The sequence below is a fragment of the Aeromonas sp. BIGb0445 genome, from assembly GCF_024809075.1.
Lineage (GTDB): Bacteria > Pseudomonadota > Gammaproteobacteria > Enterobacterales > Aeromonadaceae > Aeromonas > Aeromonas rivuli.
Genome location: NZ_JANUES010000003.1, coordinates 400,605 through 628,075, shown reverse-complemented (window position 1 = coordinate 628,075; position 227,471 = coordinate 400,605). Strand labels below are relative to the sequence as shown.

Annotated in this window: 213 protein-coding genes, 7 tRNA genes, 2 pseudogenes and 1 other annotated feature (2 of these 223 cut by a window edge); of the genes and pseudogenes, 110 read left to right on the top strand and 112 right to left on the bottom strand. The window is 59.9% G+C overall.

Annotated elements, in window-relative coordinates; all coding sequences use genetic code 11:
* Positions 1–233: the 5' portion of a YheU family protein gene (locus tag M2367_RS09630; protein ID WP_259236541.1), read on the bottom strand. It extends 4 nt beyond the left edge of the window; the window shows 233 of its 237 coding nt (coding positions 1–233); the start codon lies at positions 231–233; its stop codon lies beyond the left edge, outside the window.
* 82 nt (positions 234–315) lie between these two features.
* Between M2367_RS09630 and M2367_RS09625 the strand changes: the two genes are divergently transcribed.
* On the top strand, positions 316–1,461 hold the full coding sequence (locus tag M2367_RS09625; RefSeq protein ID WP_259236540.1) for a diguanylate cyclase: 1,146 nt from the start codon (positions 316–318) through the stop codon (positions 1,459–1,461).
* On the opposite strand, the gene M2367_RS09620 is transcribed toward M2367_RS09625, so the two are convergent.
* From M2367_RS09620 to M2367_RS09605, 4 genes are all read right to left on the bottom strand, one after another.
* Entirely contained in the window at positions 1,443–2,426 is a 984-nt protein-coding gene (locus M2367_RS09620; protein WP_259236539.1) for a hydrolase, read from the bottom strand. The genes M2367_RS09625 and M2367_RS09620 overlap by 19 nt on opposite strands.
* Positions 2,420–2,872 (bottom strand): hypothetical protein, encoded by a 453-nt coding sequence (locus tag M2367_RS09615; protein ID WP_259236538.1) that lies wholly within the window; start codon positions 2,870–2,872, stop codon positions 2,420–2,422. Before M2367_RS09615 ends, M2367_RS09620 begins: the two co-directional genes overlap by 7 nt.
* Complete coding sequence (locus M2367_RS09610) at positions 2,853–3,752, bottom strand: chemotaxis protein (RefSeq protein ID WP_224432268.1); 900 nt, start codon at positions 3,750–3,752, stop codon at positions 2,853–2,855. Before M2367_RS09610 ends, M2367_RS09615 begins: the two co-directional genes overlap by 20 nt.
* Before the next feature lie 163 nt (positions 3,753–3,915).
* Positions 3,916–4,581, bottom strand: a complete 666-nt coding sequence (locus tag M2367_RS09605) for a hypothetical protein (protein WP_224432269.1) — start codon at positions 4,579–4,581, stop codon at positions 3,916–3,918.
* Between the two features lie 39 nt (positions 4,582–4,620).
* Here M2367_RS09605 and M2367_RS09600 point away from each other — a divergent pair, with 39 nt between their 5' ends.
* Positions 4,621–4,827 carry a YheV family putative zinc ribbon protein gene (locus tag M2367_RS09600; RefSeq protein ID WP_042040211.1) on the top strand — a complete coding sequence of 69 codons (207 nt, stop codon included), beginning with the start codon at positions 4,621–4,623 and terminating at the stop codon, positions 4,825–4,827.
* A gap of 102 nt (positions 4,828–4,929) precedes the next feature.
* Complete coding sequence (locus tag M2367_RS09595) at positions 4,930–5,559, top strand: peptidylprolyl isomerase (RefSeq protein WP_042040212.1); 630 nt, start codon at positions 4,930–4,932, stop codon at positions 5,557–5,559.
* A gap of 74 nt (positions 5,560–5,633) precedes the next feature.
* Here M2367_RS09595 and M2367_RS09590 read toward each other — a convergent pair whose 3' ends face one another.
* Both M2367_RS09590 and M2367_RS09585 read right to left on the bottom strand, forming a co-directional pair.
* Entirely contained in the window at positions 5,634–5,849 is a 216-nt protein-coding gene (locus tag M2367_RS09590) for a SlyX family protein (RefSeq protein ID WP_224432270.1), read from the bottom strand.
* Between the two features lie 13 nt (positions 5,850–5,862).
* Positions 5,863–6,831 carry a WD40 repeat domain-containing protein gene (locus M2367_RS09585; RefSeq protein ID WP_224432271.1) on the bottom strand — a complete coding sequence of 323 codons (969 nt, stop codon included), beginning with the start codon at positions 6,829–6,831 and terminating at the stop codon, positions 5,863–5,865.
* Between the two features lie 119 nt (positions 6,832–6,950).
* On the opposite strand from M2367_RS09585, the gene fkpA reads away from it, so the two are divergent.
* Both fkpA and M2367_RS09575 read left to right on the top strand, forming a co-directional pair.
* Positions 6,951–7,775: an FKBP-type peptidyl-prolyl cis-trans isomerase gene (fkpA, locus tag M2367_RS09580; protein WP_224432272.1), complete on the top strand. Its 825-nt coding sequence runs from the start codon at positions 6,951–6,953 to the stop codon at positions 7,773–7,775.
* 151 nt (positions 7,776–7,926) lie between these two features.
* Complete coding sequence (locus tag M2367_RS09575; protein ID WP_259236537.1) at positions 7,927–9,327, top strand: sigma-54 dependent transcriptional regulator; 1,401 nt, start codon at positions 7,927–7,929, stop codon at positions 9,325–9,327.
* Between the two features lie 29 nt (positions 9,328–9,356).
* Here M2367_RS09575 and M2367_RS09570 read toward each other — a convergent pair whose 3' ends face one another.
* The 3 genes from M2367_RS09570 to M2367_RS09560 form a co-directional block, all read right to left on the bottom strand.
* On the bottom strand, positions 9,357–10,220 hold the full coding sequence (locus M2367_RS09570) for a tetratricopeptide repeat protein (RefSeq protein ID WP_259236536.1): 864 nt from the start codon (positions 10,218–10,220) through the stop codon (positions 9,357–9,359).
* Between the two features lie 147 nt (positions 10,221–10,367).
* Entirely contained in the window at positions 10,368–10,703 is a 336-nt protein-coding gene (locus M2367_RS09565; RefSeq protein ID WP_042040220.1) for a hypothetical protein, read from the bottom strand.
* Positions 10,704–10,862: 159 nt separating this feature from the next.
* Complete coding sequence (locus tag M2367_RS09560) at positions 10,863–11,204, bottom strand: DUF2956 domain-containing protein (protein WP_042040221.1); 342 nt, start codon at positions 11,202–11,204, stop codon at positions 10,863–10,865.
* A gap of 267 nt (positions 11,205–11,471) precedes the next feature.
* Here M2367_RS09560 and ushA point away from each other — a divergent pair, with 267 nt between their 5' ends.
* Positions 11,472–13,139 carry a bifunctional UDP-sugar hydrolase/5'-nucleotidase UshA gene (ushA, locus tag M2367_RS09555; protein ID WP_259236535.1) on the top strand — a complete coding sequence of 556 codons (1,668 nt, stop codon included), beginning with the start codon at positions 11,472–11,474 and terminating at the stop codon, positions 13,137–13,139.
* 76 nt (positions 13,140–13,215) lie between these two features.
* Here the strand turns inward: ushA and gltS are convergent, their stop codons facing one another.
* A complete protein-coding gene (gene gltS / locus M2367_RS09550; RefSeq protein WP_259236534.1) occupies positions 13,216–14,418 on the bottom strand; it encodes a sodium/glutamate symporter in 1,203 nt (400 codons plus the stop codon).
* 412 nt (positions 14,419–14,830) lie between these two features.
* Here gltS and ansA point away from each other — a divergent pair, with 412 nt between their 5' ends.
* Positions 14,831–15,838, top strand: a complete 1,008-nt coding sequence (gene ansA / locus M2367_RS09545) for an asparaginase (RefSeq protein WP_042040225.1) — start codon at positions 14,831–14,833, stop codon at positions 15,836–15,838.
* 255 nt (positions 15,839–16,093) lie between these two features.
* Here ansA and M2367_RS09540 read toward each other — a convergent pair whose 3' ends face one another.
* Both M2367_RS09540 and M2367_RS09535 read right to left on the bottom strand, forming a co-directional pair.
* Entirely contained in the window at positions 16,094–16,372 is a 279-nt protein-coding gene (locus tag M2367_RS09540; protein WP_224432277.1) for a YeaC family protein, read from the bottom strand.
* A 39-nt stretch (positions 16,373–16,411) separates the two neighbouring features.
* Positions 16,412–17,845: a glyceraldehyde-3-phosphate dehydrogenase gene (locus tag M2367_RS09535; protein WP_259236533.1), complete on the bottom strand. Its 1,434-nt coding sequence runs from the start codon at positions 17,843–17,845 to the stop codon at positions 16,412–16,414.
* 215 nt (positions 17,846–18,060) lie between these two features.
* Between M2367_RS09535 and M2367_RS09530 the strand changes: the two genes are divergently transcribed.
* Positions 18,061–18,861, top strand: coding sequence for a DUF2989 domain-containing protein (locus M2367_RS09530; protein ID WP_042040229.1), 801 nt, complete (start codon positions 18,061–18,063; stop codon positions 18,859–18,861).
* A gap of 35 nt (positions 18,862–18,896) precedes the next feature.
* Complete coding sequence (locus M2367_RS09525) at positions 18,897–19,436, top strand: NUDIX domain-containing protein (RefSeq protein WP_084218109.1); 540 nt, start codon at positions 18,897–18,899, stop codon at positions 19,434–19,436.
* Between the two features lie 99 nt (positions 19,437–19,535).
* Here M2367_RS09525 and sppA read toward each other — a convergent pair whose 3' ends face one another.
* Positions 19,536–21,374 carry a signal peptide peptidase SppA gene (gene sppA / locus M2367_RS09520; RefSeq protein WP_042040232.1) on the bottom strand — a complete coding sequence of 613 codons (1,839 nt, stop codon included), beginning with the start codon at positions 21,372–21,374 and terminating at the stop codon, positions 19,536–19,538.
* Between the two features lie 305 nt (positions 21,375–21,679).
* Here sppA and M2367_RS09515 point away from each other — a divergent pair, with 305 nt between their 5' ends.
* The 3 genes from M2367_RS09515 (at position 21,680) to M2367_RS09505 (ending at position 27,236) form a co-directional block, all read left to right on the top strand.
* Complete coding sequence (locus tag M2367_RS09515; protein WP_259236589.1) at positions 21,680–23,707, top strand: NADPH-dependent 2,4-dienoyl-CoA reductase; 2,028 nt, start codon at positions 21,680–21,682, stop codon at positions 23,705–23,707.
* A gap of 305 nt (positions 23,708–24,012) precedes the next feature.
* Positions 24,013–26,631, top strand: a complete 2,619-nt coding sequence (locus tag M2367_RS09510) for an autotransporter outer membrane beta-barrel domain-containing protein (RefSeq protein ID WP_259236532.1) — start codon at positions 24,013–24,015, stop codon at positions 26,629–26,631.
* A gap of 56 nt (positions 26,632–26,687) precedes the next feature.
* Positions 26,688–27,236 carry an NAD(P)H nitroreductase gene (locus M2367_RS09505; protein WP_042041284.1) on the top strand — a complete coding sequence of 183 codons (549 nt, stop codon included), beginning with the start codon at positions 26,688–26,690 and terminating at the stop codon, positions 27,234–27,236.
* 408 nt (positions 27,237–27,644) lie between these two features.
* Here M2367_RS09505 and M2367_RS09500 read toward each other — a convergent pair whose 3' ends face one another.
* The 3 genes from M2367_RS09500 to M2367_RS09490 form a co-directional block, all read right to left on the bottom strand.
* A complete protein-coding gene (locus M2367_RS09500; protein WP_042041285.1) occupies positions 27,645–28,199 on the bottom strand; it encodes a sugar O-acetyltransferase in 555 nt (184 codons plus the stop codon).
* 228 nt (positions 28,200–28,427) lie between these two features.
* Complete coding sequence (gene prmA, locus M2367_RS09495; protein WP_259236531.1) at positions 28,428–29,306, bottom strand: 50S ribosomal protein L11 methyltransferase; 879 nt, start codon at positions 29,304–29,306, stop codon at positions 28,428–28,430.
* Positions 29,307–29,906: 600 nt separating this feature from the next.
* On the bottom strand, positions 29,907–30,920 hold the full coding sequence (locus M2367_RS09490; protein WP_259236530.1) for a zinc-binding alcohol dehydrogenase family protein: 1,014 nt from the start codon (positions 30,918–30,920) through the stop codon (positions 29,907–29,909).
* A gap of 96 nt (positions 30,921–31,016) precedes the next feature.
* Between M2367_RS09490 and M2367_RS09485 the strand changes: the two genes are divergently transcribed.
* Positions 31,017–31,892, top strand: a complete 876-nt coding sequence (locus M2367_RS09485; protein WP_259236529.1) for a LysR family transcriptional regulator — start codon at positions 31,017–31,019, stop codon at positions 31,890–31,892.
* Positions 31,893–31,930: 38 nt separating this feature from the next.
* Here the strand turns inward: M2367_RS09485 and M2367_RS09480 are convergent, their stop codons facing one another.
* The 13 genes from M2367_RS09480 to torC all read right to left on the bottom strand — a co-directional run bounded on the left by M2367_RS09480 (position 31,931) and on the right by torC (position 45,206).
* Positions 31,931–33,346 carry a PTS transporter subunit EIIC gene (locus M2367_RS09480; RefSeq protein WP_259236588.1) on the bottom strand — a complete coding sequence of 472 codons (1,416 nt, stop codon included), beginning with the start codon at positions 33,344–33,346 and terminating at the stop codon, positions 31,931–31,933.
* Between the two features lie 86 nt (positions 33,347–33,432).
* Positions 33,433–34,896 carry a sodium/pantothenate symporter gene (gene panF, locus M2367_RS09475; protein ID WP_259236528.1) on the bottom strand — a complete coding sequence of 488 codons (1,464 nt, stop codon included), beginning with the start codon at positions 34,894–34,896 and terminating at the stop codon, positions 33,433–33,435.
* Positions 34,886–35,023, bottom strand: a complete 138-nt coding sequence (locus tag M2367_RS09470) for a hypothetical protein (protein ID WP_224432287.1) — start codon at positions 35,021–35,023, stop codon at positions 34,886–34,888. The genes panF and M2367_RS09470 overlap by 11 nt, the downstream gene beginning before the upstream one ends.
* On the bottom strand, positions 35,013–35,150 hold the full coding sequence (locus tag M2367_RS09465) for a hypothetical protein (RefSeq protein WP_198135249.1): 138 nt from the start codon (positions 35,148–35,150) through the stop codon (positions 35,013–35,015). Before M2367_RS09465 ends, M2367_RS09470 begins: the two co-directional genes overlap by 11 nt.
* Positions 35,140–35,403: a YhdT family protein gene (locus M2367_RS09460; protein WP_259236527.1), complete on the bottom strand. Its 264-nt coding sequence runs from the start codon at positions 35,401–35,403 to the stop codon at positions 35,140–35,142. Before M2367_RS09460 ends, M2367_RS09465 begins: the two co-directional genes overlap by 11 nt.
* A gap of 161 nt (positions 35,404–35,564) precedes the next feature.
* Complete coding sequence (accC, locus tag M2367_RS09455; RefSeq protein ID WP_005900342.1) at positions 35,565–36,905, bottom strand: acetyl-CoA carboxylase biotin carboxylase subunit; 1,341 nt, start codon at positions 36,903–36,905, stop codon at positions 35,565–35,567.
* Between the two features lie 14 nt (positions 36,906–36,919).
* A complete protein-coding gene (gene accB, locus M2367_RS09450) occupies positions 36,920–37,372 on the bottom strand; it encodes an acetyl-CoA carboxylase biotin carboxyl carrier protein (protein ID WP_224432290.1) in 453 nt (150 codons plus the stop codon).
* A gap of 26 nt (positions 37,373–37,398) precedes the next feature.
* Positions 37,399–37,857: a type II 3-dehydroquinate dehydratase gene (gene aroQ, locus M2367_RS09445; protein WP_005900347.1), complete on the bottom strand. Its 459-nt coding sequence runs from the start codon at positions 37,855–37,857 to the stop codon at positions 37,399–37,401.
* A 287-nt stretch (positions 37,858–38,144) separates the two neighbouring features.
* The gene (gene acs, locus M2367_RS09440; protein ID WP_259236526.1) at positions 38,145–40,091 is read right to left on the bottom strand and encodes an acetate--CoA ligase; all 1,947 of its coding nucleotides are present in this window, start codon (positions 40,089–40,091) and stop codon (positions 38,145–38,147) included.
* Positions 40,092–40,378: 287 nt separating this feature from the next.
* On the bottom strand, positions 40,379–40,747 hold the full coding sequence (locus tag M2367_RS09435; RefSeq protein WP_224432292.1) for a hypothetical protein: 369 nt from the start codon (positions 40,745–40,747) through the stop codon (positions 40,379–40,381).
* A gap of 3 nt (positions 40,748–40,750) precedes the next feature.
* On the bottom strand, positions 40,751–41,413 hold the full coding sequence (gene torD / locus M2367_RS09430) for a molecular chaperone TorD (protein WP_042041297.1): 663 nt from the start codon (positions 41,411–41,413) through the stop codon (positions 40,751–40,753).
* A gap of 93 nt (positions 41,414–41,506) precedes the next feature.
* Positions 41,507–44,017, bottom strand: coding sequence for a trimethylamine-N-oxide reductase TorA (gene torA / locus M2367_RS09425; RefSeq protein ID WP_259236525.1), 2,511 nt, complete (start codon positions 44,015–44,017; stop codon positions 41,507–41,509).
* A gap of 25 nt (positions 44,018–44,042) precedes the next feature.
* Positions 44,043–45,206 carry a pentaheme c-type cytochrome TorC gene (gene torC, locus M2367_RS09420; protein WP_259236524.1) on the bottom strand — a complete coding sequence of 388 codons (1,164 nt, stop codon included), beginning with the start codon at positions 45,204–45,206 and terminating at the stop codon, positions 44,043–44,045.
* 145 nt (positions 45,207–45,351) lie between these two features.
* Here torC and torR point away from each other — a divergent pair, with 145 nt between their 5' ends.
* Entirely contained in the window at positions 45,352–46,062 is a 711-nt protein-coding gene (torR, locus tag M2367_RS09415; RefSeq protein WP_259236587.1) for a two-component system response regulator TorR, read from the top strand.
* A 198-nt stretch (positions 46,063–46,260) separates the two neighbouring features.
* Here the strand turns inward: torR and M2367_RS09410 are convergent, their stop codons facing one another.
* The 3 genes from M2367_RS09410 to torT form a co-directional block, all read right to left on the bottom strand.
* Entirely contained in the window at positions 46,261–46,542 is a 282-nt protein-coding gene (locus tag M2367_RS09410) for a phage terminase large subunit family protein (RefSeq protein ID WP_224432295.1), read from the bottom strand.
* Complete coding sequence (locus tag M2367_RS09405; RefSeq protein WP_259236523.1) at positions 46,539–47,072, bottom strand: GNAT family N-acetyltransferase; 534 nt, start codon at positions 47,070–47,072, stop codon at positions 46,539–46,541. The genes M2367_RS09410 and M2367_RS09405 overlap by 4 nt, the downstream gene beginning before the upstream one ends.
* Before the next feature lie 261 nt (positions 47,073–47,333).
* A complete protein-coding gene (gene torT, locus M2367_RS09400; RefSeq protein ID WP_259236522.1) occupies positions 47,334–48,422 on the bottom strand; it encodes a TMAO reductase system periplasmic protein TorT in 1,089 nt (362 codons plus the stop codon).
* Positions 48,423–48,493: 71 nt separating this feature from the next.
* Here torT and torS point away from each other — a divergent pair, with 71 nt between their 5' ends.
* The 16 genes from torS to M2367_RS09320 all read left to right on the top strand — a co-directional run bounded on the left by torS (position 48,494) and on the right by M2367_RS09320 (position 65,861).
* Positions 48,494–51,412, top strand: coding sequence for a TMAO reductase system sensor histidine kinase/response regulator TorS (gene torS, locus M2367_RS09395; RefSeq protein WP_259236521.1), 2,919 nt, complete (start codon positions 48,494–48,496; stop codon positions 51,410–51,412).
* Positions 51,413–51,428: 16 nt separating this feature from the next.
* On the top strand, positions 51,429–51,677 hold the full coding sequence (locus tag M2367_RS09390; RefSeq protein WP_224432299.1) for a hypothetical protein: 249 nt from the start codon (positions 51,429–51,431) through the stop codon (positions 51,675–51,677).
* Between the two features lie 174 nt (positions 51,678–51,851).
* Positions 51,852–53,105, top strand: coding sequence for a serine hydroxymethyltransferase (gene glyA, locus M2367_RS09385; protein ID WP_224432300.1), 1,254 nt, complete (start codon positions 51,852–51,854; stop codon positions 53,103–53,105).
* A 109-nt stretch (positions 53,106–53,214) separates the two neighbouring features.
* Complete coding sequence (locus M2367_RS09380; RefSeq protein WP_259236520.1) at positions 53,215–53,643, top strand: hypothetical protein; 429 nt, start codon at positions 53,215–53,217, stop codon at positions 53,641–53,643.
* A gap of 146 nt (positions 53,644–53,789) precedes the next feature.
* The gene (nrdR, locus tag M2367_RS09375; RefSeq protein WP_042041300.1) at positions 53,790–54,239 is read left to right on the top strand and encodes a transcriptional regulator NrdR; all 450 of its coding nucleotides are present in this window, start codon (positions 53,790–53,792) and stop codon (positions 54,237–54,239) included.
* A gap of 214 nt (positions 54,240–54,453) precedes the next feature.
* The gene (ribD, locus tag M2367_RS09370) at positions 54,454–55,563 is read left to right on the top strand and encodes a bifunctional diaminohydroxyphosphoribosylaminopyrimidine deaminase/5-amino-6-(5-phosphoribosylamino)uracil reductase RibD (protein WP_042041301.1); all 1,110 of its coding nucleotides are present in this window, start codon (positions 54,454–54,456) and stop codon (positions 55,561–55,563) included.
* A gap of 19 nt (positions 55,564–55,582) precedes the next feature.
* Entirely contained in the window at positions 55,583–56,245 is a 663-nt protein-coding gene (locus M2367_RS09365; RefSeq protein ID WP_259236519.1) for a riboflavin synthase, read from the top strand.
* Positions 56,246–56,320: 75 nt separating this feature from the next.
* Positions 56,321–57,430, top strand: coding sequence for a bifunctional 3,4-dihydroxy-2-butanone-4-phosphate synthase/GTP cyclohydrolase II (gene ribBA, locus M2367_RS09360; RefSeq protein ID WP_259236518.1), 1,110 nt, complete (start codon positions 56,321–56,323; stop codon positions 57,428–57,430).
* A 132-nt stretch (positions 57,431–57,562) separates the two neighbouring features.
* Complete coding sequence (ribE, locus tag M2367_RS09355; RefSeq protein ID WP_042041304.1) at positions 57,563–58,027, top strand: 6,7-dimethyl-8-ribityllumazine synthase; 465 nt, start codon at positions 57,563–57,565, stop codon at positions 58,025–58,027.
* 11 nt (positions 58,028–58,038) lie between these two features.
* Positions 58,039–58,452, top strand: coding sequence for a transcription antitermination factor NusB (gene nusB, locus M2367_RS09350; RefSeq protein WP_042018200.1), 414 nt, complete (start codon positions 58,039–58,041; stop codon positions 58,450–58,452).
* Between the two features lie 55 nt (positions 58,453–58,507).
* Positions 58,508–59,467 (top strand): thiamine-phosphate kinase, encoded by a 960-nt coding sequence (gene thiL, locus M2367_RS09345; RefSeq protein WP_224432303.1) that lies wholly within the window; start codon positions 58,508–58,510, stop codon positions 59,465–59,467.
* Between the two features lie 57 nt (positions 59,468–59,524).
* Positions 59,525–60,007: a phosphatidylglycerophosphatase A gene (locus M2367_RS09340; RefSeq protein WP_042041306.1), complete on the top strand. Its 483-nt coding sequence runs from the start codon at positions 59,525–59,527 to the stop codon at positions 60,005–60,007.
* 487 nt (positions 60,008–60,494) lie between these two features.
* Positions 60,495–62,216 carry an ABC transporter ATP-binding protein gene (locus M2367_RS09335; protein WP_042041307.1) on the top strand — a complete coding sequence of 574 codons (1,722 nt, stop codon included), beginning with the start codon at positions 60,495–60,497 and terminating at the stop codon, positions 62,214–62,216.
* Positions 62,217–62,285: 69 nt separating this feature from the next.
* Positions 62,286–63,842, top strand: a complete 1,557-nt coding sequence (locus M2367_RS09330) for an ABC transporter substrate-binding protein (protein WP_224432305.1) — start codon at positions 62,286–62,288, stop codon at positions 63,840–63,842.
* Positions 63,843–63,942: 100 nt separating this feature from the next.
* Entirely contained in the window at positions 63,943–64,917 is a 975-nt protein-coding gene (locus M2367_RS09325) for an ABC transporter permease (protein WP_224432306.1), read from the top strand.
* A 2-nt stretch (positions 64,918–64,919) separates the two neighbouring features.
* Complete coding sequence (locus M2367_RS09320) at positions 64,920–65,861, top strand: ABC transporter permease (RefSeq protein WP_042041310.1); 942 nt, start codon at positions 64,920–64,922, stop codon at positions 65,859–65,861.
* 68 nt (positions 65,862–65,929) lie between these two features.
* Here the strand turns inward: M2367_RS09320 and dxs are convergent, their stop codons facing one another.
* From dxs to xseB, 3 genes are read right to left on the bottom strand one after another with little or no spacing between them, the layout of a single operon-like run.
* Positions 65,930–67,795 (bottom strand): 1-deoxy-D-xylulose-5-phosphate synthase, encoded by a 1,866-nt coding sequence (gene dxs / locus M2367_RS09315; protein WP_042041311.1) that lies wholly within the window; start codon positions 67,793–67,795, stop codon positions 65,930–65,932.
* 21 nt (positions 67,796–67,816) lie between these two features.
* The gene (ispA, locus tag M2367_RS09310) at positions 67,817–68,707 is read right to left on the bottom strand and encodes a (2E,6E)-farnesyl diphosphate synthase (protein ID WP_259236517.1); all 891 of its coding nucleotides are present in this window, start codon (positions 68,705–68,707) and stop codon (positions 67,817–67,819) included.
* 3 nt (positions 68,708–68,710) lie between these two features.
* Positions 68,711–68,959 (bottom strand): exodeoxyribonuclease VII small subunit, encoded by a 249-nt coding sequence (gene xseB / locus M2367_RS09305; RefSeq protein WP_042041532.1) that lies wholly within the window; start codon positions 68,957–68,959, stop codon positions 68,711–68,713.
* 216 nt (positions 68,960–69,175) lie between these two features.
* On the opposite strand from xseB, the gene pomA reads away from it, so the two are divergent.
* From pomA to greA, 3 genes are all read left to right on the top strand, one after another.
* Positions 69,176–69,934, top strand: coding sequence for a flagellar motor protein PomA (pomA, locus tag M2367_RS09300; RefSeq protein WP_042041313.1), 759 nt, complete (start codon positions 69,176–69,178; stop codon positions 69,932–69,934).
* 8 nt (positions 69,935–69,942) lie between these two features.
* Entirely contained in the window at positions 69,943–70,851 is a 909-nt protein-coding gene (locus M2367_RS09295; RefSeq protein WP_259236516.1) for a flagellar motor protein MotB, read from the top strand.
* Between the two features lie 141 nt (positions 70,852–70,992).
* Positions 70,993–71,469: a transcription elongation factor GreA gene (gene greA, locus M2367_RS09290; protein WP_005903968.1), complete on the top strand. Its 477-nt coding sequence runs from the start codon at positions 70,993–70,995 to the stop codon at positions 71,467–71,469.
* A 60-nt stretch (positions 71,470–71,529) separates the two neighbouring features.
* Here greA and M2367_RS09285 read toward each other — a convergent pair whose 3' ends face one another.
* Both M2367_RS09285 and yhbY read right to left on the bottom strand, forming a co-directional pair.
* Positions 71,530–72,129, bottom strand: a complete 600-nt coding sequence (locus tag M2367_RS09285; RefSeq protein ID WP_259236515.1) for a PilZ domain-containing protein — start codon at positions 72,127–72,129, stop codon at positions 71,530–71,532.
* 100 nt (positions 72,130–72,229) lie between these two features.
* Positions 72,230–72,526: a ribosome assembly RNA-binding protein YhbY gene (gene yhbY / locus M2367_RS09280; protein WP_005903964.1), complete on the bottom strand. Its 297-nt coding sequence runs from the start codon at positions 72,524–72,526 to the stop codon at positions 72,230–72,232.
* Positions 72,527–72,624: 98 nt separating this feature from the next.
* Between yhbY and rlmE the strand changes: the two genes are divergently transcribed.
* The 16 genes from rlmE (at position 72,625) to M2367_RS09200 (ending at position 89,378) form a co-directional block, all read left to right on the top strand.
* The gene (gene rlmE, locus M2367_RS09275; protein WP_042041317.1) at positions 72,625–73,254 is read left to right on the top strand and encodes a 23S rRNA (uridine(2552)-2'-O)-methyltransferase RlmE; all 630 of its coding nucleotides are present in this window, start codon (positions 72,625–72,627) and stop codon (positions 73,252–73,254) included.
* 45 nt (positions 73,255–73,299) lie between these two features.
* Positions 73,300–75,252, top strand: a complete 1,953-nt coding sequence (ftsH, locus tag M2367_RS09270) for an ATP-dependent zinc metalloprotease FtsH (protein WP_042041318.1) — start codon at positions 73,300–73,302, stop codon at positions 75,250–75,252.
* 64 nt (positions 75,253–75,316) lie between these two features.
* Positions 75,317–76,162: a dihydropteroate synthase gene (folP, locus tag M2367_RS09265; protein WP_259236514.1), complete on the top strand. Its 846-nt coding sequence runs from the start codon at positions 75,317–75,319 to the stop codon at positions 76,160–76,162.
* A 17-nt stretch (positions 76,163–76,179) separates the two neighbouring features.
* Positions 76,180–77,514, top strand: coding sequence for a phosphoglucosamine mutase (glmM, locus tag M2367_RS09260; protein WP_224432312.1), 1,335 nt, complete (start codon positions 76,180–76,182; stop codon positions 77,512–77,514).
* Between the two features lie 132 nt (positions 77,515–77,646).
* Positions 77,647–78,411 (top strand): triose-phosphate isomerase, encoded by a 765-nt coding sequence (tpiA, locus tag M2367_RS09255; RefSeq protein WP_224432313.1) that lies wholly within the window; start codon positions 77,647–77,649, stop codon positions 78,409–78,411.
* Positions 78,412–78,738 carry a preprotein translocase subunit SecG gene (gene secG / locus M2367_RS09250; RefSeq protein ID WP_005903953.1) on the top strand — a complete coding sequence of 109 codons (327 nt, stop codon included), beginning with the start codon at positions 78,412–78,414 and terminating at the stop codon, positions 78,736–78,738.
* Positions 78,739–78,747: 9 nt separating this feature from the next.
* Positions 78,748–78,832: transfer RNA gene (locus M2367_RS09245), tRNA-Leu, on the top strand.
* 92 nt (positions 78,833–78,924) lie between these two features.
* Positions 78,925–79,001: transfer RNA gene (locus M2367_RS09240), tRNA-Met, on the top strand.
* A gap of 168 nt (positions 79,002–79,169) precedes the next feature.
* Complete coding sequence (gene rimP / locus M2367_RS09235) at positions 79,170–79,628, top strand: ribosome maturation factor RimP (RefSeq protein ID WP_042041323.1); 459 nt, start codon at positions 79,170–79,172, stop codon at positions 79,626–79,628.
* A 14-nt stretch (positions 79,629–79,642) separates the two neighbouring features.
* Entirely contained in the window at positions 79,643–81,145 is a 1,503-nt protein-coding gene (gene nusA / locus M2367_RS09230) for a transcription termination factor NusA (protein ID WP_224432314.1), read from the top strand.
* Between the two features lie 20 nt (positions 81,146–81,165).
* Entirely contained in the window at positions 81,166–83,862 is a 2,697-nt protein-coding gene (infB, locus tag M2367_RS09225; protein ID WP_042041326.1) for a translation initiation factor IF-2, read from the top strand.
* A gap of 56 nt (positions 83,863–83,918) precedes the next feature.
* Positions 83,919–84,353 carry a 30S ribosome-binding factor RbfA gene (gene rbfA, locus M2367_RS09220; RefSeq protein WP_042041328.1) on the top strand — a complete coding sequence of 145 codons (435 nt, stop codon included), beginning with the start codon at positions 83,919–83,921 and terminating at the stop codon, positions 84,351–84,353.
* Position 84,354: 1 nt separating this feature from the next.
* A complete protein-coding gene (gene truB, locus M2367_RS09215) occupies positions 84,355–85,305 on the top strand; it encodes a tRNA pseudouridine(55) synthase TruB (protein WP_224432316.1) in 951 nt (316 codons plus the stop codon).
* 128 nt (positions 85,306–85,433) lie between these two features.
* Positions 85,434–85,703 (top strand): 30S ribosomal protein S15, encoded by a 270-nt coding sequence (gene rpsO / locus M2367_RS09210; protein WP_005905044.1) that lies wholly within the window; start codon positions 85,434–85,436, stop codon positions 85,701–85,703.
* Between the two features lie 166 nt (positions 85,704–85,869).
* Entirely contained in the window at positions 85,870–88,017 is a 2,148-nt protein-coding gene (pnp, locus tag M2367_RS09205; RefSeq protein WP_042041331.1) for a polyribonucleotide nucleotidyltransferase, read from the top strand.
* Positions 88,018–88,157: 140 nt separating this feature from the next.
* Positions 88,158–89,378, top strand: a complete 1,221-nt coding sequence (locus M2367_RS09200; protein ID WP_042041332.1) for an MFS transporter — start codon at positions 88,158–88,160, stop codon at positions 89,376–89,378.
* Positions 89,379–89,447: 69 nt separating this feature from the next.
* On the opposite strand, the gene M2367_RS09195 is transcribed toward M2367_RS09200, so the two are convergent.
* Together M2367_RS09195 and M2367_RS09190 are read right to left on the bottom strand one after the other, a co-directional pair.
* Complete coding sequence (locus M2367_RS09195; RefSeq protein ID WP_042041334.1) at positions 89,448–91,094, bottom strand: methyl-accepting chemotaxis protein; 1,647 nt, start codon at positions 91,092–91,094, stop codon at positions 89,448–89,450.
* 386 nt (positions 91,095–91,480) lie between these two features.
* Complete coding sequence (locus tag M2367_RS09190) at positions 91,481–91,831, bottom strand: DsrE/DsrF/TusD sulfur relay family protein (protein ID WP_042041335.1); 351 nt, start codon at positions 91,829–91,831, stop codon at positions 91,481–91,483.
* 211 nt (positions 91,832–92,042) lie between these two features.
* On the opposite strand from M2367_RS09190, the gene M2367_RS09185 reads away from it, so the two are divergent.
* Positions 92,043–92,450, top strand: a complete 408-nt coding sequence (locus tag M2367_RS09185) for a DUF1090 domain-containing protein (RefSeq protein WP_259236513.1) — start codon at positions 92,043–92,045, stop codon at positions 92,448–92,450.
* Positions 92,451–92,642: 192 nt separating this feature from the next.
* Here the strand turns inward: M2367_RS09185 and M2367_RS09180 are convergent, their stop codons facing one another.
* The 6 genes from M2367_RS09180 to M2367_RS09155 form a co-directional block, all read right to left on the bottom strand.
* Positions 92,643–92,891, bottom strand: coding sequence for a YfhL family 4Fe-4S dicluster ferredoxin (locus M2367_RS09180; protein ID WP_042041337.1), 249 nt, complete (start codon positions 92,889–92,891; stop codon positions 92,643–92,645).
* A gap of 1 nt (position 92,892) precedes the next feature.
* Positions 92,893–94,254, bottom strand: coding sequence for a tRNA 5-hydroxyuridine modification protein YegQ (yegQ, locus tag M2367_RS09175; protein WP_259236511.1), 1,362 nt, complete (start codon positions 94,252–94,254; stop codon positions 92,893–92,895).
* Positions 94,255–94,462: 208 nt separating this feature from the next.
* Positions 94,463–94,738, bottom strand: a complete 276-nt coding sequence (locus M2367_RS09170; RefSeq protein WP_259236510.1) for a hypothetical protein — start codon at positions 94,736–94,738, stop codon at positions 94,463–94,465.
* A 121-nt stretch (positions 94,739–94,859) separates the two neighbouring features.
* Positions 94,860–94,944, bottom strand: a tRNA-Tyr gene (locus M2367_RS09165).
* A gap of 34 nt (positions 94,945–94,978) precedes the next feature.
* A tRNA-Tyr gene (locus M2367_RS09160) sits at positions 94,979–95,063 on the bottom strand.
* A gap of 41 nt (positions 95,064–95,104) precedes the next feature.
* Positions 95,105–95,189 (bottom strand) — tRNA-Tyr (locus M2367_RS09155).
* A 336-nt stretch (positions 95,190–95,525) separates the two neighbouring features.
* Between M2367_RS09155 and M2367_RS09150 the strand changes: the two genes are divergently transcribed.
* Positions 95,526–96,764, top strand: coding sequence for a cysteine desulfurase-like protein (locus M2367_RS09150; protein ID WP_259236509.1), 1,239 nt, complete (start codon positions 95,526–95,528; stop codon positions 96,762–96,764).
* 61 nt (positions 96,765–96,825) lie between these two features.
* Here M2367_RS09150 and M2367_RS09145 read toward each other — a convergent pair whose 3' ends face one another.
* The 11 genes from M2367_RS09145 to M2367_RS09095 form a co-directional block, all read right to left on the bottom strand.
* Positions 96,826–97,878: a chemotaxis response regulator protein-glutamate methylesterase gene (locus M2367_RS09145; RefSeq protein ID WP_042041340.1), complete on the bottom strand. Its 1,053-nt coding sequence runs from the start codon at positions 97,876–97,878 to the stop codon at positions 96,826–96,828.
* Positions 97,879–97,948: 70 nt separating this feature from the next.
* The gene (locus tag M2367_RS09140) at positions 97,949–98,494 is read right to left on the bottom strand and encodes a chemotaxis protein CheD (RefSeq protein WP_259236508.1); all 546 of its coding nucleotides are present in this window, start codon (positions 98,492–98,494) and stop codon (positions 97,949–97,951) included.
* Between the two features lie 5 nt (positions 98,495–98,499).
* Positions 98,500–99,309 carry a protein-glutamate O-methyltransferase CheR gene (locus tag M2367_RS09135; protein ID WP_042041344.1) on the bottom strand — a complete coding sequence of 270 codons (810 nt, stop codon included), beginning with the start codon at positions 99,307–99,309 and terminating at the stop codon, positions 98,500–98,502.
* Between the two features lie 86 nt (positions 99,310–99,395).
* Positions 99,396–101,984 carry a methyl-accepting chemotaxis protein gene (locus tag M2367_RS09130; RefSeq protein ID WP_310504061.1) on the bottom strand — a complete coding sequence of 863 codons (2,589 nt, stop codon included), beginning with the start codon at positions 101,982–101,984 and terminating at the stop codon, positions 99,396–99,398.
* A gap of 49 nt (positions 101,985–102,033) precedes the next feature.
* Positions 102,034–102,600, bottom strand: coding sequence for a chemotaxis protein CheW (locus tag M2367_RS09125; protein ID WP_042041345.1), 567 nt, complete (start codon positions 102,598–102,600; stop codon positions 102,034–102,036).
* Positions 102,601–102,611: 11 nt separating this feature from the next.
* Positions 102,612–104,528: a methyl-accepting chemotaxis protein gene (locus M2367_RS09120; protein WP_259236507.1), complete on the bottom strand. Its 1,917-nt coding sequence runs from the start codon at positions 104,526–104,528 to the stop codon at positions 102,612–102,614.
* 13 nt (positions 104,529–104,541) lie between these two features.
* A complete protein-coding gene (locus M2367_RS09115; RefSeq protein WP_259236506.1) occupies positions 104,542–106,734 on the bottom strand; it encodes a chemotaxis protein CheA in 2,193 nt (730 codons plus the stop codon).
* Positions 106,735–106,753: 19 nt separating this feature from the next.
* A complete protein-coding gene (locus tag M2367_RS09110) occupies positions 106,754–107,059 on the bottom strand; it encodes a lipid asymmetry maintenance protein MlaB (protein WP_259236505.1) in 306 nt (101 codons plus the stop codon).
* A 33-nt stretch (positions 107,060–107,092) separates the two neighbouring features.
* Complete coding sequence (locus M2367_RS09105; RefSeq protein ID WP_042041350.1) at positions 107,093–107,461, bottom strand: response regulator; 369 nt, start codon at positions 107,459–107,461, stop codon at positions 107,093–107,095.
* Positions 107,462–107,470: 9 nt separating this feature from the next.
* Positions 107,471–108,649: a methyl-accepting chemotaxis protein gene (locus M2367_RS09100; RefSeq protein WP_259236504.1), complete on the bottom strand. Its 1,179-nt coding sequence runs from the start codon at positions 108,647–108,649 to the stop codon at positions 107,471–107,473.
* Positions 108,650–108,919: 270 nt separating this feature from the next.
* Positions 108,920–110,017, bottom strand: a complete 1,098-nt coding sequence (locus tag M2367_RS09095) for a ketoacyl-ACP synthase III (RefSeq protein WP_259236503.1) — start codon at positions 110,015–110,017, stop codon at positions 108,920–108,922.
* Between the two features lie 263 nt (positions 110,018–110,280).
* On the opposite strand from M2367_RS09095, the gene M2367_RS09090 reads away from it, so the two are divergent.
* Positions 110,281–111,201 carry a LysR family transcriptional regulator gene (locus M2367_RS09090; RefSeq protein ID WP_259236586.1) on the top strand — a complete coding sequence of 307 codons (921 nt, stop codon included), beginning with the start codon at positions 110,281–110,283 and terminating at the stop codon, positions 111,199–111,201.
* A 175-nt stretch (positions 111,202–111,376) separates the two neighbouring features.
* Positions 111,377–111,985: a LysE family translocator gene (locus M2367_RS09085; RefSeq protein ID WP_224432329.1), complete on the top strand. Its 609-nt coding sequence runs from the start codon at positions 111,377–111,379 to the stop codon at positions 111,983–111,985.
* A gap of 14 nt (positions 111,986–111,999) precedes the next feature.
* On the opposite strand, the gene M2367_RS09080 is transcribed toward M2367_RS09085, so the two are convergent.
* From M2367_RS09080 to M2367_RS09055, 6 genes are all read right to left on the bottom strand, one after another.
* Entirely contained in the window at positions 112,000–112,281 is a 282-nt protein-coding gene (locus M2367_RS09080) for a DUF2938 domain-containing protein (RefSeq protein WP_259236502.1), read from the bottom strand.
* A gap of 101 nt (positions 112,282–112,382) precedes the next feature.
* Positions 112,383–112,859 (bottom strand): methylated-DNA--[protein]-cysteine S-methyltransferase, encoded by a 477-nt coding sequence (locus tag M2367_RS09075; RefSeq protein ID WP_259236501.1) that lies wholly within the window; start codon positions 112,857–112,859, stop codon positions 112,383–112,385.
* Positions 112,856–114,481: an AlkA N-terminal domain-containing protein gene (locus M2367_RS09070; protein ID WP_259236500.1), complete on the bottom strand. Its 1,626-nt coding sequence runs from the start codon at positions 114,479–114,481 to the stop codon at positions 112,856–112,858. The genes M2367_RS09075 and M2367_RS09070 overlap by 4 nt, the downstream gene beginning before the upstream one ends.
* Before the next feature lie 213 nt (positions 114,482–114,694).
* On the bottom strand, positions 114,695–116,176 hold the full coding sequence (locus M2367_RS09065; RefSeq protein WP_259236499.1) for a carboxypeptidase M32: 1,482 nt from the start codon (positions 116,174–116,176) through the stop codon (positions 114,695–114,697).
* A 400-nt stretch (positions 116,177–116,576) separates the two neighbouring features.
* Positions 116,577–116,753, bottom strand: a complete 177-nt coding sequence (locus M2367_RS09060) for a DUF3149 domain-containing protein (protein WP_084218167.1) — start codon at positions 116,751–116,753, stop codon at positions 116,577–116,579.
* Positions 116,754–116,891: 138 nt separating this feature from the next.
* Positions 116,892–117,773: a TraB/GumN family protein gene (locus M2367_RS09055; RefSeq protein WP_259236498.1), complete on the bottom strand. Its 882-nt coding sequence runs from the start codon at positions 117,771–117,773 to the stop codon at positions 116,892–116,894.
* A 93-nt stretch (positions 117,774–117,866) separates the two neighbouring features.
* Between M2367_RS09055 and M2367_RS09050 the strand changes: the two genes are divergently transcribed.
* Complete coding sequence (locus tag M2367_RS09050; RefSeq protein WP_042041360.1) at positions 117,867–118,199, top strand: DUF1904 family protein; 333 nt, start codon at positions 117,867–117,869, stop codon at positions 118,197–118,199.
* An 81-nt stretch (positions 118,200–118,280) separates the two neighbouring features.
* Here the strand turns inward: M2367_RS09050 and M2367_RS09045 are convergent, their stop codons facing one another.
* From M2367_RS09045 to ltnD, 10 genes are all read right to left on the bottom strand, one after another.
* Positions 118,281–119,108, bottom strand: a complete 828-nt coding sequence (locus M2367_RS09045) for an SDR family oxidoreductase (protein WP_224432336.1) — start codon at positions 119,106–119,108, stop codon at positions 118,281–118,283.
* A gap of 96 nt (positions 119,109–119,204) precedes the next feature.
* Positions 119,205–120,608 (bottom strand): OprD family outer membrane porin, encoded by a 1,404-nt coding sequence (locus M2367_RS09040; RefSeq protein WP_042041362.1) that lies wholly within the window; start codon positions 120,606–120,608, stop codon positions 119,205–119,207.
* 499 nt (positions 120,609–121,107) lie between these two features.
* Positions 121,108–123,036: a methyl-accepting chemotaxis protein gene (locus M2367_RS09035; RefSeq protein ID WP_259236497.1), complete on the bottom strand. Its 1,929-nt coding sequence runs from the start codon at positions 123,034–123,036 to the stop codon at positions 121,108–121,110.
* A gap of 71 nt (positions 123,037–123,107) precedes the next feature.
* Positions 123,108–124,001 carry a DMT family transporter gene (locus M2367_RS09030; protein ID WP_259236496.1) on the bottom strand — a complete coding sequence of 298 codons (894 nt, stop codon included), beginning with the start codon at positions 123,999–124,001 and terminating at the stop codon, positions 123,108–123,110.
* 148 nt (positions 124,002–124,149) lie between these two features.
* Positions 124,150–125,652, bottom strand: a complete 1,503-nt coding sequence (locus M2367_RS09025) for a GntP family permease (protein WP_042041365.1) — start codon at positions 125,650–125,652, stop codon at positions 124,150–124,152.
* Entirely contained in the window at positions 125,649–126,599 is a 951-nt protein-coding gene (gene denD, locus M2367_RS09020; RefSeq protein ID WP_259236495.1) for a D-erythronate dehydrogenase, read from the bottom strand. The genes M2367_RS09025 and denD overlap by 4 nt, the downstream gene beginning before the upstream one ends.
* Before the next feature lie 45 nt (positions 126,600–126,644).
* The gene (gene otnI / locus M2367_RS09015) at positions 126,645–127,427 is read right to left on the bottom strand and encodes a 2-oxo-tetronate isomerase (protein ID WP_259236494.1); all 783 of its coding nucleotides are present in this window, start codon (positions 127,425–127,427) and stop codon (positions 126,645–126,647) included.
* Positions 127,424–128,056 carry an aldolase gene (locus tag M2367_RS09010; RefSeq protein WP_042041370.1) on the bottom strand — a complete coding sequence of 211 codons (633 nt, stop codon included), beginning with the start codon at positions 128,054–128,056 and terminating at the stop codon, positions 127,424–127,426. The genes otnI and M2367_RS09010 overlap by 4 nt, the downstream gene beginning before the upstream one ends.
* The gene (gene otnK / locus M2367_RS09005) at positions 128,049–129,299 is read right to left on the bottom strand and encodes a 3-oxo-tetronate kinase (protein ID WP_259236493.1); all 1,251 of its coding nucleotides are present in this window, start codon (positions 129,297–129,299) and stop codon (positions 128,049–128,051) included. The genes M2367_RS09010 and otnK overlap by 8 nt, the downstream gene beginning before the upstream one ends.
* Positions 129,296–130,198 carry an L-threonate dehydrogenase gene (gene ltnD, locus M2367_RS09000; protein WP_042041374.1) on the bottom strand — a complete coding sequence of 301 codons (903 nt, stop codon included), beginning with the start codon at positions 130,196–130,198 and terminating at the stop codon, positions 129,296–129,298. The genes otnK and ltnD overlap by 4 nt, the downstream gene beginning before the upstream one ends.
* A 251-nt stretch (positions 130,199–130,449) precedes the next feature.
* Between ltnD and M2367_RS08995 the strand changes: the two genes are divergently transcribed.
* A complete protein-coding gene (locus M2367_RS08995; protein WP_042041376.1) occupies positions 130,450–131,244 on the top strand; it encodes a DeoR/GlpR family DNA-binding transcription regulator in 795 nt (264 codons plus the stop codon).
* A 145-nt stretch (positions 131,245–131,389) separates the two neighbouring features.
* Here M2367_RS08995 and ppk2 read toward each other — a convergent pair whose 3' ends face one another.
* From ppk2 to M2367_RS08970, 5 genes are all read right to left on the bottom strand, one after another.
* The gene (ppk2, locus tag M2367_RS08990; RefSeq protein WP_042041379.1) at positions 131,390–132,214 is read right to left on the bottom strand and encodes a polyphosphate kinase 2; all 825 of its coding nucleotides are present in this window, start codon (positions 132,212–132,214) and stop codon (positions 131,390–131,392) included.
* Between the two features lie 327 nt (positions 132,215–132,541).
* Positions 132,542–132,664: an entericidin A/B family lipoprotein gene (locus M2367_RS08985; RefSeq protein WP_259236492.1), complete on the bottom strand. Its 123-nt coding sequence runs from the start codon at positions 132,662–132,664 to the stop codon at positions 132,542–132,544.
* Positions 132,665–132,721: 57 nt separating this feature from the next.
* Positions 132,722–133,798 carry a PQQ-dependent sugar dehydrogenase gene (locus tag M2367_RS08980; RefSeq protein ID WP_259236491.1) on the bottom strand — a complete coding sequence of 359 codons (1,077 nt, stop codon included), beginning with the start codon at positions 133,796–133,798 and terminating at the stop codon, positions 132,722–132,724.
* A gap of 147 nt (positions 133,799–133,945) precedes the next feature.
* Entirely contained in the window at positions 133,946–135,052 is a 1,107-nt protein-coding gene (locus tag M2367_RS08975) for a 3-deoxy-7-phosphoheptulonate synthase (RefSeq protein ID WP_259236490.1), read from the bottom strand.
* A 222-nt stretch (positions 135,053–135,274) separates the two neighbouring features.
* The gene (locus tag M2367_RS08970) at positions 135,275–136,081 is read right to left on the bottom strand and encodes a siderophore-interacting protein (RefSeq protein WP_259236489.1); all 807 of its coding nucleotides are present in this window, start codon (positions 136,079–136,081) and stop codon (positions 135,275–135,277) included.
* Between the two features lie 374 nt (positions 136,082–136,455).
* Between M2367_RS08970 and M2367_RS08965 the strand changes: the two genes are divergently transcribed.
* The 7 genes from M2367_RS08965 to M2367_RS08935 are packed head-to-tail and all read left to right on the top strand — an operon-like array spanning position 136,456 to position 151,921.
* A complete protein-coding gene (locus tag M2367_RS08965) occupies positions 136,456–137,616 on the top strand; it encodes an isochorismate synthase MenF (RefSeq protein ID WP_259236488.1) in 1,161 nt (386 codons plus the stop codon).
* Positions 137,613–139,286 carry a (2,3-dihydroxybenzoyl)adenylate synthase gene (locus tag M2367_RS08960; protein ID WP_259236487.1) on the top strand — a complete coding sequence of 558 codons (1,674 nt, stop codon included), beginning with the start codon at positions 137,613–137,615 and terminating at the stop codon, positions 139,284–139,286. The genes M2367_RS08965 and M2367_RS08960 overlap by 4 nt, the downstream gene beginning before the upstream one ends.
* A gap of 22 nt (positions 139,287–139,308) precedes the next feature.
* A complete protein-coding gene (locus M2367_RS08955) occupies positions 139,309–140,226 on the top strand; it encodes an isochorismatase family protein (RefSeq protein WP_259236486.1) in 918 nt (305 codons plus the stop codon).
* Positions 140,223–143,312, top strand: a complete 3,090-nt coding sequence (gene amoF / locus M2367_RS08950) for an amonabactin biosynthesis non-ribosomal peptide synthetase AmoF (RefSeq protein WP_259236485.1) — start codon at positions 140,223–140,225, stop codon at positions 143,310–143,312. Before M2367_RS08955 ends, amoF begins: the two co-directional genes overlap by 4 nt.
* Positions 143,313–143,329: 17 nt before the next feature.
* Positions 143,330–144,079 (top strand): 2,3-dihydro-2,3-dihydroxybenzoate dehydrogenase, encoded by a 750-nt coding sequence (dhbA, locus tag M2367_RS08945; protein WP_259236585.1) that lies wholly within the window; start codon positions 143,330–143,332, stop codon positions 144,077–144,079.
* Positions 144,080–144,092: 13 nt separating this feature from the next.
* Positions 144,093–150,398, top strand: coding sequence for a non-ribosomal peptide synthetase (locus tag M2367_RS08940; RefSeq protein WP_259236484.1), 6,306 nt, complete (start codon positions 144,093–144,095; stop codon positions 150,396–150,398).
* A gap of 11 nt (positions 150,399–150,409) precedes the next feature.
* Positions 150,410–151,921, top strand: a complete 1,512-nt coding sequence (locus M2367_RS08935) for an amino acid adenylation domain-containing protein (RefSeq protein WP_404972869.1) — start codon at positions 150,410–150,412, stop codon at positions 151,919–151,921.
* Positions 151,922–152,004: 83 nt separating this feature from the next.
* On the opposite strand, the gene M2367_RS08930 is transcribed toward M2367_RS08935, so the two are convergent.
* Entirely contained in the window at positions 152,005–152,949 is a 945-nt protein-coding gene (locus M2367_RS08930; RefSeq protein WP_224432353.1) for an iron-siderophore ABC transporter substrate-binding protein, read from the bottom strand.
* Positions 152,950–153,154: 205 nt separating this feature from the next.
* Between M2367_RS08930 and M2367_RS08925 the strand changes: the two genes are divergently transcribed.
* On the top strand, positions 153,155–153,892 hold the full coding sequence (locus M2367_RS08925) for a 4'-phosphopantetheinyl transferase (protein WP_404972866.1): 738 nt from the start codon (positions 153,155–153,157) through the stop codon (positions 153,890–153,892).
* A 66-nt stretch (positions 153,893–153,958) separates the two neighbouring features.
* Here the strand turns inward: M2367_RS08925 and M2367_RS08920 are convergent, their stop codons facing one another.
* From M2367_RS08920 to M2367_RS08900, 5 genes are all read right to left on the bottom strand, one after another.
* Positions 153,959–154,780 carry an amonabactin ABC transporter ATP-binding protein gene (locus tag M2367_RS08920; RefSeq protein WP_224432355.1) on the bottom strand — a complete coding sequence of 274 codons (822 nt, stop codon included), beginning with the start codon at positions 154,778–154,780 and terminating at the stop codon, positions 153,959–153,961.
* Positions 154,781–154,823: 43 nt separating this feature from the next.
* On the bottom strand, positions 154,824–155,891 hold the full coding sequence (locus tag M2367_RS08915; protein ID WP_259236482.1) for an amonabactin ABC transporter permease subunit 1: 1,068 nt from the start codon (positions 155,889–155,891) through the stop codon (positions 154,824–154,826).
* Between the two features lie 8 nt (positions 155,892–155,899).
* A complete protein-coding gene (locus tag M2367_RS08910) occupies positions 155,900–156,916 on the bottom strand; it encodes an amonabactin ABC transporter permease subunit 2 (protein ID WP_259236481.1) in 1,017 nt (338 codons plus the stop codon).
* A gap of 74 nt (positions 156,917–156,990) precedes the next feature.
* The gene (locus tag M2367_RS08905; RefSeq protein ID WP_259236480.1) at positions 156,991–158,970 is read right to left on the bottom strand and encodes a siderophore amonabactin TonB-dependent receptor; all 1,980 of its coding nucleotides are present in this window, start codon (positions 158,968–158,970) and stop codon (positions 156,991–156,993) included.
* A 56-nt stretch (positions 158,971–159,026) separates the two neighbouring features.
* Positions 159,027–160,196, bottom strand: coding sequence for an MFS transporter (locus M2367_RS08900; RefSeq protein WP_259236479.1), 1,170 nt, complete (start codon positions 160,194–160,196; stop codon positions 159,027–159,029).
* Positions 160,197–160,868: 672 nt separating this feature from the next.
* Between M2367_RS08900 and M2367_RS08895 the strand changes: the two genes are divergently transcribed.
* From M2367_RS08895 to M2367_RS08855, 9 genes are all read left to right on the top strand, one after another.
* Positions 160,869–162,407, top strand: a complete 1,539-nt coding sequence (locus M2367_RS08895; RefSeq protein WP_259236478.1) for an arylsulfatase — start codon at positions 160,869–160,871, stop codon at positions 162,405–162,407.
* Positions 162,408–162,532: 125 nt separating this feature from the next.
* On the top strand, positions 162,533–163,753 hold the full coding sequence (locus M2367_RS08890) for an anaerobic sulfatase maturase (RefSeq protein WP_259236477.1): 1,221 nt from the start codon (positions 162,533–162,535) through the stop codon (positions 163,751–163,753).
* Positions 163,750–164,754: a MoxR family ATPase gene (locus tag M2367_RS08885; RefSeq protein WP_259236476.1), complete on the top strand. Its 1,005-nt coding sequence runs from the start codon at positions 163,750–163,752 to the stop codon at positions 164,752–164,754. The genes M2367_RS08890 and M2367_RS08885 overlap by 4 nt, the downstream gene beginning before the upstream one ends.
* On the top strand, positions 164,754–165,659 hold the full coding sequence (locus tag M2367_RS08880; RefSeq protein WP_259236475.1) for a DUF58 domain-containing protein: 906 nt from the start codon (positions 164,754–164,756) through the stop codon (positions 165,657–165,659). Before M2367_RS08885 ends, M2367_RS08880 begins: the two co-directional genes overlap by 1 nt.
* Entirely contained in the window at positions 165,660–166,100 is a 441-nt protein-coding gene (locus M2367_RS08875; protein WP_224432364.1) for a DUF4381 domain-containing protein, read from the top strand. It abuts the gene before it with no gap.
* On the top strand, positions 166,093–167,070 hold the full coding sequence (locus M2367_RS08870) for a VWA domain-containing protein (RefSeq protein ID WP_259236474.1): 978 nt from the start codon (positions 166,093–166,095) through the stop codon (positions 167,068–167,070). The genes M2367_RS08875 and M2367_RS08870 overlap by 8 nt, the downstream gene beginning before the upstream one ends.
* Complete coding sequence (locus M2367_RS08865; protein WP_259236473.1) at positions 167,067–168,593, top strand: VWA domain-containing protein; 1,527 nt, start codon at positions 167,067–167,069, stop codon at positions 168,591–168,593. Before M2367_RS08870 ends, M2367_RS08865 begins: the two co-directional genes overlap by 4 nt.
* The gene (locus M2367_RS08860) at positions 168,590–169,603 is read left to right on the top strand and encodes an oxygen tolerance domain protein (RefSeq protein ID WP_259236472.1); all 1,014 of its coding nucleotides are present in this window, start codon (positions 168,590–168,592) and stop codon (positions 169,601–169,603) included. Before M2367_RS08865 ends, M2367_RS08860 begins: the two co-directional genes overlap by 4 nt.
* A gap of 2 nt (positions 169,604–169,605) precedes the next feature.
* Complete coding sequence (locus tag M2367_RS08855; protein ID WP_259236471.1) at positions 169,606–170,613, top strand: HAD family phosphatase; 1,008 nt, start codon at positions 169,606–169,608, stop codon at positions 170,611–170,613.
* Positions 170,614–170,814: 201 nt separating this feature from the next.
* Here the strand turns inward: M2367_RS08855 and M2367_RS08850 are convergent.
* Positions 170,815–170,891, bottom strand: a tRNA-Arg gene (locus M2367_RS08850).
* 49 nt (positions 170,892–170,940) lie between these two features.
* Complete coding sequence (locus tag M2367_RS08845; protein WP_259236583.1) at positions 170,941–172,095, bottom strand: flagellar assembly protein FlgT; 1,155 nt, start codon at positions 172,093–172,095, stop codon at positions 170,941–170,943.
* A gap of 158 nt (positions 172,096–172,253) precedes the next feature.
* Here M2367_RS08845 and M2367_RS08840 point away from each other — a divergent pair, with 158 nt between their 5' ends.
* Together M2367_RS08840 and M2367_RS08835 are read left to right on the top strand one after the other, a co-directional pair.
* Entirely contained in the window at positions 172,254–172,874 is a 621-nt protein-coding gene (locus tag M2367_RS08840) for a FlgO family outer membrane protein (RefSeq protein ID WP_042041420.1), read from the top strand.
* Positions 172,875–172,919: 45 nt separating this feature from the next.
* Positions 172,920–173,348: an LPP20 family lipoprotein gene (locus M2367_RS08835; RefSeq protein WP_042041422.1), complete on the top strand. Its 429-nt coding sequence runs from the start codon at positions 172,920–172,922 to the stop codon at positions 173,346–173,348.
* A gap of 179 nt (positions 173,349–173,527) precedes the next feature.
* Here M2367_RS08835 and M2367_RS08830 read toward each other — a convergent pair whose 3' ends face one another.
* Positions 173,528–174,697 (bottom strand): chorismate mutase, encoded by a 1,170-nt coding sequence (locus tag M2367_RS08830; protein WP_259236582.1) that lies wholly within the window; start codon positions 174,695–174,697, stop codon positions 173,528–173,530.
* A 37-nt stretch (positions 174,698–174,734) separates the two neighbouring features.
* Positions 174,735–174,856, bottom strand: a sequence feature (Phe leader region).
* 244 nt (positions 174,857–175,100) lie between these two features.
* Here M2367_RS08830 and M2367_RS08825 point away from each other — a divergent pair.
* From M2367_RS08825 to galE, 19 genes are all read left to right on the top strand, one after another.
* Positions 175,101–175,937 carry a hypothetical protein gene (locus M2367_RS08825; protein ID WP_259236470.1) on the top strand — a complete coding sequence of 279 codons (837 nt, stop codon included), beginning with the start codon at positions 175,101–175,103 and terminating at the stop codon, positions 175,935–175,937.
* A 97-nt stretch (positions 175,938–176,034) separates the two neighbouring features.
* Complete coding sequence (locus tag M2367_RS08820; protein WP_259236469.1) at positions 176,035–176,595, top strand: DUF3157 family protein; 561 nt, start codon at positions 176,035–176,037, stop codon at positions 176,593–176,595.
* 172 nt (positions 176,596–176,767) lie between these two features.
* Complete coding sequence (locus M2367_RS08815; RefSeq protein ID WP_259236468.1) at positions 176,768–177,391, top strand: outer membrane beta-barrel protein; 624 nt, start codon at positions 176,768–176,770, stop codon at positions 177,389–177,391.
* 183 nt (positions 177,392–177,574) lie between these two features.
* Positions 177,575–178,519 carry a DUF523 and DUF1722 domain-containing protein gene (locus M2367_RS08810; RefSeq protein WP_259236467.1) on the top strand — a complete coding sequence of 315 codons (945 nt, stop codon included), beginning with the start codon at positions 177,575–177,577 and terminating at the stop codon, positions 178,517–178,519.
* 31 nt (positions 178,520–178,550) lie between these two features.
* On the top strand, positions 178,551–179,504 hold the full coding sequence (locus tag M2367_RS08805; RefSeq protein ID WP_259236466.1) for a MerR family transcriptional regulator: 954 nt from the start codon (positions 178,551–178,553) through the stop codon (positions 179,502–179,504).
* Positions 179,505–179,557: 53 nt separating this feature from the next.
* Positions 179,558–180,967, top strand: coding sequence for a deoxyribodipyrimidine photo-lyase (gene phrB, locus M2367_RS08800; RefSeq protein WP_259236465.1), 1,410 nt, complete (start codon positions 179,558–179,560; stop codon positions 180,965–180,967).
* Between the two features lie 52 nt (positions 180,968–181,019).
* Entirely contained in the window at positions 181,020–181,448 is a 429-nt protein-coding gene (locus M2367_RS08795) for a nuclear transport factor 2 family protein (protein ID WP_259236464.1), read from the top strand.
* A gap of 79 nt (positions 181,449–181,527) precedes the next feature.
* Positions 181,528–182,244 carry an SDR family NAD(P)-dependent oxidoreductase gene (locus M2367_RS08790; protein ID WP_259236463.1) on the top strand — a complete coding sequence of 239 codons (717 nt, stop codon included), beginning with the start codon at positions 181,528–181,530 and terminating at the stop codon, positions 182,242–182,244.
* A complete protein-coding gene (locus M2367_RS08785) occupies positions 182,241–183,497 on the top strand; it encodes an NAD(P)/FAD-dependent oxidoreductase (RefSeq protein WP_259236581.1) in 1,257 nt (418 codons plus the stop codon). Before M2367_RS08790 ends, M2367_RS08785 begins: the two co-directional genes overlap by 4 nt.
* Positions 183,494–184,243, top strand: coding sequence for a DUF1365 domain-containing protein (locus M2367_RS08780; RefSeq protein WP_259236462.1), 750 nt, complete (start codon positions 183,494–183,496; stop codon positions 184,241–184,243). The genes M2367_RS08785 and M2367_RS08780 overlap by 4 nt, the downstream gene beginning before the upstream one ends.
* Positions 184,243–185,496: a cyclopropane-fatty-acyl-phospholipid synthase family protein gene (locus tag M2367_RS08775; RefSeq protein ID WP_259236461.1), complete on the top strand. Its 1,254-nt coding sequence runs from the start codon at positions 184,243–184,245 to the stop codon at positions 185,494–185,496. The genes M2367_RS08780 and M2367_RS08775 overlap by 1 nt, the downstream gene beginning before the upstream one ends.
* Before the next feature lie 5 nt (positions 185,497–185,501).
* Complete coding sequence (locus M2367_RS08770) at positions 185,502–186,023, top strand: DUF2878 family protein (protein ID WP_404972864.1); 522 nt, start codon at positions 185,502–185,504, stop codon at positions 186,021–186,023.
* Between the two features lie 6 nt (positions 186,024–186,029).
* Complete coding sequence (locus tag M2367_RS08765) at positions 186,030–186,248, top strand: TIGR02450 family Trp-rich protein (protein WP_042041445.1); 219 nt, start codon at positions 186,030–186,032, stop codon at positions 186,246–186,248.
* Positions 186,205–186,723 (top strand): chalcone isomerase family protein, encoded by a 519-nt coding sequence (locus M2367_RS08760; RefSeq protein WP_042041447.1) that lies wholly within the window; start codon positions 186,205–186,207, stop codon positions 186,721–186,723. Before M2367_RS08765 ends, M2367_RS08760 begins: the two co-directional genes overlap by 44 nt.
* 163 nt (positions 186,724–186,886) lie before the next feature.
* Complete coding sequence (locus M2367_RS08755; protein ID WP_259236460.1) at positions 186,887–187,459, top strand: DUF3833 domain-containing protein; 573 nt, start codon at positions 186,887–186,889, stop codon at positions 187,457–187,459.
* Positions 187,460–187,573: 114 nt separating this feature from the next.
* Positions 187,574–188,041, top strand: a complete 468-nt coding sequence (locus M2367_RS08750; RefSeq protein ID WP_259236459.1) for a Dps family protein — start codon at positions 187,574–187,576, stop codon at positions 188,039–188,041.
* Positions 188,042–188,298: 257 nt separating this feature from the next.
* Positions 188,299–189,948 (top strand): hydroxylamine reductase, encoded by a 1,650-nt coding sequence (hcp, locus tag M2367_RS08745; RefSeq protein ID WP_259236579.1) that lies wholly within the window; start codon positions 188,299–188,301, stop codon positions 189,946–189,948.
* 252 nt (positions 189,949–190,200) lie between these two features.
* Entirely contained in the window at positions 190,201–191,220 is a 1,020-nt protein-coding gene (locus M2367_RS08740; RefSeq protein ID WP_259236458.1) for a hybrid-cluster NAD(P)-dependent oxidoreductase, read from the top strand.
* 83 nt (positions 191,221–191,303) lie between these two features.
* Positions 191,304–192,317: a UDP-glucose 4-epimerase GalE gene (gene galE, locus M2367_RS08735; RefSeq protein ID WP_259236457.1), complete on the top strand. Its 1,014-nt coding sequence runs from the start codon at positions 191,304–191,306 to the stop codon at positions 192,315–192,317.
* A gap of 88 nt (positions 192,318–192,405) precedes the next feature.
* On the opposite strand, the gene M2367_RS08730 is transcribed toward galE, so the two are convergent.
* Positions 192,406–193,158, bottom strand: a complete 753-nt coding sequence (locus M2367_RS08730; RefSeq protein ID WP_042041457.1) for a DsbA family protein — start codon at positions 193,156–193,158, stop codon at positions 192,406–192,408.
* Between the two features lie 196 nt (positions 193,159–193,354).
* Here M2367_RS08730 and M2367_RS08725 point away from each other — a divergent pair.
* Positions 193,355–193,442 (top strand) — tRNA-Ser (locus M2367_RS08725).
* A gap of 199 nt (positions 193,443–193,641) precedes the next feature.
* On the opposite strand, the pseudogene M2367_RS20490 reads toward M2367_RS08725, so the two are convergent.
* The 7 genes and pseudogenes from M2367_RS20490 to M2367_RS08695 all read right to left on the bottom strand — a co-directional run.
* Positions 193,642–193,686 (bottom strand): annotated as a pseudogene (locus tag M2367_RS20490) (SEC-C metal-binding domain-containing protein); the annotation flags it as partial.
* Positions 193,687–193,857 carry a hypothetical protein gene (locus M2367_RS08720; RefSeq protein WP_259236456.1) on the bottom strand — a complete coding sequence of 57 codons (171 nt, stop codon included), beginning with the start codon at positions 193,855–193,857 and terminating at the stop codon, positions 193,687–193,689. It lies immediately after the preceding pseudogene.
* Between the two features lie 68 nt (positions 193,858–193,925).
* Entirely contained in the window at positions 193,926–195,542 is a 1,617-nt protein-coding gene (locus tag M2367_RS08715) for a DUF2130 domain-containing protein (protein WP_259236455.1), read from the bottom strand.
* A 2-nt stretch (positions 195,543–195,544) separates the two neighbouring features.
* A complete protein-coding gene (locus M2367_RS08710) occupies positions 195,545–197,425 on the bottom strand; it encodes an ATP-dependent endonuclease (RefSeq protein WP_259236454.1) in 1,881 nt (626 codons plus the stop codon).
* A gap of 437 nt (positions 197,426–197,862) precedes the next feature.
* Complete coding sequence (locus M2367_RS08705; protein WP_259236453.1) at positions 197,863–198,267, bottom strand: type IV toxin-antitoxin system YeeU family antitoxin; 405 nt, start codon at positions 198,265–198,267, stop codon at positions 197,863–197,865.
* A gap of 2 nt (positions 198,268–198,269) precedes the next feature.
* Entirely contained in the window at positions 198,270–198,428 is a 159-nt protein-coding gene (locus M2367_RS08700) for a hypothetical protein (RefSeq protein ID WP_259236452.1), read from the bottom strand.
* Positions 198,429–198,802: 374 nt separating this feature from the next.
* Complete coding sequence (locus tag M2367_RS08695; protein ID WP_259236451.1) at positions 198,803–199,720, bottom strand: WYL domain-containing protein; 918 nt, start codon at positions 199,718–199,720, stop codon at positions 198,803–198,805.
* Between the two features lie 173 nt (positions 199,721–199,893).
* Here M2367_RS08695 and M2367_RS08690 point away from each other — a divergent pair, with 173 nt between their 5' ends.
* Genes M2367_RS08690 through M2367_RS08675 form a run of 4 tightly spaced genes read left to right on the top strand, consistent with a single transcriptional unit; the run spans position 199,894 to position 205,377 of the window.
* Positions 199,894–201,153 carry a hypothetical protein gene (locus M2367_RS08690; RefSeq protein WP_259236450.1) on the top strand — a complete coding sequence of 420 codons (1,260 nt, stop codon included), beginning with the start codon at positions 199,894–199,896 and terminating at the stop codon, positions 201,151–201,153.
* Positions 201,150–201,743 (top strand): condensin complex protein MksE, encoded by a 594-nt coding sequence (locus M2367_RS08685; protein ID WP_259236449.1) that lies wholly within the window; start codon positions 201,150–201,152, stop codon positions 201,741–201,743. Before M2367_RS08690 ends, M2367_RS08685 begins: the two co-directional genes overlap by 4 nt.
* Positions 201,740–204,505, top strand: coding sequence for a hypothetical protein (locus M2367_RS08680; RefSeq protein ID WP_259236448.1), 2,766 nt, complete (start codon positions 201,740–201,742; stop codon positions 204,503–204,505). Before M2367_RS08685 ends, M2367_RS08680 begins: the two co-directional genes overlap by 4 nt.
* Positions 204,502–205,377, top strand: coding sequence for a hypothetical protein (locus tag M2367_RS08675; RefSeq protein WP_259236447.1), 876 nt, complete (start codon positions 204,502–204,504; stop codon positions 205,375–205,377). Before M2367_RS08680 ends, M2367_RS08675 begins: the two co-directional genes overlap by 4 nt.
* Before the next feature lie 27 nt (positions 205,378–205,404).
* On the opposite strand, the gene M2367_RS08670 is transcribed toward M2367_RS08675, so the two are convergent.
* The 11 genes from M2367_RS08670 to M2367_RS08620 all read right to left on the bottom strand — a co-directional run bounded on the left by M2367_RS08670 (position 205,405) and on the right by M2367_RS08620 (position 211,253).
* On the bottom strand, positions 205,405–205,743 hold the full coding sequence (locus M2367_RS08670; RefSeq protein ID WP_259236446.1) for a hypothetical protein: 339 nt from the start codon (positions 205,741–205,743) through the stop codon (positions 205,405–205,407).
* A gap of 1 nt (position 205,744) precedes the next feature.
* The gene (locus M2367_RS08665) at positions 205,745–206,287 is read right to left on the bottom strand and encodes a hypothetical protein (RefSeq protein ID WP_259236445.1); all 543 of its coding nucleotides are present in this window, start codon (positions 206,285–206,287) and stop codon (positions 205,745–205,747) included.
* Positions 206,288–206,368: 81 nt separating this feature from the next.
* The gene (locus M2367_RS08660; RefSeq protein WP_259236444.1) at positions 206,369–207,007 is read right to left on the bottom strand and encodes a hypothetical protein; all 639 of its coding nucleotides are present in this window, start codon (positions 207,005–207,007) and stop codon (positions 206,369–206,371) included.
* Between the two features lie 45 nt (positions 207,008–207,052).
* Positions 207,053–207,559 carry a hypothetical protein gene (locus M2367_RS08655; RefSeq protein ID WP_259236443.1) on the bottom strand — a complete coding sequence of 169 codons (507 nt, stop codon included), beginning with the start codon at positions 207,557–207,559 and terminating at the stop codon, positions 207,053–207,055.
* 219 nt (positions 207,560–207,778) lie between these two features.
* Positions 207,779–208,282 carry a DNA repair protein RadC gene (gene radC, locus M2367_RS08650; RefSeq protein WP_259236442.1) on the bottom strand — a complete coding sequence of 168 codons (504 nt, stop codon included), beginning with the start codon at positions 208,280–208,282 and terminating at the stop codon, positions 207,779–207,781.
* A gap of 86 nt (positions 208,283–208,368) precedes the next feature.
* Positions 208,369–208,671 (bottom strand): hypothetical protein, encoded by a 303-nt coding sequence (locus M2367_RS08645; RefSeq protein ID WP_259236441.1) that lies wholly within the window; start codon positions 208,669–208,671, stop codon positions 208,369–208,371.
* The gene (locus M2367_RS08640; RefSeq protein WP_259236440.1) at positions 208,646–209,074 is read right to left on the bottom strand and encodes a hypothetical protein; all 429 of its coding nucleotides are present in this window, start codon (positions 209,072–209,074) and stop codon (positions 208,646–208,648) included. Before M2367_RS08640 ends, M2367_RS08645 begins: the two co-directional genes overlap by 26 nt.
* 10 nt (positions 209,075–209,084) lie before the next feature.
* Positions 209,085–209,510 carry a DUF2787 domain-containing protein gene (locus M2367_RS08635; RefSeq protein ID WP_259236578.1) on the bottom strand — a complete coding sequence of 142 codons (426 nt, stop codon included), beginning with the start codon at positions 209,508–209,510 and terminating at the stop codon, positions 209,085–209,087.
* A gap of 35 nt (positions 209,511–209,545) precedes the next feature.
* The gene (locus M2367_RS08630; RefSeq protein WP_259236439.1) at positions 209,546–210,097 is read right to left on the bottom strand and encodes a lecithin retinol acyltransferase family protein; all 552 of its coding nucleotides are present in this window, start codon (positions 210,095–210,097) and stop codon (positions 209,546–209,548) included.
* A gap of 92 nt (positions 210,098–210,189) precedes the next feature.
* Complete coding sequence (locus M2367_RS08625; RefSeq protein WP_224432400.1) at positions 210,190–210,861, bottom strand: hypothetical protein; 672 nt, start codon at positions 210,859–210,861, stop codon at positions 210,190–210,192.
* 20 nt (positions 210,862–210,881) lie between these two features.
* The gene (locus tag M2367_RS08620) at positions 210,882–211,253 is read right to left on the bottom strand and encodes a hypothetical protein (RefSeq protein WP_077097907.1); all 372 of its coding nucleotides are present in this window, start codon (positions 211,251–211,253) and stop codon (positions 210,882–210,884) included.
* Between the two features lie 267 nt (positions 211,254–211,520).
* Here M2367_RS08620 and M2367_RS08615 point away from each other — a divergent pair, with 267 nt between their 5' ends.
* The 9 genes from M2367_RS08615 (at position 211,521) to M2367_RS08580 (ending at position 221,190) form a co-directional block, all read left to right on the top strand.
* Entirely contained in the window at positions 211,521–211,865 is a 345-nt protein-coding gene (locus M2367_RS08615; protein WP_259236438.1) for a helix-turn-helix domain-containing protein, read from the top strand.
* A gap of 262 nt (positions 211,866–212,127) precedes the next feature.
* Positions 212,128–212,898: an RNA polymerase sigma factor gene (locus M2367_RS08610; protein WP_259236437.1), complete on the top strand. Its 771-nt coding sequence runs from the start codon at positions 212,128–212,130 to the stop codon at positions 212,896–212,898.
* Complete coding sequence (locus tag M2367_RS08605) at positions 212,898–213,482, top strand: hypothetical protein (RefSeq protein WP_259236436.1); 585 nt, start codon at positions 212,898–212,900, stop codon at positions 213,480–213,482. Before M2367_RS08610 ends, M2367_RS08605 begins: the two co-directional genes overlap by 1 nt.
* Positions 213,470–216,853 carry a UvrD-helicase domain-containing protein gene (locus M2367_RS08600; protein ID WP_259236435.1) on the top strand — a complete coding sequence of 1,128 codons (3,384 nt, stop codon included), beginning with the start codon at positions 213,470–213,472 and terminating at the stop codon, positions 216,851–216,853. Before M2367_RS08605 ends, M2367_RS08600 begins: the two co-directional genes overlap by 13 nt.
* Before the next feature lie 84 nt (positions 216,854–216,937).
* Entirely contained in the window at positions 216,938–217,687 is a 750-nt protein-coding gene (locus tag M2367_RS08595; RefSeq protein ID WP_259236434.1) for a multiubiquitin domain-containing protein, read from the top strand.
* On the top strand, positions 217,662–218,843 hold the full coding sequence (locus tag M2367_RS08590; RefSeq protein ID WP_034165690.1) for a ThiF family adenylyltransferase: 1,182 nt from the start codon (positions 217,662–217,664) through the stop codon (positions 218,841–218,843). The genes M2367_RS08595 and M2367_RS08590 overlap by 26 nt, the downstream gene beginning before the upstream one ends.
* Entirely contained in the window at positions 218,756–219,295 is a 540-nt protein-coding gene (locus tag M2367_RS20485; protein WP_404972863.1) for a DUF6527 family protein, read from the top strand. The genes M2367_RS08590 and M2367_RS20485 overlap by 88 nt, the downstream gene beginning before the upstream one ends.
* Before the next feature lie 609 nt (positions 219,296–219,904).
* Positions 219,905–220,609 (top strand): hypothetical protein, encoded by a 705-nt coding sequence (locus M2367_RS08585; protein ID WP_259236433.1) that lies wholly within the window; start codon positions 219,905–219,907, stop codon positions 220,607–220,609.
* Entirely contained in the window at positions 220,600–221,190 is a 591-nt protein-coding gene (locus M2367_RS08580; RefSeq protein WP_259236432.1) for a hypothetical protein, read from the top strand. The genes M2367_RS08585 and M2367_RS08580 overlap by 10 nt, the downstream gene beginning before the upstream one ends.
* 32 nt (positions 221,191–221,222) lie before the next feature.
* Here the strand turns inward: M2367_RS08580 and M2367_RS08575 are convergent, their stop codons facing one another.
* The 5 genes from M2367_RS08575 to M2367_RS08555 all read right to left on the bottom strand — a co-directional run bounded on the left by M2367_RS08575 (position 221,223) and on the right by M2367_RS08555 (position 225,278).
* Complete coding sequence (locus M2367_RS08575; RefSeq protein WP_259236431.1) at positions 221,223–222,671, bottom strand: hypothetical protein; 1,449 nt, start codon at positions 222,669–222,671, stop codon at positions 221,223–221,225.
* Entirely contained in the window at positions 222,671–222,991 is a 321-nt protein-coding gene (locus M2367_RS08570) for a hypothetical protein (RefSeq protein ID WP_259236430.1), read from the bottom strand. The genes M2367_RS08575 and M2367_RS08570 overlap by 1 nt, the downstream gene beginning before the upstream one ends.
* Positions 222,982–223,575: a hypothetical protein gene (locus M2367_RS08565; RefSeq protein WP_259236429.1), complete on the bottom strand. Its 594-nt coding sequence runs from the start codon at positions 223,573–223,575 to the stop codon at positions 222,982–222,984. The genes M2367_RS08570 and M2367_RS08565 overlap by 10 nt, the downstream gene beginning before the upstream one ends.
* A 97-nt stretch (positions 223,576–223,672) precedes the next feature.
* Positions 223,673–224,197 carry an inovirus Gp2 family protein gene (locus tag M2367_RS08560; RefSeq protein ID WP_259236428.1) on the bottom strand — a complete coding sequence of 175 codons (525 nt, stop codon included), beginning with the start codon at positions 224,195–224,197 and terminating at the stop codon, positions 223,673–223,675.
* 877 nt (positions 224,198–225,074) lie between these two features.
* On the bottom strand, positions 225,075–225,278 hold the full coding sequence (locus M2367_RS08555; RefSeq protein ID WP_259236427.1) for an AlpA family transcriptional regulator: 204 nt from the start codon (positions 225,276–225,278) through the stop codon (positions 225,075–225,077).
* A gap of 394 nt (positions 225,279–225,672) precedes the next feature.
* Between M2367_RS08555 and M2367_RS08550 the strand changes: the two genes are divergently transcribed.
* Positions 225,673–225,999 (top strand): hypothetical protein, encoded by a 327-nt coding sequence (locus tag M2367_RS08550; RefSeq protein WP_259236426.1) that lies wholly within the window; start codon positions 225,673–225,675, stop codon positions 225,997–225,999.
* A 75-nt stretch (positions 226,000–226,074) separates the two neighbouring features.
* The gene (locus tag M2367_RS08545; RefSeq protein ID WP_259236425.1) at positions 226,075–226,668 is read left to right on the top strand and encodes a hypothetical protein; all 594 of its coding nucleotides are present in this window, start codon (positions 226,075–226,077) and stop codon (positions 226,666–226,668) included.
* 340 nt (positions 226,669–227,008) lie between these two features.
* On the opposite strand, the pseudogene M2367_RS08540 reads toward M2367_RS08545, so the two are convergent.
* Positions 227,009–227,314: pseudogene (locus M2367_RS08540) on the bottom strand (integrase core domain-containing protein); the annotation flags it as partial.
* Positions 227,315–227,415: 101 nt separating this feature from the next.
* Between M2367_RS08540 and tnpC the strand changes: the two are divergent.
* Positions 227,416–227,471, top strand: partial view of an IS66 family transposase gene (gene tnpC / locus M2367_RS08535; RefSeq protein ID WP_259236424.1) — the 5' end (the start) only. It continues 1,366 nt past the right edge of the window; 56 of the gene's 1,422 nt are visible here — the first part of the coding sequence; it begins with the start codon at positions 227,416–227,418; the stop codon falls past the right edge of the window.

Here is a 227,471-nt window from a genome sequence, read left to right as displayed (position 1 = left end):
GGCATCTCAGCCTTGGATGCGTCGAATCGATCGGTCGGTACTATGTTCACGCTCTCGTGCAGTTCACTGTACACTATCACCGCGCTGCCCTGGCGTAACTGCGCCAGCACGGTGGCGACCTTGTCGGCCAAGCTGGACTCTTGCTCACCATAATCGGTACCCTCCATCAATACGAACTGTTCGATTAATCGTTGCAGGGTGTCGAACTCCAAGGATTGCCAAGGAATGATCATAGAGTGTGCCCTTAAATGCGGATGCACCATTGTCGATCAGGGCGCCTTCGCTGCAAACTGTTTTTCTTTCTCCGGGAGAGCAATGACCTCATTATCAAATCGGCGTCAATCGCCGAAGTTGCAACGTTTGCTCGCGCAAGCTACTCGCCAGGCGCTGCTCAAAGGGGCCCACTGGGCCTGGGGTATACAGCTGATGCTCGCCGCCTTCATGTGGTTTCATGTCAAGGCGATGCACGATGCCCCTTTGGTGGTGCAGGGAGCTCTGCCTTGGCAGCTCATCCATGTCGAACTGCTCGCGCTGGTACTGATCCTGCAACCGCTGCTCTGGTATTGGCTGGACCGATGGCCGCTGACATGCTGGCGCAAGGCGGTCTTCATTCTGGCGCTGCTATGGGGATGCCTCTGGGCCAGTGCCATCTATGCCTTGCTCAAGACAGAGCTGCCCGGCAGGGGAACCATGGAGCCTGCCGTAGCGACCACCCTGCTGCTGGTTGGACTCATTTCGTTTTATCCCATGAGCCAGGTCCTGTACGGCTTCTGCCTGCCTATTCTGACGAGCCTGACTAGCCATGTAGTGATCAACGCGGTGGCGTTTCCCTGGCTCTTCGGGGCCGGCATGCTGATCCTGCTTATTTTGTTGGAGTCGGGGCGTCGCATGCTGCTTAGCTGGTTCGTGCTGGCGGTTAATCGTGAATATGAACAGCTGTTGATGGTCAAGCAGCTCGATGCGCTGGCGCACCAGGACCCGCTGACCGGGCTTGCCAATCGTCGCCACTTCGATCAGGAGGGAGAGCAGACCCTGACCAATGGCGACGCGGATCGCCAGTTATCGCTGATCCTGCTCGATGTGGACTTCTTCAAACGTTACAACGATGGCTACGGTCATCAAGCGGGGGATGCGAGCCTGATCCTGGTTGCCGAATGTCTGACGCAGAGTGTGCGTGAGCCCAGGGATCTGGTAGCGCGCTATGGCGGTGAGGAGTTCGTTGTCTTGCTGCCGGAGACGGGATTGGCAGGCGCAGAGCAGGTCGCCAAGCGCATTCGCAGCACCTTGGCCGAGCGTGCCTTGCGACATGAGGGGTCAGAGGTTGCGGATCATCTCACCCTGAGCCAGGGGATCGCTCAATGGCGACAGGGCGAGACGCTGTCTATGTTGCTCGAACGGGCCGATGACGCGCTCTATCGGGTCAAGCAGCAGGGGCGTGACGGTTACTCGGTCGCGCCGTAACCTTGTTCCCCAAGCCACTGGCTGATGCGCTCCTCCAGCCAGAAACGGGGTCGCCAGGGGGAGCCATAGACGAATCCGACATGGCCGCCCTGCTGGCTCAATTCATATTGCACCGAGGGAGAGAGATGCTCGGCTTGCGGGATCACCTCATGGGTCATGAAGGGATCGTCGGCGGCATGGAGGATCAGGGTCGGCACCGCAATCTGGCCCAGTAGCGGCAGACCCGAGCAGCACTGGTAGTAGTGATCCGCACTCTCGAAGCCATGGAGTGGTGCCGTGACCTGCTGGTCGAACTGGTAGAGGGTGCGGATACCCTTGATATCTCCGGCCCGAAAGTGCGCCGCGGCCTGGGGGTGAACCGCCAGCTTGCTCAACAAATGTGCGCGCATGGTACCGAGCAGGTAGCGCTGATACACCTTGGAGAACCCTTGATTGACCCTGTGTGCGCAGGCATCGAGTCGCATCGGCGCCGAGACCACCGCCGCCGCCTTGAGGGCGGGCGGACAGGCACGGGCCAGCAGATTGACCAGCATATTGCCGCCCAGGGAGTAGCCTACCGCTAGCAGGGGCTTGCCAGGAAAGCGGCGGGCCAGTTCGGCGAGCAGTGCCAGTGCATCCTCGATGGCCCCGGAGTGATAGGCACTCAGCAGGCGATTGGGCTCGCCGCTGCAGCCGCGAAAGTGCATCAGCACCGCCTCTTCCCCCCGTTGCTGCAAGTGTTGCAGCATGCCGCGGGCATAGTGGGACTCCACACTGCCCTCCAGACCATGAAACAGCACCAGCAGTGGCCGGTTATCTGTGCTGATCGGGCCGCTCCAGGCCAGATCGACAAAATCCCCGTCCGGCAGTTCGAAACGTTCGGCCACGTAGCGGACTGGCCTGCGGCGCAACCACTTGGGCAATATGGTCTGCAGGTGGGGATTGCGGGCCCACCAGGGGGCGCGAAAATGACTCTCGGTCAGCATATGGGCTCCCGATCCAGATCAGCTGACCAGGCTGTCATGGTGCTCGGCGCCACGTAACCATGATCCTCTGGATCCGCTCCGGTGGGGGTTGGGCTCTCGGTGAGTATCATCAGATGGCGTTTAGCTGACCAGGCTGTCATGGTGCTGGGCACCGCGTAACCATGCTCCTCTGGATCCGCTCCGGTGGGGGCTGGGCTCTCGGTGAGTATCATCAGATGGCGTTTAGCTGACCAGGCTGTCATGGTGCTCGGCGCCACGTAACCATGATCCTCTGGATCCGCTCCGGTGATGGTTGGGCTCTCGGTGAGTATCATCAGATGTCGTTTAGCTGACCAGGCTGTCATGGTGCTCGGCGCCACGTAACCATGATCCTCTGGATCCGCTCCGGTGAGGGTTGGGCTCTTGGTGAGTATCATCAGATGGCGTTTAGCTGACCAGGCTGTCATGGTGCTCGGCTCCACGTAACATAGCCTGGATCAGCTCATTGGCCTCGAACTTGGTGAGTGCCTCGTGGGCACCGACCTGATGAGCGCGTTCGACGCTGATCTCACTCGACAGAGATGTGTGCAATATGATGTAGGCGCCGGCCAGACGCGCATCGCTCTGGGCCTCGAACGCAAGCTCGTAGCCATCCAGTCCCGGCATCTCTATGTCACTCACCAGTATGTCGATGGGCACCCCCTTGCTGGCCCTGTCCTGCATCAGTGCCAGGGCATCTTTGCCGTTGGTGCATACCTCGTAGGGGATGTTGATGTAGTCGAGGGCGGCGGTCAGCTGCTTGCGCGCCACGGAGGAGTCATCGACCAGCAGGATCCGCATCGGTTTGATGCGCTCCCGCTGCACATCGGTCAGCACCGGATAGAGATGGCTGGGATCGTCCGGGTAGACCCGCGACAGGATCAGTTCCACGTCCAGCAGCTGGACCAGCTGATCATTGACCCGGGTCACCCCGGTGACGAAAACATTGCTGCCAAGGGCCGGGGGCGGCGACGCTATGTCGCGCCAGTTGCACTCGGTGATCTTGTCGATGCCGCGCACCAGAAAACCGACCAGGGTGCGGCGGCAGTCGGTGATGATGATGAAGCAGCTTGCCATCTCCTCGTCGCTGATCCGCCGATAACCCACCGCCATGGCCATGTCGATGACGGGGATAGTGGTGCCACGCATGTTGGCGGCGCCAAGCACGGTCGGATGGGAGTGAGGCAGGGCAGTCAATCGGGTATAGGGCACTATCTCCTTCACCTTGAGGGTACCGATGGCAAATGACTGGCGAGCGGCGAGGTGAAACAGCAACATTCCCTGAGATTGGTTGGCCTTGCTTTTCATGGCAAAAATCCTGTGTTCGAGAGAAGAGGGGCTAAGCGAGCGGGCTCTGATTCACTAGCATGCCTAGGTTCTGTTCTGTTAGCGACCGCCAAGGGGAAATCTGTAATCCTCCCTGGCGGTGAGTGTCTGCATTGGACCTGGCATCCGAGATGCTGGCGCCGGATTAGCGGCCTGGCGCCTCGGCCAGGGGGCAGCCAAGCCACTCTTGGCAGGCTTGCTCCAGCTCTCCCTCTTTATAGTGGAGCTTGGCCTCGAGGGCCGTTTGTTTGCTCCCCCCCTTGAGCAGGCGCAGCGCTTGCACCAGACGCCATTGACTGGCGAGTGCGGCGCCATCGAGCCACTGCCCCCCGATGCTGTTCCAGCTGGCCTGCGCCTCTTCTTTGCCACTGGCCAGATCTTGCCAGGCCTGTTGCAAGGCGCCATGAACCTGAGGGATAAGTGGACTGTGCTGCAGCTCATCGTGGATCACCTGCAGTCGTTGACCATAAGGACCTTGCCAATCACGGGGGCGATCCCAGTGGTGCAGAGAGGCCAGCAAGGCGCCGAGCAGGGGGGAAGGGGTCAGCCAACCGGACTGGCCCGGTTGGGACAGGCGCATGGAGCAGCTCAACAGGGCGTACTCGCAGCCAGCCAGAGGGGTAAACGCGGCCAGGGCATCGGCGGGCAGCCAGAAGCTGCTGCCAGCGGGGATCAGCAGCTCATGTTGGCCGAGACGCAGCAACGCCACGCCCTTGATCAGGTGCAGCAATTGACCCTGGGGTGCGCGCTTGCGGGCACCGACCTGCAGATAGCGGGGAGAAAAATGCTGGCATTCGATGGCGTGATGCATGGGTAAATCCTGATATGATGCTGCCTGGAGGTAACAAAAATGGAAACCAGACGTAAAAAACGCTTCATTGCCGGGGCCAAATGCCCGGCGTGCGGCAAAATTGACACCATGATGCTGTATATGGAGCATGGAGTCGAGAAGGTGACCTGTGTCGAGTGCGGTGATACCCAGGTGCAGACCCAGGCAGCCGTGACCGAGGCGGGCCGTCAAGCTGAGCAGGTCATAGGGGTATTCCGGCCGGAATAAGGGCGGAGTCTCCTGACCCCTCAGTGGCGCTCACCATATGCTTGCCCTGCTTTTTAGGGTATTCTGAGCCGGTTTTTTCTCTCTATTCGCAGGATCACTGACATGAAAGTAGCTCCCCTGAGCGTAGTCACGCTGGAATACACGGTCACCGACGAGCACGGTGAAGTCATCGACACCACAGTCGGCAAAGAGCCGCTGATCTATCTGCACGGCACTCGTTACCTGGTCTCCGGCCTGGAAGCCGAGCTGGAAGGTCGCAGTGTGGGCGATGCCTTCGAAGTGACCCTGGCCCCGGCCCAGGCTTACGGTGAATTTGACGAGACCCTGGTACAAGAAGTGCCGGGCGAACTGTTCGATGGCATGGAAGTGTCCGAAGGGGATACTTTTGTGGCAGAGACTGACGATGGTCACCGTCCCGTGACCGTGGTCGAGGTATCCGAGAGCTTCGTCAAGGTTGATGGCAACCATCCCCTGGCCGGTGTGACCCTGGCCTTCAAGGTGGAAGTGAAAGACGTGCGTGCCGCCACCGCCGAAGAGCTGGCCCACGGCCATGTGCACGGTGCCGGTGGTTGCGGTCATGACCACGGTCATGATCACGGCCACGACCATGATCACGACCACGGCGGCGGTTGCTGCGGCGGCGGTCATCATGCTCACAGCCATGATGCAGCCGAAGAGAAGAGCGGTTGCTGCGGTGGCGGCAGCTGCGGCAGCCAGGATCATCAACACTGATCCCCTGCCTTCTTTCGTAAAAAACCCGCGCCTGGCGCGGGTTTTTTTATGGGCGATCCATTGTCTGCGGCGACTCAGTAATGGGGAGGGGGGATCTCTTCGGCCATGCTGGCGATCTGGCTCGGCTCCACCCCTTGCAGCTTGTCGATCAACAACTGGATCTGATGCTTGAGCCTGTCGAGTTCGCGGCCCTGGGTCGTCACTTCGTCATTGAGCTGCTCTATGGTGTACTCGGCATAGGCGAGACGGGTTTCCAGGAGTTCGATGCGTTCGCGTTCTTGCTGGCTCATGGGCCTTGGGTCCTCACTTGATGGTCCAGATTTCTGCCAGGCCGCTGGAGCTGGCACTGACGAGGTGGTCATTGTCGCGCAAAGCGGCGGCGTACACCACTGCGCTCGGTGGTTTGACCCCGGGACGAGGGGCCACCGCCCAGTTTGCCAGCGCCTTGCCATCCTTTACCTGCCACAGGGTCAGCTTGCGCGACGGGGCCCCGGTGACCAGCCATTGCCCCTGATTGACGAAGCGGGCGCTGGTGTAAACCTCGAAACGGGCCTGTTTGTCGAGCCGGCTCAACTCCTTGCCGCTGACCAGATCCCAGATGCGACCGCTGCGACTGTCGGCGGTGAAGGCATAGCGACCGGACTCGTCGAGCCGTACCATCACCACTCGTCCCTCATGGTTGAAGCGATGCAGCACTTGGCCGCTTTGGGTATCCCACAGGTAGGCACTGTAGTCATTGCCACCGGTCAGGGCGTAGCGGCCATTGGGGGAGAGGTCCACGCTGTTGACCTGCTCGGTATGACCAAGAAACTGCAAACGACGGCCGGTGCGGGTATCAATCCATTCCGCTTTGCCATCTTCGCGCCCGACCAGCACATCATGACCATCGCTCGAGATGGCGATGTCGCGCAGCCTGGATTCGGGCAGGGAGTAGTAGCCTTCTGCCTGACCATTATCCAGTCGCCAGATGGCAAAGGTGTCCAGGCTCGCTATCACGGCATGGCTGTCGCCCGGCCCGAAACGCGTGATAAACACCTGCTCCTTGGGGCTGTCAGACAGGTGCCAGCGCCATAACTGCTTGTCGTGCTCCAGATCCCAGGCGAGGGTGCCCTGTTCGATGCTGGTGACCAGGGCCAGCTTGCCATCTGCACTCAAATCCGCGCTCACGGCGCCGACACTGGAGAGGGGGATCTGGCGGTCGGAGGGAGGCTCCGAATGACAGCCGGTCAGTATCAGACAAATACCGATAAGATAAATGGCACTTTTTATCATTTTTCCTGTCTCATGCTTTCGTTACCTGCGATCACGGCGTTAGTATAAGGCGCTTATCACGATAAACCTCTCATTTCACGAAGGAACCGAGAGCGGTATTTAGAGTTTTGGAGAAACTGATGAACAATTTTCTGAAGGTGTCCCTGTTGGCCGCGGCCGTTGCCGTAGGTCTGACTGCTTGCCAAAAAGATGAAGCCCCTGCCGCCAAGAATGCAGAGGTGAAGGCAGAAGCCAGCAAGCCGGCAGAGGCCCCTAAGGCTGATGCCAAGAGCTTCGAAGAACAGTCTGGTTATGCTATTGGCCTCTCCATGGGTCGTTATATCGCCAATACCCTCGAGCGCCAGCAAGAACTCGGTATCAAGCTGGATAACGCCGTCATTCTCAAAGGGGTAACCGACGGCCTGGAGAAGAAGGCAGACATGAAGGATGAAGAGATCCAGAAAGTGCTGCAGGCCTATGACGCCAAGATCAACGAACTGACCAAGTCCAAGGCTGACAAGGATGCACAGGACAACCTGAAGAAGGGTGAAGAGTTCCTGGCCGGCAACCTGAAGAAAGAGGGCATCAAGAGCACCGAATCCGGCCTGCAGTATCAGGTCGAGAAGATGGGTGACGGCGCCAAACCCAAAGCCACCGACGTGGTCAAGGTTCACTATACCGGTACCCTGATTGACGGCACCAAGTTCGACAGCTCCGTCGATCGCGGTGAGCCGGCGACCTTCCCGCTCAACCAGGTTATCCCGGGTTGGACCGAAGGCGTACAGCTGATGCCAGTTGGCTCCAAGTTCAAATTCTTCCTGCCCTCCAAGCTGGGCTATGGTGAGCACGGCGCAGGCTCCATCCCGGCGAACGCCGTACTGGAGTTTGACGTTGAGCTGCTCGCCATCGAGAAGCCGGCTGCCGAAGGCGATGCCGCCAAAGCGGACGCCGCTGCCAAGCAGTAAGGCGACCCTGTGATGAAAAACGGCTCCCTCGGGAGCCGTTTTTATTGGTGCCAGCCCCGTTTAGGGGGAAGATAGCAACCATCGCAGGCTTGAGTCCGTGGCGATAGCCCATCAAAATAGACAAGCAAATCAATTGCAAGGATGAGTCGCCGTGGCGGAAAACAAACCCCGAGTGCTGTTGGTGGAAGATACCCGCAGTCTGGCTGTGGTCTACGAGCAGTACTTGCGTCAGGAGGGCTATGAGGTCACCTTGGCCGACTGTGGCCAGCGGGCCATCGAGCTGTTGCTGACTCGGCCGCCGACGGTGGTGCTGCTCGATCTTGAACTGCCGGACATGTCGGGGATGGACATATTGCAGCAGATCACCGAGCAGCAGTTACCGAGTGCCGTGGTGGTGATCACCGCTCACGGATCGGTGGATGTGGCGGTGGAGGCGATGCGTCTGGGGGCCTTTGACTTCCTGACCAAGCCGTTTGATGGCAAGCGGTTGTGCGCCACTGTGCGCAATGCGGTCAATCATCAGCAGCTCAGCTCTCTGGTGGCCCAATACCGGGAGAACTTCGAGCGCAGCTCCTTCGCCGGCTTCATCGGCTCGTCCATGCCGATGCAGGCTGTTTATCGCATCATAGAGAGCGCGGCGCCGAGCAAGGCGACGGTCTTTATCATGGGGGAGAGCGGCACCGGCAAGGAGGTGTGCGCCGAGGCCATTCATCAATGCAGCCCCCGTCGGGATCAGCCCTTCATCGCACTCAACTGCGCCGCCATTCCCCATGATCTGATGGAGAGCGAGATCTTCGGCCACGTGAAGGGATCCTTTACCGGCGCTCAGGGGGATCGCAAGGGGGCGGCCAGCCTGGCCGATGGCGGCACCCTGTTTCTGGATGAGATCTGCGAGATGGATCTCGACTTGCAAAGCAAACTGCTGCGTTTCATTCAGACCGGCACCTTGCAGCGGGTCGGCAGCGGCAAGCTGGAGACGGTGGACGTGCGCTTCGTCTGCGCCACCAACCGGGATCCGCTGACCGAGGTGAAGGCGGGACGTTTTCGGGAGGATCTCTACTACCGCCTGCACGTGATCCCGCTCACCCTGCCCCCCTTGCGCGAGCGCGGCGAAGACATCTTGCTGCTGGCCCGTAATCTGCTGCAGAGCTATGCCAGGGAGGAGAATAAACGTTTCAAGGACTTCGATGCCGGCGCCGTACGGGTGCTGCTCGATTACCCCTGGCCCGGCAACGTGCGCGAGTTGCAAAACGTGGTGCGCAACATAGTGGTGCTCAACGATTGCGACATCGTGAGCCCGGCCATACTGCCGCCACCGTTGCATGGGGGCATGGGGGTCGCGCCACCCCCCTTGAGTCAGGGGCAGACTCAGGTCGGCAGTCGCGATCAGGCAGGGCCGATCCGGCCGCTCTGGCAGGTGGAGAAGGAGACCATCGAGAGGGCCATCGCCAGCTGTGATGGCAACATCCCCAAGGCGGCGGCCCTGCTCGAGATCAGCCCCTCCACCATCTACCGCAAGAAACAGAGCTGGGAAGAGGCTGATCTGGCCTGAGTGGTGGGCGGCGCTTGGGTCGCCCCGGTCTAGAGCTTGGCCAGCTGCTTGAGCCTGGCCAGTCGCTCTGCCGCGTTGCCCTTGAGCCAGGGATCCTGTGACAGCAGAAACCAGGCGCGGGCGAAGTATTCGGCCGCGGCCGGGTCAGACAGCGCCAGTGCATTTTCCCCCAGCTCCTCGAACAGATAGCCATCCTCTGGCTCGCCGGCCTCCACCATCTGTGCCTGCAACTGCGTCAGTTCGGTCAGTGCCTGCTCGTGCAAGCCTTGCGCCCGGGTTAGCCGCGCCAGGCTCCAGCGGGCGATAAAGGCCTTGGCCGGGTTGTGGTGCTGCGCGTGCCAGGCCAGGCATTTTTGCTGATACTGGCGGGCCTCTCCCAGACGACCCAGTTCGAACAGCGTCCAGCCCTGATTGTTGTAGAGGCTGGGGAGCCAGCCGCGGGCCTTCTCGTCACTGCTGCGCTCCGCCAGTGCCATCGCCAGCTGGTGCCAGCGCCTCTGCTCCTCCAGCGGTGCGGCGATGGCGACCATGTGGGCGGCATCGATGGCGAGGTAATCCTCTTTCAGGGCGAGAGCCAACTGCCAGGCCTGTTCGAACAGGGGACGGGCGGCCTCCTTGTCGGCTGCGCTGTTGAAACAGCGTCCCCGCTCGAGCAGCCACCTGAGCCTGGCCCGTTCCGTGTGGGCGGTGAGGCGGGGCGTCATGGCATCGAGCAGCTGATGAGCCTCATCGAACTGGTGGCGCAGGGAGTGGGTACGTGCCAGCTGGGTAATGAGCTCGAGTTCGAGGGGGAGATCGCCGCTGGCGACCGCCTCGGCGAGTTGAGTTTGAAAGCGCATGGCGCTGGTGGCGGGATCCTGATAATCCCAGAGGGTCATGAAGTCGATCTGCATCTGGCCTCCGTGCCATGCGTCCTGATGATACCATGCCTCTTGACCACTCTTCATACAAGAGGGCCCCGTCACAGCCTGATCACGTGCAGACAGACTGGCGGGGCCCCAGCAACAGGGCCTGTCGCCCCGTCATTTTTACCGGCTAGATCAGTAGACCATGGCCAGGCTCATCATCATCAACCCCAGGGCCGCGAAGGCACCCTCCTTGATGGCCAGACGTGGCACCAGCGCCTTGGGCAGAGCAGGGAACAGGCACAGGGCAAAGCCCAGCCCTGGCATCAGCCAGTGAAAACCCGGGCTGCGCAGGCTGGGGTCGGCGGCGCCGTTGATGACGATAAGCAGGATAAACAGGGTGAAGGCGGGCAGGATGAACCAGCGGGCGCTGCCCGATGCCACGGCGCGCAGGGGCGAGATGCGATAGAGCACCAGGGTGACGATAAAGAGCACCAGGGGCGCGAGCAGGTAGAGAGGAGCCGGATTCATGATGCTGTCCTGTGAGTAACGAATGGGGTGACGCAGAATGTGACAAGGGCTGGGTGGCGGATTTAACCAGTGTGCCGGGCCCTTGACCAGCCGAATGGACCCGTCCTGTGAGGAAGATCCCAGGCAAAGGTTTGCGAATGGCGTGCCGCTCAGGTGCGATCAGTGGCGGTTCAACCAGTACCAGGCGGCAAAGCCTGCCCAGCTCAGCGCCAGCAGCAGCCAGGGCAGGGGGTGTTGACGGCTCACCTCGACCAGCTCGATGGCGGACTCCTCCTCTGGCGTGTGGGACGCTGGCGCCTTGCTGCGGCTCTGCTGTTTCTTCTGACGGCTGGCCTCACGGGCGCGGGTCTTCATCTGCTTCTTGTACTCTTCGATGCCCTTTTGAATACCCTGGGCGATCAGCTGAGTCTGCTCCTTGGTCTGGCCAGGTTTTTGATTGGCGCGAGCCACACTCAAGGCCGCCTGCTGGGTCTCAGGGGAAATTTTGTCGTACTTGGCCATCTGGCTGCTCCATGTGGGCGAGGGCGCATTATGGCATAGCCATGGCGCTGACGGCAGCGGTGTTGGGTCTCTCCAGAGCTGGGCGATGGCCTTCATCTGCAGAAAAACGTTTGCCAATCTTGTTGAGCTAATTGGAAATAAGCCGAGATCACACTTATGTCATTTTTCCCGGGCAGGATGCCGATTGGATATCAATCGTTGATATATTGCCCCTGACCAAAGTCGGAATGGTCAGACTAAATACTAACAAAATCAAGGTGTGAAGGAATGAAACATAATTTGATCAAGGGGACCCTGGCACTGGCCGTGCTGGCGGCTCTGGCTGGCTGCAACAGTTCGAAAAATGAGAGCAAGGCCTGCGTTGAGGATGTGTGCAAGCTGACCGTGCTGCACACCAACGATACCCATGGCCGCTTCTGGCACAATGAAGATGGCGAATATGGCATGGCGGCCCAGAAGACCCTGGTCGATCGGCTGAGAGCCGAGGCCAAGGCCGCCAACAGCGAGGTGCTGGTGCTCTCGGGTGGTGACGTCAACACCGGGGTACCCGAGTCAGACCTGCAAAATGCCGAACCCGATTTCATCGCCATGAACCACATCGGCTATGACGCCATGGCGGTTGGCAACCACGAGTTCGACAATCCGCTGGATATCCTCGAGCTGCAGCGCCAATGGGCCAAGTTCCCCATGGTGTCGGCCAACATCTATGACAAGAAGAGCGGCAAGCGCTACTTCGACCCCTACAAGATCTTCAAGCTGAACAACGGCCTGCGGATCGCCGTCATCGGCCTGACCACGGAAGATACCGCCCAGCTGGTCGACCCCAATCATGTACTCAACCTGGAGTTCCGCGACCCCAAGGTGGAAGTTGAGCAGGTGATCGATGGCATCAAGAAAGACAATGCGGCCGATGTCATCTTCGCCATCACCCACATGGGTCACTATGCCGATGGCGAACACGGCAGCAATGCGCCCGGTGATGTCGAGATGGCCCGTCAGCTGCCCGCTGGCAAGCTCGATGCCATCATTGGCGGTCACTCCCAGAATCCGGTCTGCATGGAGCCGGGGGTTGCGAACCAGTACGCCGACTTCAAACCTGGCGATGATTGCCAGCCGGATCAGCAAAATGGCACCTGGATCATGCAGGCCCACGAATGGGGCAAGTATGTGGGGCGCGCCCAGTTCGATTACCAGGATGGCAACTTCACCCTCACCAGCTATGAGCTGATCCCGGTCAACCTCAAGGATGAGAACGGCGCCTTCATCCAGGAGGAGATAGTGCGGGATCCGGCCCTAGAAGGGGTGCTGCAGGTCTATCAGGACAAAGGATCCGAGGAGCTGGGAGTGGTCATTGCCGCGACCGATGGCCTGCTCGATGGCGAGCGCGCCAATGTGCGCAACAGGCAGACCAACCTGGGCCGACTCATCACCACGGCGACGGCAGAGACCCTGCGCACCGATTTTGGCATCGTCAACTCGGGCGGGGTGCGTGCCTCCATTCAGGCGGGGGATATCTCCTATCGCGACGTATTGACCGTGCATCCGTTTGGCAACACGGTCAACAAGGCGATGATGCCGGGCAGCGAGCTGGTGACTTATCTGGGTCAGGTGGCCACCAAAACCGGCAACACCGGCGGTTATGCCCAGTTTGGCGGCATAGAGATGGCGGTGGATTGCCAGGCCAAGTCGGTCAGCATCACCAGCATAGGCGGCAAGCCGTTTGATGCGGGCACTCAGTACAGCTTTAGCATCCCCAGCTTCAGCGCGGCCGGCGGCGATGGCTATCCCAAGATAGACACCGTCAATGCCGGTCTGGTCGATGCCGCGGTGCTCAAGGACTATCTGGCCGCCAAACAGGTGATCCATGTCGCCGACTACGCCCCCAAGGGTGAGGTGAGCTACCTCAACTCGGCCTCCAGCGAGTCGTGTAAATAAGCAGGCACCCAGTGCCGGACAACAAAAAACCGCAAGCCCCTGGCTTGCGGTTTTTTTATTGGGCGCGACCTATGGCTCAGGAGAGGAAGGGCAGCGCCATAAACAGCTTGATCACCATGGCGTTGATGATGTCGATGAAGAAGGCACCGACCATGGGCACCACCAGGAAGGCCAGGTGTGAGGGACCAAAGCGCATGGTGACCGCCTGCATGTTGGCAATGGCCGTCGGGGTGGCGCCGAGGCCGAAACCACAGTGGCCGGCGGCCAGCACGACGGCATCATAGTTACTGCCCATGACCCGGAAGGTGACGAAGATGGCGTAGAGCGCCATGGCCAGGGTCTGGGCCGCCAGCAACACGAAGATGGGCAGCGCCAGACTCGCCAGATCCCACAATTTCAGGCTCATCAAGGCCATGGCGAGGAAGAGCGACAGGCTGACGTTGCCGAGCAGGGAGACCTCTCTGTCGCTCACCTCATGCCAGTTGAGCAGGGTCAGCAGGTTGCGCAGCAAGACGCCGACGAACAAGACACAGACGAAGATTGGCAGTTCGAAGGCGGTGCCGAGCATCGCCTGGGAGAGCAGTTCGCCCCCCTTGAGACTGATGGCGATGAGCGCCAGGGTCTCGATGACGCTGAAGGTGGTGATGTGCCGTTCCGTTTCGGGCATCTCGAAGCCTTGGGGCACTTCGTCCAGGTTATGTTCCTCGCCCGGGACTTGCACCTTCTTGACCAGATAACGGGCCACCGGGCCGCCAATCAGACCGCCCAGTACCAGACCGAAGGTGGCACAGGCAATGGCCAGCTCCGCTGCCGACTTGACGCCGTATTTATCGGCAAAGGTCGCGCTCCAGGCCGCCCCGGTACCATGTCCGCCGGACAGGGTGATGGAGCCGGCCAGCAGCCCCATGTGGGGATCCAGCCCCATCAGGCTGGCCAGGGCGACCCCCAGGCCGTTTTGCATCAAGAGCAGGCCGGTCACTACACCGAGGAAGGTGAACACGGCGCGCCCGCCGCGCTTGAGGCTGGCGAGATCGGCGGAGAGGCCGATGGAGGCGAAGAAGGCCAGCATCAAGGGCGTTTGCAGGCTGGTGTCGAACTTGATTTCGATCCCGGCAGTCAGGCGCAGGGTCAGCAGTACCAGGGCAACCAGCAGGCCGCCAGCGACCGGCTTGGGGATGTTGAAGGTGCGCAGCCGCTCGACCCGGTTGACCAGCAGGCGGCCGAGCAGGAGGACCAGGGTGGCGGCAACTAATGTGGCATAAGCATCGAGTTGTAACATTGAGTACTCCCATGGTGATTGGCTGTGTCCTCGCTTGCGAAGACGCACAGATTCAGCCGGGATTGAAACAGTGTGGCTCAAGAGTATGGATAAGAACCATACGGATATGAGGCCATCAAAATGAGGGGCAAACTTGCCCGGCCTGGCAGTGATATACCTGGCCTGTCGGGCCCTGCAGGGTAGGAGCCGCGGATGTAGACTTTGCTATAACGGCGGCGATATTAGCAAAAAGCACTGATAACATCCAAATTTCTTAGAAACTAAACCTGTTAATTACCTTTTGTTGACATTTTTATCTAATTTGTGAATGAGTGATTTCGGTGACTTGGCCTTGATTTCCAACGGTTCGGGCTGTCATTGTCGTCGGTAAACTCTATAATTCGCCGGTTTCCAGCCCAGATGAGGAGAGGGTGTGAAGAAGTCCATCTATATAGCCTATACAGGCGGCACCATAGGCATGCAGCGCTCCGACCACGGTTATGTGCCGATGGCGGGCTTCATGGAAGATTGTCTGGCGCGGATGCCCGAGTTCCACAGACCCGAGATGCCGGATTACCATATCCACGAGTACGCCCCCCTCATCGACTCCTCCGACATGACCCCGGCGGATTGGCAACGGATCGCCGAAGACATTCGTGACAACTACGACAAGTACGATGGTTTCGTGATCCTGCACGGCACCGACACCATGTCGTTCACCGCCTCGGCCCTCTCCTTCATGCTGGAAGAGTTGCACAAGCCGGTGATCATCACAGGTTCCCAGATCCCCCTCGCCGAGCTGCGCTCCGACGGTCAGCAGAACTTGCTCAATGCGCTCTATATTGCCGCCAACTACCCGATCCACGAGGTGACGCTGTTTTTCAACAATCAGCTCTACCGTGGCAACCGCAGCAAGAAGGTTCATGCGGATGGCTTCCACGCCTTCGACTCCCCGAACTACCCGCCGCTGCTCAATGCCGGTATCGCCATCTCCCTGGACGCGGGTGAGCTCGGCAAGCCTTGTCAGGCGCCCCTGGTGCTCCATGACATCACCCCCCAGCCCATCGGCGTGGTGACCCTGTATCCGGGGATCTCGAGCGAGGTGATCGCCAATATCTTGCAGCAACCGGTCCGGGCGCTGATCCTGCTGTCGTTCGGGGTTGGCAATGCCCCCCAGAACCCCGCCATGCTGGCCCTGCTCTCCGAGGCCTCGGCCCGGGGCGTCATCATTGTCAACCTGAGCCAGTGCCTGCACGGCAAGGTCAACATGGGCGGCTATGCCACCGGCAATGCCCTGTCCCGCGCCGGGGTGATCTCGGGCTTTGACATGACCGCCGAGGCGGCGCTGACCAAGCTGCACTTCCTGCTCAGCCAGGATCTGCCGGCGCCGCGCATTCGCGAGCTGATGCAGCAGTCCCTGCGGGGCGAGCTGACGCCCTGAGAAACTGTCCACGATCTTACTGCGAAGCCGTGATCAAGGCTCATGTGCTGCTTGCGTGTTTGTGAACCAGAGGCTCACGTATATCTATACGCTCCGGTTCCTGCGCTGCTCTTCACCTTGCTGACGCCTTCTCGCGACAGGTCGTGAACAGCTTCTGGCCTCCTCACCATGAGGGGGAGAGGAAAAGAGAGGGGAGCCATATTGGCTCCCCTCTCTGTTATCCGCCGTGCCCGGTCGCGGCATGGGCGGTGCGCCTCAGTGACTGAGGTCGACGCGGATGATCTCTTCCTCATCACGATACTGGCGCTTGAGTTCACTCTTGCTCTTCATCACGATTTCGCCATCGGCCCCGATATTCATGTGCTCGGGGTTGGTCAGGTGCATCGCCTGCCAGGCCATCACGGCTTGCAGCGAGGTGGCCTTCTGCTCCTCGGAGAGAGGCTGGCCGTCCGGCCACTTGCCGAGTTCAACCGCGGTCTTGAGCCGCTCGTATACTTCCTCGGGCATCTGCCCTATGACCTGTTGAAATGACATGCGTCTCTCCTTGAAAACCCGAAATCATGAATGCCTGGTTCAGGCGGGCAGATCCTGACGGATCACGCCGGCCATTTTCTCCATCACCCGCACCACCTGGCAACTGTAACCGAACTCGTTGTCATACCAGACGTAGAGCACGCAGTGATCCTCCTCGGCGATGGTCGCCTGGGAGTCCACTATACCGGCAAAACGGGAACCCACCATGTCGGAGGAGACCAGTTCAGTGCTGGCGCTGAAATCAATCTGGCGATGGAGGGAGGAACTCAAGGAGGCCTGCTGCAGATAAGCGTTCAGGCTCTCCCGGTCTGTGCCCTGTTCCAGTGACAGATTGACGATGGCCAGGGATACGTTGGGGGTCGGTACCCGGATGGCGTTGCCGGTCAGCTTGCCCTTGAGCTCGGGCAGGGCCTTGGCGACCGCCTTGGCAGCCCCCGTGCTGGTCATCACCATGTTGAGCACGGCACTGCGCCCGCGTCGCTCGCCACTGTGGTAGTTGTCGATCAGGTTCTGATCGTTGGTGTAGGAGTGCACCGTCTCCACATGGCCATGACGAATGCCGTATCTGTCCTGCATCACCTTGAGCACCGGGGTGATGGCATTGGTGGTGCAGGAGGCGGCGGAGATGATGTTATCTTGCGGCGTGATCACGTCGTGATTGACCCCGAACACCACGTTCTTCATCTCACCCTTGCCGGGGGCGGTCAGCAGCACCTTGGCGGCGCCGCGGGCCTTGAGGTGCTCGCTAAGGCCCAGCTCATCGCGCCAGACCCCGGTGTTATCGACGATGAGCGCACGGTCGATGCCGTAGGCGGTATAGTCGATGTCGCTGGGCTGCTTGGCATAGATCACCTGGATGAAGGTGCCGTTGGCGATGATGGCGCTGCGTTCCAGATCCACCTCGATGGAGCCGTTGAAGGAGCCATGCACCGAGTCGCGACGCAGCAGGCTGGCCCGCTTCTCCAGATCCCCCTCACGGCCACCGCGCACGACTATGGCGCGCAGACGCAGGGAATTGGCGGCGCCGGTGCGCTCGATCAGCAGTCGGGCGAGCAGACGGCCGATGCGGCCAAAGCCGTAGAGCACCACGTCGGTCGGTGCCGGCAGGGCGCCCTGGCCGAGGGCGGGTGCCAGCTTGGCGGCCAGGTAATCGACTATGCCGCTTTCATCGCTGTGATCGCGCCAGTAGCCGACCGCCAGCTTGCCCAAGTCTATCTCGGCGGCGCTGGGGGCCAGCTCGCACAAGGCCTTAAGAAGCGGGAAGCTGTGTTGTATGGCGAGGGGTTGGCCTTCGTGGCGGCGAACCACCCGGTGGGCTTTGAGGATGTCGATGGTGGAGGCGTTTTGCAGGGGGCGTCCGTAGACGGTGATCTCGATCCCTTGCTGGCGGTAGAGGCGACCTATCAAGGGTTGCATGGCTTCGGCGAGCTCCTGGCTCTCCTGCCACGCTTGCAAATGGTGCTCGTGGGTCATTAACCAGATCCTTTATTTCACGTAACCGTGTTTTTCACGTTGTTGAAGCAAAAAGAAATTCGTCGAGTGCAGCTCACTGTAGGGGCGTATAATTCGTTATATTATTCTGCAATCGCGGCCAGCTTTTGGCGCGCGCATTGTAATGGATATGTGAGTGGTTTGCTAGCCGATGGTGGCTAAAGCGGGCTGTCGATGTTATCAACCAGATATGAACCATGACCCATCTTCCACTACGTCGGGCTGCTTTCGGTCTCGCCATGGGGCTCAGCCTCGTGGCCTGCAATGATGATCGCCTCCAGAACATCTGTGTCAACCATGCTGAGCTCTGCCTGGATCTGGTCGATGATGGCTGGTGCCGCATTGAGCGCACCGATGTGATCCGGGCGCGCTTCTCCCTCAAGCAGGAGGCGAGTGATCGCCACAAGTACGAGCTGATGAGCAAGCTGGAAGGCTATCTGCGCTGCATCGAACGTTCGACCCACATCGAGTACAAGTATGCCAAGGAGCGCAAGAGCGACCGGGTCGAGGGCATGCTGGCCGCCGGCGCCGAGCTGGAGCGACTCGATGGCGAGACCCGCCAATCCCTGGATCCCTATCTGCTGATCTGGCACTGGACCAACAATACCAATGATCAGGCCCGTCAGCAGTTTCTGGCGCAGGCGGGGACACCATCTCTGGAAGAGCCCGCCTTGCAGCTGGCGCTGGGGGGGATCTATGCCAAGACGGATCCCGAGCGTGCCATCAAGGTGATGAAACACGGCCTCTCCCTCTATCGGGAGGGGGATGAGGTTGACAGCCGTCTGCTCACCTCGCTCAGCACGCTCCACATGGGTCAGAAGCACTACCCGGATGCGTATCTGTGGGGCAAGGTCAGCGCGGCCTTTCTGGGGGGGAGCGAGGTCTCGGCCAAGCGCTTCAGTCTCTATCACAGCCTGAGCAAGGCGGAGCTGGCGACCCTGGATACCCAGGCTGCCGAGCTGGTGCAGCAGATCAAGGCGGGGAGTTACCGGCCGTGAGCGAGACCACAAATGAGGCCATGGAAGATGCAATCATGACGGGCCCGTCCCCTTTCTCCCTGCGTCTGATGCACGGTGATTTCCCCAAGCTGGAACGGCTGCTCGAACGCGTGACGGTGCGCGCCGTGGTACTGCGCGGCGATGAGCTGTTGCTGGTGCATTCGAGCGTCAATGGCGACTTCATGTTCCCGGGCGGCGGGGTCGAGGCGGGGGAGAGCCATCAGGATGCCCTGGCCCGCGAGCTGCGCGAGGAGTGCGGTGCCGAGCTGCTGGCCAAGGGGGGCTTGCTCGGCGAGACCCGGGAGTATCGCAGCGCTCGCGAGCCTGACTATGATGCCTACTGCATCCGCTCCCTCTATTACCTGTGCCGGGTGGGTGAGCACAGGGTCCCGCCAAGGCTGCAGGCCTATGAAGAGCGTCTTGGCTTCAAGGCTGGCTGGCATGCACTGGAGGAGGCGCTGCACAACAACCAGTGGCTGCTCGGTGGTCACTGCCCGCAGTGGACCCATCGTGAGACCCGGGTGCTGGCCCAGCTGTACCGCTGGCACAAGGATGGCGTGCTGCCGCCCCTGTAGGCATGCACAGATTGCGGATCTTCCCTCCATCGCCCCGGTGAAAACCAATAAAAAACCGCCCCGAGAGGCGGTTTTTTTGATGGCGATTAGCCATGGCTATCAACGGCAGACGGGACACCAGGCATAGGTGCCCTGAGGGTCGTTGAAGCGCACCAGGGGATCGAGGGCCCGGTTGAGGGCGGTGAGGCTCTGGCCGAGTGGCGCCGGGATCACCCCCTTGAGGGAGGGAGCCAGGGCCTGGGCGCTGCTGCCGAGCAGCTCACGCAGGAACTTATCCTTGGTGGACTCTTCAGGCTCGATGGGGGTCACCTGCCACTCCTTCAGGTTGGCCAGCTCGGCGGCGGCGGCAATGGCATCGCTCTGGTTGCCAAATTCATCCACCAGGCCCAGCGCCTTGGCATCCAGGCCAGTCCAGACACGGCCCTCCGCCGCTTTCTCCGCCTCTTCCTGGCTCAGGCCACGGCCCTTGCCGACCAGCCCCAGGAAGCGCTGATAGGTGTTCTCCACATTGAGCTGGATGGCCTGGCCCACGTGTTCCGGCAGGGCGCGGGTCACGCCCAGGCCGACGAAGTCGGTGGTGCCGACCCCATCACTGTGGATGCCGAACTGGGAGAGGGCTTGATCGACGGTGGCAAAGAGGCCAAAGACGCCGATTGAGCCGGTGAGGGTGGTGGGGGAGGCGAAGATCTTGTCCGCATCGGCGGAGATCCAGTAGCCCCCGGAGGCGGCATAGCTGCCCATGGAAACCACCACTGGCTTGCCCGCTTGCTTGAGGGACAACAGTTCGGCACGGATCTGCTCGGCGGCGAAGGCGCTGCCCCCCGGGCTGTCGACCCGCAATACCACGGCTTTGATCTGGTCATCCAGCCGGGCATCGGCCAGCAAGTTGGCCAGGCTGTCGCCGCCTATGGTGCCAGCGGGCTGGATGCCGTCCATGATGGCGCCACTGGCGACAATGAGACCCACCTCATCCTTGCCACTCTGGGGATACTGTTCGGGAATGGCGGCCAGATAATCCTCGAGGCCAATCCCTTTCCAGATGTGATCCTCGGTCTCGCCAACCTCCTTGATCACCGCCTGGTTCATCTCTTCCCGGGTCGCCAGCTCATCGACCAGACCATTGTCCAGGGCATAGCCTGCGGCATTGCCCCCCGCTTTCTTCAGACGCTCGAGGAACTGCTCCTTGCTGGGGGAGACTGCATCGGGCTCGACTTCCCGCTGCTCGGCCACGTCCTGGACATAGGCCTGCCACAGCTGATCCAGCCAGCGCTGGTTCGCCTCCTTGCTCTCCGGGGACATCTCATCCCGGGTATAGGGCTCGACGAAGGACTTGTAGGTGCCGACCTTGAACACATGGGGAGTGACATTGAGCTTCTCCAGCGCCGACTTGAAGTAGGTCTGGTAGACCCCCAGTCCTTCGAGCAGCACGGCGCCGCTCTGGTTGAGCAGCACATGGTCGGCGTGGGCCGCCAGCAGGTACTGGCCCTGGGTGTAGTAGTCGGCCATGGCGATGACCGGCTTGCCGCTTTGCTTGAAATCATCGATGGCGGCGGCCACCTCCTGCAGTTTGGAGAGGTTGCCTTGCAGCCCCTGGGGCTTGAGCACCAGAGCCTGAATGCGGTCATCTTCCTTGGCGGAGCGGATGGCCCACAGCAGATCCGATAGCAGGAACTCATGGGGCAAGTCTTCGCTGCTGCCCATCTGTTGCAGCAGCTGCTCGGTTGGACTTGTCTGGGTGAGCTGTTCGACCAGGGTGCCGTCGAGATTCAGGGTCAAGGCCCCTTCGACCGGGGCCTGGGGCGTCTCTTTCTGTCCCAGTACAAAGACCAGGACCAGGACGACAAACAGAAATAGCAGATTGACCAGCATCAGTCGGGTGAAGTTGATCAGGCGCCAGAGGCTGCGAAAAATCCAGCCCAGGCCTTTGAAAATAGACATAGTCGCGTTATCGCCCTGTTAATGGGTTAGTGAGGCCATTATTAACCAGTTGCACCGTCGATTGCCATGCTCCATCACTCGCGGATTTGGCGTTACGCCTGTTCGCTGAAAAAACACCCAAACATTTGTTTGAAAAAGCAATTTCGATTCTTTACTCTACTGCAACTTGATAACAAAAAATTAACCGGAGGCCTCGTGAGCCATAACCCTGGTCTGCTGATGTCATCTGGCCCCGGCGTTACCCCGTGGTCATACCGGGCATTGGGTACTATCCCATGCCACCTGGCCTCAAAGAGGAGAGCATGATGAGCCGTTACCCCAAGCTGCTGGCCCCCCTTGATCTTGGGTTTACCCAGCTCAAGAACCGGGTATTGATGGGCTCCATGCATACCGGTCTGGAGGAGGAGAAGGGGGGCTTTGACAAGCTGGCCGCCTTCTATGCCGAGCGGGCTCGTGGCGGTGTGGCCTTGATCGTCACCGGCGGCATAGCACCCAACCTGCGTGGTCGCCTGGTACCTCACGGCTCCCAGCTCAGCTTCCCCTGGCAGGTCGGCAAGCATCGCAAGTTAACCGAGGCGGTGCATGGTGAGGGGGGCAAAATTGCGCTGCAGATCCTCCATGCCGGTCGTTATGCCTACCATCCGTTCAGCCTGGCGCCGAGCGCCCTCAAGGCGCCGATCTCCCCGTTCAAGCCCCGTGCCATGAGCGAACGGCAGATCCGTGGCACCATACGGGACTTCGCCTCGACCGCCGCCCTCGCCAAGACTGCGGGCTATGACGGGGTCGAGGTAATGGGCTCGGAAGGTTATCTCATCAACCAGTTCATCTGTGAGCGTACCAACCAGCGCCGCGACGGCTGGGGCGGCAGCAGCGAAAACCGGATGCGCTTCCCGCTGGAAATAGTGCGGGCCATTCGCGAGCGGGTCGGCAGCGACTTCATCATCATCTTCCGTCTCTCCATGCTGGATCTGGTGGAGAAGGGCTCCTCCCTGGAGGAGGTGATAGCGCTCGGGAAAGCGCTGGAGCAGGCCGGGGTCAGCCTCATCAATACCGGCATCGGCTGGCATGAGGCGCGCATCCCCACCATCGCCACCAGCGTGCCGCGCGGTGCCTTCAGCTGGGTCACCGCCGAGCTGAAGAAGCACCTCAAGGTGCCCCTGATTGCCACCAACCGCATCAATACCCCGCAAGTGGCGGAGGACATATTGGCGGGCGGGGATGCGGACATGGTCTCCATGGCGCGCCCCTTCCTGGCCGATCCCGAGTTTGTCATCAAGGCGGCCGAGAACAGGGCGGACGAGATCAACACCTGCATCGCCTGCAACCAGGCCTGCCTCGATCACGTGTTCAAACAAAAACGTGCCTCCTGCCTGGTCAATCCCCGCGCCTGTTTCGAGACCGAGCTCACCTTTGGCCGGGTACCTCAAGCCAAACGGCTGGCGGTGGTGGGCGCGGGCCCGGCCGGGCTGGCCTTTGCCTGCTACGCCGCCGAGCGAGGTCACCAGGTGAGCCTGTTCGATCAGGGCAGCGAGATCGGCGGCCAGTTCAACTTCGCCAAGCAGATCCCGGGCAAGGAGGAGTTTCACGAGACCCTGCGCTACTTCGCCAGACGGCTGGAGAAGTGCGGCGTCGAGCTCTATCTCGGCCAGCGCCAGAGCGCCGAGAGCCTGCTTGGCGGTGGCTTTGACGAGGTGATCCTCGCCACCGGCATCCGGCCACGTACCCCCAATATTCCTGGTATCGAACATGCCAAGGTACTCAATTATCTCGACGTGTTGCGCGATGGCAAACCGGTGGGTGACAAGGTGGCGGTGATCGGGGCCGGCGGCATCGGCTTCGACGTGGCCGAGTTTCTGGTGGAGAAGAAGAAGGACGGGAGCGCTGATCATCATCGCGATCACTGGCTCAAGGAGTGGGGCATCGACAAGAACCTCAAGGAGCCTGGCGGCCTGATGAGAGCGGAAATTGACGCACCCGAGCGCGAGATCTGGCTGCTGCAACGCAAGGAGAGCAAGGTGGGTGATGGCCTGGGCAAGACCACCGGCTGGATCCACCGTACCGTGCTCAAGAATCGCAAGGTCAAGATGCTCGCAGGGGTGCACTACCAGCGCATCGATGATGAGGGGCTGCATGTGGTGATAGAGGGTAGAGAGCAGTGCCTGCCGGTAGACAATGTCATCATCTGTGCGGGGCAGGAGCCGCTGCGGGAGTTGCAAGCGGGGTTGCAGGCGGCGGGCAAGCCGGTACACATCATCGGCGGCGCCGATGTGGCCGCAGAGCTGGATGCCAAGCGCGCCATCCGTCAGGGAGCCGAACTGGCTGCCATCATCTGAAGCCACTCATCCGAATGACAAAGGGACGCAAGGTCCCTTTTTTTCATCCTCCCGCGCCCCTCGTCCTGTCGTATCCAAATAGTTAGCTGTTAAGCGGCTGCGTCATTTAAATGTTGTGCAATGTCACAAAATAATTCAGTTTGTGTCGACTTCTGCTTGGGGTTACATGACGGCAAAGTTGCAAAAGCGTTCGAACCATTAGATGAAGGACATGTCATGTCCTGCAGGGTAGCGGGAATGGATCCCACGCCCTGTTCGGTGCAGGTCTCAACATGAGCCGCCGATCCGTTAGCAGGAAAATAATAATGAGCCAAGAAAAGTCCAACACCTCCCTTGCCCAGACGGGTTACCGACTGAGCGCCACCGCCTTGACGATGGCCATGGTCTTGCACAGCGGTGCCAGCCAGGCGGATCCCAAGGGGCAGATCATCTTCCTCGGCTGGACCGCCGATCTGCAACATTCGGTCTGGCTCTCCGCCATCTCGCCCGGCAAATTCGATGTCAGCTCCGCCAAGACCAACCAACCCTATGATGTCTGGACTCAGAATCACAAGGGATTGCACCTCACCGTCTCCCCGGAGCGGGAGGAGTGGGGCGGCACCCACATTCTCTATAGCTATGCCAATGCCGATACCAGTATCTATGACAGGCGTTTCGTCGATTCCGATAATCAACGGCCGGATCGCTTCACCTTCCCGAATAAGTTCACTCCGCCCACTTTGCCCCCCAAACCCACCCAGCCCGGGCCCAGTGCCCCCCCTGAGGGGATAACGCCAACCCTGCCCGGTGGCGTGCAGCCACCGGTGGGTACTCTGCCGCCGCAAGGGATAACGCCGACCCTGCCCGGTGGCGTGCAGCCACCGATAGCCACCTTGCCGCCGCAGGGGATAACACCGACCCTGCCCGGTGGCGTGCAGCCGCCGATAGCCACCTTGCCGCCACAGGGAATAACGCCAACCCTGCCGGGAGGCGTGCAGCCGCCGGTGGGTACCTTGCCGCCGCAGGGAATAACGCCGACCTTGCCCGGTGGCGTGCAGCCACCGGTTGGCGCCTTGCCGCCACAGGGAATAACGCCGACCTTGCCCGGTGGTGTTCAGCCGCCGGTAGGTACTCTGCCGCCGCAGGGAATAACGCCGACCTTGCCCGGTGGTGTTCAGCCGCCGGTAGGTACTTTGCCGCCGCAGGGAATAACGCCAACCCTGCCCGGTGGCGTGCAGCCGCCAGTGGGTACTCTGCCGCCGCAAGGGATAACACCGACCCTGCCGGGAGGCGTGCAGCCGCCGGTGGGCACTCTGCCGCCGCAGGGAATAACGCCAACTCTGCCCGGTGGCGTGCAGCCGCCGGTAGGTACTTTGCCGCCGCAGGGAATAACGCCAACTCTGCCCGGTGGCGTGCAGCCGCCGGTGGGTACTTTGCCGCCGCAAGGGTTGACCCCAGGTATGCCGACTACACCTCCTCAGGGATTGATGCCAAGCCGCCCCACTCTTGGAGACAGGCCCTTTATCATCCGCCCAGGTGCGATGCAGCCACCAATAGCCACCTTGCCGCCGCAGGGGATAACGCCGACCCTGCCCGGTGGCGTGCAGCCGCCGGTGGGTACTCTGCCGCCGCAGGGAATAACGCCAACCCTGCCCGGTGGTGTGCAGCCACCGGTAGGAACCTTGCCGCCGCAGGGGATAACGCCAACCCTGCCGGGAGGCGTGCAGCCGCCGGTAGCTACTCTGCCGCCGCAGGGAATAACGCCGACCCTGCCGGGAGGTGTGCAGCCACCGGTAGGAACCTTGCCGCCGCAGGGGGGGATGCCCACTCGCCCTCCCTTGGGTGAACGGCCCTTTATCACTCTGCCGGGGGGCGTGCAGCCGCTGCCCGGCACCTTGATTCCCGAAGGGCGCTTACCGCCCCCGGCGATCCCGGCGCAGCCTGGTTATTTACCGGGTCAGCAGAGCGCGGGCCAACAGGCAAGCGAGCGAGCACTGAACGAGCGGACCCTGTGCGTGATGGCCGATGAGCGGGCTGAATTGCCGCCCGAGCAACAGGCTCAATACCCGGATTGCCCCTTCACCCGTGCCGAGTTGGCCGCAGGTCAAGGGGGCCAGCCAGTGGCTCAGCCTGAATCTGTGGAACGACGTTGGAACCTGTGGGCGGATGAGGTCTATTACGACATCTCGGATCACCGCGAGGGATTGGATATGTCGGGCTCAACCAATGTGTTCAGCCTGGGAGCCGATACCCGGTTGGACAAGAACACCATCCTCGGCTTTAGCGTCTCCCGGGTCGACAGCAAGGTGGACTCCTTCAATGGCGGCATGCGCATGGCGGCCGGTGGCTTCAACATAGGCCCCTACCTGGCGTATCAGGTATCGGACAGCTGGATGCTGGATGGCACGCTGATCTATGGCTGGATGGACAACAAGCAGGATCTGCTGTTCCTCTCCGGTGACTATGGCTCGACCTCGCTGAGCGGTAGTCTGGGGGCCACAGGTCAGTACTTCTGGTCCAATACCTCAATACGCCCGCGTCTGGCTATCAACTACAGCCACAACCGCAGCAAGGGTTACCGGATGAGCGGTGATTATCAGGGATTGGCGCTGCATCTTGATAATGAGAGTGGCAGCTACAACCAGGGCAACATGACGGGGACGGTTGAATTTAGCCGTGTCTATTACACCGACATAGGTCTGCCGCTGATGCCTTACGCCGAGCTGGGACTGGATTACGGCTTTGAGAGACCGAACGATGGCTATATCCTGACGGGAGATCTCAGTTCGGCTCGCACAGAACCGCTCAGCGGCACCATGCGATTGGGGCTGCGTACCCTGATTGGTGGCGAGGCCACCCTGACCACCAGTGCCGGTTACACCAGCATAGGGCAGGATGATCTCAATATCTGGGAGTGGCGCATCAACCTCTCCAAGCCGTTCTGATCCCCTATCGACACAGGGGCCTATGCTGGCCCCTCATGACTCAGAAGGAGCATCACATGGATGCACTTACCCTACTGCTTAACCGCCACTCCTGTGCCCGTCTGACGACGCCTGCCCCGAGTGGCGAAGCGCTCGACAACATCCTCAAGGCGGGGCTGCGCGCACCGGATCACGGCACCCTGACCCCTTGGCAGTTCATCCTGTTTGAGGGGGAGGGGCGTGAGCGACTCGGCACCCTGCTCGGCGATGCGGCCCGGCTGCGTGGTGACGACGATGACAGCATCAGCAAGAGTGAGCAGGCGCCCCTGCGTGCGCCGCTGGTGGTGGCCGTTGCGAGCCGTTTTCAGGATCACCCCAAGGTGCCGAAGCTGGAGCAGGAACTCTCTGCCGGTTGTGCGCTGATGGCGATGCAGATGGCCGCCCAGGCGCAAGGGTTCAATGGTATCTGGCGCTCCGGCTGGTTTATCTTCGACGAGCACATTCGTCAAGGGCTGGGGCTAGGGGAGCAGGATCAGCTGGTGGGTTTCCTCTACCTGGGTACCCCTCAACTGGAGGCTCGCAAGCTGCGTGAACTGCCCTTGGCCGATTTCGTCCGCCACTTCTGATGATGGCGAGCTGAGTGAATGGTGCATGCCATGAGACTTGAATGGAAAGCCCTGTTCTATCAGGGCTTTTTTTATGGAGCCGGAAATAATAACCAGAGCGGGGAGGGGAAATAAAGGGGGCAAGCAAGGCATTTTCTGTGGCAGCAAACACTTTTTTTAATAGTGAGAGGAAGTTCGCAAAATGAGTCGATCTCACTATGTAAAACGTTTGCGCCCCGTTATCATCCCTGTCGCCAGTTCAGAAGGCTCGCCTTCTGATTTTCTGCGATGAGAGTCGCAATTCCGTAGCACCTTTTATATAGCCCAACGTCTTCGTGACCTTGGGCTTCATTTTTTGGGTGCAACCTCATGGGCCCAGTGGGCGACATGAGGGCAAAAAAAGTGTGCGCTCCCCGGATTGGCCGCCCGTCAGTGGCTCTGCCTCGGGGGCAGTATGCGGGCAGGGTTGCCCACCACCCGCGCCCCGGCCGGTACATCCCTGCTCACCACGGCGCCTGCGCCGACGATGGCCTCCCGGCCTATGGTGACCCCTGGCAGCAAGATGGCGCCGCCACCTATCCACACCCTGTCTGCTATGGTGACCGGCAGTGCCGTCTCCACCCCGGCCAGGCGCTCATCGGCATTCAGGGCATGGGCGGCGGTATAGATCTGCACATTGGGGCCCATCATGACGCCGGCCCCGATGCGGATCGGGGCATTGTCCAGCAGGGTGGCCCCCATATTGATGAACGAGCCCACCCCCAGGCTGATATGGCGACCATAGCTGCACTGAAAGGGCGGGCAGATGAAGGCGCCTTCTGCCAGTTCACCCACCAGGGCTTTGAGCAGGATCTGCTGTGCATCCTCATCGTCCTCCCGATTGAAGCGGCGATAGAGGCTCATTGCCGTCTTGCGCAAGGCGGTGAGCTCGGGGGCCATGCAGTTGTAAGGCTGGCTGTCGATCATCAACTGGTAGTCGGTCATGGAGGGCCTCGTCGGTTGGGTGGCATGCAGGTTCGGTGCGTGCAGATGTTACCCCTTTATGGCGAGGAGAAGGGTGAGCGGTGGCGCACTGCTGATCCAGAACCGTGAGCTAACAATCGGGCCTGCTCTGGATCGGAGCAAAAGCCAGAAACAACAAGGGCACTCGACGGTGCCCTTGTGGGTTTACTCGCTGGCCATGGGCGGCGCTTGCGCACCGCCGCCGTTCAATCAGCCGTGCTTGCGGCCCGAGAGGCGGCACCACTCCTCTTTCACTGCGGTGGTGTCCATGTCGAACCACTGGCCGTAGATGGTCTCCAGCTCCGGCGCCTGGCTCTCCAGCACGCCGGACAGTGCCATCAGGCTGCCGGGCTTGCCCAGACCCTTGATGAGCGGCGCCAGCTCGCGCAGCGGGCCGGCCAGGATGTTGGCGACCACCACATCGGCACTGATGCCGTCCGGCTGATCCGCCGGCAGGTAGAGCTCTATCTGACCCGCGACGCCATTACGTTCGGCGTTGTCGCGGCTGGCCTGAATGGCCTGCGGGTCTATGTCGATGCCGATGACTCGGGCGGCGCCGAGCTTGAGGGCGGCGATGCCGAGGATGCCGGAGCCACAACCGAAGTCGACCACGGTTTTACCGGTCAGATCCAGGCCATCGAGCCACTGCAGGCAGAGCGCCGTGGTGGGGTGGGTGCCGGTACCGAATGCCAGACCGGGATCCAGCATGACGTTGACCGCATCGGGGTTGGGCACATCGCGCCAGCTCGGGCAGATCCAGAGCCGCTCGCCAAACTGCATGGGATGGAAGTGATCCATCCACTCGCGCACCCAATCCTTGTCTTCCAGCTGCTCGACCTTGTAACCGACATCCTCCCCGAAGATCTGCTGGAAGAAGGCGATGGTGGGCGCCGGGTCGGTTTCGGCATCGAACAGCCCCATCACCTCGGTCTCGCCCCAGAGCGGCGTTTCACCTGGCAGCGGCTCGTAGACGGGCACATCCTGGGCATCCATAAAGGTCACCGCCTGGGCTCCACGCCCCAGCAGCATGTTGCTCACCTTGTCCGCGGTTTTAGCGGTGGCGTTGATTCGAATTTGTATCCAGGGCATGGGGTCGACTCTTCATGAATGTGAAACCGCGGGATTCTACCATTCCGGGCCTGCGCTGTCGTGGTTTGCCCGCGGCCGAAAGGAGCCGACTCCGTCCGTCAGCCTCTCATGAGAGAAAAACAAGGACCATCAGCAAGGTTGGCACGGTTAATGTATTAATCCTTACTGCTTTGCTCTAGGAAAGTTCCGTCATCTTTCACGCCACCCTCGGGTGGCGATTTTTTTTGGTGAAAGCCAGCCAGGAGAGAGGCTGCGAGGAGGGCACGGCCGCACTGGCCAATAAAAATGACCCAGAGCGGGTCATTTTTATTGAGTTGGCACGGTAGCTGCAATCAATAAATTATCCTGCAAAGGATGTGTGTGTGATTGTTACCCCCAACGTTCAGGTATTTAGGGTCATCCCGGTCGGGATGGCCCCTTTTTTTGTCCGCTATGCCGTATGTTGGCCCTTTGAGCCGCCAGGGGGGCTCGCCGAGGGGTCAGGGCGTCACGAAATAGCCGTGCTGGGGAGGTGGGGTGCGCTTCCCTGTACGCTTTTGGTGCCTATCCCTGGTGAAATCACCCCATGATGGTGCGATTTCTACCCACTTAGGGGAGGGGTTAAGCGAACTCGGCCATGTCGATCACTAGCTTGCCGATCATCCGTCCCGCTTCTACCTCTGCGTGTGCTTGCGCCAGGGTGGCTGGGGTCAATGCAGTCAGGGTCTGGCCCAGGGTGGTGCGCACTGTTCCCAGGTCGACCAGCTGGCTGACCTCGCTCAGCAGCCTGTGCTGTTCAATCATGTCCGGGGTCTGGAACAGGGAGCGGGTGAACATGAACTCCTGGCTGAAGGTGACGCTCTTTGCCTTGAGCAGGCCGAGATCCCAGGGCTCATTGGATTCGGCAATGGTGCAGATATGGCCGAATGGACGTATCAGGCTGGCCATGGCGCTCCAGTGCTGTTCGGTGGCATTGGTGCAGAAGATGGCATCGAGCTGGTTGATGCCAAGGGCCGCAAGATCTCCCTGCAGGTTGTGATGGCTCACTACCCGGTGAGCCCCCATTGCCAGGCACCAGTCGCGGGTTTCTGGCCGGGAGGCGGTGGCGATCACCTCCATCCCGGTGAGCTGGCGAGCGAGCTGGATGGCGATGGAACCCACGCCGCCCGCCCCGCCGATGATGAGCAAGTGCCCCTTGCTGTCCCGCTGGAGGCCGATGCGATCGAACAGCGCCTCCCAGGCGGTGATGGCGGTAAGCGGCAGGGCGGCGGCTTCGACATCGGACAGGCTGGCGGGGGCCAGGGCGACGATCCGCTCATCGACCAGTTGCAGTTCGCTGTTGCTGCCGGGGCGACTGATATCCCCCGCGTACCAGACCCGGTCACCCGCCTTGAACAGGGTGACCTCGCTGCCGACGGCGACTACGTTACCCACCGCATCCCAACCCAGTACCCGTGGGCTGGCCTCCACTTTATCCTTGGGGGCGCGCACCTTGGTATCGACCGGGTTGATGGAGGTGGCGCCGACCTTCACCAGCAGATCCCGCGGGCCGGGAGTGGGGGTGGGGAGGCTGGCCTCGATGAAGCAGTGGGGATGATCGCTTGGCAGATAATGGGTGAGGGCGATGGCTTTCATGGCAATTCCTTGTCGGACAGATTGAGATTGCCTCGCAGTCTAGTCTGGTTAATTATTCCTATTAAGATGGATAATTGGTAAAGACTGTTTGAATATATGAACAATCCAGAACTAGAGCTGATGGGGATCTTCGCCACTGTGGTGGAGCAGGGCAGTTTCACCGCCGCCGCCGAGTTGCTCGGCATGCCAAAGTCTTCGGTGAGCCAGAAGATATCGCGGCTCGAATCCCTGCTCGGCATGCGGCTGCTGCAACGGACTACCCGTCGCCTCAGTCTGACTCCCCAGGGCGAGATCTATGTGGAGCACTGCCAGGCGTTGCTCAATGTGGCGCGCGGGGCACACCTGGCGATGGCGCGGCTGCGTGAGGCGCCGGCAGGGAAGGTGAGGATCACGGCGCCAGAGGCAACCGGCACCCTGCTGCTCGGCAAGATACTGGCCGAGTTTCGGCTCCTCTATCCCGAGGTGGTGATAGAGCTGACCCTGAGTGATGAACAGCTGGATCTGGTGGCAAAGGGTTACGATCTGGCGCTGCGGGCGGCGCCGCTGAAAGATTCCAGCCTTATTTGCCGGCAGATTGGGCAGGTGGCGCGTCACCTGGTGGCGGCGCCTGGTTACCTCGCCCGGGCGGGGCGGCCGGATACCGTGGCCGATCTGAGCGGGCATGCCTGTCTGGTGCACAGTGCGCTGCCCCTGTGGCCATTGCAACCAGGGGGGTGGCGGCCAAAGGGAGTCTGTCTCTCCAACAGCCTGCTGGCCCTGCGAGAGCTGGCCATTCATGAAGGGGGAATCGCCCTGCTGCCTGCTCATGTCTGTCGGGATGAGTTGCTCAGCGGCAAACTGGTCAGCCTGTTGTCAGCGCACCCCATACCCAGCAATCCCTTCTATCTCATCTACCCGAGCCGGGAGCATCTGGCGCCCGCCTTGCGATCCTTGATGGATTTTGTCGCCGAGCGACTGGCGTTCACCCCTTAGCAAGAGCCCTGCCGACCGGCAACGTTCAGGGACTGCGCCTACCAGCGGCTCTGGCTGCTCGACGCCTGATTGGGCTTGAGGCCAAGCGGCACAGACTGGCGCTCGGCCAGCATGCGGATCTGCCCCTCGATGAGCCCCGCATTGGGGCCCAGCACCAATACCAGCTGATGCTCGTTGAGTGCTATCCAGGAGAGGCAACCCAGGTTGAGCAGCTGGGATTGATCCACCAACTCCATGTTGCGTACCCGGATGCTGAGCCGGGTCAGGCAGACGCTGATGGCTTGCAGGTTGTCCATGCCGCCGAGCAGCTTGAGATAGCGGATGGCCAGCATCTGGGGATCGGCAGGGGGAACATTGGCCATCTCCTGGGGGACAAGCTGCTGGTTGGAGAGGCTGAGGGGGGAGCGCCCCAGCATCTGATAGAACAGCAGGGCATAGGCCACGAAAAAGAGGATCCCCAGGGGAATGATCCAGAAGGCATGCACCCCGCTGCCATAGCTCAGACTGAGATCCAGCAACCCGGCGGAGAAGTAACTGCCGAGCTGGATATCGAGGGCACTGCAGATGGCGAACGACAGGCCGGTGAGCAGGGCATGGGCCAGAAACAGCCAGGGCGCCGTGAAAGCAAACAGAAACTCGATGGGCTCGGTGATGCCGATGCAGGCGGACGTGAGGGCCAGGGTCAGCAGCAGGGCACCGTGGGGCAGTTGCCGGAGGCGATGACGGTGCAACCAGATGGCGAAACAGGCACCGGGCAAGCCGAACATGATAATGGGATAGAGACCGGCGCCATAGCCTTGGTGCAGCGGCTGTGCCGCCGCCAGGGCCAGCTGATTGCTGGCACCCAGGGTCACCAGATTGCCCAACAGCTGGTGCAACCCGAGAGGGAGTAACAGACGGTTGAGCACCCCGTAACTGAAGGCGCCAAGGGGCGTCCCCAGATCCGTGGTTATCTGGCTGATCCCCTGCTCCAGGGCCGGCCAGATCAGTGAGAGTGGCACGGCGATCAGCAGGCAGACGAAGGCACTGAGCAGGGGGCCTTGCCAGGGACCGGGCAGATAGAGGCGTATCGGCTTGGGCACTGAGGGTGACCAGGGTCCAAACAGGGCCGTTATGATGCCCGCCAGCATGCCACAGACAAGATCGGCATGCAGACCCGGGGCCAGCGCCGAGAGCGCGGAGCTCAGCAGCAGGAAGTTGACGGCCCCCGAGAGCGCCAATCCCCCCCGCTCGGTGCGACCAATCCCGAAGGCAATGGCGACCGCATAGATGAGGGGCATCTGACCGAAGATGGCCTGTCCGCTCAGCACCAGCACGGGCAGATCGAGGGCATCCGGCTGGCCGAGTCGATGGAGCAGGGCGGCCAATGGCAGGATGGATACGGGCAGCAGCAAGGCATAGCCCAGTCGCTGCATGGCCTGGATCAGCGTCTGTCGGCGAGAAGGTGGCGTCATTGAAGAGGGGTAAAGTGTGACATGGCGCACACTTTACCCTTTACTCCCCTTAAGGGATAGTCTTCGAGGGATTAATCACCAATAAGTTAACCCCGATCAAACAGTTGGCGTACTACCACCCCTGGTGGTGGGGTCAGCAGGCTTACCAGCACGAAGACGAACAGACCCAGCCCCAGGCTGGGCACTATGGCGTGCAGTCCCGCCAGCTTGATGCCCCAATGGCTCAATACGCCATAGCAGAGAATGCCGCTGACCATGCAGGCCAGTGCCCCCTGGCCGTTGGCTCGGGGCCAATAGAGGCCGAGCACCAGGGGCCAGAGGAAGACGGCCTGCAGGCCGCCGAAGGCGAGCAGGTTGAGCCAGATGATCATCTCGGGAGGCTGCAGCGCGGCCAGCAGCACCAGGGTGCCCAGGATCAGGGTGGTGATCAGCGACAGGCGGGGAATCCGCACCTCCAGCTTCTGTTGGGACTGTTTGGGGCTCAGATAGTTGAGCCAGAGATCCTTGACCAGGGTCGCCGAGGCCTGGATCAGTTGGGAGTCGATGGTCGACATGATGGCGGCCATGGGGGCGGCCAGGAAGATACCCGCCAGCCAGGGAGGCAGCACCTCCATCATCAGGGCTGGCATGATCTTGTCAGGACTGTCCATGGCGGGCAGCAGGGCACGGCCCAGAGCGCCAGCCAAATGCATGCCGAACATCAGCAGGGCACTGACGATGGTGCCGATGAGGATGCCGCGATGGAGCGCCTTGCTGTCTTTGTAGCCAAAGCAGCGCAGCGCCGAATGGGGCAGGCCGATGACGCCGACGCAGACCAGGATCCAGAAACTCAGCATGAAGGGCTGGGTCAGCATGTCCCCGGCCCCCTGGGGGCTGACCAGTTTGGGATCGATCACCTCGAGTTGATGGATGAGGTTGGGCAGACCGTCACCGGCTATCAACACCCCGGCCAGCAGGGCCCCGGTGCCTATCAGCATGATGATCCCCTGCAGGGCATCCGTCATCACCACGGCGCGAAAACCGCCGATCACCGTGTAGAGCAGCACGCAGCTGGCAAACAGGAAGAGCCCCTGCTGGTAGCTAAGACCGGTGGCGGTCTCCAGCAGACGAGCCCCGCCGATGAACTGCACCACCATGGTGGCGATGAAGGCGAGAATGATGGTGACCGAACCCAGCACCACCACCGCCTTGCTCTGATAGCGGGCCCACAGCATGTCGTTGATGGTCACCGCATTGACCCGGCGGGCGATGATGGCGAATTTCTTGCCAAGCACCCCCAGAGTGAGCCAGACGGTGGGCAGCTGGATCATCGCCAGCAGTACCCATCCCAGCCCAATCTTGTAAGCGGCGCCAGGGCCGCCGATAAACGAAGAGGCCGAGGTGTAGGTCGCCACCAGGGTCATGGCCAGCACCAGGCCACCCATGCTGCGATTGCCGATGAAGTACTCCTGCATGAAGTCTCCACCCTGGCGACGGCGGCTGGCCCAGTAGCCGATACCAAGCACCAGCAGCAGATAGATGAGCAGCGGCAGCAACAGTTCAATATTCATGACGGGGCTCCTGCGGGCTGGGTAACTCGGGGCTGAGGGGGATCTCGATAAACGGCAGGTTCACCATGAAGGCCTCTATTCCCATCAACAGCTGCGGTGCAGGCATCGGTAGTTGATCAAGCTTCATGACGGGGCTCCTGCTGGCTTGGCAATGCTGAGTCGAGGGGGATCTCGATAAACGGCAGGTTCACCATGAAGGCCTCTATTCCCATCAACAGCTGCGGTGCAGGCATCGGTAGCTGATCAAGCTTCATGACGGGGCTCCTGAGGGCTTGGCAACTCGGGGTCGAGGGGGATCTCGATAAACAGCCAGTTCACCATGACAGCGCAGAGCACCATGAACAGCAGGGGCATCAGCATGCAACTGAGCAGGAACCAGAGGGGCATACCCCCATACTGAAGCGTCTCGGGAATGAAATAGGCACAGCCATACCAGGCGACGAAATAGAGCAGGGTCAGCAGCAGGCAGAGGGTGGCTTCCCGGCGGGCGAGGTTGAAACGAGACATGTTGAATGCAGCCTCCAGAGAGTGAAGGGCGCAAGGATAACAAAAAAGGGCCATGTCGCCATGGCCCTTTTATTCGGGTCTCTTACAGACTCAACGTCTGGTGCAGATGATGGTTGTTACACGCCATCTTGCCCAGCGGCACTGTCTGCATTGAGCGGTCCTTACAGACCCAACTTCTTGTGCAGGTAGTGGATGTTGGTGCCACCGTGCTGGAAGTTTTCGTCCTTCATGATCTCTTTTTGCAGCGCCACGTTGGTCTTGATCCCTTCGACGACCAGTTCGTCCAGAGAGTGACGCATACGCGCGATGGCGATGTCGCGGTTCTCACCGTAACAGATCAGCTTGCCAATCATGGAGTCGTAGTAAGGCGGCACCTTGTAGCCAGCGTAGATGTGGGAATCCCAACGCACGCCCATGCCACCCGGCGCATGGAAGCGCTGGATGAGGCCAGGAGACGGCATGAAGGTGGCCGGATCTTCGGCATTGATCCGGCATTCGATGGCATGGCCACGGATGCGGATGTCCTGCTGGGTGATAGACAGGGGCTGGCCGGCGGCGATGCGCAGCTGCTCCTTGATCAGATCCACGCCGGTGACCATCTCGGTGACCGGATGCTCAACCTGGATACGGGTGTTCATCTCGATGAAGTAGAACTCGCCGTTCTCGTACAGGAACTCGAAGGTACCGGCACCGCGGTAGCCGATTTCGAGGCAGGCGCGCACACAGCGCTCACCGATGAACTTGCGCATCTCTTCGGTGATGCCCGGTGCCGGTGCCTCTTCGACCACTTTCTGGTGGCGACGCTGCATGGAGCAGTCACGCTCGCCCAGATAGATGGCGCTGCCCTGACCGTCAGCCAATATCTGAATTTCGATATGGCGTGGGTTTTCCAGGTACTTCTCCATGTAGACCATGTCGTTCTTGAAGAACTGGCCTGCTTCGGATTTGGTCAGGGCGATGGCGGCAGCCAGCTCGGCTTCACTGCGCACCACGCGCATGCCGCGACCACCACCGCCACCGGCGGCCTTGATGATCACCGGATAGCCGATGCGCTTGGCGACACTGGCGTTGTGCTTGGTATCGCTGTCGACCGGGCCGTCGGAGCCGGGGACGCAGGGCACACCGGCCTTCTTCATGGCTTCGATGGCGGAAACCTTGTCACCCATCAGGCGAATGGTTTCGGCGCGCGGGCCGATGAAGATGAAGCCGGACTGCTCGACCACTTCGGCGAAGTCGGCGTTTTCGGAGAGGAAACCGTAGCCGGGGTGGATGGCGACGGCCCCCGTCACCTCGGCGGCGGCGATGATGGCCGGCACATTGAGGTAGGATTCCCCGCTGGCAGGCTTGCCGATGCAGATGGATTCGTCGGCCAGCAGCACATGTTTGAGCTCCCGATCGGCGGTGGAGTGAACGGCCACTGTCTTGATCCCGAGCTCTTTGCAGGCGCGCAGGATCCGCAGGGCAATTTCACCGCGGTTGGCGATGACTACTTTGTCCAACATGGGTGAATATCCCCTTATTCGATGATGAACAGCGGCTCGTCGAATTCGACGGCCTGGCCATTCTCGACCAGAACGGCCTTGATCACGCCAGCCTTGTCAGATTCAATCTGGTTCATCATTTTCATGGCTTCGACGATGCACAGGGTGTCACCGACATTGACTTGCTGACCGACTTCCACGAAGGGTTTGGCTTCCGGGCTGGAGGAGCGATAGAAGGAGCCAACCATGGGGGAGCGCATCAGGTGACCACTCGGGGCGGCAGCCTCGGCGGTGGCAGCAGCAGGGGCGGCGACTGCGGCAGCGGCAGGTGCCATGGCAGGCTGCATCATCATCTGTGGTGCGACGTTGACCTGGCCGGAGAAATTACGGCTGATGCGAACAGACTCTTCCCCTTCGGAGATTTCCAGCTCGGCGATGCCGGACTCTTCAACCAGTTCAATCAGCTTTTTGATTTTGCGGATATCCATTAGCATTCTCTTTCTTCTTTGTCTGATCAGTGATTATCAAGCCGTGCCAAGTGACGCACAGCCGCGGTTAAAGCAAAGGTATAACCATCCGGCCCGAGTCCACAGATGACCCCTTTCGCGACATCAGACAGATAAGAGTGATGGCGGAACGGCTCTCTGGCATGGACGTTGGAGAGGTGCACCTCGATAAAGGGGATAGCAACCCCCAGCAGGGCATCTCGCAGCGCGACACTGGTATGGGTGAAGGCGGCAGGATTGATGATGATAAAATCCACCTGGCCCATGGCCTGGTGGATGCGCTCCAGCAGCAGATGTTCGGCGTTGGATTGCAGGTGGTCCAGTGTGACACCGAGTTGGCTGGCCTGGCGCTGCAGATCGGCGACGATCTCGTCGAGGGTCTGGCTGCCGTAGATACCGGGTTCCCGTTTGCCCAGCAGGTTCAAGTTAGGACCGTTGAGCAGAAGAATGCGGTGATGTTGCGACATAATGAGTACATCCTCGATGATAATGCTGTTAACTATCAGCTATCTTGCGGATGACCAGAAATCTAGCCATTTTTTGCGCAATTCGGTGTGCACTGACACACAGTTTTCGCAATTATATTGATTTCGTGAAAATTAGCAGCATTTTACTGGTCTAATCTCTACATCTGGCTGTTTATTGAGCATATTGATGCGCGGAGCCGCTCTGCCGCAGTGCCCGCCTCTTCAGGCTTTCCAGACACGATAAAGCCGGCACAAGGCCGGCTTTGTCGATCAGCAAGCGAAGGGGATCATGCCGCCTCTGACTTCTCGCGGATAAGTTTGTCCACGACCCCCGGATCCGCCAGGGTGGAGATATCTCCCAGGCTGTCGGTCTCGCCGGTGGCTATCTTGCGCAAGATCCGACGCATGATCTTGCCGGAACGGGTCTTGGGCAGCCCCTCGGCCCAGTGGATCACGTCCGGCGTGGCGATGGCGCCTATCTCCTTGCGCACCCACTCCTTCACTTCCTTAAGCAGCTCGCGGCTCGGCTCTTCCCCGGCGATCAGGGTGACATAGGCGTAGATGCCCTGACCCTTGATCTCGTGAGGCACCCCCACCACGGCCGCTTCGGCAATCTTGGGATGGGCGACCAGGGCCGACTCTATCTCGGCGGTACCCATGCGGTGGCCGGAGACGTTGAGTACATCATCGACCCGACCGGTGATCCAGTAGTAGCCATCCTCGTCGCGACGAGCGCCGTCGCCGGTGAAGTAGCGACCGGGGAAGGTGGAGAAATAGGTCTGCTCGAAACGCTCATGGTCGCCGAACACGGTACGCATCTGACCCGGCCAGGAGTCGGTGATCACCAGGTTGCCCTCGGTGGCGCCCTCCAGTGGCTCGCCCAGGTTGTCTACCAGTGCCGGTTGTACCCCGAAGAAGGGACGGGTGGCCGAGCCGGGTTTGAGGTCGGTGACGCCGGGCAGGGGGCTGATCAGGATGCCGCCGGTCTCGGTCTGCCACCAGGTGTCGACGATGGGGCAGCGCTCATCGCCTATGGTGCGGTAGTACCACTCCCAGGCTTCCGGGTTGATGGGCTCTCCCACGGACCCCATGATGCGCAGACTGGCACGAGAGGTGCCTTCGATGGCCTCTTTGCCTTTGGCCATCAGGGCACGGATGGCGGTCGGTGCCGTATAGAGGATGCTGACCTGGTGCTTGTCCACCACCTGGCTCATGCGGTTGGTGGCCGGGTAGTTGGGCACCCCTTCGAACATGAGGGTGGTGGCACCGTTGGCGAGCGGCCCATAGACCAGATAGGAGTGGCCTGTCACCCAGCCCACGTCGGCGGTACACCAGTAGATGTCCTCTTCGTGGTAGTCGAACACGTACTTGAAGGTGAGCGCCGCATAGACCAGATAGCCGCCGGTGGTGTGCAGCACCCCCTTGGGTTTGCCGGTCGAGCCCGAGGTGTAGAGCACGAACAGCGGGTCCTCGGCGTTCATCGCTTCGGGCGGGCAGTCGCTGCTTGCCGTGGCCATGGCCTCGTGCCACCAGAGATCCCGTGCGCCGTGCCAGGCAACCTGACCGCCGGTGCGCTTGAGCACTATCACTTTCTCGATACGGGTTTCGGGGTTGGCGAGGGCGTCGTCGACGTTCTTCTTGAGGGGCACGGCACGACCGCCGCGCAGCCCCTCATCGGCGGTGATGACGATGGAGGAGCCGGAGTCGATGATGCGGCCGGCCAGGGCCTCGGGGGAGAAGCCACCGAAGACGATGGAGTGAACGGCGCCGATGCGGGTACAGGCCAGCATGGCCACGGCGGCTTCCGGCACCATGGGCATGTAGAGACAGACCACATCGCCGCGTTTGACCCCTTGGGCTTTGAGCACGTTGGCAAACTTGCACACTTCACCGTGCAGCTCGCGGTAGGTCAGCTTGCGATCCTCGGCCGGGTTGTCCCCTTCCCAGATGATGGCGACCTTGTCGCCACGCTCGTGGAGATGACGGTCGAGGCAGTTGGCGGAGACGTTGAGCTGGCCATCTTCGAACCATTTGATGGAGACGTGACCGGGATCGTAGGAGCTGTTCTTGACCTTGGTATAGGGCTTCATCCAGTCGATGATCTTGCCTTGCTCTCCCCAGAAGGCATCGGGATCCTGCACCGAGGCCCGATACATGGCCTCATAGCCGGCCTTGTCCAGCAGGGCGTCCTGGCTGATGTGGGATTTGACCGGGTAGACCTTGTGCTCGCTCATTGTTCACTCCTTTGAATACATCTTCTTAATGATTACATAACAACTTATACCTTTGCCGAGGGAGGGCAATTAGACTTTTGGATAGCCGTGCGCTAGCGCCCACTTAGTGTTTCAAACGGCGTCTTTTGCCGGTTCAAGGTTTGGGTGAGGGCTGGCGGCGGGGGCGTGTCGGTATGCTGGGGGGCTGGCGAAGAGAGTGCCAAAGCGAAGAGAGTGCCAAAGAAAGTGCCGAAGTGGCCATTCTCAGGGGACCTTGGTTGGCGCGGGGCAAGGCAGGCCGGTGCGGGTTAGCCCTTCTGACGGCCGAAGGCCTGAAGACCGCGCACCAGCACCAGCAAGCTGAGGATGTGGAAGGGCAGCGCCAGTGCCCACAGCTGCCACCAGTTGGGTTCCCCCGCATAGCAGTTGATGAAGGCCACCCAGGCGACCAGCAGGGTCAGCATGCCAGCGAGCTGAAAGCGGCGGCGCAGCACCACTTCTACCCCCAGATTGGCGAGATAGAGCGTCAGCAGCACACCGCCAAACCCGGTGAGCTGGGCGCTGCCATAGAGGTCACGGTTGCTGTCAAACAGCAACCTGATGAGGGGAGTCAGGCCCTGCTCGCTCGGGATCAGGGCGAGTAGCCAGCAGGCGATGAGCAACAGGGCCGTCTTCATGACTCAGGACTCCTGGCCCTGAACCAGGCTGAGGTAATTGGCATCCATCACCAGGAAGACCCCGAGCAGGCGGGCGCAGGCGCCATAGAAGCCGAAGGCATCTTTGGCACGGCACCCCTGTTCGAAGCGTTCGAACCAGCCGAGCAGGTGGTCATGCAGCAGTGCAGCCTGTTCGGCGAGCCAGCGGCTGCGCTCGTCGGCGTTGGTGGCTTCGGCGGCGCGAATGATGAGGTTGCCCATCAGATCCAGTTCGATGGCCAGGTGATCTTCCGGCTCCTTGTACTTGTCGCTGACGCTGATGCCAAGCCGGGTGAGGCGCGCCTGCATCAGGGTCATGGGCGCCTGCATCAACAAGCCCCCTTCGCCGCGATAGAGGGATTCATAAGGCGGCACCCCTTGCTTGGGGTCACTGAGGAACAGACCGGCGAAATCGGCGGCCAGCTCCAGCTGGCGATCGGGGCGCACCAGCAGACGGGCGATGGCGTCGTTGAGCTCGGCCACGGCGTCACGCATGGGATCCAGGGTCGAGAGACTCTTCAAGAAGCTGCGCACGTCGTAGCTATCGTATTCGGCGATCTGCTCATCAGACAGTTCGGCGGCAAACAGGGTGGCAAACCACCAGTAGAGTTCGGCCCTGCGTTCGCTTGTGGCCAGAAATTCCTGCATTTTTCCTCCGTTGATGACAATCGGGAGCCATGATGGCCCCCGATTCTAACGACTTTGATAATAAAGGAAACCGTGGTTTCCCTTTTGTCCGGGCTAGCCTCGTTGGCTCGCCGCCCGAGCCGGGAACATGGGGTCTATGCCCGCTGCCGTGTCGGGCGCGCCAAAGGCGGTGATGGCCGGGATGGTGCCTTCGAACTTCTCGACGTCCACCAGGGCGGTGTGTGCCGTGGTGGCCTGGGAGAGGCGAGAAGCGCCGATATCGGCAGTCAACACGTTCGGGTCGCCATAGGTGCACAGGGTGCCCACCTTGCCCCCCTCCTGGGGGCCATACCAGGCACCTTCGTGGATGCGCACCACCCCGGGGGCGTAGTCCTCGCTCACCACCAGTCCCGCCAGCACCTGACCACGGGCGTTGAAGGCGCGCACCAGATCGCCATCCTTGAGACCGCGTGCCTTGGCATCTTGCGGGCTCATGTAGAGTGGCTCCCGCCCCTGCACCGCGTAGCTGGTGCGGAAGTGGTCCGAGGAGCAGAGCTGGCTGTGCAGCCGCTTGTCCGGGTGGCAAGATTGCAGATGCAGCGGATAGCGCTGGCTGCCAGAACCACCGTGGGAGCGCTCATAGGGTTCAATCCAGACCGGATGGCCGGGGCAATCGGCGTAACCGAAGTCGGCGATGGTCTTGGAATAGATCTCGATGAGGCCGGATGGCGTGCCGAGCGGCTCCAGATCTGGCTCCTGACGGAACGCCGCGTGGCGCACCCAGGGCTCACCCGCAGGCAGACTGACGAAGCCCTCTCCGTGCCAGAACTGGCTGAAGCGAGGCAAACGAATACCGATGCCGCGACCCTGCAGGCGGGCGTCGTCATAGATGCTCTGGATCCACTCCAGCTTGCTCTTGCCGCCGGTGAACTCGGCCTCGCGCCCGAAGCGGCGGCAGAGATCGGCGAAGATATCGTAGTCGTCGCGGGCTTCGAACAGCGGATCCACAATCTTGTGCATCGCCAGGATGCCGGCATTGGCATGGGAACCCCACTGCTCGATGTCATCGCGCTCGTAGGTGGTGGTGGCGGGCAACACTATGTCGGCGAAGCGGCAGCTGGCGGTCCACTGGTGATCGATGCTGACCACGGTCTCCAGCTTGCGCCAGGCCGCGATCATCTTGTTGCGATCCTGCTGGTGATGGAAGGGGTTGTTGCCGCAGAACACCGCCATCTTCATTTCCGGGTAGGTGATGGTCTGGCCGTTGAAGTCGATGGTCTGCCCCGGATTGAGGATGCAGTCCACGAAGCGCGCCACCGGGATGTACTTGGAGTACCCCTTGAAGTCGCCGTCATGGATCGGCTTGGCGCCGGGGATGACGGAGCTGAAGCCGGACATGATGGGGCCGGTCGAGGTGATGGTACCGGCACCGTTGTAGTGCCAGCCAAAGCCGAATCCCCCCCCGGGCAGGCCAATCTGGCCCAGCATGGCGGCCAGTACCACCAGCATCCAGGCGTACTGTTCGCCGTGGTGCATGCGCTGCACGCACCAGCCACCGATGAGCTGGGTTCGTCCGCCTGCGAGGGTGCGGGCCAGCTCGCGTATGGTGTCGGCGGAGATGCCGCAGAGGGGGGCGGCCCAGTCGGCGTCCTTGGCTTGACCGTCCTGCTCCCCCAGCAAGTAAGGCAGAAACTTGTCGTAGCCGGTGGTGTACTCCTTGAGGAACTTGGCATCGTGCAGACCCTCGCTGTGCAGGGTGTGCGCCAGGGCCAGCATCAAGGGGAGATCCGTCTGGGGGTTGAGGGCGACCTGCTCGCAGCCAAGGAACTTCTGGGTCTTGGACTTGACCGGATCGACGCTGATCACCCGGATCTCGCCCCTGGCGACCTTCTCCCTGAGCTGCTCCCAATAGGCATAGACCCCGTGATCCGGCACCAGCCAACCCACCTGCAGGTTCTTGATGGGATCGGATCCCCAGATGACGATGGTCTTGCTGTGCTCCAGCACCAGGGGCCAGGAGGTCTGCTGTTCGTACACCTCCATGGCGCCCGCCACGTGGGGCAGGATCACCTGGGCGGCGCCGGTGGAGTAATCCCCTGCCTTGCTCAGATAGGTGCCGTGCAGGTTCATGGCACGGCCCAGCATGGCACCGGCGGAGTGGAACTTGCCCACCGATTGCCAGCCGGAGTGGCCGGCATAGAGGGCGCTCGGGCCATGGTTTTTCTGCACTCGTTCCAGCTCGTGATAGAAGAAGTCCAGGGCCTGGGACCAGCTGACGCGCACGAAGCGATTCTGGCCACGCTCCTGGGTATCGGAGAGGTGTCCCTTGCGCAGCCAATCGAGGCGCACCATGGGGTAGCGGACGCGGGAGGGGTTGTAGACCACCTCACGCAAGCCTTGCAACATCTCGGTCGGGTGTTTGTCATGCTCGAATGGCCGGGTCTCGACCCAGCGCCCCTCGACCACCCGGGCGCGAAACGCACCCCAGTGGGAACCTGACAGCACCAGCTTGTCCTGGGCCTCGGCGGCTTGCACCGCACGGCCCAGCAAGGAGGGGCCGACCAGGGCCGCCGCGCCACCGGCCAGCATGCCCCCCAGAAAACCACGTCGGGAAACTGTGATCATTGTGTCTGTCCTCTTTCAAATGGGGTTAGTGCTGGCCCTGACCACCGGTATCGGCGGCGTGGCTTTGCAGATATTTGAGCAGGGTGCGCTCTTCCTCTTTGCTGAGGCGGTAGTAGGCAGACATCGCCTTGAGCCCGGAGATCCAGCCGTTGGCGGTGAAGTGGGCCGGATCCGGCGCCCCGTGGCAGGAGTTGCAGGTGGATTTGTACATCTCGCCGGCGTAGTCCCAGATGGGTTTGAGTGAGGATTCGAGCCCCTGGCCGTCGACCCAGGCACTCACCTTCACCTGCTGCCACTGGATATGGGTGGCCGGATCCGTCTGCTCGGCGAGGATCTGTTCACCGGCCTTGAGCTCGTCGCGCACCGTGGCGACGAAGACTCGCTTGCCCATGTACTCGCTCAGCACCCGACCCTTGCCGTCACGTTCGCGCCAGCCTTCGATGTTGACCCTGAGCCGATCGCCACTGCGTTCCAGCACCTCGATACGGGAGGCGGGCAGCAGGCGCCCGGCCGGCTCGCTCGCCGTCTGGCTGGCAAACAGGTCCTTCTCGCCCAGGCTGTAGAGCACCTCGGCGGCCGGTGCCGCTATGGCCTCTGCCTGCAACTTGGCGAAGCTGGCCCTGAAGCCCCCCGCCATGTTGGGCAGCTCATGGGCGATGCCCTTGTGGCACTCGATGCAGTTCATGTTCTTGGCGGCGGCATCTTTCATGGCCAGGGCCGCGGCGGGGGACTGCTTGGCGTGATCCATGTTGTCGTAGCTGTGGCAGGACTTGCAGGTCTTGGAGTTCTGGCTGCTCATCCGTGCCCAGACCCGCTCGGCCAGGTGCAGACGCCTGTCCTCGAACTTCTCCTGGGTATCGATGCTGTGGCCGATGAACTGCTGATAGAGATCGTTGGCCGCCTCCATCTTGCGTACCACCTTGCCGACGAAGTCTTTGGGCTGATGGCAATCGGTGCAGATGGCCTGCACCCCTGAGGCGTTCTTGAAGTGCACCGACTCCTTGTACTCGGGGTAGACGGTGCTCTCCATGGTGTGACAGGAGACACAAAATTCGAGGCTGCTGGTCTTCTCGAAGCCGTAATGCAGACCCACCGAGCCCGCCAGGGTCACGCCGACGCCGACCAGTACCAGGGCCAGTACCGACCAGCGTCGACTGGGAGTGCGCAGCCATTGCCACAGTTTTTTCATGAGTGTTTGCTCTTAGGACTCTTTTGATGGGCTCATGATAGGGAGATGCTGTGAACAGGGTTGGCGGGGGAAATGAATGAAATAGGGGTATTTATGACAAAATATGAATAGAATAATGACCCTGTTACTGCTGTGGAATCTACCGATGCGCCCTCATATCCTGGTTGTTGAAGACGATGCCGTGACCCGCGAGAAGCTGGTCGGCTATTTCGAGCGTGAGGGCTATCGGGTGAGCGCGGCGGGTGACGGCAAGGAGATGCGGGCCCTGATGGCGCGTGATAGCGTCTCCCTGGTGATGCTCGACATCAACCTGCCCGGTGAGGATGGCCTGCTGCTGACCCGTGAGCTCAGGGCCCAGAGTACGGTTGGCATCATCTTGGTGACGGGGCGCAGCGATGCGGTGGACAGGATCGTCGGCCTGGAGATGGGGGCCGACGACTATGTCACCAAGCCGTTCGAGTTGCGCGAGCTGCTGGTGCGGGTCAAAAACTTGCTGTGGCGCATCGCCCTGATGGGCAGCCAGATTCAGGCCGAGGCGAGCGATGATGCGGTACGTTTTGGCCCCTGGCGCTTCGACATTCCCCGCCGCCAGCTCAGCAAGGATGGCATTGCCGTGCGCCTGACCAAGGCGGAATATGAGCTGCTGGTGGCCTTCGTGGCTCACCCTGGCCGGGTGCTGAGCCGGGAGCGGATCCTCTCCCTCATCAGTCACCGCGGCGACGGCCCAGGGGATCGCACCATAGACGTGCTGATCCGCCGCCTGCGCGGCAAGATGGAACAAAGTCCCCAGGATCCCCAGCTGTTTGTCACAGTGCATGGCGAGGGATACCTGTTCGCCGCCGATATCCACTCCTGAGTCATGCCGCTGAGAGCGATACCAGCCTCTCAGCGCCCCAGTTGTTTGTCACCGTATATGGCGAAGGGTATCTGTTCGCCGCCGATATCCACTCCTGAGTCATATCGTGGAGGGAGATGCCAGCCTCTCAGTGCCCTAGGGGTTTGTCACGGCACATGGACATCGCATGCTTGCGAGGTCACACCCGCACCGGCCGCGCTACTGGGTCCTGAACAGTACCTGGTGGCAGTGAGGACAGGCGTATTGATGGCGAAAGTCGGCGAGATGTACCAGACCCTGGGCTTGCAGATGTTGGTGACCGCAGTGGTGGCAGGCTATCTGGTCATCGACCCGGGACTCGGGGTGCAGGATCAGGTACTGCTCCCGGGTTGGCAGGGCCTGCCAGCCAGCTCGGTTGGCCCGTTTGCGCCCGGCACAATAGTAGACCCAATAGAAGATGAAAAAGACCAACACTATCAGTAAAAACAGGGGGTTGTTCATGGTGATTTCCTCTTTGTGCTAAGGGGGCTGGCATAGCGCATGGGGGGCATCAGGGGGGTCAGATCTTTGACGAGCAGTTGACCTCGCTCATCGGCGCGCCCCTCTTTGCGCCAGCCTTGGCGCAGATAGAAGCATTCGGCGGCGAGATGGGTCGGCACATAACGCAACCCGGCCGAGGTACTGCCTGCGGCGCGGATCCGTTGCAGCGCCTGTTCCAGCAACCAGCGTCCCAGACCGCGGCCCCGCCATTGCGGCACCAGATAAAACAGATAGATGTATCCCCCCAGGCTGCCATCCATGCGTGCCATGGCGGGCGCCAACTCAAGCTGACCGATGGGGCTGTGATGACGCCAGAGGTGCAGCAACCCCTGGGGCTGTTCCCGTGTCAGGGTATCGAGCCAGACCCGCGTCTGCGCCTCATCAAAGCCGGCGACGCTGCCATGACTGATGCACCAGGCATCGCGGTGGCAGGCCAGAGCAAACTCGGGATAGAGGTCAAGGCAGGCAGGCTTGAGTCTGAGGCTGGTCATCTGCTTCTCCTACCGTGTCACAGGTTGAACAGACAAAAAGGTTCATATGGAGATCGTGCAGCCATCATATGAGGGGCTTGCCCGAGGAACCATGACGAGGGTCAGGTTTCGCGACAAAGAAGTGACAATCGAATCCTGGTACAGCTCCGGTTCAGCATCGGTGTCTAAAAAGACCCCATGAACGGCCTGTCCGGCAGCTTGTCGTCTGTCAGCCCTCGCTCTTGGCCCTCTGCAGATGAGTGACGCGTCGCTGCGCCTGAGCTAGTGCCCGGTGGAGTGGTTGCTGGGTTCGACCCGATAGACGGGGCGAAAATTGGGATCAGACAGGGTGCGGCTGTCTGTCATCATGGCACTGCTCAGGGTGAGGATAGGGGGGCCCATATGGCGAGGGCATTGCTGCTCATCGGCCTGGGGGGATTGCAGCAGACAGACGGCCTGGGCAACGGCCAGACGGCCTTGCTCGCGCATCTGGTCGCTGTTTGCCAGGGCCAGTTTGCCGCGCAGCAGGGCGCGCTCCACCCCGTGGCTGGAATAGATGGCGAGCACCGCGGGCTGGCGGGACTGGCTGGTTGTCGCGTCATCCGGGCTGCGCCGCGTCAATTCGTTCACCGCCACCTCGGCGGCCATGGCCCCTCCCACCAGGTAATCCAGATGGGGATGCTGGGTCAGCAGTTGCTGTACCAGAGTGCGCTGGATCTCGCGGCTGTTGTCGCCGCGCAGGGTGTCGACCAGCTCGACCGCACTGCCGTCAATGGCGGCGGTGAAGCCGGGCTCGACCACCTGATTGCCGCCTCGCCCCTCGGGGCCCGGCAACAAGGCCACTCGCACCGGCGGCGTGCCAGCCGGGTGACGCTCCGCCAACCAGTGGCCGATGCGCCAGCCCATCTGATACCAGGCCACCCCCACCTGGGCGACGACCAGATCCGATGGCAGGGCATTGACCAGCCCGAACACCGGCAAGGGGCTCTGGCGAATGGCGTTGGCCAGCGCCGGGCCGTCGACGGCGCCGAGCAAGATGGCATCGCTCCCCTCTCTGGCACACTCATCGAGCTGGCGAGCCTGCTCGACCTGGGCACCATAACCGCCCGCTTCATGGACCCGCAAGCCGACACCGAGCCGCCTGGCCTCTTCCACCATGCCCTGATTGACCGAGAGCCAGTAGGCATCGCGAAGGTGCGGATAGAGGGCGCATAGCACCCATGGTTGCGTGGCCCGCTCGGGCCCCGTCCAGGTGGTCACGGGGGATGTCTGCGGCGCTTCCGTGGCCGTGGGCCAGCGCTGGATCTCGAAGGCCGCATGGGCGAATGCAGGGGGCAAGGTGAGCAGCAGGCTGAGGATCAGGCATCGCATGGCGGCGGCTTTTGTTAGAGTGTGAGGCCATATTATCCCGACAATCACTGTGACAACCAAGAGGCCCTGTTGTGCGAACTCTCTCCGGTCTTGGCGGCAAGCTGCTGCTCGCCTTCTCCCTGATGGCCCTGCTGACCCTGACTGCCTCCCTGGTCGGCTGGTTTGGCCTCAGTCATCTGGGCACCCTGGACCGACGTCTGCAACACACCTTGTTGACCCTGGATGGCGCCCGGGAGCTGGCCCAGGTGAGCAGCGACATACTCGCCTCCTCCCGTCTGCTCACCATGGCGGCCAACGAGGCGGAGCGTACCCACCAGGGCCGATTGCTGACCCTGCAGGGCCAGCAGCTCCAGCGCCTGCTGGGTCAGCTTGGGGAGGGGCGCGAGCAGGATCCAGACTGGCAGTCTCTCGATCAGTTGGGCCTAGCCATTCTCGGCAATGTGGGGCAGCAGGGGCGGCTGGTGGGTGAGCGGTTGGCGTTGCAGGGGCAGGGGGAGCCACTGCGCGCCGAACTGGTGGCGGCCGCTGGTCGAGTCGCCGAGCTGGCGCGCAGCCAGATGGAGAATGCCCAGACGGTGACGGTGGCCAACATCGGCGGCCTCTATCGTCTGCAGGGGGAAGCCGCTCGCTCGGCGCTCGATACCCTGCTCGAACAGGATCTCGACTGGCTCGAGCAGATGACGGAGCTGCGCCACCGTACCCTGATGCAGCAGCAGCGGATCGAGGAGCTGTGGCGAGCCGAGCGTGGTGAGCGCCTCGACAGCTTGATGAGCGATTATGCACAGGACTTGGCGGTGATCCGGCTCAGGGCAGGGGCCGTGGCCGATCCGGGGCGCAGTCAGAAGGTGAGGGAGGCACTGAGTCAATTGGCGCAAGGGGAGCGACTCGCCCAGACACGCCGCCAATGGCTGGGGGTGGGTCAGGCCCTGGTCGCGCTCTCGGCCAGCAATCAGGTATTGATGGAGCGACTCAATCGCAACGTGGCAGAACGGGTCAAAGGGGCACGCAGCTCCCTCGAGCAGAGCCAGCAGCAGCTTAGCGAGCGACTGACCCAGACCAGACATGCACTGGGGGTGATCGGTGTCCTGACCTTGCTGTCGCTCGGGCTGCTGATGTGGCGCTTCGTCTATGGCCGCATTGTCTGGCCGTTGCAGCGCACCACCCGCAGCCTCAGCGCCCTGGCCCAGGGGGATCTGGGCCAGCCCCTCGTCCCTGTCAGCGGGCGGGATGAACTGGCGCGGCTTGCTCAGGCCCTTGGGGTCTTTCGCGACAACGCCATCGAGCTGCGCCGTTATCAGCAAGCGCTCGAATCCCGGGTCGCGGAGCGCACCGATCAGCTCAGCCTGGCCAATGTGCGTCTCAACGAAGAGGTGGCCAAGCAGGCTCAGGCCAGGGCCGAGGCGGAGCAGGCCAACCGCGCAAAATCCATCTTCCTCGCCACCATGAGCCACGAAATTCGCACCCCCATGAACGGCATACTCGGTGGACTCAGCCTGCTGGAGGAGACAGGACTGAGTCCGGGCCAGCAGCGCTATCTGGCCGCCATCAGCCAGAGCGGCGAGTCCCTGCTCGAGATCCTCAATGACATACTCGACTACTCCAAGATAGAGGCGGGTCACCTGGAGGCCAGGCGGGCGCCCTTCGATCTCCATGGGCTTGCCGATGAGCTGTTGGCGCTGTTTCGCCCAAGAGCCGAGGCCAAGGGGCTGCTATTGAGCCTGTCAGTGGCCCCCGAGCTGCCACGCGCCGTGGAGGGGGATGGCGGCAAGCTGCGCCAGGTACTGGCCAATCTGCTCGGCAATGGCATCAAGTTCACCCGCAGCGGCGAGGTGCGGCTGAGCCTCTCCTCTCTGGGCTGCCATGGGCCCTGCCCCCAGCCCTGCATCCTGTTCACGGTGAGCGATAGCGGGCCCGGCATACCGGCGAGCGAGCAGGAGCGGGTATTCGAGGCATTTCGCCAACGCCGTCGGGATGCGGGTCATCAGGGCGGGACCGGGCTGGGGTTGGCCATCAGCCGCCGCCTGGTCGGCGCCATGGGGGGGGAGCTGCAACTCGCCAGCGAGCCGGGTCAGGGTTGCCGCTTCTCCTTCAGTCTGGCGCTGCAACCCACCGCCTTGTTGCGACCGCGCCAGCAGGCCCGCATCAGCCTCAACGAGCCGCGGGACATCCTGCTGGTGGAGGATAACGAGATCAATCGGCTGGTGGCCGAGGGGATGCTGCTGCGCCTCGGTCATCGGGTGGTGATGGCCGAGGATGGCCGCACCGCCCTGGCCGCCATCACGGCGCGCCCCTTCGATCTGGCCCTGCTCGACATCAATCTGCCAGACATGGATGGCATCAGCCTGCGCGAGGATCTCGCCGCCATCAGCGAGGAGGAGCATGGTCAACCCCTGCCCGCTATCGCCATCTCGGCCCAGATGTACCCGGAAGATATACAGCACTGCCTGGGGAGCGGCTTTGCCGGGTTCGTCGGCAAGCCGGTACGGCTGGCTGAGCTGGCAGACAGCATCGCCGGGATCTTCATCCCACCGATGAACCCACATGCCTTGCAGTCCGCCCTGCCTGTTGCCGATGGCCAGGCAAGGGAGGAGGAGATGGCGCCTCCTCATGTCGGGTATTCGCGGCATGCCGGGCCCTGGGAGGCAGATCCTGCCGAGCTTGCCGCCGTGGGAGCCATATTGGATGAGGATCTCCGCCAACTGGGCAGCAAGCGCATCGCGACCATGCTGAGGTTGTTCGAGCAGCAGGGAGAGGGGTTGGTGAGCGAGCTGCTGGTGACGGCCCCCGGCGAGGCGCGTCGTCGGCTCGCCCACAAGCTCAGGGGCAGCGCCGCCAGTCTGGGGCTGAACGCCTTGGCCGCCCTCTGCGAGCAGCTGGAGGCGGGGCAGGGGGATCCCGAGGCGCTGGCACGCCAGTGGCCTCAGGCGTTGGCCGCCCTGGCGCTGTGGCGACGGGCCCAGGGATGGGCTGAGGAGTCAGGGAGCCGGTGAGACTATGGTGCGGGCGGTGGCGGCCGGACTGTGGGGGCTCCGGGCCAAGGTGGCGCAGGATCTGGCCTGCCTCGGCGATGTGGTGGCGCTGCCCATCGCCCCTCTGCTGCTCTGCCTGCTGCGCGAACGCCCGCTCTCCTCCCTGACTCAGGCTTGCTGCAATAGCCTGGCAATCCCGCCCACCGTTGACTCTCCTGGTGTCGCCCTGGCTGGCCGAGTCCTGATGCCGCCGCTGCTGAGGCCATGTTGCATCTGGCAGGGATAGGGCCTGGCACTCAGCCCGAGCCCCCATTCGGGGAGTGGTGACACTCACTTATGGTTTTTTTTACATATATTCAACATTTTTTTGGGTGGTCGGACTGTCCCTTTGATGTCGCTGCGGTTACAATGCGCGGGCCCCATATCGCCCACGCGCAAACGATTTTCAGGAGATAAACGGATGTTGAAACGTGACATGACCATCGCAGGCTATGACCCTCAGCTGTGGCAGGCCATCACAGACGAAACCCGTCGTCAGGAAGAGCATATCGAACTGATCGCGTCTGAGAACTACACCAGCCCCCGGGTCATGGAAGCCCAGGGCTCCCAGTTGACCAACAAGTACGCCGAAGGCTATCCGGCCAAGCGCTACTACGGTGGTTGCGAGTACGTCGACGTGGTCGAAACCCTGGCCATCGAACGTGCCAAGGAGCTGTTTGGTGCCACTTACGCCAACGTGCAGCCGCACTCCGGCTCCCAGGCCAACAGCGCCGTCTATATGGCGCTGCTGCAGCCGGGCGATACCGTACTGGGCATGAACCTGGCCCACGGCGGTCACCTGACTCATGGCTCCCCGGTCAACTTCTCCGGCAAGCTGTACAACATCATCCCTTACGGCATCGATGAGTCCGGCAAGATTGACTATGACGAGATGGAGCGCCTGGCCGTTGAGCACAAGCCGAAGATGATGATCGGTGGCTTCTCCGCCTACTCCGGTGTGGTTGACTGGGCGCGTATGCGCGAGATCGCCGACAAGATTGGCGCCTGGCTGTTCGTCGACATGGCCCACGTGGCGGGTCTGATCGCCGCTGGCGTCTACCCGAACCCGGTGCCCCATGCTCACATCGTCACCTCCACCACCCACAAGACCCTGGCCGGTCCCCGTGGTGGTCTGATCCTCTCCGCCGCCGATGACGAAGATCTCTACAAGAAGCTGAACTCCGCCGTCTTCCCTGGCGGCCAGGGCGGCCCGCTGATGCACGTCATCGCCGGCAAGGCCGTGGCCTTCAAGGAAGCGCTGGAGCCCGAGTTCAAGACCTACCAGGCTCAGGTTGTCAAAAACGCCAAAGCCATGGCGGCGACCTTCATCGAGCGCGGCTACAAGATCGTCTCCGGCGGCACCGACAACCATCTGATGCTGGTGGACCTGATCGGCCGTGAGCTGACTGGCAAAGAGGCCGATGCGGCCCTTGGCAAAGCCAACATCACCGTCAACAAGAACTCGGTGCCCAATGATCCGCGTTCCCCCTTCGTCACCTCGGGTGTGCGGATCGGCACCCCGGCCATTACCCGCCGTGGTTTCAAGGAAGCCGAGTCCATTGAGTTGACCCACTGGATCTGCGATGTGCTGGACAACCACGACAACGACGAAGTGCTGGCGACAGTGCGCGAGAAAGTGCTGGCCATCTGCGCGCGTCTGCCGGTTTATGCCTGATACGCCAGATATCTTGGTTTGATAACAATGCCACCCTCGGGTGGCATTGTTTTTTGCATTCCGGCCCCGCCATGGGCACCATGCTTGTGCAACCAAGCGAGGAGGCTGCATGCCCAAAGAGACCACCATCACCGACGAGGAAGCGATCCTGTCCATCCGCGCCCAGTACCACTTTCGCCCCGCACCCGAGGGGCTGCTCGCCTGGGATGTGCGCAGGCTGGTGAGGCTCAGCCGTGCGCTGCCAGTGCGCGCGGTGCCGCTTGCGCAGATTGCCGAACTGGACAGCGTGCACTGGTACGGGCATGGCGGCGTGCAGCCCACGGTGCGCAGCATCGTCGAGCACTGCCAGCTGATGCTGGCCGCGGATCTTGCCTATCCCATCATTCTGGATAGCGCGGGCCGGGTCATGGATGGCATGCATCGGGTGAGCAAGGCGCTGATGCAGGGGGCGACCCACATCGATGCGGTGCAGTTCGGGCAAGATCCGATGCCCGACTTTGTGGATTGCGATCCCGATACCTTGCCCTATGACGACTGAATTGGCGTCATTTAAGCCCCAATGCCACCTGCGGGTGGCATTGTTTTTTCTGGGCTTTTACCGGTTTTGGGTGGCCGTGTTACACTGGCTGGCCACGATCCTGGCCCCGCGGGGCAGGAGCCTTTTCCGTTAACGCCGGAGGTCCGATGCATTGCCCTTTCTGTAGTGCCGTTGATACCAAGGTGATCGATTCCCGGTTGGTGGCAGAAGGCCATCAGGTGCGCCGCCGCCGTGAGTGTCTGCTCTGTCATGAGCGTTTCACTACCTTCGAGATGGCCGAGCTGGTGATGCCGCGGGTCATCAAGTCCAATGGCTCGCGCGAGCCCTTCAACGAGGACAAGCTGCGTGCCGGCATACTGCGGGCGCTGGAGAAGCGACCGGTGAGCATGGAGGCCATCGAAAAAGGGGTCAACCACATCAAGTCGCGGCTGCGCGCCACCGGCGAGCGGGAAGTTCCCTCCAAGATGGTGGGCAACCTGGTGATGGACGAGCTCAAGAGCCTCGACAAGGTCGCCTATATCCGCTTTGCCTCCGTCTATCGCAGCTTCGAGGACATCCGCGAATTTGGCGAAGAGATCGCCAAGCTGGAGAAGTAGCCTGGAACAAGGCTCGACATGCGACAGACGAGATTTTCTTCGTCAGTCACCGCTTTGAAGACATTCGTCTTTTTATGTAAATAATGCGGCGAAGAGATCGCCAAGCTGGAGAGGTAAGTCTTTCTGCTAACCCATGTTGCCGCGTCCGATTACGCTGCGCTAATCGAACCTACGATATTGCGCAAAGCCGGGATGTTTTGTCAGAGGAGCCCAGATGTTTAGTCAAGATGATTACCAATGGATGAGTCGGGCCCTCGAACTGGCTCGCCGTGGCCGCTATACCACGGCCCCCAACCCCTGCGTCGGCTGCGTGCTGGTCAAGGATGGCGTCGTGGTCGGCGAGGGCTGGCACCAGCGTGCCGGCCAGCCTCATGCCGAGGTCTATGCCCTCCATGGCGCAGGTGAAGTCGCCCGTGGCGCGACTGCCTACGTGACCCTGGAGCCCTGCTCCCATCATGGCCGCACGCCGCCCTGCGCCGAGGCCTTGATTGAGGCGGGTGTGGCCCGGGTGGTGGCCGCCATGGTCGATCCCAACCCCCAGGTCGGCGGGCGTGGTCTGCGCATGCTTTCCGAGGCCGGCATCAAGACCGACTTCGGTCTGCTCAGCGCCGAGGCCGAAGCCCTCAACCCCGGTTTCTTCAAACGGATGCGCACCGGCTTCCCGCAGGTCACCGTCAAGCTCGGTGCCAGCCTGGATGGGCGCACCGCCATGAAGAGTGGCGAGAGCCAGTGGATCACCGGTCCCCTGGCCCGTGCCGACGTACAGCGGCTGCGGGCCCGCCACGACGCCGTGCTCTCCAGTGCCGAGACGGTGCTGGCCGACGGCGCCTCCCTCAACGTGCGCTGGGACGAGTTGCCAGCCTCGGTCAAGCTTGCCTATCCCAAGGAGAGCCTGCGCCAGCCCTTGCGGGTGGTGATTGACTCCCAAAACCGCATCACGCCGGACTTGCCGCTCTTTGCAAGCCCGGGTCCCGTGCTGCTGGCGAGGCTGCAAAGTGAAGGGGAGTGGCCAGAGACGGTGCAGCAGCTCACCCTGCCCAAGCTGGATGGGCGGGTCGATCTGGTCAGTCTGTTCATGTTGCTGGCCAAACAGGGGATCAACTCTGTGTTGGTCGAGGCGGGGCCGCGCCTGTGTGGTGCCCTGCTTGAGAAGGGGCTGGTGGACGAGCTGGTGCTCTATCAGGCGCCTAAACTGCTGGGTGACGAGGGCAGAGGCATGTTCCAGTTGCCGGGCCTGGATCGTCTGTTCCAGGCACCCAAACTGACCCTGAAAGATGTGCGACTGGTCGGTCAGGACATCAGGATCACGGCCAAGCTAGCTTGAGCCAGATGAGGTAGAAACCATGTTTACCGGAATTATCGAAACCATGGGCACCCTGGTCGAGCTGCGTCGCCAGGGGGAAGACGTGGTCTTGACGGTCGAGGCCCCCGGGCTCGATTTTAGCGACGTCAAGCTGGGCGACTCCATCGCCACCAATGGCGTCTGTCTCACCGTCGTCACCCTGGGCGACAAGCGCTACAGCGCGGATGTCTCGCTCGAAACCTTGTCGCGCAGCGGCTTTGCCCAGGCAAGAGTCGGGGACAGGGTCAATCTGGAGAAGGCACTGACCCCGAGTTCGCGGCTCGGCGGCCATCTGGTCTCCGGTCATGTGGATGGCGTGGGAGAGGTGAAGAGCAAGTCCAGCAGTGGTCGCGCCATCGAGTACTGGGTGAAGGCGCCCGCGGAACTCTCGCGCTACATCGCCGAGAAGGGATCCATCGCGGTGGATGGCATCAGCCTGACGGTCAACGCCGTCAAGGGCGACGATTTTCTGCTCACCATAGTGCCTCACACCGCCCAGGAGACCACGATCGCGCATTGGAAGCCGGGCCACAGGGTCAACCTGGAGGTGGATCAGATAGCTCGCTATCTCGAACGGCTGCTGCAAGGTGGCGCCCAAGGCAGACAAGGGGCACCGTCCTCCAACCTGACCCTGGAGAAGTTGGCCCAATCGGGTTTTTTGTGAACCCGGTCTGATTGAAACGGGGCCAGCTGCCCCCATCTAGTCTTTATGCTTTTATCACCTTTGACGGAGTAGCCCATGGCGCTGAGCACAACCCAGGAAATCATTGCCGATATCAAGGCTGGCAAGATGGTTATCCTGATGGATGACGAAGACAGGGAGAATGAAGGGGACCTCATCATGGCGGCCTCCTGCGTGCGCCCCGAGGACATCAACTTCATGGCCCGCTACGGCCGCGGCCTCATCTGTCTGACCCTGACCCGGGATCGCTGCAAGCAACTGGCACTGCCGCTCATGGTTGACCGCAACAATGCCCAATTCTCCACCGCGTTCACCGTGACCATAGAGGCGGCCGAAGGGGTGACGACCGGCATCTCCGCCGCCGATCGCGCCGTGACCGTGCTGGCCGCGGTGGCCCCCGATGCCAAGGCCGCCGATCTGGTGCAGCCCGGCCACATCTTCCCGCTGATGGCACAAGATGGCGGCGTGCTGACCCGTGCCGGCCACACCGAGGCAGGTTGCGATCTGGCTCGCCTTGCGGGCTTTGAGGCGGCTTCGGTCATCGTCGAGATCCTCAACGAAGATGGCAGCATGGCCCGTCGTCCTGACCTTGAAATCTTCGCCGAGCAGCACGGCATCCGCCTCGGCACCATCGCCGATCTCATCGAATACCGTAACCAGCATGAAACCACGGTCGAACAGGTGGCCGCGTGCAAACTGCCCACCGAGTTCGGTGAATTTGATCTGGTCACCTTCCGCGACACCATAGACAACCAGGTGCACTTCGCCCTCAAGAAAGGGGAGGTCAAGGCTGACCAGCCCACTCTGGTGCGGGTGCATCTGCACGATGTGCTGAGCGATCTGCTGCTGACCGATCGCCACAGCGCCCGTAGCTGGCCTTTGCCCAAATCCATGGCCCGTATCGCGGCCGAGGGCGGTGTGCTGGTGATCCTGGGGGCGGAAGCCGATGGCAATGAGCTGCTGGCGCGGGTCAAGGGATTCGAGGCCACGGATAAAGGACTGGCGCCGGAAGGGGCCAAGTGGCAGGGCACCTCGCGCCGGGTCGGCGTCGGTTCCCAGATCCTCAAGGCGCTCGGGGTCGGCAAGATGCGCCTGCTTAGCTCGCCGAAGAAATACCATGCCCTCGGCGGTTTCGGCCTGGAAGTGGTCGAATACGTCGGCGAGTAAACGAGACTCCGATTTTGAATATGTAAACTCATGCCCGCCATGCGGGCATGGTTTTTGTCGAGGGTCTGTTGTGCTAGACTGTGCGCACTTTTGACCCCGGCCACATTTGACTGCACAGCTACAGGATTGCCAATGAAGGTTATCGAAGGGAATATCGCCGCCCCCGAGGCGCGCGTTGCAATTGTCGTTGCCCGTTTCAACAGCTTCATCAACGAGAGCCTGATCGATGGCGCCGTTGACGTATTGAAGCGTCAAGGTCAGGTGCAAGACAGCAATCTCACCCTGGTGCGTGTGCCGGGTGCCGTCGAAATTCCGCTGGCTATCAAGAAGCTGGCCAAGAGTGGCAACTACGACGCCATCGTTGCCCTGGGCACCGTCATTCGCGGTGGCACTTACCACTTCGAACTGGTGGCCAGCGAGAGCAGCAAGGGCATGGCCCAGGTGATGATGGAGTATGAAATCCCCGTCGCCTTTGGCGTATTGACCACTGAGAACATAGAACAAGCCATCGAGCGCGCCGGTACCAAGGCGGGTAACAAGGGTGCAGAGGCTGCATTGAGTGCGCTCGAAATGATCAACGTCCTGAAACAGCTTTAAGGAATAATACATTGAAACCGTCCGAGCGCCGTAAGGCCCGCCATTGCGCCACTCAGGCCATCTACCAGTGGCAGATGACCAAGGCAAACGTAGGTGACATCGAAGAGCAGTTCAAGATAGATCAGGACACCAAAGGGGTGGATCTGAGCTATTTCCGTGACTTGCTGTTCGGGGTTGCCCTGCATTGCAACGAGCTGGACAAGGTGTTTGCACCTTTCCTCTCCCGTCCGCTGGAAGAAGTGGACATGGTGGACAAGGCAATCCTGCGCCTGGCGACCTATGAGCTGACTCGTCGTGATGATGTGCCGCCACGGGTGGTGATCAACGAGGCGATCGAGCTGGCCAAGGCGTTTGCCGCCGATGACAGCCACAAGTTTGTCAACGGCGTCCTGGACAAGGTCATCAAGACGTTGAGCAAGCGTTAATCCCTGTTCCACAGCATTAAGAGAGGAGCCAGCCTAACCGCTGGCTTTTTACTGTATGGGTGAATTTGAGCTGATAGAGAAGTACTTCAAGGTCCCTCACGCCCGCAAGGATGTGGTGATGGGCCCCGGAGATGACTGTGCCCTGCTGACCCTGCCCGCCGATACCCAACTGGCGGTGAGCACCGATACCCTGGTGAGTGGCGTGCACTTCTTTCCCGACATGGATCCGGTGGATCTCGGCTACAAGGCGTTGGCGGTCAATCTGTCCGATCTCGCCGCCATGGGCGCCGAGCCGCGCTGGGTCTCCCTGGCGCTGACCCTGCCGGCCATCAACGAGCAGTGGGTCGCGGGGTTTGCCGAGGGCTTCCTCGAACTCGCCGAATATTACAACGTGGCCCTGGTGGGGGGAGACATGACCCGCGGGCCGCTCTCCATCACCGTCTCGGTCAAAGGCTCTGTGCCGACCGGCCGCGCCCTGCTGCGCAGTGGCGCCAAGGCGGGGGATGGCATCTATGTCACCGGCACCCTCGGGGATGCGGCCCTGGCGCTCTCTCATCTGCTCGGCAAACGGGTGCTCAACGAGAACCAGCTGGCCGCGGTGCTGCCGCGCCTCGATCATCCCCATCCACGCATTCTGGCAGGTCAGGCATTGCGGGGACTGGCGGGCAGTGCCCTGGATCTCTCCGATGGTCTGGCGTCGGATCTGGGCCACATCTTGAAAGCATCCGGGGTCAGGGCCCAGATTGACTTGGATCTGCTGCCGCTCTCGCCCGTCATGCAAGATGCCGTCTTCCCGGAAGATGCCTGGCAGTTGGCGCTGGCGGGGGGTGATGATTACGAACTCTGCTTCACCGTGCCGGAAGAGCATCGAGGGGCCCTGGATACCGCCCTGGCTCACAGTGGGGTCAAGTTCAGCCGTATCGGCCGCATCCTGGCCGGTGAACCGGGCATCGATTATGTGCGCGCAGAGCAAGCGGTCGAACTAGATCTAAAAGGCTGGGATCACTTCGCGTGATGCCTTGGCAAGGCTGGGATTATCTGCATGATGCAATTGAAAGGAGGGATTCCTCACATGATCAAACCCGAGCTTAAGAGACTGAACCTGAGAAATCCGCTCCATCTGCTGGCGGTGGGGTTTGGCGCAGGTCTCTCTCCCAAGGCACCTGGCACCATGGGGACACTGGTCGCCATTCCACTCTATCTGCTGGTGAGTGGCCTCTCTACGCCCTGGTTTATCGCCCTGTTGGTGCTGGGCTTCGTGGCTGGCATCTCTATCTGCCAGAGCGCCACCGATGCCATCGGCATGGATGACCATGGCGGCATCGTCTGGGACGAGGTGATTGGCTTTGGCATCACCATGATAGCGGCGCCAGCGGGCTGGTGCTGGATCCTGGCGGGTTTCCTGCTGTTCCGGCTGTTTGATGTGCTCAAACCCTGGCCCATCAGCTGGTTCGATCGCCGCATTCATGGGGGGATCGGCATCATGCTCGATGATGTCATCGCGGGCCTGTTTGCCCTGCTTTGTATGCAATTACTGGCCATCTGGCTGATTTGAGCCGGATGAAGGAGGGCGCCCCTGAGGCGCCCTCCTTATATATGACTGTTTGGTTTTCATTCACTGGCAGATGCTGCCGTCAAAAAAACATTTCACATAAATATTCACTACTCATTCGACACTTCCCACTATCACTTCGTTAGTCACTTATGCTGCTTGTTAATAGATTGTGTCATATCAACTTTGTTTATATAGGCAATAATTAGTTTAATCAGCTACTTTTTGCGTAATAGATCACGATTTATGGCTGGTGATGCACCATGACGCACCGCAAAGTATTGCGAAATTGTATATCCAGATCATTTACTCTTTCGGCCAAAGCGTCTAAGTTACTGGCGGGTTATTCCAAAAAAATGCAAAAAACCCGCCCGGATCGCTGGTTTCCCTGCCTCATGGATTGAGCACTCTTTGCCCAAGGTACAAACCGGCATCTGCGGCTGATTTACGGAAGAATTATTTGGGACGGATGTCCCCCGCAGAGGTAAATATGTCCTTGCTAGAAGTTAAAAACTTGCGGATTGAGTACCCCTCCCGCTACGGGGTACTGGCCGCGGTGAAGGATCTCTCTTTCTGTGTCGAGAAGGGTGAGGTCGTTGGCGTCGTGGGTGAGTCCGGCGCTGGCAAATCCACCATCGGCAATGCGGTGATCGATTTGCTGAGTCCACCGGGTCATATCGCCCGGGGGGATATCTATCTCAATGGCGAACTCATCTCCGGCAAGAGTCAGAACGAGATGCGGGCCATTCGTGGCTCCCGCATCGGTTTCATCTTCCAGGATCCCATGACCTCGCTGAATCCGCTGTTTACCGTGGAGCATCAGCTGGTTGAGACCATACTCGCCAATACCGAGCTCAACCACAGTCAGGCGGTCGCCAAGGCCCTCGAGCTGATGACGGCGGTCGGGATCCCGAGCCCGGAGCTGCGCATCAAGCAGTATCCCCATCAGTTTTCCGGTGGCATGCGTCAGCGGGTGGTCATCGCCATCGCACTCTCCTGCGATCCCGAGCTCATCATCGCCGATGAGCCGACCACGGCGCTGGACGTCTCCATCCAGGACCAGATCCTGCAACTCATCCGCACCCTCTGCAAGGAGCGGGACGTGGGCTGCATGCTGGTCACCCATGACATGGGCGTGGTCTCCAACGTCACCGACAAGGTGGCGGTCATGTATCGCGGTGACCTGGTGGAATTCGGCACTACCGAGCAGGTACTGGGGGCCCCGAATCACCCCTATACCCGCAGCCTCATCTCGGCGGTGCCCCGCTCCGACGTGAAGCTGGTGCGCTTCCCGCTGGTCTCGTACATCGAAGATGCCAGTGCGCCCGATACCAGCATCGACCTCAAGACCCACTGGCTCGGCCAGAGTCAGGATCAGCGTGCCTATGAAGGCGCCCTGTTGCGGGTCGAGCAGGTGGATCTGAAGTTCGTCACCAAGGACTCCTTCTTCCCGAGCCGCCGTGAATACGTGCAGGCCTGCAACAATATCAACTTCGAGATCTTCGAAGGGGAGACCTTCGGTCTGGTGGGGGAGTCTGGCTCCGGCAAGTCCACCATAGCCCGTGCCATCACCGGTCTCTATCCGCCTGACAGCGGCAAGATAGTGTTCGAGGGGATAGATCTCACCGCCATCAAGCACGAGAGCGAGCGTCGTCCGCTGCGCCGCCAGATGCAGATGGTGTTCCAGAACCCTTACTCCTCGATGAATCCGCGCATGAAGGTCCGTGACATCATCTCCGAGCCCATCCGTTTCCACCGACTGGCCGAGGAGAATCAGATCGACGGCATCGTCAGCGATCTGCTCGATCATGTCGGCCTTGGTCGGGGCGCCGGGGTCAAGTACCCCCACGAGTTCTCCGGCGGCCAGCGCCAGCGCATCTCTATCGCTCGCGCCCTGGCGACCCGGCCCCGTTTCCTGATCTGCGACGAGCCTACCTCGGCGCTGGATGTCTCGGTTCAGGCACAGATACTCAATTTGCTCAAGGATCTGCAAAAAGAGCTCGGCCTCACCATGCTGTTTATCAGCCATGATCTGCCGGTTATCCGCCAGATGTGCGATCGCATCGGGGTGATGAAACATGGTCATCTGGTCGAGGTGGCCGAGACGGAAAAACTCTTTACCAATGCCGAGCATGAGTACAGCCGCAAGCTGATCTCCCTCATGCCGGAATTTAAGGGAATGTCCCGCGAGGGGCTGGAAATCGCAAGCTAGGAAAGCACCGGCCTGCCGGTTTTTTGTGAAAAAGAGTGTCAATAAAAAGCTAACAGCATGGAGAAAGACATGAAGAAAGGATTATCCAAGATTGCAATGGCATTGTTTGCGGCCGGTTTGGCCTTCAATGTCTCTGCCGCCGATATCAAGGTTGCCGTGGCCTCGGATCCGACCTCGCTGGATCCCCAGGAGCAGCTCTCCGGTCAGACCCTGGAGATGTCTCACCTGGTGTTCGATCCCTTGATGCGTTACACCCAGGATCTGCAGTTCGAGCCGCGTCTGGCCGAGAAATTTGAACGTATCGATGACAAGACGGTCCGTTTCCACCTGCGCAAGGGCGTCAAGTTCCACTCCGGCAACGACTTCACCGCCGATGATGTGGTGTGGACCGTCAACCGTCTGAAAGCCTCTGTCGATTTCAAGGCCATCTTCGACCCTATCGCCGAAGTGAAGAAAGTGGATGACTACACCGTCGATCTGATCACGGCCAAGCCATTCCCCTTGGTACTGCAGACAGTGACCTACATCTTCCCGATGGACTCCAAGTTCTATACCGGCAAGGATGAGAACGGTAAAGACAAGGCCGAGATCGTCAAGAATGGCAGCTCCTATGCCTCTACCCATGTTTCCGGTACTGGCCCGTTCAGCGTCAAGTTCCGCGAGCAGGGCGTCAAGCTGGAATACACCCGCAACGCCAACTACTGGGACAAAGCCTCCAAGGGTAACGTTCAGAATCTGACCCTGGTGCCGATCAAGGAAGATGCGACCCGTGTCGCTGCCCTGCTCGGCGGTGACGTTGATGTCATCTACCCGGTCGCCCCGAACGATCTGGAACGTGTCCAGAAAGGCAAGGACACCCAGCTGGTGACCCTGTCCGGTACCCGCGCCATCATCATCGAGCTGAACCAGGCCACCAACCCGGCCCTGAAAGACAAGCGTGTGCGTCAGGCCATCAACTACGCCATCAACCAGGTGGGCATCGTCGAGAAGATCAACAAAGGCTTCGGTACTCCCGCTGGCCAGCTGAGCCCGAAAGGCTACGCCGGTCACAACGAAGCCCTGGTGCCTCAGTATGATTTGACCAAGGCCAAGGCGCTGATGAAGGAAGCCGGTTACGAGCAGGGCTTCAAGATGAGCTTCATCTCCCCGGCCGCCCGTTATGTCAACGATGTCAAAATTGCCCAGGCCGTCTCCGCCATGCTCTCCAAGATCAACATCAAGGTTGACCTGAAGACCATGCCGGTGGCCCAGTACTGGCCAGAGTTTGACAAGTGTGCCGCTGACATGCAGCTGATCGGCTGGCACTCAGACACCGAAGATACCGCCAACTTCTTCGAGTTCCTGACCTTCACCAAGAGCGCCGAGACTGGCATGGGCCAGTACAACTGTGGTGGCTACGCCAACCCAGAAGCTGACAAGATGGTGATGGAAGCCAACACCGAAACTGACCCGGCCAAGCGCAGTGCCATGCTGCAGAAAGTCGAAGCCATGCTGATCGACGATGCCGCCTATGTGCCCTTGCATTGGGAAAACCTGGCCTACGGTGCCAAGAAAAATGCCGACATCAAGCCCATCGTCAACGTGATGAACTTCCCGTACTTTGGCGACCTGGTCGTAGGCAAGTAATAGCGTCATAAGAAGGACCGGCGGGGGCATCACTGGCAACAGTGGCCCCCGCCATTAACAGAAGCCGGTGCCAAGACATCGGCCAGAGTCAAGGACAAGCATGTTTACATTCCTGCTGAAACGGTTCTATCAGGCCGTGATAGTGATGTTCGTCATCAGCCTGGTCGCCTTCTCCATCCAGGACAATCTGGGGGATCCTCTGCGTGAGTTGGTGGGACAATCTGTCTCCGAGGCTCAGCGTCAGGCGTTGCGCGATCAGATGGGGCTCAACGATCCCTTCCTGGTGAAGTACAGTCGCTTCTTGAAAAATGCGCTGCAAGGAGATCTGGGCACGTCCTATTTCTTCAAGCGTCCGGCCCTCGAAGTCATACTCGACAAGCTGGTTGCGACACTCGAACTGGTGTTCGGGGCGGCCCTCATCATAGTCGTGGTCTCTATTCCGCTCGGCGTTTATTCCGCTATCCGTCCGCGCAGCATAATGACCAAAATCATCATGGCAGTGAGCAGCATAGGCATCTCAATTCCTGTGTTCTTGACCGCTATCATGCTGATGTACCTCTTCTCTATCCAACTTGGCTGGTTGCCCGCCTATGGCCGTGGCGAGACCTATAACCTGCTGGGTTGGGAATCAGGTTTCTTCACCTGGGACGGCATCTTGCACCTGATCCTGCCCGCGGTGTCGCTCTCTTCCATCATGCTGCCGCTGTTTATCCGGCTGGTGCGCTCCGAAATGCTGGAGCAGCTCTCTTCCGAGTACGTGAAGTTTGCCCGTGCCAAGGGGTTGGATAACAACAAGGTCTACTACCAGCATGCCCTGAAGAACACCATGCTGCCGGTGATCACCGTCGGCGGCGTGCAGATCGGTACCATGGTGGCCTACACCATCTTGACCGAGAGCGTGTTCCAGTGGCCGGGGACAGGTTTCCTGTTCCTGGAAGCCATCCACCGGGTCGATACCCCGCTGATCACTGCCTATGTCATCTTCGTGGGTCTTATCTTCGTGGTGACCAATACCCTGGTCGACCTGCTCTACGGGTTCATCAACCCGACCGTTAACCTGACTGCCAAGGGGTAAGCATGACTAACGCTGTGACTGCAAGCCCAAGCCGCTGGGCGCGTTTTAAAAATTCCGACATCGTCTACTATTTCCTGCGCGATAAAGTAGCCATGTTCAGCTTTGCCATCTTCGTGGCATTCGTGTTGGCCGCCTTGCTGGCACCCTGGCTGGCGCCGCACAATGTCTACGATCTGACCAGCTTCGACCTGATGGATGCCGAGCTGCCGCCCTCCTGGCTGGAAGGGGGAGACATACGTTTTTGGCTGGGCACCGATAACCAGGGACGGGATATCTGGAGCACCATTTTGTATGGCGCCCGTATCTCGCTGACCATAGGTCTGTTCGCGGTGGGTCTGCAACTGGTGCTGGGCATCGTCATCGGCCTCATCGCCGGCTATTACGGTGGCCGTATCGACAGCCTGCTGATGCGCTTCGCCGATGTGCAGTTGTCATTCTCCACCATGATGGTGGCCATCATCATCTCTGCCATCTTCCAGGCAAGTTTTGGCTCCGAACTCTATGCCGAGTTCGCCATCATCATGTTGGTGGTGATCATCGGCATCGCCGAGTGGCCGCAATATGCCCGGACGGTACGCGCCTCCGTGCTGGCGGAGAAGAAGAAAGAGTATGTGGAATCTGCGCAGGTGATGGGATTCCGTGCCCCGCGCATCATGTTCCGTCACATACTGCCAAACTGCCTGTCGCCCATCCTGGTCATCTCTACCGTACAGGTTGCGAATGCCATCATGAGTGAGGCGGCGCTCTCCTTCCTGGGGCTCGGCATGCCGGTGGATCAGCCCTCGCTGGGGTCGCTCATCAGTGTCGGTTTCAACTACATCTTCTCCGGCTCCTGGTGGATCACCGCCTTCCCAGGCATCTGTCTGGTGGTGCTGGTGCTGGTCATCAACCTGCTGGGTGACTGGCTGCGGGATGTGTTTAACCCGAAAATCTACAAGGGTTAACTCGGGTTAGCGGTAAAACAAGAAGGGCGCCATAAGGCGCCCTTCTCTATTGCTCGTAGGTCATCTCATCAGGCCTGCTGCCAGGCCTGGATGCTGGCCAGGATGCCTGCACTGTCGAGACCCAGCATGGCGTAGATCTCCTCCTGGGTGCCCTGTTCGATAAAGCGATCGGGCAGGCCAAGATTGAGTACCGGTTTGCACTGCCTGGTCCGCATCAGCAGCTCGTTCACCGCAGAGCCGGCACCGCCCATGATGGCGTTGTCCTCTATGGTGACGAACTCATGGTGGCTGGCAGCCAGGGAGAGCACCAGGGCCTCATCCATGGGTTTGACGAAGCGCATGTCCACCAGGGTGGCATCCAGCGCCTCGGCGGCGGCCTTGGCTTGATGGAGCAGGGTGCCAAACGCCAAGATGGCGAGCCCCTTGCCGTCGCGAAGGATGCGACCTTTGCCCAGCGTCAATGCCTGCATCTCGGTCTGAACCTCGATGCCACAGCCACTGCCGCGCGGATAGCGCACCGCCGCAGGCTGGTTGCATTGATAGCCGGTGTAGAGCATCTGGCGGCACTCGTTCTCATCGGACGGGGTCATGACGACCATGTTCGGCACGGTGCGCAGGAAGCTGATGTCAAACGCGCCCTGATGAGTGGGGCCGTCGGCACCGACCAGACCGGCGCGGTCGATGGCGAACAGCACCGGCAGCTCTTGCAGGGCCACGTCGTGGATCAGCTGGTCATAGGCCCGTTGCAGGAAGCTGGAGTAGATGGCGACCACGGGTTTCTGGCCCGAGATGGCGAGCCCGGCGGCGAAGGTCACTGCATGCTGTTCGGCTATGGCCACATCGAAGTAGCGGTTGGGGTACTGCTGGCTGAATTTGACCAGCCCTGAACCTTCGCGCATGGCGGGGGTGATGCCGACCAGACGTTCATCTGCGGCGGCCATGTCGCACAACCACTGGCCGAAGATGGCCGAGAAGCTCGGTTTGCCCGGGGTTGACTTGGGCAGTGCCCATTCGTCCGGGTTGAACTTGGGCACGGCGTGATAACCGATAGGATCCTTCTCGGCAGGCTCGTAGCCCTTGCCCTTCTTGGTTTTGATGTGCAGCAGCTGGGGACCCTTGAGGTTGCGCATGTTACGCAGGGTCTCGACCAGGGCATCGATATCGTGGCCGTCGATGGGACCTATGTAATTGAAACCGAACTCTTCAAACAGGGTGCCTGGCACCACCATGCCCTTGAGGTGCTCCTCTGCGCGCCTGGCCAGTTCCTTGACGGGAGGCAGGCCGGACAACACCTTCTTGCCCCCTTCGCGAATGGTGGTGTAGAGCTTGCCTGACATGATGCGGGCGAGGTGATTATTCAGCGCGCCGACATTTTCCGAGATAGACATCTCGTTGTCATTGAGCACCACCAACATGTCCTTGTGGACGTCCCCTGCATGATTGAGTGCCTCGAAGGCCATGCCGGCGGTGATGGCGCCATCGCCGATCACCGCCACTACCTTGCGACCCAATCCTTCGCTTTCGGCGGCGACGGCCATGCCGAGCGCAGCGCCGATGGAGGTGCTGGAGTGGCCGACCGAGAGCACGTCATATTCGCTCTCGCCGCGCCAGGGGAAGGGGTGCAGACCATCCTTCTTGCGAATGCTATGAATGCGTTCGCGCCGCCCGGTCAAAATCTTGTGGGGATAGGCTTGATGGCCCACGTCCCACACCAGCCGATCGAAGGGGGTGTTGTAGACGTAATGCAGGGCGACCGTCAGCTCGACCGTGCCAAGACCAGAGGCGAAGTGCCCGCTGGAACGGCTCACCGAGCGCAGCAAGTACTCACGTAACTCGTTGCACAGGACGGGCAGGCGCTCCTTGGGCAGGGATCTTAACTCAACCGGGGTGTCAGCGAGGGCCAGGTTGGGGAACTTGCTTATATCAACGCTCATATTGTTACTGTTATCCAGCGTTCAGTGGGTTCGCTCGATGATGTAATCGGCAAACGCTTCCAGAATATCGGTATTGTAGGGCAAAGGGTGCAGGGCTGTTAAGGCTTTGCCGTGCAGTTCGCGAGCCAGCTCACGGGCCTGCTCCAGGCCGAGCAGCGCCGGGTAGGTGCTCTTGGCCAGTGCCAGATCCGAGCCCTGAGGCTTGCCTAGGGTGGCGGTATCCCCGGTGATGTCCAGTATGTCGTCTTGCACCTGGAAGGCGAGACCGATGGCGGCGGCATACGCTTGCAGCGCACTCAGGGTCTGTGCATCGATATCAGCCTTGCACAGGGCCCCCAGGGTGACGGCGCATTCGATGAGCGCCCCGGTCTTGTGGCGATGTACCTGCTCGAGTTCGGTCAAGCTTATCTGCCGACCTTCGGCTTGCAGGTCGAGTGCCTGGCCACCGCACATCCCCAGATAGCCCGAGGCGCGGGCCAGGGTACTGAGCATTCGGACCCGGTTTGCCATCAATGCGCCAGGCATGGGGTGGTCTGCCAGGATAGAGAACGCCAGGGTTTGCAGGGCGTCTCCCGCCAGGATGGCGGTACCTTCGTCGAACGCCTTGTGCACAGTGGGTTGACCACGACGCAGATCGTCGTCATCCATGGCGGGCAGATCGTCGTGCAGCAGGGAATAGGCGTGAATGCACTCTACCGCCGCCGCCGGACCATCGAGCAGATCAGCCTCAACGGCCAACATCTCGCCGACGGCATAGACCAGGAAGGGGCGCACCCGTTTCCCACCCAATAGCAGACCGTATTTCATGGCGTCGCGCAGACGCGGCGCCATGGGGGGCAGGGCATCGAGCTGTTGTGACAGCCGATCATCGATACGCTGGCGATGGAGGCGAGAGAAACTATCCAGCGACACGGTTCAGGCTCCTTGTTCGGGTTGGAAGGGAACAGCTTGCTCGCTGCCATCGGCCTGGCTCAGCAGGATGTGGATTTTCTGCTCGGCCTGCTCCAGCTTCTGCTGACCGGCTCGCACCAGATGGATACCCTGCTCGAACTGTTTGAGTGCCTCTTCAAGGGGGAGCGCGCCCTGCTCGAGTTGATGAACAATGGTTTCCAGCTCTTCCAAGGTGGCATCAAAACTCAGTCGGTCGATTTTCTTAACGGCCATGTTCATCCTCGAGGATTGAAAAAACGGCTCATCTTAACATCCTCGACCCCTGGGGGGGAGGGTGAAAGCGTCATTGCCTCAAACTCTGGCCACCGCTGCCGATATATAAGGCGACTGGGGTCAAGTGCGCACTTTCGAGCTTGCTGCTCGGGATGCAATAGCAGAAAATTCAATGAAATATAGTGAATTCAAGAATCGGCTGACAGGAGTTGCGGCGTGGATCTAGGTAGTCTTATCGGCATAGTGCTCGGTTTCTCGGTGGTGATCTACGGCATGGTGCTGGGGGGATCCCTCAGCATGTTCGTTGATGTGCCTTCTGTCTGTATCACAGTGCTGGGCTCCATCTTCATTGCCATGATGAAGTTCAACGTTGGCCAGTTCTTCGGTGCCTTCAAGATTGCGGGCAAGGCGTTCATTCACAAAAGCGAGAAGATCGACGATCTGATCCAGAAGGCGGTCGAACTGGCAGATGCGGCGCGCAAGGGGGGCTTCCTGGCATTGGAGGCGGCGGAAATCCCCAACAGCTTCATGAAGAAGGGCATCGACATGCTGGTCGACGGTCATGATGCTGAGGTGGTGCGTGCCGTGATGGAGAAAGACATGGAGCTCACCTCGGACAGGCACGTCATCGCCATCAAGGTGTTTCGGGCCCTGGGCGATCTCGGACCCGCCATGGGGATGATAGGCACGCTGGTGGGGCTGGTTGCCATGTTGTCGAACATGAGCGATCCCAAATCCATCGGCCCCGCCATGGCCGTTGCCTTGCTGACCACCCTCTATGGCGCCATCCAGGCCAACATGTTTGCCATTCCCATTGCCGACAAGCTGGAGCTGCGCAGCGGTGAGGAGCGCCTCTCACGGGCGTTGATCCTGGACGCCATCATGGGGATCCAGGATGGCCAGAACCCCAGGGTGATCCAGTCCATGCTGCAAAACTACCTGCATCAGTCCAAACGCAACGCAGGCACCGAGTAGGAGTCGCCATGTCTAAATGCAACTGTCCTCCTCCCGGCCTGCCAGCCTATATGGGTACCTTCGCCGACTTGATGTCGCTGCTGATGTGCTTTTTCGTGCTGCTGCTCTCTTTTGCCGAGATGGATGTGCTCAAGTTCAAGCAGATCGCGGGCTCCATGAAGTATGCCTTCGGGGTACAGAATTTATTGGAGGTCAAGGATATCCCCAAGGGAACCTCTGTCATCGCCCAGGAGTTCAGGCCGGGACGACCCGAGCCAACCCCGATAGACACCATCATGCAGCAGACCATCGACATGACCCAGACCGAGCTGGAGTTCCAGCCGGGGGAGTCCGATCAGTCCGGTGGCCAGCAGAAGGATGCGGGTAACCTGACCGGAGGCAAGACCAGCGAGCAGGCGCAAGAGCAGCAACAGCAGCAACAGGCCCAATCCAATGAGCTGGCCAAGAAGCTGGCGGAGCAGCTTCAGGATCAGATCCAGGATGGCGCCATCGAAATAGAGTCCCTCGGCCAGCAGATCATCATTCGCATCCGTGAGAAGGCATCCTTCCCGGCGGGCTCTGCCTTCCTGCAGCCCCAGTTCTGGCCGGTGATCCGCAGGGTCGCCAGTCTGCTCAAGGATGTGCCGGGGGAGATTACCGTCTCCGGTCATACCGATGACGTCGCGACCGAGAATGAGCTATTTAACTCCAACTGGGAGCTCTCTTCCCAGCGGGCGGTGGCGGTTGCGCATCAGATGATCAAGGTGCCAGGTTTCGATCAAAGCCGACTCGTGGTGCAAGGCATGGCTGACTCTCAGCCGCTGGTACCGAATAACTCGACCGAGAACCGCAGTACCAATCGCCGGGTCGAGATTGCCATCATGCAAGGCAAGCCGAGCACTTCAACGCCGATTGCACTGCCAAACGAGGTTAAATAAGCCGGAGAGAGGATAAAGGTGGGGCTAGGGGGGGCCATGGATTTTCCCCTGACTTCATATTAAGATGCCTCATCCAAACCGATGGCAGCGGCTCTCCCTTGATAGCCGCTGTCTCATTTTCAAGCAACTCAGGTTTTGACTATGAATCCTACTCCGATGACTGTGCGCGGCGCCGAGCAGCTGCGCAAAGAGCTCGATTATCTTAAGACCGAGCTGCGTCCGCAGATTATCGAAGCGATTGCTGATGCCCGTGAGCATGGTGATTTGAAAGAGAATGCCGAATACCATGCCGCCCGTGAGCAGCAAGGCTTCTGTGAAGGCCGCATTCAGGAAATTGAAGCCAAACTCTCCAATGTCCAGATCATCGATGTCACCAAGATCGCCAACAATGGTCGCGTCATCTTCGGTGCCACCGTCAATCTGCTCAAGTCGGAGACGGAAGAAGAGGTGACCTATCGCATCGTCGGTGACGATGAGGCTGATATTAAAAAGAACCTCATCTCGGTGAACTCCCCCATAGCCCGTGCCCTGATCGGCAAGGAAGTGGATGATGTCGCCATCGTCAAAACCCCGGCGGGCGATGTGGAATATGAAGTATTGAGCGTCGACTACCTGTAATAGGCAGCGTGACAGCGAAGAGGGGAGCCTGGCTCCCCTCTTGTCATTTGTGCGTCTGCCTCACTCCGCGGGCGGCGCATAAGCCTGGGTGAAGGTGCTCTGGTGGTGCTGGAACATCCAGCCACGCAGCAGCTCCTGATCCGTCTCGTTCATCTGAAAGTTGATGGCCCAGCCTATGCTGGTTTGCTGCTCGCGCACCTCCCGGATCAGGACGCCACTGAGCGTCAGAGGTGCCAACTCATCCAGCCTCAGGATGGCACCGATGGCATCTCCTCGCTTTAGATGACTGGGCAGTTGCTGGACGATGAGACCATTGAGGGAGAGGCTGGTGATCCGATAATCCTCCCCGTTGTGTTGCAGCCAGCCTTCCGTATCCAGGCGCCAGGCGCGGGGATGCTCGTGGCTGAGTTCCTGAATGACGGGGGCCGCGATGCGTGGCTCGAGAAAGCCGTCATCGCCTTGGGTGAAATAGAGAGGGAAATGGAGCTGATGACCGGCGAAGCGGGCCTCCAGGGCCAGCATGTCGGCTCGTTGCAGCAGGCCAAGCAGCGGGGTATCCAGATAGCCGCTCAGGGATTGCCCGGCGGCCGACTCCTGGTCTTTCCCCAGCTCCCGCAACATGGTCAGTTCTTCGTCAGTGAGTATCTGCTGGTGATCCATGGCGTCGTTTCCAAGTATTCATCGCAGGTTAAGGCCCCGGCGACTACTTTGGCAAGCGACTTAGGAAGAGGGGGAATGAGGGAGAGAGCAGTGCTCTCTCTTACTTGCGGGGCAGTTGGATTTTGGGTTCGTTGGCCTTGCGATAGATGGTCAGCACATGACCCATGCTCTGCACCTTGATGGCGCCAGTTTCGCGAACGATGGCTTCCATCACCAGCGCCTTCATCTCACGATCTTCGGCGGCAACTTTCACCTTGATCAGCTCGTGATGGGCCAGTGCGAGATCGATCTCGGCGAGAACGCCTTCGGTCAGGCCGTGCTGGCCAAGCAGTACGACGGGTTTCAGGCTGTGGGCCAAGCCCTTGAGGTACTGTTTCTGTTTATTGTTGAGCATCATGGCAAAATTCTTCATAAGTCAGGGTTGAAAGGGGCGTATTCTACCCCCACTTAGCCCTTAATACTAATAACCCTTGTGGTTTTTTAAAGCCGATCACCATGACCCAGAAAAAACGTTCCCCCAGTTCAACGCGCTGGTTGAAAGAGCATTTCGACGACCAATACGTCAAAAAAGCCCAGAAACTTGGGTTGAGATCTCGTGCCGTGTTCAAGATTGACGAGATCCAGGACAAGGACAAGTTGCTCAAGCCTGGCATGACGGTGGTGGATCTTGGCGCCGCTCCCGGTGGCTGGTCCCAGTTTGCCATCGATCAGGTGGGTGACAATGGACGTGTCATCGCATGCGACATTTTGCCGATGGATTCCATCGCCGGTGTCGATTTCCTGCAAGGGGACTTTCGGGAGGAAACTGTCCTGGCTGCGCTGCTGGCGCGGGTGGGGCCGGACAAGGTGGACGTGGTCATGTCTGACATGGCGCCCAACATGAGCGGCACTCAGCAGGTGGATCAGGCGCGAGCCATGTATCTGGTCGAGCTGGCGCTGGACATGTGCAACCAGGTGCTGCGCGCTAATGGCAGTTTCGTGGCCAAGGTGTTTCAGGGAGAGGGATTCGATATCTATCTCAATGAAATACGACAACTTTTTACAGCAGTCAAGATACGCAAGCCGGACTCATCAAGAGCCCGCTCGCGCGAAGTGTACATTGTGGCTACCGGTTTTAAACTGTAGTACCCTACCTTTTAGCGTTAACTGTCAGTCTGCGAGGTTACTGATTTGAGTGACATGGCGAAAAACTTAATCCTGTGGCTGGTCATCGCCGTCGTGCTGATGTCGGTATTCAACAGCTTCAGCCCCAGTGATACCACCAGTCGCCAGCTGGACTATTCCAGCTTTGTAAAAGAAGTGGCCCAAGAGCAGATCCGTGAAGTGCGGATGGACGGTAAGGTCATCAATGGCGTCAAGCGCACCGGTGAACGTTTCCAGACGATCATTCCGGCGCCGGATCCCCAGTTGCTCAACGACATGCTCAATCACAATGTGAAGGTCATGGGTGAGAAGCCGGAAGAGCCGTCGTTGCTGACGTCCATCTTCATCTCCTGGTTCCCGATGCTGTTGCTGATCGGTGTCTGGGTCTTCTTCATGCGTCAGATGCAAGGCGGCGGTGGCAAGGGTGCCATGTCGTTTGGCAAGAGCAAGGCTCGCCTGATGAGTGAAGAGCAGATCAAGACCACCTTCGGTGACGTCGCAGGCTGTGACGAAGCGAAGGAAGAGGTGAAGGAGCTGGTTGACTATCTGCGCGATCCTTCCAAGTTCCAGAAGCTGGGCGGCAAGATCCCGACGGGTGTGTTGCTGGTCGGCCCGCCCGGTACCGGTAAGACCCTGCTGGCCAAGGCCATTGCGGGGGAGGCCAAGGTGCCTTTCTTCACCATCTCGGGTTCCGACTTTGTCGAAATGTTCGTTGGTGTGGGTGCCTCCCGGGTACGCGACATGTTCGAGCAAGCCAAGAAGTCATCGCCCTGCATCATCTTCATCGATGAAATTGATGCGGTCGGTCGTCAGCGTGGCGCCGGTCTGGGTGGTGGTCACGACGAGCGTGAGCAGACCCTGAACCAGATGCTGGTTGAGATGGATGGTTTCGAGGGCAATGAAGGCATCATCGTCATCGCCGCCACCAACCGTCCTGACGTGCTGGATCCTGCCTTGCTGCGCCCGGGCCGTTTCGACCGCCAGGTCGTGGTTGGTCTGCCGGATGTGCGTGGCCGCGAGCAGATCCTGAAAGTGCACATGCGTAAAGTGCCGTTGGCCGATGACGTCAATGCGGCCGTCATTGCACGGGGTACCCCGGGTTTCTCCGGTGCCGACTTGGCCAACCTGGTCAACGAAGCCGCCCTGTTCTCGGCGCGTGAGAGCCGCCGTGTGGTCTCCATGTCCGAGTTCGAACGGGCCAAGGACAAGATCATGATGGGTGCCGAACGCCGCTCCATGGTGATGCAGGAGTCCGAGAAGGAGATGACGGCCTATCATGAGGCTGGTCATGCCATCATCGGTCGTATGGTGCCGGATCATGATCCTGTCTATAAGGTCTCGATCATCCCCCGTGGCCGTGCCCTGGGTGTGACCATGTACCTGCCGGAGCAAGATCGCTGGAGCCACTCCAAGCAGCATCTGGAGTCCATGATTTCCAGCCTGTACGGCGGCCGTTTGGCGGAAGAGCTGATCTACGGTGCCGAGAAGGTATCGACCGGTGCGTCCAACGACATCGAGCGCGCCACCGACATCGCACGCAAGATGGTGACCCAGTGGGGCATGTCCGAGCGTCTCGGTCCCATGCTCTATGCAGAGGAAGATGGCGAGGTGTTCCTCGGCCGTAGCATGGCCAAGGCCAAGCATATGTCCGATGATACTGCCCGGGTCATCGACGCCGAGATCAAACTGGTCATCGATCGCAACTATGATCGTGCCAAGCAGATCCTGATGGACAACATGGATGTGTTGCACACCATGAAGGATGCGCTGATGAAGTACGAAACCATCGACGCCAAGCAGATCGACGATCTGATGGCCCGTCGCGAGGTGCGTGCCCCCAGCAACTGGCATGACGATCACAGTGGCGACACACCAAACGGTGGCAGTGCGACCAAGGCCGAGCCTGAAGAGGTGAAAGCCGAAGAGCCGAAAGAGGCGAATGTCGATATAGACAAAGCCAACGACGTTCCGGCCAAATAAGATTTATCTCTCTCAAACCCCGGGCTCGCCCGGGGTTTTTTCATTGATGAAAATGGACTCGATCATGCAGTTATCCAGTAAGGGGATCAGCCTCTCCCTCGACCGTCCCCATGTCATGGGGATCCTCAACGTGACTCCGGACTCTTTCTCCGATGGTGGCCGCTTCAATCAGATAGAGCAGGCGCTGAATCACGCCCGTCAGATGGTGAGCGATGGCGCTACCCTGATCGACATAGGGGGAGAGTCGACTCGCCCCGGTGCTCCCGATGTGAGCGAGCAAGAAGAGCTGGATCGGGTGGTGCCTGTGGTAGAGCGGATCGCCAGCGAGCTGGAGGTGATGATCTCCCTCGATACCTCCAAGGCCATAGTGATGGGCGAGGGGTGCGCCGCTGGCGGTCACCTCATCAATGATGTGCGTGCCCTGCTGGAGCCCGGAGCCCTGGCCGCTGCGGCGCAGGCTGACGTGCCCGTTTGCCTGATGCATATGCAGGGACAGCCAAGAACCATGCAGGCCGAGCCTCATTACGATGATCTGCTGGGGGAGGTGAGGGCTTTCTTCGATGAGCGTATTGCCGCCTGTCTCGCCGTTGGCATCCCCCGCGAGCAGTTGTTGCTCGACCCCGGCTACGGCTTTGGCAAGACTCTCGCGCACAATTACCAACTGCTCGCCAGGCAAGCTGACTTGCTCGATTATGGGCTGCCGCTCTTGGTGGGGATGTCGCGAAAGTCTATGATAGGGAGCTTGCTGGGTCGCCATGTCGACGAGCGCCTCGCCGGCAGTCTGGCTTGCGCCCTGATAGGGATGCAACAGGGGGCTCGCATCATACGGGTGCACGACGTGCGCGCTACCATGGATGCGCTACGCATCGGCTGGTTGGCAATGACGGGAAATGATTTTATCTCCAAATAAAATAACGAGAACAAACCATGGCTAGAAAATACTTTGGCACCGATGGGGTGCGCGGCAAGGTGGGTGAATACCCTATCACTCCGGACTTCGTGATGAAGCTGGGTTGGGCCGCCGGTAAGGTGCTCTCCAAGAAGGGCACCAAGAAGGTGCTGATCGGCAAGGATACCCGTATCTCTGGCTACATGCTGGAGTCGGCCCTGGAAGCTGGCCTCTCGGCCGCTGGCCTCAAAGCGATATTGATGGGCCCCATGCCCACACCGGCGGTGGCTTATCTGACCCGCACATTCCGCGCCGAAGCGGGTATCGTCATCAGTGCATCCCACAACCCCTTCTATGATAACGGCATCAAGTTCTTCTCCGCCGACGGTACCAAGTTGCCAGATGAGGTCGAATTGGCCATCGAGGCCGAACTCGACAACGAGCTCAAGTGCGTCGAGTCGGCAGAGCTTGGCAAGGCGGTGCGTATCGAGGATGCCGCCGGTCGCTACATCGAGTTTTGCAAGAGTACCTTCCCCTCCCATCTCAGCCTGGAAGGGCTCAAGATGGTGGTAGATTGTGGTCATGGTGCCACTTATCACATCGCGCCTTCCGTATTTCGCGAGTTAGGGGCCGAAGTCATCGCCATCGGTTGCAGCCCGGATGGCCTCAACATCAATGAAGGGGTTGGCTCCACCGCGCCCGAGGCCCTGGTCGCCAAGGTGCTGGAAACCAAGGCTGATTTGGGTATCGCCTTTGATGGTGATGGTGACCGTCTGGTCATGGTCGATCATGCGGGTTACATCATAGATGGGGATGAGATCCTCTATATCATTGCGCGCGACGCCCTGCGTAACGGCCGCCTCAAGGGCGGTGTGGTCGGTACTCTGATGGCCAATATGGGCCTGGAGCTGGCGCTGCAGACCCTGGGGATCCCGTTTGCCCGTGCCAAGGTGGGTGATCGCTATGTACTGGAGATGCTCAACGAGAAAGGTTGGCGCATCGGCGGCGAGAACTCGGGCCACATCATCTGCCTGGATCAAACCACCACCGGAGATGGCATCGTCGCCGCCCTGCAGGTGCTCACCGCCATGTGTACCGCCGAGATGCCTCTTGCCAAACTGCGTTCTGGCATGAGCAAGTTCCCCCAGATACTGGTCAACGTGCGCTTTGCCGAAGGGCAGGATCCCCTGACCTCGCCCGCCGTGCTCGACGAGGTGAAGCGGGTGGAGCAAGAGCTGGCTGGTCGTGGGCGGGTACTGCTACGTAAGTCAGGTACAGAGCCTTTGATCCGTGTCATGGTGGAAGGTGAGCAAGAAGAGCAGGTCCGTGACATGGCCGAACGCATTGCCCAACAGGTAAAATCGGCGTTTTAATGAGCGATAAGGGCGGTTTTTACACCGCCCTGGTTGTATCTTGTTCAAACGATTCGAAAAATCATAAATAGCGCTTGTCAGTTCAATGTCCTCTGGATATTATCTGCCTCGCTTTCGCAAGGGAGTTTGCCGATGGGAAATCGGAAGCCGTTTGTAGCAGCCAACTGGAAGTTACACGGTAGCAGGTCGCAGTTAGAAAGATTCACCACCGCTTGCCTCAAGGGGTTGAGTGATGACGTTGAAACTGTGTTGTGTCCATCCCATGTGCATCTTGACTTCACGTCGAATCTGCTCGCAGAGCAGCATTTGATGAAGTTGGGGGCTCAGAGTGTGAGTCAGCACAAATCAGGCGCTTATACGGGGGAAGTCTCGTGTGAGATGTTGATTGAGGCAGGGTGTCGATACGTTATTGTAGGGCACTCCGAGCGTAGGCGTCTCTTTGGAGAAACCAGTTTCATAGTCGCGGAGAAGTTCGCGGCCGTCAGAGCGGCAGGCTTGATCCCCATCCTTTGTTTGGGTGAGTCAGGGGCGGCAAGGCAGGCGAGGCGTACCTTCGAGGTGATAGCCGAGGAGCTGGACATAGTCCTAGAGAAGAATGGCGCGATGGCTTTCGATAATGCTATCATCGCCTACGAGCCGATTTGGGCTGTAGGCACAGGTAAATGCGCCACACCCGAGCAGGCACAAGAGGTTCATTCCTTCATTCGTGGTCGCTTGGCGGAGGATACTCCGGTAATAGGTGATAAAGTTAGAATCATCTATGGTGGGAGCCTGACACCGGCCAATGCGAGAGATTTGTTTGCCCAGCCCGACGTTGACGGCGGTCTGATTGGTGGAGCAAGCCTCGATGACCAGGCGTTCTTAGGAATTGTTGAAGCGGCAAAGGGTGCAAGTTAAATGTACGAAATTCTTTTAGTCGTTTATCTGCTGGTATCACTGACTCTGATTGGTCTGGTGATGATACAGCAAGGTAAAGGGGCTGACATGGGCGCCTCCTTCGGCGCAGGGGCATCGAATACCGTATTCGGCTCCAGCGGCTCAGGTAATTTCCTGACCCGTACAACAGCAATTTTGGCAACTCTGTTTTTTGTTATCAGCTTGGTGCTTGGATCTATGTCCGGTCATAAAGCGAAACAGGGTAGCGAGTGGGAAAATCTGCAACAAACCCAACAGGTTGAGCAGACTGAAACGCCGGTTAAGAAAGATTCCGACGTTCCCAACTGAGTGAGTTTTGCCGTGGTGGTGGAATTGGTAGACACGCTATCTTGAGGGGGTAGTGCTCTAGGGTGTGCGGGTTCGAGTCCCGCCCACGGCACCAATTTAGTAGTGAGCTTGGGTAACCAAGTATATTATGGCCCTTCTTTCTTGTACGAAAAGATTGATAAGGCTATAATCTCGCACGATTTCGGACGCGGGGTGGAGCAGCATGGTAGCTCGTCGGGCTCATAACCCGAAGGTCGTCGGTTCAAATCCGGCCCCCGCAACCAAATTTCACGCATTCCTTCGCTCAGGAAAGCGGTCGCTGCGAGGCGACAATCAGGGTACAGCGCCAAGCCCCGATTTGACATCGGGGCTTTTTGTTATGTGCAATTTACTCTGACTTTGTACTTCATCTGGGCTATATGCCCTTTTTTTGTTTTTTTCGGAGGGTAACTTTGGCTACGTTGGAACAGCGTTTGACCGATCTGCTCGAGGCGCCTATCAAAGCCTTGGGTTTTGAACTTTGGGGTGTGGAGTTTATCCGTGCGGGTAAACACTCAACCCTGCGTGTCTATATCGATAGCGAGCAGGGTGTGACCGTTGAAAACTGCGCCGAGGTGAGCCGTCAGACCGGTGCCATCATGGACGTTGAAGATCCCATCACTGAGGAGTACTACCTGGAAGTCTCCTCTCCCGGTCTGGATCGCCCGCTGTTCAAGGTTGCCCAGTTCGAAAAATACGTTGGCCAGGAGGCGGCGGTGCAGCTTCGAATGGCAACAAATAACCGCCGCAAGTTCAAAGGCGTAATCAAAGCCGTGCAGGGGGATACCATCACCCTGACGGTGGATGGTAAGGACGAGCTGTTCGCTTTCACCAATATCCAAAAAGCGAACATAGTGCCGAACTTTGGTTAACGAGGCTATCGGATATGAATAAAGAAATTTTGCTGGTCGTTGACGCCGTGTCACACGAGAAAGCCGTGCCCCGCGAGAAGATCTTCGAGGCGCTGGAAACTGCGCTGGCGACGGCGACCAAGAAGAAATACGAAGGCGAGATCGAAGTTCGCGTCGAGATCGACCGCAAGACCGGTGACTATGATACCTATCGTCGCTGGGTTGTGGTCGCCGATCAGGCTTCCATGGAGAACGCCTACGGCGAGATCACCCTGGAAGCGGCTCAGATTGATGACCCCGAGATCCAGATCGGTGACTATGTTGAAGACCAGATTGACTCTGTCACCTTCGACCGTATCACCACCCAGACCGCCAAGCAGGTTATCGTGCAGAAAGTGCGCGAAGCCGAGCGCTCCCAGGTCGTGGATCAGTTCAAGGACAAAGAAGGCACCATCATCAGTGGTGTGGTCAAGAAGAGCAACCGTGACAACGTGATCCTGGATCTGGGCAGCAATGCCGAGGCCGTGATCTTCCGTGACGACATGCTGCCGCGCGAGACCTTCCGTCCCGGCGACCGTATCCGTGGTCTGCTCTATGCGGTACGTCCTGAGGCGCGTGGCTCCCAGCTGTTCGTCAGCCGTTCCAGCCCCGAGTTCATCAAAGAGTTGTTCCGCATCGAAGTACCGGAAATCGGTGAAGAGATGATCGAAATCATGGGCGCCGCCCGTGACCCGGGTTCCCGCGCCAAGATCGCGGTCAAGACCAACGATCGTCGTATCGATCCTATCGGTGCCTGTATCGGCATGCGTGGCGCTCGTGTGCAGGCGGTTTCCGCCGAGCTGAGCGGCGAGCGCGCTGACATCGTCTTGTACGATGACAACCCGGCTCAATACGTGATCAATGCCATGGCACCGGCGGATGTGGCCTCCATCATCGTTGATGAAGACAACCACACCATGGATATCGCCGTGGAAGCGGCCAACCTGGCCCAGGCCATCGGCCGTAACGGTCAGAACGTGCGTCTGGCGTCCCAGCTGACCGGTTGGGAGCTGAACGTCATGACCGTCGAGGACATGCGTGCCAAGCACCAGGCCGAGAACGACCGCATCCTGACCCTGTTCACCAGCACCCTGGACATCGACGATGATTTCGCCGGTCTGCTGATGGAAGAGGGCTTCTCGACGCTGGAAGAGATTGCCTTCGTACCGGTCAACGAGTTGCTGGCTATCGACGGTCTGGATGAAGACATGGTCGAAGAGCTGCGCACCCGTGCCAAGGATGCTCTGACCACTCAGGCCCTGGCCAAAGAAGAATCGTTCGAAGGTGTTGAGCCTTCCGAAGAACTGCTCGGTCTCAAAGGCCTTGACCGCGAAATGGCTTATGCATTGGCCGCCCGTGGTATTGGCAATCTGGAAGATCTGGCAGAGCAAGGCATCGATGACCTTGCTGATATTGAAGAACTGACCGCGGAGAAGGCGGGGGAGCTGATTATGGCTGCTCGCAACATCTGCTGGTTCGGAGAAGAGCAGTCTAGTTAAGATCAAACGGAGGATAATGAATGGCAGAAGTATCAGTCAAACAACTTGCCACTGACATCGACACACCGGTTGATCGTCTTCTCCAGCAGTTTGTCGACGCCGGTATCAGCAAGAGCAAGGCCGACGATCTGGTCAGCGAGTCTGAGAAGCAGACTCTGTTGGCCCATCTGAAGAAACAGCATGGCGGTGATGAGACGCTCGCACCTGCCCGCATGACCTTGCAGCGCAAGACCAAGAGCACCCTGAATGTTCAAGGTACTGGCGGCAAGAATAAAGAAGTGCAGGTAGAAGTGCGTAAGTCTCGCACCTATGTAAGACGTTCGGCGCTCGAAGATGAGCAGCGCCAGACGGAAGCCGAGGAAACAGCGCGTTTGGAAGCAGAAGAAAAAGTCCGTCACGAAGCCGAAGAAAAGGCTCGCCGTGAGGCTGAAGAGAAGGCTCGCCTGGCGGCTGAGCAAACTCGTCGTGAAGCTGAGGAAAAGGCGCGCACCGAGGCACAATCAAAGGCCAAGCAGGCTCAACAGCCCGCTAAAGCAGCCGGTAGCACAGCTCAGCAAGAGGCAGAAAAGATGGCCAAGCGCGAAGCAGAAGAACTGAAGCGCCAACAGGAACAAGCAGCCTTGACCAAGGCTGAAGAACTCGCCGCGAAGAAAGCCGAAGAGGCTCGCATCATGGCGGAACAGAACGGCCCCCGCTGGGCCGAGGAAGAAGCCGCTCGCGCCAAAGAGAGCAGCGACTACCACCTGACCACCAACAAGCATGCGCAAGCAGCCGAAGACGAACTGGATCGCAAAGAAGAGACCAGCCGTCGTACCGCCGCCGCCGCCAAGAGTGCGCCCAAGAAACCGGGTCGCCGCGAAGATGATCGCAACTCCCGTGACCCGCGTGCTCGCAAGGGCAAGCGCGGCAAGATGGCCATGCCCAACGCCATGAAGCACGGCTTCAACAAGCCGGCTGCCGTGGTCAACCGTGACGTCGTCATCGGTGAGACCATCACAGTGGCCGAGCTGGCCAACAAGATGGCCGTCAAGGGTGTCGAAGTCATCAAGGCAATGATGAAGATGGGCGCCATGGCCACCATCAACCAGGTCATCGACCAGGAAACCGCTCAGCTGGTTGCCGAGGAGATGGGCCACAAGGTTGTGCTGCGCCGTGAGAACGAACTGGAAGAGGCGGTACTGTCCGATCGTGACGAGACCTCCGAAGCCAAGCCGCGCGCTCCCGTGGTCACCATCATGGGTCACGTCGACCATGGCAAGACCTCGTTGCTCGACTACATCCGTAAAGCCAAGGTTGCCGCAGGGGAAGCCGGTGGCATTACCCAGCATATCGGTGCTTACCACGTCGAAACCGACAGTGGCATGATCACCTTCCTGGATACCCCGGGTCACGCGGCCTTTACCTCCATGCGTGCTCGTGGTGCTCAGGCGACCGATATCGTTGTCCTGGTCGTGGCGGCCGATGACGGCGTCATGCCGCAGACCATCGAAGCCATCCAGCACGCCAAGGCGGCTGGTGTACCTATCGTGGTTGCGGTCAACAAGATCGACAAGCCAGAAGCGGATCCGGATCGCGTCAAGACCGAGCTGTCCCGCTACAACGTCATGTCCGAAGATTGGGGTGGTGACAGCCAGTTCGTGCACGTCTCCGCCAAGTCTGGCGAAGGCATCGACGATCTGCTGGAAGCCATCCTGGTTCAGTCCGAAGTACTGGAGCTGAAAGCGGTGGTCGATGGCATGGCCAACGGCGTCGTGATCGAGTCCTTCTTGGACAAGGGTCGCGGCCCTGTTGCGACCGTACTGGTACAAGAAGGTACTTTGCGCCAGGGCGATATCGTGCTCTGTGGTCTGGAATACGGCCGTGTTCGTGCCATGCGTGACGAACTGGGTCGTGAGATCAAGGAAGCGGGTCCTTCCCTGCCAGTCGAAATCCTGGGTCTGTCCGGGGTGCCTTCTGCCGGTGACGAAGCCACCGTTGTACGTGACGAGAAGAAAGCCCGTGAAGTGGCGCTCTATCGTCAGGGCAAGTTCCGCGAAGTCAAGCTGGCTCGCCAGCAGAAGGCCAAGCTGGAGAACATGTTCGCCAACATGACCGAGGGCGAAGTGTCCGAAGTGAACGTGGTGATCAAGGCCGACGTACAGGGTTCAGTGCAAGCCATCTGTGATGCGCTGGTCAAGCTGTCCACCGAAGAGGTCAAGGTCAAGATTGTTGGCTCCGGCGTCGGTGGCATCACCGAGACCGATGCCACCCTGGCTGCCGCTTCCAGCGGTATCCTGGTCGGCTTCAACGTCCGTGCCGACGCTTCCGCTCGCAAGGTTATCGAAGCCGAGAACCTGGATCTGCGTTACTACTCCGTCATCTATGACCTGATCGACGAAGTGAAGCAGGCCATGAGCGGCATGCTGGCTCCTGAATATCGTCAGGAGATCATCGGTCTGGCTCAGGTGCGTAGCGTCTTCAAGTCACCTAAGTTCGGCGCCGTTGCCGGCTGTATGGTCACCGAAGGTGTGGTCAAGCGCTCCAACCGTATCCGTGTACTGCGTGAGAACGTGGTCATCTATGAAGGCGAGCTGGAATCCCTGCGCCGCTTCAAGGATGACGTCAACGAAGTCCGCAACGGTTACGAGTGTGGTATCGCGGTCAAGAACTACAATGACGTACGCGAAGGCGACCAGATCGAAGTTTACGAGACTGTTGAAATTCAACGGACTCTGTAAGCCGAGAGCACGACAAAATAGGGGGCTGCGGCCCCCTTTTATCGCAGGATAGAAATATGGGCAGAGAATTCAGCCGGACCAACAGGGTCGGCCAGCAGATCCAGCGCGAAATTGCGCTCATTCTGCAACGTGAGGTGAAAGACCCACGTATCGGCATGGTAACCGTCTCGGACGTGGAAGTGTCCAAGGACCTTAACTACGCCAAGGTGTATGTCACCTTCTTGCAGCTGGAGAATGACGGCGAGCGTATCAAGGAAGGGCTCAAGGGCCTGACCGAGGCGGCCGGTTACATCCGCAGCCTGCTCGGCAGTGCCATGCGTCTGCGCGTGGTACCCGAGCTGCGTTTCTACTACGACCAGACTCTGGTCGAAGGGATGCGCATCTCCAACCTGGTGTCCAATACCGTGCGTGACGACAAGCGTCGCATGGCCGAAGCCGGCCGTGAAGACGAAACGCCCGCCGCCGATGACAGCACAGAGGATAAAGCCTGAGATGTCTCGTAAACGTCGTTTCAAGGGCCGTGACGTACACGGCATCCTGCTGCTGGACAAGCCGACCGGGCTGACGTCCAACGATGTGTTGCAGAAGGTCAAGCGCATCTACAACGCCGCCAAGGCTGGCCATACCGGTGCCCTGGATCCCCTGGCGACTGGCATGTTGCCGATTTGCCTCGGCGAGGCCACCAAGTTCTCCCAGTATCTGCTGGAAGCGGACAAGCGTTATGAAGTGACCGCCAAGCTTGGCGAGCGCACCAATACCAGCGACTCCGACGGCGAAGTGGTCACCACCCGTGCCGTGAACGTGGCCATGGGGACCCTGATAGAGTCGCTGGATCAATTCCGCGGCCCCATCATGCAGGTGCCATCCATGTTCTCGGCCCTCAAGCACAATGGCCGCCCGCTCTATGAATATGCCCGTGAAGGCATCGTCATCGAGCGGGAAGCGCGCCCCATCACCATCTTCGAACTCAAGCTGCTCAGCTTTGAGGGCGATGAAGTGAAGCTTGAGGTGCATTGCAGCAAGGGCACCTACATTCGTACCCTGGTCGATGATCTGGGTGAGGTGCTGGGCTGTGGCGCGCACGTCACCGCGTTGCGTCGCACGCAAGTGGCGCAGTACCCCTATGATCGGATGCTGACCCTGGAGCAGCTCGAGTGCATCTTCGAGCAGACCAAGGCCGAGAGCGTGCCACCCCGCGAGCAGCTCGATCCCTTGCTGCTGCCGATGGATACCGCGGTCGCAGCCCTGCCCGAGGTGAACATGCTGACGGCCGTCGCCGCCTACGTGAACCAGGGTCAGGCGGTGCAGGTGGCAGGTAGCCCGCAAAGTGGTCAGGTCCGCATGACGGTCGGCCCGGAGCGCGAGTTTATCGGGGTAGGCGAGATCGACGACGAAGGGCGAGTCGCTCCCAAGCGTCTGGTGCGCTATCACGACGAAGATTAATGGCGGATAAGGTGGGGGCCGAGTTAACCATTGCGTTAGCCGGTCGCTGCGATTATGATACCGCCCTCATTTCACGGCTGAATTAGAGATTGGCTGTGATTCTTTAAACACTCTATCGGAGTAACATTATGTCTCTAAATGCTGAGATCAAAGCTTCCATCGTTGCTGACAACGCTCGTTGCGCCAACGACACTGGCTCTCCTGAAGTTCAGGTTGCCCTGCTGACTGCCCAGATCAACCATCTGCAAGGTCACTTCAAACAGCACTCCAAAGACCACCACGGTCGTCGCGGTCTGCTGCGCATGGTTTCCCAGCGTCGTAAGCTGCTGGACTACCTGAAGCGTAAGGACGTTCAGCGTTATGCTGCTCTGATCGCCAAGCTGGGTCTGCGTCGTTAATCGACAATCAGATTTTGCGAAAAAGGGGAACCGTGAGGTTCCCCTTTTTTATTGCTTCGCAAGCTGTTGTCTTATCACTCAATTCAGGTAAGCGCTTACCTTTTGGTTAGGATCAAGTATACTTGCACGCGAATTTAAAGAGCCAAATTGTCAAAAGGAAATTCACGTGAATCCTATTGTAAAGTCATTCCAGTACGGTCAACACACCGTCACACTGGAAACCGGTGTGATGGCCCGTCAAGCCACTGCGGCCGTTATGGTCAGCATGGACGATACCTGCGTATTTGTGACCGTTGTTGGTAAGAAAGAGGCCGACCACGGTCGCGATTTCTTCCCGCTGACCGTCAACTATCAGGAGCGTACCTATGCTGCTGGTCGTATCCCGGGTGGTTTCTTCCGTCGTGAAGGCCGTCCCAGCGAAGGTGAGACCCTGATCTCCCGCCTGATCGACCGCCCTATCCGCCCGCTGTTCCCGGAAGGCTTCCTCAATGAGGTTCAGGTGGTTGCCACCGTCATGTCCGTGAACCCGGCCGTGTCCCCTGATATCGTTGCCCTGATCGGTGCCTCCGCCGCCCTGGCCACCTCCGGCATCCCGTTCGGCGGCCCTATCGGTGCTGCTCGCGTCGGTTACATGAACGGCCAGTATGTGCTGAACCCGACCACCACCGAACTGCCCCTGAGCGATCTGGATCTGGTGGTTGCCGGTACCGCCAACGCGGTGCTGATGGTGGAATCCGAAGCGGCCATCCTCTCTGAAGAAGTGATGCTGGGCGCGGTCGTTTATGGCCACGAGCAGATGCAAGTTGCGATCAATGCCATCAACGAATTCGCCGCCGACGTGGCTACCCAGCCATGGGATTGGACCCCGCCTGCCGTCAACGAGCCGCTTAAGGCCAAGATTGCCGAGCTGGCAACCGCTGAACTGGGTGAAGCCTACCGCATCACCGAGAAGGCCGTGCGCTACGCCGCCATCGGTGCCATCAAGCAGCGTGTGGTCGAGCAGGTTATCGCCTCCGGCGTGGAAGCCGATGCCAAGAAGATTGGTGAAGCCTTCCACAATCTGGAAAGCCGCATCGTCCGTGGTCGTGTGGTTCGTGGTGAGCCGCGTATCGATGGTCGCGATCCAGAGATGATCCGTGCCCTGCACGTTGGCACCGGCGTACTGCCGCGCGCTCACGGCTCCGCCCTGTTCACCCGTGGTGAGACTCAGGCCATGGTCGTTGCGACCCTGGGTACCGAGCGTGACGCCCAGAACATTGACGAGCTGACCGGCCACCGTGCCGACCGCTTCATGCTGCACTACAACTTCCCGCCGTACTGCGTCGGTGAGACCGGCATGATGGGGAGCCCCAAGCGTCGTGAAATCGGCCACGGTCGTCTGGCCAAGCGCGGCGTTGCTGCCGTGATGCCGAGCGCCGCCGAGTTCCCGTATGTGGTGCGTGTGGTCTCTGAGATCACCGAATCCAACGGTTCCTCCTCCATGGCCTCCGTCTGTGGCTCCTCCCTGGCGCTGATGGATGCGGGTGTGCCGATCAAGGCCTCCGTTGCCGGTATCGCCATGGGTCTGGTGAAGGAAGAAGAAGGTTTCGTGGTGCTGTCCGACATCCTGGGTGACGAAGATCACCTGGGTGACATGGACTTCAAGGTTGCCGGTACCACCCAGGGCATCACTGCGCTGCAGATGGACATCAAGATTGAAGGCATCACCAAAGAGATCATGGAGATTGCCCTCAAGCAAGCTCGTGGCGCTCGTCTGCACATCCTGAAGGTCATGGACGAAGCCATCCAGGCTCCGCGCAGCGAGATCTCCGATTTCGCACCGCGTATCCACACCATCAAGATCAATCCTGAGAAGATCAAGGATGTGATCGGCAAGGGTGGCTCAGTGATCCGTGCCCTGACCGAAGAGACCGGCACCAACATCGAGCTGGATGATGACGGTACTGTCCGCATCTCCGCCGTTGCCAACGAAGCCGCCATGGAAGCCATCCGTCGCATCGAGGCGATCACCGCCGAGATCGAAGTGAACCGCATCTATGAAGGCAAGGTTGTGCGTCTGGCCGATTTCGGTGCCTTCGTCAACATTCTGCCGGGTAAAGACGGTCTGGTGCATATCTCCCAGATCACCGATGCCCGCGTACAGAACGTGGCCGACCACCTGACCATAGGTGACGTGGTCAAGGTCAAGGTACTGGAAGTGGATCGTCAAGGCCGTGTGCGTCTCTCCATCAAGGAAGCGAATGCACCGACCGAGGCTGCCGCTCCGGCCGCCGATGTGGCCGTTGCCGCCACCGAAGAGCCAGCTGCCGAGTAAGGCATCTGTGCTGTGAAAAAGCCGACCTCAGGGTCGGCTTTTTTGTGTCTGGATGTTATCTGTGCCAATTTCATTGTTTCTTTTGAAGCCCATTGTTATAACGGACGACCCGCTCTCAAGCTGTCATAAGGAGTTGCAGTATGTCGTGGGCCTATCTCAGGCAATTTCCCCCGCTGGTCTGGATCGTGATCCTGGGCACCTTCATGGTGCGCACCAGCTTCTTCATGGTCTGGCCCTTCCTCTCCATCCTGCTCTATCGCGATTATGCGCTCTCGGCGACCCTGATCGGCCTCATCCTGGGGGCCACTGCGGCCCTCTCGACCCTGGTGAGCTTCTATGGTGGCTGGCTGTCGGACAAGTGGGGGCGGCGCAACATACTGCTGTTCGGCTGCCTGGTCTCTGCGCTCAGCTTCGGCCTGCTTGGCCTCTCCCACCAAGTCGCCTGGCTGGCACTCGGGGTGATTGGCAGCGGCCTCTCCTACGGACTCATCGACTCACCGGGCAAGGCGCTGATGGCCGACAGCCTGGCCGAACCCAAGGCCCGCGAACTGGCGCTGCACCTGCGCTATTTTCTACTCAATCTGGGGGCGGCCATTGGTCCCCTGATTGGGGTCACCTATGGCCTGAGTGCGCGCCAGGAGACCTTCCTGCTGCTTGGCATCAGCTATCTGCTGCTCGGAGTCACCTTCTTCATCGGTTTTAGGTTGGCCCGTTGCCGGGCTGGCAGCACGGCCGGTCCCGGCATGCGCGCCGTGCTGAGGGTGCTGGCCCGGGATCGTGGCTTCTTGCTGCTGACCCTGGCCAACGTGTTGCTGATGCTGGTCTACGCCCAGTTCGAGTCGCCGCTTATCCAATATTTGACCCGGGCGGGTACACCGGAGGTGGAGCGGCTCATCGGCCTGCTGGTGACCGCCAATGCGCTGACCATAGTGATACTGCAGTTCCCGCTGCTGCACCTGACCGCAAGTTGGCGGATCAAGCACAGGTTGCAGCTCGGGGTCGCCCTCTTTCTCGGCGCCCAGCTGCTGTTTGCCTTGGGCGATACCGCCATCTGGTGGCACTGGTTGGTGGCTGTGGTGCTGCTGAGCGTGGGGGAGTGCATCCTGTTCCCGCTGCTCAATGTCTTGATCGATCAGATGGCACCGGCACACCTCAAAGGCAGTTACTTCGGCGCGGCCTCCATGTCTGGCATGGGGGTCGCCATAGGTGCCCTGCTCGGGGGCTGGATGATCGCAAACTGGGGCGGTGGCTGGCTCTACGGGCTGATGGCCCTGCTCTGCCTCGCCATCCTGGCGCTCTATGAGTGGGGCACCCGCATGCCGCGCCCGACCGAGCTGCAGTCGGTGCCCGCCCGCGAATAGCTGAGGCCCCATCAGACCGCATGAAAAAGGCCGGGATCCCAGATCCCGGCCTTTACTCATCTGGATGCTTTACAGGGTGAAGCGGAGGGTGAGCTGCTGCAGGTGGCTGGTCAGCTGACTCAGCTCGGTGCAGGCCTGAGCGGTGTGTTGTGCCCCCTTGGCATTCTCATCCGAGACATTGTGAATGTTCACTATGTTGTGGTTGAGCTCGGCGGTGACCGAATTCTGTTGCTCGGTAGCGCTGGCAATCTGAGTGTTCATGTCGGTGATCCGGGTGACCGCTTCATGGATCCTGGCAATGCTCTGGCCCGCATCCTGCGCCAGTTCGACGCTGGTCTGCATCTGGGCATGGCTGCTGTGCATGGCCTGGCCCGCCAGCGCTGCACGGCTCTGCAGGCTCTCTATCATCTTATGGATCTCGGCGGTGGAGTCCTGGGTGCGTCTGGCCAGGGTACGAACCTCATCGGCGACCACGGCAAAGCCTCGGCCCTGTTCGCCGGCACGGGCGGCTTCAATGGCGGCATTGAGTGCCAGCAGGTTGGTCTGATCGGCGATGCTGCGGATCACATCCAGTACCAGGCCGATATTGGCGCTCTCCTGCTCGAGTTGTTGCACTACCTGACCTGCCTCACCCATCTTGCCCGCGACCTGCTCGATACTGCCGATGGCGCTCTGTACCACCGCCTGGCCTGCCATGGAAGCCTGGGAGGCATGCTGGGCGGCGTTGGCGGCATCAGTGGTGTTGCGGGACACCTCGAACACAGTGCTCTGCATCTCGTTCATGGCAGTTGCCACCTGGGTTATCTCGCCTTGTTGCTGGCGTATCCCCAGGGCGGACTGTTCGGAGATGGCGCTCACTTCGCCTACCGAGGTGCTGAGCTGGCTGACCGAGGTGGCGATCTCGTTGACCAGATCGCTGAGCCCCTCCTTCATCTGGCGCACCGACAGGGCCAGCTCGCCGATTTCATCCCGATTGAGCTTGCCTGCATCGATGTAATCGCACAGCTCGCCTCGGCCCAGATAACCGCCGGCAACCAGTTTGGCCTGCTTGGCCAACAGCACGATGGGATCGCGGATCTGGCGGGTCAGCAGGGTGGCGAAGACGATGACCAGTAGGATGGCGAGGAGCAGGGTGAGGAGGAGGACGGTGCGGGCACTCTCGTAGGTGCTCTGGGACTCATCACGGCCGAGCTTGGCATAGTAGCGGTTCTGGGCAATCAACCCTTCGACCGCATCATGGAGCGCGACATAGGTCGGGGCGCCTGCCAGGAACTGCTCCGTACCCGCGGCGTGTTCCCCCCGGGCCAGTTGTGCCATGACGGCATCGTGCAATGCCAGATAGCGCTGCCAGTTGGCGCTGACTGCCTGATAGCGGCGTGTCTCTTCGGCATCGAACAGCGTCTTGCCATACTGGTCCAGCAGTCCCGTGATCTTGCTTATTTCGCTGCGCATCTGGTTGCCGTACTCCGCCTGACGGGCTGGGTTCTCATCGACCAGCAGGTAGCTCAGTTCGAAGCGACGCAAGTTGGCTACCGTCTGCCCCATGTCATTGACGCGATTGATGCTGGGAATGATGGCATCGGTCAGCTCGAGTGAGCGACTGTTGATGCGGTCAAATTGCAACAGAGAGAAGCCGCCGATGGCGACCATCATCAGGCCGAAGGTCGCGAAGGCGACGCTCAGCTTCTTACCAATATTCATGTTCATCAATGACATCGCTGTTCCGGAACGGTAGGCAGAAAGACTCGACCCAGGGTCGAGGGAGTAAGGTTTCGCTTATTCATCCCGAAATAGCCAAACGGCCGCCTGAGGCGACCGGTTCATTTTTATTGTCAGTGCAGGGCCAGGCTTGTGTAACGGATGCCATTGGCCAAAAAAATCGCCCTGTTGGGCATGGGAACAGGGGGTTCCATAGGCCTCAAAGGGCTGCAAAGGCTGGGCACTTTATGTACGGGAAGGGGGGAAGTCAAGGCTTGTTGCGCATGAAACCACACAGCGAAATGATTATTGATTAGTCACTATTGGCTTGTTTTTTGACCGCGCAGTGTCAAGGGGTCAAGGCAGGCTAGCTCAGGGGTAAGTGATGACTCACCCCTGGCAATCTAGAAGGTCAGTACCTTGTCGGCGGCCACTGTCCATTGGGCCAGGGTCGGCAGGCGGTCGATGCGGATCCCTTCGATAAGCGGCAGGGTGCCAATGCCGCGGGCATCACAACAGCTCTGGCACAATCGCACCTCGGCCCCTTGCACCAGCAAGATGTCCAGCATCTGACGCAGGTGATAGCCCTCGGCCGGGGCCTGACTGGCGATGGCGGCCCCCACCGCATCCGACAAGAGAAACAGCCTGAGGCTGGCCCCCTCTTCCTGCAGTGCCAAGCCGAGGCGCAGGGCGTTGAACAGGGACTCGCTGCCATAGGGGGCACCGCTGGCGATGATCAGTATCTGTTGGCTCATGGAGACTCCTGATGACAAAGCCCCATTGTAGATCGCCCTGATGATCCCCATCATGATGTTGCGCAAACCGTGTCGCACCACTTTCGTGCAGTCTTGACCTGCGAGGTGCCCTTGAGGTCAGATGAGCATCATTTAAAAGGTGGTGAATGAGCAGTGTGCTTGAAGTTGGATGAGCATCATTCACGGAACGACGGTGAACGAGAGGTGGAAAATGAACAAGAGGATAGCCGTGCTGGCATTGGGGTTCTGGCTGGCGGGACCTGTGGTGGCGGCCCCTGCGGTGGGGTGTGCTGCCAAGCGTGATGCCCTGGTCTCGGCTCTGAGCGAGGCTCGCGCCCATGACAACGATCGCCAGGTCGCTGGCTTGCAGGAGGCGCTCAATAATGTCGAGGCTTATTGTGACGATGGCGCTTTGCTCAAAGAGAGTGACAGCAAGCTGGCCGAGTTGAAAGACAAGGTCGACGAACGGCTCAGTGAGCTGCAGAGTGCCCGGGTAGAGGGCAAGCCGGACAAGATCGCCAAGAAGCAGACCAAGCTCGATGAGGCTCAGGCCAAATACCAGCAGGAGCAGATCCACAATGGAGCCTTGCGTGCCCTGGTCGATAGCAAGAGTAAGTGAACACTGACTGCCTCCTGGCTCCGCTGACGCCTTGCTCAGAGTAGGGGACTTCTATGTGTATGCGGATGGCTCTATTCGGTGCGATGACAGCGTCGTGGCTGGGATGGCCGCGAGGCGGGCCAGCCATGATGGTGGCGGATAACAGTGAGGCCGGGCATTGCCCGGCCTCACTGTTTGCCCATCTCTGGCCAGTCAGCTGCGATGGAGCTTCACAAACTTCTCCATCAACTGCGCTTCGCTCTCCACCCGCTGGGGATCCCAGATGATGCAGTCGATGGGGCAGACGCTGATGCAGGTGGGCTTCTCATAGTGGCCGACGCATTCGGTGCACAAGTCTGGATTGATCTCGTAGATGGCCTCACCCAGGCTGATGGCCTGGTTCGGACACTCGGGATCGCACATGTCACAGTTGATGCACTTGTCGGTGATGAGCAGCGCCATCTCAGGCTGCCGTATGGGGGTTGCGGCTGTCCTGACGATCGCCCAGGTTGCGCAGCAGTATCCCGTGGCTGATGTCGATCTCCTGGGGAACCGGCACATAGACGATGTGACCGTTGCCCGGCGCGGTGTCGACCAGCTCGCCCTTGCGGTTTTGCATCTGCTCCAGATTGAAGCTGAGGTTGCCCTGGGGGGTCATCAACTCCAGGCTGTTGCCGACCAGGAACTTGTTCTTCACGTCCACTTCCACCATGTCGCCATTGCGACCGGTGATCTCGCCGACGAACTGCTGGGTGTCGGAGATGGAGTAGCCATAGTCATAGTTCTGGTACTCGCTGTGGTTGTGGCGGCGCAGGAAGCCCTCGGTGTAGCCACGGTGGGCCAGGTTCTCCAGGGTGCCCATCAGGGTCGGATCGAAGGGACGACCGGCGACGGCATCGTCGATGGCCTTGCGATAGACCTGAGCGGTACGGGCGCAATAGTAGAAGGACTTGGTGCGGCCTTCGATCTTCAGGGAGTGGACCCCCATCCTGGTCAGGCGCTCGACGTGCTCGACGGCGCGCAAGTCCTTGGAGTTCATGATGTAGGTGCCGTGCTCGTCCTCGAACGCCGTCATGTACTCGCCGGGGCGGTTGGCCTCTTCCAGCAGTACCAGCGCATCGCTCGGCTTGCCGAGTCCCAGGGTGTTGTCCGGGCGCACCGCAATGGGCTCCTGGCGGTGCACTATCTGACCCACCTCATTCTCCTTGCCTTCGTGAACCTTGTAGTCCCAGCGGCAGGAGTTGGTGCAGGTACCCTGGTTGGGGTCGCGTTTGTTGATGTAGCCAGAGAGCAGGCAGCGGCCGGAGTAGGCCATGCACAGGGCGCCGTGCACGAAGACTTCCAGCTCCATCTCCGGCACCTGCATGCGGATCTCTTCGATCTCGTCCAGGGAGAGTTCGCGGGAGAGGATGACGCGAGTCAGGCCCATTTGATGCCAGAACTTTACCGTGGCCCAGTTGACCGCATTGGCCTGCACCGACAGGTGAATGGGCATGTGGGGGAAGGCTTCGCGCATCATCATGATGAGACCGGGATCTGACATGATGATGGCGTCCGGTCCCATCTCGATCACCGGGCGCATGTCGCGCACGAAGGTCTTGAGCTTGGAGTTGTGGGGCTGGATGTTGGCCACCACATAGAACTGCTTGCCGAGGGCGTGGGCTTCGTTGATGCCCAGGCGCAAGTTGTCGTGGTCGAACTCGTTGTTACGCACCCGCAGGCTGTAGCGCGGCTGGCCGGCATAGACGGCATCGGCGCCATAGGCGAAGGCGTAACGCATATTTTTGAGGGTCCCGGCGGGGGAGAGCAATTCTGGTCTGAACATGATTATCTCGCTGGTCTGATTGCAAATCAGGGCGACGCCACCGAGTGGCATCGCAATAAGGATGACGGCACAGCGCTGCACCCTCTGGAGGGTTAAGGCCATGACATCCCAATAAGGGTGCGAGATTGTACTCTTGCCGCTCCCCGGGCGCAATTAACCCGGGTAGGTGAAGGAGAGAGGATTGTCTTGTCGGTGTCAGTGAGCCGCGTTACTGCGGGGGGCTGACCAACAGAGTGGTGGGGCGCATGGTCGGGGCCTGAGGGTGCAGGGCCAGGCTCAACCAGTGCCAATCAAGGGGAGGGCTGTTCTGTTTGAAGCGCTGCAACGGCTGGCCATTACGCACGGTCAGAAACAGGGTGCTCGACAGGCCGATGCGGTTGCGATAACGCACCATGAGTTCGCCGCTGTAGCGACTGATATGGATCTGCAACTGCTCCAGGCTCAGGCCTGAGTGATAACCCTGTTCATCCCACACTTCCAGCATGATGCGCCTGCCTTGCGAATATCAGGGCTTACTATCCGGGCAGTTTACATAACGGGCAATTGTCAGATCTGACAGGGACAGAAAGCGAAAACCCGGCGCTAGGCCGGGTTTTCTTGAATGATGGTGGAGGGAGAAGGATTCGAACCTTCGAAGGCAGAGCCGTCAGATTTACAGTCTGATCCCTTTGGCCACTCGGGAACCCCTCCACAGGGATATTAAAAGCCACTTATTTCAGGAAGATGGTGGAGGGAGAAGGATTCGAACCTTCGAAGGCAGAGCCGTCAGATTTACAGTCTGATCCCTTTGGCCACTCGGGAACCCCTCCACGGGGTATTTTCCTGATTGTACTATCTCATCACACTTGAATGGTGGAGGGAGAAGGATTCGAACCTTCGAAGGCAGAGCCGTCAGATTTACAGTCTGATCCCTTTGGCCACTCGGGAACCCCTCCTCAAGTGCGAGGCGCATACTAACAGATCCCACGGCTTTGTGAACCCCAAACTTGCAATCAATGTAGAAAAATATGCGAGTCGCTCATTTTTTGATATTGGTCGTTCAAAATTCAATCTTTTCATAGGCTTCAGAACAAAAATAACACAGCTAACCGGGCCGGAAGTCGAGGCTGTCGCCTTGTCATCTCGGCTGACAGTCATTGTTGGTAGTGTTTTATGCTGGTTTACTCTCTTTGTTCTGTGAATGTGATGGCGGATGGGTTTGGGTGTGGACTTTGCTGCTACCTGATCTTAATCTCGCCATGTTATCTAACTGTTACATGGAACGTGATCCTATGCAGCCTCTCGATGTCGCCGTCCTGCGCGGCCAGTTTCCTGCCCTCAACCAGTTGATCGATGGCAAATCCCCACTCTTCTTCGACGGCCCAGGGGGTGCCCAGGTTCCCCATCGTGTCTTGGGGGCCATGACCGACTATCTGGGGCGCTTCAACGCCAATCTGGGGGGGACCTTCTTCTCGGGCCGGGAGACGGAGCAACAGGCGTTGCGTGCCCGCAAGGCCGCGGCCACCCTGCTCGGTGCCGACAGCTGGCAGGAGATAGTGTTTGGCGCCAACTTCACCAGCCTCACCTTCGCCTTCAGCCGTGCCCTGGCCCGTGAGTGGCAGGCGGGGGATGAGATAGTCGTCAGCGCCCTGGATCACTACTCCAATGTCTCCAGCTGGCAGCAGGCGGCCGAGGATCGCGGCGCCATCGTCCATCAGGTGCGGGTGGATACCGCCAGCGGCGGCCTCGACATGGATCATCTGCTGAGCCTGCTTGGCCCGCGTACCCGGCTGGTGGCCGTGACCGCCGCTTCCAATACCACGGGAACTCTGGTGGACATTCCCGCCATCGCCGATGCGGTACACCAGGCTGGTGCCCTGCTCTATGTGGATGCGGTGCACTTTGCGCCCCATGAGCGCATCGATGTGCAAGCCTGGGATTGCGACTTCCTCGGCTGCTCGGCCTACAAGTTCTTCGGTCCGCACTTGGGGATCCTCTATGGCAAGCATCGCCATCTGGAGCGATTGACCCCCTACAAGGTGGAACCGGCCAAGAACGTCTCGCCCTATAAGTGGGAGACGGGCACCCAGAGCTGGGAGGCCTTGGCCGGGCTGGAGGCGACCATTGACTACCTGGCCTCCCTCTCTGGTCTGGAGGCGGAGGAGGCTTCCCTGGAAGAGCGGCTCGATCTCGCCTTTGCCCGCAGCCAGGGGCATGAACAGCAGCTCAGCGAGCAGATATTGGCCAAGCTGGCGGAGCGTCCCTGGTTGAGCCTGCATGGTATCCACGGCGCGCAGGGGCGAACGCCCACCTTCGCCCTCACCTCGAGTCGCCACACGCCGGCCGAGATGGCGGTCTATCTGGGGGAGCATCAGGTATGCAGCTGGGCGGGGCACTTCTATGCCCTGGGATTGATCGCGGCCCTGGGGGTCGGTGAGGCAGGGGTACTGCGCATCGGCTGCATGCACTACAACACCCATGCCGAAATAGACAGGTTGTTCAGTCTGCTCGATGCCATGCCGGCGGCGTAACGCGGCAGTCAGCGATGCCACGCCATCAGACCCCGCTGCCGGTTCGCCACAGCGGGGTCTCTCATTTGGCAATAATCTGGTGGATCTGATCGAGAGGGACGATATGGCGGGCTGCGCCGAGCTTGATCGCCTCCTTGGGCATGCCGAATACCACGCAGGAGGCCTCATCCTGGGCATAGGTGATGGCCCCCGCCTCCTGCATCTCCTTGAGGCCGCGGGCACCATCATCTCCCATGCCGGTCATGATGATGCCGGTGGCATTCTTGCCAGCGTATTTGGCCACTGAGCGAAACAGCACATCGACCGAGGGGCGATGGCGATTGATCAAAGGGCCATCCATGACGTCCACATGGTAGTAGGCGCCGCTGCGCTTGAGCAGCATGTGTTTGCCACCCGGCGCGATCAGGGCCAGCCCCGGGATCACCCTGTCATTGTGTCTGGCCTCACGCACTTCTATCTGGCACAGGCCGTTGAGCCGTTCGGCGAAGGAGGCGGTGAACTTCTCCGGCATGTGCTGCACGATGACGATGCCGGGGCTGACCCTGGGCAAGGCGGTGAGTACCAGCTCCAGGGCCTGGGTGCCGCCGGTGGAGGTACCCATGGCGACGATGCGCTCCGTGGTCTGTGCCAGGGCCTGGCCGCCCGCCGGTAGCCAGGCATCAACGCTGATCTTGGCGGGCACGGCCAGCGGTGCCTTGCGCAACTGTTTGACATTGGCCATGGCCGCGGCCCGTACCGCCATGGCGAGATCCTGGGCGGACTCTTGCAGAAAGTCTTTGAGGCCTATGGTCGGCTTGGTGATGATATCCACCGCACCGGCCGCCATGGCCTGCAAGGTGGTCTCGGCGCCGCGCGCGGTGAGGGAGGAGCAGATAACGACCGGGGTCGGTCGCTCGGTCATTATCTTCTGCAGGAAGGTGATGCCATCCATGCGCGGCATCTCCACGTCGAGCACTATCACGTCCGGCCAGGCCCGCTTGAGTTTTTCTAGGGCAAAGAGGGGATCCGAGGCGGTGGCGATGACACTGATATCCGGCTCACGCTCCAGCACGCTCTGCAATACCTGCCTGACCACGGCGGAGTCATCGACCAGCATGACGGTGATCTGTTTCATCTCTCTCTCCTCATTCGCATAACGTGGCCGCTAGCGGGGCGGCTTCCGCAGGTTCAGCGCTGTTGTGGCCTCATTGGCCGGTGCGGCGACGCTCATCGACCCGCTCCGGATCCCGTATCAACGGACTGTGCCTGACCCAGACATGGCCGGTATTGAGCTCGAAGACAAGCGCCCTGTGGCCTGTGCCGCCCAGATCGTGGGCGCTGACCTCGAGGCCCTGAGCACGGACCAGCGCCCAGGCGGCCGCCACATTCTGGCTGGCGATATCCGGGGCATGACGTCCCCCCAACTGGGGGAACATGTTGCCGCCGCCAAACAGCTTGACCACATATTCCCCGGGGGCTGAGCCCGCTTTGGCAACCCCTTGCAGCAAGATGGCCAGCGCCTCATCCGCATACTTGCCATTGAGCGAGTCAGGCCTCTGCCGTGCCATCTGCCTCTGGCTCAGCGGTCGATCGCGATGGCGCCGACTCGGCAGCATGAAGTGGCACATGCCGCCCCAGTGGTGGCGTGGGTGCCAGAGTGTCAGGCTGACACAGGAGCCGAGCTGGGTGCGCATCACCATAGGCTCCCGGCTAAACAGGGCCTCGCCGGGTTGCAGAGTCACCTCTCTCATGGGGCTCAGGGTTTGCGATAGATGGAAGGGGAGACCAGCTGCAGGCCAGTCTGGAGGCCATGCAGACTCTCGGCGTGGCTGATGATGAGATAGCCCCCCTGACGCAGCAGGGGAAGCAGGCGGGCGAGCACTTGCTCCTTGGTCTCCCGGTTGAAGTAGATCATCACGTTGCGGATGAAGATGAGGTCGAACTGGCCGAGATCCGGCAGCGGCTTGTTGAGGTTGACCTGGCTGAAATGCACCCTCTCCTTGAGCTTGCGGTCGATGAGGAAGGTGCCCTCTTGCTGACCTATGCCCTTGAGGCAGTATTTCATCAGGTAGGCGGTCGGTATGTTGTGGGCCCGCTCTATGGCATAGAGGCCAGCCTTGGCCTGGGCCAGAACCCGGGAGCTGATATCGGAGGCGATGATCTCCCAGGGGGCCGCGGCGCGGCGCTCTGCCAGGGTCATGGCGAGGCTGTAGGCCTCTTCCCCCGAGGAGCTGGCCGCGCTCCAGATCCGCAGCGCACGCTCCCGCGGGAAGTGGGGCACTATCTGCTCGCTCAGGAATTCGAAATGTTTGGGTTCGCGAAAGAAGTAGGTCTCATTGGTGGTCAGCAAGTCCAGGGCCAGTTGCAGCTCCAGCTTGGCCGAATCGCCCATGATGAGGTGAAAGTAATCCCCAAAACTCGGCAACTGGTAGTGGGAGAGCCGTTTGGCCAGCCGACTGCTGACCAGTGTCTTCTTGGCAGGGGAGAGATCGATGCCGGTGGCTTGATGCAGCCAGCGCTGAAATTGGCTGAATTCCTGATCGCTCAGGGCGGCATGTTCCAGCAAGTTCGCCTTCCTTGTGTGGTGTATCCGGTCGCTGACCGGAGCGAGCGGGAAGCCTTGGCTCCCCGCCCTCCTGGCTCAACGGCGCATCAGAAGCGCACAAAATCACCGTCGCTCTGACTTTTGCCATGAGCGGCCGAGATCTCCTGCGGCGATCCCTCCTGATTGAGGAAGCGGCCGCGGCTGTTTCCTCGTGGGGTCGGCACCTTGAGTTCGGTCACCGTCCTGTGCTGCGCCAGGGTGAAGAAGCCCATGGATTGTTGCAGCTGTTCGGCCTGGCCGCTCATCTCCTCCGCGGTGGCGGCCAGCTCCTCACTGCTGGATGCGTTCTGCTGGGTCACCTGGCTGAGCTGGCTCATGGCCTTGTTGATCTGGCTGACCCCGGTGGATTGTTCCGCCGAGGCGGCACTGATCTCCTGCACCAGATCCGAGGTTCGGTTGATGGAGGGCACGATTTGATCGAGCAACTCTCCCGCGCGCTCTGCCATGTCGACACTGCTGGAGGCCAGCTCGCCAATCTCCTGGGCCGCGACCTGGCTGCGTTCTGCCAGCTTGCGTACCTCGGCCGCCACCACGGCAAATCCCTTGCCATGATCGCCAGCCCGGGCTGCTTCTATGGCCGCGTTGAGTGCCAGCAGGTTCGTCTGGTAGGCGATGTCATCGATGATGCTGATGCGTTTGGCTATCTGCTTCATGGCATCCACCGTCTGCTTGACCGCGCCGCCCCCTTCTATCGCCTCCTTGGCGGCCTTGCTTGCCATGCCATCGGTGACCTGGGCGTTCTCGGTATTCTGGTTGATGCTGGCGCTCATCTGCTCGATGGAGGCGCTGGTCTCCTCCATGCTCGAGGCCTGTTCACTGCTCGATTGGCTGATGCTCTGGGCGGTGGCGCTGACCTGTTCCGAGGCACTGGACAGGTTGTCCGAGGCGCTGCGCACCTCTGTGACTATGGTGGTGAGGGCCGTGATGGTCTGGTTCAGGGCATCCTTGGTGGTGCCAAAGACACCGGGGTAGTTCGCCTCGACCTTTTGGGTCAGATCCCCTTCGGCCAGGGCCTGAACCACCCGGATCACGTCCTTGAGGCTGGTGTCGATGACCTCGGCAATCTTGTTAATGCCTTCCCCCAAGTTCTTGAAGAAGCCAGCCTTGTCACCGAGGGCCATGCGTTTGCTCAGCTCGCCATCGATGACGGCTTGCACAATGTCGGATACCTCCCGTTCGACGGCGACCTCCTTGGTGCGGTCGTCCCACTCCACCACTGAACCGAGTCGCTCGCCCGCATCGCTGAACACAGGGTTGGCGACCAGGGAGAAGGTGCGCCCGCCGAGCTGGATCTGGGTGCGATAGGTGTTGGCCAATTTGGCCAGCATGCCGCGCTGGTGGCTGGGGTTTTTGTGGAAGGTATCTATGTTACTGCCCATCAGCTGGCTGGTGTTGAAGTGGGGCAGCTCTGTCTTGATATCGCGCTCGGCCTCGGCCAGCATGACCTTGACCGACTCGTTCATGTAGATGATGTCGAGGTCGTTGTCGGCGATCATGACGTTGGTGGTGGCGCAGTCCAGCGCCTTCTTGACCCTCATGCTCTCGTCGGATGCCTGCTTGGCCGCGGCGTTGGCGGCCTTGACCTCCAACTCGATGGCGACCTCCTTGGTGCGATCGTTCCACTCAACCACGGTGCCGAGCCGTTCACCACTATCGCTGAACACAGGGTTGGCGACCAGGGCGAAGGTGCGCCCGCCGAGCAGTATCTGAGCGCGGTGAGTACTGGCGAGTTTGGCCAGCATGGTGCGCTGGTGGCTCGGATTCTTGTGGAAGATGTCGATGTTTTTACCCATCAACTGACTGGCGTTGAAGTGGGGCAGATCGGTCTTGATGTCCGGCTCGGCGTCGAGCAGCATGGTGCCGACCGCTTCGTTCATATAGATGATGTCGAGGTTGTTGTCGGCGATCATCACGTTGGTGGTGGCGCAGTCCAGCGCCTTCTTCACCCTCAGGCTCTCCTCGGATGCCAGCTTGGCGGCGGTGTTGGCGGCCTTGATCTCGTTCTCGATGGCGACCTCTTTGGTGAGATCGTTCCACTCCACTACTGTGCCGAGTCGATCGCCTTCATTGTTGACGACGGGACTGGCGATGAGGGAGAAGATGCGACCACCCAGGGCTATCTGGGTGCGGTAGGTTTTGTCGAGCTTGGCCAGCATGGCCCGCTGGTGGGAAGGATTCTTGTGAAAGCTGTCGATGTTCTTGCCCATCAGTTGCTTGACATCAAAGGCGGTCAGCTCCTTCTTGATGTCGCTTTCGGCCAGGCTGAGCATCTCCTTGATCGCCTCGTTCATGTAGATGATGTTGAGGTCTGTGTCGGCGATCATCAGGTTGGTCGTGGCACCGTCGAGGGCCTTGCGCACCCGGAAGTTTTCGGTATGAAGCTGTTGACTGGTCTGGGCCTCGGCCAGGTTGTTGCGCACCGTCTGGCCGAGGCGATCGAGCAGAAGATTGAACTCCTGGCAGAGCTCCAGCAAGGGGCCACCGAGCCCGGTGAGGGGCAAGGGCTGCTCGAACTGGCCACTGGCTGCGGCCAGGTTGATGGCCCTGACATCGCCCAGGGTCTGGGTTAACTGGGACAACAGCTGGGGGTGATCGTCGTTGTTGCCAAACAGCTTGCCGAAAAATGATTGAGTCATGAGCCTTATCCTTGTGCTGACACTCAGGTGATAGAAGTTGGGTACCTTACTATTGGGTCACTGCCATGGCCGCGTCCGGGCGATGGGATAGATCGTGAAGTTGCGCCATCTCGTCGATGGAGAGCACCTTTTGGGTGTTGAGCAAGATGACGAATCTGCCATTGACCTTGCCCATGCCGCTGATGAAGTCGGCGCGGATCTTGGCGCCGAAGCTGGGGGGCGGCTCTATCTCGTTGCGCGGTATGGTGAGCACCTCGGAGACGGCATCTACCACCACCCCAATGTCCTGGGTCTCCCCCTGATGTTCTCCCTCCTGGCTCAAGACCTCTATGATGACGATGCAACTGCGGCGGGTGATGGTCGAGGCGATATTGCCGAAGCGGGCATTGAGATCGACCACGGACACGACGGCGCCGCGCAGGTTGATGACACCACGAATAAAGTCGGGCATCAGGGGGATGGGGGTGATGTTGCCGTATTCGAGGATCTCCTTGACCCCGAGTATGTTGATGGCAAACATCTCGCCGTTGATGACGAAGGTGAGGTACTGGGCATCTCCCTGGGCCACGGAGGGCAGCAGGGGAGAGGCAAGGGTCAGTGCAGTGGATGGATTCATGGGGCCTCCGGTCAGAAACGAATAAAGTCGGCGTCATCCACCGGGCTCTTGTGACCCGTGGGTGCGCTCTGGGGTGGGGTCAGAAAGTGGCCTCGGGGTTGGGCGGTTTTGACTCTGATTTGACTGGCACCCACGCTGCGGGCGGGGGCGCTTGCCAGGGTGAAGAAGTCCATGGTCTGTTGCAGATCCCCGGCTTGGCTACTCATCTCTTCGGCCGTGGCGGCCAGCTCCTCGCTGCTGGCCGCGTTCTGCTGGGTTACCTGATTGAGCTGGTTCATCGCCTGGCTTATCTGGGTCACTGCGCCCGCCTGTTCGCCGGAGGCGGCACTGATCTCCTGTACCAGATCCGAGGTCTTGCGAATGGAGGGGACTATCCGTACCAGCAGCTCGCCAGCCAGCTCGGCCTGTTCCACACTGCTGCTCGACAGCTCGCTAATTTCCTGAGCGGCGACCTGGCTGCGTTCGGCCAGCTTGCGCACCTCGGCGGCCACCACGGCAAAACCTTTACCATGTTCGCCCGCCCTGGCCGCTTCGATGGCCGCGTTGAGGGCCAACAGATTCGTCTGGTAGGCGATGTCATCTATGATGCTCACCTTGCGCGCTATCTGCTGCATGGCGGTCACGGTTTGTTGCACAGAGGCACCGCCTTCTCCCGCCTCCCGGGCCGCCTGACCGGCCATGGCATCCGTCTGGCGGGCGTTGTCCGTGTTCTGGTTGATGCTGGCACTCATCTGCTCGACGGCCGCGCTGGTTTGCTCGACGCTGGCCGCCTGCTCGCTGGTGGCCTGACTCAGGGATTGGGCCGTGACACTGACCTGATTGGAGGCATTGCTCAGGTTGTCGGTGGCGCTGCGTACCTCGTCGATGATGTTGGTGAGGGCTGTGATGGTGTCGTTGAGACCATCCTTGGTGCGACCGAACACGCCCGGATAGGGCTGTTCTATGCGCTGGGTCAGGTCTCCCTTGGCCAAGGCAGTGGCGATGCGCATCACATCTCCCAGGATGGTATCCGTCACCTCGGAGAGGCGATTGAGCAGCTCGCTCAGTCGCTTCACATACCCCTGACGCTGTTCCAGGCTGATACGGTAGCTGAAGTCGCCCTGCTCCACGGCGGCACTCACCTGCTGCTCTATGTCGTTGATGAGGGCCCCCAGCTTGTCGACCATGTATTGCATGGCCTCAAGCAGCTGCCCCGCCTCGTCGCGGGAGTGGATCTCCAGCTTGACGTCAAGATCCCCCTCGGCCAACTGACGGGCGGCTTTGAGTGCCTGATTGATGGGGCCTGTGATGCTGCGAATGAGGCGCAGGCCAAACCAGATGGCCACCATCAGCCCCAGGACTATGCCCACTACCACAGTGGGCAGCAGGCTGTGATAAGCGGATTGAGCCCGTTCAAATTCGGCCTTGGCAACCTCAAGTTGCAGATTGACCAGCTCGGTTACCTTGCTGCTGATGGGATCTATGGTCCCATAGAGGCGGCCATCGAACTCATCCAGTGTCCCCGTTACCAGGCCATGCTGGGTCGCCAGGCGGTGGGTGAGCAAATTGAGATCCCGGTTTGCCGCCTCGAACAGGTTGATGGTCTGGGCCGATAGCCGCTGTTCATCTTCGGTGAGACGGGTTGCCTGATAGGTTTGCCATACCTGTTCAATCTGCTGCTGGGCATCGTTAAGCTCCTTGAGTGCCACCTCGGCACTGATGAGGCCCGCATTTGCCTTGTTGACGTTATCGATGATGGCGACGGCGTACAGATCCGATATCTCCTTGAGTTGCTTGAGGGGCACGACCCTGTCCTGATAGACCCGCAGCAGGCCCTGATTGCCGTGGTGCATGCCGTACAGGCCCAGGCTGCTCAGCAGCAATAGCAACGCGCAGAGCGCGCCGAGCAGCAGAAAGAGGCGGGTCTTGATGGTGGCATCCTTGAACATGGCTTGCTCCTATTCAGTTGATACTCGATGGGGACGGAACATGCCCCGCGCCCTGATGGCCCAGCTGATGCAACTCCCGCTGGATGGCCGACTGCATCAAGGCGGGGATATCCAGGATCAGGGCGATGTCGCCCCCTCCGAGGATGGAGGAGCCGCTGATGCCGCGCAGATGGTTGAACAGTTTGCCGAGGGGCTTGATGACGGTTTGCAGCTCCCCCAGCAGTTCGTCCACCACCAGTCCGGATTTTTGACCGCCATGGCTCACTACCACTATGTTTTCCCGTCGTCCCGGCTGGCTCTGGATGTCGAAATGCTGTTGCAGACGAACGAAGGGCAGTACCTCGCCGCGCAGGTTGATGTAGTCGCGTCCCAGGGTGTCTTGCAGTGCATCCTCGGTCAGCTCGACACACTCGATCACCATGTCCAGGGGGATGACGTAGTGAGCGCTGCCAACCCGCACCAGGAAGCCGTCTATGATGGCCAGGGTCAGGGGCAGGCGGATCCGGACCAGGGTGCCCTTGCCGGCTTCGCTATGCAGTTCGACGCTGCCACGCAGCGCCTGAATGTTGCGTTTGACCACATCCATGCCGACCCCGCGCCCGGACAAATTGGTGACTGCCTCGGCGGTGGAAAAACCCGGCTCGAAGATGAGCTGGTAGATATCCTGCTCGCTGAGCTGTTGCCCCGGGACAATGATGTCGCGTTCCAGGGCTTTCTTGAGGATCCGCTCCTTGTCGAGCCCGGCGCCATCGTCCTGGATCTCGAGGACTATGCTGCCGGAGTCATGAAAGGCGTTGAGGGTGAGGATGCCCTGGTTCGGCTTGCCAGCCTGCTGACGGCGCTCGGCCGATTCGATGCCGTGATCCATGGCATTGCGCACCAGGTGCATCAAGGGATCGCCAATCTTCTCCACCACCGACTTGTCGAGTTCGGTATCGGCCCCCGAGATGCGCAGGGTGATCTCTTTGCCAAGTTCCTGGCTCACGTCCCGTACCACCCGCTGGAAACGGTTGAAGGTCTCGCCTATGGGCACCATGCGCAGGTGCAGGGCGCCGTCGCGGATCTCCTCGACCAGCATGGCGATGACAGAGGTCGCCTCCAGCAACTGACTGTCGCGGGAACGCTGGGCCAGCAAATTGGCACCCGAGCTTGCCACCACCAACTCGCCGACCAGGTTGATGAGGTCATCCAGTTTGTCGGCGTGTACCCGCACGAAGCGCTGCTCCTTGCCCTGGCTCTGTTTCCTGAGGGCGGCATCGACCACCACCTCGTCCACGGCGCCCTGGGAGATGAGGATCTCGCCGAGCCGGGCATGAGGGATCTGCCCATGGCGATCCTGCAGGCGCAGGGCCGCCTCCAGTTCGAGCTGGGTGAGGGCCCCTGTCTTGACCAGCAACTGGCCCAGCATCTCGTTGTCTTCCGGCAGCGCCTCGATCAGCGCCAGGTACTCTGCCAGTTTGCTGTGGGGAGGCAGTATCAGGATCTGGCAGTCGTCGCGCACGAATTCGAACACCTCGCTGATGCTCTCCTTGCTGGCGGTGGAGTCGAAGTCGATCTCGTAACCGAGATAGCAGTTCTCGGGGTCGAACCCTTGCCAGTCGGGCAGGGCCATGGTGATGGTCTCTATCGAGACTATTTCCCCCAGCGTGGCGAGGTAGCGCAGAAACGAGGTGGGCTCCATGCCGTGTTTGAACACCTCTTGTCCAAAACGCAGGGAGATATGCCACAGCCCGGTCATGGCCTGCGGACCCTGGTCTTGCCGCTCGACGGGGCTGGGCTGGCTCCTGGGGAGCATTGCCAGGGGGGCTATATCATCCTGCTGATAGATCTGCAGGCGCTCACGCAGCGCCCCATCCTGGGCAAGCTCGGCCGGCCCAGGTTCATCCCCCTGCTCGACCACGATATTGACCAGCAGATTGATGTGATCGCAGCTCTCCAGCAGCAGCTTGATCAGCTCGGCAGAGATGGCGAGCCGGTGATTGCGCACCTGATCGAGTATGTCCTCGACGATGTGGGTAAAGCCTATGATGGGGGCCAGCCCGAACAGGCCAGCCGAACCCTTGATGGTGTGGGCGGCCCGGAATACGGCACCGATCAGTTCGTCATCGTCCGGGGTCGACTCCAGGCGCAGCAGGGAAGATTCCATCTCTTCCAGCAACTCCCGTGCCTCGACAAGGTAGGTTTGTAGCGCCTGATCCAGATCCATGCTCGGGCTCCTTGTCGGTCTAGTCGTTGAGGGTGTAGCGCAGCAGAGTGGGATCGCCGAAGAAGCCGGAGAGGTTGCACAGCTCTATGGCATCGAGCACGGCCTGACTGTGAAACAGCAGATGCAGGCTACGCCCCTTGGCTTGGGACGCTTGCTTGGCGGCGATCAGCAGTTGCAGGCCGGCGCTGTCTATTTCGCTGACACCGGACAGGTCCATCTCAATCTCTTGCGGCTGCTCCAGCCATTCGCTCATCTGTTCCTTGAGTTCGCGGGCATGGTAGATGGTCATTTCTCCTTCCAGTTTCATGGCGATCTTGTCTGACATTCGTTCGGCATGTAGCGGCATAGGCACCTCTGACTAAGGCATGATGAGTTTGGCGACGGCGGCCAACATCTGCTCCGGTTGGAACGGCTTGACGACCCAGGCCTTGGCCCCGGCTGCCTGCCCTTCCTGCTTCTTGCTGTCCTGGGATTCGGTGGTCAGCATGATGATGGGAGTGAACTTGTAGCTGGGCAGCTTCTTGGCCTCCTTGACGAAGCTGATCCCGTCCATATTCGGCATATTGACGTCACTGATGATGAGGTTGATCTTCTTGCCATCGAGTTTGCGCAAGGCATCCCGACCATCGCAGGCATCGATGACATCGTAGCCAGCGGTTTTGAGAGTCATGCCGACAACCTGACGAATGGTGGCCGAGTCATCCACGATCAAGATGGTTTTTCCCATGCTTAGCTCCTAAAAAAAGGTGATGTCAGTGTCTGTTTTCTGTGCGGCGGCGTGCTTGCCATGGTGGATATTGCGCTGTTCGTCGGTGGCATAGGAGAGCTCCATGTCCGACAGCCAGCGCTCGGCATCGATGGCGAGCCGTTCATGGGCTGGAGCCTGTTTCGCTGCAATGAGGTGGTCAGACAGGCTCTCCATGTTCTGGCGAACATGGCTGAGGATCTGGCTGACCCTGTCCTGGAACTGGAGAGAGACGATGACGTCAGATATCTCGGCATGGATGCCGCTGCTCTCGTGTTGCAAGAGGGCCGCAGACTCGGCCAGGCTGGCGGTGGCACTGCGAAAGCGGGCCAACACTTGCTCTATGGATTGCTCCGAGTTCGCAACGGACTCGTGATCCTTGGTTGCCGCCAACTCGGCTATCTGGAGCACCTGACCAATGCCGGTGTTGATGGTATCGACCTTGCCGGACATCTTCTTGGCCGTCTCACTCGACAAATGCGACAGGGTGCGCACCTCACCGGCAACCACGGCGAAGCCGCGGCCCGCCTCGCCGGCCCGGGCCGCTTCGATAGCCGCATTGAGGGCGAGCAGATTGGTCTGGGACGCTATTTTGGCCACATCCAGGGCCATGGCATTGAGCTCCTGGGTATAGGCGGTGAGCCCCTTGATCTCCGCCAGCATGGCGTCCCTGTTCTGCTGGGCCCTGTGCATGCTGGCCAGCACGGCATTGAGCTGTTGCTGACTCTCGGTCAGCACGGCGGCCATGCCTTGCGAGTTTTCACCGGCCAGGTCCCCGGCTGCGTGATGGGACGCGGCGACCGCCTCTTCGAGCTTGGTGGAGATGCCGACGAAGCGTTCGGTGAGGCTGATCATGGCTCCCTCACTCTGCTGGCGGGAGTTCTCGATCTGCTTGGTCCAAATGGGGACGGCCTGTTCGCAGACCTGCTCCAGTCCAGCCAGGGCAGGCGCCACCACAGGTTGCAGGTTCTCAGGGGCAGGTTGCTGTGCGCTGGTCTGGTGGCGACTGAGCCAGATGCCAAAGATCAGAGCCGATGCCAGGTTGAGGGCCAGATAGGGATAAGGTATCCCCTGGGCCTGGATACAGAGCAGGATCCCGTTGATCACTGCCATGGTGAGCAGCCAGAAGAGGGGCGCCCGACCGGGGAAGATAGCGTTTTGTTTTGCCATACGTGAGCTCATCCGTGAACACGAGGGGAGCAACCGGTACTTATTTAAGGGCTGGGAAGCACAAGCAAAGGCCATTAATAATCGATTGCTCAGTAATGGTAGCTCAAAAAGAAAAAAGGCAAGGGATCAGCAAGATAAAGCGTGGAGAGGGGATGAACCGGGGGAGGGGTGAGGCAGAGGATGGCACTGGGACATCCTCTTATGGAACTTATCTTCGTGAAGGAGCGCTTGCAGAAAACCCGCGACTGACGCTTGCAGAGGAGCGCCTCGCTACGACGCGGATCCTTCCGGGCGAGCGGCCTGCTGGCAACCCGCGACGGCATGGGCAATGAGTTCAAGGCCCGTCAGCTCGCAAGGAGGGAGCTCGGCATCACAGTGGCGAAGCGGGGTGACCCTGTCCCCCCACTTGATGAGGGCGGCCCCCCAGGTCAGGCCTGCGCCGAAGGCGGCGGTGAGCAGCCAGCTGTTGGGGGCGACTCGGCCCTGCTCCAGTGCCTCGCACAGGGCGATAGGGACTGTGGCAGCGGAGGTGTTGCCATAGTTTTCGATGTTGATCATCACCTTGTCCATGGGCGCATTCATGCGCTTGGCGAGGGTCTCTATGATGCGGATATTGGCCTGATGGGGCACCATGAGGTCGACCTGCTCCGGGCTGATATTGGCCTGGGCCAACACGGCGCCGATCGCCTCACCCATGCCACGTACCGCGCGTTTGAAGATCTCCTGACCTTCGAAGTTGAAGGTGAACAGGCCATCAATATCGGCGAAACGGATGCGATCAGTGCCAAAGTTCGGGATGTGCAGGATCTCGCGCGCCTCGCCGTCACACCCCAGCTTGTTGGCGATGAGCCCAGCTTGCTGGTGGCTTGCCTCGACCACCACGGCCCCGGCGCCATCACCAAACAAGACGGCGGTGTCCCGCTTGGCCCAGTCCAGCAGTGTGGTCAGGCGTTCGGCGCCTATCACCAGCACCTTCTTCATCATGCCGGTCTGCACCAGGGCGGTGGCCACCGAGAGGGCATAGACAAATCCCGTACAGGCGGCATTGAGGTCGAATACGGCGGCATTGTGCGCTCCCAGCGCTTGCTGCACCGCTGAGGCGCCGTTCGGTACCAGCGTCCCCGGGGTGGCGGTCGCGAGTATGATGCCATCGAGTTGGTCGGCATCGAGGCCGGCACAGGCCAGGGCGCGACGAGCGGCCAGGGTGGCGAGGGCAGAGGTGCTGACATGGGAGACTCGGCGGGCCTTGATGCCGGTGCGGGAGTGGATCCACTCATCCGATGTTGCCATGATGGTGCAGAGATCGTCATTGCTCAGCACTGCGGGGGGCAGGCATTTTCCCCAACCTGTGATATTGGCGTAATTCATGGTGTGACCACTTGTCTGAGGGCCCTCAATCGGGCGAAGCATGAGGCGAAAAGTGGCGCAATTATGGCGTAATGGCCGGGATCTGTCATCCAGTGGTCATCTTGGGGGGGCATGGGGATGAAGCGCTGCGTCGGGTTGGATTACCGGTTGCAAACTGTTGCAGGTGCTTGAGGTCGTTGGCTATTTCGGCTCGGGTTAGGGAATGACGCCGCCCTGGATTAAGATGGACTTGGCCGACAAGGAGTGCGCGCGTGACATCAAGTATGAGCCCCAATCTGAACCTGCTTCCCACCCTGAAAGTGCTGCTGGCAACCCGCAATCTCAGCCGGGCGGCGGAGCTTTTGCATCTGAGCCAACCGGCTATCAGCAAGCAGCTGAGCCAGCTTCGGGAGGAGTTTGGCGATGCGTTGCTGGTTCGGGAGGGACAACGCTGGCTGTTGACGCCAAGGGCCGAGGCCCTTGCGGTGGTGCTGGGAGAGTCGCTGGCCGGGATCGAGCGGCTCTATGCATCCCCCACCTTTGCCCCCGCCGACTGCGAGCGGGTCTTCAAGCTGGCCTCCTCGGACTACGTGGCTCAGTACATATTGCCGGATATTTGTGCCGAACTGGCCCGACAGGCGCCGGGAGCGGCGCTGGAGTACAACCTGTGGGACAAGCGTCAGTTACCCGAATTGTGGCAATCCGACCTGGATCTCGTGTCCACCATCACGGATCTGGTACCGGATCAGATCCGGGGTCTGCATCAGGGAGAGGACCAGCTGGCGGTGCTGATGGGACGCCATCACCCCCTCGCCGGGCGAGCGCTCAGCCTGGAAGATTACCTGGCCTGGCCCCACTTGCAGGTGAGTGGCGGCGGCGATAAAGACAGCCCGGTGGAGCAAGTACTGGCCCCGCAGGGGTTGACGCGGCGTTGGTTCGCCCGGGTCCCTTTTTTCCAGGCTGCCCTCGAGGTCTTGCTGCGCACCGATTGCCTGATGACGACTCCGGCACATATCGCCTGGCAGTTGAGCCAGCGCCATCAGCTCTGTTTTGTCTCACTGCCATTTCAGACAAGTTTCCAGCAGTACCACCTGATGTGGCACCAGCGTCACCATCAGGATCCGGCACATCGCTGGTTTCGCGAACTCGCTTTTCCTTTTCTGAAGGAGCATCTGCAGCGCACCATGAGGGCCAGCCGGGCCTGATCTTGGCGCCCGGTGCATCCGCCAGTTGCGGCTACCGCCCATGCATCGGGTGCTGAACTGGTGCGACCCGATCCGCTATAGCCATCGGTTATGGATTCTATTCATAACTTTCACTACTGGCATGGTGGGTATGGCGCTACCTTGACCAGCACTATGGGTTTTCGGAGTCACTGATATGGAATTGACAAGCTGGTTGGCCCTCGCTGCCATCTGCGTGATGGGCGCCATCAGCCCGGGGCCCAGTCTGGCATTGATCATCCGCAATACGGTACAGGGTGGGCAGCGGCACGGGGTGGCGACCGCGCTCGGCCATGGTCTGGGGGTCGGGATCTATGCGCTGATCACCGCCCTCGGCCTCGCCATCCTGATCACTCAGACCCCGCTGCTGTTTGATCTCATCCGCTATGGCGGCGCCGCCTTCCTCGCCTGGCTCGGCATCAAGGCGCTGCTTGCCAAACCCCAGGCCACTGGCGTCGAAGCGGGTGAGCATCAGAGCCGGGGCCGTCAGGGGGCCTTCGAAGGGTTCATGGTTGCCTTCCTCAACCCCCAGCTTGCCATCTTCTTCCTGGCGTTGTTCAGCCAGTTCGTCCACGCCGATACCGGTTGGCGGGAGGGGAGCATCATGATGCTGACCGCAGGTGGCATAGACGCGCTCTGGTATGTGCTGGTGGCCCTGCTGCTCTCCCGTGGCCCCGTGCTGGCCTGGCTCAAGGCCAAATCCTCCGTCATCGACAAACTGAGTGGCCTGGTGCTGCTGGGACTGGCGCTGAAAGTGGTGCTCTGACCCTCTGTTGAGGCTCATACCCAATGAAGCAGCTTTATCGCCCAGCCTGATGCATACAAGCCAAGACCGAACACCCCATGGGCGATGAGACTCTGGATCCGGGCAGAGGTCGGGTGCGTTGTGCGGGAGGCGGCGATGCCGGCGCCCATGCCTGGCTGCATGAGCAGGAAGGGCGCCACGACGGTACCAATGCCAATGATCAGTGCCGGGCCCAGAGTGGGAGCCTGAGTCCAGGATCCCCCCCAGATGCCAATCAGCAGTGCGGCGAAGGCGATACCTGTCAGGTAATGGGCCATCTATCGGCGACAGCTCGGCACGGGGTCATCTGTCACTGACGATCTCCCTGGCTCCTGCCTGTGCAACGAGGTCGGAGCCAGGGGGAGGATGCTTCAATGCGTTAACTATCTATCCCCTCCAGCTTGAGCAGCGCCTGCTTGATCGCCAATCCCCCCGCGTAGCCGGTCAGGCTGCCATTTTGGCCTATCACCCTATGGCAGGGCACTATGATGGAGAGCGGATTGCGGCCGTTGGCGGCGCCCACGGCGCGTACCGCCTTGGGCCTGCCGATGCGACGCGCTATCTCCCCATAGCTGCAGGTCTCGCCATAGGGAATGTCGCGCAGCGCCAGCCACACCGCTTGCTGGAACTCGGTTCCTTTGGCCGCGAGTGGCAGGGTGAACTCTTGGCGCTCCCCGGCAAAATACTCGTGAAATTCCGCCAGATAGGGGGCCAGGGCTGCGGCATCTTGCTGCCACTCATCCTGGATGGCCAGGGGGCGTTCACCTTCCAGAAAATCCACATGACACAGACCCTGCGCATTGATGGCAATGAGCAAAGGACCGCAGTCGGTGGTCAGCAGGTCGTAACGGATCATGATGTTGTCTCCGGGTTGTCAGGGGTTGCGGCGGTCGGGGCGCGCTTGGGCCGTTTCGGCCTGGGGCCACTCTCGATGCCAAGCAGTTCAGGGGCAACGCTCATGGCGTGCCATAACCAGCTGGCGGCGTAAGCGCGCCAGGGGTGCCAGGGTTGACTGCGCGTCTCCATCTCGGGAACCGGCAGCTTTTGTCCGGCGCCGAGCGCCTTTTGCAACACGAGATCCGAGGCCGGAAACGCATCCGTATCGCGACCGGTGCGCAGGCGCCAGTAAGCAATCGTCCAGGGACCTATGCCGGGAAGGGCGAGTAACGCCTCATCACAATCCCCCTCCAGCACCAGCGCGCCGCTCACCATGGCGGCGGCGACCCCTTGCAGCGTGCGAATGCGGCTGCCGGGCATGCCGATGCCATCGAGATCCAGTGCGCACAACTGTGCCGGAGTCGGCAGCGCCGCCTCGCCAAATTGTGCCTCGGTGCGAGCCACCAGCCGCCCCATGATGGTAATGGCACCCTTGACCGATACCTGCTGGCCGACGATGGCGCGCAGCAGCACCTCATAATCACTCCAGCCCGCGGGCAGTCGCACGCCAGGGCTGTGCGCCGCGAGCCGTGCCAACAGCGGATCCCGGGTCAGATGTGCGCTTATCTGTCCCAGATCTGCATCCAGATCCCACATGCGCCGCACCCTGTGCAAGATGTCCGGCAGGGCGCGCAGCGTCACACCGTTCAGCGTCACGTTCAGGCTGTGGCCCAGGCCTGGCTCGACGCGGATCCACCCCTCACTGCCCTGAACCCGGTGGCGTCGCTCGTAAAAATCCGCTCCGGCTCGCTCCAGCCCCGGGATGGCGCGCAGCCGATAAAATGCCAGCATGGCGTGCACGTCATAAGGGGGCCGGTAGGCAAGGCGCAGCGTCAAGGTCGTCTCCCCCTTGAGCTCGGGAAGGGATGGGTGAGAGGAGGCGGCCCGCTGGGTGCGCGGCGCCATGCCATAGGCGTGTTGCCAGGCATCATTGAAGCGGCGAATGCTCGTGAAACCGGCAGCGTAGGCTATCTCGGTGATCGGCAGGCGGGTATCGGCGAGCAGACGCTTCGCGAGCAGCAGACGCCGTGTCTGCTCTATCTGCATCGGCGCGGCGCCGAGATGCTGTTCGAACTGGCGGCGCAGCGTGCGCTCGGTGACGCCGAGCGCGCGCGCGAGTTGTGCCAGGGATTGTTCGGCGAGCATGCCACTATCTATCGCCCTGAGCGCGCGAGTCAGCACCTCAGGCAGCACCTGCTGTAGGCCGGGGGCAAGCTCGGGGCGACAGCGCAGACAGGGTCTTAGCCCGAACTGCTCCGCATTCGCGGCGCTCTGAAAATAACGCACGTTGCGCTCAAGCGGCGCGCGCGCCGGGCAGATGGGACGGCAATAGATGCCGGTCGACAGCACGCCGGTGAAGAAGCGGCCATCGAAACGCGCATCGTGCGCCAACCGCGCCTCCAGACACTCGGCACGACTCAAGCCGATGCGGGCCTGCTCGTGCGCCTCGGCATGATCCGTGCCCGGTGCGGTCCCCTCGCTCACCACATGGGCGGCGGTGCTGGCGGAAACGGCACGCTTCGCGGGATCTGAACTGGCCATGGGGCGGCTCCTGTGACTGTGCGGCAGCACGAATATTGCCTTGGGAATAGGGTGGCGAGGGTGGGGGATGGCCCCATCACTCGCGTTTGCTATAGGCAGAGTAAGCGGGGTCGTGGGCGGATACTAGCCAGGATCGGACAGCAATATAAAAAAACAGACGCCCGGGGGCGTCTGTGTTGGCTGGGCCTGGCTCAAGGTGGCTGGGCGCGCACATCAGCGCAGGTAGCGTTGCTCGAGGTGTTTACGCAGCCATTGCGGGTTCAGCGCCTCGCCCGTTGCCCTGGCGATCAGCTCGTCCGTGTCGAACGCGCTGCCGTGTTGCCACAGGTTTTGCTGCAACCAGCCGAACACCTCGGCGAGTCGCCCCTGGGCAACCAGGTTGCCCAGGGTTTCACCGAGGCTGCGTTCCAGCGCGAAGCGCAGCTGCGCCGCGTACATGGCGCCGAGCGTGTAGCTAGGGAAGTAGCCGAATGAGCCATCAGTCCAGTGGATGTCCTGCATGCAACCATTCTGGTAATTGTCCTTGGTCGACAGGCCGAGCCACTGCTGCATCTTCATATCCCACAACCCGGGGATGTCTGCGACCTCGATGCGACCCTCGATGAGATCGCGCTCCAGCTCGTAGCGCAGTATGACGTGCGCCGGGTAGGTCACTTCGTCCGCATCGACACGGATGAGGCCGGGTTCGACCCGCTGGTACAGTTTTTCGAGATTCGCGGGGGCGAGGGCGGCCTGAGTGCCGAAATGGTGCTGGATGCGGGGGGCGATCAGATTCAAGAACGCGGGGTCATGGCCGAGCTGCATCTCGCAAAACAGGCTCTGGCTCTCGTGGATACCCATGGATCGCGCCTCGGCGACCGGCTGACCGAGCAGATTGCGTGGCAGAGCCTGCTCATAACGGGCGTGGCCCGTCTCGTGCACTATGCCCATCAGGCTGGAGACGAACTCCTGCTCGTTGTAGCGGGTCGTGATCCGCACATCCGTCGGCACGCCGCCGCAGAACGGGTGGCTGCTGACGTCGAGGCGGCCGTGGGCGAAATCGAAGCCGAGCAGTGCCATCACCTCCTTGCCAAGTGCCTGCTGGGTGGCGATGGGGAAGGGGCCTTGCGGGGCAAGCAGCTCGTCACTCTGCTGCCGTGCGCTCACCGTCTGGATGAGGTTCGGCAGCCAGGCGCTGAGATCGCCGAAGATGCCATCGAGTCGTGCGCTCGTCATGCCCGGCTCATAGAGCGCCAGCATGGCGTCATAGGGACGGACATCAAGCGCCTCGGCGCGCAAGGAGGCCACCTCCCGCGACAGGGTCACCACCTCCTTGAGGTTGGGGGCAAAACCGGCCCAGTCGTTCTGCTTGCGCTGGCTGCGCCAGGCGTGTTCGCACTTGCTGCCGGCGAGCGACAATGCCTCGACGAGATCGCTCGGCAGCAGGCTTGCATCTTGCCAATGGCGTTTTATTTCGCGCAAGTTGGCGCCTTGCAGTTCGTCGAGCGGCTCGCCCTCGGCGGCGGCAATCCAGTCTGCTATCTGAGGCGCTGTGCGTTTGCCATGGATCAGCACCTCCAGCTCGGCCATGGCCTCGGCGCGGGCCTCATTGCCCCCCTCTGGCATGATGGCGGCCTGATCCCAGCCGCAGATGGCGCCAAGGTGTGCCAGACGGTGCAACTGCTGTTGGTGCTGTGCAAGCTTCTGATATGACATACAGGGTCCTTGTTATTGTGTTTGGGTCCTTGCTGCCCGTGGGCAGCCCCGTTCCTGGCAAGGGCGGGCGCCCTGATGCTAGCATCGCCCCGGCGCCCGGGCCAGCACCCGCCTGGTCAGTCATCGGTGTTCAGGGGTCGTTGCCTGCCGGTCATCCCTGGCTTAGCCCGCCATCGCATCGGCATGCTGGCCTGTAAGCTGTCACGCTCAGTGACGACGGATTGAGGAGGCGGCGCGCGCTCAGGGATGGCAGGTCATCGCCATCGCAACACAGGCCTGACAATGGTGCAGCCATCAGGCGGCGCGGTGCATGTCCCGCGTGGCAAAGAGGCAGCAAAACGGGCGCCTTGGCGCCCGTTTTGCTCTGGATATCATTTTATTGCGGATATTTGGGACGGGTTCAGTGGTGGGACGGCTTGGTATCTGGCTGCACCTCCTCTATCGGGGGCTGCGCCTTGTGTACCTTGTAGATGAAGTAGCCGGCATAGAAGCTGATCAGGGCCGCCGTCACCAGTATGACCAGCATGGACATCCACCCCACCGGGTGACCAAACATCAGGTTCAACCAAAAATCCATCTTATCTGCTCCTGCCATCCATCGATGACAGGCATGATAGATACCCCTTTAGAGGGCAGGAATGATCTCGATCAACTCCCATGTCGCTTATTTAATCGACGCTGACTTCTGTGATCAGACTCACGAGCATGGTTGCACCTAGCCCTGGAACCTGGCCTCGGTCAGGGCTTCAATGCGCCAACCCGCGCCTTCAAGCAGGGCCAGCAGTCCCTGGTCGCCATAGAGGTGCAGGGCGCCGACCACCACGAAACTCTCGTTTGGCAGCTTGCCCAGACGTGTGAGCCAGTTGTGGTTGCGCTTGGCGAGCAGGGTCTGTTCCAGCCACTGTTGCAACTCGGGGGGGGCCATGTCGGCCTTGAGCAGAGCAATCAGCTGGCCCTGATCGCCATCCTGCCACGCCTGGAGAATGGCGGCGAAGCTGACATCGAGTTCGGGTAGCTCGTCCAGGGTGGCACTCAGCATCAGGTCTTGATGCTCGGCCACGCTCGCGAGGTAACCGAGCTGTTCGGTGAGACTCTCCAGCCCCTGTATGGGCTTGCCGCTCTTGGCGGCCAGGGTGGTGAAGTGCTGATCGATGCCGTATTGACCGCTAAACGCCGTCTTGGCGAGGGCGCTCTGGGTCAGGGTGATGGCGGCAAACCAGGGTTGCAGCGCATCCAGGCTCCCATCCGGCAGGCCCAACTGTCTGGCCGCCACTATGGTGCGTTGATAGAGCGCAGGTTCTACCTGGCTGGCCAGGGTCTGGCCGCTCGGCAAGCGCGTCAGACTCGCCATCTGTTGCCATTCGCTGCTCGGAATATTCTGCATGTCGACCTCGACGACCAGGGCCCGACTCTGGGCCCAGGCGCGCTCTATGCTGGTCGGCAGGGGATAGATGCTCGCCTCGGCGGCATGGATGGAGCCGAGCAGCCAGAACTGCTGGTCCCCCTTGCTCAGCTGATAGAAGGCGGGTTCGGCCAGCAGCCTTGTTGGCAGCAGCAGCCAGAGGAGCAGGGGCAGTAGCAGGCGGGGGGTGGGCATGGAACTCCTTAACGGTGGGCAGTTTGCACATGATTCATGGGATGGCTTGGGTCTATGATAAGGCCTCATCACTATCAGCCAAGAGGTTTTCCCATGCCCCACCTGCGTTTTCGCGCCGTCGACATCGAGACAGTACAAGGGATCAGCACTCGGCTCGTTGCCGATCTCTGCACCCTGACCGGCGGTAAACCCGAGTTTGTCACCCTGGAGTGCCTGACCCATCCCTTCGTGCGCGACGGGGCGCAGGCGCGGGGCAACCCCTTCGTCGAGCTGGTCTGGTTTGCCCGCCCGCAGGCGCAACAAGATGAGGCGGCGGCGCTCATCACCCGCCATCTCAAGCAGGCGCTGGGGGAGCAGACCTATGTGGTGGTGCAGGTGTTGCCCATCGACAAATCAGCCTACTACAGCAACGGCGAGCATTACTGAGGGTGTCACTGTGCGGAGCCGCCCCGACTTCGGTTAACCACGGGCAATGGCCTGCTCCTGTTTACCCCAGGCTGACGGAGATCAGGCGGATTTGGCGAGCAGGGCGTCGAGCCAGCGACTCGGCAGCAGGCGGCGCAAGATGGCAAACAGCTTGGTCGGCAGCGTCACCCCGTAGCGATGGCGGGGGCGCCGGCTCCCTAGCGCATGGAGCAGGGGCGGCACGCACGCCTCACTTGGCAGGGTGAAGCGCCCGCTTGGTCCCTCTTTCTCCAACCTGGCGAGGGTCAGGCGATAATCCCCTTCATGGCGACTGCGGACCGAGCCCAGGTGATGCAAGAACGCGGCGCGGGCATTGGCGCGAAAACGGGTGTCGATAGGACCCGGCTCTATCAGGCTGACCTCGACGCCGCTGCCCCTGAGTTCGAGGCGCAGGGTGTCGGTGTAACCCTCAAGGGCAAACTTGCTGGCGTTATAGGCGCCGCGATATCTCATGGCAACCAGTCCCAGCACAGAGCTGTTTTGCACGATGCGGCCCTCGCCTGCGGCCAGCATGCTTGGCAGCACCTGGCGAATGAGATGATGCCAGCCGAACAGATTGGTCTGGAATTGCGCACGCAGGGCAGGGGTCGGCAGATCTTCGATGGCGCCGGGCTGGCCGTAGGCGCCGTTATTGAACAGGCCATAGAGGCGGCCTCCGGCCAGTTGCATCGCCTCGCGGGCGCCAGCCTCAATGCTGGCTTCATCATCGAGATCCAGCCGCACCGCCAGCAGACCTTCCCCTTGCAAACGTGTCACGTCTTCGGGGCGTCTGGCCGAGGCAATGGCCGTGAAGCCGGCAGCGCCGAGGGCCCGGGCGGCGGCCAGGCCTATGCCGCTGGAGCAGCCGGTGATCAGCACGAAACGGGACATGGCACTCTCCTTGGGAAGGGAAGGCGTCATAGTAGCGCGCAACCCCATAAAACAAAACCGGGCCAATTGGCCCGGTTTTTCTTTATGGTCAGCAGCTTACAGAATGGTAAACGGCATGATGATGTGGAACTTGACGTCATGCTCGGAGGTGAACATGTTCGGGTAGTACCAGCTGCCCTTCTCGTCTTGTTCGTTGTTGTAATCGGTGTAGTGCAGTTTGAACAGGGTGCCTTTCAGCTTGCCGTCTTGCACTGTGTACATGACGTCGAAGTTGGCGGCCCACTCTTTGCCGTCTTCATCCAGGCTCTTGTCGCCATTCTGAGCGCCCCAACCATAGGCACCGGAGACACCGACGGTCCAGCCAGGGGCGCCGACCAGGTCATCCAGGGAGCGAGTCACACCGGCAAACAGGGCGATCTCGCCGTTCTCGTTCCAGTCGGAGCGGGAATCCCACCAAATCTCGTTCGCACCCTGAGAGTTGGCATAGCCAGTGGTCAGACGGGGCAGGTAGTTACCCAGGTCACCATCAGCCTTGGTGTACAGACCCTCGGCACGGAAGCCGTAAGGACCCATGGCCCAGCTGGCGGTCAGCGCCTGTTGCCATGCCAGACCGTCGTAGTCGTCGTTGTCGGTGTTGGAGCCGTAGAACTGGTAGCTGGTGTTCAGGCCACCCAGTACGTCAAATTTGTGGGCCAGCTTGAAGTGGTAGCTGTCCATGTAGCCTTGGGATTGACCGAAGGAGCCAGTGACCGCGGTGCCGCCATCGAAGGTGTAGCGAGCGGCCAGACCGTGGATGTAGTCGATGCTGTTTTCGTCATTGAAGGCGACATCGCTGCCGGCATACATGGTCTTCTTGGAGAAACCAGCGGTTTCCTTGAACCAGGGGGCCTTGTATTCGTCGGCAATGGCGTAGGTCAGGTAGAGACCACCGAAGTTACCCTCGATCTGGCCACCACGGTAGGTACCGGGTTGATAGGACCAGTTGACGCCCAGGATACCCGGTACGTAGAGCTGAGTCAGACCACCCTTGGCGGTGATGGCACCGTCCATGAAGCGCAGTTTCAGCGCCGCGTTGGAGAGGCTGAAGCCACCCTCTGGCACGCCGTCCATCTTGTCGCCCCACTTGGTGCCGATGAAGGAGAATTCGTTCTCCTCGTTGACGCCGTTGCTCTCGTCGACAGACAGGTCATAGGCACCGAAACCACCCACATCGATACCGACCACATCCCAGGCATGGCCGGAGTTGTAGTTCAGGGAAATCTGGGAGGTGGCGTGGGCCAGGTTATCGTGGTACTTGCCGTCACCGGCGCCCTCTTTACGGACACGGTCACGCTGGAAGTAGAAGAGACCGCCGTTGAGCTTGCCCTCTTCGTAGAATTTGCTGGCAGCCGCTTTATAGGCGGGGCTGACTTCATCGGCAGCCAATGCCAAACCGGGGGAGAGCAGCGCGGCGATGACCGCAGTACTCAAGGCAGCACGCTTGAAGATCACTTTTTCCATTTTAAATTGCTCCTGATTATATGGACTTAGCTTTTTTATCCGGCGATCTGGCATCAGGCCGTCGCACGGTATTGGCATTGCAATCAAAACCCCTAAGGGCAAAAAAAGACGTTTCTCTCGCTGTTCTGCCTCGATGTCTTGGCTCATCAATCGCGAACAGTGCTTGGCTCTGTACAACTTTTATTTTTTGTGTACCGACCTTGGCGGATCGGATAAGGCAAGAGTACGTTCGCGGTGCGAAATATCAATTAAAAGTTCCCGCCAAGTTTCAAAAATATGACCGAGTGCAAATAAATGTATCATTAAGGGGGAAGTCGCTCAGGCGGCGGTATGACTGGCAAGATAACGTTTTCAGATGTAATTGTGTCGCCCCGGTGCGGTGGCAGGCGGCTTGTGCCGAACTTTGTATGTTAACCAGTATTTAACAGTTAATTTTGTGCCGCAAAAAAAGCTCGCGCGAGGCGAGCCGAATAAAATGAGCGGCGCTGGCGCCTGTGATTCAGGGCTGATGGCCGAGGATCTTGGGGATCTGCCCTGCCTGATGTTGTATGTGCCCCGAGACCTGGACCGAGAGCTGGCTGACCTGGTGGGCATGCTGGCTGATCTTGCCGATCAGTGCCGCGAAAGTGGCGAGCTTGCGCTCCTGGCTCTTGGCGTTGTCCGCTCCCTGCAGGGCGATGACGGCCGTGCTGCGCGCCATGTCCCGTACCTGCTGGGTGGTCTGGCGCAGTTGCTCGGCCTGCTGGCGTTGCTGGGCCGACTCGCGATGAATGCGGCCAAGGACTGCGGTGATCTGCTCTCCCGAGCCGGTGAGGCGCTGCAATATCTCGGTGATCTGGCCAAGGGAGCGCTGGGTGTCGCCGGAGAGGTGGCGCACCTCGTCGGCCACCACGGCAAACCCCCGGCCATGCTCCCCTGCCCGGGCCGCTTCGATGGCGGCATTGAGCGCCAGCAAGTTGGTCTGCTGGGCGATATGGCCAATCACATCGACGATGGCGGTGACGTCATCGACGGAGCGGCGCAGTTCGGTCAGGGCATCGCCACTCTCATGGATAGCCTGGCCGGTCAGTTCGGTCGCCTGCAGCATGCCTCCCACCAGTTGTTCACTGTCTGTCATCGACTGTTCGTTGTGTTGGGCATGGAGGGCGATATCCGCGGCCACCTGATGCACCTCGCTGGCGAGCAGGTTCAGTTCGTTCATCATCAGCTCCCCTTCGTCCACCGCCTGCTCAGTGGTGTGAGTGCGCTGGTGGATGTCCTGCACCTGACTGACCATGCCTTGCAAACTGAGGGAGACCGCCTCGAGCTGGCCCTCCTTGTGCGACTGTTCCTGCTGCTTGTGGGCGAGCAACCGGTTGTAGCTTGCCACTATGTCGGCCAGCTCGTTACGCTCGCGCCCCTGCCGCAAGGGCTCGGCCAGGCCGGTCTGCTCGAGCTGGATGAAGGCGGCGCGCAACCGATGCAGAGGGCCGACTATCCAGCGCCGCTGACACCAGGCGAACAGCAGCGCCGTCATGACCAGGGCGAGGGCCAGGCTGCCCAGCACGGTGGCCAGCTGGCCATTGACCTGCTGGCGTTCGGCGCCGAGGGCATCCCCCATCCGGGTCAAGGCGGCGAGCATCTTGTCGAGATCCCGATTGACCGCCTCACGGGCCGCCTCTTGCCGGGCCAGGGCCTGCTGGCTGTTGATCAGCTCCTGAGGGTAGCGACGCAGCAGGCTCTGCAACTCGTTGCGGGGTTGCTGGCCCAGATCGCGCCGCTCGGGCTCGCCCAGGGTGAACTCCTCTTCGGCGGGAGCCGCCTCGAGCAGCCCAAGCAGCGGCAGGGCGGCCAGCGCGTCGGCCTGGCGGCTCAGGCTGGCGAGCTCAAACTGCAGGGCTTCTAATTGCTGGGCACTGCCCTGGGCCATGTATTGCTGGCGCAGATGAATGAGGTGGGGCAGGGCGGCGAGCATGTCCGCGGCGCCCTGGCGATAGGCGGCCGCGCTCGGGGCATCGCTGCCCTGGCCGTAGCGCAGCAGCATCTTGGCCTGCTCGGTCAGCTCGCGTTCGGCATTTTGCAGCAAACCCTGACTGTTGCCGGAGAGCTTGCCGGCGGCGAGATAGTCGCTCGCTATCTTCTTGCCCATTAGCTCAAGCTCGGCTCTGAGGGGCATGGTTTGCGGGCTATCCAGGTGATCCAGCTGATTGAGGGCCTGGCGGCGCGCCCCTTCGGCACTGGCGAGACGCACCGGATCACCGCTGGCCAGATAGTCGCGCAGTGCCCCTTGCAGGGTGCTGGTGAGCCGCTGGGCGAGGCGATCATGCTGATGCTGGTTGGCTTCGCTCACACTGAGCTGGCGCCAGCCATAGCCGAGGGCTGCGCTGAGCACGCTGGCGAGCAAGATCAAAACCAGTGCTGCGAGGGCGGAGTAACGGGAGATATTCACCAAAAGAGTCCTGCTTGAACGACGAACGGCGTCAGCTTAAGCAGGCTTGATGGCAGTTTGATGACAAGGACTCAGGGGGTTGCGTTGGGCAGGAGTGGCTCATGTTTGGCCGGGCTGGCCTTGAGACCGAGCAGGGCGCCCCCCAGGATCAGGGTGCCGGCCAGCACGTGGCGCAGGGTCAGCTCCTCCCCATTGAGCCAGACCAGCAGCAGGGTGCTGAGCAGTGGCGTCAGGTAGGAGAGGGCCCCGATACGGCGGGGATCCCCGTCCCGCAGCGCCAGATACCAGGTGACGAAGGCTGCGCCCATGGGTCCAAGGGCCAGGCCTATGATGAGGGCCCAGTCACCGGTTGGTATGGTCGTCAGGGGCAGGGGGCCTTCCAGTTGCCAGGCCATCAGCAGGGCGAGCAGGCCTGCGGGCAGGCAGGCGGCCGCGACCATGACCGCCGGGGCGGCGGGCAGGCGCCGTGACAATACCGAATAGCCGCCCCAGATGATGGCGGCGCCCAGGGCCAGCAGATAGCCGGGCAGATAGGCATATTGCAGCTGCAGCTCGCCATTGACCATCACCAGCACACTGCCGGCCAGCCCCAGCAGCCCCGCCAGCAGGTGGTGACCCTGCAGGGGATGACCGGGCAGCAACAGCGGGGTGAACAGTATGATGAACAGCGGCCACAGATAGTTGATGAGATTGGCCTCAAGCACGGGGGCGTGGCGAAAGCTCATAAACAGCAGCAGGTGGTAGAACAGCAGCGCGGTGATGGTGACCAGCCAGGTGACGGGGCTGGCGCGCCATTGGCGCCAGAATGGCAGGGCGCCTGCGCCGCAAAACAGCAGCACCAGGCCCACCAGCACCAGAGGTGACACGCTGGTGACTCTGGAGGTGAGAGCGGCCAGAGAGGCCCACAGCAAGATGGTGAGCAGGGCAAAACCGGTGGAGCGATCGCGCAGGGGCGAACCAGACATCTTCCAATCCTTGTGAGAGAAGCCAGAGAGGGGGCCAGTCTAGCAGACGGGCCCCCTCTCTCCTATGCCTGCCGACCTGGGGTTGGGCAGGCTTTTTCATCCATTCATTCGCCGGTCTGTGATGCCAGGCGAGTTGCCCGAGCCTGACTCAAGGTTGACGCACCGGCGCCGGGCCAGGCAACCCCAGCGGCTGACGACGCACCCCCCAGATGATGAGGGCCAGCACCAGCAGCGGCAGCACGGGGTCGAACCAGGTGCCCCCCGAACCGAACAGCAGGTTGAGCAGGGCGACCCCGGTACCACCTATGGCCCAGGCGATGGTGGTCGGGATGGACCAGACGATCATCTGCTGCTTCACGTCCGAGATGCCCATCATGCGGTTCACGACCCAGAACAGGCTGTCGTTGAAGTAACCGAAGAAGAGCGAGCCCATGGTGGCGGCCTGGGCGGCGAGCAGCATGTTGACCCCGGGGATCTGCGCCAGTATGGGGGCCGAGATGGAGGCCGCCGTCACCATGGCAACCGTGCCCGAGCCCTGGATGAGCCGCACCAGGGTGGCGACGATAAAGGGGATCAGAATGGGGGAGATGGGCAGCCCCGCTATCTGTTCGGCGAGCTGGTTGCCAGCCCCGCTGTCGCGCAATACGGCCCCCAGGGCGCCACCGGCACCGGTGACCAGCAGTATGATGCCCGCGGACTGCAGACCCTCTTCGAGACGCTCGGCGGTGGCGTGACGATCCAGGTGCGGCACCAGGGTATAGACGGCCAGCAAGACGCTGATGGCCAGCGCGATGATGGGGGTACCGATGAAGCCTATTCCTTGCACCAGCGGGTTGCTGCCGAGGGATTCAAACCCCTCGAACGTGGCCAGAGTGGTCAGCATCGCCTTGCAGAAGATGAGGACGATGGGCACCAGGATCGGCAGCAGGGAGAGGGTCAGGCTGGGCAGCACTTTGCCCTCCTTCTCCTTGAGATACTGCTCATAGGTGACTTGCAGCTCGTCCTGGCTCTTGATCGCCTGCTCGCCAAACTCCGGGTACTTCTTGTCGAGCCACTGGGCGTAGAGCACGATGCCGATGACGCAGGGCACCGCCAGGCACATGCCGGTCAGCAGCATGGCGCCGATGTCGACCCCGAACAGGCCCGCTACCCCGAGCGGACCCGGTGTGGGGGGTACCGTATGGTGAGTCACCACCAGACCACCGGCCAGGGCCACCCCCAGGGTCAGCAGGGAGCGCTTGCCACTCTTGGCCAGCGCCTTGGCGACCGGGAACAGGATGACGAAGGCGGAGTCGACGAAGATGGGGATGCTGACGATATAGCCGGTGATGGCCAGCGCCCACTCTTCCCGGCGTTTGCCGAGCCACTTGATGAAGCTGTAGGCGATCTGTTCGGCCGCCCCCGACACCTCCAGCAGGCGACCCATCATGACCCCGAGGCCGATGACGATGCCGATGCTGCCGAGGGTGGAGCCAAAGCCCTGGGTGATGACGGTGAGGGTCTTGTCGATGCTCATGCCACCGGTGACCCCGGCGATGCAGGCCGCGGCCAGCATGGCGATCAGGGCGTGAACCCGGGTGCGCAGCACCAGGAAGACCAGGGCAAATACCGCGATGATGAGCCCTATGATGGGGGTAGGTATATCGATCATGATGCCTCCTGCATGTCATGGGTGATAAAGCTGTCGATGATGTCGGCGAACGTCCTGTCCGCCATGAAGCCGAGCTCGCAAGCGCGGCTATTGTCGATGCGACCGGGCCAGCTCGCGACGATGCGCTCGATGGCGGGATCCGGCGTCATGGTGACCCTGTCCCGGGCGGCTTGGCCGCCGCTGAGGGTCAGGGTGGCCAGCATCTCGTCGACGGTGACGCTGATGCCGGGCAGGTTGATGCTGCGCCAGTGCTTGGGGGCCTCCAGGGTGGCGGCGGTGAGGAAGTTGCTCACCACTGTCGCCGGGCTCGACAGCCAGAGTCGCAGGGCGGGATCGACCGGGCACTGGGTGGCTTCCCCCTGGAGTGGTTCGCGAATGATGGCGCTCACGAACGAAGACGCGGCGCGGTTCGGCTTGCCGGGGCGCACGCAGATGGTGGGCAGGCGCAGCACCAGACCATCCACATACCCCTTGCGGCTGTAGTCATTGACCAGCAGCTCCCCCATCGCCTTCTGGGCGCCGTAGGAGCTGGTGGGCGTCAGTGCTGTGCTGTCGTCCACCTGCTCGGGCAGGGTGCCGCCGTAGACCGCCAGGGAGCTGGTGAACACGAAGCGGATGCCGGGTCTGGCGTGGCGGCACGCCTCCAGCAGGGTGCGGGTGGTGTCCAGGTTCACCCGCCAGCCGAGATCGAAATCCTGCTCGGCATGGCTGCTGACGATGGCGGCCAGGTGATAGACGATCCCCGTCTCCTTGGTGATCAGGGTCTCGGCTACCCCGGGGACGGTGAGATCCCCTTGCAGGCAGCGCACCCTGGGATCGGGCAGCGGGCTCATCGGCATCTGTATGTCCACCAGCAGCAATTCGCTGAAGGGGAGAGGTCCTTGCAACAGGGCTCGGGCCAGGCGCTGGCCGAGAAAGCCGCCGCCCCCCGTGATGATGATCTGCATCTTGTTATCCTCAGACTCGTTCGTGTGTGTGTCGTTCTTGTTGTGTTATTGCGACTGCCATTGCGTCAGCCAGCCAAGGCCCGCCTGGGTGCCAGCCTTGGGGTGGTATTCGCAGCCAATCCAGTCCCGATAGCCGGCCCGTGCCAGTGCGGCGAGCAGGTGGGGATAGTGGATCTCCCCCCGATCCGGCTCGTGGCGATCCGGCACCGAGGCTATCTGGACATGGCCGATGGCCTGGCCGAGGGTGTCGATGAGCCGGGTCAGGTCTCCATCCATGATCTGGGCGTGGTAGAGATCGAGCTGGACCGCCACGTTCGGCCTGTCTATCTCCTCCACCAGCGCCAGGGCATCGAGCTGGTGGGCCAGGAAGTACCCGGGCACGTCCCGGCTGTTGAGGGGTTCTAGCAGCACCTTGATGCCGTCCGCCGCCAGGTAGTCGGCGGCGTGGCGAATGTTGTCAATCAGCGTCTGGCGATGGGCGGCCAGGGAGTGGGCCGGATCAATCAGGCCGCTCATGGCATGCACCTTTTTGCAGCCGAGCGCCAGGGCGTAGTCACGCACCCTGGGCAGCTGGGCGCGAAACTCGGCCTCACGGCCCGGGATGGCGGCCATGCCGCGCTCCCCGGCCGACCAGTCTCCGGCGGGCATGTTGAACAGTGCCTGGGTGAGGCCATGCTCGCTCAACTGGCGGGCCAGCTCGGCGGCGGGCCACTGGTAGGGGAAGAGGCACTCCACGGCCTCGAAACCGGCGGCGCGGGCCGCCGCGAAGCGCTCGATAAAGGGCAGTTCGGTGAACAGCAGGGTCAGGTTGGCGGCAAATTTGCTCATGGCTTCAGACTCCTCAATTCGGCCACTTCGGACTCGCTCAGGTAACGGATGGGCTGACCATGGAGCAACAGGGCGAGGCGAGCCGTCTCTTCCAGCTCCTCCATGTTGTTGACCGCTTCCACCAGGTTCTTGCCCATCACCACGGGGCCGTGGTTGGCGAGCAGGAAGGCGCCCGCCTCCTGGGCGCGCCGCCCCAGCTCTTCGGCGATGCGGGCATCCCCGGGTTTGTAGTAGGGGATGAGCGGCAGGCTGCCGACCCGCATCACGTAATAGGGGGTGAAGGGGCGGATCACATTGGCCGGGTTCAGCCCATCCAGGCAGGAGAGCGCGGTCAGATGGGTACAGTGCAGGTGCACCACCGCCTGGCACTCAGGGTTGTTGTGATAGAGGGCCAGGTGGAAAGCCACCTCCTTGGAGGGGCGATCCCCGTCGAGATGACGGCCATCCAGGCTCACCTTGGCCAGGCGGTCTGCCTCGAGGCGACCCAGGCAAGAGCCGGTCGGGGTGGCGATCAGGGTGCCATCCGGTAGCCGGGCCGAGAGATTGCCCGCCCCGCCCGTGGCATAGCCTCGCGCAAACAGGGAGGCCCCCAGCATGACCATGGTGTCGCGCAGTGATTGTTCAGTCATAAAAGAACTCCTGAGCGATGGAGAAGAAGCCCTCATCGCCGAAATTGCCTGACTTGAGTGCCAGGGAGAGGGGTCTGTCCGTGGCCCTGACCCAGGGCACACCCGGCGCTATCTGGGGGCCAATGTGGAAGGCGTTGATGTCGAGGGCCTGGGTGACCCGGCTCGAGGTCTCGCCACCGGCGATGATGAGGTTGCTCACCCCGGCGGCGACCAGCCGCTCGGCCAGGGCGGCGAAGCAGGCTTCCACCGCCTCGCTGGCGGCCTGAGCCCCATGTTGGCGCTGGATGTCGCCGAGGACCTCAGGGGTGGTAGTGGCGTAGATCAGGGGGGCCGGGCCTGGGCCCTGACTGAGCACCCAATCGGCCAGTCTGGCCGGGTAGGTCGGGTCCTTGAGGCACTCCTCGACCGACAGGGCCAGGCTCGGTGCCTGTTCGCGGTAGTGGGCGACCTGGCGATTGGTCATCTGGGAGCAGGAGCCGGACAAGATGGCGCAGCGACCCGGCATGGGATGGCCCGACGCCCGGGCCGTTTCTGCCTGGCCCTGGCTAAACAGCCGGGCCAGACCGATGGCGAGCCCGGATCCACCGGTGACCAGCGGCCAGTCGCTGACGGCGGCGGCGATATCCAGCAGATGTTGCTCGGTCAGGGTATCGACCACGGCGTAGCGATAGCCATCTTCCCTGAGGGTGGTCAGGGCGGCGGCAATGGCCTCGGGCCCCGCCGCTATGGTGTTGAAGGGCACCAGTCCGGTACGCCCGCGACCCTGGGCATCCATCAGTCGCAGCAGATTGCTGTCGGTCATGGGGGTGAGGGGATGGTGGCGCATGCCGGATTCTGACAGGGGCTGGGGACCGACAAAGAGGTTGCCCTGATAGACGGTGCGGCCGTTGACTGGCAGCGAAGGGCAGATCAGGGTGAAGTCAGCGCCCAGGGCATCGAGCAGCGCATCCGTCACCGGCCCTATGTTGCCCTCGTGGGTGCTGTCGAAGGTGGAGCAGTACTTCTGATAGATGCGATCGCAACCTTGTTCGCGCAGCCAGGCGAGGGCGGCGAGGGAGCGGGTCACCGCCTCTTGCGCCGGGCAGGAGCGGCTCTTGAGGCTGACTACCAGGGCGTCCGCCGCGGGCAGCTCGGCGTGGTCCGGGATTCCCGAGAGCTGCAAGGTGGCGAGGCCGTTCTCTACCAGGAAGCCGGCGATGTCGGTGGCGCCAGTGAAGTCGTCCGCGATGACCCCGAGTTTCATTGGGCGGCCTCCGGCAGTTGAATGCCCGCGTAGGCCTTGATGACGGCACTGTCGTCCTCCTGGCCGTGGCCGGCGTTACTGGCGCTGAGGAACTGATTGAGGGCGGCGCTCGCCAGAGGCAGCGGGAAATTCAGAGCCTGGCCCTGCTCGGCGACCAGCTTGAGATCCTTGACGAAGATGTCCACCGCAGAGCGGGGACTGTAGTCGCCACTCAGTACCCTTGGCATGCGATTCTCAAACATCCAGGAGTTGCCTGCCGCCTGGGTCACCACCTGATACATGAGATCCAGCGGCACCCCTGCGCGGCTCGCCAGCGCCATGGCCTCGGCGGCGACGGCGATATGTACCCCGGCCAGCAGCTGGTGGATGATCTTGACCGTGCTGCCCTGACCCGGACGCTCGCCGATGGCGAAGACATGGGCGGCTACCGCATCGAGCACGGGTTGCAGGCGATCGAAGGCGGCCTGGCTACCGGAGGCCATCACCGTCATCTCGCCAGCTTCGGCCTTGATGGCGCCGCCGGAGACCGGGGCATCCAGCACCAGCAGGTTCAGGGCGCCGAGTTCGGCGGCGATGGCCTGCGCCTCTTCGCTGGCGATGGTGGCGCTGATCATGATGGCGGTACCGGGGGTGAGGCGGCGAGCCAGCCCCTCTTCGCCGAGCAGGATGCGGCGCACCTGGGCGGCATTGACCACCAGCAGCAGCACGGCATCGAGCCGGTCTGCGATGGCATGGGCATCCGCGCCGACACTGGTGGCACCGGCGGCGGCCAGTCGTTCACGGGCCGATGAGTCGAGGTCTATGCCATGGGTGTGGAGCCCGGCCCGCAGGCAGGAGAGGGCGGCGCCCATGCCCATGGCGCCAAGGCCGATGACGGCAACCTGATAAGGGTGAGACATGCTGAGTTCCTCTATGAGACGGCGTATGGGCTCATAGTAGGGATTAACGCCGGTCAAATATCAGGCTTAACTCACATTTTTTAACTTAATTGGTGTTATTTTTTGTGATTTGGTTCGGTTGAAGCCCTGTCGATGCCGTTTTATGACGTCATGTGTGTGACTAAATGTTAATTTTGGTGACTGTGATGAAGTTTTATCATTTTTTACCATTTAGCTGGGCTAGAATGGCGGCTCAACAGGGAGGAGCCCCGATGATCCCCATAGAACGACAGCAACAGATATTGCAACTGCTGACCGAGCGCGGCGTGGTCAGCATATTGGCGCTCACCGAGCGGCTCGGCGTCTCTCACATGACGGTGCGCCGGGATATCCAGAAGCTGGAGCGACAGGGGCGGGTGCTGTCGGTCTCGGGCGGGGTCAGCCTCTCCCAGCGGATCAAGAGCGAGCCCTCCCACGCCGCCAAGCGCAGCCTGATGCAGGCGGCCAAGCTCGCCATCGCGCGCCTGGCCGCGGATCAGGTACCTGCGGGTTGCACTGTCTATCTGGATGCGGGCACCACCTCCCTGGAGCTGGCGCGGGAGCTGGCCCTGCGCGACGACCTCATGATAGTGACCAATGACTTCATGGTGTGCGCCTACCTGATCGAACATGGTCTGGGTCGCCTCTATCACACCGGTGGCATGGTGATCCGTGACAACCAGTCTTGTGCCGGGGAGGCGACCGCCCACTTCCTGCGCAATCTGCATCTGGATATTGCCTTCCTCTCCTCCTCCTCCTGGGACTTGCATGGTATCTCGACCCCCAATGAGGAGAAGGTGCCGGTCAAGCGCGCCGTGGTCGAGGCGGCCTCGACCCGCATCCTCATCTGTGATTCGTCCAAATATGGCAAGGTGGGCACCTTCAAGGTGGTGGGCTGGGAGGCGGTCGATCAGGTGATCACCGATGACAGACTGGCCCAGAATGCCCGCGATATGCTGGCCCAGCACGGGGTTCAGCTATCTCTGGTGAGCCTGGATGGGGATCCCCTGGCTCAGGCCAGCGCCTAGTGGCCCTGACGGGGTCTGAGAGAGGGCTCTGGGCGCGGCTAAGCGCCTCGGGGCGCTATCGGGCTCGTCGTCTGCGCTTCACCTGTGCTTCAAGGGAGGGTCAATAGCCGTGGTACAGGGGAGCGACAGGCTCCCCTGCTGGTACTCAGAAGAGTTCCGGAATATAGCGGAACGGATGGTCGGTGGGTTTGACCTTGCCAATCTTGCGCTTGGGCAACTTGACCGTGTCGGCGGGCAGATCCTCGTAGGGGATGTGGGCCAGCAGGTGGGAGATGATGTTGAGTCGCACCCGTTTCTTGTCCTCGGAGCGCGCCACGAACCAGGGGGCCCAGGTGGTGTCGGTGGCGGCAAACATGGCATCCCGCGCCTGGGTGTAGTCATCCCAGCGATCGAATGACTTGATGTCCATGGGGGAGAGCTTCCAGGTCTTGCGACCATCATCGATACGGTCTCGCAGCCGCCGCTCCTGCTCCTCCGGGCTCACTTCCAGCCAGTATTTCAGCAAGATGATCCCCGAATCGACCATGGACCACTCCATCTGCGGCGTGCTGGCCAGGAACTTGTCGCTCGCCTCCGGGGTGCAGAACCCCATGATCCGCTCCACCCCCGCCCTGTTGTACCAGCTGCGATCGAAGATGACGATCTCGCCGGCGGCGGGCAGATGGGGGACGTAGCGCTGGACATAGAGCTGGCTCTTCTCCCGCTCTGTGGGGGCGGGCAGGGCCACGACCCTGAACACGCGGGGACTGACCCGCTCGGTGATCGCCTTGATGGTGCCCCCCTTGCCGGCACCGTCGCGCCCCTCGAAGACGATGCACACCTTGAGCCCTTTATGCACGACCCACTGCTGCAGCTTCACCAGCTCCACGTGCAGGCGGCGTAGCTCCTTTGCGTACTCCTTGTTACCCAGTTGTTCACGGGCCGTTGTCGGCACTGATTGTTCAGCTTTGGCTTTCTTCTTGTTACCCATGATTCCCTTCTCTTGTCTGATCCCTGTGGAGGAGGGCCGCCTGCATCGACGGCCAACAGCAAGAGTGTAACTGAGTCAAGGGGTCGGTCACAGCTGGAACCGTGGATCGCCAGGATGAGCCTCCTGCTTGGCAGCCAGCCGCTCTCTGTTAACGGGGGCTGGCGCAGTGAACAAGCGCAAGGGGATCCTCGGCACGGGAAGGCGATGACGCGGGCGAGCGGGATGCCTGTCTGGTCGCGGAGCAATGGGAAGTGGCAACACAAACGCTGTGGCAAGCCGGGGCGGCCAGAGAAGGGAGCCAGGCGGCAGGGTACCGCCCGGCTGGGGTTATTTGTCGGCGCTCTTTTGAATCTTTTCGCCGACCTTTTCGACATCTTTGCCCATGCCGCTCATGGTATTGCAAGCGAACAGCAGGCCGCAGCAGAGGATAATCGTCAGGGTTTTCATCATTGTGCTCCTTGTGGAGGTTGGGGATGCCGGTCGCCTCAAGTCTAGCCGAGGGGGCGCTCAGGGGGTCAACCGCAGCAACTTGCCCGCCGCGCCGTCGGTGAGCAGGTAGAGTGCGCCATCCGGGCCCTCTTTGACGGTGCGGATCCGCTCCCCCCGCTCCCCGAGCAGGGTGCGTTCGCCGACTATGATGTCACCGGCCAGGGTCAGCTCTCGCAGTGACTGGCCGCGCAGGGCGCCGATAAACAGCTTGTCCCGCCACTGGGGGTAGTGAGCGCCCGAGTGAAATGCCATGCCCGAGGGGGCGATGGAGGGAACCCAGACCTTGAGCGGGCTCGTCAAGCCGGGGGCCGAACTGCCCTCGCCAATCTTGCCGCCGCCATACTCCTCGCCGAAGCTGACCCTGGGCCAGCCATAGTTGCGACCACCCAGAATGAGATTGACCTCATCCCCGCCCTGGGGGCCGTGCTCGTGGGTCCAGAACTGGTTGACCTCGGGCCGCCAGGCGGCTCCTTGCATGTTGCGATGGCCCAGGCTCCAGATCTCGGGCAGGGCACCCTGGGTGTGAATAAAGGGGTTATCCGGCGGCAGGCTACCGTCCCGGTTCAGGCGAATGGTCTTGCCGAGGTGATTGTCGAGGTGCTGGGCCTGACTGCGGTAATTGAAGCGATCGCCCAGGGTAATGTAGAGCAGGCCATCACTCCCCAGCACCAGGCGCGAGCCGAAGTGTGCCCCCCCTTCCACCTTGGGTCGCTGACTGAACAGAGGCTGCACCTCGACCAGCGCATTATTTTTCAGCTTGGCGCGGGATACGGCGGTACTGCTGCCCCCGGCGCCTGGCTCGCTGTAGCTGAAATAGAGCCAGCCCTGCTCATCCAGTGCCAGATCGAGCAGGCCACCCTGGCCCTGGGCTGCTATCTCGGGCAGGCCTGACACCTTCTGGCGCTGGCCATCGGCCTGGATGCGCAGCAGGCGGCCGGGTCGCTCGCTCACCAGCAGATCGCCGCCGGGCAGAAAGACCAGGCCCCAGGGGTGTACCAACCCCTTGTGCACTATCTCGACCTTGAGGGGGCTTGCCCCGGGCAGGGGAGCCAAGGTGAGGCAGAGCAGCAGACAGAGGGTAACGCGCAGCAGCATGGGAGGCCTTGGGTGAAGGGGGCATCGGCCAAGTATAGAGGGGAGGGCGCCATCTGCGCCGGGTCTGGCGTGGGGTCGTGATGGGGAGGGGTGATGGCCGCCGGGTGGCTGGCGCCGCTTTCATTCGGGCGGCGCCAGCGGTTGAAGTTATCCGGCGAGCTGGGCATCCCACTGGGGCTGTGGCGCTCTCTGGGTCAGGTGCTGACGGCGCCGATCCGACACGGCATCGGCCAGCATGGCGAGCAGGCGCAGGCTGTCGTCCCAGTGGAGGCAGGCATCGGTCACCGACTGGCCGTAAGTGAGCTCGCTCAAGGGGGCGGGGGCCTGGCAGCCTTCGATCAGGAAGCTCTCGACCATGACGGCGGCGATGGCCTGGCTGCCATCGGCCAGCTGATGGCAGAGGGCCTCGGCCACCCTGAGCTGGTTCTTGTGCTGCTTCTGGCTGTTGCCATGGCTGCAATCGACCATCAATCGCCCGTTGAGCCCCTGTTGGCGCAGCTGCGCGGCGGCGGCCTCCACATCGGCTCTGTGGTAATTGGGGTGGGCGCCCCCCCGCAAGATGATGTGCCCTGCCTCATTGCCCTCACTGCGGATCACGACCATGCCGCCCTCGCTGCCTGGCGCCGTGAACAGGTGAGAGGCCTGACTTGCCTGAATGGCATCCATGGCAACCCTGACATTACCGTCGGTGCCATTCTTGAAGCCGACCGGGCAGGGCAGGGCCGAGGCAAGCTGACGATGGACCTGGGACTCCGTGGTGCGGGCGCCGATGGCGCCCCAGCTGATGAGGTCGGCGAGATAGAGGAAGCTGGTGGTATCGAGGAACTCGGTCGCTGTCGCCAGGCCAAGGTCACCGATGTCGAGCAGCAGTTGGCGCGCCAGGCGCAGGCCCTGGTCGAGATCATGGCTGCCATCTAGGTACGGATCGAATACCAGCCCTTTCCAGCCGACAGTGGTGCGCGGTTTTTCGAAGTAGGCCCGCATCACGATCTGCAGACGATCGCCATACTGCTCGGCCAGCGGGGCCAGCCGTTTGGCATAGTCGAGGGCAGCCTTGGGATCGTGCAGGGAGCAGGGGCCTATCACCACCAGCAGGCGGTCGTCGGCGCCGCTCAGAATGTTGCTGGCCTGCTGACGATGTTGTGCTATCCGGGCCTGCATGGGGGCCGGGCAGGGTTGTTGTGCCAAGAGTTCGGCCGGGGTGGGGAGTGCTGCCACTGCGCAGGCACGCATTACCGAGTTCAAGACTGCCATCAGGGTTACCTTGTGATGCGAACGAAAGATAAGGGGCCGGATACAACACAGATCTGGTGTTGCTCATGGGCTATCCAGCGCCTCAATTGAGAGTGATTATCATTATCTTGTTTTGTGCCCGACATGCAAGCACTAACGAGGGGGGAGAGCAGAATGGGGATGGCCGAAACAAGCAGGGCCCGGGCTGGTGTGCCGCGGGCCCTGACAGGAACCGATGGAGGATTAGCTGTCCATCACGTCGTGACGGTCATGGTGGTAGGCCTCTTCGTCTTTACCATGGCGCCAGTAGGGCACGGCATAGACGCGGCTGCGATCCACGTCCAGGGTGCGCCTGACGTGGCGACGCATGGGCACGACCAGGCCCTCCTCACCACCGAACCAGAAGTAACTCTGCTCGCCCGTCATGGGCAGGCTGGTGAAGTGGCTGACCAGGGCCGCAGTCTGATCCGGGCTGCCGATGAACCAGCGCAGGCTGACGCCGGCTGGCAGAGCAATATCCTGGATCTCCTGCTCATGGGGCACCAGCAGGGCTATGTGTCCCCGGGCCTGGCTTGGCATCACCTCGGCCATGGCGCAGATGGCGGGCAGGGAGGTGAGATCCCCCACCATGTAGTAGTTATCGGCCACCTGCAGCATGGGGCTGGGGCCACCGGGGCCCGAGATGGCGAGGCTATCCCCCGGCTTGACATGGAGGGCGAACCGGCTGGCCGGGCCTGTCTCGCCATGGAGGGCGAAATCGATATCCAGCTCCAGCGCCTCGCGGCGAAAGGCGCGAATGGTGAAGGTGCGCATGATGGGCTTCTGACTCGCGTCCTCCCAGCGGGGGCCTTGCGGGGTGGGTGTTGGCAAGACGGCATGGGGCTGCCCGGGTTGCGGCAACATGATCTTGATATGGGCGCCACCACAGGTGAAGGGGTAGTCGGCGAGATCGGGGCCTGTCAGGCAGACTCGGCGCATATGAGGGGTTAGATCCTGCACCCCCTTGACGGTGAGCAGACGGGGACGATTGACCGGGACGGGCTGGGACATGGGAAGACTCCTGGCTGACAATGGCGCTTATTCTCAGGCAAATGAAAATTATTATCAATTGCCTGTGAGAGTGTGATTTGGCTGACACCTCGCCAGGGGCGGCCACTTGCTCGCGCCTGACGGTTTGGCGCCCTTCCCGGACGTCAGTCGGTCATTCTCTGTCGCAGCCCCGGATTGAAGAAGGAGTTGGCTCAGGGGCAGCTGTCCTGCCGTTCGTCGCACCCGGCCCCCGGCATGGCTATACCCGTATAAAGGTTCCAGTTATGTCCCGAGTAAATTCCATTGACCTGGGGATTTCAAAGCGAGTATTTTAGCGCCGCATAAATACAAACTGATAATGATTATCATTTTGAGTCGTATTAGATGGGTGTGATATGGATACTCTTGTGATGGAAACCCGTGCGCCGGTTCAGGCCGCGCCCCCCGACATCCTGTTTACGTCGAGCCTGGGAGAGATCCGGGCTCATGATCTGGGCCAGCCGATCAGGACGCCAGCCTGTGAATGGTCGCGGCTGGAACGGCAGATAGCCCAGGCCCTGGCGGCAGCGCAGGCCGCAGGCCAGGCTAACCCGCTGTTGATCGGCGCCTTTGCCTTCGATCCTGGCGAGGCCTCCTGCCTCTATGTGCCTGGCCGCGTTGAGCGCAGCTCGCGCCGGGTCAGCGCGCCCTCTCCCCAGGTCTCTAACCAGGCCATCTCGGTGCGCAGCATCCCCACCGCCGCCGAGTTTCAGGCCTCGGTGAGTTCGGCCCTCGATGCGTTCGCGCAAGGCACCCTCGCCAAGGTGGTGCTGTCGCGCAAGCTCACGCTGCAACTGAGCCAGCCCGCCGACCCCGAGCAGGTGCTGGCCCGCTTGATGGCCCAGAACCCCAACGCCTTTCACTTCTCCTTGCCGCTCGGGCAGGGCCGACGCCTTATCGGCGCCAGCCCCGAACTGCTGCTGCGGGTCAGTGAGGGCGCGGTCTTCACCCATCCGCTGGCCGGTTCGGCCAAGCGCGGCGGCGAGCCGGAGCAGGATGAGGCGGTGGCGAGCAAGCTGCTGGCCTCCCACAAGGATCAGCATGAACACCGGCTGGTGATCGACGAGATCCGGCGGGTGCTGGCCCCTCACTGCCGTGAGCTGACCATTCCCCCGTCACCCTCATTGATGAGCACCGACACCCTCTGGCATCTGGGCACCCCCATCGCGGGCCAGTTGCACGGGGGAGAGGCCTCGGTGCTCTCCCTCGCCTGCCAGCTGCACCCCACCCCGGCCCTGTGCGGTTATCCCACGGATCTGGCGCGCCAGTTCATCCGCGAGCAGGAGCCCTTCAGGCGCGCCCTGTTCAGCGGCATCGTCGGCTGGTGCGACAGCCAGGGCAACGGCGAGTGGGCCGTGGTGATCCGCTGCGGCGTGCTCGATGGCCACCATGTGGAGCTGTTCGCCGGGGCCGGCATAGTCGCGGGCTCGGATCCCGCCATGGAGTGGGCCGAGACCGGCACCAAGCTCGGCACCATGCTAAAAGCCCTGGGCCTCGGCACCGAGGTGGCGTTATGAGTCAATCCAACCGCTTCCTGCCCTACACCCGCTGGCCGACCGAGCTGGCCGAATCGTACCGCGCCAAGGGTTACTGGCGGGGTGAACCGCTGACCGCCATGCTGAGCCGCCAGTGCGACGCGGCGCCGGATGCCACTGCCATTGTCTGCGGCGAGCGCAGCCTCAGCTACCTTGAACTCGATGCCAGCTCGACCCGGCTGGCCGCGCGGCTCGCCCGCCATGGCTTCAGGGTTGGCGATACTGCCCTGGTGCAACTGCCCAATGTGGCCGAGTTTTATCAGGTCTTCTTCGCTCTGCTCAAAGTCGGCATAGCCCCGGTCAATGCGCTCTTTAGCCACAATCGGCTGGAGCTGGCCTCTTACGCCGAGCAGATCCGTCCCAGGCTGTTTATCGGCTCGCTCGCTCATCCCCTGTTTGCAAGCGGAGATCGCAGTGGTGAATTGCTGCAAACCATGGGCGCCGAGCTGGTGCTGCTCGATGGTGAAGGCGGTGCGTTGGGATTGGCCCACTGGCTCGGTGAGATGGATGTCAGCCCGACCCAGACTCCGGCCCATGGCCCGAGCCCGGCGGACGAGGTGGCCTTCTTCCAGCTCTCCGGCGGCAGCACAGGCACTCCCAAGCTCATTCCCCGTACTCACGACGACTATCTCTACAGCGTGCGCCGCAGCAACGAGATCTGTGGCCTCGGCCCCCATACCCGTTACCTGTGCGCCCTGCCGGCCCCCCACAACTTCCCCCTGAGCTCCCCCGGCGCCCTGGGGGTGTTCGAGGCGGGCGGCGCCGTGGTGCTGGCCCAAGATCCCAGTCCCACGAGCTGTTTCCCGCTGGTGGCCCGCCACAGCGTCAACCTGACCTCATTGGTGCCGCCCGCGGTCTCCCTCTGGTTGCAGGCGGCCGAGGCGGACCCGTCCGTGCGTCGCCAGCTCGCCAGCCTGACCTTGCTGCAGGTGGGCGGTGCCAAGCTGGCCGAGGCGGTGGCCAGAAAGATCCGTCCGCTGCTCGGTTGCCAGCTGCAACAGGTGTTTGGCATGGCCGAAGGCCTGGTCAACTACACCCGGCTCTCTGACCCCGACGACAAGATAATTCACACCCAGGGCAGCCCCATGAGCCCGGATGACGAGGTGCGCATCCTCGATGAGGCGGGCAATCCGGTCGCCCCGGGCCAGCCCGGCGCCCTGCACACCCGCGGCCCCTATACCTTCCGCGGCTACTACCAGAGCCCGGCCCATAACGCCCGGGTCTTCGATAGCGAGGGCTTCTACTGCTCCGGGGATCTGGTGGTGCAAGACCCCGATGGTTACCTGACCGTGGTGGGTCGGCAGAAGGATCAGATCAACAGAGGCGGCGAGAAGATAGCGGCGGAAGAGGTGGAAAATCAGCTGCTGCACCACCCGGCCATCACCCAGGCGGCCCTGGTCTCCATGCCGGACAGCGCCATGGGGGAGAAGAGCTGCGCCTTTATCGTCACCACAGAGCCGGGCCTCAAGGCGCTTATCTTGCGCAAGTTCCTGCGCGCGCGCGGTGTCGCCGAATTCAAATTGCCGGACAGGTTCGAAATGATCAACGCCCTGCCCATGACGGCGGTGGGCAAGATTGACAAGCAGGGGCTGCGTGAGCGCATCGCCCACTCTCTTGCCAGCAGCCAGGCAGACAGCACATTCACAGTTTAAAACTAAAAGGAATCATGACGTTATGGCTATCCCTACTCTGAACAATTACGCCATGCCCAGCCAATGGAAGGCCAACAAGGTCAGCTGGACCCTGGAGCCCAAGCGCGCCGCCCTGCTCATCCACGACATGCAGGAGTATTTCACCGCCTTCTATGGCGAGCACAGCCCGCTGATCGCGGCCCTGACCGAGCGCCTGGCGGCGGTGCGCCTGCACTGCAAGGCCCTCGGCATTCCGGTCTTCTACACCGCCCAGCCCAAGGATCAGGCGCCAGAGGATCGCGCTCTGCTCAACGACATGTGGGGCCCGGGTCTGAACAAGAGTCCCGAGCTGCAACAGGTGGTGGCAGCGCTGCGCCCGGAGCGCGACGACACAGTACTGGTCAAGTGGCGCTACAGCGCCTTCCAGCGCTCCGAGTTCGAGCAGATGCTCAAGGCCCAAGGCCGGGATCAGCTCATCATCGGCGGCATCTACGGCCATATCGGCTGCATGATGACCGCCTGCGACGCCTTCATGCGCGACATCCAGCCCTTCTTCCTGGCAGACGGGATCGCGGATTTCTCCCTGGCCGATCACCAGATGGCGCTGGACTATGTGGCGACCCGCTGCGGCAAGGTAGTGCCCTGCGAGGAGGTGCTGGCCATAGCACCAGCGGCCAAGGCGGCTCAAGCAGAAGGGCTGAACCCCTTGCTGAGTTATGAAGGGCTCAAGGCCAGACTGCTGAGCCATATCGACGAGGACGAGGGGGAGTTTGACCCGGACGAGAACCTCATCGACTACGGCCTGGATTCGGTGCGCATCATGGGCCTGCTCACCGAGTGGCGCGCCGCCGGGGTGGAGCTCGGCTTCGTGGACTTGGCCAAGCTGCCGACCCTCAACGGCTGGTGGCGCCTGGTGGAGTCTAAGCTGGCTGAGCAAAAAAACCTGGAGGTGACCCCATGAGTCGCTTCCCCCTCACCATACCCCAGCAGGGGCTCTGGTCCGGTCATCTGCTCAATGATGACAAGGCGATGTTCAACACCGCCGAGTGCATCGCCTTCGATGGCAAGGTCGATGGCAACCTGCTGGTGGCCGCGCTCACCCGGGCTGTGGGTGAGTGCGAGGCGCTCAAGGGCCACTTCGAGCAGAACGGGGAGGCGGTCTGCTTCGTCTCCCACGAGGCACCCCTCGCCTATGGCGAGGTGAACCTTGCGAGTGACGACGAGGCCGCCGCTCGCGCCTGGGCCTGGGCCGATCTGCGCCGTCCGTTCGAGCTGACCCGCGAATCCCCCTGCCGCTTCGCCCTGCTGCGTGGATTGGAGCGGGATTATCTCTACAGCTGTGTGCACCACATCGCCCTAGATGGTTTTGGTACCACCTTGCTGTTTCAGCGCATCGCCGAGCTCTATGGGGAAGGGCTGACGGGGGCCATGCTGTCGCCGTCCCCCTTCGGCCTGCTGGATGAGGTGTTGGCAGAAGAAGTGACCCGGGAAGAGAACGGCAAGAACGCCGCCGCCCGCAGCTTCTGGCAGGAGCAGTTGCAGGACTGGCCCGAGGTGAAGTCCTTTGGCGAGGCCCGCGCCCCCATCGCCGCCGAGTTTATTCGCGAGAGCCGCCCGCTGCCGGCGGCACTGTGGCAATCCCTGACCGGCTTTGCCGACGAGCACAAGCTGGGCTGGCCCGATCTGCTGCTGGCCGGTCTCTCGGCCCAGTTGTCCCTTGCCAGCGGCCAGCGCGAGACCCTGCTCGGCCTGATGATGATGAACCGCATCGGATCGGCGTCCCTGACCGTGCCCTGCATGCAAATGAACATCACTCCCCTGGCGCTGGCACTCAATGATGAGAGCGATCTGGCGGGGGCGGCCGGCGCCGTGGCCAAGGCCAAGCGCGGGGTGCGCAAGCATCAACACTATCGCTACGAGCTGCTGCGCCGCGACCTTGGTCTGGTGGGGGGCGACAAGCGGCTGTTTGGCCCCCTGGTCAACATCATGCCGTTCGATCATGCCCGCCGCTTCGGGCCGCTCAGTGCCCATATCCTCAACATCAGCGCCGGGCCGGTGGAGGATCTCACCATCGAAATCCAGGTCGGCGTCGATGGCCAGCCCAGACTGGATCTGGATGCCAACCCCGGCTGCTACCAGCAGACCGATCTGGCGGCCATCGCCGATACCCTGTTCACCCTGCTGGGCCGCTGGCTGGCCCAGCCAGCCCTGACCCTGGGCACCCTCAAGGCCGACTGGCTGGCCGAGCAGCGTCAGGGGGCCCTTATCTGCGGCCCCGCCCACGAGCAGCTTAAGGTGCAGCCGGTGCTGGACGCGCTCTGTCACTTCGCGGCGCACACCCCGGACAAGATCGCTCTGGAGCAGGGGGAAGCCCGCTTTAGCTATGAGGCGCTCTTGACCCGCGCCGAGCAGATGGCCGCGGCCCTGCAAGGTGCTGGCGTGCAGCCAGGGGAGCGGGTCGGGGTCATGCTGGCGCGCAGCCCCCAGGCCATCTTCGCCCAGCTGGCGGTGCTCCTGGCCGGCGCCGTCTATGTGCCGCTGGATCCCGAGCAGCCCCTGGAGCGTCAGGGCCATATCCTGCGGCTGGGGGAGGTGAAGACCCTGATCACCCAGGCCGAATATCGCCACAAGCTGGCCAGCCTGTTTGAAGGCCGCACCCTGTTGGCCGGGGATCTGGTGAGCGCGGATCGCCTCTGCCAGCCCGCCAGCGGCACCTCCCTGGCCTATCTGATGTTCACCTCCGGCTCCACAGGTCTGCCCAAGGGAGTAGCCATCAGCCACGGCGCGCTGGATCACTTCGCCGCCGCCGCCCGCTGCCGTTATCACCTGGATGAAGAGGCGCGGATGTTGCAGTTCGCCCCCTTCAACTTCGACGCCAGCATCGAGGAGGTGTTCGCCACCCTGAGTGCCGGCGCCACTTTGGTGCTGCGCACCGACGCCCTGCTCGAATCCATTCCCGCCTTCGTGGCCGGGATAGAGCAGCAGAGGATCACCCACCTCGACCTGCCTACCGCCTTCTGGAACGAGTGGGTGGTGTCCTTGGGCGCGGGTCAGGCCCATATTCCGGCCACGCTCGCCACCGTCATCATCGGTGGCGAGGCGGTCTACCCCGAGCAGCTGGCCCAGTGGCAGCGCCAGGGCCGCCTTGATGTGCGCCTGTTCAACACCTATGGTCCCACCGAGACCACGGTGGTGGTCACTACTCATGAGCTGCAAGGGGAAGATCCGACCCAGGCCCAGTTGCCCATCGGCCTGCCGCTGCCCGGCATGCAGGCGCTCATTCTGGGGGCAGGGGAGCAACCCGCCGAGGAGGGGGAGCTGGTGCTGCTCGGCCCGCAGCTCGCCAACGGCTATGTGGGCGGCGTTACGGGAAGCTTTGGCACCCTGAGGATCGGTGAGGGGGATCTGCCCGTCTATCGCACCGGCGATCGGGTGCGCTGGGTGGCCGGTCGTCTGGTCTACCTGGGGCGCCGTGACAACGAGTTCAAGATAAGCGGCTATCGCATCCAGCCCGGCGAGGTGGAGGCCCAGCTGCTGGCCCTGCCCGGGGTGGATGAGGCCTGCGTGCAGGGGGTGAGCATCGGCAATGTGCGCCGGCTGGTGGCCTTCGTGGCCGGGGCCGAGCGCGACAGCCGGGTCATCAAGGGGCAGCTCGCCAAAGTGCTGCCCGCCGCCATGATCCCCACCGACTATCGCCACTTTGATCAACTGCCCCGCACCGGCTCCAACAAGCTGGATCGTAAGGGGCTGCTGGCCCAGTACCAGGCGGGCGGGGAAGCCCTGACCCTGGGCAGTGAGACCGAGAACAGGGTTGGCGCCATCTGGCAGCAGATCCTGGGGCTGGCCACCATGGCGCCTGCGGACAACTTCTTCGAGCTGGGGGGCCAGTCCCTGCAGACCATACAGATAGTGAACCGGCTCGGCGCCGAGTTCGGGGTGCAGGTCAAGGTCTCCGACGTGTTCGATCACCCGCGCCTCGATGATTTCTGCCGCTTCCTCGACGGCAAGCTGACTGAAGACGAAGAGAGCGTGGAGATGGTGTGGTGATGAAAGGCGAACAGATGATGAACTTTGATTTCAGTGGCAAGCGGGTCTGGGTGACCGGGGCCGGGCGCGGCATAGGGTATGAGGTGGCACAGCAGTTCGTGGCCGCCGGCGCCGAGGTGATCGGGCTGGATCAAGCCTTCCCCCATGCGGATTACCCCTTCGCCACCCGCGAGCTCGACATCCGTGACTCGCAGGCGGTCAATGCCTGCTGTGAACGGCTGCTGGCCGATGGCGGGCTGGATGTGCTGGTCAACGGGGCCGGGGTCTTGCGTCTAGGCCCCACCGAAGCCTTGAGCGACAGCGATTGGGATGACTGCATAGGGGTCAACGCCAGCGGCGTCTTCTACCTGCTGCGAGCCCTGGTGCCCCATTTCAAGGCCCAGCGGCGCGGCGCCATCGTCACCATCGGCTCCAACGCCGCCCATGTGCCGCGCATGCAGATGGCGGCCTACTGCGCCTCCAAGGCGGCGGTCACCAGCCTGACCCAGACGGTCGGGCTGGAGCTGGCAACCTTCGGCGTGCGGGTCAACCTGGTGTCACCGGGCTCGACGGATACCGAGATGTTGCGCGGCATGCTGCCGGATGAGGGGGCCATGGCCCGCACCATCAAAGGGCTGCCGGATCAGTTCAAGCTCGGTATACCGCTCAACAAGATCGCCACCCCGCGCGAGATTGCCAATACCGTCCTCTTCCTGGCCTCTGACTTGGCCAGTCACATCACAATGCAGGATCTGGTCGTCGACGGCGGCGCCACCTTGAGTGCCTGAGGTCTGAACACAGATGAACAATATGATTGCGCTGCTCCAGCAGCTGGAGCGCCAGGGCGTTAAACTGGCCCTGAACGACAAGGGTCAGCTCATCTCCCAATCGAGCAAGGAGGCGGTGACCCCGGCCATCGGTGCCCTCATCAAGGCGCACAAGGATGAGCTGGTGCGCTGCCTAGGCGCGCGCGCCGCCTTCGAGGCCCCCATCCTTGCCCAGATTGAAACGAAAGGCGCCCAGCAGGGGCCGCTCTCCTCCTCCCAGAGCGGGCTCTGGTTTATCGAGCAGTACGAGGAGGCCTCCCACCTCTACAACATGCCGGTCTACTTCCGGGTCAGTGGCGAGCTGGACACGGCCGCCCTGGAATTTGCCTTCGATCACCTGTTTGCCCGCCACCCCAGCATGCGCACCCGCTTCGTCAAGGACGAGGCGGGCAGGGGGGCCCAGGAGATCCTGCCCCATACGCCCTTCAAGTTGCAGATTGAGGACGTGAGTGCAGAGCCTGATGTCGAGCGCGAGGCCTATGTGGCCCGCCGGGTGCGCGAAGAGATAGGGCGCCCCTTCTCCCTGACTCAGGGGGATCTCAGCCGGGTGCACCTCATCCGCCTTGGCAGCCATGAGCACGTGCTGCTCATCACCCAGCACCACATCATCTCCGACGGCTGGTCGGTCAAGAACATGTTCGCCGATCTCAAGCGCGCCTTCCTGGCCCACCAGAACCGGGAAGCCTTGAGCGTGCCCGAGTTGCCGCTCACCTACCTCGACTATGCCCGCTGGTTCAATTCACCGCGCTTTCTTGACTATCACGCCGAGTTCAAGCCGTTCTGGGTGGACAGGCTGGGTGGTAGCCCCGAAGTGCACGGCCTGCCGCTGGACAAGCCGCGCCCGGCCCATCAGGCCAGCGGCGGCGAGCTGGTCTTCTCCACCATAGACAACGCCCTGTGGGAGAGCTTCAAGCGGCTGTGCCAGCGCCACAACACCTCGAATTTTATCGGTCTGCACGCCCTGTTCGCCCTGTTGATGGTGCGCCAGAGCGGCGAGAAGGAAGTCGTCATCGGCACCCCGCTTGCCTATCGCGAGCGCCACGAAATCGAGTCTCTGGTGGGCTTCTTCGTCAATACCCTGGTACTGCGCACTCAACTCAGCGGTAAGCCCAGCTTTATCGACTATCTGCAGCAGTGCCGGGAGGAGGATCTGGCGGCCTTCGATCACCAGCTCTACCGCTTCGAGGCGCTGGCCGAGGCAATAGGCGCCGATCGCACCACCGCCATCAACCCCATCTTCCAGATCATGCTGGTCTATCAGGCCAAGGTGGATTTCAACGATCTCATCCCCGGCTGCCAGCTGCTGGAGGAGACCTCGCCGGTGTTGCCCGCCAAGACCGACATCTCGGTCAAGGTGACCGAGCTTATGGATTCCGTCAGGGTGGACTGGTTGTTTGCCACCGCCCTGTTCGAGCGCGCCACCATTGAGTCTTACGCCGATCGCCTGCTGCATTTGATGCGCGCCGTGGTGGCGGCCCCGGAGACCGATATCTGGCAACTGCCCCTGGAAGCGGGCACAGACAGTGCCGCGCTCGCCGCCGAGCTGGCCAGCCTGCCGCAGGACTACCCCAGCCGCGACACCCTGCTCTGCCAGTTCGAACGTCGCGCAGCATCCCGTCCAGACGCCCTGGCGGTGAGTGACGGCGAGGGTGCCCTGAGTTACGGCGAGCTGGAAGAGCGCGCCAACCGGCTGGCCCACTGGCTGCAGGCCCAGGGAGTAAACCCGGGCGCCGCCATCGGCATTCAGGCCAGGCGGGACGCGGCCTTCGTCATCGCCCTGCTCGCCTGCTGGAAGGTGGGGGCGGCCTATGTGCCGCTCGATCCCGCCTATCCTGCCGAGCGGCTGGCCCATATCCTGAGCGACGCTGGCATCGCGCTGGTGCTGGGGGGCGAGCCGGATGCGCGGCTTGGGGAGGCGCTGGCGGGCACGGCTGCCGGTTACCACAACCTGCATCGGCTGGCGCTGGATGGGCTGCCGACCAGCGCCCCCGCCATCCCCCGGGATGCCGCCATGCTGGCCCAGATCATCTACACCTCGGGCTCCACAGGTCTGCCCAAGGGAGTCATGGTGGAGCAGGGCAGCCTGGTCAACCTGATGGCGGATCATGCAGAGCGCATCGCCCTTGATCAGGACGGCGCCATGTTCAACTGCATGTCCCTCTCGTTCGATGCGGGCAACATGACCACCTTGCTGCCGCTCTACTGCGGCGCGGCCCTGCACTTTGGCGAGCCGGGGGAGGGGGTGATCGATGCGGCCATGGCGTGCGGCGCCAGCCATATGATATTGCCCACCGCCCTGCTCGCCAACCTGCTGCCGCCAGCGGTTCTCGGCTCCCTCAAGGCCATCGGCTTTGGCGGCGAAGCCTGCCCGAGCAGCCTGGTGGAGCGCTGGGGAGACAGGGTCGCCCTCTTTAACATGTACGGCCCCACCGAGTGCACCGTCACGGCGCTCTGCGCGCGGCTCAGCCCGGGTGCGCCCATCACCATAGGCCAGCCCATCAGCAATTTAAAAGCGCTGATCCTGGACGAGGCAGGCAACCCCTGCCCGGTCGGGGTACCCGGCGAGCTCTGCCTGGCCGGGCTCGGCCTGGCCCGTGGCTACCTCAACTTGCCGGAGCGTACCAATGAGGCCTTCGTCGAGCTCACTCTTGATGGTCAGACTTATCGCCTCTATCGCACCGGCGATCGGGCGCTGCTGCGCCGCGATGGCAATGTCAGCTATCTGGGCCGACTGGACGAGCAGATCAAGCTGCGCGGCTATCGCATCGAGCCGGGGGAGATAGAAACCCAGATTGCGGCACTGTGCCCAGGCATCCGCCAGATCAAGGTGGTGGTGCAACAGGGTCGCCTGCTGGCCTATGCCTGCTTGCAGTCAGGCGCTACGCAGCCAGATGGCGAGGCGCTGTTGCAACGGGCCGGTGAACAGCTGCCGGAATACATGGTGCCGGTGAAGCTCTGTTGGCTGCCCGAGATGCCGCTCACCCCCAACGGCAAGCTGGACTTGCGCCGCCTGCCCGCCATCGACTGGCAGCAGAGCAAGAGCGAGGCCAAGGATGAGCTGGAGCGACAAGTGCTCGCCATCTGGCAAGGGGTGCTCAAGCAGCCCCTTGGGGTCGAGGATGACTTCTTCCGCCTCGGCGGGGATTCCATCCTCAGCATCCAGCTCACCACCCGGCTGCGGGATGCCGGGCTGCACTGCAGCGTGAAAGATGTGTTCGAGGCCAAGACGGTGCGCCGCCTCTGCCGCCAGCTCGGTCAACAGCAAGTCGTCAACCACCTGACGGAGCAGGGCGTGCTCGAGGGGGAATTCCCCCTGCACCCGATCCAGCACTGGTTCTTCGAGCAGGGCTTCGCCAAGTCCGGTCACTGGAACCAGGGGGTGATCCTGCGCCTGCCCGCCGGTATCGACGACGCCGCCCTGACTGGCTGGATGAATACCCTGACTGCTCACCATGACGCCCTGCGTCTGGCCGTGACCGAGACAGGCCAACGCTATCTGCCCGAACTGGCGCTGCCCCCCCTACATGTGCTGGACGCGGCCGGACTGGATGAGGCCGAGTTGCAGGCTCGCCTGACCCGCTGGCAGGGCTCCTTCCAGCCCGAGCTCGGCCAGACCCTGGCCTGGGCCCGGCTTTGCAATCTCGCGAGCGAGGCGGACGCAGCGCCGGTTGAAGGGCTCTTTATCGCCTTCCACCATCTGGTCATCGATGCCGTCTCCTGGCGCATCCTGGCCGAAGATCTGGTGCGTCTCGCCGAGGGCAGAGAACTGGCACCCAAGGGCAGCAGCTACCGCCAGTGGGGCGAGGGGCTCAAGGCCTATGCCTTGCGTGAAGAGCAGCAGCTGGCATTCTGGCAGGCCCAGGGGAAAGGTATGGATCAGCGGCTGCTGGAGGCGCAGCGGGCCCCGGATGGCCGCGCAGCCGCCAGCCTGCTGCGCCTTGATGAAAATACCACGGCTCGCCTCATTGATGAGGCCAATCGGGCTCACTTCACCCAGGTGCCGGACTTGCTGCTGGCGGCCCTGACCCGCACCCTCTGCGATCTCGGCTACGGCGCCAAGCAGTGCGTGATGCTGGAGGGGCACGGCCGTGAAGCTATCGATCCGCGACTGGATGTGAGCCGCACCCTCGGCTGGTTTACCAGCACCTATCCGCTGGCGCTGGCCAACCAGGGCAACTGGGGGGATCTGGTGTGCGATACCAAGGAGCGGCTGCGGGCGGTGCCGGACAAGGGGGTGGGCTTCAACGCCCTGGGCCTGCACCACCCTCGTGGTCAGGGGTTGCCCCACGCCTTGCCGCAATCTGCCATCGTCTTCAACTATCTGGGGGTCTCCCACAGAGGCACGCCTGCCCCCTGGCAGCCATTGCCCATCGCGCCGGGCCAACCCTCGGCGCCACAGAACCTGCCGCGCGAGCTCATCAGTCTGCACGGCGGTGTTTACGGCGGTTGCCTCACCCTGCGTCAGGTCGGTGCCCTCAACCAAGGGGCGAGCGACGCCCTGATGACGGCCCTGGCGGCCAATCTGGCGGCGCTGGTCGAGGCTTGCTGCGCGGTGCAGTCGCCGCGCCACACCCCGAGTGACTTCCCCGGGCTGCCGCTCTGCCAGAGTGCGCTGGATCGGGTACTGGATCCGCGGCTGGCAGGGGGCGAGGTCGAGACCCTGCTGCCCATGACCTCTTTGCAGGAGAGCATGGTCTATCACAGGGCGCTGGCCCCCAGAGATAGCGCCTACCACCTGCAGACCGAGATGGACTATCACCAGGGGCTGGATGTGACTGTCTACCAGGCCGCCTGGCAGGGGCAGCTCGCCCGCTGGCCCGTGCTGCGCGCCGCCTTGCTGGTGGAGGAGGGCGTTGCCCTGCAGCGTATCCTGCGCCACGCCGAGCTGCCGCTCCACTATGAGGACTTGTCTGGCGACGTGCAGGCCGAGGCACACATCGCGGCCTATCGCCAGCAGGACTTGGCCCGGCCCATTGCGCTGGACAAAGCCCCGCTGCTGCGCATCGCCTGTTTCAAACTGGCCCCCGATCACCATAGGGTGATCCTGAGCGCTCACCATGGGGTGCTGGATGGCTGGAGCGGCCCTGTGCTGCTGGGTAGCCTGCATCGTCACTATCAACAGGGGATGCAGCAGGCCGAGCTCGACGAGCGGCTGCCGCAGCCAAGTCCGGACCGGGCCTGGCTCGAATTCGGCCGCCATATCGCCAGTCACAGAGCCGAGCATGAGGCCTATTGGAAGGGGCGCGCCCACTTGCTGGCACGGCCCAACGATCTGGCCGCCCTGTTCGGGGTGGCACTGGAGCCGCACTTGACCCAGCACAGACCCGAGGTCTGCGGCCAGACCCTGGCATCAGGTATCTCTACCCAACTGGAAAGTCGGGCCCGCGAGCTCGGCGTGACCGCCGGGCTGTTGGCCCAGTATGCCTGGCATCGGCTGCTCGCTCGCCAGTGCGGCGACGAGGTCACCCTGGTCGGCAACGTGACCCCGGGCCGGGACTTCCCCATCGAGGGGATCACCGACAGCGTCGGGCTCTATATCAACAGCCTGCCGCTCGCCCTGGATTGGCGCACCGAGGCGAGCCTCGGGCAGCACATCGCGCAGCTGCAACGGGACTCGCTGGCCCTCAACCAGCACGGCACCCAGTCCCTCGCCGCCCTGACCAAGGGCCGGGCTCGTCTGTTCCAGAGCCTGTTCGTGTTCGAGAACTACCCCATGCCGGCGCGGCCCCGGACGCTGGAGCCCCATCAGCTGATGCCGCACTTTGGCAGCGTGGTCGAGAAGGTGGAGCTGCCGCTCTCCCTGGTGGTGAATGCCCGTGGCGGGCAACTCAATCTGCGCTTCGAATACGATGGCGAGCTGATAGGGCGTGAACGCGCCGAGGCGGTCCTGGGGCAGTGGATGGCGGAGCTTGAATGGCTGGCACAGGTCTCCTTGACCGAGCCCGCTCGTTTGGCGGGCGTCGAGGCGGCCCGTGCAGTGGCTCCGAGCCTGGCCCCTGCGCAGTGCGAGGCCTGTCCGGTCGATGCCTTGCCCCAGGATCCCCAGGCCCGTCGTCTGCTGGCCCTGTGGCAGCAACACTGCGGCGAGGGGGCGAGCTGGCAGCAGAGCCTGGCCGGGCTCGGGGTGGATTCGGTGCAGCAGCTCACCCTGCTGGCGGCGCTGAATCGGGCCTTTGCGGCGGATCACCAGCCGCTGACCCTGCGGGATCTCAAGGCCCATGCCTCACCCAGCGCACTGTTCAACCACTGGCTGGTGCGTCTGCCGGAGGCGGTGTCATGACGGCGCAGGCATTGCTGGCAGCCAGCAAGGCGGGGACAACCCCGCCACATGCCGAGGTGGTTGGGCAGGGGCTGAGTGCTCGCTTGACGAGCATGCTCAATGGCACACCACTGGCTCCGGCCATCGCCATGGATGGAGTCTGGCAAGACTATGGGGCGCTGAGTGGCCGGGTCGACCAGATTGCCGCCAGCCTGCAGGGGCTGGCGGTGGGGGAGCGGGTAGGTCTCTATCTGGATCGCACGCCGGATCTGGTGGCCAGCCTGCTCGCCTGTTTGCGGCTCGGCCTCTGCTTCGTGCCTCTGGAGCCGGATTTCCCGGTGGAGCGGTTGCAGGGCATCGCCCGGCAGGCCCGGCTCTCGGCGGTGATCTGCAACCATGCCGAAGGGGTGCCCGACTTTGGTTGCCCGCTGCGCCCGCTGTCGCGGCTGGCACCCGGCGACGAGAACGCGGCCATGTTCTGGCCTCGGGTGGATGACAGTCAAGCGGCCTACATGATGTTCACCTCGGGTTCGACCGGTGAACCCAAGGGGGTGGTGATCAGTCGGCGTGCGCTGCTCTGCTTCCTCGACGGGATCCGCGAGCGGCTCGGGTTGACCCCGGCTTGTCACTGGCTGTTCATCACCACCCCGGCCTTCGACATCTCCCTGCTGGAGATGCTGGGGCCGCTCTGGAGCGGTGGCCGGCTGACGGTGGCGGACAACGCGCACAACAAGGATCCCCTGGGGATGCTGGCGCTGCTGGCGGCGGACTCGTCCATCAACTGGCTGCAGGCGACCCCGGCTTGCTGGCGCATGCTGCTCAAAGCGGGCTGGCAGGGGAGTGATAGCCTGACCGCCCTGTGCGGGGGGGAGGCGCTGGATCCGGGGCTGGCCGAGCAACTATGCAGCCGCACCCGGCGGCTGTGGAACTGTTATGGCCCGACCGAGGCCACCGTCTGGTCTCTGGTGAGCGAGGTGCGCTGGCCCCCGATCGACGGGCAGATCACCATCAGTCACAGCCTGCCCGGCTATCGCCACTGGGTGCTGGACGAGACGGGGCAGCCGGTGGCAGAGGGGGAGTGCGGCGAGCTCTGCATCGAGAGTCCGGCCCTGTGCGAGGGTTACTGGCGCAAACCCGCCCTCACCGCTGCGGCCTTCCTGCGGCTCGATAATCATCGCCTCTATCGCACGGGCGACAGAGTGCGGCAGCTGGGGGCGGATAGCTTCCGCTATCTGGGGCGGCGGGACGATCAGATAAAACTGCGCGGTTTTCGCATCGAACTCGGCGAGGTTGAGGCGGGCCTGCGCCGTCAACCCGGGGTGCAGGAGGCGGCGGTGCGGCTGCTTGGCGAAGGGGACGAGGCCATGCTGGTGGGCTATGTGGAGGCCAAAGCCGGGGTGACCCTCAATCGCCTGGCCCTGCGCAAGGGGCTACAGGCCAGCCTGCCGCACTATATGGTGCCGGCACGTATTATCCTGCTGGATGCCCTGCCCAAGACCGGCAGCGGGAAACTGGACAGAAAGGCGCTGCCCTTGCCGGAGTGAGGCGACGGGACAACTCAAGAAGCCGATAAACAAGAAGCCCGCAGCGATGCGGGCTTCTCTTTTTGACGGGGGGACGGGCAGGATCAGCGGGTGACGGGGAGCGCATCCGGTTTGCTCATCAGCTGCTCGACATCGTCGATCACCTTGAGGGCGGCCTGGGGACCACCGGTGGAGGTCCAGAGCGACCCGTCCACGGCGCCGAAACGCTTGGCCTTGATGGCACCTAGCTGCTGGAAGGCCGGGGTCTGTTCGGCCTGCTGCATGGCATCCACCGCATCGCCGCTGGCACTCAGGGTGCCGATCACCAGCCAGTCACCGTCCAGCAGATTGAGGGACTCCAGGCTCAGGGCCGGGGAGTGGGGGCTCTTGTCGCCTATCTGGTGCGGCGGGCGGGCCAGACCCATCTCCATCACCACGCTGCTGGCGAAGGTGCCGCCGTGCATGTAGCTCGGTCCCTTCGGATTCCAGCGCACTATGCTCAAGCGCTCGCCCTGATGCTGGGCAAGCGTGGTGCGGGCCTGTTGCAGACGGGCCTCATACTGGGCGAGGAAGGCCTTGCCTTCGGCTTCTTTATTGAGCACCAGGGCGCTGCGGCTGAACACCTCTTTCCAGGGCTGACCCCAGTTGCCGGTGACCACGGTGGGGGCGATCTCCTTGAGCAGGCTCAGCAGCTCGGGCTTGGTCTGATTGGTCAGGATGAGATCCGGCTCCAGATCGATCAAGCGCTCCAGATTGGGATTGTCCAGATCCCCGACCACGGCGATATCTTTGCCCGCCTTGCCTTGCAGGTAGCGGGGCAGGGTAGCCTGGCCACGGCCGTTGACGGTACCGACCGGTTGCACCCCCAGGGTCAGGGCGGTGTCGAGATCGAGCTCACTCAGCACCACTACCCGTTTGGGGTGAGCGGGCACGCTCAGGGTGTTGCCATCGGCATCGGTCACTTGACGGGTGTCAGTCTGGGCCTGGGCCTGACAGCCGATCACACTGGCCAGTACCAGCGCGGCTACCAAGGGGGAGGGGATCGTCATGGTTACATCCTTAATGGGTGAAATCGGCGCCACCGTTTGCGGGCACTATTTGATTACCGGAACGCGTTGCCTGAATGAGCCGTCTGCTATCGGCCCCAAATGGGCGGGACTATGCTACCACAAGTTAATTGAGAAACGTTGTCATTTGTATTTGTGCCATGGCGGCGCTTTGCTACCATGGGCTCCCCATTGCGAGATTGTGCTGATGCTACCTTTCCTTCCCCCGGCTCTCCCCGCCACGGAGTTCATCCGCCACACCGACCTGCTGACAGTGGCGGGGATGGACAAGCTGCCGATCCACCGGGTCTGTTTCGATGCCGCCGCCTTCAGCCCGGCCTGCTTCGCGGCGCACGGCATCCTGTTGCCCGCGACCCTGCAGGGGGCGGTGAGCAAGCGTCAGGGAGAGTTTCTGGCGGGTCGGCTGGCGGCGCGCCATGCCCTGAGCCCCTACGGCCTGGGGGACCAGGTGGTGGCCATAGGCCAGGATCGAGCGCCCTGCTGGCCCGCGGGGATGGAGGGCAGCATCAGCCACAGCCAGCTGCTGGGGGAGGGGATGGCGCTCTGTGCAGTGCGCCCCGGCCACGCCGGGCTCGGGCTGGATCTGGAGGCCTGGCTCGATGCCGACCAGGCCGCGCAGCTCTGGCCCGGCATCGTCGATAAGGAGGAGTGGGCGAGGCTGGCAGAGAGCGCCACCGCTGCCGATCTGAGCGTGGCAGAGGGGCTGACCCTGGTGTTTTCGGCCAAGGAGAGCCTGTTCAAGGCGCTCCATCCCAGGGTGGGGCGCTATTTCGATTTTCTCGATGCCAGCTGGTCGGCCATGGGGGCCCAATCTCTGACTTTGAGCCTGAAGACGGCGCTTGCCCCGGACTTGCCCGCTGGCTGGCACTGCACCCTGCACTGGCAACGGCTGCCCGGGGGTCTGCTCACCCTGCTGGCACTTTGACGGCGGATGGGGGCAAGACATAAGGGATGAGACAGTAAAAAACCGCCGGATGGGCGGTTTTTTCATTCAGGCCTGCTGTCTGGCCGCAGGGTTATCCGTTTGCGAAGCCGCTTCGGTGCGTCTGCGCGGCACTATCACCGGGGCGCCGTCGCCGGGGGCGTGCAGGATATCGACGTCGGTCTGGTAGAGGCGGTCGATGAGCGCCTTGGTCACCACCTCCCGGGCGGGCCCCATGGCCTGAACGCCGCCGTCTCCCAGGGCGATCAGCTCGTCGCAGTAGCGGGCGGCGGTGGCGAGATCGTGAATGACGATGAGCACCGTCTTGCCCTCGGCGGTGATCTGGTGGATGGCCTCCATCACCTCGGTCTGGTGGCCGATGTCCAGCGCGCTGGTGGGTTCGTCCAGCAAGATGATGTCCGCATCCTGGGCCAGCACCATGGCGAGCCAGACCCGCTGGGCCTGACCGCCGGACAGCGAACTGGCACTCTGCTGCCAGATGGCATCGAGCTGCATCTGCTCCCGGGCCCAGCGCACCATGCGCGCATCCTCCTCGCTCCACTGATTGAACCAGCCCTGATGGGGGTGGCGACCATATTGCACCAGCTGCTCGACCCGGATACCGGCGGGCATCAGCGGCCGCTGGGGCAGGTAGGCCAGCTCCCGGGCCAGGGCCTTCATGCCATAGCTCCCTAGGGGCTTGCCTTTGAGCAGGATCTCCCCGCTCTGGGGCTGCTCCTGGCCCGCCAGCAGCTTGAGCAGGGTGGACTTGCCACCGCCGTTGGGGCCGACGATGCCCACCAGTTTGCCCCTGGGAATGGTGAAGGAGACGTCGTTGAAGACCGTCTTGTGCTGATAGCCGAAATGCAGGTTATGGGTGGTGAGCGTCATCAGGCGGCCCTCGGTCTGTCTTGGAAATGGATGAGTGTCATGATCAGTCCGCCCGTTGTCTGTCTTTGATCAGAATGAACAGCAGCAGCATGCCGCCAAGAATACGGGTCATGATGCCGGTGGCGACCTCATGGGGGCTGGCCAGCACCCGCACCAGGGTATCGCTCGCCAGCAGCAGCAGGGCGCCGGACAGCGCTGCTATCCAGAGCGGCACTGTGCGATCCCGGCTGAGCCAGGAGGCGAGGATGGGGGCGGCCATGGCGATGAACACCACCGGGCCGCCGATGGCGGTGCCGAGCGCCGCCACCATGATGGCCTGGGCCAGCACCCCGAGCTGCACCCGGTTCACATTCACCCCGAGGGTCTGGGCGGTGACGGATCCTAGGCGCAACACGCCGAGGGCGCGGGAGAGGTAGATGATCCAGGGGCAGATCAGCAGGATCAGTATTCCCACCGGTACGACAGTGCCATAGCCCTGGCCGACGAAGTTGCCCATGTTCCACAGATAGAGGCTGGTGAGGTGCACCAGGGATTGGGTGGACATGGCGAACTGGCCGATGGCGTTCATCAGCTCGGAGACGCCGATGCCGATCACCACGAACAGGTAACCCTGCTCCCCCGGCTTGTTGCACAGGGCATAGAGCACGGCCGCGGCGAACAGGGCGCCGAGCGGCGCGGCCCACCAGGGCCAGCTGCCCAGGGTCAGGTAGAGGGAGAAGATGATGATGGCCAGGGAGGCCCCCTCGTTGACCCCGATCATGTCCGGGGTGGCGAGGCGGTTGCGAATGAGGGTCTGTACCAGGCAGCCGGAGAGGCCCATGGCGGCGCCCGCCACCAGCACGGCGACGATGCGTGGCAACCGGATCTTGAACACCGTCACCTCGCTGAGCCGGCTCCCCTCGCCCAGCAGGGTCTGGATGACCCCCAACATGGTGATCTTGCCCGAGCCCAGGGTCAGCGCCAACAGGGAGAGCAGCACCAGCACCACCGCCAGGGCGAGGGTGATGAACCAGGCGCGGCGCTCAAGCAGCAGGGTACGGCTGCCCATTCGCAGGCAGAAGGTGCCGCTTGGCAGGGCGGGCGAGGGAGTCTTGTTGATTGTATGCGTCATGAGATGCCCTATTTCACGGCCAACAGGGAGCGGAAACCGCCGCTGCGCACCACCAGGATGAGCACGGGGGCGCCGATCAGCGCCAGGATCACCCCGTTCGGCAGCTCGAACGGCTGCAGCAGCCAGCGCGCCAGTATGTCGGCACCGAGCAGGAACAGCACCCCAAACAGGGCGGAGAAGCGCACCTGGATGGCGAGGCGTACCGGCTCCACCAGACGGGCGCAATAGGCGGCGAGGAAGCCGACGAAACCGATGGGACCGGCGATGGCGATGGCGCAGGCGGTGAACAGGGTGGCGGCCAAGAGCACGCCGATGCGCACCCGGGTCGGCCGGATGCCGAGCGCCTGGGCCTGGTTGTCCCCCATCTGCATCAGGGTGAGCTGGCGGCACAGGGCCAGGGTCAGCAGCAGGCCAGCCAGGGCGAAGGGCAGCACGGTCAGTACCGCATCCTGACTGGAGGCGGCCAGGGATCCTAAGTTCCAGAAACGGAACTGCTCAAGCACCACCTTGTTGGAGAGCAGCAGGAAGTTGGAGAGGCCGCCGAAGGTGGCGGAGAGGGCGACCCCCACCAGGATGAGTTTGAGCGGGTTGGATTTACCCACCATCAGGCCGAGGCCCAGTACGATGACATTACCGAGCAGGGCGCCCATGCCGGACCAGAGCAGATAACCGTAGGCGGATTCGACCCCGAAGTAGGTGAGGCCGATGACCAGGGCGAACACGGCGCCGGCGTTGACGCCGAGCAGGCCGGGTTCGGCCAGGGGATTGCGGGTGGCACTTTGCAGCATGGAGGCGGCCAGCGCGAGACAGACACCCACCACCAGGGCCGCCAGGGTGCGGGGCAGGCGCAGGGTATTGACTATCATGGCGAGTTTTTCATCGGCGACGAGGAGAGGATCGCCCAACAGGAAACCGGCGACCTCGCGGCCACCATAGACACCGGCGCCCGTGGCCAGTGACAGAGAAATCAGCAGGAAGAGGAGCAGCACTCCGAGCCAGAACAGCTTCGCTTGGTACCTGAGCACTCAAAGACTCCTTTAAATCGAGACGATAGAAACGCAAAAAGGGAGCCCGCTTGGGCTCCCGCATACAGGGGTTATTACAGCTTGTACTCTACGCCGGCATAGACGGAGCGACCTTCCAGGATGAAGTCTGCGTCGGTGGCGACTTCGTCTCGCTGGGTGTTGGTGAGATTGGTGATGCCGAGCTTGAAGTCCAGGGCCTGGGTCACTGTCCAGTTGGTGTTGACGTCCAGGGTCTGGTAGCTCTCGGACTTGAACGCCTGGGCGTTGCGCGCCGGCACCTTGATGATCTGGCTGCCCACATATTGCCAGGCCAGGTTGGCGCTGACGACGTCGGACGCTTGCCAGTCCAGGCTGAGGTTGCCGGTGTGATCCGGGGTCTTGGCCAGATCGTCGCCGGTGCTGCGATCGACGGAGTCAAGCAGGGTCCAGTTCGCGCCCAGCTGCACATTGTCCAGCACATCGACCCAACCGGTCAGTTCCAGACCCTTGATGCGGGCCTTCTTGACGTTGAGGTAGGTCATCACGGTCGGACGGTAGCCAGGGCCCCACTGATCGCTCTGGATCAAGTCTTCGATTTCGTTGTGGAAACCGGTCACACCGGCGCCGAAACGATCGGCCTCGTAGGCGGTACCGAACTCATAGCTGACCGCGGTTTCCGGCTTCAGATCCGGGTTGCCGATCACCTGGCAGGCGCCACGGCAGGCGGTGGTGGAGAAGCCTTCGCTGGACTGGGCCAGGGTCGGGGCCTTGAACGCCTTGCCGATACCGCCCTTGAGCACCCACTCATCGGTCAGGGTGTAGAGGGCATAGGCACGGGGGCTGAACTCGTTGCCATAGGTCTCGTGGTGATCGAGGCGACCGGAGAGGGTCAGGGCCAGATCGCCGAAGCTGAACTCGTCTTGCAGATAGACGGCGCTCTGGCTGGCGCTGACGCTGCCAGTGGTGATGTTGCGGCTGTGCTCGAGCTCGGTATCGCGGAATTCGGCGCCGGAGGTGAGCAGGTGATCCCCAAGGTAGCCACTGACCTGACCGTCGACGGTGTTGTTGGTCTGGGTGACATCGGCGGCGCCGCCATTGAGCTGGGAGTCATCCATCAGATCGGTCTGCTCGAAGTAGTAGCGGACCCGGCTGTCGAAATGTTGCCAACGGCCATTGTGGGTCAGCCCCAGGCTCAGGCGATCGAGCTCCTGCACGTTGTGCGGGGTGGCCGGTGCGGTCGGCGCGCGCGGCACGTTGTTGAAGTAGCTGTCCATGTCGTTCTGGTTGTAGCCCAGATCGAAATCGATGTCCTGGTTGTCGCTGACCAGCCACTTCAGGCTGGAGAGCACGTTGACCACTTCACGCTTTTCCAGGGCATCGGCATCCGGGTTGTTGCTCTGCTCGCTCTTCCAGTTGTCACGCTGATATCCCTCGACCACCACGCTGCCCAGCAGCTTGTTGTCGATCAGGGCACCAGAGACAAAGGCGCTGCCCTGGTTGGCATCGCCACCTTCACCCTTGGTGGGCATGGTGTGGGTGTAGGCCACGGCTGCCTCGGTTTTTTCCTTGGCCTGGCGCAGGATCACGTTGACCACGCCGCCCAGCGCATCGGCACCGTACAGGGAGGAAACGGGGCCACGGATCACCTCGATGCGCTCGATGGCCGCCATGGGGATGGAGCTCAGGTCGAAGTCGTTGCCGTAGGCGCTGCCCAGGGTCTCGCGGGCGTTGACGCGCTTGCCGTTGATCAGCAGCAGGGTGTAGTCGCCCCCCATGCCACGGATCTTGATCTCGTTACGGCCGGTGGGGTTGGTGGCGATGATGTTGACACCCGGCACATGCTTGAGCGCATCGCCAATGTTATTGACGTTCATCTTGTCCAGATCGGCGCGGCTCACCACGGACACGCTGGCCGGTGCGGTGAACTCGGTGTGCTTGGTCTGGGTCGCAGTGACGACTATGGTCTCGTTGGCTTTGGTTGGCTCAGTCTGAGCCAGGGCTGGCATCGCCAGCAGGCCGAGGGAGATCAGGCTGGTTTGCAACGGGTTCAAGGGAAAGCCGGGGGTGAACTGCATGTCAAAACTCCATTTAAACGTATTTATTGTTGAGGAAAAACAGCTTATTAGGCTCACTAACTTCCCTGTCTGACCTGCTTGTCAGACTTATTATTGTTATGTGAATTCTTCAGTGCCCTGAGCAGCAATACCACACCCAGGCAAGCCAGCAGGGTACAGGCGATATTGAGCCAGGCGAGGGTGTCGAAGCCCAGCAGACGGGCCTGTTCATCCGATTGCAGATAGCGGGCCGATCCCAGGCTGGCGAGCCCGGCGGCAATATTGGTGACCGTCCCCTGGAATGACATGAAGGCGGCGCGCTGCTGGGGGGCGGGGATGGCCGCCGTGATGGCCAGGGTGGTGCTGGAGCGGGCCGAGCTCAGCGCCATAAACAGGGTGAATAGCAGATAGATGGGCAGCCCCAAGGGCTGGGCGAAGCCAACGAAGGTGACCAGCGCGAGCAGCAGACTGGTGATCAGGATGGCACCCTGAGCGCGGCCGCCATCAATCCAGACACCGCACAGTCGCATGGTTGCCATGCTAGCCAGGCCACCGCACAGGTAGAGGGCGGCTATCTGTTCCCGGGGGAAAGCCAGGTTGAACTGGAAGTAGTTGGCAAAGTGCGGAATGAGCAGAAAGTGGCCGGCCATCTGCAGGGCAAGCACGGTGAGGGCTCCCAGGCAGAGGGGGGATGTTGCCAGACGCCAGATGCCAACCAGACTCGGCTCCTGCCTGACCGGCAGGGAGGGCAGCAGCAGATAGGCGGCCAACACCAGCAGCAGCCCGGCGCCGCCGAGCAACAGGAAGGGACTCTGCCAGCCGAACCATTGAGAGAGCGTCAGGGAGAGAGGCACTATCAATATGGCGGCGAGGGAAAAAGCCATGCCGACATAGGCCAGCTTGCGGCCCCGTTCGGCCGGGGGTACCAGATCCAGCACGGCCGCCATCAAGATGGCCGAGAGCGGGCCGGCGACACAGCCGGAGAGAATGAAGAGGATCAGCAGTTGCTGGCTGTTTTGTACCAGGGAGCAGGCAATCAGCAGCAGGAAGCGCAGGGTCAGCAGCAGCAGCAGAGCAGGGCGTCGATTGAAGCGATCCAGCCAGGGGGCGGCGAGGAGTCCCACCAGGGCCGCCCCCAGGGTCGCGCCACCACTGAAGTAACCGGTCAGCTCGGGTGCCATGCCCAGATAAAGCACCAGATCCGCTCCAAGCGGCATCACCATCATCATGCTACCCATGGATAACATATTGATTAATAGTGCTAAATGTATGACCGACGAGGGGTAGGCACTGTGGAGCTTAGGGATCACAAGAGTCTTCTCGAGCAAAGGAGCCCGAATTCTATCCGAGGATTTTTTTCATGACAACAAATGATAATTGTTTTTATTTGTATTAGTTAATCTCGATCACATCCTTAAAGCAGCGTCAAACGGACTCTTGCTCGATAAACCTGCTCCTGCCAACTGGATTGACCCGAGGTTTACCCCTGGCGGCGGTCTGAACCGCCCGGCGCCCCCCAACCTCCAGACGCTTCCCTCACGCTTTTGCGAGGCATATCACAAAGCTGGGGCCTCAGAAGTGACCTCTGGTTCAGGCCGTATCATGGTTGATGGTGGCTCATTTGTGACACAGTATGACAGTGCTGCCATCACAATGTCGTCATACGCTGCAAGCATAAAAATGAGTACCAGCGCCGAGCCGGGATCCAGCGATGCATCGAGTCTGCTGGAGTTAACCCTTTGTGTTAGTGCTCATTTTAATGTGGCACTTTCGTATGTCGGGTGGCTGAAACGGTGTGTTTTATAAACAAAGGCAACCATCCTAAGTTGCTTTGTCTATACACTGAGTCCGACCTTCTAAAAAATGGAGTCATGAGAATGCTGAACAGCCTACCATCCAAAAGGACCTTGATCGCCAGCATGTTGACGCTGGCCTTTGGTGCTACTTCTTCGGCACATGCTGCCGACGCGGCCAAAACCGCCCCAGAGCAAGATAAGGGGAAACCCAACATAGTGGTCATCTTCGGTGATGACATTGGTTATTGGAACCTGAGTACCTATAACCAGGGCATGATGGGTTACCAGACCCCCAATATTGACAGCATTGCTGCAGAGGGGGCCAAGTTCACCTCCTACTATGCGGAGCAGAGCTCGACGGCAGGCCGCTCCTCTTTCATTACCGGTCAGATGCCGTTTCGTACCGGGATGAGCAAGGTAGGGATGCCCGGGGCACCTCAGGGGCTGCAAAAAGAAGATCCGACCATCGCCAATGTATTGAAGCAGTTGGGTTATGCGACTGGTCAGTTTGGCAAGAACCACCTGGGGGATCGCGATGAATTCCTGCCGACCGCCCATGGTTTCGACGAGTTCCTGGGCAACCTCTATCACCTGAATGCGGAAGAGGAGCCGGAAAACTCGGATTACCCGAAAGATCCCGCCTTCCGCAAGCAGTTTGGCCCGCGCGGCGTCATCAAGAGCAGTGCCGATGGCAAGATTGAAGATACAGGCCCGCTTACCGTCAAGCGCATGGGCACTGTCGATGAAGAGACCCTGGCCGCCAACAACGACTTCATGGAGCGTCAGGTCAAGGCCAAGAAGCCCTTCTTCACCTGGTTCAACACCACCCGCATGCACAACAAGACTCACCTGAAAGATGGCAGCAAGGGTGTGACTGGCTTGGGTGATTACGCAGATGGCATGGTTGAGCACGACAAGATGGTTGGCGAGGTCCTGAAGAAGATCAAAGACCTCGGTATCGAAGACAACACCATCGTCGTCTACACCACGGACAACGGTCCCATGACGGCGACCTGGCCCGATGGCGGTATTACACCGTTCCGCGGCGAGAAGAATACTGGCTGGGAAGGGGGCTTCCGGGTACCTGCAATGGCCAAGTGGCCGGGGCACATCAAACCGGGCACCATGATCAACGATATCTTCGGCAGTAATGACTGGTTCCCGACCCTGGTGGCCGCAGCGGGCGAGCCTGATATCAAGGACAAGCTGCTCAAGGGATACAAGACCCCGGCGATAACCTACAAGGTTCACCTGGATGGCTATAACCAGCTCGACTATCTGCAAGGAAAAGCACCGAGCCAGCGTAAAGAGTTCTTCTACTGGAGCGATGATGGCGATCTGCTTGCCATGCGTTACGGTCGCTGGAAGGCCCACTTCATGATCCAGGAGCACACCGGGCTGGATCTGTGGCGCTACCCGTTTGTCAAACTGCGTGCGCCGATGATCTTCGACCTGGAAGTGGATCCCCTGGAGAAAGGCAGTGACGGCATGGGTTATGACACCTGGTTCTACGATCGTATGTACCTGCTCGGCGGCGCACAGAAGTACGCTACCGAGATGATCCAGAGCTTCAAAGAGTTCCCACCACGCCAGAAACCGGGTTCCTTCACCGTCTCTGATGTGAGTGCGATCATTGAGCAAGGCACTAACAAGAACAATTAATTGACTGCTGTTCAGGGTGGGGGAAACCCCACCCATATCTAGGGAGCATTATGAAGCACAGCACAACATTGCCTGTTAAAGCCTTGGCGTCGGCAGAGAAATATATCGGCAAGGGACCAGCTTGGGTGCGGCGTTTTCATGTGATGGCCAAGCCGACAGGCTCAACCTGCAACATAGATTGCACCTACTGCTTCTACCTGCATAAAGAAGAGTTGCTGCATCAGGATCGCCATACCGGTATGAGCGATGAGGTGCTGGAAAATTTTGTCCGTCAATACATTGCCAGCCAGGATGGAGAACAAGTTGTCTTCTCATGGCAAGGCGGTGAACCAACGCTGATGGGCCTGGAGTTTTTCCACAAGGTCGTCAAGTTTCAACAGCAATATAAAAAGCCGGGTCAACGCATCGAGAATGACCTGCAAACCAATGGCATCCTGATCAATGATCAGTGGGCCGAGTTCCTGAAGGAACACCATTTTTTAGTGGGTCTGTCCATCGATGGGCCCCGTGAGTTACATGACAGATATCGCCTGACCCGCAGTGGCAAGCCCACCTTCGACAAGGTGATGGATGGGGTTGCCGCGCTCAAGCGCCATCAGGTTCCTTTCAATGCCCTCGTCACCATCAACCGCACCAATGCTCGCTTCCCCCTCGAGGTGTATCGTTTTCTGACTCAGGAGCTTGGGGCAACTTACATCCAGTTCAATCCTTGTGTTGAACCTGTCGATTTTAAGTCAACCGCGCCGCAGTTTTGGCATGACGACACCATTCCCGTAACGGGATCGCGACGGGCCAAACCGGGAGATCTGGATTCTATTGTGACGGATTGGTCGGTCGATCCCGATGACTGGGGACGCTTCCTGATCGCGGTGTTTGAGGAGTGGGTCAACAACGATCTGGGCCGTGTGCAGGTCAATCTGTTCGAGACGGCGGTTGCCCAGACCATGGGGATGCCTGCCCAGATCTGCATCACCTCGGAGTTTTGTGGCAAGGGGTTGGCCGTTGAGAAGAATGGCGATATCTATTCCTGCGATCACTACGTCTATCCGGAATATCAGTTGGGCAATATTGAGACCACCCCACTGGCGCACATGGCCTTTTCCGAGCGTCAGAAAGCCTTTGGGTTCGGCAAGAAAGATACCCTGCCTGACTACTGCAAGCGTTGTCCTTACCTCAGCCTGTGCTGGGGGGAGTGCCCTAAAAATCGCATAGTGAGAACCCCTGATGGCGAGTTGGGCCTCAACTACCTCTGCCCGGGCATCAAGGCCTTCTTCGACTTCGCCCAGCCCATGGTGGTGGGGATTGCCACTATTTTGCAAAACGAACAATCGGGAGCTCGCTCATGAGTCACAGGGAGAAGCTGCGCCAGCTTGAGTTGCGCATGAATGAACAGGTGATCGGGCAAGAGGGGTTGGTCAGGATGCTGATCATCGCGTTGCTGTGCGATGGGCACGTGCTGCTGGAGGGCTTGCCAGGCTTGGCCAAGACCCGCGCGGTGCGCGCGCTTGCCCGACAGATAGAAGGGGAATATAGCCGGATTCAGTTCACGCCTGATCTGCTGCCATCGGATATTACCGGCAGCGAAATCTACCAGCAGCATGCGACCACGGAGGAAGAGCTGTTCAGGTTCAGACCTGGCCCCGTGTTTGGCAATATCATTCTCGCCGACGAGATCAACCGCGCCTCCGCCCGGGTGCAGTCGGCCTTGCTCGAGGCGATGGAAGAGCGCCATGTGACCGTGGCTGGGAAAAGCTGGCCATTGCCAGGGCTCTTCATGGTGTTGGCCACTCAGAACCCGGTCGACCAGGAGGGGACCTGGCCACTGCCAGAGGCCCAGTTGGACAGATTCTTGATGAAAGTGTTGGTGGAGTATCCCTCCAAAGAGAACGAACAGCTTGTCATGCAACTGGTCAGGGCAGAACAGCGGGAGAAGTATGAGGGCATCAGCCCCGGCACAGACAGTGCGCCCTCTGTGATGCCAGACAAACTGGTGGCGCAACAGGATCTACAGGCCTGTTGGCAGGAGGTATCCCGAGTCCATGTTGCCCCGGCCATGGAGCACTATATCGTCAACCTGGTGGCCATGACCCGCCATCCGCAAGGGGTGAGTGACGTCCTGGCGAGCTACATCAGCCTCGGTGTCAGTCCACGGGGAACATTGGCACTGGAGCGCTGCGCCCGAGCCAACGCCTGGTTGGCAGGACGTGACAGCGTCTTGCCACAAGACATCAAGGATATTGCCCCTGCCGTGTTGCGCCATCGTCTGATGATGAGCTATCAGGCCAATGCGGACGGTTTCTCGGCAGATGATGCCATCCGGACACTGCTCGAGACCGTTGTCGCCTGATGGAACCATTATTCAGCATCGATCGCGCCGCATTGATGGCGCTGGCAGGGGAGGCCAAGTTGCTCAACAATGCCCCCGAGCGGCTTTCGCCAGGAGCCCTTGCCGGGGAGCGAGTCTCCCGTCAGCAGGGACGGGGCTTGAACTTTGAAGGGCTGCGCCGCTATCAGGAGGGTGATGACGTGCGCCTTATTGACTGGCAAGCCACGGCACGCCTGCGTACTCCCTGGATTCGTCTCTATAACGAGGAGCGGGAGAGGCCCGTTTTCCTGTTGATTGACCAACGCCTGGATATGTATTTCACCACGCGAGGCAAAACCAAGTCGGTGGCGGCCGCCATGATAGCTGGCCTGTTTGCCTGGCGCAGCTGGCATGACAGCGACCGCTTGGGGGCCGTGGTATTTAGCGATGAGGATCTGGCTGTCCACCCTTGCCGCTCCCCGAAACAGAATCTGGGACCGGTGCTTGAGGACATCAGCCGCTTCAATCAAGCCTTGGTACAGCGCTACCCTGCCGAGCCCCAGAAAGAGTTGGGATTGGCCGAGGTATTGCAGCAGGTGCATCGCTTGATCCCGCCGGGAGCCTGGCTGGCAATGATCAGTGATTTTCACGATCTGGATACGCGCTGTGAAGCCATCCTTGCGGGGTTAAGGCGCCGCTGTGAGGTGAATGCCTTCGTCGTCTATGACGATCTCCATCTGCGGCTCCCCACTCAGGGGACTGTGGGAGCCCGTTATCAGGGACTCGATGCCACAGTGTCGCTCTCGACCTCCATGACCCAGGACATTCAACGGGCTATCACCCAGCGGCTGGCAGATCAGGAGCAGCGTCTGAGCAGGTTAGGTGCCAGGGTTCATCATATTGTGACCAGCCAGGATCTGGTTCGGCAACTCCAGAAAGGGGCATGAATGCTTGAAAAAGGCTTTACCGTACCCGAGTTGCTGCACCCCCCCTTGCCAGCCAGTGTCTCTTGGTTGCCACAGGCCCCAGGTTGGTATCTGCTGGCTACCCTGCTGCTGCTGGGGGCGCTTGTTATGCTGATAAGCCGTCTCGCCCGTTGGCGGCGAAACCTGTGGCGGCGTGAGGCAAGCCAGCTGCTTACCACGCTGGAAGATGCCGATGGTTGGATCACCATGATCAAACGTATTTTACTCATGCATCGACCCCGCGCCGACATAGCGAAAGCCCTCTCGCCGGTGCAATTATTGGATGGCGTTCCCATCGACGAGGCACTGCGATCCCTGTTGTGCGAGCGTTACTGCCAACAGGATAATCAGTTGTCTGATGAACAAAATGCCCGATTGGTTCAGCAGGTCGCAACCTGGATAGGGAGCCTGCCTCATGTCTGATTGGCTATCCCGGTTTGACTTTGCCTGGCCCTGGGCCTGGTTGCTGATAATGCTGCCCCTCATCAGTCGTTTCTTGCTACCCCAAGAGCGGCCACTTGCAGAGTATGTACGGGTCCCTTTTCTCCCTCATCTGATCGAAGAGCTGAACCTCAAGGCGGCGCCGCCACAATCCAGTGTGTGGCAGCGCCTGTTGTTTTGGCTCATCTGGGGGTTGTTGGTCTGTGCACTGGCTCGCCCCGAGTTGCTGACCCCGCCTCAGCACATCACCAAACCGATGCGAGACATGGTGCTGATCCTCGATGTTTCTGGGTCCATGGGGAAAAATGATCTGCCAGGGGGGGATACCCGCTTGAAAGCCATGCAGGATTCTGTCGCCAAGTTTGTCTCGGCACGAAAACAAGACAGAATGGGTCTGGTTATTTTTGCCAGCAACGCTTACCCGTTTGCGCCGATCAGCGCGGATAAGCATGCGCTACAGGCTCGCATCACCCAGCTCGCTCCCGCCATGATAGGGGAGCAGACTGCCATTGGGGATGCCATCGGGGTTGCTGTCAAGATGCTAGACAAGGGACAAGATGGGGACACCAGCAAGTTAGCCATCTTGTTGACGGATGGCAATGATACTGCCTCGCAGCTGGCGCCGACCCTGGCCGCCCAGTTGGCCGCCAAGCATCAGGTGCAGATCCACACCATCGCCTTTGGGGATGAACAGAGTGAGGGCGATGACAAGGTCGATCTTGCCCTGTTAAAGCAGATAGCCGACATCACCGGGGGGCATAGCTGGCAAGCGGCGCGCACGGGCGCGGCCCTCGATAGCGCTTGGCAAGCCATTGATGAGCTGACGCCGGTACAGGTGAAAACCCTGGGCTGGTCCTGGCAGCAGCCCTTATACCAATGGCCCTTGTTGCTGGCCCTGCTGCTCTTGTTGCTCTCGACCCTGGTGGCTCATCGCAAGGAGAGCCTGACATGAGCGATTTTCATTTCCTCTACCCCTGGCGTCTGCTGGGCTTGCTGCTCTGCGTGGGCCTGTGGTTTGTGGTCCGCCATTCGCGAAGTGCCTGGTACCAGGTCATGGACAAGCCGGTGGCCAAGGCACTGATCATCGGGCAAACAAGGCCCTTGCTGCAGCTGTTACCCCTATTGTGTGTGTTGGGGGTGATTGGGTTGGCGGGACCGAGTTGGCAGAAGCAGCTGCCCGCAGCCTTGTCGCCACAGAGCAGCGTCATGGTGTTGTTTCAACAGGATCTGGCGATGTATGCGCAAGATCTGACCCCCAGTCGCCACCAACGTATGCAGCACAAGATAATGTCGCTGGTGTCGCGTTCCCCCGGCACTGGATTTGGGCTCATCGCCTATGACAGTTCTGCGCACCTGACCACGCCCTTGACCCAGGATCCGGACTTCTTCTCCCTCTTTCTCGACGCGCAAGATCCGGGATTGATGCCCAAGGGGGACGGTTCGGCTCTGGGTCAAGCCATTGATCTGGCGCAGAAAAACTTACCTGATACCCCGGATGGGGCAAACAGCTTGCTGATCGTCGCGGATGCCATCACGGCCGAGGAGGCGACCTTCTTGACCGGGTCCAGACTCCCCGTGCAGGTCTGGGTCGTGGGCACAGAGCGAGGGGGCACCATGCCGGCGGCTTATGCCGATCGCGGTATCGATACCCGGCTCAATGTCGACCAGTTTCAGTCCCTGCAAGATGCCGGCATCCCGGTCACCCTGGCCAGTGCTGATGATGGGGATATCGCCGCCATCTCGGGCAACATCGCCCATGCGGTGCAGGCGCAGAACAATGCACGCCAGGATCTGAAGTGGAAAGACAGTGGCTACTGGTTGGTGATTCCCATCTTGGTGCTGCTGCTCTTTTGGCGCAGGCAACTGCTGTGTGTGGCATTGGTGGCCTTGCCGCTCGGCCTCTACTCCGGCCACAGTGAGGCAGCTTGGATCAACTGGTGGTTGACAGGGGATCAGCAAGGTCAGCTTGCGTTTGATCGCCAGGATTATGCCCAGGCGGCGCAACAGTTTGAGGAGCCCTTGCGCCGGGGGCTAGCCAGTTATTACGCCGGGGATTATGTGGCGGCTTCGACCGCCTTGCGCCAGGCGCCAGCGACGCCGGAGTCTCTGCTCTGGCTTGGTAACAGCTATGCCCAGCAGAAATCCTGGCAACAGGCGATAGACAGTTATGATCAGGCCCTCAGTCTGCGCCCCGACTGGGAGATGGCACAGGCCAACCGTGCCAAGATAGCCGAGATCATCATGCAACTGCGTAAAAAAGAGCGGGATAAAGAGGCCTCACAAGAGGAGCAAGAGGGGATTGATCCCGATGAGATCAAAGATGATCTGAAAAAAGGGGAGGGGGTCAATCAGCAGGATATCCAACCAGGGGACACTGCCAATCCCCAGTTGGAGCAGTGGTATGACAATGTGCAACTTTCTCCTGCGGGCTTGCTGCGCAATCTTTATCAGGCCGACGCGCCGGAGGGCCAATGAGACACTGGCTATTGCTACTGCTGATCATCAGTTTTCCAGGGCACAGCGAGATGAATATCAGCCGTGAGCTGGTGGCACCTGCCAAGGTCGTGCCGGGCCAACCGTTGCGCATTGCCGTGACTTACTGGACAGATTCCTGGTTCAACCCGCCGCCAAGCTGGCCCGATATGGTCGTCGAGAATGGTGCCCTGCTGACCACCCCGCTTCCCAATCAGCTGTTGACGCGTCAGGAGGGGGGAAAGAGCTGGAGTGGTATTCGGCTGGAGAAACTGGTGGCTGCCTGGGATCAGGGTAGCCTCAGGTTTGCACCGATGGAGGTGACCCTCTCCTCGGCGGGGCAGGCGCCTCATACGGTTCAACTGCCTGCCATAGAGCAAGCGATCGCCTGGCCTGCGGATGTCCGGCAACCGGATCGTTTTCTGCCCGCCAGCAAGGTGACGCTGACCCAGCAGATTGCACTTTATCGCGCAGGAGAGGGCGATAGCCTGCATACCGGCGACGCGATCGAGCGTCAGGTGACGGTGAAGGCAGAAGGAGCCGTGCCCGCACAAATACCGCAACTGCTCTACGCCATCCAAGGAACGCAAACCCAGCGACTCACCCCCGTGAGTGGGCTGCTGGAGTCTGGGCGAGGCGACTTCCTTGGTGGCCAACGCGAAGAGCGCTTGCGCTATCTGCCCGTGCAACAAGGCACCATCACTCTTCCACCGCTCGCCTTGAGGTGGTGGGATACCGAGCGGCAAGAGTGGCAATTGGCCGAACTTCCCGGAGCCGATTACCAGATAGGGGCCCCCCGGGCCGCCGGTCGGGAAGCTGTGTTGCGTGCTTCAGCCCAGGCTCACCCATGGTGGTATGCACTGACAATCTCAATACTCATCATCTTGGCTGGTGCCGGATACCTGGCACGTCGTCCGCTCCGGTGTAGCTGGCTGTTTGCCCAGGCCGCCATAAAACGATTCTGGGATCCTGTTCCCTTACCCGATCTCATCCCGACTACGAAGGAGAAATGAAGATGAAGCTAAACCGCATACTCTGCGCCTTGATCCTGGGCACGGCATTTTGTGCGAATGCCGAAAGCGTTCCCGACCCTCTCTCGGCCTGGCAAGAGACGGCGGCCAAGGGCTCCATCAAAGCCTGGGTGGCTGGCGCGACCCAAGCGGGCGCCAACACCTTCATTCCGGTCAACAAGCGTTATGTCGTCTTTGACAACGATGGCACCCTCTGGCCCGAGGCTCCGCTGACCTTCCAGTTGCAGTTTGCCATCGATGAGATAAAGCGGCTCGCCCCGAAACATCCCGAGTGGCAGCAAGATGCCATCGTCAAGGCGGTCTTGGCCAATGACATGCCGGCCTTGGTCAAGTCGGGCAAGAAAGGGCTCTTGCAGTTGCTGACCTTGACTCACAGTGACATGACCACAGAGGAATATGCCAAGCGGGTTCGACACTGGTTGGATAACAGCGAGCATCCACGCTTTGGTTGCCATTATGACCAACTTGCTTATCTGCCCATGAAACAACTGCTTGAATATTTGCGGGATAATGGTTTCAAAACCTGGATAGTTTCCGGTGGTGGCATCGATTTTATGCGCGTCTTCGCCGAGCAGATGTACGGCATTCCCCCCGAGCAAGTGGTGGGTTCCTTTGCGCTGGGCGAGTTTGCGGTGGCAGAGGATGGCACCTCGATAAGGAAGACGATGAAGGGGGCCTATTACGATGATGAGGCCGCCAAACCTGCCGCTATCCACCTCTTTATGGGTCAGCGTCCGGTGGGTGCATTTGGCAACAGTGACGGAGATGTTCCTATGTTGCAGTACACCACGAGCAATCCTGACTTCAAGCCATTTGGCCTGATTGTTCGCCATACGGATGAGAAGCGGGAATATGCCTATGACAGCCATCCCCCCAGCAGCGGTACTCTGGTGGAGGGGCTGAAACTGGCGCCCAAATATGGCTGGACAGTGGTCGACATGAAAAAGGACTGGAAAGCGGTATTTGACCCGGCGCAGTGCGCCTTCAAATAGGCTATCTCCCAGATAGGATTCATAGAGATCGTTGACTGAGGCTTATCGACCTTGTTTGCCTGAATGCTCCTTGTTACTCCCTCACAATGCCGCAAGCACTCTGCATCAGGCCTTGGGGTAATCGCGTGTAGCCGAGAGGGGAAACGGGCCGAAAATGACAAAGGGATTAGCATCATAAAGATGCTAATCCCTCGTTGTATCTGGTGCTCCCGACTGGATTCGAACCAGTGGCCTGTCCCTTAGGAGGGGACCGCTCTATCCAGCTGAGCTACGGGAGCGAGTGGCGGGCATTATACAAAAACCACCGCACTTTTAAACTCTTGATTTCTATTCCAATAGGGCAAAATCGCCGACTTGGATGTTAAATGGCGAATATTTGTTCCGTGTCGACAGTATGGCGCCGTCGTCAAACAGCTGAACCACCTCGAACAGGCCATTGGCCGGGTTGCGTTGCATGCGTGTCTTGCCGTAGGGATCGGTGAAGTCGGCGCTGTGCTGGATGCGGAATTGATCCCCCAGCTTGACGCCATTTAGCCGCCCCAGATTGATATGGGGTCCGCGCTCGCCCATGGCGACGATGCGGGCGGTGACCGGGGCGCAACTTAGCTGGCTGATGATGTCCTGCACCGCCTGCTTGAGCTGATAATCCACCTCCTGGCCGTAGCTGGAACGCCAGAATTCACTGCTGTCACTGCCTACCTGGTCTTGCTTGGCGAAGGTCCAGTCGGCGCGTCCCTGGTACTCCTTGCGGCCCATCAGGCTGCCGTTGATGCCATCAAACAGATAGAGCTGCATGCGAAAACTGCGCACCGGATCCCGGTACCAGCTGGTCAGCTGGTTGCCCTGAGGCTCGAGGGAGAGATCGTCCAGGCTGCCGAGCACCAGATACTGGCTGTCGGTGCGCAGACTCAGCGCCTTGATCTCCTCCAGGGCGCTGCGATCCCCCTGTTGCAGGTGCAGCGGGTCTATGGCGAGGTTCTCATCGAGCCACTGATGTGCCAGCACCCCTTTGGGGGCGGCGGCCAGTTGCTCGAACAGGCGGCGGGAGAGGCTGGCGGGCAGATCGTCGAGGGCGCCATAGCTCGCCTGCTCGGGATGACGCAACCTGAGCCGGACCAGCGTCAAATCCTTGGCGTACTCCTGGCTCGGACAGATCTGGCGCTGGGCCTGGATATCGGCCTGGACAGTGATGTACATGCGGCCGTTGCGCACCTCTTCGCGTTTGAGGCGATAGTGGCGAATGTCCCCCCCTGAACGGATCTGGATCTGCTCGGATTTCAGGCTGCCGTTTTCCAGGCGCTGCACGCTGGAGACGGCGGCGCCGCTGGCCAACAGCGCCTGGCGCAGGGCATCCCGGGTGGCTTCCTCGCGGGCATAGGCCTCGTCGCCATCCAGGATGGCGGCGCTGCCCTGGGCCTCGATCAGCTCGGCTCGCAGGCCAGTGGTGACCAGCAGCAGGGCAAGCAGCAGCGACGTTTTGATTATTCTCATAACATGAACCTTGCAGGGGGCAGGGAGTTCCCATGCCGACTCGGGTGTGGATGCTGGCGAAAATAAAGCAAGAGTCGTGCCTTATTCCACACTCAAGCTTTGTCAGTCTCGTCCGATAACAGGTGAGATGCAGAATAGGAAGCTTATCCATGAATAGATTGATCACGGCGTTGGCCCTTGCCCTGGCCTTGTCTGCCTGTGGTTCCGAGCCCATAGACCGCAAGGTGGGGGATCCCCGCCAGGCCGCGCCCGGTATGGAGCTGAACTGGCTGGTGGCGCGCATGACCGATCAGCTGATGGAGCGCAAGTCCCTCTCCACCCTGACCGAGCCCATTGCCGTCTCCTCCTTCGTCGATCTCGATACCCTGCAGGACACCAACTGGATGGGCCAGCAGATAGAAGAGGGCTTCATCTATGAGCTGAACCGGCGCGGTGAGGTGGTGGTCGACTTCAAGATGACCGGCAATATCAAGGTGACCCCGCAAGGGGACTTCGTGATGAGCCGCAACTACAAGGATCTCTCTGCCAGGCTGCCCATCACCCGCATCCTGACCGGCACCTTCAGCCGCAACAAGCAGGGCATTTTAGTGAACGCCCGCATCATAGACTTGCGTACCAAGATGGTGGAGACCACGGCCCAGAGCCTGATCCCGCTGCAGTACCTCTCTGGTGCCAGCAACTCATTCGGACGTGCCTCGGTCAACCGGGGCCTGTTGCAGCGCGGCTCGGGGACAACCCCTCAGGGCCACCTGGTCAACCTGACCCCCTGAGGGTGCGGCGCCGGTGCGCCCCCAAGCCAAGATGGAGTAAGCAAGATGAAGACCCTGTTTGGATGCCTGCTCGCCCTGCTGCTCACCGCATGCAGTGGCAACCGTGTGGTGGAATATGGCAACAACGTCAGTGAGCCGGATGATTTCCCCGTGCTCAAGGCGGTGGGATATGCGGTGATCGACATCCAGCCCGGCCCCTCCCAGTCCGAGCGGATGCTGCAAGCCATTCGCGCCTCCAAGATGGATGCCTATCGTGAACTGGCCGAGCAGCTCAATGGCCAGCAGGTCAGTGCCAGCTCCCGCTATCAGGATCTCAAGCAGGTCTCCAATGCCCTGGATGTCTCGGTGGCAGGCATGGTGCGTGGCGCCCGGGTGGTGGCGACCTATCCCCGTGGCAACACCTATGCCACCGAGCTGGAGCTTGATACTCGCAACCTCTACCATCTCAATCAGTTGATGGCGGGGCAATACTGAGCATCAGTCTCTATTGACGGTATAGGCAGATAGCAACCAGTTGCGTAGAAAACAAACAGGCGACCCATGGGTCGCCTGTTTTTTTTCGCGGCATGTTGCTTGTCGATTCAGGTGCCCTGCATGGTGCGGGGCGGCGCTATCTTGCCGCCCCTACCTGACGCCTGAACCCCTGGTTTGGCTTATCCCAAGATAACGGGGGGCACGGCCGTGGGTTTGACATCCTCGCTCGGGTAGCAGCCCAGTACCTTGATGTAGCGGGTGATCTGGGTCAGCTCGACCAGGGCCGCCTGCATCTCGGCGCTCTGCAAATTGGCCGAGACATCCAGATAGAACATCTCCTCCCAGGGGTTGCCCTGCACGGGGCGGGACTCCAGCTTGGTCATGTTGATGCTGTTATTGCGCAGCACCAGCAGCGCCTCGACCAGAGAGCCCGGCTTTTGCGAGGTGGACATGATGAGCGTGGTCTTGGCCGGGATCTGCGACGCCACATCGATGGGCTTGCGCGCCACGACGATGAAGCGGCTGTAGTTCTCTTTCTGGTTGGCCAACTGCTCGGCCAGCACCGTCAGGCCATACAACTCGCCGCCATCCGCACTGCCAATGGCCGCCGCCTCGGGGCTGGCCAGCTCTTTCACTTTCATCATGGCACTGGAGGAGGAGTCGCAGATCTCGTGGCGGGCTCCCTCCAGTTTGCTCAGGTAGTGAGAGCACTGCTGGAACACCTGGGGATGGGCGTAGAAGGTCTTGATGCGTTCGAGCCCGGTCGGCACGGCCGTCAGCACGCAGTGCTCAATCGGATAAGTCAGCTCGCCGACGATGGAGAGGCTGGTGTGCTGCATCACGTCATACACCTCGTTGATGGAGCCCGAGCTGGTGTTCTCGATGGGCAGCACCCCGAAGGCGGCACGGCCTGACTCCACGGAGTCCAGTACTTCGCGGAAGTTCTGGCAGTTGACCTCGACCACCTGATCCTTGTAGCGGGCCAGGTACTTGCGTGCCGCCAGGCTGGAGTAGGAGCCACGGGGCCCCAGGTAGGCGACGCTGGTCATGGGCTCTTGCTGCTCAGGGTTGAGCAGCCCTTGCAGGTAGGCCTGCTGGGAGAGCACCGAATCTTCGATGATGGTGTGATAGAGACGGGTCACATACTGGGCATCCAGACCCAGCACCCGCCCTTTCTGGATCAGGGCGACCAGCAGATCCTGTTCCCGCTGATGATCGCGAATGGGGCGCGGATTGGCCTGCTTGGCGCGGGCGACCGCTATGCTCAGGGCCTTGCGCTTGGCCAGCAGGGCAAGCAGCTCCTGATCCAACTGGGTGATGTCCTGCCTGATGTCGTCTAGGGTTACCATGATACGTACCTGTCCAGATATGCCATTGATATTATTCATAAAAAAGCCTCCGCTAGGGAGGCTCGATTCGTCTTTAGTTTCCGGTTTATACGACGATTGGCCTTCCCTCAGGTGGGCCGGATAAACGAGAAGCGAAAGAGGAATAGTGAATGCATGGGACTGCCTTGGAATGTCAATGCCCTAGCTTTAAGGGATTTGCCGATGTGATGCAAGTAAAACTTGCCAGCAGGGGATGCTCATTGGCGGCTGTGGACAGGGTCGCATTCGCTGATATGGGCAGGTTGATCTGGATCATGATTAATAGCCATTGACGATGGAAGTGTCATTTTTCTGATGTCTCATTTATGGCCCATTCAGGATCCACGGGTCAAAATGCCCTCCTGGATTCACAGACGAGGCATCCATGGATACCAACATTGTTCTACTGAATCAGGGATATGATCAGACTTTTCAGGCCAGGGAGCAGCGCCTCATCGACATCCTGTCCACCTATGACGAGCTGGTCGTCTCTTTCTCGGGACGGTTGGAATCTTGCTATGGCATGGATCTCTGTCGCGCCAGCGGGACGCGCATCCGTGCCCTGACCCTGGACAATCCACTGCTCAGCCGACGTGAGTTGGCCCGCGCCCATCGCTACTGCCAGCGCTACAACATAGAGCAGCGCGTCCTCAAGACCGACGAGATGCTGTTTTGCGATATCGAGCAGCCGCCCAAGGTGGCGCGGGATCCGGTGCGTGTCATTGATGAGGCCAAGGCGCAACAGGCGGGCTGGGAACATCTGCCGCTGCTGATCCCGGCGTCGGTCGAGGAGATGCAGGCCTATCTGGGGCGCTTTCATCAGGCGCCGCCACGGACTCTCTGGCTCTTCGCCAGGGAGGGCATGTGCCACAGGGATTTCCGTTACGGCTTCCACAAGCGTGAACTCGACCGCTGGGGCAAGGCCAGCGGTGGCTACCTCAATCGCCGATTCCAGCACATCAGCCAAATGGATCGAAGCCATGTACAGATGATCGACATGGCGGAGCAGGTCCTGGCCGACATGGGACTCGACGAGGCGGAGGTGCATTTTCACACCCTGAGCGATGACAGCATCACCCTGGCCAGGGTGCGGCTGCCATCCCATCAGCGCGCCCATGGGTTCGATCGTCAACTCGACATCTATCGCGCCCTCAAGGGGATGGCCTTTGACTATGTCACCCTGGACATGGCCCTGCCCAATTGCCATGACATCGCGGGTTGACCGGTCGTGACGCCAGCAGTGTGAGCGGCGTCATAGGCAAGCAGGGGGCGACTGTTTATACTGGCGCCCCTTTTTGCATCTGCCTGACAGGAATGCCATGAAAGCCCTTCCCCTGCTGCTCGCCCTCTCCCTCGGTCCAGTGCTGGCCCAGGCCGCGCCGCTCACTCAGGTGACCCTGGCCGACGGCCGCGTGGTACAGCTCAACGATGACTTCAGCTGGGAGTACCTGCTGATCAAGCCTGCAAAGAGCAGCACAACGACGACGCAGACCAGGACCCCTCGCGCCGTGGCTGTGCCCGTATTGACCGAGCAGGCCCTGGCCAATCCCAAGTTGCTGAGTGAGGCATCCCGGGATGGTGTGGTGGTGAGCCTGGACAGCCTGGTGGCGGAAGATCCCTATCGGCTGCATTTCATGGTGCACAACACCGGGACCCGCAACGTGGTCGGTGTGCGGGGCTATGTCAGCCTGTTCGATGGTCAGGGTGTCCAGTTGGCGCGCCAGGAGGCCCGCTTCTGGGTCGCCGAGAACCGCCTGCCCGAGACCTATCTGCGCAAGGGCGAGAAGCGTCCTTCCCTCGAGATCGAGATGGCCAGGCCGGCCGGGCAGGGTGACCAGCCTCTGGTGCGGGTCGAGATAGAGGAAGTGCTGTTCCGTTGAGTCCTGTTGTCGATAAAAACCTCCTGCGGGAGGTTTTTTTATGCCTAAAAACAGTCGGTTAAATCTGACAGCAACAGTTGCTTACATCTGACATGGTTTGGCAACAGCTTGGCTCTCGGCACCGGGAGGGGAGATGGGCACAATGACGCCATCTCAACGAGGAGTCATCAAAATGAAAAAACTTACCCTTTCCGTCATGGTGCTGGCCGCCTGCTCTTCCGCTTCCGCCATGGCGCAGGATGCCTTCAGTTATGCCAAAGGGGCCGCGACCTGGGCCCATACCAAGTCCGAGTTTGTGGGTGGCAAGGACAATGACAATCGCGACTTTGGTGGTCTGAGCCTGGACTTGTCCAAGTCCTTTGCAGGCAACTTCTATGGCCGGTTGAGCAGCGAATACAGCTCCCGCAATGACGGCAACGACAGCATGGCCATCTCCAGCCTGGGCCTGGGTGTGTTCACGCCGATCAGCACCGGCCTGAACCTCTATGGGGAGACCGGCCTGATGGGTTACAGCCTGGAGCGCGAGTTGAGCCATGACGTCGAGGGTTGGGACTCCGTGGCCCGCAAGCAGAGCGGCAGTCTCTATGGTGAAGTGGGCATGCGTTACGACCTGGGTCAGGTTGAACTCTCTACCGCCTATCGCTACGCCAACATGACCGACGACATGCAAGACTTCAAGGTCGGCGCTGCCTACAAGCTCACCCAGAGTTTGGCCCTGACCGCCGATTACACCTATCGCCACTGGGACTTGCAGCAAGGCTCCATTACCAGCCTGGGTGTGAAGTACAGCTTCTGATCCCCTTGTTCATACTGGATTTCCCCCAAGTAAGCCGCTTGCCCGTGACAGTGTCATGGGCTTTTTATTTTCCGGTGATCCTGTTTTCCCCCTTGTGTCGTATCGGTCCGTAATAGTTATACAACTTTCATTTTTTTGTATAACTGCTATAACTGGTTCAATGCTTATACAAGGGGCGCAATCATGTACAAGATCAAGGTCGGTATCAGTGCCTGTCTGCTGGGGCAGGAAGTGCGCTTCGACGGGGGCCACAAGCGCTCCAGTTTCTGCGAACGGGATCTTGGCGTCCACTTCGAATACCAGCCTATCTGCCCGGAGATGGCCATAGGACTGGGCTCGCCCCGGGCCGCCATCCGCCTGGTCAAGCGCCAGGGGGAGGTGCGCGCCGAGGCGAGCAATGGCAGCTTCGATGTCACCGACGCCCTGACGGCCTTCAGTGAACGGCAGGTGCGCCAGCTTGACCACATCGCCGGCTACATCCTCTGCGCCAAGTCGCCGAGCTGCGGCATGGAGCGGGTGCGCATTTACTCGACCAACAACGAGGGCAGTGCCAAGGAGGGCATTGGCCTGTTCGCCAAGGCGCTGATGGAGGCCAACCCCCTGTTGCCGGTGGAGGAAGATGGCCGCCTTTGCGACCCCATATTGCGGGAGAACTTCGTGTTGCGGGTGTTCGCCTATCACGACTGGCAACAGTTGTGTGCCAGCGGGATCAGCAAGGCGAGCCTGATTGCCTTTCACTCCCGCTACAAATATCTGGTCTTCTCCCATGCCCCCAGCCACTACCAGGCCCTCGGCCGGTTGCTCGGCAACTTGCATCAACAAACCCTCTCCCAGAGTGCCGACGCTTATATCAAGGGGTTGATGACGGCGCTCAAGCTGCGCGCCAATCGCCGTGGTCATGCCAATGTGTTGATGCATTTGCAGGGTTACTTCAAACAGGTGTTGAGTCAGGGCCAGAAGCAGGAGCTGGCCGAGACAATAGAGAAGTACCGCACCGGTCTGTTGCCACTGCTGGTGCCGCTCACCCTGATCCGCCACTACCTGCGCGAATATCCCAATGCCTATCTCGCCGATCAGGTCTATCTCAATCCGCATCCCGAGGCGCTCAGGCTCCGATATGGGCTCTGAACCCCGGGAAGCCCGCAAGGTGAACTCACTCATGCATGATCCATCCGTTTCATCACAACAGACAGCCTCGCAAGAGGGGGAGGAATGGGAGGCGGCCTCGGGGGAGGCGCGCTACCCCATCCGCGAGGTATCCCGCCTGACCGGGGTTAATGCCGTGACCCTGCGCGCCTGGCAGCGCCGTTACGGTCTGGTGCAGCCGGCCCGCACCGAGAAGGGGCATCGCCTCTACAGCGAACAGGATATCCGGCACATAGAGGCGATCCTGAGCTGGCTGGAGCGGGGGGTGAGCATAGGTCAGGTCAAGGGGTTGCTTGGCGATAGCCAGAGTGTGGCGCCAAGTGATCACTGGCAACAGAGCCAGGAGAGCCTCTGGCAGCTGCTGCTCGATCTCAAGACCCGCCAGCTGGAACAGGGGCTCAACGATCTGATCGCCAGTTACCCGTTCGATCTGGTGCGCAGCCAGCTGCTCGAACCCGTGCTGGATCGACTGATGGCCATGACCGACAGGCCGGATGCGGATCTGTTGCGTCACCACTGGCTAGACTGGCTCGCCCACTACTTCGGTCGCCATCTGGTCGGTCAGGGGAAGGGGCGGCCACTCACGCTGGCGAGCTGGGGCAAGGTGGGGCCACTCGCACTGCTCTGGCACGCTTATGAACTGATCAATCAGGGTTATGAGGTGCAACTCATCGGCCCTTGCGATCCCAGGCTCGCCCAACTGCTTGCCGGTCGCAGCCATGACAACTGGCTGGTGCTGATGGGCGCGGCCATTCCCAGGGGGGAGCTGACGACCCCCTGGCCAGTGGGTACTCAGGCCATGGGCCCCCTGGGCCGTCTCTACCCTGAGCCGCCCCAGATCGATGCCTTGCAGGCCCTTGCCTGGCAGCCGAGCCTGGCTGACTGGCTCGCCATGCAGCCGGACCCTGTCCCTGCCGGCAGAGGCTCCGGGGGGCAATCCAGAGGCAAGTCCGCAGCCAAAGGGTGAAGGGGGACTCCCTCTCTCATCGCGTTTTTAATGGAATTGAAACAGGAGCGACCATGAAGCTGGTCTGGTTTCGAAACGATCTGCGTCTGCGGGATAACCCGGCGCTGCGCCACGCCTGCGCCGAACCGGGCGAGCTGGCCGCCCTCTTTGTCATCAGCCAGGGGCAGTGGCGCCAGCATCATATGGCCGACATTCGCCGGGATTTCATGCTGGCGCAGCTCGATACCCTGGGCCAAGGATTGGCAGCCCTCGGCATCCGCCTTCACCTGCTCGAAGTCGAGACCTTCGCCGAGCTCCCCGAGGCGCTGGCCAGGTTCAGTCACGATCTGGGGGTCACCCATCTTTATGCCAATCAGGCCATAGAGATAGACGAGCTGCGCCGCGATGGCGCCGTGAGCGGGCGGCTGGCGCAGGAGGGCATTGGCTGTCACTGGTTCAACGGCTGCTGCGTACTGCCACCGGGGCGAGTGCTGACCGGCAGTGGTGAGATGTTCAAGGTATTCACCCCCTTTAGCCGGGCCTGGCTCAAGGCCCTCGATGAGGAGGGCTTTGTCATTCACCGCGCCCCTCCTCCCCGGGGCGAGCCATTAGCCTGGACATCCCTGGTGTCGTCCGGGCTGACCAAGCCCTGGGATAACGCCCACTGGCCGGTGGGAGAGGAGGAGGCCGAGCGCCGTCTGCACCTCTTCCTCGAGCAGGGGGTGCTGGACTATCCCGCAGCGCGAGATTTTCCCGCCCTGCCGGGCACCTCCTGCCTCTCCCCCTATCTGGCTGCGGGCATCATCAGCCCGCGTCAGTGCGTGGCGGCATTGCAGCAGCGGCTCGGTCATCGGCCTCAAGCCAAAGGGCAACCCGGCTATGTCTGGTTGAGTGAGCTCATCTGGCGCGAGTTCTACCGTCACTTGCTGGTGAAGGTGCCGGGCCTCTCCATGAACTTGCCGTTTAAACCGGAAACAGCGGCCCTGCCCTGGAGCTGGGATCCGCTGGCCTTCGCCGCCTGGCGCGAGGGGCGCACCGGTTTTCCCATCGTCGACGCCGCCATGCGCTGCCTCAACGCCACCGGCTGGATGCACAACCGGCTGCGGATGATAGTGGCGAGCTTTCTCACCAAGGATCTGCACATTCACTGGCGGCTGGGGGAGGAGTACTTCATGAGCAAGTTGATCGATGGCGATCTGGCTGCCAATAACGGTGGCTGGCAATGGGCGGCGGGGACGGGCGCCGATGCCGCCCCCTATTTTCGGGTGTTCAATCCGACCACTCAGGGCCAACGTTTTGATCCACAAGGGGAGTTTGTGCGTACTTGGGTAACAGAGCTGATTGATGTGCCGGAGCCATACCTGCATCAACCCCATGAGTGGTTAAGAGCCAAGGGGCGCGATGGGTATCCGGCTCCCATGGTGGACCACGGCAAAGCGAGGCTGGTGGCCATCGATATGTTCCGTCATCTGGAGAAACCTTGATGAGTCACTCTGTTATTTCGTTTCTGGCCTTCTGCGCTGACCGAGCGCTGACATGAGCGCGGCCCTGGATCGTTTTATCTCGCTCTATCAGGGGCTCGACAAGCGTCAGCTCCACCGACTGCGGGAGGTCTATGCCGAGGATGTGCTGTTCGTGGATCCGGCCCATCACATCCAGGGGCTGGCAGCCCTCGAACACTACTTCGCCGAGCTGTATGGCGGGCTCGAATCCTGCACCTTCGAGATAGAACGCAGTCAGCAGCAGGGCGACTGTGCCTGGCTCGGCTGGACCATGACACTGCGCCACCCCAGGCTGGCCCGGGGGGCACCGGTGAGCGTGCGGGGCGCCACAGCGCTGGAGTTCAATGACGCGGGCCAGGTTCGCCTGCATCAAGACTATTTCGACCTGGGCGCCATGCTCTACGAGCAGTTGCCCCTGCTCGGCCCCCTGGTCCGCATCATCAAGGGAAGGTTGGGAAAATGATGGCTAACTCATTATTTCAGTTAGCGATTTCTCTTCCTGTTGTTATTGTCTCTTTTGTCATCACAAGGAGGTGGGGGCCATGAGCAAGGGGGTATTGATCACGGGGGCCAGCTCGGGACTCGGTCGCCAGTTGGCGCTGGATTATCACGCCGATGGTTGGCGGGTGTGGGCCTGTGGCCGCGATGAGGGGCGGCTGGCCGAGCTGGCGGCCCTCGGGATCCAGACGCTCTGCTTCGATACCCGGGATCCTGCGGCCTGCCAGGGGGCGGCCCGGCAGTTGAATGGGCTGGATCTGTTGATCCTCAATGCCGGTAGCTGCGAATACCTGGATGAGTTGCCACGCTTCGATGGGGCCCTGTTCGCCCGGGTGATAGAGACCAATCTGGTGGCGACCGGCCACTGTCTGGCGGCCCTGCTGCCCCAGCTCGGTCCCGGTGGCCGCTTGGCCATCGTCAGCTCGTCGGTCACCTGGCTGCCGCTGCCAAGGGCCGAGGCCTATGGCGCCTCCAAGGCGGCGCTTGATTATCTGGCGGCCAGCCTGCGCCTGGATCTGAAGGCATCGGGGATAGGGGTCAGCCTGATCCGTCCGGGATTCATCGACACACCGCTCACGGCCCGCAACCGCTTCACCATGCCCTGTCTGATGACGGTGGCCCAGGCCGCCAGCGCCACCCGGCGTGGTCTGGCGCGGGGCCTGCACAATATTCACTACCCAAATGGCTTCATCGGCCTGCTGCGCCTGCTGGGTGCCTTGCCGACCGGGCTCTGGTTACGGCTCTCGAAAGGACTCGGATAATGAAAAAAATCGCCATCGTCGGCGCGGGGATCTCGGGATTGACCGCGGGCCACCTGCTGCACCGCCATCATGAGATCACCCTGTTCGAAGCCGCCCCCGTGCTCGGTGGCCACACGGCGACCGTGGATGTTAACCTGGATGGGCAGAGTCATGCCGTCGACACCGGCTTCATCGTCTTCAATGACCGCACCTACCCCCATTTTCTGCGCCTGCTCGATCGCATCGGTGTGGCCCGCCAGGCCACGGAGATGAGTTTTTCCGTCAAGAGCGCCACGGGGCTCGAATACAACGGCCACAACCTGGACACCCTGTTTGCCCAGCGCCGCAATCTGCTCAGACCCGGTTTTTACCGCTTTATCAGGGAGATCTTGCGTTTCAATCGCGAGGCCAAGGCCTGGCTGGCCGAGGAGGGGAAAGAGGCAGAGCCGGGACTGACCCTGGGGCGCTTCCTGCAAGAGGGGCGATTTAGCGACTACTTCGCTCGCCATTACATCTTGCCGATGGGGGCGGCCATCTGGTCATCGACCCTGGCGGACATGCGCGGCTTCCCTCTCGGTTTCTTCCTGCGCTTCTTCGATCATCACGGCCTGCTCAACGTGGCAAATCGTCCCCAGTGGTACGTGATCCCCGGGGGCTCACGGCAATACATAGCGCCCCTGACTCGGGGTTGGCAGGCGCGAGTCAGGCTCGCCAGTCCGGTGCAGGCCATCTTTCGCACCGAGCGGGGAGTCAGGATCCACAGTCGCCACGGGGAGGAGGCGTTCGATGAGGTGATCCTCGCCTGTCACAGCGACCAGGCCCTCGGCCTGCTCCGGGATGCCAGCGCGGATGAGCAGCGCCTGCTTGGCGCCATGGCCTATCAGGCCAACGATGTCTGGCTCCATACCGATGCGACTTGTCTGCCGACCCGCCCCAAGGCCTGGGCGAGCTGGAACTACCAGCTTGGGGAGGGCGAGACCCAGCGCCCCCTGGTCAGCTACAACATGAACATCTTGCAGGGGATCCGCACCAGAGAGGCGCTCTGCGTCAGTCTCAATCCCCAGGGACAGGTCGATGAGGGCAAGGTATTGCGCCGCTTTGTCTATGAGCATCCCGTCTTCAATCTGGGGTCCCTGGCGGCTCAGGAGCAGAGGATGCAGATCTGTGGCCAGCGCCATACCCATTTCTGCGGCGCTTACTGGTACAACGGCTTTCACGAAGACGGGGTGCGCAGCGCCCTCGACGTGACCCGCCGCTTCGGGGTGGACCTATGACTGCGGCCGATGCGATCAGGCACAGTGCCCTCTGGCAAGGGTCGGTGCGCCATCGCCGCTTCGCCCCCCGGGCCCACGCTTTCTCCTATGGCCTCTTCATGCTGGGGCTGGACTTGGATGAGCTGCCAACCCTCAACTGGGGCCCCTGGTTCGGGGTCGAGCGGGCAGGCTTGCTGTCGTTTTGTCGGCGGGATTATCTGCCTGGCAGCGAGGGCTCTCTCAAGGGGGCTGTGTGGGCCAAGGTGAGGGAGCTGGGCGGCGAAGCCGAGCTCGATGAGCGGGTGCTGCTGCTGGGCAACGTGCGCTGTCTGGGGTTCTACTTCAGCCCGGTCAATTTCTATTTCTGCTATCGGGGGGCGGCGGCCCGCTATCTGCTGGCCGAAGTGGCCAATACCCCCTGGAACGAGCGCCACTACTACCTGCTCGACCTCGCCGCCCTGGCCCCCCATGCCAAGGATTTTCACGTCTCCCCCTTCATGGGACTGGCGATGCGTTATCACTGGCGCATTCGCTCCCCGGGGGAGCACACCCTGATCCACATAGAGAGCCATCCCGACACCGGGGAGGCCAAGTTGTTCGATGCCACCCTGGCGCTGGCCCGGCAGCCGTTCGAACGTGGCGCCCTGATGAGGCTGCTGCTGCGCTGGCCCTGGATGACCATGCGGGTACTGCTCGGCATCTATTGGCAGGCGCTGCGTCTGTTTATCAAACGAACCCCACTCTTTAGCCATCCGGAGACTCGCTGATGGAACTGGTGCAATCCCCGACCTCAATGACGCTTATCGATCGCTGGGCCCGCACCCTGGTGCTTGGCCTGCTGCCCAGGCTGGAACAGGGCCATCTATTGTTGCGCGATGGCGAGCGCCAGTTCAGCTTCGGCGAACCCGCTGCCGAGCTGCAGTGCGAGCTGGTGGTGCACGATCCCGGCTTCTACCGTCGCCTGCTGCTGGGGGGCAGTATCGCCGCCGGGGAGACCTGGGTTGAAGGGCTCTGGACCAGCCCGGATCCGGTCGCCCTGGTGCGGTTATTGGTGCGCAACATGGCGCTGCTCGACAAGCTGGAGCGGCGTTTGAGCTGGCTCAGCTTCCCGTTCAACAAGGTGCGTCACTGGGTCAATCGCAACACGCTTACGGGGTCTAGATCCAACATTGCGGCTCACTACGATCTGGGCAATCGGCTCTATCAGGGCTTTCTCGATAGCCAGATGCAATATTCGAGCGCTATCTATCCCCACGCGGAGGCGAGCCTGGAGGTGGCGCAGGAGGCCAAGCTGCGCACCATCTGCGAGCGGCTGGCGTTGGGCCCGGATGATCATCTGCTGGAAATCGGCACCGGCTGGGGGGGGCTCGCCATCTATGCCGCCCGCCATTATGGCTGCCGGGTGACCACGACGACGATCTCCCAGGCTCAGCATGACTACGCTCGCGACTGGATAGCGCGGGAGGGGCTCGGGGATCGCATCACCCTGCTGCTGGAGGATTACCGCAAGCTGGAGGGGCGCTTCGACAAGCTGGTCTCCATCGAGATGATCGAGGCGGTGGGCCATGCCTTCCTGCCGGACTACTTCCGCCAGCTGTCGCGGCTGCTCAAACCCGGTGGTCGGCTGCTGATCCAGGCCATCACCATCGCCGATCAGCGCCATGCCCAGTATCTGCGCAGCGTCGATTTCATCCAGCGCTACATCTTCCCCGGCGGCTGTCTGCCGAGTGTTTCCCAGATGGCGTCATTGATTGCCAGGGAGACCGACATGCAGCTGGTGCGGCTGCATGATCACGGTCATCACTATGCCAGAACCCTGGCCCACTGGCGTGAACGCTTCCTCGCCCTGGCCCCCGAGCTGCCCCGGCTCGGTTACAGCCAGGACTTCATCCGGCTGTGGCACTTCTATTTCGCCTATTGCGAGGGGGGGTTTTGGGAGCGGGCCATCAGTCTGGTACAGCTTGAGGCCGCCAAGCCGGGCCCGACGGCCTGGCACGGCGGCGCGCCGGTCGGGGATTGAACGCCTTGTCCCGCACGGGGGCGCCCATCTGGCGCTGGGGTCAGCTGCTGGGGTTCAACCTCTATTGGTGGCTGGCGGTCAGTGAGCAGCTGATCTGGCCGCTGGGGCTCTTGCTGGCACTACACCTGCTCTATTCGCCAACCCCCTGGCGGGATCTGCGGTTGTTGCCTCTGGCATTGCTCGGCTGTGCCCTGGACTATGGATTGATGGTGCTTGGGCTCTTTGAATTCGATGACGGCTTTCCGTCCTGGCTCGCCCTGCTCTGGCTCGGGTTTGCCCTCACCCTGGCCCATGGTCTGGATTGGCTGGCCAATCTGCCCCGCTGGCAACAGGCCGTGCTAGGGGGGCTGGGTGGCGCCGGCTCTTATCTTATCGGTGCCAAACTTGACGCAGTACACTTAGGATCTGAAATAGGAGGATGGGGCATCGGGGATGGGGGCATCTGGTCAGGTGGCATCATTTTACTGCTCATATGGAGCTTTTTGTTGCCCCTCCTGGTGAGGCTAAGGGTCATGCTTTGGAGGTGAGTCAAGATGAACACCTTTTCGACCGAGACACTGCTTTTTTCAAAATGGACCAAGGAGACTCAGTTCGAACAGGCCGAGCGCTTCTTTCTGGTGATCTCTTGCCAGCGGGACGGCCAGGGCCAGCTCAACAGGGTCATTTTGCAAGACATCAATACCTTGCAAGAACAGGAGCTAGATTGGCATGAACTGGAAGATCCTGCGCGTTGGCACATGGGCTGGCATTAGCCTGCTCTGTTGGAGCGCTGTGAGCTGGGCGGCCCCCTGGCAGCAGCTTCGAACTGTGGGGCAGGGGGAGATGCACTGGCTCTGGTTCAAGCTCTATGACGCAACCCTCTACAGCCAGGATGGCCGCTATGTGGCGCGCCGCTACCCTCAGGCGCTCTCCCTCACCTATGCCCGGGACATAGACAGGCAGGATATTCTGGATGCTACCGGCCAGGAGTGGCAGCGGCTGGGTCTTGGGGATGCGCAGCAGCAGGGTCGCTGGCTGGGGGCGCTGTCGAGCCTGCTGCCCGACGTCAACAAGGGTGACAGGCTCACCTTCTATGTCAACGAGCAGGGGCTGGGTGAACTCTGGCTGCGGGACGCCCCCCTGGGCCCCATCACAGAACCTGGCTTTCCTGACGCTTTTCTCGCCATCTGGCTCGCCGACAACAGTCGGGATCCGGCCCTGACTCGCCGCCTGCGTGGTCAACCCTGATGCGGGTAGCGATCCTGCGTCGCTGCATCCTCGTATCTCATCTGTGAGGCATAGCCCGGGTCAGCATCACTGACACCGGGCTTGACCCGATCCCTGTGATGGAGGCTCCAGACAAGAGCCACACAGTGCCAGGGGGTTGCAGTCCCACCATCAGGAGTCCGTTATGACTGGATATCATGGCCGCGGGCGCGGCATCATTCTCTTGCTGCTTCTGGCCTGCCTCGGCGGCTGTGGGGTGAGCCTCGATACCTATCGCGGCCAGGGACCAGACTGGGATCTTGCCCGCTTCTTCAACGGCAAGCTGGTGGCTCATGGCCTGGTGACCGACCGTAGCGGCGAGGTGACCAGTCGCTTCCGGGTCGAGATGCAGGGGCATTGGCAGGATGGCAAGGGGGAGCTGTTCGAGCAGTTCTATTTCGATGACGGTCGGCGACAGATCCGTACCTGGCACCTCGTCAGGGGAACCGACGGTCACTGGCACGGCACCGCGAGCGATGTGGTGGGGGAGGCGGTGGGCAAAACCGCAGGCTTTGCCCTCAACTGGCGCTATCAACTCGATCTGGTGCTGCCGGATGACCAGGTGGTGCGGGTCAGTTTCGATGACTGGATGTATCTGCTCGATGAGGATCGCCTCATCAACCGGGCCGAGATCAGCAAGTTTGGCATTCACCTCGGCGAGGTGATCCTCTATATCGAGCGGCAGGAGACCACTGCGCCCTCCCGAGCCTCATCATGATCCTCGGGAGAGCGCACTGATAGCCAATTCCTATCAGCGGCTTAGTTAACAACGATTACCTTTTGAGTCTGCCTGGCGATAAGCTACTCCTGTTTTCAAATCTGGAGGTGCATGATGAAAAATCCAATTGGTCTGGATACCGCCCAATCTCAAGCCCTGGCAACCGAGCTGAATCAGCTGTTGGCCAGCTACCAGATCCTCTACATGAATGTGCGTGGCTTCCACTGGAACATCCGTGGCAACCAGTTCTTCGAGCTGCACCTGAAATTTGAAGAGATCTACAACGATCTGCTGCTCAAGGTCGATGCCCTGGCCGAGCGCATCCTCACCCTGGATGGGGTGCCCATGCACAGCTTCAGCGACTATCTCAAGGTCTCCGCCATCCCCGAGCAGAAGGGACTGCACGACGGCCGTGCCTGTGTCGAGTCGCTGCTGGAGAGCTTCCGCGAGCTGCTGGTGGCCCAGCGCCGCATCCTGGGGCAGGCCGCTGAGGCCGGTGACGAGGGCACGGCGTCCATCCTCTCCGACTATGTGCAGCAGCAGGAAAAACTGGTCTGGATGCTGCGCGCCTATCTGGCCTGATCCTTTGTTGAAGCGAGTTTTGTTGTAAACCTTTGTTGTAAACCTTTGTTGTAAACCTTTGTTGTAAACCTTTGTTGTAAACCCGAGTTGTCTCTCCTTTTATCCACCCGCTTGCCGCCCTGTTTGGGCGGCTTTTTTGTTTTTGATCTGCATCAATGAAAACTTAATTGGCAAATTGAATGCCTATTAAGTTTTTCACGAGGGGCATAGAATCGCCACAAAACAAGTAACTGAAATGTCCAATTAGGAGAGGCATGATGTTTTGTGTGCAATGTGAACAGACAATTCGTACCCCGGCAGGCAATGGCTGTGCTTATGCACAAGGCATGTGCGGCAAGACGGCCGAAACCTCGGATCTGCAGGATGTGCTGATCTATGCGCTGCAGGGCCTCAGTGCCTGGGCGCTGGCCGCTCGCGAGCACGGCGTCATCGACAACGAGATCGATGCCTTCGTGCCCAAGGCCTTCTTCGCCACCCTCACCAACGTCAACTTCGACTCCGCCCGCATCGTCGGCTATGTCAACCAGGCGCTGGCTCATCGTCAGCAACTGGCCGACCGTCTGGCCGCGCTGGCGGTGCAAGTCACCGGCTTGCCCGAGGCTGCCGGCTTCGAGCCGGGTGACGAGCTGCTCGCCCAGCTGGCCCATGCGCCGCAAACCGCGGTCAATCGCGGCAAGAGCGAGGTGCACGAAGACATCATGGGGCTGCGTCTGCTCTGCCTCTACGGCCTCAAGGGCGCCGCCGCCTACATGGAGCACGCCCGGGTGCTGGGTCAGCAGGATAGCGCCGTGGCGGCCGAGTTCCATCGCATCATGAGCTGGCTCAGCACGGACCCGAGCGAGCTGGATCCCCTGTTCAAGTGCGCCATGGAGATCGGCCTGCTCAACTTCCGTGTCATGGAGATGCTGGATCTGGGCGAGACCAGCGCCTTCGGTCATCCGGAACCGACTCAAGCAAGGGTCACCCCGATCCCGGGCAAGTGCATCCTGGTCTCAGGCCACGACATGATGGATCTCAAGCTCATCCTGGAACAGACCATGGGCACTGGCATCCATGTCTACACCCACGGCGAGATGCTGCCGGCGCTGGCCTACCCCTTCTTCAAGCAGTACCCGCACCTGGTGGGCAACTACGGCTCCGCCTGGCAGAACCAGCAGAAGGAGTTCGCAAACTTCCCCGGCGCCGTGGTGATGACCTCCAACTGCATCATCGATCCCAAGGTGGGCGACTACAGCGATCGCATCTTCACCCGCTCCATCGTCGGCTGGCCGGGGGTGACGCACCTGGAAGGGGATGACTTCTCTGCCGTGGTGGCGAAAGCTTTGGCGCTGGACGGTTTCAAACACACCGAGCTCGAGCACTTCATCACCATAGGCTTTGCCCGCAACGCCCTGATGCAGGCCGCCCCGGCGGTGATCGACAAGGTGAAAGCCGGTGAAATCAGCCACTTCTTCCTGGTGGGGGGCTGTGACGGCGACAAGGCCGAGCGCGCCTACTTTACCGAGTTTGCCAAGGCCGCCCCCAAAGACAGCCTGCTGCTCACCCTGGGCTGCGGCAAGTACAAGTTCAACAAGCTCGACTTTGGCGACATCGGCGGTATCCCCCGTCTGCTGGACGTGGGCCAGTGCAACGATGCCTACTCCGCCATCCAGCTGGCACTGGCGCTCTCCGAGGCGTTCGAGTGCGGCGTCAACGATCTGCCGCTGACCCTGGTGCTCTCCTGGTTCGAGCAAAAAGCCATCGTCATCCTGCTCACCCTGCTGGCACTCGGGGTGAAAGACATTCGCACCGGCCCGACCGCCCCGGCCTTCCTCACCCCGGCCCTGCTCAAGGTGCTGGAGGAGCAGTTCGGTCTCAAGGGAACCACCACGGCCGAAGCAGATCTGGCCGAGATACTGGCGGCCTGATCAAGGTGCTGGAGACATAGTCCGGTCTCAAGGGAACCCCCACGGCCGAAGCGGATCTGGCCGAGATCCTGGCTGCCTGATCAAGGTGCTGGAGACATAGTCCGGTCTCAAGGGAACCACCACGGCCGAAGCGGATCTGGCCGAGATACTGGCGGCCTGATCCGGGTGCGGCCCACCATGTTGTAAGCCTTTGGCGAGCCCCCGGCTCGCCTTTTTTCACTGAGATGCCTTTTAAAAAAGAGGAGCCTTGCGATGACTTCCACCTCTCTTTCCCTGCGCTGCATTGGCCGCCGCACCGACACCCACGACGTGACAAGCTGGCAGTTCGCCGCCGTTGATGGCCACTTGCCCCCCGTGCTGGCCGGTCAGTGCGTGACCCTGCACACCGAGATAGACGGCCAGCCCCAGTGCCGGGCCTACACCCTCTCCTCCAGCCCGCAGGACGCGTGCTGGCAGATCACCATCAAGGACGTGGGGCGGGTCTCCCACCATCTGCACCAGAGCCTGCAGGTGGGGGACCAGATCCGGGCCGACGGCCCCTTCGGTGACTTCAATCTGACTGCGCTGCCCTGCGAGCGGCCGCTGCTGCTGAGCGCGGGCTCCGGTATCACCCCCATGTGGGCCATGCTGCGAGACGAGCTGGCCAGACGGCCCGATGCGGACATCCGCTTTGTCCACAGCGCCCGATCGCCAGCGGATGTGATCTTCGCCACCGAGCTGGCCGCGCTGGCCGAGGCTCATCCAGGCGTGCGCCATGCCCTAGTACTGGAGAGAGTGCAGGAAGATGCCCCGGTGGATCATCCCTGGGTGGGCCGGCTCAGCCCCGCCATGCTCAAGGAGCTGGCACCGGACTTGCTCGGCCGCCACGTCTATCTGTGCGGCCCGGCCCCTTACATGGTGGCGGTGAGCACCATGCTGGCAGAGCTGGGGCTGCCGGCGGCGCAGTTGCATCAGGAGTCGTTCGGCCTGCCTGCTGTTACATCGGGTGCGGCGCCGGTTGCGGCCGTTGACGACCATTTCTGGCTGACCCTCACCAAGAGCGGCAAGAAGGTGAAGATACTGCCGGGGCAGACCCTGCTCGCCGCCCTGGAAGAGGCTGGGGAGCGTATCAATGCCGCTTGTCGGGCCGGGGTCTGTGGCAGCTGCCGTTGTACCACCACGGGGGATATAGATCGCCAGAGCGTGGCGACCCTGACTCCGGCTGAGCTGGAGCAGGGAGTGGTGCTGGCCTGCTCTTGCACGGCCCGGGGAGATATTGGCCTGGATTGCTGAGGGCTCATTAGTATCTCACTCTTTTCCCGCCGGGTCAGGGCGAGTACACTCTGGCCAGTTTCACCAGAACACGGAATAAAAGAATGACAATACTGGTCACGGGCGGCGCCGGATATATCGGCTCTCACACCCTGGTTGAACTGCTCAATGCCGGGCAGCAACTGGTGGTACTGGATAATCTGTCGAACTCCTCCCTTGAGTCTCTCAGGCGGGTTGAGCGGATCACCGGCAAGGCCGTTACCTTCGTCGAGGGGGATATTCTCGACAGAGCCTGCCTGCAGGGGCTGTTTGCCTCGCACCAGATAGACGCTGTTATCCATTTTGCCGGGTTGAAGGCAGTAGGGGAGTCCGGCCAGATCCCGCTCACCTATTACCAGAACAACGTGACCGGCACCCTGGTGCTGTGTGAGGAGATGGCCAGGGCCGGCGTGTTCCGGCTGGTGTTCAGCTCCTCGGCCACCGTCTACGGCGATCCCGCCTCTGTGCCCCTGCGAGAAGATTTCCCCACCAGCGCCACCAACCCTTATGGTCGCTCCAAGCTGATGGTGGAGGAGATACTGCGGGATCTCTCCACGTCCGACCCCCGCTGGGCCATCGTCCTGCTCCGTTACTTCAACCCGGTCGGCGCCCACGAGAGCGGCCTCATCGGTGAAGACCCCAACGGCATCCCCAACAACCTGCTGCCCTATATCAGCCAGGTCGGGGTGGGCAAGCTCAAGGCACTGGGGGTGTTTGGCAACGACTATCCGACCCCGGATGGCACCGGAGTGCGTGACTACATCCATGTGGTGGATCTCGCCATCGGCCACCTCAAGGCACTGGCCCGCATCCAGAGCGACACCGGGGTGTTCACCTACAACCTGGGCACAGGTCAGGGCTATTCGGTGCTGGAGATGATCGCCGCATTTGAGGCCGCCAGTGGTCGCACCATTCCCTACCAGATAAAACCGCGTCGCCCCGGCGACATCGCCGAGTGCTGGGCAGAACCTCATAAAGCCAGTGCCGAACTCGGCTGGCAGGCAATGCGTGGGCTGGGACAGATGATGACAGATACCTGGCGCTGGCAGAGCGGCAACCCCGAGGGGTATAAGGGCTGACCGCCGACTGATCTGCAAGACAAGTAGCAAAACGCCCCGACCAATGGTCGGGGCGTTTTAGTTTGACAGCGAGAGTGTGACTAACCCGTTACTGGATGGCTTTACCGGCGCGCACATCTTTGATCACGTCTTGCAGGCTGGCCATGTCGCGGGGCGCACCACGGAGGATCTGATCGCCGATGATGAAACCCGGGGTACCCGAGATGTTCATGGCTTCGGCAAGGGCTCGGTTGGTACCCAGTGCCTTGTCTATGCTGTCATCCTTGAACTTGGCCTCGGCCTTGCTCCAGTTGACCCCGGCGCTTTCGGCGATCTGCTTGACCTGAGCCTCGCTGGCCAGGGGGCCCTGATGGGCATAGAGAGCGTCATGGAAGGCCTGATATTTCTCGGGCTGACTGAGCTCAACCGCGAGGGCTGCGCGAGCGGCATAGGCGGAGGTCGGGCTCAGTATGGGGAACTGCTTGTAGATGTAGCGAATGTCCTTGTCTTCGGCCAGCAGCTGCTTGATAAGGGGGTGAGCCCGTTTGCAGTAGCCGCAGTTGTAATCGAAGAACTCGATCACGGTCAGCTTGCCTTTGGGATTACCGGTTTCGGGATCCTTGGCGGCATAGAGCTCCTTGGCATGGGACTGGATCATCGCCTTGTCATTCGCGGATTGTTGTCCCTCCTGCTTGGCACGCAGGGCGTTGGACATCTCGACCAGGATTTCCGGATTCTTGACCAGATAATCACGCACTATCTGTTCGACATCGGACTTGGTCAGTTCGCTGGCCTGGACGGGGGCCGCGAGCAGGGAGGCGCCAGCCAGGGCGCAAAACAGGGCATGCTTGATCGTCTTCATTCCATCTTTCCTGGCATTTTTACAGTGTTGCCTATAGTGGTGTAGCCATAACCCAAGTCAAGCCATCTGCTTGAAAAAGCATGGATTATGACCTTTTTGTCTACCAGATGCGCCAAATAGACCAATAAAACAGCAAACAGTCTGACAGGGGATTTACAAGGGCACCGAGCATGGGTAATATCCGTCGCACTGCTGCGGAGGGGTGGCAGAGCGGCTGAATGCACCGGTCTTGAAAACCGGCGATGGGTGACCATCCGTGGGTTCAAATCCCACCTCCTCCGCCATCTATATAGCCCAACTGATTGATTCGGTTGGGCTTTTTTGTATCTATGATTTTTGGTATGCCAGTGAGTATGCCATTTGACGTTGGCTGTCCTACTCCTTGATAGCACTACCTTGGACAGGCCATTGCCACTATTCCCTTCAAGTTACCCAAAGCAAGTAGAGGGCCACTGGCCCTCTACTTGCTATCTATGTTGTCGGTTAGTGTAAACCGCGCTGTTTGTATTTCTTGCCGCTGCCACAGGGTCACGGCTCGTTGCGATTGACCTTGATAGGCGCCACCACGGGTTGAGCACGTGCCGGGTGCTCACTACGTTGCGCCAGAAAGTGGGCATTAAGGATACAAGCAGTAAAGCGGGCCTTGATGGCTTGCTCTTGCAGATGCTCATTGCTGAGCGCTTCCAGCGATGTAGGCATCGCCTCCAGCGGTTCAGCTCATCGCCAGTGGTCAGCATCAGTTTGTCGCAGCGGCTAAAAGAGTTGGCTTATTCCGCCTCAGACGCAGCATTATGTTTGAGTTCGGCAAATTTTGCCGCCATGGTTGGGTTGCCGCGAGTCAGGCGCTTGACTGTGAGATCTTCGGCCTTGTTATTCGCGAGCCGCAGGTTGTTGGCCGACTTGTGAAGCGCCTCTTTCGTTTTTTCCAGATCCTTGATGGCCTCATCGATGCGCTTGACCGCTTCCTCGAATCCCTCTGAAGCAAGACGCCAGTTGCGACCGAATGTGGTCTTGAAGTCGTCGAGTTGAGTTTCGAAGTTGGTGATGTCGATGTTCTGCGCCCTCACCAGGGCTAGCTCCGATTTATACTGGAGTGACTTCATCGCTGCATTGCGCAGCAGGGTGATGATCGGAATGAAGAACTGTGGACGGACGACATACATTTTCGGGTGGCGGTGAAACACATCGACGATCCCGGCGTTGTAGAGCTCATTGTCGGGCTCAAGCAGCGATACTAGTACCGCATATTCGCAGCCTTTCTCAGTGCGATCTTTGTCCAGCTCCTTTAGGAAGTCTTCATTCTTCTTCTTAGTGGCCGTTTCATCGTTCTCGTTCTTCATCTCGAACATGATTGAAACAATCTCGGTACCTGCTTCATCCAGATCGCGGAAGATATAGTCACCTTTGCTACCAGTCCGCGCGTCGTTGTCCTTCTCGAAGTAGGCCATCGGAAAGGCAGTGGCCCGGAGACGGTTAAACTCGATCTCGCAATGCTGTTCAAGGGTTTCACCGACCATCTTGGTCGATAGTTTCGCCTTCAGATCCTTCAAACGATCGATTGCATCGTCGCGATCCTTAAGCTGTGTCTCGTACTTGTCCTTGAGTGCCGTCTCGGCGAGCTGTTTTTCAAGTGCAGCCCGATCAAGCCCGTTCTTCAGTTCGTCGCGCTCCTTTTCAACCACACTGACCGCCTCGATAAGCGCGAGCCTTTGTGCGACTTCACCCGATTCAAGATTGGCTTGCAGGCGTTGGATCTCTACATCCTTGAGGGCGGCTGCATTCTGCAAGTCACTCAGGCGCTTCGCCTCGGCCAGTTGAGCAGCCGCGTCCTGCTCGTGCTTCGCCTTTTCCAACGCACTCGCCAGCGCGTCGCGATCCTTTTCCACGGCGCTCAGTGCCTCGCTGACGGCGAGCTTCTGTGCAACCTCACCAGCATCGAGCCTGGCCTTTAATTCCTGGATTTCAGAATCCTTGGTGGCAGCCGCTTTCTGCAGTGCGTTCAGGAGTTTGGCTTCGGCCAGTTGAGCGGCAGCCTCCTTCTCTTGTGTTATCTTCTCCAACGCACTCGCCAGAGCATCGCGGTCCTTTTCCACTGCACTCCGCGCCTCACTGACAGCAAGTTTCTGCGCAACCGCGCCAGCTTCGAGATCGGCCTTAAGCTTCTGGATTTCAGAATCTTTTGCTGAGGCGGCCTTCTGCAATTCGCTGGTAACCTTGGCCTCTGCAAGTTCCACAGCGTTGCGCTTGTCCTGTTCGGCCAGTTCTAGCCGATCGTGCAACTGCTGCTCGAAGTCGCTATCGCGAACTTGCTTCAGGATGTCTGCATACCCGGCCTCATCTATCTTGAAGGCCTTACTACAGTGTGGGCAGATGATCTCGTGCATGATTATTTCCCCTCAGTCTTGGCCAGGATTTGTTGGAGCATGTCTGGTACAGCCCCTTCGGCCTTGAGTGTTGCAGTCCGGTATGCGAGTTGATTCTTCACAAGACTAACGCCTGTGGCTGCCTCTAATTCATTGCAGGCGGTTAGCCACTCAGGCCAGTTAGCTATGAGAAACGACTCCAGATGGTCTTCAAAAATGGCAACTGTGGCACTAACGGTAGCTCCCGGAAAATCCTCTTCTGCAATACCGAAGTATTTCAGTATTGTCCGGTTCTCTTTGGCATTCTTTGCCAGTTCTTCATTGATCTTGTTTTGCTGCTTTCCTTTAGCTTTCGCTCGTGCCTCACATCCTCTGTCGGCATCGAAGAGCGCATAAACAGGGATACCGATCGCGGACAGGATTGCATGGACAAGAGGGATCGACGTCTTGCCTCCAACGGGGACGATGGAAATGCCAGTGGCTTCAAGCGCACCAAGAGATATCTTGTCGCCAATACCGTGGAATATCGATGACTCGGTGGTGCCCTCCACAAGAAAAGCGCGATGAGCAAAGAGCGCTACGGCCAGTTGATCCGAAACGACGCCGTCTAACTGACGTTCTACCACATCAGCATTCACTATCTGGTGCAGTCTAGCCTTCACATCATCAACAGTGGCAAAGTGGATTGTCACAGTCGGAGTATTTCCTGATGATCGCGTCAATCGCCTGACTTGATCAAAATGACGGGTCTCAAGGAAGTAAGGGCTGTGTGTTGCATATGTCACCTGGATGCACTTGTCGGGATCTTCGACAAGTGAGCGAAGCACTTTTGCAAACGCCTGTGCTTGGATTGGATGCTGAAAGAGTTCCGGCTCTTCAATCGCCAAGCAGATGACCCCTTCTGCTGATGCAGTCCCAGACTGTGCCAGAAGCTGGAGCGCTGAGATCAGAATCGTCCGCTGAAAGCCATGTCCCTGTCGGTCAACCGCAGTCTCTGTTGTGCCATCGAGCACAGCCACTTCGAAGGTAGTCTTAGGGGCTTTAAGCTCCACCTCAGCTGGGGAAACAGTTACTGATCGCCCCGGCGAATAAGACGCAACGACCTCGTTAAGCTGCGACGTTATTGCTTCGAGCTGCCCCTTGAACTTCTCCTCATACACTTTTTGCTGCTGTGCTCGTGACTCCTCGACTATCTTCGCAATCTCCTCATCAGCTGCTGCGCGGTCCACTGAACGTTCAAGAATTCGCCCGATGATACTCGACTTACCATCAAGCGATTCTTCACTGGCCCTAAGGTCGGCTGTGACCAACACGAAGTCAAAGAGCCCGCTCATTTTACCGCCGCTGTTAAAACCGAAAAAGTTGGTTTGCAACGATTCGAGTGCGTCTTCGAGCAAATCTGTATGCGATGCTTCCCAAATGGTCATTGCCTGTTCAATGGCCGTACCGGTATTGGCTGTCGGGAGTTCTAGCTCTGGGCGGCTAGTTTTGAGATTGGCATAGAACGCCTTTTTCTCCGCTACACCACTGGCAGCCTTGATAACGTTAAAGTCCGGGAAGCCTTTTGCATTGGCGGAGAGCATATCTGTGCCATCAGAAGAGCGACGTTTCCATGCGGTGAACGTCGTAGCTCCTTCTGGTGCATACTTGCCAAGTGCCTCACGGTCTTTCACTGTGAGGTCAGCGAATGTGACTTGAACTTCAATGTCTTCGTTAATCGCCCCAAATGAGCAGTCCTTTTCCGTCAGCGAACCTGGCTTGCCGTTGAAGAACCAGTCGAGAGCCCGAAGCACAGTAGATTTGCCAGCACCGTTTGGCCCAATGAAGGTTGTTACGGAGTCAAAAGGAATAGTAACGTCTTTTAATGCCCGGAAATTTCTGATACGAACGGATTGAATCTTCATTTCAGTTACGATTCCCCTTGGAGAGCCCGGTTATTGGTCTGTTGCAGATCGCTGCGGCACCCTAAACGACAACATCGCCACCCGCCCTGACAAGTCATCGAGTTTATACAAATGAGCCTTGCAGGACCATGGCGTGAGTCACATCAAGCCATCGGAGTAGCAAGTTTTCGTACCCGATGCCTGAACTGCTGTCAGGCATTAGTAATCGTTCCTATTGGCTATAAAGGGCTTCATTTGAGTGTGATCGTAATATGTAGACAGGTGAGACATGCAAGGAGTGTCGCCCCCCCCCTCAGACAGCGTATTCGACTATGGTTTCTCCCCCTAACGGGAGACTCAAAGTCAAAAGAAAGGCCACGAATTGGCCTTTCCCTTCGCACCTACACACTTATCACGGAGGAGTAAGTGCGGAAATGTGACAACACTCGGATCTGAGATCACGCCGTAGCGCAGAGCGTAGATCCTGGGCTTGCCACAGCATAAATCGCCACGTGGACATAGCCATGGCTGCCGAGGGTATCCGCTTCGCAGGTGAATCCGCCTTGCTGCAGGGTAATGCGCTGCTGGCGGCGGGCATCCAATTCCCCTCTCAAGAGCTTTCCTTCTAATTCCTCAATGATGACTGGGAAGGCGGCGTCCAGCTGGTCTATTGCCTCCTCTGCCCATTCGCCTACCAGTGAAGCCCGGTCTGACAGAAAGTGCAGGCGATGATACTCCTGGATAAGACGGGCACCAAAGCGCGGCGTCACGGTATGGGGCAAGCCCCACTGCGCAAAAATCCTGGTGGGCTGATCTGGTGTTGCGGGTTGTTGGGCATTGGTGTGGGTGGTTGTCGTGGTCATGATTAGCGATACCTCAAGTAGATGTCGATGATGGTGCCGGGCACGTTGTGGCGCTGGCGCAGTCTGGTCAGATGCTCTGTGAGGTCGGTCAGTCTGGCCTGCCGCCCCCGATAGAGCCGTGAGAGATTGATGTTGTCGGGATGGCTCACGTTGATGGTCACCTGATGCCCTAGTTGCCAACGACCAAACAGGCGTGCCTTGGCTTGCCTGATGGTGGTGATGCAGGGGCAGGTAGCGTCTGCCGATGACGCAGATGTAATTTGTTGAGCTCGGGGGCATAGCGATGCACCTCGAGCCCGGTGATAAGACAGGTCATGAGAAATTACTCCGACGATATAAAGGGCCAGCCTGAGATGGCTGGCCCTTTATATCGTGAGGGTGGGTTGCTGTTGACCGCTACCGGTTCAACGGTCAACTCAGCGCACGGGATACAGAGCGGTTCCTGCACAATCAGTTCCGTTCAACTATCATGCCGTATTACGCTCGCAGCACTTTAGAATCACTCGCAGCTAACTCAAGTTGCTTCCCCAATCTCTTAAACCTTGATCAAATCAGCACTCTTGAGCTTGAAGATGCACCCCTTGGCAATCAACTCGTCCCGGTTTGCCAGCACTAGTGGATAGAGCAGGGGCTGGCCCTCGTGCTCGCCGTGATAGCTCACCTGCAGTCGCTCCAGGGCGTAGTGCATCAGGGGGATACGCTGGTGGATCAACAACTGGCCATCCGTCATGGCGTAGTCGCTGGAGATGATGGCCTGTTTCCCCTTGCTCAGGCTGGAATTGGGGGTGACCACCGCAGTGACTTGGGTATTCCACTCCAGATCTTGATCCCGACCGTGAGAGGAGGCATCCAGTAGGTCCGGTTCCCCCCGAAAACGGCTCATCACGAAATCCAGATATTCCCCTTTCTTCTCGCAATAGGCCCGCACGTGCCAGCGGATCCCGTCATATACCAGGGTGTGAGGCACGATATTACGGCCACTCTGTTCCTCTGAACTGAGCGACACATAATCGACATCTACCCGAAACTGGCCGCGAGCTGCTTGTACCAACCCCCGGACAATCTTGGGGTCGATATGGCGGTTAGGCACATCCAGGATCTCGATATGGCCATAACGCAGATCCATCAGGGGTAGGGTTAACAGGCCAGCTTCGTGTTGGCGTTGATGCTGCTTTTCACGGTGTAGCAGCATCAGGTATTCATCCACCTTGCCTTCACTAAAACGTGGCAAAAACTGGTCGGTGGGTTTGTATCCCTTCAGGCTCCTGTCATAGACCAACCCATCAGGGGCGTAGTCGTTGAGATAGAGGTTGATATCCCTCGAGGCTTGCTGACGGCCGATGCTGAAGACGGTCATCAGATGATTGGTGGTGAGCCGTCCTTCCCACTGCAACACGATTTCCAGCAAGCGAAAACGCAGGGTCTGATCCCAGGTGAGTTCTTGGGGGGGCATATGTGCTCCAAAATGCGACATGTGTATGTAACCAGTATCGGCATGACTGTCCAGGCTACATATACTGACCCAGTTGTAAGTGTGTGCCAAAGGAGAATGTACACCTCATGTGGTACCAGCTCGTTTTCATTGATACAAGAATGATTTCTGTTGAACTGTCAGGATAAATCGAAATGGCCACACCTAAGGGGTTAGTGCTCCAGCTTCACAAACACTGGGAGATCGTAGAGGAGTTAGCCCGTCTATCCCGGGAATGGCCAGCTTTTGATGAGCAGACCATTCTTGGCATTATCAGTAAGCTTCACTGTGCTCCTGATGGAGAACCAGATAAGGCGGCAGAAGCGTTACGTGCATTGTGTAAAAGCGACGTGCTGCAATGTTTGGATCGCACAGAAACACTGCAAGTTAACCCTGTAGTGCTGGAGTTTGTTCGAAGCCTTACCCGTGAACATGAGCTGGGCCTTTCGTCCGTGCTCAAAGCCAGGGTTGATGGAATTAAGCAGGCGATTATGCAGACCTCGGAAGGGTTGGATCCATTCGATCATGAACTGATTCGTCAAGGGGCTGCTCGTCTTTCAGATCTGTTTCGCCAAATAGGACTGCAATTGGATGTTGACCGCCATGCCATCATGGATTTGGCTGAGCAAGCTAAATCCAGTGATTCGGCTCAGCCGATCCAGTATCGCTATCGGGCGGTTCTCGAAGCATATGACCAGTATGTTGAGCCGATGAACGAGATGATGGACTCCGGGCTCTCAGGTACTTTCTATCCCTATCTGGAGCAAGCAGAAAAGGTGCTGGATAAGGCGGTCGAAACCATGAACATCCAAGGCGGGCTCTATTCTCACCAATTGCAACTGCGCCAGGTTGCTTATCAAGCCAAGGAGCTGCAGCGATTGGGGCGGATTGTGGCACAGCAATGTGCCAGTACCTTATTACCTCTGCGGGAGGAGCTGAGGGAGCATAACAGCTTGTCGGCTGCGGTCAGCTATCTGCTAGGGCAGGTACGTAAGCGGGGCTTAATGAGGGGGCTCTCTTCACGTAAAGCATCGGAGGGCTTACCGGTTTGGCGGCAGGAACGTCCCAGGCGGGCGACTGTTGGATACGAGATCCTGCAACTGATGGCAGAAGCACTGGCCTACACACCTCAGTTGATCGCTTTTCCGGACGAGGTGACATTCGATGAATATTCGTTGGATGCAGTAGATGAAGACGCGCTCAAGCTGCACCTTTCATCAAGCATGCCGGTGGAAAACCTGCTGATCTGGCTGCAGCAACACTACGGGGAACATGCTGATGTCACCTTACTGCGGCTTTATCACGAATTAGTCAGAGAGCCGAGCTGGAAAGCCACCCATCACCGAGACAGTACCAAAACCGATCTGCAAGCAGTGCAGGTCCAATACCACCCCCATCGGATAGAACCATCATGAATGCCTTCGTCTCTCAATTGGAATCGCTCACAGCCTTGAGCGACCTGTTTCGTCTGTTCAACAGTGGCAAGCACCTCAATCGCGTAGCCGAGCCAGCTCTTTGGGCAGAGCTGGAACGTGAGCAGGATAGTTATCAGGCCCTGTTTTCCGCGCTGGGATTTGATCTGCGGATCGCACAGCGAGGTTACGCCTGGTTTCACACCGATGAGGCGAATAATTCGGTTAACAAGACGAGCAGCCAGTTCGCTTTGCTATTCATGTGTCTGTTCAACACCCAAGCAGATGTGGGGCAGCCATTATCACGCTTTGGTGACTGGCGCATCGACAAGCCGTTGATAGCCGAAGCGTATGAGCAACATCAGGAGTTGTTGAAGGCCGAAGGCCTTGATCTGGATAGATTCACCGGTTTGTTAGAGAGTGCCACCAGGTTGGGATTCGTCCTGGCGCATAACGGGTATTGGCAGCTACTGCCAGCCGTTAATCGCTATCTGGAACACTTCGAGTCCCTGATGTCCATGCAAGACGGCATTTTCGAGGAGCAAACGTCGGAGGGAGATGACCAGCCAGAGGATGAGGAGGAATATGTATGATCCAGTACGGGTTTGAGCACTTGGTGCTCTTGGGCAGTGCCGGTTATCAGCGAGCTGAGCTTCCACTCGATGCGTCTGTCTCCCTCATCGCGCCTAATAACACCGGCAAAACCAGCCTTATCAATGCACTGCAGTTTCTCTTGATCATAGATCAACGGGCCATGGATTTTGGTGCCCACGATCGCGAGAAATCCAGGCGTTTTTACTTTCCCAACAACAGCTCCTACATCCTTTTACAAGCTTGTCTGCCACAGACTGGAACCGTAGTACTGGGCTGTGTTGGTAAGGGGGTAAGTCACGATTACCAGTATTTTGCCTACAAAGGGGAGTTAGAACTGGACGATTATCGCTTGGAGGATGGAAATCTGGTGGCGGAGCCGCAACTGGTGAGTCATCTGGCCAGTCGCAAACGGTTGGTGACTATCTACAAACACCCCAGCGAATTTCGAGACGCCCTCTATGGCAGTAGAAAGAAGCGTTCAGAAAGCGAACCCGATTTTACCCTCTTCCATCTCGAGCACCAGTCCGACGCCGACGCCTATCGTCGGGTACTGACACAAACCTTGCGGCTAGACAAACTCACCTCTGGTCACGTCAAAAAATATCTGCTCGAGATATTCAAGCGGGACTTGACTGATGCTGCCATTGATTTCAAGCAGGAGTGGGAAAAGGCTTTTAGCGAGGTTAATAGTGAGAGAGCTCAATATCAGGCCGCATTGGAACAAGCCAAACGGATTGAGGAACTGGCTGAACGGGTTGAGTCTCGGCTTACTATCAGGGGCAAGATTGTCGCGTGGCGTCCCAAAATAGAAGAGGGCCTGCAACAGTGGCAGACCTATTATCAGCGCAGACTCGAGGAGTTGGCGGACAATGTGCGCCAACTCAAGGAAGAGCAGGGGCAGCAGCAAAGCCGAGATAGGGTGCTTACTCTTGCGGATAACGCAAAGAAGCAAGAGCGTAATGTGCTTGCCGGACAAGATGAACAGCAAAATGCACTGGGACGACGTTTCACCTTGTACTCTGGCAGAGGTCAACTCGAGACACAGTTGACAGCGCTACAGGTGCTACTGGAAAAGCAAATCACCCTACTTGGCCAGGCCAAAAGCCGTAGCGTGAAGGCTATCAAACTTGACATGGAGCAACGGCAAGCCGGGGGCCAGAGTCTGAGGGCGCAGAAGGAAACACTAGCAGATAATCTGTATCGACGATTATCCAGCCAATTGTCCGAGCCGGAGTTATCGCGACTTAATCGGGTATTGCAGTCAGGGGTCATGGGGTTAGGGCCTCAGTCGTTTGATTTAGATTTGTCACGATTACAAAAGCAGTTGGCGCAGTCTCCTGCAGATGCCCTGGAGCTGGCTGGTTTGCGGGTGAGCCTGGCAGGGTTATCCCCCCAGTTTCAGCAAATGAGTGAAGTCGAGCTGGATGAACGGATCTGCGACATAGAGAGGGAGATAGCCAGTTTACAGGAGCAGCAACAGGTTGCTGAGAAATGGGATGAAGCAGAAGCGTATAAGCAACAGCTTGAACAGGATAAAAAGCAACTGGAACAAGAGTTGGCGGAGTTCGATACCTGGCAGCAATTACTGGCACAGAGCGATGAGAGAGCCGCGCAGATAGCGGTTCTCAACGCCGATCTGGAGCTGCTCAAGGCCCAACTAGATGCATCGGTAGAGAGGGGGGAGCAGCTACAGAATAAGATTAATGCGCTTACACAGGAGCAGGATAAGTTGGCTTGGAGGCACACCCGGATTGAAGCCGAACGAAGCAGGCGTGAGGATCAGGGCCCGATGTTTAGCAACCTGAAAGATCGGCCCCACCATCCTTGGTTAGGGGAACCTGAATGGACGTTGGATCATTTGGATGAACGACTGCAGAATTATCAGGTGGACTGTAGACAGCTGCAGGAGTTGCACAAAACGCTGCAGCTAGGGTTGCAGTCGTTGCATGCTGGTGGACTGACCAAGTTCCAATTCAGCGAGGGTGATGATGTCGAGTGGGCTAAGATCCTTGATTTTCATCGTATTCTGCCAAAAGAGAAAGAAGCGCTAGAAAAACGTGCCCGTAGCGCGGTGATCAGTGTGGTGGCCAGTCTCAAGCAGCTCAAGCAGGGACTTGAGGCGTTCAAAGGACGAATGCGTGACTTCAATCGGCTGATCAGCCAACGCCAGTTGTCTGACCTCAAGGTATTCAAAATCGAAGCACGAGACGATATCGAATTAGTGAAAGCCATCGATACGTTGCTCAGTACAGCAGCGCAAGTGGATAGCGGTGAGAGCTTTGACCTGTTCAATCAGCAAAGTATTCTGGATAACGATGATGTAGAGCGCGCCAAAAAGTACCTGTTCGATGTTGGTAATAGACAGCAGGGGCTAAGGGTAGAAGACCTGTTTGGTCTGGAGTTTGTCATCGGCAAGCAGGACATGTCAGAAGAATCGTTTGAGGATATAGACAGTGCAGCATCTCACGGTACCGTGTTGATGGCCAAGTTGGTAACTGGTCTAGCCATGCTCTATTTGATGCAGCATAAGGCTAAGAAGATCCGTACTGTCTGCTATCTGGACGAAGCATTGGCTTTGGATTCCCGCAATCAGAAGAGTCTGATCGATATCGCGGAGCAATTCGGTTTTGCGCTGATCTGCGCCTCTCCCGCACCACTGGCTACAGCTCGTTACTGCGTTCCCATCCACCACAGAGACGGTAAAAATCATATCAATCGGCAAAGCTGGCAGATTTTATTGCCTCGGGGGTTGAACTCATGAGTAGAGCTCTTATTGCCGCGCTAAGAAAGCTGCGGCAATCGCCAGGAAATTGTCTTCCGAGTTCACAACTGACTGCGAGCCAACGGCGAGCCTTGGAGGGTTTTGGCCAAGCAACTGGCAGCGTTGTGATGAAGTCCAGGGGAAGTGGGGTCGTTTTTGAAGTGATTCTGCCAGTCGTGGTGGAACATCAGTGGCGGCAACTGGTGCCAGTCGAGCAAGATGATCTCGATGCCAACTTACCCAGCAGAGCCCGTAACATTGCCAGTACCCGCAATAGCAAAGGGGCCGAGCATAGCCATAGCATCTCCTACCTGTTGTTGAAGGCTGGGGGGGGCCAGGTCAGCTGGCAGAATGATCACAATCACCAGCTTAATTTGCGCGAAAGTACAGATAACTTTGGGGCCGCCGTATTGGCAATTCACTCCGGCAACTCATGGTGCACATCTCATCCCCTGTGGTTTGTAGAAAACCAAACGTTGTTTGACCGACTGGATTGGTTACCTTCGAACGATCCATGCAGCGTGGCTTATTACAGTGGGCAGCTGCCCAACAGTGTGATCGACTGGTTGTCTGAATGTCAGCGAGCTCCTGAGATCTGGTTTTTTCCTGATTATGATGGTGTTGGGTTGCTCAACTATGCTCGCATACGGGCAAGGCTAGGCAGTGCCGTACACATGTGGCTGATGCCGAATTGGCAAAACCTCTTATCTGAATTTGGTTGTGAGTTACTTTGGCAGGATACCCAACGCGAGTTCAAAATTATGCAGGGACATGCCTCCTTCAGTGACTTTGAGATGCCAGTAAAGCAACTTATTCAATTCATGCAAAGGAAAGGTAAGGCCTTGGAGCAGGAATCCGTATGGTTGTTATAACCATGTTGAGCATCATGCGGGGTGACGCTATGGATTGATAACGGGAGCTGTATTGAGCCGGTCCAGCAGGTGCAGCGAGCCGTACTGGGCCACCAGTCGGTCGATGGCCATCTGGGCGCAGGCCGTTCTGCTGGGCTTATTCTCAGGTATTGCGTAACGAGCGGTGAGCCAGCCACCGAGCAACGCGATGCGATAGCCGCTCGGGATGTGAGTCAGCGACGTACCGATTCCCCGCCCGCGAATTAGAAAGGGCACCGTGTGCCCGCCGATGTCGATATCCATACGCTGGCCCTTGAGCTCGAAGGTGGTGAGTTCGCCGGTTTGTGGATGTTTGCCAGGCACCTTGATGGTGATGTTCTTAGCCATCTCACACCTCCGGCTTGGCTTCAAAATGGCGGGCCACAACGCCCGCTTCCGGGTCGATACTGATAAATGCTGGGGCATGCGGGTGGTACTGATAGAGCCGCGCCAATTCAGAGCAAAACGCCTCGACGTTCGGTGCTATCACATGGCAGGTATCGCCCTCTGCATAGGTAAAGGTCTCGCGCTTCTCTGTGTTAATCCAGATACCGAAATACCAGGCGTCCTCCTCGGTGTCGTACTGCTGCCAGCCTTGGGCCAGTAGCGTCCTGTCGTAGTAGTAACGGTCTGCTTGATGGCTACCCCGGTCGATGCGGCAGCCGGTCACTGTAAGTTCAAACGGGATACGGCCCGCTTTGTGGGCTTTCTTGACTCGGCGCAGCAGCGTGATGGCCTTGGCTCTGCTGCGACTATTACCGAGCGGGTGCGGCTGTCTGGCCCGCAATGCGAGGTGGCTCATTATCTTTGGCGTAGTGTTGTGGTTGAGCTGACTGATGGCAGTTGTAATCTGCTTCGGCGTCAGGGTCTTGTAATCACGCAGGCCGTGCATGGTGTGGTTCCTTCAAATGCAAACAGCCCCTCGGTATGAGGGGCTGCATGGGGTGGTGGTGTGCAGTTGTGGGGGGATTGTCTATAGCGATTGCTTGAGGCGGTTGATGGCTCGTTGATAGCGACGGCGGTGGCTGTGCCAAATCACCCGCTCGGCGGCAGCCTCCAGCAGCGCGGTGGTCACGGTGCGAGGCAGGACCAGATTTGCCCCGTCCCAGTTATTCAGGTTCAGTACGCCGGAGCGCATCAGACTGGCCAACTGCGCATCGAGCTTGTGGGTCAGCGCCAGTGCGATGAACTCCTCGATATGGGCTCGGAGCCTGGTAATAGCGGCCTCTGGAACCATTGGTGGCGCAGTGGGCGTTTGGCTACTCCAATCCGGCGCGTCGTTGCTGCCATGGTTAACGTAGGCACCGACTATCACCCGTTGCCACTCGCCGACCGGTTGACCCACTGCATTACAGGTGCAGCGGAAGCGGGCGAAGTTAATCTCACGTGGCAGGTGTTCACGCATATCCCGTGGACTGACAAAGAGCGTGGTCTTGTGCAGCACAGGATTAGGGGCGACCAGTGGGCCACCAATAAGCCTCCCTTCCACATCGTGGGCATAGGCAAAGCTCGGCAGCATCAACTGTTGGCTGATGAGCTTGGTGAATGCTGGGTGGGCACATATGGCCTCCGCCACGGCGGCCTGGCTAAAGCTATCGCTGAATTCGATCATGGTATTGCTCCTGATGAAGAAGGGTGTGAGTGACTGTTCTGACCATCACATCTCTCCCCAAGGGGCTTGGTCCCACAGTGACAGCCGGGTCAGCACGTCTTGGGCGAGAGCTTGTTGCAACTGCTGTATCACCTTCACTAGCCGGGGGGCCTGTTCAGGGCTGCCGGTCCATTCGCTCGATTGGTACAGGGCGCAGCAGGTGAATTTATACAGCGCCACCAGTTCGGCATCAGTGAGTGGCGCCTGGTGGTAACGATGGGCTGGTTTAAGCTGGCTTAGCTTGGTCGAGCGGTGCTGACGTGGTTCCTTGCTGTCTTGCTGGCGTCCCCGCTGATAGCGATGCCAGACCGCCCAGCGATTAGCGAGCATCATCAGCCGTGCTAACCGGTCAACCCGCCACGCCCAGGTACTGGTCGTGTCTGCTGGCGGCATCCACCAGAGGGTGCGCAGAAGTTCCAGGGTGTAATGGGGTGGCATCGGGGCATTGCAGAAACGGTGTAACTGTACGGCAAAGGCAAGGTAGTCCTTGCGGTCAATCATAAAAGCAGACATGTCGGTGGTTCCTTGAAATGACAAAGGCCACCTTTGGTGAGGTGGCCCTGTTGAGCGCGATGGATTATCGGGATCATGCTGGTTGTGACTGATATCCGGGTTGAGGCACAGAAGGGTTGGGTTGAATGAACTCGGTTTAGAGGTAACGGCTTTTCGTGGTACGGACTACGGCGCAGCACAAGGCGCAGACCGAGACCCGTATCGTGCTCTTGCTAGGCGCTATCCGACAAGCATCCCCCGTTCAGCCAGCGATACCACGCCCTCAACGCCAACCACCAGATGATCGAGCAACCGCACATCCACCAGAGCTAAGGCCTCTCTGAGGGCCTGAGTAAAGACCCGGTCTGAGTGGCTCGGCTCCGGGTCGCCGCTGGGGTGATTGTGCACCACGATGATGGCCCCACAGTTGAGCATAAGGGCCCGCTTGACCACTTCCCGTGGATAGATGCTGGCGCTGCCCAAGGTGCCGCGAAACAGCTCCTCAAAGGCCAGTACACGGTGTCGGGAGTCGAGGAACAGTGCACCAAACACCTCGTGCTCCCGGTCTTGTAACAAGGTTTGCAGTCGCTCGGCAGCGACAGTGGTACTGGTAATGGCGGTGCCTTTGGCCAGGCGCTTACGGGCAATCTGATTGGCAATATGCAGCAGGTCTTGCTCGGTCACGGGTTCGGTGACGACATAGGTGCCGGGGCACTCCCCGGCTTTGAGTTTGTGGTAACGCATGGTGGTCTCCTGAAAAAGAAAAACCCCGGCACGAGGCATACCGGGGCTAAATGCAGAGGTGTTGTTGGTTTGCTCGAAAGGGGTGTTCAGTTGGCAGTGGTGGTGACTCCTGCCGTGGCTGTGGATTCACGCTTCACCGGCATCAGCGATCCGGGGACCAGCACGGTGAGCGGGATGGCCAGTACCAGGCTCAAGCGATCTGCCAGTTGGTAGGCAGGGCTGATGGTCTCGTAGTCAGCTACCCATGTGGCCAGGGCCAATCCGCTGGCCTCTACCGCCCGCAGGTAGATGCTGTAGCCCTGTACGGTCAGGCCACTATCACGCACCACTTGTGTTTCTCCCTCTCGATTGATGGCTTCCAGCTCAACGGCTATCGGTTGTTTGGGCATCGTGTGCCTCCTTTTGGGGTAAGGGGTCACTCTCCACGCGATAGCCGCGCTGGGTGCAAATTCGCTGCAGGTCAGCCAGGAAGCTTGCCAGCACGCGGGGCTGCTCAGAGAGCGGGACCGGTCCAGCCTGGCAGCGCCAAAAACAGCGGCGCGTGGGGTCAACGCAGATTTCATCCACGGGCTGACTCATGGTGCGCCAGTCATCAGCATTGGTGAGGGAGCGCAGTTGCCACTGCACGCCAGACCAGCGCAGATGCAGCGTGACAGTGCGGGCATGTGGGCTATCAGGAGTAAGGTGCAGCAACCAGCGCTCGCCCTGGTGAGTTGGCAGCAGCTTGGCCTTGGCGGCGACCAGGCCCAGCCACTGGCGTGAGTAATGGGAGAGCGGCAGTTCGCTAGTCATCACACACCTCCTACTCCCCGCTGACTGTGACGGTGAAATACCCCAACTGGCCATAGGCGATGAAATTACTCTGCCACAGGGCGAACAGTTCGCGAGCTTCCACGCTGGGCAGTGGTCCCCAGCCCTGCAGATAGTGCTCATCACAGGAGAGGTTGAAGTCGAGCTCTTTGCAGAGCTCGGCATCCTGGCCTAGCCCCTGGTAACTGAAGTCGGTGATGTAATCGAATACCCAGCCGTGTAGTCCCCGAATAAGCCGCAGCTCTACCGGATGGACGCCACCCGTTGCGGCGCTGTAGCCGGGGCTGCGAAAGTTAAAAGTCAGGGTCGAGAGGTCGGCGAGACTGAGCTGCTGTTCCCGCACGATGTTGCGCAGCAAGTCAGGTAGCTCGGGCGAAATCGGCAGGGCCATCCCTACCAAGTGAAATGGCATGGTCATCATGGTGTGTCCTTTCGTATCGAATGTGAGACGCGTTAATCCCTGAACCAGCGCCAGGCGCGGTAGAGGCCGTAGGGGGCCGCCAGCGAGGTGGCCGAGCTCCCAAGCAGCGCACCGACTGCTGCGGTCACAGCGGTAGTTGCTGATGGGTTCAGTGCCGTGCTGGTGGCCATGCCAGGCAGGGCCGCAAGGGTAGGCTGACGAGCCACAGAGCGAAGCGCCTGATGTGCGATACACCCCGTGGCAATCAGCTGGTTAATCTGCTTGCTGTAGTGAAAGCCGTCGATACACCAGCGCACGAAGTGCTCACAGTTGTTCAAGAGCGTGCTGTAGTGCGCTTCCCCGAGGCGGGAGTAAGCCCGGTCGATGCTTTCTTCTCGGTTATAGGCCCGCATCCCGTGGTGCTGAACGTGGTAGCCTTGGCGTTGGCAAAACTCAGCCAGTGAGGTGATGGCAACCTGACCTGAGCGTTCACCGGCACTGACACCCCGGTAGTGGATAACCTGATGGTCACCCAGGAACAACCCGTGGTGCTGATAGCCGATACGGGGTGACACGAGGTGGTCCCCCGATTGTGGTAATGGCATGCATGACTCCTTACATGGCAAACGGCATAAAGACCAAAGGCACCGCGAGGGTGCCCTTGATGATGGAAGGTGAGAGATGATTACCCGGCAGGTCAGGATTGCTTGCGCAGTGCCATGGTGCGGCTATCCCAGGCCCAGGTTTCGGCGGGGTTGCCTGGCAGGACCAGCGTGAAGCCGTTGGCGTCATGCTTCAGCTTGCCCAGGTCACTACAGGTGCCGAAGGTGGGAGTGAGCAGGGGAAGTGCATCCGGTCGGATGACGGCCAGCTGATAGAGCACCGGACAGGCGATGCCACCGGAGTTGAGTTCGAGCAACACGGCTTTTCCCTGCGCCAATGGTTGCTCATGATTGATGGTAATGGAATGGTACATGTCAGTACTCAACAGAACCTGTTCGCCATGAGCTACCACGATAGTGCCATCGTCCTGTGGGTTGATGGCAATGTCTGCTGAGGCTGGAGCCGAGAGTGTTGGCTCGAAATAGACACTCCCATTTGAGTATGTTTTCAGCGTGCCGGTTAGCGTGATGTGCTGGGCTACCAAATTCATCAGGTGCGGTTCGTCTGCTTCTTTAGCAAGCAATTCCACCTGCTGTCCCGAGACGGTCTCTACCCAGTACTTTAGGCTGGCATATTGCAACGTGCCTTCGATTTGACTTTGTTTGCTCGACACCACAGTGGGTGCTGACGGGGACAGGGCTGCAAAGGAATAGGGGCAACAAAGTGTGCTGGCCAAAATGATTGTTCTGCTGAGATTGAGGAGCATGTGATATCTCTTGATAGGGGTTAATCGAAGGTGTAGGACGCGTTGCCTTGGTCGGTGATGAACGTGACGTCCTTTAATCGACAAGGGTCTGTCATTGTGAATACGGCACTTTCCATGTAATTAAGCCTGCGTGGTAAGTAGTAGACATTTGCGAATTCCCCGCTACCGAGATTTTTCACCAGCACCTGGCATTGGCTCTGACCGTCATTGACGATGATCTTGCTGATGCGGATCGGGTTGTCGTTAAGCGAGGTGGCTCGAAGCTGCGCTCTCCCAATAGCGGTGTAGTACACATCAAGGTCGAATTCGGGGCTATCGGTGGACTCTGCATTGCAGGCACTCATTGATAGGCCGCAGGCCAGCAGTAAGGGATAAAGCAGTGTGCGATTCATGATGCCTCCTGGGTAAACATGGCAAAGGGATACCTGGCCGACGAAGCAAGCCTGTCGGGTTAACAGTGATTAACGCAATGGGTTAATGGTGGTGCTGGCCGATAGCCAAACACTACTGAAGGGGGATGAGGGTTAGGTCGTGTTGAACTCCTTTCGATGTTGGTGTGAGTATTTGAACGAATTAGATCTATTGAGGTGATCCTCATCGTAAAGGGTCCTTAATGTCAATGGGTCCATGGTCAACCATACGGGTTGACTGGAGGACTTATGACTGACATCAACTTTGAAGAGCTAGCCAAGAGCGTAGGTAAAGCGATAGGACGTCAACGACAGCAGGTGGGGCTGACTCAGGAGCAAGTGGCAGAACACCTGGGGATAGGTATGGAGGCCATCTCTCGGATGGAACGAGGTCTCGTGGTGCCGACAGTGGTGCGATTGGCAGAGCTCGCTCAGCTGTTTGAATGCGAGCTTGCAGACTTTCTGCGTGAAACCAGCAACCGCCCTACCGAGCAAGGTATTGTGCTTAGTCAGCAGTTGGCCAAACTCGATACAGCAGACAGGGCGCTGCTGTTGGAGGTGGTTGATAAACTGGTTGCGCGATTAGCGCCTTAATGGCTCGCAGTGCGCATTGATGACAGACTGATGCCGATAACAGGACCGATAACTTGGGAGGCCGCAATGGCGTTCCCAAGCGGATTTACGGCGATCTGTGCTTGGTGTCTCCTGATGATATCTATCTGAGATTGTATTCAATCGCACTGACTGCGATGATAAGCTCTGTACGGGTACTTATAGCGTAGTAATACATCTAAATTACTTTACTTAGCGTCCTTTACTAAAAGGGCCAGAGTATAAATAAAACAGAGGAATATCTGTGGTTCGCCCTCTTCGCAAAAGCAAACTTGATGGAACCTTGTACTCCCGTCGTGAAATTGTTGAAGCTGAAATTCAAGAGTTGGCAACCGTTAGCCAGGCGGAACTTGAATACAGAACGTCAATTATCTCACCTACCGATCCCTGCTTTGTTTCATCGGAAGCATTAGTGCATCTTGTTCGGAATTTGGAAGAAGGGGGGCATCGAAAGAAGCTAACCGAATTCTTACTCCAACGAGTTTACTGTCGTCTTCCTCGCGCTGAAAATTCAGATGAATCAACCCTCTCACTTACCAAGGCAAACATCCGAGATGATGTTGTAGACCGATTTATCGATCTATTACTTAGTGACAGGTCGTCATACGACGACCGGCTGGACTACTACGAGATCAACTTCAATTCGGCCATCGCGAAAGACCGTGCGGATGCTAGCAATCGCCATTGGAAGCATGAAAATCGGAGTGAAGAGTTATTCACAGATGATGTATCTCTTGCTGCTGGGGCGGCAATCAGCGGCTATGATCCTTTTGACCCTCACGATCTCGATCAAAAATCTTACCGGCTACAGCTCGACAATGCGATTGATGGTCTACCTGAAATCCAAAGAAGAATCATCGAAATGCTCCTTCAAGACATTCCCATCGACTCTCAAGAGCCCTCTGCCGTTACCATAAGCAAAGCGTTGGGCAAGAGTGAGAAGACTATCCGTACACACCGTGACAAGGCCTTTGCAACTCTACGATTGCGCCTTGAACGCAAGGGGAAACAGTGATGACTAAGCGTTCGCCTATTTCTAGCGAAGACGTCATGAGCGCTTTCGCGATGGATTTCGAGCCTAAGACTGACATCCTCAAACACTACCTAGTTGACTACCCCCAGTTTGCTGCCGATCTTGTCGATCTTGCCAGAGAGCTTTCTCGGGAAGTCGACGAGGACCTTCCGCTGAGCGTGCAAGAGCTTGCCGCCATAAGTGCTAAAATGGATCGGCTCTGCGAGTCCACAGTCACGGTGGAAACGCTGCAGACTGCTTCGCCAAAGATCTTCGCTGCCGCAGCCAAAGCTCTCGGATTACCCATACAAGTCGGCGTCGCCATTCGCGAGCGACGAATTGATGTTGCGACGCTGCCAAGCCGGTTCCTCACACGTTTAGCGAACGAGTTACAAACATCAGTAACTGTTGTTCAGTCATTTCTCCTTTTGCCTGCGCAGGCTTCATCAGTTCGTTCAAACAAGTCCGATGACAAACCCGCCTTAGCCGAAAAAGTCCCGCTTGAACGCCTTTTAAGAGAGGCGGGAATGGATGAGGCAAGCATTTCAAAGCAACTGCTCGACGATGAGTTACCATGGACCCAATAGAACTTGCTCGACAGTACGCGAAACAGTTGCATGATGAAGCTGTCCAACACGGCACCGATCCATGGTCTCCTTATCGGTTCGCCGAAGACATAGCGGAGAAGCTGGGCATCTTGGTTGAAAGATGCGTCCCCGGTGCTTCAATCCTCGATGGGGCACGCGCAACGTTTGATGCCGCCTTGCCGCTGATTGTTCATGAGGACTTAGGAACTCCGTTCGAGCAAGCCTTTCTCGTAGCTCATGAAATCGGGCACGCCGTGCTTGGCGACGGTGAGGAAGAGGAAGGGTCAGCATCTCAAATCGATCCAACACGAACCTCTGAGGTCTCGCCAGTTGGGATAGAACGAGTGGTCGATTACAGCCGACGGCAGCGCCGAGAAGTTCAGATGGACCTCTTCGCGAGAGAGTTGCTGTTGCCACGGTCGCGAGTCTTCGACTTGCACGTCACTCAAGGGAAGACCTGTTCGGAGATTGCAAACCGGTTGGGGGCTCCCTTCGAGGTCGTCGCACAGCAAATGCTTGATGCGCTTTTGCTCCCCCCAGTGCCAGTAGTTGCAGCAGAAGCTCCTGTCGAAATTCCACTCAACGAGAAGCAACAAACAGCAGCTAACCATCGCGGGGCCGCGTTCCTTCTCCAAGCAGGACCAGGCACCGGGAAGACCCGTACGCTGGTGGCGCGAGTTGAGAGCTTGTTGGATGAGGGGGTAGATCCAAGACGTATCCTTCTCCTAACCTTCTCGAACAAGGCTGCTGCGGAGATGTCCGAGCGGATTGCGCTGACGCGGCCAGCGGAAGCCGCAGCTCTTTGCATCGGGACCTTCCATAGCTTTGGCTTGGACATCCTCAGACGATTCAACGATCGATGTGGCCTTCCGGTCGATCCCCGCCTAATGGACCGAACCGAAGCAGTAGAACTGCTTGAAAACGAATTTCCTCGGCTAGGTCTGACCCACTATCGCAATCTTTACGATCCATCCCAGACAGCTGCGGATATCCTGACCGCGATCTCACGAGCCAAGGATGAAGTTGTTGATGCGGCGGCCTATCTTGCGCTAGCCAATGCAATGGCTAACGCGGCGAGTAACCCGAGCGAAGTCGAGGCTGCGGAGAAAGCAACAGAAGTCGCCAAGGTCTACGCTTGCTATGAAGAGCTCAAAACACTCGCTCAATGTGTCGACTTTGGCGACCTAGTTATGCGCCCGGTTCAACTACTGGAGAGCGATGAAGCCGTTCGAAGGCAGTTGCAGAGCGACTATGACCACATTCTGGTCGACGAGTATCAGGACGTGAACCACAGTAGCGTTCGGCTTCTTACGACACTGAAGCCGTCAGGTAATAACCTCTGGGTGGTGGGGGACGCCAAGCAGTCAATCTATCGGTTCCGCGGCGCCTCTTCGTTCAACATGGCCCGATTCGGTTGCCAAGATTTCCCTGGAGCGGTACGAGACAGCCTGAAAATCAACTACCGTTCCACCCCTGAAGTTGTCCATGCTTTTTCTGCTTTTGCTGCAGGTATGTCCGCAGCTGATGGAGAAGAGGCCCTTGAGGCGGATAGAGGCCCAAGCGGAACGCTGCCCGAAATCATCACAGTGAACAACGCCCCCCTGCTGACTTCGGCCATCGCTGATGGCATTCAAGAGCTTAGTAAGTCGGGCTATCGGTATCGGGACCAGGCAGTTCTTTGCCGGGGCAACGATCGACTTTCGGAAATTGGACGTGAGCTCGAGCGCGCCGGCATTCCAGTGCTTTTCCTAGGCAGCCTGTTTGAGCGCCCGGAAGTAAAAGACCTTGTCGCGGTGCTATCACTACTTGTGGATCGGCGCGCGATGGGGATGATTCGGACGGCTTGTTGGCCAGAATTCGCCATGAGTTTAGAGGATGTAGTTTGTGTCTTTGAGCATCTACGAGGTACCGACGCGGAACCTAGCGCTTGGCGACTTAGCATTCCAGCTGAACTGACACCTGCTGGTCAGGCTGCTCTTTCTTACCTCAATGCAGCTCTTGCAGGCTTCGGCGCGACCTCCCAACCTTGGACCGTGCTGGCAACCCTTCTGCTCGACCGGACTAGGCATGCTGCCCGCATAGCGTCTTCAGCCTGCGTCTCGAACCAGGCTCAGGGCATCGCAATCTGGCAGTTCATGAACTTCGTTCGGGCGCAGCCTAACGGCCAGGGTCTCCCGATCCAGCAGCTTGCTGACCGCGTGAGGAGACTGCTGCGCCTTCGGGACGATAGAGATTTGAGGCAGCTACCCACGGCAGCCCAGGGGATTGATGCGGTTCGCCTGATGACTATCCATGGCTCGAAAGGGTTGGAATTTCCAGCGGTTCACATTGCCGGCGTCAATAAGGACTCCATCCCAGGGGCACTTCGGGCATCAAAGTGTCCCCCACCCGTAGGCATGGTCGCAGGTGGTCAAGGGAGCGTAGAGGACATTGCACGGGCGGCCCACAACGAAGAGCAGGAGTGCTTGTTCTACGTCGCGATGTCCCGGGCGAAGACACGTCTGGCGTTTTACGGTGCGACCTCAACATCAAATGGGCGTGCCAGGCCGCTATCGCAGTTCCTGGATCGCATTGGTCCAGCTCAACGGCGCGCCGTCACGCCTACTACTGTATTACCTCCTGCCCCGGACGATACGCAAATACCTATCGTCTTCTCGGGAACCCCGCGGTTCAGCTCAGATGCGGTCGCGCTTTACGAGTCGTGTTCACGGCGATTCCTCTACACACACTTGCTTCAGGTGGGTGGCCGGCGCGGCATGAGTTCATTTATGCGTATGCATGAAGCGATTCGTGAGGTCTACCGGAAGATCGTCGCGCAGGGCAGCTCTAGTGGTGAGTGGGAGGACCTGCTTTCTCAGGCCTTCGCAACTCAGGGGCTTCATGAACATGGCTATATCGATGACTACCGTACGATAGCCTCCACCATGCTCCAATATTTCCTGGTATCGAGGGCTGGCGCGCAGGTTGAAGCTCCGACCCCACTGCGAATTGTGCTAGACGGCCACGAGATCGAGGTAACACCGGATGATGTCCTCGTGAAAGACGGAAAGCGGGCCATACGCCGGGTGAGAACTGGCCATGCGCCCAGCCGTGACAGCAAGGACGTTGGTGCAGCTGTATTTGTACTAGCGGCCCAAGCGGAGTTCCCGGGTGCTGAGCTGGAACTGGTCTACCTAGCTGATGCTGAAATCAAGCCATTGAAACTCAGTCCCAAAGAGTTGAGCAATCGCCAAGAAAAATTGGGCGAGATTTTCCGCGGTATCCGAGGCGGCCAGTTCCCAACAAATACTTCGGACGCCACTTGCCCGAACTGCCCGGCCTTTTTCGTGTGTGGCGCAGCCCCCTATGGAACCCTCTTAAAACAATTCTGAAAAAAGTTTACCGGCGGCAGTCGCTGGGTCCGATTAGAGAGTTGAAGGCAGAACAAACTCTGTCGCAACACTTTCGAGGACCATATGAAAAACTCTCCGTTTGACGACGTTGGTGACGCGATCCGTGAGGATCGTCCACTGCGAGAGGCCGACGCCTATCGCATCCGCTTCGGCTTGGAAGGACTGACCTTCCGCAACATCGACGTGCCTGACCCGGTACCCACCGGCCGGCAAATCCTGGACAGCGCGGGGCTCGATCGCCGAAGCGACTATCTACTCTATGCACTTCTCGCCTCGGGCGATTTTGAGGACGTTCGTCTCGACGAGACAGTGGATCTGCGAGGCAAGGGTGCTGAGCGCTTCATTGCGTTCAAGTCCGACCGCGACTTCAAGTTCTCCTTGAACGATCGCCAGATGGCCTGGGGTCACCCGGAGCTGCTGGGCCGCGTCTTGTATGACCTAGCCGAAGCCTCGCCCGAAGAGGCCATCTTCCTGGAAGTACGGGGCGGCGAAGACATCCTCATCGAGCCGGATGACAGGATCAATCTCGACAACCCTGGCATTGAGCGGTTTATCACCGCCAGCAAGCCGCAAAAGAGCTACGTCATCGTGGTCAATGCTGTCGGGGAGATTGTGCCTGACAAGCATGTCACCTTCGAGCAGGTGGTCAAGTTGTCCCATCCAAACGCGCCGGCAGAGACCAACGTCAAGTTCTCGATGACATACCGCAATGCTGCCTCGCACCCCCGCGCTGGTGAACTCGCTGAGGGTGGCTCCGTTGAAGTCAAAAAACAGGGGACAATTTTCAATGTCACACGCACTGTTCAGTCTTAATGCCGATCTGGCCCGGTTGCGTACGGAGGGCTACTTCGTTCGCATTCAGGGGAGTCTCCTAGTCATGCTGGAAGTGCCCTATGTCGACGCTCAATGTCGTGTGCGTACCGGCACGCTGGTGTCCAACCTTGACTTGGCTGGGGATCGGACGCGCAAACCAGAGACACACGTAATCCACTGGGACGGCGACTTCCCCTGCAGCGCGAATGGAACGCCCTTGCCAGGCATTTCCCATGCGTCGCCCAACACCGACCTCGGTTACGGGCTCACCGCAAGGCACAGCTTTTCCAGTAAACCCAATCCGGATGGCTACCCGGACTATTACACTAAGATGGCTACCTACGCGACCATCTTGGCCGGCCCTGCGGCCGTCCTGCAGCCCGGAGTCAGCCCACGGCTGATCCGTGGTGCTGACGATGAGAATGAGCCCAGCGTCTTCAACTATCTCGATACAGCATCCAGCCGGGTAGGCCTGGGCGCGCTATCTAGCAAGCTGGAAGGTGAGGTGGTGGGCATCCTCGGCGCTGGTGGTACCGGTGGGTACATCCTCGATCTGGTCGCGAAAACGCCGGTGAGGGAAATCCGGATCTTCGACGATGACGATTTTCTTTCCCACAACGCGTTCCGCGCGCCCGGGGCTCCATCGCTCGAGGAGTTGCGGGACGCCCCCAAAAAGGTGCACTACCTGAAGGGCATCTATGAACGGATGCATCGCGGGATCGTGGCTCACCCCGTGAAGATGAAAACGGAGACGCTGGGGCTGCTTGACGGCATCACATTTGCGTTCATCAGCATGGACGCGGGTGAGGAAAAGCGGGCCGTGGTGGCGAAACTCGAAGCACTTGGTGTGCCATTCATCGACGTCGGGATGGGGCTTGAACTTAGCAACGGTAGCTTGGGCGGCATTCTGCGGGTGACAACGAGCACGCCGGCGAAACGCGAGCATGTCCACGCAGGGCGAATTTCTTTCGCTGGTGGCGGAGGTCAGGACGTGTACGCATCCAATATCCAGGTGGCCGACCTTAACGCCTTGAATGCTTGTCTCGCAGTCGTGAAGTGGAAAAAGCTATGCGGATTCTATCGAGACCTAGAGAGCGAACATCACAGCACGTACACGACCGATGGGAGCATGCTGCTCAACGGAGATCAAACATGATTCGCTATCAGACTCTGGAACATCGTTTTGTGCGAAATGTTCCACGCGAGTTGGAGCCAGGCATCTTGTATATCTCGATGGACTATGCAACCGCAGTGCACTCATGCTGCTGCGGTTGCGGGGACCGCGTGGTGACCCCATTCACCCCGACCGACTGGCGAATGACGTTCGATGGAGAGTCCATCTCGCTCCAGCCCTCCGTAGGCAACTGGAATCAGAAATGTCGGTCGCATTACATCATTCAGCGAGGACGTGTTTTAGAGTCGGGACCTTGGTCGCAAGGCCAGATAGAGGCGGAACGCTTACGCGACAAAAAAGCCAAAGCAGCACATTACCGTGTCTTGAATGAATCATGTACTGAGTTGTCGAATGCTATTCCTCCCCGAGAACAGTGTTCTCCTGCCCAGTCAATTAGTATCTGGGCTCGACTTAAAGCATGGCTTCAACGCTGACTGTAGATTTAGAGCGATAAGCTTACAATCAGTTTCGAAAGTGCCGAGGGGTATCGTTTAACATTGATTCGGATTAGCCGGTGAATTTCATCCTCTGCTTGAACCGATATGGGAGCACTCCAATCTTGAAGAGCTTACAGCGATGAGACTTATGTAGCATCGCTGTAGCTATTCTTTGGTCTGTACTTGGAAGAAATTCGGGTCGAGGAAAAGGCACTGGTTAGTGCGCTCGTACAGGAGCTGGCTGATCAAGAAAAACAGGTGAGGACTATCGCGTTAGCCCTCTGTTAAACATCACATCGCTCTGCTCGATGGTCCAGTCCATCCCGGCGGCATGTAGCCAGGTATCGAGCGATTGCTGTGCGGGCAATAGATTGCCGAGGCCATGCCAAGGCGTTTGACCGACGTAGGCCATGGTGTCAATAAGGTGAGCCATAGAATATCTCCAATGAAAAAGGGGCTGTTTAAGCAGCCCCGGTTGAGTGTCATGACGATGATATATAGCTGAGATCCTTTTCATTCCGAGCCAAGCTGTGACCCATTCGGCAATTGTGAGCATCAACTGGTAGTACGATATGCGCTTCTGTTTTTTTTAATCTTGGAGGCGTGGTGCTACAGGCAATCCTCAGCAGCAAAGCGGGCCGTATTGGGTTGGAAGGCGAGTCGTTACGTTGGCGCGATGTATTCCAGCGTAGTGAAGATCTGCTTACCGCCACATTTTTTGGCCGCGTTCCCTATCTCTCTAGTAAGGCTCTTTCTGCGTTATTGGCGTTTATGGTTGGGCGGTCAGTTGAGCTGTCCAATTTTGACGAGCTGGAATTATGGCCGTATTTAGAGAACCCCAGTAAAAATAAAGTTGAGCCTGATGTCGTTCTGCATTTCGAACGAGAGCTGTTTGTCATCGAAGTGAAGCCTCCGTTTGGCGGTAGACAGTCTCGTAAACAGTGGCTGGATCAGATTGATGCGGTGCAGCGTGAACAGGCGTATGCCGAGTACAAGAAGGTCTACTTCATCGCGTTAGGCAATGTGGTGCCAACGGTGCTTGAACAATCCGCGTTACCTGAACGGTTTGAGTCCATGGCTGCCTGCGAATGGGAGTCTCTCCGTCACTGGCTTCGGCAGAGTTCGCACTTTTCGACACGCCAAGATAAAGCGATCCTGCGCGATTGGCAGAATGCATTCGAGTTGTACGGCATGGCGCCAATGATCCCGGACTGGCAGCCTATGGTGGATATGTCCAAGTCTATTGACCCCGCTGCAGGTCTCAAACAACTTCAATATTGGCGCGAATACGGAGATAACGGATGGACATAACCCAAGCACAGTCCCTGGTCACCCAAGTCAGGCATGCTCACCACCTGATAGAAGGCTTCTATGAACGGATCCTGCCACAACTGGAAAAGTTGGCCGGTGAAGCTGCTGACGCCAATTTTCGTTACTGGGGGAGCGCGGAGGGGGATGGCGTAGGCAGGGCGACATCCAAGCCTTCAGCTCGTGCTCCCTGGAGTTTCTTGCCGCTCTTTCGGTCTTATTACTGCTATCAACGTGGTCGTGGGTCTGATAATGCTCAGAAAGGAGATATCGCACTCTATTTTCGCTTGAATATTGATGATGCATTCATCGAGGCTACGCCAGAAGCAACGGATTACGACCCTCACACTGGCAGTTCTTCGCTGGAAGTACATTTGTACCGTTTTACTAAGGATGCGTTGTACAGCTGGGATGCGATCGAGGGTAATCACCCCTGGGCTAACCATGACGCTTGGACCGGCCAAGCGCAGGAATACCCAGAGGTCGAGTGTTGCAGTAAACGCGTTGCGTTAGAAACAGCGATCACGGCGCCGGGCCAACTCCATGATTGGATCTCCAACCAATTGGCGCTCGTCTCGCGGTAATAAGGGGGCCACTCTTCTTGGTGGCCCATTAGTCAGGCACTCATGAAGCTATCGAGATCGTCCTCACTTGCAATGATGAGTGCTTCATTAACTCCATACGCTCTGGCCAGTTCGACGCTAGCCAGTAGGAGTTGTTGGTTGGTCTGTATATTGAATGCGGCCTTTGTCAAATCACCCAGTGCGTCAAACTCAGCCATAATGCGTGCCAAAGCCTGTTGCTCAATCTCGCTTAACCGGCTAATAAGGGCTTCTTTTTTGTGATTCATTTCAGCGATCATTTTGTCGCTCATACTTTTGGCAACAGTGACCAGCATCTTTCCTGAGATTGAACCGATAAGAGCGCCGAGCACTGGGATAGGGATGACTGCTTGGCCAGCTACTGTCATTGCGCCTACAACAGCTGCTTCTGCACACACAATCATACCCAGATCGGTGAACTGCTCGATATCAATTTCCCCCCTTTGTAGCGACAGGGTTAGACTTCCAACACCTTTGGCCGCTGTGACCAGAGCGCTGGCAAAAGGAGCTCCCATTCCGGCAAAGTTTGTCAGCGTGTAGATTGCTCCCGCAGACACTCCTCCGATTAGAGCACCATTGGCCGTACCCATACCAAGCTCTTGCCAATCGTTCTTTGTGAGCTCCCCCTTGAAAATATTCCTTCCTTCACGGTATTTCTTGTAGATCCCTGTACCCAAAGTCACCACGCCAGCTACTGCGGCTCCTATCATTGCAGCATTCGCCGCGCCTTGGAGTGATGGCCGGTGGTCATCAATAATCTCGGTTTTCTTTTGCTGATTTTGATCCGCAAGTTCCTGATCATACTTATCCAGCGTGTCATCAATCCGCCCTAGTTGCACGTCATGGTAATCGGATACTCCAGGGCGGACTAGATCATCAAACGAGCGTCCAGTAGCCTGCTCCATGGCCACGACTTTTTCTTGGATTGCCCTGATAGATTTTTCATTCAAGTCATCAACTGACTTGCCATCCAGAACATCACGAATAGTTTTCCAGTGGTCTTTTGGTATGTGGTAAATCTCATCCGTGCGGCCAAATTCTGGGTACTTGTCGAGATGCCTGAGGATATGTTCGAGGTTGTCTTTGGCGCCGTTTATGAATTTCGACTGTACAGCAATGTTATCAGCCATGTAGTCCACAGGGGCTGTGCGACCAACCCCCTCGAACGTAGCCTTAAGCAATGACTCGTCTTGCAGTCGTTCCTCAATAGCTTGGCGAGCATTGCGCACCCCCACCTCGACCTGCTCGGCAATTTCACCATGCTTAGTGGACATCGAACCAAGAATGCCACTGGGATTGGCAATGAAATCACGTACCTTCTGCATCTGATCATTAGCCACTTCAAAAGCAATGTCCTGTGCGCTAAGTTGGACATTCATGGCTTGTTCGTTCATCTGATTGAGTTGATCAACAGCAATACCGATGATTTGATCCTTCACTGGTTCAGCATGCTTCACTACCATTACTTAACCTTTTTATTGATTAGCTGAGACAGCGAGTTGATGTGATTGATCAGGGAGGCCAATTGTTGTTTTTGGCCAGGAGCAAAGTCTTTGTAGTCGTGAGGGGCAGTCTTGCTTAGCACGTCGATAATGCTTTCCGTACCGTGATAATGCTCTGAGGTAAGCGAAACCATTTTTTTAACTGTGGTCTGGACAACATTGAGCTCACTACATTGTGCAAGTAGTTTACGCTCTTCGCTTCGAGTATCTTCGATAATCTTGCTGTTTTTGTTACGAGCGAGTAACGCGCCGCCAGCAATGCCAGCCGCACCTATCCCCACCCCAGTGGCCCAGCAAGTGCCAGCAGTGCTCCGCCAGCAGACATACCACCACCACCTGCTGCAAGGGCGCCACCTCCCAACCAAGCCAGAGCCGCGTTAGTTGCCGCCGCACCGCTTAGCGTTGCGATAGCAGTTCCTGTAGATGCTGTACCAAATGTAGTTGCCACGGCCAAAGCAGCTGTGGGTGCAAATGCTGCGAAGCCAGCACCTGCTGCAATCCCAACAGCGGCAGTACCCTTACCAACATGTGATTTGTTATATTCCATCTCAAGCTTTTCGACGACATCATCAAACTCAACGATTTCAGCTTTAAATTCTGTGAATGATTTATCGAATTCGATGGGAGTATTCTTCATTCTGTTGATATAACTCTCTACTCGAGTCATCAACTCTTTACTGCATTTGGCACGCCACTCATAGAGAGAAGTGATCTCTCGCTGGGCCAGCACAACGTAGGCTTTGCAGCGCTTTTCAGCAGTTTCAAGATCTTGCAGTGCTTTTTTCCGCTCAGCGTTTAGGAACATGTAATCACCATTGTTATTAACCATTGTTAAAGCCGTCCAACTTACCCAGTCGACACTCATATCCAGATTATTGAATCTCATTCGGTAATAGGGTGCGAAACATCACATTCCCACCATTCTCAGTGCAATCTGAATCCAAGATTCCTTGAAGGCTGTATCAGTTGGCTAACTGAATAGCCCCAGCTCCATAGCTCATGCTCCGTGACCTCCCCCCGCGAGAACGGGCTGTCGGTCTCTCCATGCGGCCAAAGGAGCGACGGCCTGCGGGTAATACCGCCAATATCTGCTCATCAGGTTTGGTCAGATAACCCAGCGCGCTCAGTAGTAGGGCCTGTTTGTCGGTATCAGCGTAATGCACCATCCCTATCCCATCGGTCCCCCACTCCTGGTACTGGATTCGACGGCCATTGCAGTTGTAATAGTTCCCCTGTCCATCGGTGATGGTCTCCCACTGCTCTCCCAGCGCTTTACCCAATGAGACATCCTGCTGATGCTCTGCTCCGTTGAAGATAAACGTGAGGTGGAAATGGAAACGCCGGTCTATACCGTATTCTATTTTCCAGATATACCCCACCAGATGTTTGAATTGCCGCAGTATTTCGCTCAGGTAATGACGCAAGTCATGGGTGGTGTTATTCACCGTTAATCGAGGGTAGTGAGCCTCTCGATACCCGATATCCAAACGAATGAATAATAGTTTGGCATGTTGAGAAAATAGACTGTTGATATAGGTTGCTATGCTATGCTGCGCTGATTGCGTTTCTCAACACGTCGTAAGTTGTTGAGCCGCTTACGGTGCGGCTGGCGCTTGGACGCGCTTAGGAAGGCTCCCAGAGCGTTATTGATCGCATCGGCCAGCTTATGGGTCGTCTGGCTATCGAGAGAGGGCATCCTAGCGAGGTGTAACTTGGGCACTGCTCGCATATGTGTCAGGAATAGCTCGATGGTAGGGTGGGCGGAGGATATCTCGGGGTGACAGTAGAAATAATCACGCATGGTCTCCAATACGCTAAAGAGACAAGTCGATAATGAGTGGTCTAGGCAATCTATATGCAACTCGCGGGCAGAGGTATATGCCACGATAACGACTGGGAAAGTCGTATGCTGGAGTTTGCGTGATAGGGGCAGGATATCCAAGAGTCTAACGGTATTAAACATGATGGCCTCGCTTAGGCAGAGTTATCCCTACGCTGTGTGATTGGCACACGCGTATAGAGGGGATGTAATTAGTAGGATGGCATTCGCTATGCAGGCTGCATGACCACCACGTTACGTGGTGTAGTGGTATACGGGAGTAGCATGAGGATACTGAGATATCCATGGTGTTGGGTGGTAATGCGTGGAGTACGTAGTGGGTATGGAAATACTGAGGTAGTGATAATGTATAGAAGTGATATTAAATAATATATAAACCCAAACTCGCTAAGCCTCGACATTCGTGCCAAGAATGAAAATAAAATATAAGAAGAAATAGCGTATTTGAACGAGTCATCAGCTATAAAACAGCTCGAACGATAACGGGAAGTTAAGGAGCCTGATGGCGACTAAAAATTAATAACTCAGGACTGGCTTCGAAGAATAAGCCAACTGTCTACGTCATGTTCAAACCAGCCTATAGATGACTGGCCTATCTTAAACGGTTTGGGGAATGTCTCGTCATAGCGAGGGGACTTGGGATTCATCCAGTCGTATATGGTGGAACGAGCCATGCCAATTTTAGCGATGAGGTCTTTGATGCGTAGGACTTTGATAGCAGTGCTCATGGTGTACTCCTGATGACGTGGTTCATGGTTGTTTCATCAGAAGGGTGAGCCAGTTAAAATAAACAGATTTCGATTGGTATGACTCTATCCACACTTTAATTCCAGTGCGTCCACAGCTATTAACTTACCCCCTAAAGCACGCGATCTGTCCTAGGAATAATTGTGGATGAAGAGATCGGATAACCCCCTGCTAAGCAATGGTCGTCCTTATCAAACCAGCCTAGACGGCTCTTAGATGCCGATAGATAGCAAAAAATGTGTTAGTGGTGTCTTTCCTTGGGAGGGGGGGACAATATCACATACCTTTTTACTGCAATTTTAGTGAATTTTCATTGCTTTTCGATTGGTTTTTATGTACATGGCTTATGAGATTTATCTACGTGGTAGTTAAGATATGAGTGATGATGAAATTAGATTTACTAGTATGAAGGATGTTGCGTTGGTACTTGATGAGGAATCTTCTTTCGAGCCGATAGCTCATGCTGTCATTGAGGAAAAAAATACTGAGGCCAAACAGGAAGGTAAGGAGGCATTAACTGATGATAGAGAATACAAGAGAAATAAACAGGAATTTGAAATAACTAACATGTTAAAACACAGCAATAACACAGTGTTTACTGTTAAATTCCCAAGATATGATCGAAGACAAATGGCACTAATTAAACGTGTGTTGTCTAGTTCCTATTCTCGCAATGTTATGACCAGTAATGACTATAATTAAAACAGAAAATATATTGTTGAATTTTTCAATGAGGTTAAAAATTCTAGACGTGTTCGAACAACATTTCGAAGCGAAGTGGAACGGCTTTTACGTCGCAGCATCCCGGAAGACATATCGCAGTCAGATTATATTGAGTTAATCAATGCGTTATGTGAAAATTATTTAATAGAAGAACATGATATTAGCCAGTTTGTTAATAATGAAAATAGAAAAGCTAACTTTGTCTGGACAATGCTAAGAGTGATTCGAACCCGAAATATTTCCAGTGATGCAAACGAGAGAGATATACTTGCCCGTATAAAACAAGAAAGAGAATTTAATGCGTTTTTCAGGCGAATAGATTTACGTCAACAAGGTCCTATTGAATCATCTTTAAACGAGCGAAGTGATCCGAGTGAACTAAAAAATGGTGCAGCATCAATTACGGATATAGTTGAAAGCATAACAAGTCAGTTTGATGGATTGCTGTGGGATGTTGAAAGGCAAAAAACATTATTATCTGCAATAAAAATAAAATGGGACATCATCAGCAATGATAAAAGAATGGTGAAGTGGATTGAAAGCAATAGAACTATATTAGAATGGGCTTGGCGCTATATCGTCATTCATTTCTTTAATGGACGAGCCCCAGTGTGGGCCGTAGATGTAGGTGAAAATAATTATGATTAAGCGATCATAACAACTTTTGATGTAATTGATGATAACGCCAAAGAGCTTCTGCTTGATAAAGTAAAACTGTATGGCCGACAATATAAAGCCAGGCCCAATCTAAAAAACAAATCATCATCGTATTATTTATCCGAAGATGCTAGAAATAAATTAACTTTACTATCCGAAAGGCTAGGAAAAAACAAAAGTGAAACCATTGAGTTTTTTATTATTACTGCGCTTGAGCAAGAATTTAATTGAAAAGTAGAATTCAACGTAACGTTCAATAACCAATGCCAGCTATCGGCTGGGTGTATAGATCTAGTTATCACCTGACACCGGCCTCAAACCGGTGTCTTGCTTACGCTACGTTATCGCGTACTTCCTTCGGTATCAATTTCAGCCCCTTCTTGAACATGCTGTAGGGCGTCTGCCCTTCCATCATTCTGCCCTGAAGAGGCCGCTTGGTGTTGTACTGCTCCAGATAGCTATCCAGGTCTGCCTGCATCTGCTCCACCGACTCATACCAGGTTGTTCGCTCTTTGATGCGGAAGTGTTCATCAAGCAGGGTGCGATGCAGCCGTTCGATAAAGCCGTTGCTCTGTAGCCTGCGTACTTTGGTTGTCCGGTGTTCAATCCCCTCCAGTTGCAGGAACAACTCATAGGGTAGCCGTTCACCGAGAGTGGCTTGACAGGAAAAAGAGACGATCATCTCTTGATCCTCCTTTGCCTGTTGCTTGATCCCGCCCGTGTTGCATGCCCGCTGACATGACCAAGAAACAGTCGACACCGGCAGTGCCACCATTGACTCTCGAGCAGGCCCA

Bases quoted from the DNA above. Each gene is read 5' to 3' on its own strand.
- M2367_RS08605 (WP_259236436.1), top strand. From the start codon at position 212,898: ATGACTAAGCGTTCGCCTATTTCTAGCGAAGACGTCATGAGCGCTTTC.
- M2367_RS08595 (WP_259236434.1), top strand. From the start codon at position 216,938: ATGAAAAACTCTCCGTTTGACGACGTTGGTGACGCGATCCGTGAGGAT.
- M2367_RS09040 (WP_042041362.1), bottom strand. From the start codon at position 120,608: ATGGAAAAAGTGATCTTCAAGCGTGCTGCCTTGAGTACTGCGGTCATC.
- M2367_RS09480 (WP_259236588.1), bottom strand. From the start codon at position 33,346: ATGACGCCACCTTCTCGCCGACAGACGCTGATCCAGGCCATGCAGCGA.
- M2367_RS09410 (WP_224432295.1), bottom strand. From the start codon at position 46,542: ATGAACAACCCCCTGTTTTTACTGATAGTGTTGGTCTTTTTCATCTTC.
- M2367_RS20485 (WP_404972863.1), top strand. From the start codon at position 218,756: ATGCGGATTCTATCGAGACCTAGAGAGCGAACATCACAGCACGTACAC.
- M2367_RS09595 (WP_042040212.1), top strand. From the start codon at position 4,930: ATGAAAGTAGCTCCCCTGAGCGTAGTCACGCTGGAATACACGGTCACC.
- otnI (WP_259236494.1), bottom strand. From the start codon at position 127,427: ATGAGCAAATTTGCCGCCAACCTGACCCTGCTGTTCACCGAACTGCCC.
- panF (WP_259236528.1), bottom strand. From the start codon at position 34,896: ATGAATATTGAACTGTTGCTGCCGCTGCTCATCTATCTGCTGCTGGTG.
- M2367_RS09045 (WP_224432336.1), bottom strand. From the start codon at position 119,108: ATGTCCCGTTTCGTGCTGATCACCGGCTGCTCCAGCGGCATAGGCCTG.
- M2367_RS09105 (WP_042041350.1), bottom strand. From the start codon at position 107,461: ATGGGAAAAACCATCTTGATCGTGGATGACTCGGCCACCATTCGTCAG.
- M2367_RS09085 (WP_224432329.1), top strand. From the start codon at position 111,377: ATGGAATTGACAAGCTGGTTGGCCCTCGCTGCCATCTGCGTGATGGGC.
- M2367_RS08720 (WP_259236456.1), bottom strand. From the start codon at position 193,857: ATGCCTACATCGCTGGAAGCGCTCAGCAATGAGCATCTGCAAGAGCAA.
- M2367_RS08740 (WP_259236458.1), top strand. From the start codon at position 190,201: ATGACTTCCACCTCTCTTTCCCTGCGCTGCATTGGCCGCCGCACCGAC.
- prmA (WP_259236531.1), bottom strand. From the start codon at position 29,306: ATGCCCTGGATACAAATTCGAATCAACGCCACCGCTAAAACCGCGGAC.
- M2367_RS09100 (WP_259236504.1), bottom strand. From the start codon at position 108,649: ATGGCAAAACAAAACGCTATCTTCCCCGGTCGGGCGCCCCTCTTCTGG.
- sppA (WP_042040232.1), bottom strand. From the start codon at position 21,374: ATGTCTATTTTCAAAGGCCTGGGCTGGATTTTTCGCAGCCTCTGGCGC.
- M2367_RS08860 (WP_259236472.1), top strand. From the start codon at position 168,590: ATGAGACACTGGCTATTGCTACTGCTGATCATCAGTTTTCCAGGGCAC.
- M2367_RS08895 (WP_259236478.1), top strand. From the start codon at position 160,869: ATGTTGACGCTGGCCTTTGGTGCTACTTCTTCGGCACATGCTGCCGAC.
- M2367_RS08660 (WP_259236444.1), bottom strand. From the start codon at position 207,007: ATGATCGAATTCAGCGATAGCTTTAGCCAGGCCGCCGTGGCGGAGGCC.
- infB (WP_042041326.1), top strand. From the start codon at position 81,166: ATGGCAGAAGTATCAGTCAAACAACTTGCCACTGACATCGACACACCG.
- M2367_RS09080 (WP_259236502.1), bottom strand. From the start codon at position 112,281: ATGGCCCATTACCTGACAGGTATCGCCTTCGCCGCACTGCTGATTGGC.
- M2367_RS08795 (WP_259236464.1), top strand. From the start codon at position 181,020: ATGAGCGCGGCCCTGGATCGTTTTATCTCGCTCTATCAGGGGCTCGAC.
- M2367_RS08930 (WP_224432353.1), bottom strand. From the start codon at position 152,949: ATGACGATCCCCTCCCCCTTGGTAGCCGCGCTGGTACTGGCCAGTGTG.
- M2367_RS09500 (WP_042041285.1), bottom strand. From the start codon at position 28,199: ATGACCGACTACCAGTTGATGATCGACAGCCAGCCTTACAACTGCATG.
- M2367_RS08820 (WP_259236469.1), top strand. From the start codon at position 176,035: ATGAAAGCCCTTCCCCTGCTGCTCGCCCTCTCCCTCGGTCCAGTGCTG.
- dhbA (WP_259236585.1), top strand. From the start codon at position 143,330: ATGAACTTTGATTTCAGTGGCAAGCGGGTCTGGGTGACCGGGGCCGGG.
- glyA (WP_224432300.1), top strand. From the start codon at position 51,852: ATGTTGAAACGTGACATGACCATCGCAGGCTATGACCCTCAGCTGTGG.
- M2367_RS09485 (WP_259236529.1), top strand. From the start codon at position 31,017: ATGAACAATCCAGAACTAGAGCTGATGGGGATCTTCGCCACTGTGGTG.
- M2367_RS08810 (WP_259236467.1), top strand. From the start codon at position 177,575: ATGTACAAGATCAAGGTCGGTATCAGTGCCTGTCTGCTGGGGCAGGAA.
- M2367_RS09515 (WP_259236589.1), top strand. From the start codon at position 21,680: ATGAGCCGTTACCCCAAGCTGCTGGCCCCCCTTGATCTTGGGTTTACC.
- M2367_RS09010 (WP_042041370.1), bottom strand. From the start codon at position 128,056: ATGACTGAACAATCACTGCGCGACACCATGGTCATGCTGGGGGCCTCC.
- M2367_RS09170 (WP_259236510.1), bottom strand. From the start codon at position 94,738: ATGCTGGAAGTGTGGGATGAACAGGGTTATCACTCAGGCCTGAGCCTG.
- torT (WP_259236522.1), bottom strand. From the start codon at position 48,422: ATGCGATGCCTGATCCTCAGCCTGCTGCTCACCTTGCCCCCTGCATTC.
- M2367_RS08830 (WP_259236582.1), bottom strand. From the start codon at position 174,697: ATGGTAACCCTAGACGACATCAGGCAGGACATCACCCAGTTGGATCAG.
- aroQ (WP_005900347.1), bottom strand. From the start codon at position 37,857: ATGTCGCAACATCACCGCATTCTTCTGCTCAACGGTCCTAACTTGAAC.
- M2367_RS08790 (WP_259236463.1), top strand. From the start codon at position 181,528: ATGAGCAAGGGGGTATTGATCACGGGGGCCAGCTCGGGACTCGGTCGC.
- otnK (WP_259236493.1), bottom strand. From the start codon at position 129,299: ATGAAACTCGGGGTCATCGCGGACGACTTCACTGGCGCCACCGACATC.
- M2367_RS09405 (WP_259236523.1), bottom strand. From the start codon at position 47,072: ATGACCAGCCTCAGACTCAAGCCTGCCTGCCTTGACCTCTATCCCGAG.
- M2367_RS09200 (WP_042041332.1), top strand. From the start codon at position 88,158: ATGTCGTGGGCCTATCTCAGGCAATTTCCCCCGCTGGTCTGGATCGTG.
- M2367_RS08640 (WP_259236440.1), bottom strand. From the start codon at position 209,074: ATGACTAGCGAACTGCCGCTCTCCCATTACTCACGCCAGTGGCTGGGC.
- M2367_RS08880 (WP_259236475.1), top strand. From the start codon at position 164,754: ATGGAACCATTATTCAGCATCGATCGCGCCGCATTGATGGCGCTGGCA.
- denD (WP_259236495.1), bottom strand. From the start codon at position 126,599: ATGCAGATCATCATCACGGGGGGCGGCGGCTTTCTCGGCCAGCGCCTG.
- M2367_RS08765 (WP_042041445.1), top strand. From the start codon at position 186,030: ATGAACACCTTTTCGACCGAGACACTGCTTTTTTCAAAATGGACCAAG.
- M2367_RS09060 (WP_084218167.1), bottom strand. From the start codon at position 116,753: ATGGATTTTTGGTTGAACCTGATGTTTGGTCACCCGGTGGGGTGGATG.
- gltS (WP_259236534.1), bottom strand. From the start codon at position 14,418: ATGTTACAACTCGATGCTTATGCCACATTAGTTGCCGCCACCCTGGTC.
- M2367_RS09620 (WP_259236539.1), bottom strand. From the start codon at position 2,426: ATGCTGACCGAGAGTCATTTTCGCGCCCCCTGGTGGGCCCGCAATCCC.
- fkpA (WP_224432272.1), top strand. From the start codon at position 6,951: ATGAACAATTTTCTGAAGGTGTCCCTGTTGGCCGCGGCCGTTGCCGTA.
- M2367_RS08965 (WP_259236488.1), top strand. From the start codon at position 136,456: ATGGATACTCTTGTGATGGAAACCCGTGCGCCGGTTCAGGCCGCGCCC.
- torR (WP_259236587.1), top strand. From the start codon at position 45,352: ATGCGCCCTCATATCCTGGTTGTTGAAGACGATGCCGTGACCCGCGAG.
- secG (WP_005903953.1), top strand. From the start codon at position 78,412: ATGTACGAAATTCTTTTAGTCGTTTATCTGCTGGTATCACTGACTCTG.
- M2367_RS08985 (WP_259236492.1), bottom strand. From the start codon at position 132,664: ATGATGAAAACCCTGACGATTATCCTCTGCTGCGGCCTGCTGTTCGCT.
- M2367_RS09340 (WP_042041306.1), top strand. From the start codon at position 59,525: ATGATCAAACCCGAGCTTAAGAGACTGAACCTGAGAAATCCGCTCCAT.
- M2367_RS08630 (WP_259236439.1), bottom strand. From the start codon at position 210,097: ATGCCATTACCACAATCGGGGGACCACCTCGTGTCACCCCGTATCGGC.
- xseB (WP_042041532.1), bottom strand. From the start codon at position 68,959: ATGGCCGTTAAGAAAATCGACCGACTGAGTTTTGATGCCACCTTGGAA.
- M2367_RS09075 (WP_259236501.1), bottom strand. From the start codon at position 112,859: ATGATCCGTTACGACCTGCTGACCACCGACTGCGGTCCTTTGCTCATT.
- M2367_RS08905 (WP_259236480.1), bottom strand. From the start codon at position 158,970: ATGCAGTTCACCCCCGGCTTTCCCTTGAACCCGTTGCAAACCAGCCTG.
- ribBA (WP_259236518.1), top strand. From the start codon at position 56,321: ATGGCGCTGAGCACAACCCAGGAAATCATTGCCGATATCAAGGCTGGC.
- M2367_RS08940 (WP_259236484.1), top strand. From the start codon at position 144,093: ATGAACAATATGATTGCGCTGCTCCAGCAGCTGGAGCGCCAGGGCGTT.
- M2367_RS08710 (WP_259236454.1), bottom strand. From the start codon at position 197,425: ATGAAGATTCAATCCGTTCGTATCAGAAATTTCCGGGCATTAAAAGAC.
- M2367_RS08635 (WP_259236578.1), bottom strand. From the start codon at position 209,510: ATGACCATGCCATTTCACTTGGTAGGGATGGCCCTGCCGATTTCGCCC.
- M2367_RS09140 (WP_259236508.1), bottom strand. From the start codon at position 98,494: ATGAGAGAGGTGACTCTGCAACCCGGCGAGGCCCTGTTTAGCCGGGAG.
- M2367_RS09055 (WP_259236498.1), bottom strand. From the start codon at position 117,773: ATGCCCACCCCCCGCCTGCTACTGCCCCTGCTCCTCTGGCTGCTGCTG.
- M2367_RS08580 (WP_259236432.1), top strand. From the start codon at position 220,600: ATGGACATAACCCAAGCACAGTCCCTGGTCACCCAAGTCAGGCATGCT.
- glmM (WP_224432312.1), top strand. From the start codon at position 76,180: ATGGCTAGAAAATACTTTGGCACCGATGGGGTGCGCGGCAAGGTGGGT.
- M2367_RS09050 (WP_042041360.1), top strand. From the start codon at position 117,867: ATGCCCCACCTGCGTTTTCGCGCCGTCGACATCGAGACAGTACAAGGG.
- M2367_RS09070 (WP_259236500.1), bottom strand. From the start codon at position 114,481: ATGGCCAGTTCAGATCCCGCGAAGCGTGCCGTTTCCGCCAGCACCGCC.
- M2367_RS09180 (WP_042041337.1), bottom strand. From the start codon at position 92,891: ATGGCGCTGCTCATCACCGACAAGTGCATCAACTGTGACATGTGCGAT.
- galE (WP_259236457.1), top strand. From the start codon at position 191,304: ATGACAATACTGGTCACGGGCGGCGCCGGATATATCGGCTCTCACACC.
- M2367_RS09435 (WP_224432292.1), bottom strand. From the start codon at position 40,747: ATGAAGACGGCCCTGTTGCTCATCGCCTGCTGGCTACTCGCCCTGATC.
- M2367_RS08995 (WP_042041376.1), top strand. From the start codon at position 130,450: ATGATCCCCATAGAACGACAGCAACAGATATTGCAACTGCTGACCGAG.
- M2367_RS08680 (WP_259236448.1), top strand. From the start codon at position 201,740: ATGATCCAGTACGGGTTTGAGCACTTGGTGCTCTTGGGCAGTGCCGGT.
- M2367_RS08870 (WP_259236474.1), top strand. From the start codon at position 166,093: ATGTCTGATTGGCTATCCCGGTTTGACTTTGCCTGGCCCTGGGCCTGG.
- M2367_RS09110 (WP_259236505.1), bottom strand. From the start codon at position 107,059: ATGTCAGACAAGATCGCCATGAAACTGGAAGGAGAAATGACCATCTAC.
- ribE (WP_042041304.1), top strand. From the start codon at position 57,563: ATGAAGGTTATCGAAGGGAATATCGCCGCCCCCGAGGCGCGCGTTGCA.
- radC (WP_259236442.1), bottom strand. From the start codon at position 208,282: ATGCGTTACCACAAACTCAAAGCCGGGGAGTGCCCCGGCACCTATGTC.
- yhbY (WP_005903964.1), bottom strand. From the start codon at position 72,526: ATGATGCTCAACAATAAACAGAAACAGTACCTCAAGGGCTTGGCCCAC.
- M2367_RS09490 (WP_259236530.1), bottom strand. From the start codon at position 30,920: ATGAAAGCCATCGCCCTCACCCATTATCTGCCAAGCGATCATCCCCAC.
- hcp (WP_259236579.1), top strand. From the start codon at position 188,299: ATGTTTTGTGTGCAATGTGAACAGACAATTCGTACCCCGGCAGGCAAT.
- nusA (WP_224432314.1), top strand. From the start codon at position 79,643: ATGAATAAAGAAATTTTGCTGGTCGTTGACGCCGTGTCACACGAGAAA.
- M2367_RS08705 (WP_259236453.1), bottom strand. From the start codon at position 198,267: ATGACCACGACAACCACCCACACCAATGCCCAACAACCCGCAACACCA.
- M2367_RS09570 (WP_259236536.1), bottom strand. From the start codon at position 10,220: ATGCAGATCGACTTCATGACCCTCTGGGATTATCAGGATCCCGCCACC.
- M2367_RS09510 (WP_259236532.1), top strand. From the start codon at position 24,013: ATGAGCCAAGAAAAGTCCAACACCTCCCTTGCCCAGACGGGTTACCGA.
- M2367_RS08750 (WP_259236459.1), top strand. From the start codon at position 187,574: ATGAAAAATCCAATTGGTCTGGATACCGCCCAATCTCAAGCCCTGGCA.
- M2367_RS08855 (WP_259236471.1), top strand. From the start codon at position 169,606: ATGAAGCTAAACCGCATACTCTGCGCCTTGATCCTGGGCACGGCATTT.
- M2367_RS09530 (WP_042040229.1), top strand. From the start codon at position 18,061: ATGACCCATCTTCCACTACGTCGGGCTGCTTTCGGTCTCGCCATGGGG.
- M2367_RS08835 (WP_042041422.1), top strand. From the start codon at position 172,920: ATGAAGACCCTGTTTGGATGCCTGCTCGCCCTGCTGCTCACCGCATGC.
- accC (WP_005900342.1), bottom strand. From the start codon at position 36,905: ATGTTGGACAAAGTAGTCATCGCCAACCGCGGTGAAATTGCCCTGCGG.
- M2367_RS08840 (WP_042041420.1), top strand. From the start codon at position 172,254: ATGAATAGATTGATCACGGCGTTGGCCCTTGCCCTGGCCTTGTCTGCC.
- M2367_RS08600 (WP_259236435.1), top strand. From the start codon at position 213,470: ATGGACCCAATAGAACTTGCTCGACAGTACGCGAAACAGTTGCATGAT.
- M2367_RS09610 (WP_224432268.1), bottom strand. From the start codon at position 3,752: ATGAAAAGCAAGGCCAACCAATCTCAGGGAATGTTGCTGTTTCACCTC.
- M2367_RS08615 (WP_259236438.1), top strand. From the start codon at position 211,521: ATGACTGACATCAACTTTGAAGAGCTAGCCAAGAGCGTAGGTAAAGCG.
- M2367_RS08695 (WP_259236451.1), bottom strand. From the start codon at position 199,720: ATGCCCCCCCAAGAACTCACCTGGGATCAGACCCTGCGTTTTCGCTTG.
- accB (WP_224432290.1), bottom strand. From the start codon at position 37,372: ATGGATATCCGCAAAATCAAAAAGCTGATTGAACTGGTTGAAGAGTCC.
- M2367_RS09470 (WP_224432287.1), bottom strand. From the start codon at position 35,023: ATGAAGCTTGATCAACTACCGATGCCTGCACCGCAGCTGTTGATGGGA.
- dxs (WP_042041311.1), bottom strand. From the start codon at position 67,795: ATGAGCGTTGATATAAGCAAGTTCCCCAACCTGGCCCTCGCTGACACC.
- M2367_RS08775 (WP_259236461.1), top strand. From the start codon at position 184,243: ATGGAACTGGTGCAATCCCCGACCTCAATGACGCTTATCGATCGCTGG.
- tpiA (WP_224432313.1), top strand. From the start codon at position 77,647: ATGGGAAATCGGAAGCCGTTTGTAGCAGCCAACTGGAAGTTACACGGT.
- M2367_RS09535 (WP_259236533.1), bottom strand. From the start codon at position 17,845: ATGACCCACGAGCACCATTTGCAAGCGTGGCAGGAGAGCCAGGAGCTC.
- M2367_RS08865 (WP_259236473.1), top strand. From the start codon at position 167,067: ATGAGCGATTTTCATTTCCTCTACCCCTGGCGTCTGCTGGGCTTGCTG.
- M2367_RS08760 (WP_042041447.1), top strand. From the start codon at position 186,205: ATGAACTGGAAGATCCTGCGCGTTGGCACATGGGCTGGCATTAGCCTG.
- truB (WP_224432316.1), top strand. From the start codon at position 84,355: ATGTCTCGTAAACGTCGTTTCAAGGGCCGTGACGTACACGGCATCCTG.
- M2367_RS09295 (WP_259236516.1), top strand. From the start codon at position 69,943: ATGTCTAAATGCAACTGTCCTCCTCCCGGCCTGCCAGCCTATATGGGT.
- M2367_RS08575 (WP_259236431.1), bottom strand. From the start codon at position 222,671: ATGGTAGTGAAGCATGCTGAACCAGTGAAGGATCAAATCATCGGTATT.
- M2367_RS08555 (WP_259236427.1), bottom strand. From the start codon at position 225,278: ATGAGCACTGCTATCAAAGTCCTACGCATCAAAGACCTCATCGCTAAA.
- M2367_RS09185 (WP_259236513.1), top strand. From the start codon at position 92,043: ATGAACAAGAGGATAGCCGTGCTGGCATTGGGGTTCTGGCTGGCGGGA.
- M2367_RS08755 (WP_259236460.1), top strand. From the start codon at position 186,887: ATGACTGGATATCATGGCCGCGGGCGCGGCATCATTCTCTTGCTGCTT.
- M2367_RS08980 (WP_259236491.1), bottom strand. From the start codon at position 133,798: ATGCTGCTGCGCGTTACCCTCTGTCTGCTGCTCTGCCTCACCTTGGCT.
- M2367_RS08690 (WP_259236450.1), top strand. From the start codon at position 199,894: ATGGCCACACCTAAGGGGTTAGTGCTCCAGCTTCACAAACACTGGGAG.
- M2367_RS08620 (WP_077097907.1), bottom strand. From the start codon at position 211,253: ATGAATCGCACACTGCTTTATCCCTTACTGCTGGCCTGCGGCCTATCA.
- M2367_RS08625 (WP_224432400.1), bottom strand. From the start codon at position 210,861: ATGCTCCTCAATCTCAGCAGAACAATCATTTTGGCCAGCACACTTTGT.
- greA (WP_005903968.1), top strand. From the start codon at position 70,993: ATGAATCCTACTCCGATGACTGTGCGCGGCGCCGAGCAGCTGCGCAAA.
- M2367_RS09600 (WP_042040211.1), top strand. From the start codon at position 4,621: ATGGAAACCAGACGTAAAAAACGCTTCATTGCCGGGGCCAAATGCCCG.
- M2367_RS09320 (WP_042041310.1), top strand. From the start codon at position 64,920: ATGACTAACGCTGTGACTGCAAGCCCAAGCCGCTGGGCGCGTTTTAAA.
- M2367_RS09465 (WP_198135249.1), bottom strand. From the start codon at position 35,150: ATGAAGCTTGATCAGCTACCGATGCCTGCACCGCAGCTGTTGATGGGA.
- M2367_RS08645 (WP_259236441.1), bottom strand. From the start codon at position 208,671: ATGCCCAAACAACCGATAGCCGTTGAGCTGGAAGCCATCAATCGAGAG.
- M2367_RS09540 (WP_224432277.1), bottom strand. From the start codon at position 16,372: ATGTCATTTCAACAGGTCATAGGGCAGATGCCCGAGGAAGTATACGAG.
- M2367_RS08915 (WP_259236482.1), bottom strand. From the start codon at position 155,891: ATGACGCATACAATCAACAAGACTCCCTCGCCCGCCCTGCCAAGCGGC.
- M2367_RS09195 (WP_042041334.1), bottom strand. From the start codon at position 91,094: ATGTCATTGATGAACATGAATATTGGTAAGAAGCTGAGCGTCGCCTTC.
- M2367_RS09505 (WP_042041284.1), top strand. From the start codon at position 26,688: ATGGATGCACTTACCCTACTGCTTAACCGCCACTCCTGTGCCCGTCTG.
- M2367_RS08565 (WP_259236429.1), bottom strand. From the start codon at position 223,575: ATGAGTGTCGACTGGGTAAGTTGGACGGCTTTAACAATGGTTAATAAC.
- M2367_RS09125 (WP_042041345.1), bottom strand. From the start codon at position 102,600: ATGAATCCATCCACTGCACTGACCCTTGCCTCTCCCCTGCTGCCCTCC.
- rlmE (WP_042041317.1), top strand. From the start codon at position 72,625: ATGACCCAGAAAAAACGTTCCCCCAGTTCAACGCGCTGGTTGAAAGAG.
- M2367_RS08685 (WP_259236449.1), top strand. From the start codon at position 201,150: ATGAATGCCTTCGTCTCTCAATTGGAATCGCTCACAGCCTTGAGCGAC.
- M2367_RS08675 (WP_259236447.1), top strand. From the start codon at position 204,502: ATGAGTAGAGCTCTTATTGCCGCGCTAAGAAAGCTGCGGCAATCGCCA.
- ltnD (WP_042041374.1), bottom strand. From the start codon at position 130,198: ATGTCTCACCCTTATCAGGTTGCCGTCATCGGCCTTGGCGCCATGGGC.
- M2367_RS09065 (WP_259236499.1), bottom strand. From the start codon at position 116,176: ATGTCATATCAGAAGCTTGCACAGCACCAACAGCAGTTGCACCGTCTG.
- M2367_RS09365 (WP_259236519.1), top strand. From the start codon at position 55,583: ATGTTTACCGGAATTATCGAAACCATGGGCACCCTGGTCGAGCTGCGT.
- M2367_RS08815 (WP_259236468.1), top strand. From the start codon at position 176,768: ATGAAAAAACTTACCCTTTCCGTCATGGTGCTGGCCGCCTGCTCTTCC.
- M2367_RS09190 (WP_042041335.1), bottom strand. From the start codon at position 91,831: ATGAGCCAACAGATACTGATCATCGCCAGCGGTGCCCCCTATGGCAGC.
- torA (WP_259236525.1), bottom strand. From the start codon at position 44,017: ATGATCACAGTTTCCCGACGTGGTTTTCTGGGGGGCATGCTGGCCGGT.
- ushA (WP_259236535.1), top strand. From the start codon at position 11,472: ATGAAACATAATTTGATCAAGGGGACCCTGGCACTGGCCGTGCTGGCG.
- M2367_RS08730 (WP_042041457.1), bottom strand. From the start codon at position 193,158: ATGAAGACGATCAAGCATGCCCTGTTTTGCGCCCTGGCTGGCGCCTCC.
- M2367_RS08550 (WP_259236426.1), top strand. From the start codon at position 225,673: ATGAGTGATGATGAAATTAGATTTACTAGTATGAAGGATGTTGCGTTG.
- M2367_RS08780 (WP_259236462.1), top strand. From the start codon at position 183,494: ATGACTGCGGCCGATGCGATCAGGCACAGTGCCCTCTGGCAAGGGTCG.
- folP (WP_259236514.1), top strand. From the start codon at position 75,317: ATGCAGTTATCCAGTAAGGGGATCAGCCTCTCCCTCGACCGTCCCCAT.
- M2367_RS09560 (WP_042040221.1), bottom strand. From the start codon at position 11,204: ATGGCCAAGTACGACAAAATTTCCCCTGAGACCCAGCAGGCGGCCTTG.
- torC (WP_259236524.1), bottom strand. From the start codon at position 45,206: ATGAAAAAACTGTGGCAATGGCTGCGCACTCCCAGTCGACGCTGGTCG.
- M2367_RS08715 (WP_259236455.1), bottom strand. From the start codon at position 195,542: ATGCACGAGATCATCTGCCCACACTGTAGTAAGGCCTTCAAGATAGAT.
- acs (WP_259236526.1), bottom strand. From the start codon at position 40,091: ATGAGCGAGCACAAGGTCTACCCGGTCAAATCCCACATCAGCCAGGAC.
- yegQ (WP_259236511.1), bottom strand. From the start codon at position 94,254: ATGTTCAGACCAGAATTGCTCTCCCCCGCCGGGACCCTCAAAAATATG.
- phrB (WP_259236465.1), top strand. From the start codon at position 179,558: ATGAAGCTGGTCTGGTTTCGAAACGATCTGCGTCTGCGGGATAACCCG.
- M2367_RS08655 (WP_259236443.1), bottom strand. From the start codon at position 207,559: ATGTCTGCTTTTATGATTGACCGCAAGGACTACCTTGCCTTTGCCGTA.
- M2367_RS09590 (WP_224432270.1), bottom strand. From the start codon at position 5,849: ATGAGCCAGCAAGAACGCGAACGCATCGAACTCCTGGAAACCCGTCTC.
- M2367_RS09330 (WP_224432305.1), top strand. From the start codon at position 62,286: ATGAAGAAAGGATTATCCAAGATTGCAATGGCATTGTTTGCGGCCGGT.
- M2367_RS09120 (WP_259236507.1), bottom strand. From the start codon at position 104,528: ATGTTCAAGGATGCCACCATCAAGACCCGCCTCTTTCTGCTGCTCGGC.
- M2367_RS08590 (WP_034165690.1), top strand. From the start codon at position 217,662: ATGTCACACGCACTGTTCAGTCTTAATGCCGATCTGGCCCGGTTGCGT.
- M2367_RS09150 (WP_259236509.1), top strand. From the start codon at position 95,526: ATGCAGCCTCTCGATGTCGCCGTCCTGCGCGGCCAGTTTCCTGCCCTC.
- ppk2 (WP_042041379.1), bottom strand. From the start codon at position 132,214: ATGGGTAACAAGAAGAAAGCCAAAGCTGAACAATCAGTGCCGACAACG.
- M2367_RS09325 (WP_224432306.1), top strand. From the start codon at position 63,943: ATGTTTACATTCCTGCTGAAACGGTTCTATCAGGCCGTGATAGTGATG.
- nrdR (WP_042041300.1), top strand. From the start codon at position 53,790: ATGCATTGCCCTTTCTGTAGTGCCGTTGATACCAAGGTGATCGATTCC.
- thiL (WP_224432303.1), top strand. From the start codon at position 58,508: ATGGGTGAATTTGAGCTGATAGAGAAGTACTTCAAGGTCCCTCACGCC.
- M2367_RS08900 (WP_259236479.1), bottom strand. From the start codon at position 160,196: ATGTTATCCATGGGTAGCATGATGATGGTGATGCCGCTTGGAGCGGAT.
- M2367_RS09285 (WP_259236515.1), bottom strand. From the start codon at position 72,129: ATGGATCACCAGCAGATACTCACTGACGAAGAACTGACCATGTTGCGG.
- M2367_RS09095 (WP_259236503.1), bottom strand. From the start codon at position 110,017: ATGAATTACGCCAATATCACAGGTTGGGGAAAATGCCTGCCCCCCGCA.
- M2367_RS08970 (WP_259236489.1), bottom strand. From the start codon at position 136,081: ATGTCCCAGCCCGTCCCGGTCAATCGTCCCCGTCTGCTCACCGTCAAG.
- ribD (WP_042041301.1), top strand. From the start codon at position 54,454: ATGTTTAGTCAAGATGATTACCAATGGATGAGTCGGGCCCTCGAACTG.
- amoF (WP_259236485.1), top strand. From the start codon at position 140,223: ATGAGTCGCTTCCCCCTCACCATACCCCAGCAGGGGCTCTGGTCCGGT.
- M2367_RS09615 (WP_259236538.1), bottom strand. From the start codon at position 2,872: ATGACAGCCTGGTCAGCTAAACGCCATCTGATGATACTCACCAAGAGC.
- M2367_RS08875 (WP_224432364.1), top strand. From the start codon at position 165,660: ATGCTTGAAAAAGGCTTTACCGTACCCGAGTTGCTGCACCCCCCCTTG.
- M2367_RS09525 (WP_084218109.1), top strand. From the start codon at position 18,897: ATGACGGGCCCGTCCCCTTTCTCCCTGCGTCTGATGCACGGTGATTTC.
- M2367_RS08955 (WP_259236486.1), top strand. From the start codon at position 139,309: ATGGCTATCCCTACTCTGAACAATTACGCCATGCCCAGCCAATGGAAG.
- M2367_RS08665 (WP_259236445.1), bottom strand. From the start codon at position 206,287: ATGCACGGCCTGCGTGATTACAAGACCCTGACGCCGAAGCAGATTACA.
- M2367_RS09565 (WP_042040220.1), bottom strand. From the start codon at position 10,703: ATGAATCCGGCTCCTCTCTACCTGCTCGCGCCCCTGGTGCTCTTTATC.
- M2367_RS08925 (WP_404972866.1), top strand. From the start codon at position 153,155: ATGCTACCTTTCCTTCCCCCGGCTCTCCCCGCCACGGAGTTCATCCGC.
- M2367_RS08825 (WP_259236470.1), top strand. From the start codon at position 175,101: ATGGATACCAACATTGTTCTACTGAATCAGGGATATGATCAGACTTTT.
- M2367_RS09625 (WP_259236540.1), top strand. From the start codon at position 316: ATGACCTCATTATCAAATCGGCGTCAATCGCCGAAGTTGCAACGTTTG.
- M2367_RS09460 (WP_259236527.1), bottom strand. From the start codon at position 35,403: ATGTCTCGTTTCAACCTCGCCCGCCGGGAAGCCACCCTCTGCCTGCTG.
- M2367_RS09025 (WP_042041365.1), bottom strand. From the start codon at position 125,652: ATGATCGATATACCTACCCCCATCATAGGGCTCATCATCGCGGTATTT.
- M2367_RS08920 (WP_224432355.1), bottom strand. From the start codon at position 154,780: ATGACGCTCACCACCCATAACCTGCATTTCGGCTATCAGCACAAGACG.
- M2367_RS08885 (WP_259236476.1), top strand. From the start codon at position 163,750: ATGAGTCACAGGGAGAAGCTGCGCCAGCTTGAGTTGCGCATGAATGAA.
- M2367_RS09605 (WP_224432269.1), bottom strand. From the start codon at position 4,581: ATGCATCACGCCATCGAATGCCAGCATTTTTCTCCCCGCTATCTGCAG.
- M2367_RS09585 (WP_224432271.1), bottom strand. From the start codon at position 6,831: ATGATAAAAAGTGCCATTTATCTTATCGGTATTTGTCTGATACTGACC.
- M2367_RS08805 (WP_259236466.1), top strand. From the start codon at position 178,551: ATGCATGATCCATCCGTTTCATCACAACAGACAGCCTCGCAAGAGGGG.
- torD (WP_042041297.1), bottom strand. From the start codon at position 41,413: ATGCAGGAATTTCTGGCCACAAGCGAACGCAGGGCCGAACTCTACTGG.
- M2367_RS09115 (WP_259236506.1), bottom strand. From the start codon at position 106,734: ATGGATCTGGATCAGGCGCTACAAACCTACCTTGTCGAGGCACGGGAG.
- M2367_RS09090 (WP_259236586.1), top strand. From the start codon at position 110,281: ATGAGCCCCAATCTGAACCTGCTTCCCACCCTGAAAGTGCTGCTGGCA.
- M2367_RS09145 (WP_042041340.1), bottom strand. From the start codon at position 97,878: ATGAAACAGATCACCGTCATGCTGGTCGATGACTCCGCCGTGGTCAGG.
- M2367_RS08670 (WP_259236446.1), bottom strand. From the start codon at position 205,743: ATGGCTAAGAACATCACCATCAAGGTGCCTGGCAAACATCCACAAACC.
- M2367_RS09130 (WP_310504061.1), bottom strand. From the start codon at position 101,984: ATGACTCAATCATTTTTCGGCAAGCTGTTTGGCAACAACGACGATCAC.
- M2367_RS09030 (WP_259236496.1), bottom strand. From the start codon at position 124,001: ATGTCTGGTTCGCCCCTGCGCGATCGCTCCACCGGTTTTGCCCTGCTC.
- rpsO (WP_005905044.1), top strand. From the start codon at position 85,434: ATGTCTCTAAATGCTGAGATCAAAGCTTCCATCGTTGCTGACAACGCT.
- M2367_RS08960 (WP_259236487.1), top strand. From the start codon at position 137,613: ATGAGTCAATCCAACCGCTTCCTGCCCTACACCCGCTGGCCGACCGAG.
- M2367_RS09380 (WP_259236520.1), top strand. From the start codon at position 53,215: ATGCCCAAAGAGACCACCATCACCGACGAGGAAGCGATCCTGTCCATC.
- M2367_RS08975 (WP_259236490.1), bottom strand. From the start codon at position 135,052: ATGGCAGTCTTGAACTCGGTAATGCGTGCCTGCGCAGTGGCAGCACTC.
- M2367_RS09335 (WP_042041307.1), top strand. From the start codon at position 60,495: ATGTCCTTGCTAGAAGTTAAAAACTTGCGGATTGAGTACCCCTCCCGC.
- rbfA (WP_042041328.1), top strand. From the start codon at position 83,919: ATGGGCAGAGAATTCAGCCGGACCAACAGGGTCGGCCAGCAGATCCAG.